The organism is Flavobacterium granuli (genome assembly GCF_900129705.1).
GTDB lineage: Bacteria > Bacteroidota > Bacteroidia > Flavobacteriales > Flavobacteriaceae > Flavobacterium > Flavobacterium granuli.
On sequence record NZ_FQWO01000001.1, the window covers coordinates 1 to 230,686 of the forward strand.

The 230,686-nt window shown below is 35.6% G+C and carries 201 protein-coding genes, 4 tRNA genes and 1 other RNA gene (1 of these 206 cut by a window edge); 117 read left to right on the plus strand and 89 right to left on the minus strand.

Going from position 1 to position 230,686, the window contains the following annotated elements; genetic code table 11:
• From BUB25_RS00005 to BUB25_RS00020, 4 genes are all read right to left on the minus strand, one after another.
• On the minus strand, nucleotides 1-1,925 hold a 1,925-nt coding region (locus BUB25_RS00005; RefSeq protein ID WP_170860228.1), incomplete at its 3' end, for an Ig-like domain-containing protein.
• 391 nt (nucleotides 1,926-2,316) lie between these two features.
• Nucleotides 2,317-4,362, minus strand: coding sequence for a protein-disulfide reductase DsbD family protein (locus tag BUB25_RS00010; RefSeq protein ID WP_072937896.1), 2,046 nt, complete (start codon nucleotides 4,360-4,362; stop codon nucleotides 2,317-2,319).
• Between the two features lie 31 nt (nucleotides 4,363-4,393).
• Nucleotides 4,394-5,722, minus strand: coding sequence for a tRNA lysidine(34) synthetase TilS (gene tilS, locus BUB25_RS00015; protein ID WP_072937898.1), 1,329 nt, complete (start codon nucleotides 5,720-5,722; stop codon nucleotides 4,394-4,396).
• Between the two features lie 49 nt (nucleotides 5,723-5,771).
• The gene (locus BUB25_RS00020; protein WP_072937901.1) at nucleotides 5,772-7,058 is read right to left on the minus strand and encodes an anthranilate synthase component I family protein; all 1,287 of its coding nucleotides are present in this window, start codon (nucleotides 7,056-7,058) and stop codon (nucleotides 5,772-5,774) included.
• Nucleotides 7,059-7,323: 265 nt separating this feature from the next.
• Between BUB25_RS00020 and BUB25_RS00025 the strand changes: the two genes are divergently transcribed.
• The gene (locus BUB25_RS00025) at nucleotides 7,324-7,704 is read left to right on the plus strand and encodes a DoxX family membrane protein (protein WP_072937903.1); all 381 of its coding nucleotides are present in this window, start codon (nucleotides 7,324-7,326) and stop codon (nucleotides 7,702-7,704) included.
• A gap of 85 nt (nucleotides 7,705-7,789) precedes the next feature.
• Here BUB25_RS00025 and lpdA read toward each other — a convergent pair whose 3' ends face one another.
• From lpdA to BUB25_RS00045, 4 genes are all read right to left on the minus strand, one after another.
• Nucleotides 7,790-9,193, minus strand: a complete 1,404-nt coding sequence (gene lpdA, locus BUB25_RS00030; protein WP_072937905.1) for a dihydrolipoyl dehydrogenase — start codon at nucleotides 9,191-9,193, stop codon at nucleotides 7,790-7,792.
• 155 nt (nucleotides 9,194-9,348) lie between these two features.
• Nucleotides 9,349-9,531, minus strand: a complete 183-nt coding sequence (locus tag BUB25_RS00035; protein ID WP_139256873.1) for a hypothetical protein — start codon at nucleotides 9,529-9,531, stop codon at nucleotides 9,349-9,351.
• A 16-nt stretch (nucleotides 9,532-9,547) separates the two neighbouring features.
• Nucleotides 9,548-9,793 carry a hypothetical protein gene (locus BUB25_RS00040; protein ID WP_072937907.1) on the minus strand — a complete coding sequence of 82 codons (246 nt, stop codon included), beginning with the start codon at nucleotides 9,791-9,793 and terminating at the stop codon, nucleotides 9,548-9,550.
• A gap of 130 nt (nucleotides 9,794-9,923) precedes the next feature.
• Nucleotides 9,924-10,382 carry an Lrp/AsnC family transcriptional regulator gene (locus BUB25_RS00045; protein ID WP_072937909.1) on the minus strand — a complete coding sequence of 153 codons (459 nt, stop codon included), beginning with the start codon at nucleotides 10,380-10,382 and terminating at the stop codon, nucleotides 9,924-9,926.
• Between the two features lie 162 nt (nucleotides 10,383-10,544).
• On the opposite strand from BUB25_RS00045, the gene BUB25_RS00050 reads away from it, so the two are divergent.
• The gene (locus tag BUB25_RS00050; protein ID WP_072937911.1) at nucleotides 10,545-11,744 is read left to right on the plus strand and encodes an aminotransferase class I/II-fold pyridoxal phosphate-dependent enzyme; all 1,200 of its coding nucleotides are present in this window, start codon (nucleotides 10,545-10,547) and stop codon (nucleotides 11,742-11,744) included.
• A gap of 54 nt (nucleotides 11,745-11,798) precedes the next feature.
• Here BUB25_RS00050 and BUB25_RS00055 read toward each other — a convergent pair whose 3' ends face one another.
• The 8 genes from BUB25_RS00055 to BUB25_RS00090 form a co-directional block, all read right to left on the minus strand.
• Nucleotides 11,799-12,227, minus strand: a complete 429-nt coding sequence (locus tag BUB25_RS00055) for a protease complex subunit PrcB family protein (RefSeq protein ID WP_072937914.1) — start codon at nucleotides 12,225-12,227, stop codon at nucleotides 11,799-11,801.
• A 31-nt stretch (nucleotides 12,228-12,258) separates the two neighbouring features.
• Nucleotides 12,259-13,422 (minus strand): N-acetyl-alpha-D-glucosaminyl L-malate synthase BshA, encoded by a 1,164-nt coding sequence (bshA, locus tag BUB25_RS00060; RefSeq protein ID WP_072937916.1) that lies wholly within the window; start codon nucleotides 13,420-13,422, stop codon nucleotides 12,259-12,261.
• A gap of 164 nt (nucleotides 13,423-13,586) precedes the next feature.
• Nucleotides 13,587-14,069: an ABC transporter ATPase gene (locus BUB25_RS00065; RefSeq protein ID WP_072937918.1), complete on the minus strand. Its 483-nt coding sequence runs from the start codon at nucleotides 14,067-14,069 to the stop codon at nucleotides 13,587-13,589.
• Nucleotides 14,070-14,124: 55 nt separating this feature from the next.
• Nucleotides 14,125-14,916, minus strand: coding sequence for a (Fe-S)-binding protein (locus tag BUB25_RS00070; protein WP_072937919.1), 792 nt, complete (start codon nucleotides 14,914-14,916; stop codon nucleotides 14,125-14,127).
• A gap of 80 nt (nucleotides 14,917-14,996) precedes the next feature.
• Nucleotides 14,997-16,331, minus strand: coding sequence for a 4Fe-4S dicluster domain-containing protein (locus BUB25_RS00075; RefSeq protein WP_072937920.1), 1,335 nt, complete (start codon nucleotides 16,329-16,331; stop codon nucleotides 14,997-14,999).
• Between the two features lie 5 nt (nucleotides 16,332-16,336).
• The gene (locus BUB25_RS00080; protein WP_072937922.1) at nucleotides 16,337-17,302 is read right to left on the minus strand and encodes an MlaD family protein; all 966 of its coding nucleotides are present in this window, start codon (nucleotides 17,300-17,302) and stop codon (nucleotides 16,337-16,339) included.
• A 45-nt stretch (nucleotides 17,303-17,347) separates the two neighbouring features.
• Nucleotides 17,348-18,508 carry an N-acetylmuramoyl-L-alanine amidase family protein gene (locus BUB25_RS00085; RefSeq protein WP_244533795.1) on the minus strand — a complete coding sequence of 387 codons (1,161 nt, stop codon included), beginning with the start codon at nucleotides 18,506-18,508 and terminating at the stop codon, nucleotides 17,348-17,350.
• Nucleotides 18,509-18,557: 49 nt separating this feature from the next.
• A complete protein-coding gene (locus BUB25_RS00090) occupies nucleotides 18,558-19,727 on the minus strand; it encodes an N-acetylmuramoyl-L-alanine amidase family protein (protein WP_072937923.1) in 1,170 nt (389 codons plus the stop codon).
• Between the two features lie 79 nt (nucleotides 19,728-19,806).
• Between BUB25_RS00090 and BUB25_RS00095 the strand changes: the two genes are divergently transcribed.
• Together BUB25_RS00095 and BUB25_RS00100 are read left to right on the plus strand one after the other, a co-directional pair.
• Entirely contained in the window at nucleotides 19,807-22,560 is a 2,754-nt protein-coding gene (locus tag BUB25_RS00095; RefSeq protein ID WP_072937925.1) for a putative LPS assembly protein LptD, read from the plus strand.
• A 70-nt stretch (nucleotides 22,561-22,630) separates the two neighbouring features.
• Nucleotides 22,631-23,011: a RidA family protein gene (locus tag BUB25_RS00100; protein WP_072937928.1), complete on the plus strand. Its 381-nt coding sequence runs from the start codon at nucleotides 22,631-22,633 to the stop codon at nucleotides 23,009-23,011.
• A 145-nt stretch (nucleotides 23,012-23,156) separates the two neighbouring features.
• Here BUB25_RS00100 and BUB25_RS00105 read toward each other — a convergent pair whose 3' ends face one another.
• The 5 genes from BUB25_RS00105 to BUB25_RS00125 all read right to left on the minus strand — a co-directional run bounded on the left by BUB25_RS00105 (nucleotide 23,157) and on the right by BUB25_RS00125 (nucleotide 31,448).
• Nucleotides 23,157-23,531, minus strand: a complete 375-nt coding sequence (locus tag BUB25_RS00105) for a methylglyoxal synthase (protein ID WP_072939660.1) — start codon at nucleotides 23,529-23,531, stop codon at nucleotides 23,157-23,159.
• A 10-nt stretch (nucleotides 23,532-23,541) separates the two neighbouring features.
• Nucleotides 23,542-24,396 (minus strand): N-acetylglucosamine kinase, encoded by an 855-nt coding sequence (locus tag BUB25_RS00110; RefSeq protein WP_072937930.1) that lies wholly within the window; start codon nucleotides 24,394-24,396, stop codon nucleotides 23,542-23,544.
• A gap of 113 nt (nucleotides 24,397-24,509) precedes the next feature.
• Entirely contained in the window at nucleotides 24,510-25,514 is a 1,005-nt protein-coding gene (gene gap / locus BUB25_RS00115; RefSeq protein ID WP_072937932.1) for a type I glyceraldehyde-3-phosphate dehydrogenase, read from the minus strand.
• 81 nt (nucleotides 25,515-25,595) lie between these two features.
• Nucleotides 25,596-26,582, minus strand: a complete 987-nt coding sequence (pfkA, locus tag BUB25_RS00120; RefSeq protein ID WP_072937934.1) for a 6-phosphofructokinase — start codon at nucleotides 26,580-26,582, stop codon at nucleotides 25,596-25,598.
• A 435-nt stretch (nucleotides 26,583-27,017) separates the two neighbouring features.
• Complete coding sequence (locus tag BUB25_RS00125; protein WP_072937936.1) at nucleotides 27,018-31,448, minus strand: translocation/assembly module TamB domain-containing protein; 4,431 nt, start codon at nucleotides 31,446-31,448, stop codon at nucleotides 27,018-27,020.
• Nucleotides 31,449-31,660: 212 nt separating this feature from the next.
• On the opposite strand from BUB25_RS00125, the gene tsaD reads away from it, so the two are divergent.
• The 7 genes from tsaD to BUB25_RS00160 all read left to right on the plus strand — a co-directional run bounded on the left by tsaD (nucleotide 31,661) and on the right by BUB25_RS00160 (nucleotide 38,469).
• A complete protein-coding gene (tsaD, locus tag BUB25_RS00130; protein ID WP_072937938.1) occupies nucleotides 31,661-32,683 on the plus strand; it encodes a tRNA (adenosine(37)-N6)-threonylcarbamoyltransferase complex transferase subunit TsaD in 1,023 nt (340 codons plus the stop codon).
• A gap of 3 nt (nucleotides 32,684-32,686) precedes the next feature.
• Nucleotides 32,687-33,394 (plus strand): 16S rRNA (uracil(1498)-N(3))-methyltransferase, encoded by a 708-nt coding sequence (locus BUB25_RS00135; protein WP_072937952.1) that lies wholly within the window; start codon nucleotides 32,687-32,689, stop codon nucleotides 33,392-33,394.
• Between the two features lie 100 nt (nucleotides 33,395-33,494).
• A complete protein-coding gene (locus BUB25_RS00140) occupies nucleotides 33,495-34,133 on the plus strand; it encodes a DUF4159 domain-containing protein (protein WP_072937954.1) in 639 nt (212 codons plus the stop codon).
• A 399-nt stretch (nucleotides 34,134-34,532) separates the two neighbouring features.
• Nucleotides 34,533-35,483 carry a zinc metalloprotease gene (locus BUB25_RS00145; RefSeq protein ID WP_072937956.1) on the plus strand — a complete coding sequence of 317 codons (951 nt, stop codon included), beginning with the start codon at nucleotides 34,533-34,535 and terminating at the stop codon, nucleotides 35,481-35,483.
• A gap of 82 nt (nucleotides 35,484-35,565) precedes the next feature.
• Nucleotides 35,566-36,657, plus strand: a complete 1,092-nt coding sequence (locus BUB25_RS00150; protein WP_072937958.1) for an AI-2E family transporter — start codon at nucleotides 35,566-35,568, stop codon at nucleotides 36,655-36,657.
• Between the two features lie 2 nt (nucleotides 36,658-36,659).
• Nucleotides 36,660-37,841: a THUMP-like domain-containing protein gene (locus BUB25_RS00155; protein ID WP_072937960.1), complete on the plus strand. Its 1,182-nt coding sequence runs from the start codon at nucleotides 36,660-36,662 to the stop codon at nucleotides 37,839-37,841.
• 61 nt (nucleotides 37,842-37,902) lie between these two features.
• On the plus strand, nucleotides 37,903-38,469 hold the full coding sequence (locus tag BUB25_RS00160) for a hypothetical protein (RefSeq protein WP_072937962.1): 567 nt from the start codon (nucleotides 37,903-37,905) through the stop codon (nucleotides 38,467-38,469).
• Between the two features lie 213 nt (nucleotides 38,470-38,682).
• Here the strand turns inward: BUB25_RS00160 and BUB25_RS00165 are convergent.
• The 3 genes from BUB25_RS00165 to BUB25_RS00175 all read right to left on the minus strand — a co-directional run bounded on the left by BUB25_RS00165 (nucleotide 38,683) and on the right by BUB25_RS00175 (nucleotide 38,970).
• Nucleotides 38,683-38,756 (minus strand) — tRNA-Arg (locus BUB25_RS00165).
• Nucleotides 38,757-38,795: 39 nt separating this feature from the next.
• Nucleotides 38,796-38,870 (minus strand) — tRNA-Pro (locus BUB25_RS00170).
• A gap of 16 nt (nucleotides 38,871-38,886) precedes the next feature.
• Nucleotides 38,887-38,970, minus strand: a tRNA-Ser gene (locus BUB25_RS00175).
• 255 nt (nucleotides 38,971-39,225) lie between these two features.
• On the opposite strand from BUB25_RS00175, the gene BUB25_RS00180 reads away from it, so the two are divergent.
• Together BUB25_RS00180 and BUB25_RS00185 are read left to right on the plus strand one after the other, a co-directional pair.
• Nucleotides 39,226-40,404, plus strand: coding sequence for an acetyl-CoA C-acyltransferase (locus BUB25_RS00180; protein WP_072937965.1), 1,179 nt, complete (start codon nucleotides 39,226-39,228; stop codon nucleotides 40,402-40,404).
• Between the two features lie 84 nt (nucleotides 40,405-40,488).
• On the plus strand, nucleotides 40,489-41,250 hold the full coding sequence (locus tag BUB25_RS00185) for a C40 family peptidase (RefSeq protein WP_072937967.1): 762 nt from the start codon (nucleotides 40,489-40,491) through the stop codon (nucleotides 41,248-41,250).
• 58 nt (nucleotides 41,251-41,308) lie between these two features.
• Here BUB25_RS00185 and BUB25_RS00190 read toward each other — a convergent pair whose 3' ends face one another.
• Both BUB25_RS00190 and gyrA read right to left on the minus strand, forming a co-directional pair.
• On the minus strand, nucleotides 41,309-42,577 hold the full coding sequence (locus tag BUB25_RS00190) for a tetratricopeptide repeat protein (RefSeq protein WP_072937970.1): 1,269 nt from the start codon (nucleotides 42,575-42,577) through the stop codon (nucleotides 41,309-41,311).
• Nucleotides 42,578-42,630: 53 nt separating this feature from the next.
• Nucleotides 42,631-45,279 carry a DNA gyrase subunit A gene (gyrA, locus tag BUB25_RS00195; RefSeq protein WP_072937972.1) on the minus strand — a complete coding sequence of 883 codons (2,649 nt, stop codon included), beginning with the start codon at nucleotides 45,277-45,279 and terminating at the stop codon, nucleotides 42,631-42,633.
• Between the two features lie 253 nt (nucleotides 45,280-45,532).
• Here gyrA and BUB25_RS00200 point away from each other — a divergent pair, with 253 nt between their 5' ends.
• From BUB25_RS00200 to BUB25_RS00220, 5 genes are all read left to right on the plus strand, one after another.
• On the plus strand, nucleotides 45,533-48,082 hold the full coding sequence (locus BUB25_RS00200; protein WP_072937975.1) for an ATP-dependent Clp protease ATP-binding subunit: 2,550 nt from the start codon (nucleotides 45,533-45,535) through the stop codon (nucleotides 48,080-48,082).
• A gap of 139 nt (nucleotides 48,083-48,221) precedes the next feature.
• Entirely contained in the window at nucleotides 48,222-49,592 is a 1,371-nt protein-coding gene (rimK, locus tag BUB25_RS00205; RefSeq protein WP_072937977.1) for a 30S ribosomal protein S6--L-glutamate ligase, read from the plus strand.
• Between the two features lie 75 nt (nucleotides 49,593-49,667).
• Nucleotides 49,668-50,183: a DUF421 domain-containing protein gene (locus tag BUB25_RS00210; protein ID WP_072937979.1), complete on the plus strand. Its 516-nt coding sequence runs from the start codon at nucleotides 49,668-49,670 to the stop codon at nucleotides 50,181-50,183.
• A 210-nt stretch (nucleotides 50,184-50,393) separates the two neighbouring features.
• Nucleotides 50,394-51,284: a pirin family protein gene (locus tag BUB25_RS00215; RefSeq protein WP_072937981.1), complete on the plus strand. Its 891-nt coding sequence runs from the start codon at nucleotides 50,394-50,396 to the stop codon at nucleotides 51,282-51,284.
• Nucleotides 51,281-51,679, plus strand: coding sequence for an OsmC family protein (locus BUB25_RS00220; protein ID WP_072937983.1), 399 nt, complete (start codon nucleotides 51,281-51,283; stop codon nucleotides 51,677-51,679). The genes BUB25_RS00215 and BUB25_RS00220 overlap by 4 nt, the downstream gene beginning before the upstream one ends.
• A 176-nt stretch (nucleotides 51,680-51,855) precedes the next feature.
• Here BUB25_RS00220 and BUB25_RS00225 read toward each other — a convergent pair whose 3' ends face one another.
• Genes BUB25_RS00225 through hutH form a run of 3 tightly spaced genes read right to left on the minus strand, consistent with a single transcriptional unit; the run spans nucleotide 51,856 to nucleotide 55,441 of the window.
• A complete protein-coding gene (locus BUB25_RS00225; protein ID WP_072937985.1) occupies nucleotides 51,856-53,202 on the minus strand; it encodes an inorganic phosphate transporter in 1,347 nt (448 codons plus the stop codon).
• Nucleotides 53,203-53,232: 30 nt separating this feature from the next.
• Nucleotides 53,233-53,877, minus strand: coding sequence for a DUF47 domain-containing protein (locus tag BUB25_RS00230; protein WP_072937988.1), 645 nt, complete (start codon nucleotides 53,875-53,877; stop codon nucleotides 53,233-53,235).
• A gap of 49 nt (nucleotides 53,878-53,926) precedes the next feature.
• Nucleotides 53,927-55,441: a histidine ammonia-lyase gene (hutH, locus tag BUB25_RS00235; protein WP_072937991.1), complete on the minus strand. Its 1,515-nt coding sequence runs from the start codon at nucleotides 55,439-55,441 to the stop codon at nucleotides 53,927-53,929.
• A 673-nt stretch (nucleotides 55,442-56,114) separates the two neighbouring features.
• Between hutH and thrA the strand changes: the two genes are divergently transcribed.
• From thrA to BUB25_RS00255, 4 genes are all read left to right on the plus strand, one after another.
• On the plus strand, nucleotides 56,115-58,562 hold the full coding sequence (thrA, locus tag BUB25_RS00240) for a bifunctional aspartate kinase/homoserine dehydrogenase I (protein ID WP_072937993.1): 2,448 nt from the start codon (nucleotides 56,115-56,117) through the stop codon (nucleotides 58,560-58,562).
• A 92-nt stretch (nucleotides 58,563-58,654) separates the two neighbouring features.
• Nucleotides 58,655-59,590: a homoserine kinase gene (locus BUB25_RS00245; protein WP_072937996.1), complete on the plus strand. Its 936-nt coding sequence runs from the start codon at nucleotides 58,655-58,657 to the stop codon at nucleotides 59,588-59,590.
• Nucleotides 59,591-59,677: 87 nt separating this feature from the next.
• Complete coding sequence (thrC, locus tag BUB25_RS00250) at nucleotides 59,678-60,967, plus strand: threonine synthase (protein ID WP_072939663.1); 1,290 nt, start codon at nucleotides 59,678-59,680, stop codon at nucleotides 60,965-60,967.
• Nucleotides 60,968-61,460: 493 nt separating this feature from the next.
• Nucleotides 61,461-62,870 (plus strand): hypothetical protein, encoded by a 1,410-nt coding sequence (locus BUB25_RS00255; protein WP_072937999.1) that lies wholly within the window; start codon nucleotides 61,461-61,463, stop codon nucleotides 62,868-62,870.
• An 86-nt stretch (nucleotides 62,871-62,956) separates the two neighbouring features.
• Here the strand turns inward: BUB25_RS00255 and BUB25_RS00260 are convergent, their stop codons facing one another.
• A complete protein-coding gene (locus BUB25_RS00260; RefSeq protein WP_072938002.1) occupies nucleotides 62,957-63,865 on the minus strand; it encodes an SH3 domain-containing protein in 909 nt (302 codons plus the stop codon).
• A 376-nt stretch (nucleotides 63,866-64,241) separates the two neighbouring features.
• Here BUB25_RS00260 and BUB25_RS00265 point away from each other — a divergent pair, with 376 nt between their 5' ends.
• The gene (locus BUB25_RS00265) at nucleotides 64,242-65,300 is read left to right on the plus strand and encodes a type I restriction endonuclease (RefSeq protein ID WP_072938004.1); all 1,059 of its coding nucleotides are present in this window, start codon (nucleotides 64,242-64,244) and stop codon (nucleotides 65,298-65,300) included.
• Between the two features lie 133 nt (nucleotides 65,301-65,433).
• A complete protein-coding gene (locus BUB25_RS00270; protein WP_072938006.1) occupies nucleotides 65,434-65,943 on the plus strand; it encodes a GNAT family N-acetyltransferase in 510 nt (169 codons plus the stop codon).
• Between the two features lie 82 nt (nucleotides 65,944-66,025).
• Here BUB25_RS00270 and BUB25_RS00275 read toward each other — a convergent pair whose 3' ends face one another.
• From BUB25_RS00275 to BUB25_RS00285, 3 genes are all read right to left on the minus strand, one after another.
• Nucleotides 66,026-66,409 carry a DUF3037 domain-containing protein gene (locus tag BUB25_RS00275; RefSeq protein ID WP_072938008.1) on the minus strand — a complete coding sequence of 128 codons (384 nt, stop codon included), beginning with the start codon at nucleotides 66,407-66,409 and terminating at the stop codon, nucleotides 66,026-66,028.
• Entirely contained in the window at nucleotides 66,387-67,181 is a 795-nt protein-coding gene (locus BUB25_RS00280) for a HipA family kinase (protein ID WP_072938010.1), read from the minus strand. Before BUB25_RS00280 ends, BUB25_RS00275 begins: the two co-directional genes overlap by 23 nt.
• Before the next feature lie 76 nt (nucleotides 67,182-67,257).
• Nucleotides 67,258-68,115, minus strand: coding sequence for an NAD(P)H-hydrate dehydratase (locus BUB25_RS00285; RefSeq protein ID WP_072938011.1), 858 nt, complete (start codon nucleotides 68,113-68,115; stop codon nucleotides 67,258-67,260).
• 219 nt (nucleotides 68,116-68,334) lie between these two features.
• Here BUB25_RS00285 and BUB25_RS00290 point away from each other — a divergent pair, with 219 nt between their 5' ends.
• From BUB25_RS00290 to BUB25_RS00310, 5 genes are all read left to right on the plus strand, one after another.
• Complete coding sequence (locus BUB25_RS00290) at nucleotides 68,335-69,870, plus strand: S10 family peptidase (RefSeq protein ID WP_072938012.1); 1,536 nt, start codon at nucleotides 68,335-68,337, stop codon at nucleotides 69,868-69,870.
• Between the two features lie 300 nt (nucleotides 69,871-70,170).
• Nucleotides 70,171-71,253, plus strand: coding sequence for a glycine cleavage system aminomethyltransferase GcvT (gene gcvT / locus BUB25_RS00295; RefSeq protein WP_072938014.1), 1,083 nt, complete (start codon nucleotides 70,171-70,173; stop codon nucleotides 71,251-71,253).
• A gap of 93 nt (nucleotides 71,254-71,346) precedes the next feature.
• Nucleotides 71,347-73,380, plus strand: a complete 2,034-nt coding sequence (locus tag BUB25_RS00300; protein WP_072938017.1) for a S41 family peptidase — start codon at nucleotides 71,347-71,349, stop codon at nucleotides 73,378-73,380.
• Between the two features lie 105 nt (nucleotides 73,381-73,485).
• Nucleotides 73,486-74,199 (plus strand): YebC/PmpR family DNA-binding transcriptional regulator, encoded by a 714-nt coding sequence (locus tag BUB25_RS00305; RefSeq protein ID WP_072939668.1) that lies wholly within the window; start codon nucleotides 73,486-73,488, stop codon nucleotides 74,197-74,199.
• A gap of 81 nt (nucleotides 74,200-74,280) precedes the next feature.
• Nucleotides 74,281-75,138: an EamA family transporter gene (locus tag BUB25_RS00310; RefSeq protein WP_072938020.1), complete on the plus strand. Its 858-nt coding sequence runs from the start codon at nucleotides 74,281-74,283 to the stop codon at nucleotides 75,136-75,138.
• Nucleotides 75,139-75,257: 119 nt separating this feature from the next.
• Here the strand turns inward: BUB25_RS00310 and BUB25_RS00315 are convergent, their stop codons facing one another.
• Complete coding sequence (locus BUB25_RS00315) at nucleotides 75,258-76,298, minus strand: cysteate synthase (RefSeq protein ID WP_072938023.1); 1,041 nt, start codon at nucleotides 76,296-76,298, stop codon at nucleotides 75,258-75,260.
• A gap of 69 nt (nucleotides 76,299-76,367) precedes the next feature.
• Nucleotides 76,368-78,428 carry a S9 family peptidase gene (locus tag BUB25_RS00320; protein ID WP_106357409.1) on the minus strand — a complete coding sequence of 687 codons (2,061 nt, stop codon included), beginning with the start codon at nucleotides 78,426-78,428 and terminating at the stop codon, nucleotides 76,368-76,370.
• A 140-nt stretch (nucleotides 78,429-78,568) separates the two neighbouring features.
• Here BUB25_RS00320 and BUB25_RS00325 point away from each other — a divergent pair, with 140 nt between their 5' ends.
• Nucleotides 78,569-78,889 (plus strand): YbaB/EbfC family nucleoid-associated protein, encoded by a 321-nt coding sequence (locus BUB25_RS00325; protein WP_072939671.1) that lies wholly within the window; start codon nucleotides 78,569-78,571, stop codon nucleotides 78,887-78,889.
• Nucleotides 78,890-78,953: 64 nt separating this feature from the next.
• On the opposite strand, the gene BUB25_RS00330 is transcribed toward BUB25_RS00325, so the two are convergent.
• Nucleotides 78,954-79,979, minus strand: coding sequence for a threonine aldolase family protein (locus tag BUB25_RS00330; protein ID WP_072938027.1), 1,026 nt, complete (start codon nucleotides 79,977-79,979; stop codon nucleotides 78,954-78,956).
• An 88-nt stretch (nucleotides 79,980-80,067) separates the two neighbouring features.
• Here BUB25_RS00330 and prfB point away from each other — a divergent pair.
• The 5 genes from prfB (at nucleotide 80,068) to BUB25_RS00355 (ending at nucleotide 85,892) form a co-directional block, all read left to right on the plus strand.
• A protein-coding gene (gene prfB, locus BUB25_RS00335; protein ID WP_139256874.1) for a peptide chain release factor 2 occupies nucleotides 80,068-81,166 on the plus strand; the annotation gives its coding sequence in 2 pieces (ribosomal slippage) (nucleotides 80,068-80,130 and nucleotides 80,132-81,166; 1,098 coding nt in all).
• Nucleotides 81,167-81,501: 335 nt separating this feature from the next.
• The gene (gene lpxD / locus BUB25_RS00340; protein ID WP_072938029.1) at nucleotides 81,502-82,500 is read left to right on the plus strand and encodes a UDP-3-O-(3-hydroxymyristoyl)glucosamine N-acyltransferase; all 999 of its coding nucleotides are present in this window, start codon (nucleotides 81,502-81,504) and stop codon (nucleotides 82,498-82,500) included.
• A gap of 180 nt (nucleotides 82,501-82,680) precedes the next feature.
• Entirely contained in the window at nucleotides 82,681-84,309 is a 1,629-nt protein-coding gene (locus tag BUB25_RS00345; protein WP_072938031.1) for an acyl-CoA carboxylase subunit beta, read from the plus strand.
• 384 nt (nucleotides 84,310-84,693) lie between these two features.
• A complete protein-coding gene (locus BUB25_RS00350; protein WP_139256875.1) occupies nucleotides 84,694-85,317 on the plus strand; it encodes a hypothetical protein in 624 nt (207 codons plus the stop codon).
• 152 nt (nucleotides 85,318-85,469) lie between these two features.
• The gene (locus tag BUB25_RS00355) at nucleotides 85,470-85,892 is read left to right on the plus strand and encodes a DoxX family protein (RefSeq protein ID WP_072938035.1); all 423 of its coding nucleotides are present in this window, start codon (nucleotides 85,470-85,472) and stop codon (nucleotides 85,890-85,892) included.
• A 50-nt stretch (nucleotides 85,893-85,942) separates the two neighbouring features.
• On the opposite strand, the gene BUB25_RS00360 is transcribed toward BUB25_RS00355, so the two are convergent.
• Both BUB25_RS00360 and BUB25_RS00365 read right to left on the minus strand, forming a co-directional pair.
• A complete protein-coding gene (locus tag BUB25_RS00360) occupies nucleotides 85,943-86,998 on the minus strand; it encodes an AMP-binding protein (protein ID WP_072938037.1) in 1,056 nt (351 codons plus the stop codon).
• A 15-nt stretch (nucleotides 86,999-87,013) separates the two neighbouring features.
• Nucleotides 87,014-87,952 (minus strand): CPBP family intramembrane glutamic endopeptidase, encoded by a 939-nt coding sequence (locus BUB25_RS00365; RefSeq protein ID WP_072938039.1) that lies wholly within the window; start codon nucleotides 87,950-87,952, stop codon nucleotides 87,014-87,016.
• Between the two features lie 111 nt (nucleotides 87,953-88,063).
• On the opposite strand from BUB25_RS00365, the gene arsC reads away from it, so the two are divergent.
• Together arsC and BUB25_RS00375 are read left to right on the plus strand one after the other, a co-directional pair.
• Entirely contained in the window at nucleotides 88,064-88,405 is a 342-nt protein-coding gene (gene arsC / locus BUB25_RS00370; RefSeq protein ID WP_072938041.1) for an arsenate reductase (glutaredoxin), read from the plus strand.
• A 97-nt stretch (nucleotides 88,406-88,502) separates the two neighbouring features.
• Entirely contained in the window at nucleotides 88,503-90,965 is a 2,463-nt protein-coding gene (locus BUB25_RS00375) for a TonB-dependent receptor (protein ID WP_072938043.1), read from the plus strand.
• A 147-nt stretch (nucleotides 90,966-91,112) separates the two neighbouring features.
• Here BUB25_RS00375 and BUB25_RS16375 read toward each other — a convergent pair whose 3' ends face one another.
• The gene (locus BUB25_RS16375; RefSeq protein WP_106357380.1) at nucleotides 91,113-91,277 is read right to left on the minus strand and encodes a hypothetical protein; all 165 of its coding nucleotides are present in this window, start codon (nucleotides 91,275-91,277) and stop codon (nucleotides 91,113-91,115) included.
• Nucleotides 91,278-91,467: 190 nt separating this feature from the next.
• On the opposite strand from BUB25_RS16375, the gene fumC reads away from it, so the two are divergent.
• Entirely contained in the window at nucleotides 91,468-92,853 is a 1,386-nt protein-coding gene (fumC, locus tag BUB25_RS00380) for a class II fumarate hydratase (RefSeq protein WP_072938045.1), read from the plus strand.
• Nucleotides 92,854-93,019: 166 nt separating this feature from the next.
• Here fumC and BUB25_RS00385 read toward each other — a convergent pair whose 3' ends face one another.
• Entirely contained in the window at nucleotides 93,020-94,222 is a 1,203-nt protein-coding gene (locus BUB25_RS00385) for an NAD(P)-dependent oxidoreductase (RefSeq protein WP_072938047.1), read from the minus strand.
• 243 nt (nucleotides 94,223-94,465) lie between these two features.
• Between BUB25_RS00385 and BUB25_RS00390 the strand changes: the two genes are divergently transcribed.
• Nucleotides 94,466-95,665: a serine hydrolase domain-containing protein gene (locus BUB25_RS00390; RefSeq protein ID WP_072938049.1), complete on the plus strand. Its 1,200-nt coding sequence runs from the start codon at nucleotides 94,466-94,468 to the stop codon at nucleotides 95,663-95,665.
• A 90-nt stretch (nucleotides 95,666-95,755) separates the two neighbouring features.
• Nucleotides 95,756-96,152, plus strand: a transfer-messenger RNA (tmRNA) gene (gene ssrA, locus BUB25_RS00395).
• A gap of 62 nt (nucleotides 96,153-96,214) precedes the next feature.
• Here ssrA and BUB25_RS00400 read toward each other — a convergent pair.
• The gene (locus tag BUB25_RS00400; RefSeq protein ID WP_072938052.1) at nucleotides 96,215-97,159 is read right to left on the minus strand and encodes a PorP/SprF family type IX secretion system membrane protein; all 945 of its coding nucleotides are present in this window, start codon (nucleotides 97,157-97,159) and stop codon (nucleotides 96,215-96,217) included.
• 760 nt (nucleotides 97,160-97,919) lie between these two features.
• On the opposite strand from BUB25_RS00400, the gene BUB25_RS00410 reads away from it, so the two are divergent.
• Complete coding sequence (locus BUB25_RS00410) at nucleotides 97,920-98,543, plus strand: murein L,D-transpeptidase catalytic domain-containing protein (protein WP_072938057.1); 624 nt, start codon at nucleotides 97,920-97,922, stop codon at nucleotides 98,541-98,543.
• 92 nt (nucleotides 98,544-98,635) lie between these two features.
• On the opposite strand, the gene BUB25_RS00415 is transcribed toward BUB25_RS00410, so the two are convergent.
• Complete coding sequence (locus BUB25_RS00415; protein WP_072938060.1) at nucleotides 98,636-100,168, minus strand: SulP family inorganic anion transporter; 1,533 nt, start codon at nucleotides 100,166-100,168, stop codon at nucleotides 98,636-98,638.
• 616 nt (nucleotides 100,169-100,784) lie between these two features.
• Here BUB25_RS00415 and ppsA point away from each other — a divergent pair.
• The 6 genes from ppsA (at nucleotide 100,785) to BUB25_RS00445 (ending at nucleotide 109,773) form a co-directional block, all read left to right on the plus strand.
• Nucleotides 100,785-103,190: a phosphoenolpyruvate synthase gene (ppsA, locus tag BUB25_RS00420; RefSeq protein ID WP_072938062.1), complete on the plus strand. Its 2,406-nt coding sequence runs from the start codon at nucleotides 100,785-100,787 to the stop codon at nucleotides 103,188-103,190.
• Nucleotides 103,191-103,225: 35 nt separating this feature from the next.
• Nucleotides 103,226-104,704: a Do family serine endopeptidase gene (locus BUB25_RS00425; RefSeq protein ID WP_072938064.1), complete on the plus strand. Its 1,479-nt coding sequence runs from the start codon at nucleotides 103,226-103,228 to the stop codon at nucleotides 104,702-104,704.
• Nucleotides 104,705-104,768: 64 nt separating this feature from the next.
• Nucleotides 104,769-105,758 (plus strand): 2-hydroxyacid dehydrogenase, encoded by a 990-nt coding sequence (locus BUB25_RS00430; RefSeq protein ID WP_072938066.1) that lies wholly within the window; start codon nucleotides 104,769-104,771, stop codon nucleotides 105,756-105,758.
• Between the two features lie 265 nt (nucleotides 105,759-106,023).
• A complete protein-coding gene (locus tag BUB25_RS00435) occupies nucleotides 106,024-107,127 on the plus strand; it encodes a site-2 protease family protein (RefSeq protein WP_072938068.1) in 1,104 nt (367 codons plus the stop codon).
• Complete coding sequence (locus BUB25_RS00440) at nucleotides 107,114-108,277, plus strand: phospholipase D-like domain-containing protein (RefSeq protein WP_072938070.1); 1,164 nt, start codon at nucleotides 107,114-107,116, stop codon at nucleotides 108,275-108,277. The genes BUB25_RS00435 and BUB25_RS00440 overlap by 14 nt, the downstream gene beginning before the upstream one ends.
• 383 nt (nucleotides 108,278-108,660) lie before the next feature.
• Nucleotides 108,661-109,773, plus strand: a complete 1,113-nt coding sequence (locus BUB25_RS00445) for a retron St85 family RNA-directed DNA polymerase (protein ID WP_244533796.1) — start codon at nucleotides 108,661-108,663, stop codon at nucleotides 109,771-109,773.
• 12 nt (nucleotides 109,774-109,785) lie between these two features.
• Here BUB25_RS00445 and BUB25_RS00450 read toward each other — a convergent pair whose 3' ends face one another.
• From BUB25_RS00450 to BUB25_RS00460, 3 genes are read right to left on the minus strand one after another with little or no spacing between them, the layout of a single operon-like run.
• On the minus strand, nucleotides 109,786-111,378 hold the full coding sequence (locus BUB25_RS00450) for an efflux MFS transporter permease (RefSeq protein ID WP_072938073.1): 1,593 nt from the start codon (nucleotides 111,376-111,378) through the stop codon (nucleotides 109,786-109,788).
• A 7-nt stretch (nucleotides 111,379-111,385) separates the two neighbouring features.
• Entirely contained in the window at nucleotides 111,386-112,447 is a 1,062-nt protein-coding gene (locus tag BUB25_RS00455) for an HlyD family secretion protein (RefSeq protein WP_072938075.1), read from the minus strand.
• 2 nt (nucleotides 112,448-112,449) lie between these two features.
• Nucleotides 112,450-113,784 carry a TolC family protein gene (locus BUB25_RS00460; protein ID WP_072938077.1) on the minus strand — a complete coding sequence of 445 codons (1,335 nt, stop codon included), beginning with the start codon at nucleotides 113,782-113,784 and terminating at the stop codon, nucleotides 112,450-112,452.
• Between the two features lie 104 nt (nucleotides 113,785-113,888).
• Between BUB25_RS00460 and BUB25_RS00465 the strand changes: the two genes are divergently transcribed.
• The 10 genes from BUB25_RS00465 (at nucleotide 113,889) to BUB25_RS00510 (ending at nucleotide 122,204) form a co-directional block, all read left to right on the plus strand.
• On the plus strand, nucleotides 113,889-114,701 hold the full coding sequence (locus tag BUB25_RS00465; protein ID WP_072938079.1) for a helix-turn-helix domain-containing protein: 813 nt from the start codon (nucleotides 113,889-113,891) through the stop codon (nucleotides 114,699-114,701).
• Nucleotides 114,702-114,944: 243 nt separating this feature from the next.
• On the plus strand, nucleotides 114,945-115,379 hold the full coding sequence (locus BUB25_RS00470) for a universal stress protein (protein WP_072938081.1): 435 nt from the start codon (nucleotides 114,945-114,947) through the stop codon (nucleotides 115,377-115,379).
• A complete protein-coding gene (locus tag BUB25_RS00475; RefSeq protein WP_072938082.1) occupies nucleotides 115,376-115,627 on the plus strand; it encodes a DUF2061 domain-containing protein in 252 nt (83 codons plus the stop codon). The genes BUB25_RS00470 and BUB25_RS00475 overlap by 4 nt, the downstream gene beginning before the upstream one ends.
• A 102-nt stretch (nucleotides 115,628-115,729) precedes the next feature.
• Nucleotides 115,730-116,632: a DnaJ C-terminal domain-containing protein gene (locus BUB25_RS00480; RefSeq protein ID WP_072938084.1), complete on the plus strand. Its 903-nt coding sequence runs from the start codon at nucleotides 115,730-115,732 to the stop codon at nucleotides 116,630-116,632.
• Nucleotides 116,629-116,922 carry a chaperone modulator CbpM gene (locus BUB25_RS00485; RefSeq protein WP_170860229.1) on the plus strand — a complete coding sequence of 98 codons (294 nt, stop codon included), beginning with the start codon at nucleotides 116,629-116,631 and terminating at the stop codon, nucleotides 116,920-116,922. The genes BUB25_RS00480 and BUB25_RS00485 overlap by 4 nt, the downstream gene beginning before the upstream one ends.
• Nucleotides 116,923-117,035: 113 nt before the next feature.
• Nucleotides 117,036-118,538 (plus strand): thymidine phosphorylase family protein, encoded by a 1,503-nt coding sequence (locus BUB25_RS00490; RefSeq protein ID WP_072938100.1) that lies wholly within the window; start codon nucleotides 117,036-117,038, stop codon nucleotides 118,536-118,538.
• A 6-nt stretch (nucleotides 118,539-118,544) separates the two neighbouring features.
• Complete coding sequence (locus BUB25_RS00495) at nucleotides 118,545-119,411, plus strand: ribose-phosphate pyrophosphokinase (RefSeq protein ID WP_072938102.1); 867 nt, start codon at nucleotides 118,545-118,547, stop codon at nucleotides 119,409-119,411.
• A gap of 275 nt (nucleotides 119,412-119,686) precedes the next feature.
• Nucleotides 119,687-120,469, plus strand: a complete 783-nt coding sequence (locus BUB25_RS00500) for an MlaE family ABC transporter permease (protein ID WP_072938104.1) — start codon at nucleotides 119,687-119,689, stop codon at nucleotides 120,467-120,469.
• Nucleotides 120,466-121,218: an ABC transporter ATP-binding protein gene (locus BUB25_RS00505; protein ID WP_072938106.1), complete on the plus strand. Its 753-nt coding sequence runs from the start codon at nucleotides 120,466-120,468 to the stop codon at nucleotides 121,216-121,218. The genes BUB25_RS00500 and BUB25_RS00505 overlap by 4 nt, the downstream gene beginning before the upstream one ends.
• An 8-nt stretch (nucleotides 121,219-121,226) precedes the next feature.
• Entirely contained in the window at nucleotides 121,227-122,204 is a 978-nt protein-coding gene (locus BUB25_RS00510; RefSeq protein ID WP_072938109.1) for an MlaD family protein, read from the plus strand.
• A gap of 60 nt (nucleotides 122,205-122,264) precedes the next feature.
• On the opposite strand, the gene BUB25_RS00515 is transcribed toward BUB25_RS00510, so the two are convergent.
• Together BUB25_RS00515 and BUB25_RS00520 are read right to left on the minus strand one after the other, a co-directional pair.
• Entirely contained in the window at nucleotides 122,265-123,389 is a 1,125-nt protein-coding gene (locus tag BUB25_RS00515; RefSeq protein ID WP_072938111.1) for a cysteine desulfurase family protein, read from the minus strand.
• Between the two features lie 20 nt (nucleotides 123,390-123,409).
• On the minus strand, nucleotides 123,410-124,327 hold the full coding sequence (locus tag BUB25_RS00520) for an EamA family transporter (RefSeq protein ID WP_072938125.1): 918 nt from the start codon (nucleotides 124,325-124,327) through the stop codon (nucleotides 123,410-123,412).
• Between the two features lie 203 nt (nucleotides 124,328-124,530).
• Here BUB25_RS00520 and BUB25_RS00525 point away from each other — a divergent pair, with 203 nt between their 5' ends.
• Nucleotides 124,531-125,490, plus strand: coding sequence for a hypothetical protein (locus BUB25_RS00525; RefSeq protein WP_139256876.1), 960 nt, complete (start codon nucleotides 124,531-124,533; stop codon nucleotides 125,488-125,490).
• A gap of 87 nt (nucleotides 125,491-125,577) precedes the next feature.
• On the opposite strand, the gene BUB25_RS00530 is transcribed toward BUB25_RS00525, so the two are convergent.
• Complete coding sequence (locus BUB25_RS00530; protein WP_072938130.1) at nucleotides 125,578-126,129, minus strand: Smr/MutS family protein; 552 nt, start codon at nucleotides 126,127-126,129, stop codon at nucleotides 125,578-125,580.
• Complete coding sequence (locus BUB25_RS00535) at nucleotides 126,122-126,304, minus strand: hypothetical protein (RefSeq protein ID WP_072938132.1); 183 nt, start codon at nucleotides 126,302-126,304, stop codon at nucleotides 126,122-126,124. The genes BUB25_RS00530 and BUB25_RS00535 overlap by 8 nt, the downstream gene beginning before the upstream one ends.
• Before the next feature lie 102 nt (nucleotides 126,305-126,406).
• On the opposite strand from BUB25_RS00535, the gene BUB25_RS00540 reads away from it, so the two are divergent.
• The 3 genes from BUB25_RS00540 to cysM all read left to right on the plus strand — a co-directional run bounded on the left by BUB25_RS00540 (nucleotide 126,407) and on the right by cysM (nucleotide 128,799).
• The gene (locus BUB25_RS00540) at nucleotides 126,407-126,685 is read left to right on the plus strand and encodes a DUF2752 domain-containing protein (RefSeq protein ID WP_072938135.1); all 279 of its coding nucleotides are present in this window, start codon (nucleotides 126,407-126,409) and stop codon (nucleotides 126,683-126,685) included.
• Between the two features lie 432 nt (nucleotides 126,686-127,117).
• The gene (locus BUB25_RS00545; protein WP_072938137.1) at nucleotides 127,118-127,909 is read left to right on the plus strand and encodes a serine O-acetyltransferase; all 792 of its coding nucleotides are present in this window, start codon (nucleotides 127,118-127,120) and stop codon (nucleotides 127,907-127,909) included.
• Between the two features lie 2 nt (nucleotides 127,910-127,911).
• Nucleotides 127,912-128,799, plus strand: coding sequence for a cysteine synthase CysM (gene cysM / locus BUB25_RS00550; protein WP_072938140.1), 888 nt, complete (start codon nucleotides 127,912-127,914; stop codon nucleotides 128,797-128,799).
• Nucleotides 128,800-128,876: 77 nt separating this feature from the next.
• Here the strand turns inward: cysM and BUB25_RS00555 are convergent, their stop codons facing one another.
• Nucleotides 128,877-129,287, minus strand: coding sequence for an OsmC family protein (locus BUB25_RS00555; protein ID WP_072938142.1), 411 nt, complete (start codon nucleotides 129,285-129,287; stop codon nucleotides 128,877-128,879).
• Nucleotides 129,288-129,617: 330 nt separating this feature from the next.
• Here BUB25_RS00555 and BUB25_RS00560 point away from each other — a divergent pair, with 330 nt between their 5' ends.
• On the plus strand, nucleotides 129,618-130,247 hold the full coding sequence (locus tag BUB25_RS00560; RefSeq protein ID WP_072938144.1) for an SGNH/GDSL hydrolase family protein: 630 nt from the start codon (nucleotides 129,618-129,620) through the stop codon (nucleotides 130,245-130,247).
• 66 nt (nucleotides 130,248-130,313) lie between these two features.
• On the opposite strand, the gene BUB25_RS00565 is transcribed toward BUB25_RS00560, so the two are convergent.
• Nucleotides 130,314-132,158 carry a CocE/NonD family hydrolase gene (locus BUB25_RS00565; RefSeq protein WP_072938146.1) on the minus strand — a complete coding sequence of 615 codons (1,845 nt, stop codon included), beginning with the start codon at nucleotides 132,156-132,158 and terminating at the stop codon, nucleotides 130,314-130,316.
• 237 nt (nucleotides 132,159-132,395) lie between these two features.
• Between BUB25_RS00565 and rlmD the strand changes: the two genes are divergently transcribed.
• The 3 genes from rlmD to BUB25_RS00580 all read left to right on the plus strand — a co-directional run bounded on the left by rlmD (nucleotide 132,396) and on the right by BUB25_RS00580 (nucleotide 135,217).
• Entirely contained in the window at nucleotides 132,396-133,811 is a 1,416-nt protein-coding gene (gene rlmD, locus BUB25_RS00570) for a 23S rRNA (uracil(1939)-C(5))-methyltransferase RlmD (protein WP_072938148.1), read from the plus strand.
• A gap of 79 nt (nucleotides 133,812-133,890) precedes the next feature.
• A complete protein-coding gene (locus tag BUB25_RS00575; RefSeq protein WP_072938150.1) occupies nucleotides 133,891-134,412 on the plus strand; it encodes a DUF6452 family protein in 522 nt (173 codons plus the stop codon).
• The gene (locus BUB25_RS00580) at nucleotides 134,384-135,217 is read left to right on the plus strand and encodes a DUF6048 family protein (protein ID WP_072938153.1); all 834 of its coding nucleotides are present in this window, start codon (nucleotides 134,384-134,386) and stop codon (nucleotides 135,215-135,217) included. Before BUB25_RS00575 ends, BUB25_RS00580 begins: the two co-directional genes overlap by 29 nt.
• 111 nt (nucleotides 135,218-135,328) lie before the next feature.
• Here BUB25_RS00580 and BUB25_RS00585 read toward each other — a convergent pair whose 3' ends face one another.
• Nucleotides 135,329-135,565 carry a hypothetical protein gene (locus BUB25_RS00585; protein ID WP_072938155.1) on the minus strand — a complete coding sequence of 79 codons (237 nt, stop codon included), beginning with the start codon at nucleotides 135,563-135,565 and terminating at the stop codon, nucleotides 135,329-135,331.
• A gap of 73 nt (nucleotides 135,566-135,638) precedes the next feature.
• Complete coding sequence (locus BUB25_RS00590) at nucleotides 135,639-136,838, minus strand: THUMP domain-containing class I SAM-dependent RNA methyltransferase (protein WP_072938158.1); 1,200 nt, start codon at nucleotides 136,836-136,838, stop codon at nucleotides 135,639-135,641.
• A 162-nt stretch (nucleotides 136,839-137,000) separates the two neighbouring features.
• Here BUB25_RS00590 and BUB25_RS00595 point away from each other — a divergent pair, with 162 nt between their 5' ends.
• From BUB25_RS00595 to BUB25_RS00630, 8 genes are all read left to right on the plus strand, one after another.
• On the plus strand, nucleotides 137,001-137,765 hold the full coding sequence (locus BUB25_RS00595) for a class I SAM-dependent methyltransferase (RefSeq protein WP_072938161.1): 765 nt from the start codon (nucleotides 137,001-137,003) through the stop codon (nucleotides 137,763-137,765).
• Between the two features lie 66 nt (nucleotides 137,766-137,831).
• Nucleotides 137,832-138,500: a ZIP family metal transporter gene (locus BUB25_RS00600; RefSeq protein WP_072938164.1), complete on the plus strand. Its 669-nt coding sequence runs from the start codon at nucleotides 137,832-137,834 to the stop codon at nucleotides 138,498-138,500.
• Nucleotides 138,501-138,569: 69 nt separating this feature from the next.
• The gene (gene murQ, locus BUB25_RS00605) at nucleotides 138,570-139,388 is read left to right on the plus strand and encodes an N-acetylmuramic acid 6-phosphate etherase (RefSeq protein WP_072938167.1); all 819 of its coding nucleotides are present in this window, start codon (nucleotides 138,570-138,572) and stop codon (nucleotides 139,386-139,388) included.
• A gap of 73 nt (nucleotides 139,389-139,461) precedes the next feature.
• A complete protein-coding gene (locus BUB25_RS00610) occupies nucleotides 139,462-139,683 on the plus strand; it encodes a DUF6095 family protein (protein ID WP_072939678.1) in 222 nt (73 codons plus the stop codon).
• Nucleotides 139,683-140,255, plus strand: a complete 573-nt coding sequence (locus BUB25_RS00615; RefSeq protein ID WP_072938170.1) for a pentapeptide repeat-containing protein — start codon at nucleotides 139,683-139,685, stop codon at nucleotides 140,253-140,255. Before BUB25_RS00610 ends, BUB25_RS00615 begins: the two co-directional genes overlap by 1 nt.
• Before the next feature lies 1 nt (nucleotide 140,256).
• Entirely contained in the window at nucleotides 140,257-140,838 is a 582-nt protein-coding gene (locus BUB25_RS00620) for a DUF1572 family protein (RefSeq protein WP_072939682.1), read from the plus strand.
• A gap of 11 nt (nucleotides 140,839-140,849) precedes the next feature.
• Nucleotides 140,850-141,224, plus strand: a complete 375-nt coding sequence (locus BUB25_RS00625) for a DNA topoisomerase IV (RefSeq protein ID WP_072938173.1) — start codon at nucleotides 140,850-140,852, stop codon at nucleotides 141,222-141,224.
• A 50-nt stretch (nucleotides 141,225-141,274) separates the two neighbouring features.
• Nucleotides 141,275-142,045 carry a TerC family protein gene (locus BUB25_RS00630; protein WP_072938176.1) on the plus strand — a complete coding sequence of 257 codons (771 nt, stop codon included), beginning with the start codon at nucleotides 141,275-141,277 and terminating at the stop codon, nucleotides 142,043-142,045.
• Nucleotides 142,046-142,090: 45 nt separating this feature from the next.
• Here the strand turns inward: BUB25_RS00630 and BUB25_RS00635 are convergent, their stop codons facing one another.
• The 4 genes from BUB25_RS00635 to ychF form a co-directional block, all read right to left on the minus strand.
• Nucleotides 142,091-144,730, minus strand: coding sequence for a DNA gyrase/topoisomerase IV subunit A (locus BUB25_RS00635; RefSeq protein ID WP_072938180.1), 2,640 nt, complete (start codon nucleotides 144,728-144,730; stop codon nucleotides 142,091-142,093).
• 47 nt (nucleotides 144,731-144,777) lie between these two features.
• Nucleotides 144,778-146,649 (minus strand): DNA topoisomerase IV subunit B, encoded by a 1,872-nt coding sequence (locus tag BUB25_RS00640; protein WP_072938184.1) that lies wholly within the window; start codon nucleotides 146,647-146,649, stop codon nucleotides 144,778-144,780.
• A 137-nt stretch (nucleotides 146,650-146,786) separates the two neighbouring features.
• Complete coding sequence (locus tag BUB25_RS00645) at nucleotides 146,787-147,314, minus strand: NADPH-dependent FMN reductase (protein ID WP_072938187.1); 528 nt, start codon at nucleotides 147,312-147,314, stop codon at nucleotides 146,787-146,789.
• Nucleotides 147,315-147,425: 111 nt separating this feature from the next.
• Nucleotides 147,426-148,520 (minus strand): redox-regulated ATPase YchF, encoded by a 1,095-nt coding sequence (ychF, locus tag BUB25_RS00650; protein ID WP_072938190.1) that lies wholly within the window; start codon nucleotides 148,518-148,520, stop codon nucleotides 147,426-147,428.
• 307 nt (nucleotides 148,521-148,827) lie between these two features.
• On the opposite strand from ychF, the gene BUB25_RS00655 reads away from it, so the two are divergent.
• The gene (locus BUB25_RS00655; protein WP_072938194.1) at nucleotides 148,828-151,494 is read left to right on the plus strand and encodes a TonB-dependent receptor; all 2,667 of its coding nucleotides are present in this window, start codon (nucleotides 148,828-148,830) and stop codon (nucleotides 151,492-151,494) included.
• Nucleotides 151,495-151,714: 220 nt separating this feature from the next.
• Entirely contained in the window at nucleotides 151,715-152,251 is a 537-nt protein-coding gene (locus BUB25_RS00660; protein WP_072938197.1) for a hypothetical protein, read from the plus strand.
• Nucleotides 152,252-152,332: 81 nt separating this feature from the next.
• On the opposite strand, the gene BUB25_RS00665 is transcribed toward BUB25_RS00660, so the two are convergent.
• The gene (locus BUB25_RS00665; RefSeq protein ID WP_072938200.1) at nucleotides 152,333-152,683 is read right to left on the minus strand and encodes a 4Fe-4S dicluster domain-containing protein; all 351 of its coding nucleotides are present in this window, start codon (nucleotides 152,681-152,683) and stop codon (nucleotides 152,333-152,335) included.
• A gap of 136 nt (nucleotides 152,684-152,819) precedes the next feature.
• On the opposite strand from BUB25_RS00665, the gene BUB25_RS00670 reads away from it, so the two are divergent.
• The 6 genes from BUB25_RS00670 (at nucleotide 152,820) to BUB25_RS00695 (ending at nucleotide 157,654) form a co-directional block, all read left to right on the plus strand.
• Nucleotides 152,820-153,878 carry an acyl-CoA reductase gene (locus BUB25_RS00670; protein ID WP_072938203.1) on the plus strand — a complete coding sequence of 353 codons (1,059 nt, stop codon included), beginning with the start codon at nucleotides 152,820-152,822 and terminating at the stop codon, nucleotides 153,876-153,878.
• A 91-nt stretch (nucleotides 153,879-153,969) separates the two neighbouring features.
• Nucleotides 153,970-155,040 (plus strand): 3-phosphoserine/phosphohydroxythreonine transaminase, encoded by a 1,071-nt coding sequence (gene serC, locus BUB25_RS00675; RefSeq protein ID WP_072938206.1) that lies wholly within the window; start codon nucleotides 153,970-153,972, stop codon nucleotides 155,038-155,040.
• Between the two features lie 99 nt (nucleotides 155,041-155,139).
• The gene (locus BUB25_RS00680; RefSeq protein ID WP_072938209.1) at nucleotides 155,140-156,090 is read left to right on the plus strand and encodes a D-2-hydroxyacid dehydrogenase; all 951 of its coding nucleotides are present in this window, start codon (nucleotides 155,140-155,142) and stop codon (nucleotides 156,088-156,090) included.
• A gap of 105 nt (nucleotides 156,091-156,195) precedes the next feature.
• Nucleotides 156,196-156,759, plus strand: a complete 564-nt coding sequence (locus BUB25_RS00685; protein WP_072938212.1) for a hypothetical protein — start codon at nucleotides 156,196-156,198, stop codon at nucleotides 156,757-156,759.
• Nucleotides 156,760-156,884: 125 nt separating this feature from the next.
• Complete coding sequence (locus tag BUB25_RS00690) at nucleotides 156,885-157,319, plus strand: DUF6146 family protein (RefSeq protein ID WP_072938216.1); 435 nt, start codon at nucleotides 156,885-156,887, stop codon at nucleotides 157,317-157,319.
• A 32-nt stretch (nucleotides 157,320-157,351) separates the two neighbouring features.
• Nucleotides 157,352-157,654 (plus strand): DUF6787 family protein, encoded by a 303-nt coding sequence (locus BUB25_RS00695; RefSeq protein WP_072938219.1) that lies wholly within the window; start codon nucleotides 157,352-157,354, stop codon nucleotides 157,652-157,654.
• A 14-nt stretch (nucleotides 157,655-157,668) separates the two neighbouring features.
• On the opposite strand, the gene BUB25_RS00700 is transcribed toward BUB25_RS00695, so the two are convergent.
• Both BUB25_RS00700 and msrA read right to left on the minus strand, forming a co-directional pair.
• Complete coding sequence (locus BUB25_RS00700) at nucleotides 157,669-157,980, minus strand: hypothetical protein (RefSeq protein ID WP_072938222.1); 312 nt, start codon at nucleotides 157,978-157,980, stop codon at nucleotides 157,669-157,671.
• A gap of 41 nt (nucleotides 157,981-158,021) precedes the next feature.
• A complete protein-coding gene (msrA, locus tag BUB25_RS00705; protein ID WP_072938225.1) occupies nucleotides 158,022-158,570 on the minus strand; it encodes a peptide-methionine (S)-S-oxide reductase MsrA in 549 nt (182 codons plus the stop codon).
• Nucleotides 158,571-158,773: 203 nt separating this feature from the next.
• Between msrA and BUB25_RS00710 the strand changes: the two genes are divergently transcribed.
• The 8 genes from BUB25_RS00710 to BUB25_RS00745 all read left to right on the plus strand — a co-directional run bounded on the left by BUB25_RS00710 (nucleotide 158,774) and on the right by BUB25_RS00745 (nucleotide 168,623).
• Nucleotides 158,774-159,445, plus strand: coding sequence for an ABC transporter ATP-binding protein (locus BUB25_RS00710; protein ID WP_072938228.1), 672 nt, complete (start codon nucleotides 158,774-158,776; stop codon nucleotides 159,443-159,445).
• A gap of 66 nt (nucleotides 159,446-159,511) precedes the next feature.
• A complete protein-coding gene (locus BUB25_RS00715; RefSeq protein ID WP_072938231.1) occupies nucleotides 159,512-160,276 on the plus strand; it encodes a TIGR02757 family protein in 765 nt (254 codons plus the stop codon).
• A gap of 263 nt (nucleotides 160,277-160,539) precedes the next feature.
• On the plus strand, nucleotides 160,540-160,908 hold the full coding sequence (locus BUB25_RS00720) for a response regulator transcription factor (RefSeq protein WP_072938234.1): 369 nt from the start codon (nucleotides 160,540-160,542) through the stop codon (nucleotides 160,906-160,908).
• 20 nt (nucleotides 160,909-160,928) lie between these two features.
• Nucleotides 160,929-162,035, plus strand: coding sequence for a HEAT repeat domain-containing protein (locus BUB25_RS00725; protein WP_072938237.1), 1,107 nt, complete (start codon nucleotides 160,929-160,931; stop codon nucleotides 162,033-162,035).
• Between the two features lie 22 nt (nucleotides 162,036-162,057).
• On the plus strand, nucleotides 162,058-163,488 hold the full coding sequence (locus tag BUB25_RS00730; protein WP_072938240.1) for a glycosyltransferase family 2 protein: 1,431 nt from the start codon (nucleotides 162,058-162,060) through the stop codon (nucleotides 163,486-163,488).
• Between the two features lie 10 nt (nucleotides 163,489-163,498).
• Nucleotides 163,499-165,928, plus strand: a complete 2,430-nt coding sequence (locus BUB25_RS00735; protein ID WP_072938244.1) for a sulfatase-like hydrolase/transferase — start codon at nucleotides 163,499-163,501, stop codon at nucleotides 165,926-165,928.
• Complete coding sequence (locus BUB25_RS00740) at nucleotides 165,925-167,190, plus strand: YaiO family outer membrane beta-barrel protein (protein ID WP_072938249.1); 1,266 nt, start codon at nucleotides 165,925-165,927, stop codon at nucleotides 167,188-167,190. Before BUB25_RS00735 ends, BUB25_RS00740 begins: the two co-directional genes overlap by 4 nt.
• Before the next feature lie 80 nt (nucleotides 167,191-167,270).
• Nucleotides 167,271-168,623 carry a DEAD/DEAH box helicase gene (locus tag BUB25_RS00745; RefSeq protein WP_072938253.1) on the plus strand — a complete coding sequence of 451 codons (1,353 nt, stop codon included), beginning with the start codon at nucleotides 167,271-167,273 and terminating at the stop codon, nucleotides 168,621-168,623.
• 67 nt (nucleotides 168,624-168,690) lie between these two features.
• Here BUB25_RS00745 and BUB25_RS00750 read toward each other — a convergent pair whose 3' ends face one another.
• On the minus strand, nucleotides 168,691-169,788 hold the full coding sequence (locus BUB25_RS00750) for a lactonase family protein (protein ID WP_072938256.1): 1,098 nt from the start codon (nucleotides 169,786-169,788) through the stop codon (nucleotides 168,691-168,693).
• A 160-nt stretch (nucleotides 169,789-169,948) separates the two neighbouring features.
• On the opposite strand from BUB25_RS00750, the gene BUB25_RS00755 reads away from it, so the two are divergent.
• From BUB25_RS00755 to BUB25_RS00770, 4 genes are all read left to right on the plus strand, one after another.
• Nucleotides 169,949-171,877: a BatA domain-containing protein gene (locus tag BUB25_RS00755; protein WP_072938259.1), complete on the plus strand. Its 1,929-nt coding sequence runs from the start codon at nucleotides 169,949-169,951 to the stop codon at nucleotides 171,875-171,877.
• Nucleotides 171,878-171,890: 13 nt separating this feature from the next.
• Nucleotides 171,891-173,144: a dihydroorotase gene (locus BUB25_RS00760; protein WP_072938262.1), complete on the plus strand. Its 1,254-nt coding sequence runs from the start codon at nucleotides 171,891-171,893 to the stop codon at nucleotides 173,142-173,144.
• 77 nt (nucleotides 173,145-173,221) lie between these two features.
• Nucleotides 173,222-173,548 (plus strand): hypothetical protein, encoded by a 327-nt coding sequence (locus BUB25_RS00765; RefSeq protein WP_072938265.1) that lies wholly within the window; start codon nucleotides 173,222-173,224, stop codon nucleotides 173,546-173,548.
• A gap of 46 nt (nucleotides 173,549-173,594) precedes the next feature.
• Nucleotides 173,595-174,242 (plus strand): alpha/beta hydrolase, encoded by a 648-nt coding sequence (locus tag BUB25_RS00770; RefSeq protein ID WP_072938268.1) that lies wholly within the window; start codon nucleotides 173,595-173,597, stop codon nucleotides 174,240-174,242.
• Nucleotides 174,243-174,275: 33 nt separating this feature from the next.
• On the opposite strand, the gene BUB25_RS00775 is transcribed toward BUB25_RS00770, so the two are convergent.
• Together BUB25_RS00775 and BUB25_RS00780 are read right to left on the minus strand one after the other, a co-directional pair.
• Nucleotides 174,276-174,776 carry a hypothetical protein gene (locus BUB25_RS00775; protein ID WP_072938271.1) on the minus strand — a complete coding sequence of 167 codons (501 nt, stop codon included), beginning with the start codon at nucleotides 174,774-174,776 and terminating at the stop codon, nucleotides 174,276-174,278.
• Nucleotides 174,777-174,787: 11 nt separating this feature from the next.
• On the minus strand, nucleotides 174,788-175,552 hold the full coding sequence (locus BUB25_RS00780) for an MBL fold metallo-hydrolase (protein ID WP_072938274.1): 765 nt from the start codon (nucleotides 175,550-175,552) through the stop codon (nucleotides 174,788-174,790).
• A gap of 94 nt (nucleotides 175,553-175,646) precedes the next feature.
• On the opposite strand from BUB25_RS00780, the gene BUB25_RS00785 reads away from it, so the two are divergent.
• Entirely contained in the window at nucleotides 175,647-177,107 is a 1,461-nt protein-coding gene (locus BUB25_RS00785; RefSeq protein ID WP_072938278.1) for a nicotinate-nucleotide adenylyltransferase, read from the plus strand.
• A gap of 55 nt (nucleotides 177,108-177,162) precedes the next feature.
• On the opposite strand, the gene bcp is transcribed toward BUB25_RS00785, so the two are convergent.
• Entirely contained in the window at nucleotides 177,163-177,615 is a 453-nt protein-coding gene (gene bcp / locus BUB25_RS00790) for a thioredoxin-dependent thiol peroxidase (protein WP_072938281.1), read from the minus strand.
• A 112-nt stretch (nucleotides 177,616-177,727) separates the two neighbouring features.
• On the opposite strand from bcp, the gene BUB25_RS00795 reads away from it, so the two are divergent.
• A complete protein-coding gene (locus BUB25_RS00795) occupies nucleotides 177,728-178,378 on the plus strand; it encodes an endonuclease III domain-containing protein (RefSeq protein WP_072938284.1) in 651 nt (216 codons plus the stop codon).
• Nucleotides 178,379-178,451: 73 nt separating this feature from the next.
• On the opposite strand, the gene BUB25_RS16535 is transcribed toward BUB25_RS00795, so the two are convergent.
• From BUB25_RS16535 to BUB25_RS16835, 3 genes are all read right to left on the minus strand, one after another.
• Nucleotides 178,452-178,595 (minus strand): hypothetical protein, encoded by a 144-nt coding sequence (locus BUB25_RS16535; protein WP_170066869.1) that lies wholly within the window; start codon nucleotides 178,593-178,595, stop codon nucleotides 178,452-178,454.
• A 50-nt stretch (nucleotides 178,596-178,645) separates the two neighbouring features.
• Nucleotides 178,646-179,233: an RNA polymerase sigma factor gene (locus BUB25_RS00800; protein ID WP_394336295.1), complete on the minus strand. Its 588-nt coding sequence runs from the start codon at nucleotides 179,231-179,233 to the stop codon at nucleotides 178,646-178,648.
• Nucleotides 179,234-179,456: 223 nt separating this feature from the next.
• Nucleotides 179,457-179,846, minus strand: a complete 390-nt coding sequence (locus BUB25_RS16835; RefSeq protein ID WP_317047048.1) for a hypothetical protein — start codon at nucleotides 179,844-179,846, stop codon at nucleotides 179,457-179,459.
• A 205-nt stretch (nucleotides 179,847-180,051) separates the two neighbouring features.
• Between BUB25_RS16835 and uvrA the strand changes: the two genes are divergently transcribed.
• Nucleotides 180,052-182,838 carry an excinuclease ABC subunit UvrA gene (gene uvrA, locus BUB25_RS00810; protein ID WP_072938287.1) on the plus strand — a complete coding sequence of 929 codons (2,787 nt, stop codon included), beginning with the start codon at nucleotides 180,052-180,054 and terminating at the stop codon, nucleotides 182,836-182,838.
• A 7-nt stretch (nucleotides 182,839-182,845) separates the two neighbouring features.
• Here uvrA and BUB25_RS00815 read toward each other — a convergent pair whose 3' ends face one another.
• From BUB25_RS00815 to BUB25_RS00835, 5 genes are all read right to left on the minus strand, one after another.
• Nucleotides 182,846-183,151 (minus strand): hypothetical protein, encoded by a 306-nt coding sequence (locus BUB25_RS00815; protein ID WP_244533797.1) that lies wholly within the window; start codon nucleotides 183,149-183,151, stop codon nucleotides 182,846-182,848.
• A 160-nt stretch (nucleotides 183,152-183,311) separates the two neighbouring features.
• Nucleotides 183,312-184,781: a lipopolysaccharide biosynthesis protein gene (locus BUB25_RS00820; protein ID WP_072938290.1), complete on the minus strand. Its 1,470-nt coding sequence runs from the start codon at nucleotides 184,779-184,781 to the stop codon at nucleotides 183,312-183,314.
• A 20-nt stretch (nucleotides 184,782-184,801) separates the two neighbouring features.
• On the minus strand, nucleotides 184,802-186,094 hold the full coding sequence (locus tag BUB25_RS00825; RefSeq protein ID WP_072938293.1) for a glycosyltransferase family 4 protein: 1,293 nt from the start codon (nucleotides 186,092-186,094) through the stop codon (nucleotides 184,802-184,804).
• 55 nt (nucleotides 186,095-186,149) lie between these two features.
• Entirely contained in the window at nucleotides 186,150-188,582 is a 2,433-nt protein-coding gene (locus BUB25_RS00830; RefSeq protein WP_072938296.1) for a YfhO family protein, read from the minus strand.
• A 46-nt stretch (nucleotides 188,583-188,628) separates the two neighbouring features.
• On the minus strand, nucleotides 188,629-188,910 hold the full coding sequence (locus tag BUB25_RS00835) for a DUF4834 family protein (protein WP_072938299.1): 282 nt from the start codon (nucleotides 188,908-188,910) through the stop codon (nucleotides 188,629-188,631).
• Between the two features lie 125 nt (nucleotides 188,911-189,035).
• Here BUB25_RS00835 and BUB25_RS00840 point away from each other — a divergent pair, with 125 nt between their 5' ends.
• Entirely contained in the window at nucleotides 189,036-189,971 is a 936-nt protein-coding gene (locus BUB25_RS00840) for a transporter (protein WP_072938302.1), read from the plus strand.
• A 25-nt stretch (nucleotides 189,972-189,996) separates the two neighbouring features.
• Nucleotides 189,997-191,115, plus strand: a complete 1,119-nt coding sequence (locus tag BUB25_RS00845; RefSeq protein WP_072938305.1) for a GTP cyclohydrolase — start codon at nucleotides 189,997-189,999, stop codon at nucleotides 191,113-191,115.
• A 75-nt stretch (nucleotides 191,116-191,190) separates the two neighbouring features.
• Here the strand turns inward: BUB25_RS00845 and BUB25_RS00850 are convergent, their stop codons facing one another.
• Nucleotides 191,191-192,456, minus strand: a complete 1,266-nt coding sequence (locus tag BUB25_RS00850; RefSeq protein ID WP_072938309.1) for a cysteate-C-fatty acyltransferase — start codon at nucleotides 192,454-192,456, stop codon at nucleotides 191,191-191,193.
• Between the two features lie 250 nt (nucleotides 192,457-192,706).
• Between BUB25_RS00850 and BUB25_RS00855 the strand changes: the two genes are divergently transcribed.
• The 5 genes from BUB25_RS00855 to BUB25_RS00875 all read left to right on the plus strand — a co-directional run bounded on the left by BUB25_RS00855 (nucleotide 192,707) and on the right by BUB25_RS00875 (nucleotide 198,940).
• On the plus strand, nucleotides 192,707-193,510 hold the full coding sequence (locus tag BUB25_RS00855; protein ID WP_072938312.1) for an NYN domain-containing protein: 804 nt from the start codon (nucleotides 192,707-192,709) through the stop codon (nucleotides 193,508-193,510).
• A 50-nt stretch (nucleotides 193,511-193,560) separates the two neighbouring features.
• Nucleotides 193,561-195,069 (plus strand): FMN-binding glutamate synthase family protein, encoded by a 1,509-nt coding sequence (locus tag BUB25_RS00860; RefSeq protein WP_072938315.1) that lies wholly within the window; start codon nucleotides 193,561-193,563, stop codon nucleotides 195,067-195,069.
• A gap of 345 nt (nucleotides 195,070-195,414) precedes the next feature.
• The gene (locus tag BUB25_RS00865; RefSeq protein ID WP_072938319.1) at nucleotides 195,415-195,993 is read left to right on the plus strand and encodes a non-canonical purine NTP diphosphatase; all 579 of its coding nucleotides are present in this window, start codon (nucleotides 195,415-195,417) and stop codon (nucleotides 195,991-195,993) included.
• A gap of 205 nt (nucleotides 195,994-196,198) precedes the next feature.
• Entirely contained in the window at nucleotides 196,199-198,085 is a 1,887-nt protein-coding gene (locus tag BUB25_RS00870) for a DEAD/DEAH box helicase (protein WP_072938322.1), read from the plus strand.
• An 87-nt stretch (nucleotides 198,086-198,172) separates the two neighbouring features.
• Entirely contained in the window at nucleotides 198,173-198,940 is a 768-nt protein-coding gene (locus tag BUB25_RS00875) for a carboxypeptidase-like regulatory domain-containing protein (RefSeq protein WP_072938325.1), read from the plus strand.
• A gap of 402 nt (nucleotides 198,941-199,342) precedes the next feature.
• Here the strand turns inward: BUB25_RS00875 and BUB25_RS00880 are convergent, their stop codons facing one another.
• Nucleotides 199,343-200,803, minus strand: a complete 1,461-nt coding sequence (locus BUB25_RS00880) for an aminoacyl-histidine dipeptidase (protein ID WP_072938328.1) — start codon at nucleotides 200,801-200,803, stop codon at nucleotides 199,343-199,345.
• A 109-nt stretch (nucleotides 200,804-200,912) separates the two neighbouring features.
• Here BUB25_RS00880 and BUB25_RS00885 point away from each other — a divergent pair, with 109 nt between their 5' ends.
• The 3 genes from BUB25_RS00885 (at nucleotide 200,913) to BUB25_RS00895 (ending at nucleotide 203,369) form a co-directional block, all read left to right on the plus strand.
• On the plus strand, nucleotides 200,913-202,004 hold the full coding sequence (locus BUB25_RS00885) for a DUF3810 domain-containing protein (RefSeq protein ID WP_072938332.1): 1,092 nt from the start codon (nucleotides 200,913-200,915) through the stop codon (nucleotides 202,002-202,004).
• Nucleotides 202,005-202,263: 259 nt separating this feature from the next.
• Nucleotides 202,264-202,758, plus strand: a complete 495-nt coding sequence (locus tag BUB25_RS00890) for an RNA polymerase sigma factor (RefSeq protein WP_072938336.1) — start codon at nucleotides 202,264-202,266, stop codon at nucleotides 202,756-202,758.
• A 5-nt stretch (nucleotides 202,759-202,763) separates the two neighbouring features.
• Nucleotides 202,764-203,369, plus strand: a complete 606-nt coding sequence (locus tag BUB25_RS00895; protein ID WP_072938339.1) for a hypothetical protein — start codon at nucleotides 202,764-202,766, stop codon at nucleotides 203,367-203,369.
• A 144-nt stretch (nucleotides 203,370-203,513) separates the two neighbouring features.
• Here BUB25_RS00895 and BUB25_RS00900 read toward each other — a convergent pair whose 3' ends face one another.
• Together BUB25_RS00900 and BUB25_RS00905 are read right to left on the minus strand one after the other, a co-directional pair.
• Nucleotides 203,514-204,323 (minus strand): lysophospholipid acyltransferase family protein, encoded by an 810-nt coding sequence (locus BUB25_RS00900; protein ID WP_072938342.1) that lies wholly within the window; start codon nucleotides 204,321-204,323, stop codon nucleotides 203,514-203,516.
• 114 nt (nucleotides 204,324-204,437) lie between these two features.
• Nucleotides 204,438-205,082 carry an NUDIX hydrolase gene (locus BUB25_RS00905; protein ID WP_072938345.1) on the minus strand — a complete coding sequence of 215 codons (645 nt, stop codon included), beginning with the start codon at nucleotides 205,080-205,082 and terminating at the stop codon, nucleotides 204,438-204,440.
• 96 nt (nucleotides 205,083-205,178) lie between these two features.
• Between BUB25_RS00905 and BUB25_RS00910 the strand changes: the two genes are divergently transcribed.
• Nucleotides 205,179-205,613, plus strand: a complete 435-nt coding sequence (locus BUB25_RS00910; RefSeq protein ID WP_072938348.1) for a DUF4268 domain-containing protein — start codon at nucleotides 205,179-205,181, stop codon at nucleotides 205,611-205,613.
• A gap of 84 nt (nucleotides 205,614-205,697) precedes the next feature.
• On the opposite strand, the gene BUB25_RS00915 is transcribed toward BUB25_RS00910, so the two are convergent.
• From BUB25_RS00915 to BUB25_RS00935, 5 genes are all read right to left on the minus strand, one after another.
• Nucleotides 205,698-206,108, minus strand: a complete 411-nt coding sequence (locus BUB25_RS00915) for a hypothetical protein (RefSeq protein WP_072938351.1) — start codon at nucleotides 206,106-206,108, stop codon at nucleotides 205,698-205,700.
• Nucleotides 206,109-206,120: 12 nt separating this feature from the next.
• Nucleotides 206,121-207,065: an NAD(P)H-dependent flavin oxidoreductase gene (locus tag BUB25_RS00920; RefSeq protein WP_072938354.1), complete on the minus strand. Its 945-nt coding sequence runs from the start codon at nucleotides 207,063-207,065 to the stop codon at nucleotides 206,121-206,123.
• A 15-nt stretch (nucleotides 207,066-207,080) separates the two neighbouring features.
• A complete protein-coding gene (locus BUB25_RS00925; protein WP_072938357.1) occupies nucleotides 207,081-208,694 on the minus strand; it encodes a S8 family serine peptidase in 1,614 nt (537 codons plus the stop codon).
• Between the two features lie 130 nt (nucleotides 208,695-208,824).
• Nucleotides 208,825-210,012 (minus strand): tRNA 2-thiouridine(34) synthase MnmA, encoded by a 1,188-nt coding sequence (mnmA, locus tag BUB25_RS00930; RefSeq protein ID WP_072938360.1) that lies wholly within the window; start codon nucleotides 210,010-210,012, stop codon nucleotides 208,825-208,827.
• 62 nt (nucleotides 210,013-210,074) lie between these two features.
• On the minus strand, nucleotides 210,075-210,761 hold the full coding sequence (locus BUB25_RS00935; RefSeq protein ID WP_244533798.1) for a toxin-antitoxin system YwqK family antitoxin: 687 nt from the start codon (nucleotides 210,759-210,761) through the stop codon (nucleotides 210,075-210,077).
• 410 nt (nucleotides 210,762-211,171) lie between these two features.
• Here BUB25_RS00935 and BUB25_RS00940 point away from each other — a divergent pair, with 410 nt between their 5' ends.
• Nucleotides 211,172-212,137 (plus strand): fasciclin domain-containing protein, encoded by a 966-nt coding sequence (locus tag BUB25_RS00940; protein ID WP_072938367.1) that lies wholly within the window; start codon nucleotides 211,172-211,174, stop codon nucleotides 212,135-212,137.
• Between the two features lie 58 nt (nucleotides 212,138-212,195).
• Here BUB25_RS00940 and yidC read toward each other — a convergent pair whose 3' ends face one another.
• From yidC to BUB25_RS00975, 7 genes are all read right to left on the minus strand, one after another.
• Complete coding sequence (gene yidC / locus BUB25_RS00945; protein ID WP_072938370.1) at nucleotides 212,196-214,100, minus strand: membrane protein insertase YidC; 1,905 nt, start codon at nucleotides 214,098-214,100, stop codon at nucleotides 212,196-212,198.
• Nucleotides 214,101-214,188: 88 nt separating this feature from the next.
• Nucleotides 214,189-215,802: a CTP synthase gene (locus BUB25_RS00950; protein WP_072938374.1), complete on the minus strand. Its 1,614-nt coding sequence runs from the start codon at nucleotides 215,800-215,802 to the stop codon at nucleotides 214,189-214,191.
• Between the two features lie 153 nt (nucleotides 215,803-215,955).
• Nucleotides 215,956-216,189 (minus strand): DUF3820 family protein, encoded by a 234-nt coding sequence (locus BUB25_RS00955; RefSeq protein WP_072938377.1) that lies wholly within the window; start codon nucleotides 216,187-216,189, stop codon nucleotides 215,956-215,958.
• A 93-nt stretch (nucleotides 216,190-216,282) separates the two neighbouring features.
• Nucleotides 216,283-216,684 carry an OsmC family protein gene (locus BUB25_RS00960; RefSeq protein ID WP_072938380.1) on the minus strand — a complete coding sequence of 134 codons (402 nt, stop codon included), beginning with the start codon at nucleotides 216,682-216,684 and terminating at the stop codon, nucleotides 216,283-216,285.
• A complete protein-coding gene (locus BUB25_RS00965) occupies nucleotides 216,684-218,627 on the minus strand; it encodes a LysM peptidoglycan-binding domain-containing protein (RefSeq protein ID WP_072938383.1) in 1,944 nt (647 codons plus the stop codon). The genes BUB25_RS00960 and BUB25_RS00965 overlap by 1 nt, the downstream gene beginning before the upstream one ends.
• Before the next feature lie 127 nt (nucleotides 218,628-218,754).
• Nucleotides 218,755-220,284: a glutamine-hydrolyzing GMP synthase gene (guaA, locus tag BUB25_RS00970; protein WP_072938386.1), complete on the minus strand. Its 1,530-nt coding sequence runs from the start codon at nucleotides 220,282-220,284 to the stop codon at nucleotides 218,755-218,757.
• Nucleotides 220,285-220,506: 222 nt separating this feature from the next.
• Nucleotides 220,507-221,154 carry a hypothetical protein gene (locus tag BUB25_RS00975; RefSeq protein WP_072938389.1) on the minus strand — a complete coding sequence of 216 codons (648 nt, stop codon included), beginning with the start codon at nucleotides 221,152-221,154 and terminating at the stop codon, nucleotides 220,507-220,509.
• Nucleotides 221,155-221,439: 285 nt separating this feature from the next.
• Here BUB25_RS00975 and BUB25_RS00980 point away from each other — a divergent pair, with 285 nt between their 5' ends.
• From BUB25_RS00980 to BUB25_RS01005, 6 genes are all read left to right on the plus strand, one after another.
• Nucleotides 221,440-221,850, plus strand: coding sequence for a RidA family protein (locus BUB25_RS00980; protein ID WP_072938392.1), 411 nt, complete (start codon nucleotides 221,440-221,442; stop codon nucleotides 221,848-221,850).
• A gap of 43 nt (nucleotides 221,851-221,893) precedes the next feature.
• Nucleotides 221,894-223,150: a voltage-gated chloride channel family protein gene (locus BUB25_RS00985; RefSeq protein ID WP_072938395.1), complete on the plus strand. Its 1,257-nt coding sequence runs from the start codon at nucleotides 221,894-221,896 to the stop codon at nucleotides 223,148-223,150.
• Nucleotides 223,151-223,308: 158 nt separating this feature from the next.
• A complete protein-coding gene (locus tag BUB25_RS00990; RefSeq protein ID WP_072938398.1) occupies nucleotides 223,309-224,316 on the plus strand; it encodes a DHH family phosphoesterase in 1,008 nt (335 codons plus the stop codon).
• Nucleotides 224,317-224,322: 6 nt separating this feature from the next.
• Nucleotides 224,323-224,955 (plus strand): gliding motility-associated peptidyl-prolyl isomerase GldI, encoded by a 633-nt coding sequence (gldI, locus tag BUB25_RS00995; RefSeq protein WP_072938402.1) that lies wholly within the window; start codon nucleotides 224,323-224,325, stop codon nucleotides 224,953-224,955.
• A gap of 71 nt (nucleotides 224,956-225,026) precedes the next feature.
• Nucleotides 225,027-226,151 (plus strand): peptidylprolyl isomerase, encoded by a 1,125-nt coding sequence (locus tag BUB25_RS01000; protein ID WP_072938404.1) that lies wholly within the window; start codon nucleotides 225,027-225,029, stop codon nucleotides 226,149-226,151.
• Between the two features lie 39 nt (nucleotides 226,152-226,190).
• A complete protein-coding gene (locus BUB25_RS01005; RefSeq protein WP_072938406.1) occupies nucleotides 226,191-227,360 on the plus strand; it encodes a peptidylprolyl isomerase in 1,170 nt (389 codons plus the stop codon).
• Nucleotides 227,361-227,505: 145 nt separating this feature from the next.
• On the opposite strand, the gene BUB25_RS01010 is transcribed toward BUB25_RS01005, so the two are convergent.
• Nucleotides 227,506-227,576: transfer RNA gene (locus BUB25_RS01010), tRNA-Trp, on the minus strand.
• A gap of 464 nt (nucleotides 227,577-228,040) precedes the next feature.
• On the opposite strand from BUB25_RS01010, the gene BUB25_RS01015 reads away from it, so the two are divergent.
• The 3 genes from BUB25_RS01015 to BUB25_RS01025 form a co-directional block, all read left to right on the plus strand.
• On the plus strand, nucleotides 228,041-228,346 hold the full coding sequence (locus BUB25_RS01015) for a hypothetical protein (RefSeq protein WP_139256877.1): 306 nt from the start codon (nucleotides 228,041-228,043) through the stop codon (nucleotides 228,344-228,346).
• A 101-nt stretch (nucleotides 228,347-228,447) separates the two neighbouring features.
• Complete coding sequence (locus tag BUB25_RS01020; RefSeq protein WP_072938414.1) at nucleotides 228,448-229,560, plus strand: efflux RND transporter periplasmic adaptor subunit; 1,113 nt, start codon at nucleotides 228,448-228,450, stop codon at nucleotides 229,558-229,560.
• Between the two features lie 32 nt (nucleotides 229,561-229,592).
• On the plus strand, nucleotides 229,593-230,686 hold the 5' end (the start) of the coding sequence (locus tag BUB25_RS01025) for an efflux RND transporter permease subunit (RefSeq protein ID WP_072938418.1). The gene runs 2,071 nt beyond the window's last position; the window shows 1,094 of its 3,165 coding nt (coding positions 1-1,094); its start codon is at nucleotides 229,593-229,595; its stop codon lies off the right edge, out of view.

A 230,686-nucleotide genomic window follows, 5' to 3' on the forward strand; every position in this document is an offset into this window, starting at 1 on the left:
GAATCTAAATGGTTAGCCCCTGAATAACTTGCTGATGCCGTATAGGTTCCTGCGGCCGTTGGTGCCGTAGCTGATAAAGCATAAACCGTTGGAGACACTCCTGCATACATCACTGTGCGTGCTTCATTCAATCCGCCTGCACCGGTTACATTCGCTGTTCCTCCATGGGAAACTCCATCGTAAGTAGCATCGCTCACTGTTACAACCGTGGCTGAAGCTGCCTTGCTGATTGTCACAGTGACAAGTGTTCTAGTAGCGCTTTTACAGCCCGTTGTAGTATTTTTAGCTTCCGCATAAGCAGAATATGTACCTGCATTGGTTCCTGCAGGGGCAGTTGTTGTTGTCGTACCTGTAGCGGTAGTATACCAGTCTATGGTTTCTCCAGCAGCCACAGTTGCAGAACCGGCATGAACAACCCCATCATAAGGACCAGTAAAATTCACTGCAATTGGAGCTGTTGGCAAAGCATAGACATTTACTGTTTTATTTGCAGATTTAAAACATCCAGAAGCTTCATCTGTAACAGTATAACTGATTGTAACGCTACCCGCTACAATACCACTCACAAGCCCTGTAGAATTTACTGTTGCGATTCCAGTATTTGAACTACTCCAAACGCCTCCTGGAGTTGCATTTGATAACTGCAAAGCAGAGCCAGCACAAACATTAGTACTACCGCCAGGCAATATGGAAGCCACTATTGGCAAAGGATTAACTTCGAAAGTTAAAATATTCGATTCGGCAGAACAACTAACACCATTAAGAGTTGAAGTAGCAATCCTTTTAAAAGAGGTGCTCATATTCAAAACAGGTAGATTGTACTGACTCGATGTTTCGGTAATTGTTGTCCAGCTTATTCCTCCATCTGTGCTTTGTTGCCATATATAACTAAGAGTACCCGAACCACTAGCAGCGGTTGTAACTGAAGTTATCCCCGGATCTAAACTATCACAACCTGGTCCGGGTTGAGTTGCTCCTTTGCCAATTACTCCAGCGGTAATTCCATTAATAACAACATCAATTTTTGCTCTTGGGCTTTCACAACCTACCGTTTGACTTACATAATAAGTTGTTGTTCCTGTGGAAACGGTAGACGGTGTAGGTGCCGTAGCACTCCCTGTTCCCCCGGTCGCATTTGTGTACCACAATAAATTAGCACCATTGGCTGTCAAAGCAATTGCCGATGCGCCTTGGCAGTAGGTTACCGTACTATTTACTACAGGAGCTGTAGGTGCTGTACAAGTTATGACGTAATTTCCAGTAAATGTTTTTGCACTTGCATTAGGCATTAAATAACGTAAGGTTGGACCAGTAACACTTGTACCATCAGCAGTTATTGTTGTGCTCTCATAAGTAGTACTTCCAATTACAACTGTTGGGAAAATAAAATCAATATATTCCCTATTATTTTGTACAAATGTCTGTGGTGAAGCAGGAGGAGTAAAAGTTGCCGTAGTTAAATAAGAACCTGAAGGAACACTACCGCCAGTACCTAATCGGTAAGACACCTGTAAAGAAGTTCCGGTAGGCAGTCCTGTAGCCGCTACAGTTATATTTGCATCCGTAAAATTGCGCGTTGCAATTAATCCAGATGTTTGTCCAGTAGCCGTTAATAAAAAAGAAACTCCCAGATGGTTATCTTTAATTAAAAACAGATTATTGAAAATAGCACCATTAGAATCAGCCACAGCAGTCATGTCGTGTGGAAGAAGGCAAGTTGCCGGCTTTGGGGTTTCATCAAAATGTAAAGTCACGGTTTCCCCAGGCAACCATCCTGTACCGCTAATAATTACATACTCACCGGGAGCATAATCCTCTTTATCAGTAGTAACCGTTGCCTGCCCAAAAGCTGCACCAGCAAAAAATAAATTGGCAATAAAAAAAACAATCGTTAAAAATGCGGACTTAGGTAGAAATGTTTTCATATTTATCGAATTAGAAATAATAAAATAACGAATATGGAATGCCTAACTATAATAATGTAAAATCAGTCGAATGAAGTTTCTCTCTTTTTTGATTTTACCGCAACAAACTCTTTATATTAACAACAAAAGCATAAGTATAAATCATTAAATGACAAATACTTAACACTAATTTATATAATTAAGAATACATTAGTCCACTTTTTAATACATTTTCGATTAAAGGAATGAAAAGCTCTTTCAATTGCATCTTTTAGTTTTTTGAAAGACTGAAAGAATAAAAAAATTAGAATAAATTCAATTTTCGAACTCATTTTCAACGCATAAAAAAACCTGTCCAAAATAATTGAACAGGTTTTTTATTTATAATTAAAAAAGAATCTTTTTCCAGATTTTACTTTTTAAAATTTGAAATTCCGGCTTTCAACCAAGTTTCATATTCGTTTACGCCTACATAACTTATCGTTGGTTTTTCAGCGTTCAAATTATTTCCTTCTAAATCTGTAATCACATATAAGGGTTGGGTATTGGTTTTGTATTTTGTGATCATAAAATCTGTCCATTTATCGCCCACTGTTTCAATTTCTGAGCCTGTTGTTTTAGAAACAAACTGTTCATTTTTAGGCAATTCTCTCTTATCATCCACATATAAAGAGATAAGAACCACTTCATTGTTTAGAATAGGCAACACCTTTGCGTCAGACCAAACGTTGTTTTCCATTTTTCTGCAATTCACACAAGCATAACCCGTAAAATCGAGCATAATAGGTTTATTTACCGTTTTAGCATAGGCCAATCCTTTTTCATAATCATCAAAGACCATAATTCCATGTGGACCACTTTTGGCTCCATCAGGCAAAACTGCATCAGCTGACACACTTCCTCTGGAACCACCTACTCCAAACGGACTTTCACTGTATTCCATTGGAGGAGGGAAAGCACTTATCATTTTTAAAGGCGCTCCCCAAAGTCCGGGTATCATATAAACTGTAAATGTTAATACCAATAATCCCATCATTAGTCTTCCTACCGAAATATGTGTGATTGGGCTGTCATGCGGTAAACTGATTTTTCCGAATAGATAAAAAGCCAATGAACCAAAAATGGCAATCCAAATGGCTAAGAACACTTCTCTTTCCAATAGATGCAATTGTAATACAAGATCAGCATTTGATAAGAATTTGAAAGCCAAGGCCAATTCCAAAAATCCTAAAACCACTTTCACTGTGTTCAACCAACCCCCTGATTTAGGCAAAGAGTTTAACCATCCCGGAAACATCGCAAAGAGCATAAAAGGTAAGGCTAAAGCCAATGAAAAACCAAGCATCCCAATTATTGGAGCAATACCACCTTTGGAAGCCGCTTCGACTAAAAGTGTTCCTACAATAGGTCCTGTACAAGAGAAGGAAACGATTGCCAAGGCCAAGGCCATAAACAAAATTCCCACAATACCGCCTCTATCCGCCTGACTGTCTACCTTATTTGCCCATGAATTAGGCAACATAATTTCGAATGCACCCAAAAATGAAGCAGCAAAAACAACCAATAAAAGAAAGAAAATAATATTAAACCACACATTAGTAGACAAGGCGTTCAACGCATCAGCGCCAAAAACAGCTGTAACTAGCGAACCCAATAAAACGTAAATTAAGATAATCGAAACTCCATAAATAATGGCATTTCTCACACCTTTAGCTTTAGTTTTGCTTTGTTTGGTAAAAAAACTCACCGTCATAGGGATCATCGGAAAAACACATGGTGTCAATAAGGCTGCAAAACCGGATAGGAATGCTATAAAAAATATAGACCAAAGTCCTCTTTTCGAATCGGATGTTGTTTCGTCAACGGTATCTTTTACCGGAGCAGTAGTCGCTTCCATATAATTACTGGCCCCTAAACTAGGTGCAGCAAGTGTATCTGTTTTTGTTGAATCTGTCGCAACAGGAACAACAGCTTCTTCCGTTTTTGAAGTCGCCGCTTCGGGACTAAAGGCCGGAAGAGCAAAACTAAATTTCTTTTCTACATTGATACAAACCTCTTTACAAACTTGGTAATTTAATTCCACGTCAATTTTAGCAAGTTTTGGATTGGTTACCTTAACTTCTTGTCGTATTTGGGCCTTAGTCTCAAAAAAGGTTTCATCAACTTCAAAAATATCATTATAAGCCGTTCTTGTTTTACTTTCTTTGGCTTTACCAATAAGAGTAAAGTTGTCTTTTTGATTTTTAAAAACAACTTCTAACGGCAGTGGACCGCCATCTTTGGTAAACTGGGAATACAGATGCCAGTCTTTTTCGATAACGGCATCAAAGATTAATATATAAGTGTTATCGGATTTTTTTTCAATTTTAGTAGTCCATTTTGCCGGATCCAGTATCTGCGAATTTACATTGGCAAAAGCTAAAAAAGCAAGCAGTAAAAAAACAACTTTTTTCTTCATAAGTATTTATTTAAACATTTAGTGGTATTTTTTAGAATCCTTGGCTTCCATCTTCTAACTCTATTTTTAATATATTTTTTGTTGAATTAATAATTCTAAATCGTTCGTCTTGTCGAAGCCCTACAATCCAAACAATTCTATTGCCGGACCATAAAATCCAGCTATTTTCCTTTTGTATTAAGGATAATTTTTCATCTTTAAAAAATTTACTCACTTTCTTAGACTTCCCTTCCATCCCGAAAGGTTGAAAAGAATCTCCTTGTTTCCATCTTTTTAAAACCAATGGAAATTCTAATTGATCTTCGTCGACAAATATAGCGGTATTTGTAGGAAGGCTAAGATCGGATACTTTGCAAAACGAAAGATTTAAGGGTAAATTAACTTCTGTACTATTTTTATTGACAAAATATTCTGATTTTTCCTTTTCAGCATGTATTGGGCTCAGAATTAAAGAATCTCTGTCTTTCAACAATCGAAAATCGGCCGAGAAAACTTGCTTGCCAGATTGGCTTTCAACTAAATCATACACATCATTCCAGCTCGAAAATCCAAACTCGTGCAACCATTGGTACAAATACGATTTGTAATTGGGTAATCTTTTCAATTGTTTTAAATCAAAATAAATTTCGTCCTCTTCCTTTTTAGCCAGCTGCTGGTACACTATAATAGAAGCATCTTCAAGCATGGTTTGGGCATCCTGTAAATAAGATTGTGTTTTTTGAAAAGAAGCAATAAACTGCGGATTCAACTCCTTAAACAGCGGAACCAAATCATGTCTGATTTTATTTCGCAAATACTTATCCGAAGCATTGCTGCTGTCTTCCCTCCATTGAATGGTATTCTCGGCCGCATAATTAGCGATCTCTTCGCGAGAAAACAACAAAAGCGGTCGGATTATCTTGTCATTTTGTTCTGGAATCCCAACCAAACCCTCCAAACCCGTTCCCCGACTTAGGTTTATCAAAAAAGTTTCCAAATTATCATCGGCATGATGGGCCGTGAGTACATAGTCATAATTTTCTGTCTCCAAAAGCTCATAAAACCAGTTGTAACGCAAATCTCTCGCGGCTAGCTGCGTAGAAAGCTTATAGTCTTTGGCAAAAGCCTCAGTATCAAATTGGGTCACAAAAAGTGGAATTTCATTCGTAGCGGCATATTCCTGAACAAAAGTCTGATCTCCGAAACTCTCCAGTCCTCGAAGCTGAAAATTGCAATGGGCAAGCGCTATATCAAAATTCAATTGCTGAAACAAATGACTCATCACCATGCTGTCTAAACCACCGCTGGTTGCCAAAAGGAGTTTTTTGTTTTCAAGAAACTGAAAATTTTCAACGATATGTTTTTTAAATCTGGCTAGCATCTTTCAAAAATTAAAAATTAAACTCTACTATCGAATAATAAAAGGGCAACTATTGTAAAACTTCCTGCATGGCTTTTGCTTTAAGCAAACACTCTTCATATTCCCTCTCGGCTATGGATTGCGAGGTGATCGCACTTCCTACAGAAAAAGAAACGTATTGCTTCTCTTGATTGTATAAAATACTGCGAATGACCACATTGAAATCAAAATCGCCATTTGGCGCAAAATAGCCCACTGTTCCACTATACAAACCTCGTTTTGTTTCTTCCAATTCTTCGATAATTTTCATTGCCGAAATTTTTGGCGCTCCCGTCATGCTTCCCATAGGAAAAGTAGCTTTAATAGCGTCAATGACATTGAATTGCGGATCTAGTTTTGCGGTGATGGTCGATATCATTTGGTGCACCTGCATAAAGGAATAAATCCCACATAATTCGTCCACGGCAACTGATCCTTTTTGGGCTATTCGGGATAAATCATTCCGAACCAAATCAGTAATCATAATATTTTCGGCGCGTTCTTTTGGGTCTAACGCTAACTGATTTTTAGCATTTTCATCTTCGATTGGATCGGAAAAACGTTTAGAAGTTCCCTTAATAGGCTGTGAAATCAACTTTTCTCCTTCTTTTTTAAGATACCTTTCCGGTGTAGCCGAAAGTAAAAAATGTTTGTTATTTTTAAAAAAAACGGCAAAAGGAGGTTTGGAAATTTCGTTTAATTTTTTGAATTTATCGAATGGATCAATACGAGCATTTTCGGCATAAAATTCCATGCAAAAATTAGCTTCATACATATCTCCCTGATGTATATGAGCGAGCATTTTGGAAACTTTTTGGAGATAGCTTTCTTTGGAAATCCGTTGTTGAATTAACAAACTTTCTGCTGTTTCCAGTTGCTGCATTTGACTGTTTTCTATTTCTTCAAAATCTTGTTCCAATTCTTCATCGCACATGGTGAGATAAGAGATTTCGAGCTGATTCCCTTTCAGCAAAAATATTTTTTTAGGTTGAAAGAAAAAGAGATCCGGAAAATCCAGCCCGTCAAAGTTATTGGATTCTAATGCTTCGATGTCATTTTTTAAATCGTAAGCCAGATAACCAAAAAGCCAGTCTTTAGTTGTTTGCTGGTACTGTTTTAAATCTTCAAAAGCATTATAATAATCTGTTTTTAAAGACGTAAAAGCATCCACTGCCAGAATACAATCGTAACTGGAATATTCTTGCGGATAATCATTACTATCCATAAAGATAACTTCCCGAAATTGTTGTGCCCAAAATAAAAGTTGTTGTTTAAACAATTTTGCATCGGGAATAGGCTTATAAACTGAAGTTCTCAAAAAATATGTTCTTTAAAATTCAAAATTACGATAAAAAATATCCATAAATAATCGATTATCAGAAAATTAGTCCCTTTTTTTCGTAAATTTACATTAATCTATTGAGTTTAAAACTCTTAATTCCATTCATCAGGATTTCTAAAAAATCGTGAGTTTGGCTTTTAAAAAGCTCTCGAAAGTCGGCAAACGAATTATACGGTTCCGCAAAATTATAGTTGGACATGTGGAACTCTTTTTAGTCTTTAAACCACTAAACCTAAATACTATGAAAATCGCAACTCTTATTATTCGAACTATGCTTGGGTTATTGTTTCTCTATACCTCCATCAGTTACTTTTTTCACCTAACACCTGAGCCTGCATCCACGGGAGAATTCAAAGCATTTCAAGTAGGCTTGGTAGCATCTACCTACTTAATCCCTTTGGCAAAAACACTCGAACTATTATGTGGATTATCCTTCGTTACTGGTAAATATATGACATTGGCCAACCTTGTTATTTTTCCGGTAACCATAAACATTTTACTGATCAATTACTTTTTGACTCCAGAGAACTTGCCTATTGCTCTTTTTGTTTTCGTCGGCAACATCTTTCTAATTTTTACCCATTGGAAAAACTATAAAGGTCTTTTCATTGCTGACAATTAAATAGCTAACCCATTATAATTTGACCCTATTTACAATAAAAAAACCGTTCAAATTGAACGGTTTTCTTGTTTGATCTTTTAAGAAACTATACGTGTAGAGCTCTATTGTCAGTAGCGGCCAAGGCTGCTTCTTTTATTGCTTCTGCAAATGTAGGATGCGCATGAGACATTCTTGAAATATCTTCAGCAGAAGCTTTGAATTCCATTGCAGTAACTGCTTCAGCGATCAAATCGACTGTTCTGGCTCCAATCATATGAACTCCCAGGACTTCATCCGTTTTTGCATCGGCAAGGATTTTCACAAAACCATCCAAATCTCCACTCGCTCTGGCACGACCTAGCGCTTTGAAAGGAAAACTTCCTACTTTGTATTCAACACCAGAAGCTTTCAATTGCTCTTCTGTTTGTCCTACTGCAGCCACCTCTGGCCAAGTGTACACAACACCTGGAATTAAGTTGTAATCGATATGTGGTTTTTGACCGGCAATTATTTCAGCAACCATAGTTCCTTCTTCTTCTGCTTTGTGTGCCAACATCGCTCCGCGAACCACGTCACCAATAGCATAAATATTAGAAGCTGAAGTTTGCAAATGATCGTTTACTTCTACTTGTCCTCTATCGGAAATTTTTACTCCCGCTTTGTCCGCATTCAATCCGTCAGTGTAAGGACGACGCCCTACAGAAACCAAAGCGTAATCCCCTTCAAGAGTGATTGTTTCTCCTTTTGCATTTTCGGCCTGAACTGTCACTGCATCTCCGTTTCTTTCTACTGATTGTACTTTGTGTGAAACGTAGAACTTCATTCCTTGTTTCTTCAAGACTTTAGTCAATTCTTTAGACAATGAGCTGTCCATTCCGGGAATGATTCGGTCCATAAATTCCACTACGGATACTTGTGCGCCTAATCTTAAATATACCTGACCTAATTCGATACCAATTACTCCACCACCAATGATTACAAGATGTTTTGGAACTTCTTTAAGTGCCAAAGCTTCGGTTGAAGTAATGATTCTTTCTTTGTCAATTTTGATAAATGGCAAAGAAGATGGCTTAGAACCTGTTGCAATGATGATATTTTTACCTTCAATTGTTTCGGTTGTTCCGTCTTCTTTAGCGATAGCCACATGAGTTGCATCTACAAAAGAGCCCAAACCATTAAAAACAGTTATTTTATTCTTATCCATTAAGTAATTAATCCCGCCAGAAGTTTGGTCTACCACTGCTTTTTTACGGGCAATCATTTTCTCCAAGTTTACTTTCACTTCACCAGAAACTTCAATTCCATGATCTGCAAAATGCTTAATTTCTGCATAATGATGAGAAGATGATAATAATGCCTTAGACGGAATACAGCCTACATTAAGACAAGTTCCTCCAAGATTGGAATATTTTTCAATAATTGCTGTTTTGAAACCTAGCTGTGCACAACGAATCGCTGATACATATCCTCCTGGGCCAGAACCTATAATGACTACGTCAAATGAACTCATAGTATATTTATTTTTAATGTGTTTTATAAATGGTTGCACAAAATTAAGGAATTAAGTTTTGTTTAAAGTTTAAAGTTTGAGTTTTTTCTCAGGATTTCTAGAAGTATGAAAAATGAAATGTATGATAACATCATTTTCTATAATTTCAAAAATTATTACAAAAGAAATTTTGACAAAATCAATTCGCGAAAACCGGGTGCTTTCTTAATTCCGAACAGCTTAGGATTTGTTTTTAAAATCTTAAAATAACCTTTTAAATAAATCAAAAAATGCTTACCTAAACCTTTACTTTTACTTTCATAAAATTTAATAGATTCATCAATTTCAATTTCTGCCAAATCTAAAATTATAATATTAAAAACCATATTTTATGTTCAACTGCTTTTCAACTTCTTCCCAAGAACTGCCTTTGTTTATGCCTGAAAGATATTTTTCTCGTTCTTCGGAAACACGATGATAATGTTCATCTGGCACTACTGAACTGATTTCTTCCTGATTTATTGCATCAAAAACGCCTTCTAAAACTTCCAATTTTGAATCATCCTTTATAAATTTTCCAAAATCAAGTATTAGTTTATGTCTTAATTCTTTCGTTTCCATATTTTCATTATTTACTTCAAATTTAAGGTTTTTATTTCATCCCAAGTACGCTGAATTTATTTTAACACAGTATTAAAACCTAGAAATCTTACTCTTTTTCGCTCTTTACTCCTTTGTAAATTAACACTTATTAAACATCAACCACCGAAGTACTTTTTACTTCGCTTATCATAAAAGTACTGTGCGTACTGCCTATATGCTGTAAGGTTGTGAGCTTTGTTACCAAAAACTCCCTGTAAGCTTCCATGTCCTTTACCACAATTTTTAAGATATAATCATAATCACCGCTCACATGATAACATTCCAGAACTTCTTTGAGTTTTACCACCTCACTTTCAAATTTGGTAAGAAACTCTTTGGTATGTTGGATGAGTTTCAGGTGGCAAAAAACCACAAATCCTTTGTCGACTTTAGAGCGATTGATTAAAACCACATATTTATCAATAATTCCTTCTCTTTCGAGTTTTTTAATTCGTTCATAAACCGCAGTCACTGAGAGATTAAGCTCCAAAGACAGTTCTTTGGTAGTCTTCTTACTGTTGGTTTGCAGTAGTTTGAGTAGTTTCTTATCTATTAAATCCAAAGTCATGCTGTACTTTTTTTGGTAAAAGGTTTATAATTCGAATAAATATAGAAAATAAATCTAACTAATTAAACATTTACAGATTAAAAATCTGAGTTTAGGTTATTGTATTGATAATAAAAACTAGATAATCGTACTTTACATTAAAACTAATTAAAACAAACCCCTATGAAATTCAATCCCGCAGACAACATTCAGGATTTACAGTATTTCGGAGAATTTGGCGGTGTTAATCCGTCGATTTCTGATTCCTCCACTTATACTTTCCTTTCGGCAAAAACCATGTTTGACACCTTTGAGGGCAATATGGAAGGCTGCTATCTCTACTCTCGCCATTCTTCACCCAGTAATCTATATTTAGACAAAGCCTTGGCTGCCATGGAAGGAACAGAAACGGCCAATGTATCTGCCTCAGGAATGGGAGCTATTACCCCTACTTTGTTACAACTGTGCGAAGCTGGTGATCATATTGTTTCGAGCCGAACAATTTACGGCGGAACCTATGCTTTTCTTAAGAATTTTGCCCCAAGATTAGGTATAAAAACAACTTTTGTAGACATTACAAAACTGGAAGTCGTTGAGGCTGCTATCACGCCAGAGACCAAAGTTTTATACTGCGAAACCGTAAGCAACCCCTTGCTTGAAGTGGCTGATATTGCCGGTTTATCAAAAATCGCCAAGAAACACAATTTAAAACTGGTTGTTGACAATACTTTTTCTCCTTTGTCAGTCACTCCAATTAAATTAGGTGCCGACATTGTCATTCACAGTTTGACCAAATACATCAACGGAAGCAGCGATACCGTTGGCGGTGTCACCTGCGCTTCGCAGGAATTCATCAATTCCCTAAAAAATGTAAACAGCGGTGCCAGCATGCTTCTTGGACCTACAATGGACAGCATGCGCTCTGCCAGCGTGATGAAAAATTTGCGCACCTTACATCTGAGGATAAAACAACACAGTCATAACGCCGCTTATCTTGCCGAACGCTTTGAAAAAGACGGCTTAAAAACGGTCTATCCAGGATTGAAAAGTCATCCCAGCCATCAGCTTTATAAATCAATGATCAACCCTGAATATGGTTTTGGCGGAATGATGACACTAGACGTAGGGACTTTGGCCAAAGCCAATGAGCTAATGGAATTGATGCAAGCTCGAAATTTGGGTTATCTTGCGGTAAGCCTAGGTTTTTATAAAACCCTCTTTAGTGCTCCCGGCACTTCAACTTCAAGCGAAATCCCACTGGATGAGCAAGCCGAAATGGGACTCACCGATGGATTAATTCGTTTTTCGATAGGCCTAGACAACGATATCGAAAGAACCTATAAAATGATGAAAAACTGCATGATTGAACTTGGAATACTATAGGAGATAAAACAACTAATCCAGCTCAAAAAAATACTGAGCCGGATTAGTTGTTTATTACTTAATGATAATTTCTTTTTTCGAATTAATTTTTACCACGCAAAAAGGATAAGTGATACTTTGGGAAACCATCGCATCAGGTTCTGGACTCGTTTCTTTTACGGTTATTATTATATTCTTGTCTGTTTCTACTACACTTTCTACTCCTACCGTATATCCTCCAGTCACTTTTTCGCCTAAATTCAAAATAACAAAATTTGATTGCTGAACATCTTCGGCACTGATTTTATTCTTTAAATGAGCATCGTTTTGCAACATTTTGATCTCATTCGGTTCTGTAAGAATTTCAAAAAAAAGAATGCCGGCACCTCCTTGCTGCTGCTGAGTCAAGACTTCATACAAAGGCTGTTTTCCAGAATTTTTTGTAGCTACAGCCCCGCAGGAAACTAAAATTAAAACGACTAAAATTGCTGTTATTTTTCTCATTTGTTATTCTTCATACATTCAAAAAATCTGTTTATTTTGGTTTGTTCAATGATTTTGCTTTTTTTGAATACTTTTTGATCGCTTTTTGATATAATTCTACATATTGAGGCAGAATATTTTTAATATCAAATTTCTTAGCGACAGATAAAGCGTTCTCTTTAAATTTACAAAGAACGGCGTCATCACTCAAAATTTTCAAAGCATTCTCGGCCATTTCATCAATATTCCCAACATCACTCAAAAATCCTGAAACCCCTTCAAAATTCACTTCTGGCAAACCACCCGAATTACTCGAAATTACCGGCACTCCCCAAGCCATTGCTTCCAGGGCTGCCAGTCCAAAACTCTCTGTCGCTGATGGCAACAAGAACAAATCAGTGTAACTTAATATCTTATCAATCTCGTTACTGTTTCCAAAAAAGATTACCTTATCCAGAATACCCAATTCCTGACATAAAATTTCGGCTTTTTCTTTTTCGGGTCCATCCCCTACCATCATTAATTTGGCAGGAATCTGTTGTTGGATTTTATAGAAAATTTTAATTACATCCGGAATTCGTTTTACCGCTCTAAAATTACTGATATGCGTTATAATTTTTTCATTTTCTTTGGCCATTACCGATCTGCGGCAGGGTATATTAGGATCCAAAATATTCTTATCCAATTCAATAAAATTTGGGATGACATGAATGTCTCTTTTTATGTTGAATAATTTATAAGTATCCTCTTTTAAACTTTGGGAAACCGAAGTCACCACATCCGATTTATTGATACTAAAACTCACCGCAGGCTTATAGAATGGGTGATTCCCTACCAAAGTAATATCGGTTCCGTGAAGTGTGGTCACCATGGGAATTTCAATTCCTTCATCTTTCAGCATTTGTTTGGCCATATAACCCGCATAGGCATGAGGAATGGCATAATGTACGTGAAGTATTTCTATTTTATATAATTTCACCATATCGACCAGCTTGCTGGACAAAGCCAGTTCGTAAGGTTGATAATGAAACAAAGGATATTCAGGAACATTTACTTCGTGATAATAAACATTAGGGCTTAAAAGTGCCAAGCGCACCGGTTGGCTATAGGTAATAAAATGAATTTCATGCCCGAGTCGGGCCAATTCAAGCCCTAATTCCGTAGCGACAACACCACTTCCACCAAATGTAGGATAACAAACTATTGCAATTTTCATGTACTTATTTTAGAGGTACGAATTTAAGGATTCTGTAATTATTTCTACTGCTTTTTAAAACTTATATTTTTAAATCAACTGAAACAGCCAAATTATTTTAGAATAAAAAAAAGCATAAGAATACGATTCCTATGCCTTTTTTTAATATTTAAAATGTTTGAATATTAGAAAAAACGACTGTGCCAGCTATCCATAGCCGGAACTTCCCAAGATTCGTTATATTCCTGAATGTTATTGATCAGATTATTAAAAACAATAGTGTTTTCAGTAACGGCCTTATCTTTTACCATTTTCTTAAAATCAATCAATGGCTTATGAGCAATATGCTCCCCTAACTTGAAGGTCACATTCATTTTGTCTAACAAATCCACTCCGTATTTTTGTTCCAGACTTTGGATAAACTCCACTGAAGAATCAATAGAACAACCTGTAGCAGCTTGAACTTCTTGATTTACGGCTATAATGATAAAACGATTGTACTTTAACTGGAAAGAGGACTCCAGACTTGTACCGTGGGCTGCCCAACCTTCAAGAAAGGTTTTCAAATCGGTTTCAATCTCAGAAAATTCGGCATCCGAAAATTTTCTATTCGATTGATAAATCCATATCCTGGATTCTTCGGGTAAATTTTCAAATGGAACGTACATATTGTAAAATTATGAATTGTTAAATATAAATTTTGAAAGAAAGAATTAAAATTCTTTACAAATCCTGTGCATTGGCAATCAATTCGGCAATATCCATTACCTTTACTTCTTGCTCTTTTTCTTTATTTTTAATTCCGTCAGTCATCATCGTATTACAAAAAGGACAGGCTGCGGCAATTATTTCCGGTTTGGTTTCTAAGGCATCTTCGGTTCTTAAAACATTGACTTCCTTGTTTCCTGGCTCAGCGTCTTTAAACATTTGGGCACCACCGGCACCACAGCAAAGACCATTGGCTTTGGAACGTTTCATCTCTAACAATTCGGCATCCAGTTTAAGAATTAAATCTCTTGGTGCTTCGTAAACATTATTGGCTCTTCCCAGATAACAAGGGTCGTGAAAAGTAATGCGTTTTCCTTTGAATTGTCCTCCTTCAATGGTCAATCTTCCATCGTCTAAAAGTGATTTCAAAAATTCAGTATGATGAATTACTTCATATTTACCGCCCAATTCAGGATATTCGTTTTTCAAGGTATTGAAACAGTGTGGGCAAGCAGTAACAATTTTTTTTGCTTCATAAGCATTCAGAACTTCAATGTTCATCATGGCTTGCATTTGAAACAAAAACTCGTTTCCGGCTCTTTTAGCAGGATCACCCGTACAGCTTTCCTCAGCCCCTAATACCGCAAAAGAAACATTGGAACGATTTAGAATTCGAACAAATGCCTTTGTTATTTTTTTGGCTCTATCATCAAAACTTCCAGCACAACCTACCCAAAATAATACTTCAGGTTGTTTTCCTTGAGCTAGCATTTCTGCCATTGTTGGCACTATTAAATTTTCTGACATATTATTTTGTTGATTCGGTTAATCGATTATTTGTTGATCCGGTTAAATGTTTAAACGAGTAACCACTAAACTGTAAAATATTAATTTTCGTTTTTCCAATTCAATCGGTCCTGTTGGCTGTATTGCCAAGGCGCACCATTATTCTCTATATTGGTCATCATGGCGTTTAAAGGCATTGGCGCAGCACTTTGTTCCATTACCAAGTATCGACGCATGTCCATAATAATAGATAGCGGACTGATATTTACCGGACATTCCTCAACGCAGGCGTTACAAGAAGTACAGGCCCATAATTCCTCGGGTGTAATATAATCATTCAACAAGGTCTTATTGTCCGGAATAAATACCCCTTTATTGGCATCAATATTCTTTCCTACTTCTTCCAGTCTGTCTCTGGTATCCATCATAATCTTACGCGGTGATAATTTCTTTCCGGTAAGATTAGCAGGACAGGAAGAAGTACATCTTCCACATTCTGTACACGTATAGGCGTTTAAAAGTTGTACCCAATTTAGGTCCTGAACGTCGCTGGCTCCAAATTTAGCCGGAACTTCTCCTTCAGATGCCGGAGCTGCCGCAAATGGATCAGCATTAGGATCCATCATGGTTTTAACTTCCTTGGTAACCGCTTCTAAGTTGTCAAATTGTCCCAAAGGATTCAAATTAGCAAAATAAGTATTTGGGAAAGCCAACAAGATGTGTAGGTGTTTTGAAAAGTACAAATAATTCATAAAAACAAAAATCCCCACAATATGCAACCACCAAAACAGTTCTGAAAACAACATCACCGATTCATTTGACATTCCATTGAACAAAGGCGCAATGAATTGACTTACCGGAAACGAACCCGCTTTGACAAAATGAGAGAAACCTCCAGGAACATTTTGCAAATGCAAATCGGAAGCATTCATCAATAAGAACAAAGTCATTAAGACCATTTCAAAATAAAGAATGTAATTTGCATCGCTTTTAGGAAAACCCTGTAAATCCGGATTGATGAAACGTTTTAATCGAATTAGATTTCGTCTGATCCAAAAAACAGAAACCGCAATTAAAACTAATAACGCTAATATTTCGAAAGAACCAATCAAGACATCATAGGCCGAACCTAAAAAAGAAAATACGCGATGTGTACCGAACAAACCATCAATGATGATTTCCAATAATTCGATATTTATAATAATAAAACCTAAATAGACTATTATGTGCAAAACACCGGCAACGGGTCTTTTGACCATTTTTGATTGTCCAAGCGCTATCATAGCCATATTTTTCCATCTCAAGCCGGGATTGTCTTTTCGGTCAACAGCGATCCCAAGGTTGATGTTTCGGTGTATTTTTTTTATGTTGTTAAAAAAATAACCAAATCCTATTACTAATAAAATGGCAAATAATATATTGTCTAAATAGCTCATGGAACTTAGTTTTTTTCGTTAGGAATCGTATCGTTTACAGGGGCTTTATACGGTTTGTTCTTTTTTCCAAAAAGAGACACATTTACATATCTAGTAGGATAAAGCCTTACATCTTGAAGTAGCAATTCTAATTCTTTTGAAGTTTTGGATAAATTAGCATATAATGCATCATCGTTCAACAATTTACCCATTGTTCCTTTTCCGGATTCCAAACCGTTCATAATGCCATTGACTTTGGCTAAGGTTTTATTCAAATCTTTAACTGTTTTACCTAAATCGGCTTTGTTTAAAGAATCTGAAATTTTAGAAAAATCGCCCGAAATTTTATTGAAGTTAGAAACAACACCTTTAATTTGACCCTTATTATCATCCAAAACAGTGTTCATACTTACTGAAGCTTTGTGAAACTGCTCCATAGTTTTGCTCAATTCGGCCAAGCTGATTTTTAAATCTTCCTGCGCTTTTTTATCCAAAACATTATTAATTCCGGTAATCAGATTATCCGCATTAACCATTATTTTTTCCAATTTCTCTTGAACAGGAGCCAGTTTATCCCCTACCGTTTGAGTAAGTCCTAACTTCACATTGCCTTTTAGCTGATCGCCATTCTCAGCAACCGATTTGTCTTCAAAATTAGGTTCAATCGCAATTTGCTTCCCCCCTATAAAACCAGGCTCATAAATAGAAGCTAAACTGGATTTTGAAATAGGAAAATCACTTTTAATTTGTAATTCAACTAATAATTTTCCGGTATTTTGATTTATAGTAATGCTATTCACTTTACCAATGACCAAGCCGTTTAGAGTAACGGGAGCTGATGTAGCCAATCCTTCAACGCTGGCGTATTCTACATATAATGTTCTATAACTACTAAAAAGGTCTTTTCCTTTTAAGAAACTGTATCCCCAAATAAATAATAGTATCGATGCAATCACTAAAATTGCTGTCTTAATCTCTCTTGTTAATTTCAAAATCTAAAGTATTTTGGACAAATTTAATATAATAATTTGAACTTGTTATAATTTAATCGCTTCTTGAACACTGATTTTTAATCCGTCTTTAAAGGCTAACAAATAGGCCGATGCATAGCCCTTGGATTTTGCTATCTCTAAATTGCGCTTGGCTTCCCCATAGTCTGAAGTAGCGCCATACATATATTTATAAAAATCACCACTTTCTGTCACGCATGAAACATCTGACAATCCTTTAAAATTTACAGGTTTCAATTCAATCTTTCTTTTTCCGGCAGCAAGTTGCACCTTGAAAACCACCTCAGAGCTTGATGCCTTGGCAACTTCTTTTCCAATTATTTTGTTTTTAGCAACAGCCTCTCCTTTCTTAAGAATAGCGGAATCCTTAGATTCATTTACACTTATTTTTTTAGATGTGGCATTATTCGATTGGGAGCCAAAATACTCGTTTTTGTAACTAATGATAGCCTCTGCGATAGCTTCGGCCATTTTTTCCTGACCAAATTCGGAATTCAAATAAAGTCCCTCGTTTTTATTAGATAAAAAACCCAATTCGATTAGCACGCTAGGCCTATAAGAAGCGTCTAAGACCCATAAAGGTATTTGCTTAATCCCTCTTGATTTTCGATGTAATTTGTTGGAGAAATTATGTTCTATTTTTGAAGCTAAACGAATACTTCTTTCCAAATATTCTTCTTGCATAATTTTGAGGCCTATCAAAGTTTCAGGCTTATTGGGATCAAAACCTTTATAGGTTTCTTTATAATCTTTTTCCAATAAAATTACAGAGTTTTCTCTTTTGGCAATTTCAAAATTAGTACTGCTGCGCGCTAAACCCATCACATAAGTTTCGGTACCATAAGGAACGGGGTTATTAACCGAATTGCAATGTATAGATACAAATAAATCAGCATTACTATCATTTCCTGTTTTAGGTCTCTCTGCTAAACTTACAAAAACATCTTTTTTCCTGGTATAAATCACTTTTATTTGGGTATCTTTTTCAAGATAACGTTCCACTTTCAAGGTTGTTTTTAGCGCTATTTCTTTTTCTACAAAACCGTGATAAGAATTCCCGGGATCTTTCCCTCCGTGGCCTGCATCTAAAATAACAATAAATTTATTATGGGATTGAGAAAAAACATTTAAAGAAAAAATCAACAACATAGCTGTCAATCCTGTTTTTACTCCTGTACGTATTTTCAAAATTTTAGTTTTTTTATTACAAATCTAATATAAAGATTTTACTTTCATATTAATTTTTAATGGCTTCTTGAATACTGATTTTATCCCCATTTTTAAACGCAACTAAAAAAGCTGAATTATATCCTTTGGCTTTTGCTTCTTCTAACAGTTTTTTTGACTCGTTATAATCCGGGGTTTCACCATACATGTATTTATACATTTTATCATCATACTGCATTGTTACGTTCCTCAAGCCATTAAAATTTCGAGGCAGTAAATCCATTTTTCTGGAGCTTACTGCAATCTGTACTTTAAAAAGAGTATTAGAATCAGCTGCCTTTCCTGATGTTTTTTTATCTACAATCACCGCTTGAGTGTTTTTGGTTTTAACAAAGGCAGCACTGTCTTTGACAGCGGTTCCACTCACTTTCTGAGATGGTTTGACTTCAATAAAATCAGTCATTTCGTTACCAAAGAACTCATTTTTATAACTCACAATCGCTTCGGCTATCGCTTCTGCAATTTCATTTTGTCCACTTTCAGAATCCAATAAGTTTCCTTCGGCATAATTAGATATAAAACCTGTTTCCACCAAAACTCTTGGCATATATGCCTTATGAAGCACCATAAAAGGCGCTTGTTTGACCCCGCCTTGTCTTAACTTTTTTCCCAATCGGCCAAAACCCTCTTCAATTTTACTTGCCAAAGAAATACTGTAATCTAAATATTCTTCTTGCATCAAAGTCATCCCAATCATCGTCTCAGGAGAATTTGGATCAAAACCTTCATATTTGGTTTTATAGTCTTTCTCCAATGTAATAACGGAGTTCTCTTTTTTGGCAGCCTCTAAATTTGAAGCAATCTTATTCATCCCCATTACATAAGTTTCAGTTCCATCGGCAGCAGTATTTTTATTGGCGTTGCAATGAATCGAAACAAAAATATTGGCATCGGCTCTATTGGCAATATTGGCTCTTTCGATCAAATCAATAAAAACGTCCGTTTTTCTAGTATAGATTACATGAAAATTAGGTTTTTCTTCCAATATTTTCCCCACTTTTAACACAATAGCCAAAGCAATATTTTTCTCGATATGGCCATTATAAACCGCACCAAAATCATGCGCTCCATGACCGGCATCTAAGGCAACTTTAAAAATATGGGATTGACTGTAGGAATTATAAGAGCCTATAATTATCAGAAAAATAAACAGTCCTTTAATTTTATGTAATAAACGCATCAAAAAATAAATTTAATTAAAACACTATGGCTATATATCTTCGTATTTGATTATTTTTGACAAAAAATAATCTGTAAGTTTGACACTTCAAAAAACAAGCCATAATTTTACAAAAATAGCATTTAAACCTTTGCAGACAAACTTATTTAATATCGTTTTGATATCCTTTTTCCTAACAATTGGATACGGTAAGACCTACGCACAAGATATCTCCAAAAAAAAGACAGCAATTTCTGCTAAAAAACAAGCAAACACTCCTAATTTAGAAGTGACAACAGCTAATAAAACTATATTAGAACAAAAAAAACAACTCGATACTGTCCCAAAAAAAGACAGCATCAAGCCCAAAAAAGCTTTTCTTGACGGCAAGGTAAAATATAAAGCGAATCAATTTGTAAAAATTGACCAAAAGAAAAAACTGATTACCTTATACGACAAAGCCGAACTTTATTACCAGGATGTTGAATTAAAGTCGGGAATAATTGTCATGGATTATGAAAAAAATGAAGTTTATGCCGGCCGAATTAAAGATTCTACAGGCAAGTTTACCCAATATCCCAATTTCAAACAAGGCGCTAACGAAGTAGAACCAGATTCTATTCGGTTTAATTTTAAAACCAAAAAAGCCATAATTTGGAATTCCAGATCAGATCAAGGCGAATTTAAAGTAAAAGCCGCAATTACTAAAAAAGAAAATGATTCCGTTTACTTTTTAAAAGGCGCTCGTTTTACGACTTCTAAAGATGTTGACAATCCTGAATATTATTTCCAAACCAGTAAGGTAAAATTCATCCCCGGAAAAAAAGTAATAACCGGCTTAACCAACATGGTTATTGCCAATGTACCTACCCCTATAGCCCTGCCGTTTGCCTATTTCCCAATGAGCAAAGAAACCAGTATTTCCGGACTTATTTTGCCTAGTTATAACGACTCAAACGATCGAGGTTTTTCGTTGCAAAATGGTGGTTATTATTTTGCCCTAAATGAACATTATGATTTGACCGTTTTAGGAGACTATTATACCAATGGCAGTTATGGTATGCGATTTGAGTCCTCTTATGCCAAACGATACAAATTTCGTGGAAATGTCAATATCAGGTTTGAAAATCTAATCAGTAGCGAAAGAGGCTATCCTGATTATTCAAAACAACGCATTTACAACATTCAATGGTCGCATTCCAGAGATGCAAAAGCAAACCCAAATTCGAGTTTCTCCGCTTCGGTGAATCTTGGAAGTAGTAAATATTTTAAACAATCGATAAATCTGGCAAATGTTGGTTCTAATCTAAACAATACCTTAAGTTCGTCTGTATCTTATTCTAAAACGTTCAATTCTGTTCCACAGGTCAGAATGTCCTTATCAGCAACACATTCCCAAAATACCCAATCTGAAGTAATCAACATGACCTTGCCTACACTACAACTTAGTGTGGATCGTATCTATCCTTTTGTTGGAAAAGATGCCGTTAAAAAAGGTTTTTTCAAAAACATCAATTTACAATACAATTTAAACGGAAGAAACAGTATCACGACAACTGACTCGCTTTTCTTCAAGCCTCAGATGTTTAGAGATGCAAAAGTAGGTTTACAACACAGTATCCCTTTGAGTACCAATTTTAAATTATTCAAATACTTCAGCGCTTCCACTTCAGTAAATTATGAAGAAATCTGGTACGCCAAAACCATAGAAAGAAGCTACGACACAGATCAAAGCAAAGTGGTCGATAAAGTAGTAAGCGGTTTTGACGCTTTTAGAACCTACTCTTTTTCATCAAGCATAGGAACTACCATTTATGGAACTTTCAACTTTGGTGAAGACAAAAAAATAAAATCCATCAGGCACGTCATGCGTCCGTCTGCCTCTTATGGCTATACGCCAAGCTTTGAAAAATACTATGATACCTATGATACGGATGCCTCTGGAACCATGACAAAGCAGTATTCCCGTTTTGAAGGTGGAATTTTTGGCGCTCCCGGTTTAAATCGCTCTAACAATGTAGGTTTTAGTTTGAGTAACACTTTTGAAGCTAAGGTAACCGATAAGGATAGTACTAAAGTGGAACCTAAAAAAATCATGTTACTGAACAACTTAAACTTATCCACCAGTTATAATCTGGACGCTGACGGTAAGACTTCGCTTGCCTGGTCACCAGTACGAGTTAGTGGAGGAACACAATTATTTCAGAACAAAATGAATGTCAATTTTGGAGCTACCTTAGATCCGTATGCGATTGACAATTCCGGCAACCGAATGAATCTCTACAACATCAATAACGGTGGTAGTTTATTTAGAATGACCAGTGCCAATATGACCTTAAATTATTCTCTTTCGAGCAAAGATAAAGACAACAAGAAAGACAAAAACAAGGACAGTCAGACCCAAAGAAACGGAGGCCGTGAAGATGATCTTTTTGGAAGCAATACCGTTCTAAATGACAGAAGGAGCCAATTTGACGGAGAAGAAGAAGAAGGTGAAGATCAAATTTCGGAATTTTTCAGATCTAAATTGCCTTGGGACATGACATTTGCCTATTCATTGACTTATGGAAACAACAATAGGGAGAAAAAAATCATAGGGAATTCTATCATGATTTCTGCAAATGCCGATTTAACACCTAAATGGAAAGCCGGAATTTCAACAGGTTACGACTTTGTTCAAAACGGAGTTACCTTTACACAGTTGCGTTTTGAGAGAGATTTATTGAGCTGGAGAATGGATTTCAATTGGACTCCATTTGGCGATAATGCAAACTGGGGTTTCTTTATAGGAATAAAATCAGGTGTGTTGAGCGATATCAAATGGGACAAAAGAAGCCGAAACGTTTCCCGCTAATTCTATAATTGTATAAGCTAATTTCGAATTATAACAAATTCATTTTCTAAACCAATTAATCTACTTTATCATGAAAAAAATAATTTTTACCGAGAAAGCCCCTGCTCCTATTGGCCCATACAACCAAGCCGTAATTAAAGGAAATACACTTTATACCTCTGGCCAGATTGCTATTAATCCGGAAACTGGCGAGCTGAATGTAGCCAATATAGAAGCCGAAACTGCGCAAGTAATGGAAAACATGAAAGCTGTACTAGAAGCAGCCGGAATGAGCTTTGAAAACGTTGTGAAAACGACTATATTCATTATGGACATGAATGATTTTGCAAGTATCAACACGGTTTATGGATCTTATTTTAACGAAACCACCGCTCCGGCCCGTGAAACTGTTCAAGTAGCCGGCCTGCCAAAGAATGTCAACGTAGAGATCTCTATGATTGCTATTCTATAATACTGCTGGCAAACTTCATAAATACAATCTAAAGAAAATGTCCCTGCTAAAAACGGGACATTTTTTTTTGCTAAGCACTTCTTTAAAACAAAAAAACCGTTTCATCTACAGAAACGGTTTTTAGTTTTATAAAAATATAAATAGGCTATAATTTCGATAGTATTGCGTTCAATACCAACTGAGCAGTAGCTTCATTAGTCGCTATTGGCACATTGTGAACATCACATACCCGAAGCAACATATTGATATCCACTTCGTGGGCATGACTTGCCAGTGGATCTTTGAAAAACAAAACCAATTTGGTTTTCCCTTCGGCGACTCTTGCTGCTATTTGAGCATCTCCACCCATGGGTCCAGAAAGCATTTTTTTTACTTTAAATCCAGCTTTCTCGGCTTTGCTTCCCGTTGTCCCGGTAGCTATGAGTTTAATCTTTACATTCTGTAATAGTTCATTGTTTTTATTTAAAAACTGAACCATATCCACTTTTTTGCCATCGTGCGCAATAATCGCGATCTCCATCATTGAATCTCTATTGTTTATTAGCAATATGGTAAGCAATCAGTCCATCTATAGGTCTTCTTAGTACATTACCTAGCTGCAACTCATATTTATCAAATGTTTGTTGCAATTCATCTTTCAAATAGAAAGCAATAGAACCTACAAAATGCACGGGAACTTCTTTGCAATTATCAAATTGTCGGATATAATTTTTTACGAAAGACTTCATTCCTTTGAGAATAATTTTCTTGCAGAATTCAGAATCTTTATGTTGAATTAAAAACTTGGCAAAGGTTGCCAAATAAGCATTTGGATTAGGCTCTTTGTACAATTTATTCTTAATAAAATCAGGATCTAAATCGTATTCTTTTTCAAACTGCTGTGCCAATTCTTTTGGCATTTTATTGAAATAGTATTTTCTTATCAATTCTTTTCCAAAAACATTACCGCTACAATCATCCATAACAATATAGCCTAAGGATTGTACTTTTTGATGCAATTCTTTTCCATCAAAATAACTACAGTTAGAACCCGTACCTAAAATACTGACAATCGCTTCTTGTCCTTTAGGAGTTGTTGCATATACCGCTGCATAGGTATCTTCTTCTACAGATATAATTGCATTAGGGAAATAAGCTTGAAAAATTTGCGATAGCGCAATTTTCATTCTATCAGTTCCGCAACCTGCGCCATAAAAAAATAAATGAGTCGCCTCATTTTTATTTTGTAAAATATCAAAACGATCATTCAATCGCTTAACAATTTCACTACTATCAAGAGTTTCCGGATTCAACCCCAATGTTTGGGTGGTAAACAATACTTTCCCCTCATCATCTATTGCGATCCAATCGGCTTTGGTTGAACCACTATCAACTATTAATCTCATTTTTTTGGTTTTTAGGTTTCGTTTTTTCTATTCCAAATAATTGATATTCAGGAAAGTAAAAAATAAAATCCCGTTAATCACCAAAGATAACGGGATTTTGTAAATATAGATAATTATTTTAAGCCTGCAATATGTACCGATAAATCTATTAATTTACTAGAATATCCGTACTCATTATCATACCAAGATACGATTTTGAAGAAAGTAGAATTTAATCCAATTCCTGCATTAGCATCAATGATAGAAGTTCTCTTATCAGAAACAAAATCTTGAGAAACTACTAGATCTTCCGTATATCCTAAGATTCCTTTCATTGTCGTTTCGGAAGCATTTTTCAATACAGCCATGATCTCTTCGTAAGAAGTTTCTTTTTCCACTTTTACAGTTAAGTCAACTGCAGAAACATCGGTAGTAGGAACACGGAAAGCCATTCCTGTTAATTTTCCATTCAAAGAAGGAATCACTTTTCCAACCGCTTTTGCAGCTCCTGTAGAAGACGGGATGATGTTGCATGAAGCAGCACGTCCGCCTCTCCAGTCTTTTCTAGAAGGACCGTCAGTAGTCATTTGAGTAGAAGTTGTAGCGTGAACTGTAGTCATCAAAGCTTCAACAATTCCAAAATTATCATTAATCACTTTAGCCAATGGAGCTAAACAGTTAGTCGTACAAGAAGCGTTAGAAACAATCAAATCAGAAGCTTTAGCTTCAGTATGATTCACTCCCATTACAAACATAGGTGCATCAGCAGAAGGAGCAGAAATGATTACTTTTTTAGCACCACCTTTGATGTGCTCATTAGCCGTTTCTACAGTAGTAAAGAAACCAGTACATTCAGCCACTACATCTACATCTACTTCATTCCATTTCAAATCAGCTGGATTTCTTTCAGCAGTGATACGAATATTTTTTCCGTTTACGTATAATTTTCCTTCTTTTACTTCAACAGTTCCATTAAAACGACCGTGAACAGAATCGTATTTTAACAAGTAAGCTAAGTGATCCACGTCTAATAAATCGTTGATAGCCACTACCTCTACATTATCTCTATTGAATGATTCTCTAAAAACGATTCTTCCAATTCTTCCGAAACCGTTTATTCCTAATTTTACTTTTGACATTTTACTTTAATTTTTGTTTATTTTCCTTTTCTATTAACTCCTTTAAAGTCTAATTTCCTCACAATAAACTTCAATATATTCTTATGTTGACATGATATCCGAAACTCGCAATAATTCTCTATCAATTTCAGATTTTCCTTTTATAGCTTGCTCCAATGGCGTAAGATTTACTTTGTCATTTTGTAAACCCACCATGTAATTTGATTTTCCTTCTAATAAAGATTCGACTGCTTTCACACCTAATCTACTGGCTAAAACTCTGTCGAAACAAGAAGGCGAACCTCCGCGCTGCATATGACCCAAAACTGAAACTCTTACATCATATTCAGGCAAATTGGCCTCTACGTAATCTTTTAATTCAAATACGTTTTTACCTATTTTATCGCCTTCGGCGATTACGACAATACTGGATGACTTTCCGGAAGCTTTACTTTTTTGTAAAGATTCCAACAGTCGATCTAATCCTAAATTCTCCTCTGGTATAAGAATTTCTTCGGCTCCTGCTCCAATACCGGCATTCAAAGCAATGTGACCTGCATCTCTTCCCATAACTTCTACAAAAAATAGTCGGTTATGTGAACTTGCCGTATCTCTAATTTTATCGATTACTTCAACAACTGTATTCAATGCGGTATCGTAACCCAAAGTATGACTCGTACCGAAGATGTCATTATCAATGGTACCCGGAATTCCCATTATTGGAAAATCAAATTCAGAATTAAAAAGCAATCCTCCGGTAAATGTTCCGTCTCCACCAATAACCACTAAGGCATCAATTCCGGCTTTCAAAAGATTCTCATGTGCTTTTGTTCTACCTTCCGGCGTTTTAAAATCAAGAGAACGAGCCGATTTTAAAACCGTCCCTCCTTTATTAACAATATTATTTACGCTTCGAGGTCCCATTTCCTTGAAGTCACCTTCAATCATACCTTGATATCCTCTATAAATCCCGATGCATTCTATATTATGATAAGCGCAAGTTCGAACAACTGATCGAATAGCAGCATTCATCCCAGGAGAATCTCCTCCGGATGTAAGAACACCTATTTTTTTTATTGTTTTTTGCATTATTTAAGTATTAAAGTGTAAAACTAGCAAACATAATACAGTTATAATGCTATGTTTTCAGTAAATTAAAAAGCTCTCTCAAATTCAAACGTTTTCGTTGATAAGTTTATTCCAAATTAAAAAAACGAACTAAGCTTCAGTTCGTTAATTCAATAAATTAGCTGATGCTAAAACTGTCCACATTTTAGATTATTCAACATTTGAAGACCACTTTTGCTTAACAGCTACACGCTATTGAAAAAAGAATTATTGGGAATCGAAGAAAGAAAAACTGCGTTTTTTTTAACGAACGATTTTCTTTTCAGTAAAAAAAACATTTAAAGTTACTGATAAAATCATTCCAAAAACACTTTTTCACAGCGAAAAGACTAACTATTTAGCTCAATTACTGCAGAATGCAGAAACTACATTACATTAACAATAAAATAGCTATTATCAATCCTCTTTCCTAATCACAGCCTCTTTATTCTCAGGTACTTTTTCTTTCTTAGGGCTTTTTGGTTTTGAAAAATTGATGTATTCAGGAGCCAGATTAGAATCTTGAAATTGATCCGTAATGATGTTTTCTTTGCCTAGCTGATGCTTTTTGAAAATTTTATTAATCAATTCTTTAAAAGTATCAAAATCGACCTCATAAGAGACTCCTAACCCTTGCGTATAGCCGATACCCTGGCCGACATAATTAATATCATTCTCCCTGTTAAACAAGCGCAGATTCATTGTTCCATCCTCATTAACTCTATACAGTACTTCTAAATCTCCAACAATAGCAGATTCATTGATTCCTCCAAATGGAACCCCCACTTTTCCGTTTATGGTAATTCTTTCATTCACTTTTGAAGAAATGGTAGCTACAAATCGGCCGTCAGTTTCTTTTCCAATTCTTCTATCAGCAGAAATATAATTCAATCCCACCTTGAATTTTTCATCCTCGGATTTTATGATCCCTCCCAACAAACTGGATGCTGTTTCGAACAAACTTCCTGAAATATCAGATTGACTTACCCCTTCAGGACTCAAGAAACCGCCTGACGACAAGAGATACAAAGCCTGAGTTTGTCTCACGTCCTTATCATTCAATTTATATTGAATTTCAGATTTCAATACATTACTCACCGTTGGGAATTCAATGTTAAAATCGGGTTCTGGACTCGCTAAATCCCCTCGAATACCAATCACTACATCAACTGGAACTTTTCTTTTAAAAGAAGAGTTTTCCAACAATACAGATGGATTTGCAATCGTTTTATATACCGCTTTAAGATTCAAAACCGCTTTCATAGGATCTCCAAACCATTCAATAGAGCCTCCTTTTTCTACCAAGAACTTCTTGTCAATTAATCCACCATATTTAAAATTATAAGAACCCTCATACGCTTGAAAATTTCCCCACATGTTAAATCTTCCCAAGGTGTTGATCTTGAACAATAAAGTACCATATCCTTTACCTTTCAACCCATGTCCTGAACTTCGGTCAAAAATCACTTCCACTTCGGCATCAGGAGTAATATCCAAATCAAATTCCAGCTCAAGACCTTTGTATTTTCGGGAATTTTCAACAATTCCTTTTTCAATATTATACTTTTCTTTTGCAGTCAAAAAATGAATAAAACTATTCTCACTCACACTTTCGGCGTCATTTATAGGAATTTTGAGTGTAGTCCCTTTTTCTGATTGCGCTTCAACTTTAATAAACAAACCATTGGTTGGCCCTTTTATAGATGCCTCTCCATTTATAAATGCGGTACCATAATAGGCCGCATCTTCATGATCTTGTGTATTCAAAGCAAGTAGTTTCTTTGAATTTATGGTTAAATCCAACTTCCAGTCCGAAAAAACATCATGTTCAATACTTCCTTCCAAAGAACCTTTGGTATTGAACTTAGTATCTGTCAGAACATTGTTTCTAAATAAAAACTTCTGCTCGGTCAAATCGACCACCGATCGATCATTTAATTCATAATCCACATTCAAATACGGAATGGTCATTCCTGTTTTTTCCAAATAAAGCCGTCCGTTAATTTTAGGTTTTTTTACATTTCCGCCTACGCTGGCATTTCCTGAAACATAGCCTCTAATATTAGAAAGCACATCTCCTCCTAAAGAACCCAAAACTCCCAAATTGAACTTATCAAACTTTAAATTCATGTCGAGAACCGCTTCCCTATTGACGATTTCAAAGTTCCCGTCGGCTTTGAAGGATTCCAGATTTCCATTTTCTAAGAAAGAGTTAATGGTGAATTTTTCAAGATTCTGATCCCCTTCAATACCGAATTTCAGCACGCCTAAATCGGTTTTATTAATGTTCAATTGATCAATTGTCAATGAAGCCGTTGGTTTATAAACCGCATTATTTTGTTTAAAATTGACTTCTCCATTTATGTTTCCCCTAAACACAAATTGATCGTCAGCCGGTGTGATTTTAAACAGATCCACATCTTTAAAACTCAATTTCAAATCCTTATTAGAAACATCTTTTATATCTCCTTTAAGGGTTATCGCCTGATTTTCATGCGATAATATTATATCATCAATTTTAAAATTTTTAAATGATTTATCAAAAACAATTTGGTTGTCAGGCGTATCTTTTTCATTCAAAAACCACAAATAATCTTTGAATTTCATCTCAGATTTACTAATTCCCACAACATTATTATTATCCTTATTAATGGTGTGGTATAAATTCAGATTGAAATAATCTTGCCCTTTAGAACCGCCTTTAAATTCAGATCTAAAAAACAAGGTATCCTTCATTGTCACGTTTATCAAACTAAAATCCCGAACCTTATAATATTTAGTTTTAATGCTGTCCAACTCTACATAAGCATTGTAAAGTGGGTTTTTATTGTCTATCGCAACCCTTATATTATCAAAAATATTTTTGGAAGCTACGATTTGTGGAGAGTTAAAATTAAGTTTAAACTCCTGGATATCCGATTTGATATTCCCCTTGACAACGGTATTAGAACCAATGGAAATTTCAGGATAAAAAAGCTCAATTATTTTACTGTAAATTGTAAAATTGAATTTCAAAAACTGCCCTTTATTTACCTTTTCCGGTTTAAAATTGGTGTATAAACTTCCTAAAGAGTTTTTCGCTAATTTGCCCAACTGATTGAACTGATATTTCCCCACTATTTCGCCTTCAATAATATCAGGAGAATTTATCGTAATGGTACGTACTTTCTCTTTATCAAAACTAGAATTGATATTGAAATCATCAAAACTATAGGTATCTTTCTCATTTTGATAGGAAGTTTTTTGAATGTAAATATTCCCTTGAAGATCTTCAATTGTTTTTCCGGCAACCTGCACGATAATATCTCCTTTAAAAAGGGAAACACTATCTTTAATAAAATTCAGCTTATGCAAATCGGCATTCTCAACATTGATATGAAAATCATACTTATTATCTTTCCTATTCAAATCTACCAAACCGTCAAAATTCATCTTAAGATTAGGATCGTTTACTGAAATTTGTCCTTTATAGTTTGGCGCTTTAAAATTACCGTCGACCGCTATATTGTTATAAGTATAATTGTTATAATCTATTTTAGAAACCGCTCCTTTCAGAGCAGTATTAAGATACTTTTCTGTAAACCCTTTTCCATCTACATCAACATTCAGACTTATTTTACCCAAATCCTTACGGTCCAATAAAGTTCCAAGGTCAAAATCCTCCAATACCACATTCCCCACATAAGAAGCTTTATCAATAAAATCAATATTTCTCATGCTCAAAATTGATTGCGCATTACCCAAATCAGTTAAGATAGAGAAATCAGCATCTAGCGAAGTGGCACTCACCTGAGAGTTCCCTACAATCGTAAACACGCCTAATTTTTTGAGCTCAGCGGGCAATTTTTTCCCTAAAACATTAGGAAGTATTGAAGCGAGATTATCATAACTGGACACTATTTTATTAAAATTTCCGTCCATGAAAAAATATTGATCTTTTTTCCCAAAAAGATTTTTGAATTTTATCGTACCATTAATTTGGGAATTATTAGAATCAACTAATTTTAAATCGGATAATTTTAAATCGTTTAGCGTCCCTTTTATATTTGATTTGATATCAAAATGCAAGTTCCTTCCTAAATCCTTATAAAAATATCTGATATCATTAGAAGCCAGTGAAGCCGATTGCAGTTTTACATCAAACTGGACTTTATTATTAAAATCTGAAAAATCCTCTATTTTATAATTTAGAAAAACATCCCCTTTTAATTTTGATTCTTTGGTTTCTAAATCAAGATTTTCCAGTTTTATACTCTTTTTTGTATAACTGAAATTAGAGCTCAACTTGGCAACATATACACCACGATGGTCTAAAAAAGACATCTTGTCAATTTTGGTAGACACATCGGGGCCGTAAAGCTTAAACTCACTCAAAGTTACGTTAAGCTTAGTAAAGTCGACATCCTTGGGGATTTCACGATTTTCATCGACCAAAATAAAATGGCCGTTTTTTATAAATGCTTTATTTGCAGTCAGTAAAAAACGTTTACCCGAGGAAGGCTTACCACTATCGAAAGCATTAATAAACACATCAATATTGGTCAATTTTTCATTCTTATACGTTTTGATACTAAACAGCAATCCATTTAGTTCTATATCGCTAAAAATCAAGTCTCCATCCAATACCTTTTTAGTATCTAAAACATTGGTATTTATTATATTCGAATAAATTAAGGTATCTTTATGATGGTCTAATATCAGTACTTTTTTTAATTTGACACCACCAAAAATAGAAACCCTGGCGCCTTCAACAGTAATATTCACTCCAAAATCCTTATTGAGGCTATTGGTAAAATACTGCGCTACTTTTGTTTGGACAAAAGGCAAAGATAAAATAATACCGAGCATCAATAAAAAGAGGATTATCCCGATTACTGAACGAAAAACTATTTTTTTGATATTTTTGATACCTATTCTTGTTTTATTTTTTCCTAAAATACTATTTTGCCCAAGGAAAGAGCGGCAGCTTTGCTAAAAATTCTTTAATTTTGGCTGCACCGCAAATTTAAACAAATTAAAATTTCGGTCTGTCAAATATAATTCAAAATTAGTGCCTTTTTATGCAAAATCCAGAGGTTTTTATTCTTGCAATCGAAAGTTCTTGCGATGATACGGCAGCAGCCGTTTTACATAATGACAAAGTGCTGTCAAATGTTGTTGCAAATCAGCTGATTCACACGCAATATGGAGGCGTTGTACCCGAACTGGCTTCGCGCGCCCATCAGCAAAACATAGTGCCGGTTATAGACGCCGCTCTTCGCAAAGCAAATATCAACAAAGAGCAGTTAACCGCAATCGCATTTACCCAGGGTCCCGGACTGATGGGATCGCTACTTGTAGGCAGTTCTTTTGCCAAGTCAATGGCATTGGCGCTGGGAATTCCATTAATTGCTGTCAACCACATGCATGCTCATATTTTGGCCCATTTTATAGATGAAGAAGGTTTTGAAAAGCCCGATTTCCCTTTTTTGGCCTTAACCATAAGTGGCGGACATACTCAAATTGTAAAAGTAAATGACTTTTTTGATATGACCATCATTGGAGAAACGACCGATGATGCCGTAGGCGAAGCCTTTGATAAAAGTGCTAAAATCCTTGGACTTCCCTATCCCGGCGGACCTTTAGTGGATAAAAATGCTCAACTAGGAAATCCTAAGGCTTTTGTTTTTACCAAACCAAAAGTACCCGGATTGGATTTTAGTTTTTCGGGTTTGAAAACGGCTATTTTATATTTTATCCAAAAGAAAAAAATAGAAAACCCTAATTTTATTGACGAAAACATCAATGATATTTGTGCTTCTATTCAATATACGATTATCGAAATCTTAATGGATAAGCTAAAGCTGGCGGTAAAAGAAACGGGCATAAAACAAATCGCCATTGGCGGAGGCGTTTCGGCCAATTCCGGAATCAGAAAAACCCTAAAAGAAGCCGAACAAAAATACGGTTGGAAAACTTTTGTCCCAAAATTTGAATACACAACCGATAATGCTGCAATGATAGGAATTGTAGGTTATCAAAAATATTTATCCCAAAATTTCGAAACCGCAGCTGTGGTTTCAAAAGCACGAATCCAATTTTAAACTATGCAATTATTTTACAACCCCGACATAAACGAAACCACGGAAAGCTTTTCTTTTGACAAAGAAGAAAGCAGACACATCATAAAAGTACTGCGCAAAAAAGATTCCGATATTTTGTTTGTCACCAATGGCCTTGGCTATTTATTCAAAACCGAAATCACCTTAGCTTCAGACAATAAGTGTACGGTTCAAATTATTTCTTTCGAAAAAAAGGATTCTTCTAATTATCATTTGCATCTTGCCGTCGCACCCACAAAAATGAACGACCGTTATGAATGGTTTTTAGAAAAAGCTACGGAAATTGGGATTCATGAAATAACGCCCATTATTTGTGACCATTCTGAACGAAAAGTCATCAACAAAGACCGTTTTGAAAAAATCATTTTATCAGCCATGAAGCAATCTAATGAGTTGTTTCTTCCTAAATTGAATGAAGCCATTACCTATAAAGAGTTTGTAAAACTGGAAACAGAGGGATTAAAATTAATTGCCCATTGTGAAGAGACCGACAAAAAAACACTGAAGTCCGTTTTAAAACCAAAGGAAAACATCACTCTATTAATCGGTCCAGAAGGGGATTTTTCTGAAAATGAAATCGCATTGGCAATTGAAAATCAATTTATTCCCGTTTCTTTGGGAAATACAAGATTACGAACTGAAACTGCTGCTGTGGTTGCTTGTCATAGTGTTGTTTTTGTCAATGAAGACTAATTAGAAATATAAAATCTTCACTTAAAATAGGGCTATCCGAACACAAAAAACTTATATCAAAAGCGATAAAAACACAGTGCCTCTAAAAAAAACTAGCTGTATGAAAAAAATCTATTTGGCTTTACTCCTATTTTCAGTTGGTTCATACGCACAAGAAATCGCCTTGGTTAAATACAGCGGAGGTGGTGATTGGTACGCTAATCCTACCGCTTTGCCCAATTTAATCAAATATTGTAATACCAATATCAATACCCGAATAAACACAAAAGCCGCCACGGTAGAACCTAGCAGTCCTGATTTGTTCTCCTACCCTTTTATACACATGACTGGACATGGTAATGTAGTCTTTAGTGATACTGATGTCAACAATCTGAAAAACTACCTCAATTCAGGAGGTTTTTTACATATTGATGACAATTATGGTATGGATCAGTACATCCGAAAAGAAATAAAAAAAATATTCCCCAATACTAATTTAATCGAAATTCCCGCCAATCATCCCCTTTTTCAAAAACCCTTTCTCTTCTCCAATGGATTACCCAAAATTCATGAACATGATGGAAAGCGACCACAGGCATTCGGAATTTTTGTAGAAAACCGACTTGTTTTACTATATACATTCGAATGTGATTTGGGTGATGGTTGGGAAGATCCAGAAGTACATAATGATCCAATTAGTGTTCGCGAAAAAGCGTTAAAAATGGGAGCTAATATTTTAAATTACGTGTTCAATAACTAATACATGTTCTCGTAATCTATAAATAGTAATCTTATTATTTTACCAGAACCACTTTTACTAGAACCACTTTTACTTTCAACAAAAGATATCCTACCTAAAAAACCTAGCAACTTGATTGAAAGAGAACGTATTTTTATATCTAACCAGCAAAATACTTTAACACATAGCTGAAAAGTGTGTGGCAATAAGCTACCCAAGATATAATCAAACGTAAGAATTAATTTTCAAATAAAATAATTATCTTTTTCGCAAACAGCTCGAAAAGCCAGTAAAATAGGCCTTCATAATTTTTTGTTAAAATTTTTTTCTGATTTTTTTTTTCATATCTTATAATTTTGTTATAAAATTGCGCCATTAACAACCAAATCGTATTTTTTTTAACAAAACCAATTATTAATTATGAAAAAATTAATTTTATCGGCAGTAGCTTGTATGCTACTTTTCTCTTGTCAAAATGACCCAAAAGAGACCACTGATGCACAAACAAATGCAATTGCACACAGAGGTTGCGCATCTCAAGAAGTACTGGAAGCCCAGTTAGCCGCCGATCCTACACTGGCCATTAGAATGAACCAAATTGAAGCCTTCACACAAAAAGCAATCTTAAGTGGCCGTTTAGTCAATGGGAAAATTGAAATTCCTGTCGTAGTCAATGTACTATACAAGACTGCTGCCGAAAACATCTCAGATTCACAAATCCAATCTCAAATTGATGTTTTGAACCAAGATTTCAATGCAACAAACTCTGATTTCAATGATGTCCCAACTTTATTTTCAGGAGTAAAAGCAAATGTAGGTATTACATTTGTGTTAGAAACCATCAACAGAAAAGCTACAACCAAAACCTCTTGGGGAACCAGAGATGCGATGAAAAAAACCAAACAAGGAGGATTAGACCCAACTTCACCAACAACAAAATTAAACATTTGGGCTTGTACTATTGGTGGCGGAATTTTAGGTTACGCCCAATTTCCTGGTGGAAGCAGCGCTACAGATGGAGTGGTAATTGATTCAAAATATTTTGGATTAGCCGGCTCCGGAAGCTATCCGTATAATTTAGGAAGAACCGCTACACATGAAGTAGGTCATTGGATGAACTTACGTCACATCTGGGGTGATGCCACTTGTGGAAGCGATCAAGTTGCTGACACTCCTACTCATAACACGGCTAACTATGGTGTTCCGGCTTATCCACACTATAGCACTTGTACAGGAACTCCTGTAGAGATGACCATGAATTATATGGATTATACAGACGATAGAGGAATGTACATGTTCTCTAACGGACAAAAATCAAGAATGGAAGCGATATTTGTTGCTGGTGGAGCAAGAGCTGCCTTCGGGATATAAAAATTTTAAGATTTAAGATTTTAAAAACTCGCTACTTGTTAGCGAGTTTTTTTTTATCTTTAGATCCTAAAAAGAAAAATAAATGATTACATCCAGAATTATAGCAAATGGGATTTTAAAGGCAATAGTGGCAATAGTTTTAGCAACTTTATTACTTTATTTTTTATATCAAATTCAATCTGTACTCATTTATCTAATTGTAGCCTTAATACTGACTCTTATAGGAAACCCTATTCTAGATTTTTTTAAGAAACGAATGAAATTCAATCATCTTTTTGCTACTATTGGAACATTATTTATCTTTATTCTTATCATTTCTGGATTCATAATGATGTTCATCCCTTTGGTTTCATCCCAAAGCCAAAATTTATCGCTTTTAAATACGGCTGAAATTGAAAAAAACACCATTCAATTATTTGATCAGTTTAATCTATTTCTAGAAGGCCATCACATCGATTCCTTAAAAATTTTAAAAGAAGCCAATATCACTTCAAAAATTAACTTCAACCTTATTCCCAATTTTTTAAACGCCGTACTTGGAACCATCAGTAGTTTCGGAATGGGATTAGCTTCAGTTTTGTTTATTGCTTTTTTCTTCCTTAAAGACAGATCCCTATTTATTAAAAGCGCTAAAAAATTGATTCCCGATAGTCACGAAGACCAAATTTTAAACTCTTTGGAGAAAATCAATTTTCTGTTATCACGTTACTTCATTGGCTTATTGATCCAATTGTTTATTGTCTTTCTTTTATATCTTATTGTTTTACTCCTATTTGGAGTTCCAAATCCCATTGTTATTGCTTTTTTATGTGCCGTATTGAATATCGTTCCCTACATTGGCCCGTTAATCGCCTCTGTTTTAGCAGCAATTCTAACGATGATTAGCCATTTAGGAAGTGACTTTCAAACAGAAACACTACCTACAACCATTTATGTTCTAATTGGTTTTTGGATTGTTCAAATTATCGATAATAACTTATCCCAACCCATCATTTTTTCAAAAAGTGTTAGTTCTCATCCATTAGAAATATTTCTAGTCATTTTAATTGCTGGTTTTCTTTTTGGAATCCTGGGAATGATTGTTGCCGTTCCAATGTATACCATCATAAAGGTAATTGGCAAGGAATTTTTTCCAGAGAACATCGTAGTCCAACTTTTAACTAAAAACCTATAATCTTGGATTTACAAATACTAAATCCCAAAATTCAGGGATTTATAAACACCAATATCGGCACATCAATTTCAAAACTGGCTTTACAAAAAAATCCTTTCCCAGAAGTGGCTTGGATTACTATTTTGAACCAAATTGAAGCCAAAACAAAGGCCAAGGACAAGCTGCCCACTTGGTATGCTACCAAAGACATCATCTATCCTGCTAAAATTTCGGTAGAACAAACTTCTTCGGAGAAGACCGCTCTTTACAAATCTACTATCGTTTCCGGCGACAGTTTGATCGATTTAACAGGCGGTTTTGGCGTAGACGATTATTATTTTGCAAAAAAAATCAGCACGGTTGTCCATTGTGAAATCAATTCTGAATTATCGAATCTTGTACAACATAATTTCGAACAATTAGCCGTAAAAAACATCAGTTGTTATTCAGGGGACAGTATAGCTACTTTGGCCTCATTAAATAAAAAATGGGATTGGATTTATATTGATCCATCAAGGCGAAATGATGCCAAAGGAAAAGTATTCCTGCTCCAAGATTGCTTGCCTAATGTGCCTGACAATCTTGATTTTTACTTTAAACATTCGAATAAAATTCTGACAAAAACGGCTCCTTTATTGGATTTATCCGCTGGTTTATCAGAACTCCAAAACGTAAAAGCGATTCATATTGTTGCTTTGGAAAATGAAGTCAAAGAATTATTATGGGAAATACATAAAGACTATGCGGGCGAGGTAGAAATCAAAACAGTCAACCTTTTAAAAGATGAAACAGAAAGTTTTGACTTTGTCTTGGATCAACAATCCGAAACTGCCCATTACAGCCTCCCTCAAAAATACTTATACGAGCCCAATAGTGCCATAATGAAATCGGGCGGTTTTGATCAAGTTGGATTATCGTTTAAACTCAACAAGCTACATAAACACTCTCATTTGTACACTTCAGTAGATTTAATACCATTTCCCGGAAGAGTTTTTGCAATTGAAAAATGCATTTCCTACCAGAAAAACGAAATAAAAACCTATCTAGAACAAAAGAAAGCAAATGTCACCACTCGAAATTTTCCTGAGTCAGTAGAAACTATTCGCAAAAAATGGAAAATAAAAGAGGGAGGAAATGTTTATTGTTTTTTTACAACTGACGAAGAAAACAATAAAATAGTTTTAATTTGCAACAAAATAAAATAAACATAAAATCGCCATTAACAACCAATTTGCTAAGCAAAAACCGACAAATCAATTCACTTATATGAAACAGATAATTACAATAGTAGCATTCTTTATAACAGCAAACCTATTAGCCCAAAAGCCTTGTGAGTACAGCGTAGATGTCAATGATTCCATTGGCAGTTACAAATCAACCAGAGAATACATTGTGCATGAGAAAATTTTTGGCGGAAATTCAAATTATATTTTTTATTCCTTAGCCTCTACAGACGGCATGCCTACTTTAAACGTGCAGCTTCTTCAAAAAAGTAAAGGTTTTTTGAAGGCAAACTGTTTTGACAAAAACTCTAAATTAATTTTACAATTAAATAACGGAACCATCATTACGATGCTGCATATCGATCAGGAAAATTGCGGGACAATGATTCGAGACGACAAAGGTTTTGACAATCGTGTCAATACCGGTAATTTTATGTTTATGAAAGGGAGTATCGAAGAATTAAAAAAATCTCCGGTATCAATGATGCGCATCCAATATTTAACCGGAACCGAAGATTATATCCTTAGAAGAGAATTAAAATCAGAATTAGACAATAAGACCTATCAGCCAGAAAATTATTTTATTGATCATTTACGTTGTATTGAATAGCTACACAATCTTTAACTAGGTAGTAAAATATAAAAGCCCTGAGTATTTCATAAAATCCTCAGGGCTTTTTGCTTTCTATTCCAGAATCTAATTTGCTTTTTTTTTTGCGTTTTCGTTGTAAAAAGTAGCATTTTGTTACTACAAATGTAGGAAAATAAAAAACGCAAAAAGTATAAAACGCAAAAAACCCACTGAAAACAGTGGGTTTTGAAGTGAAGGCAGAAGGATTCGAACCTTCGACCGCCTGCTTAGAAGGCAGGTGCTCTATCCAGCTGAGCTATGCCTCCATTTTTCTTTTAAAACTTAAATGGAAAAAGTTTATTTTGTCGGGGTGGCAGGATTCGAACCTGCGGCCTCCTGCTCCCAAAGCAGGCGCGATAACCGAGCTACGCTACACCCCGAGTAAAAATCATTATGCGGAGAGACAGGGACTCGAACCCTGGCACCGATCACTCGATGACAGTTTAGCAAACTGCTCCATTACCACTCTGGCACCTCTCCAAAATTCTCCAAAACTCTTTAGGAAACGTGTCCTGTTTTGCGGTTGCAAATCTAACACTTCATTAGGTTTCTCACAACTATTTTGACGACTTTTTTCAATATTTTTTCATTTTTTCACAAAATCAATTCACAATCAAACACATAGGCCACAATAAAAATTGCATTTATTTTTGACAAAAATATAATACCCAAATCAAAATCAGATTTTATCTAAAAATGATTAAATTTGCTTGATAAACTAACATAATATAAATCATGAACAAAAGAGTTGTTATCGTTTCTGCCGTTAGGACACCCATAGGAAGTTTTATGGGAGGATTATCCACTGTTTCTGCCCCAAAACTAGGTGCAGCAGCTATTAAAGGTGCTATAGACAAAATAAAATTAGATCCGAATTTAGTTGACGAAGTATATATGGGTAATGTTGTTCAGGCAGGCGTAGGACAAGCTCCCGCTCGTCAAGCAGCTTTGTTTGCCGGTTTGCCAAATTCTGTTAGTTGTACTACAATAAATAAAGTTTGCGCCTCAGGGATGAAATCTGTGATGATGGGCGCACAAGCCATCCAATGCGGAGATGCCGAAATTGTTATTGCCGGAGGGATGGAAAACATGAGTTTGATTCCGCATTACCTAAACTTGAGAAACGGAACCAAATTTGGCCCTGCCACCATGGTTGACGGCATGCAAAAAGACGGCCTTACGGATGCTTATGATAATAATGCAATGGGTGTATGCGCCGATTTGTGCGCCGCCGAATATAATTTCACCAGAAAAGATCAGGATAATTATGCCATCCAATCCTATGAGCGTTCTGCAAAAGCATGGGAAAACGGAAAATTTGACAACGAAATTGTCCCTGTAGCTGTACCTCAAAGGAAAGGAGATCCGATAATAGTATCTAAAGACGAAGAGTACACTAACGTAAAAATAGACCGAATTCCGACATTAAGTGCCGTTTTTACCAAGGACGGAACCGTAACTGCAGCCAATGCTTCAACAATCAATGATGGCGCTGCAGCAATAGTTTTAATGAGTGAAGACAAAGCACTATCCCTAGGACTAAAACCTTTAGCTTACATCAGCAGTTATGCCGATGCCGCACAGGAACCAAAATGGTTTACTACCAGTCCCGCAAAAGCACTTCCTAAAGCTTTAGACAAAGCCGGAATAAACATTGGTGATGTAGACTATTTTGAATTTAATGAAGCCTTTGCCGTGGTAGGATTAGCCAATTCTAAAATTTTAGGTTTAGACAATGATAAAGTTAACGTTAATGGAGGTGCCGTTTCATTAGGACATCCTCTTGGTTGTTCTGGAGCAAGAATAATCGTCACTCTGTTAAACGTTTTAGAACAAAATAATGGAAAAATCGGAGCTGCTGCTATATGCAATGGCGGCGGTGGAGCTTCGGCAATTGTTATCGAAAGAATTTAAAAACAAATACTATGGTCTTTGACTTTGTTCCTACCAACGGAAACAAAAACAAAGACCATTTTTTTTCAATATAAAAAAATCTAAATGTTCGGAATTTGTAATCTGGCTATAATCCCGCTTCGGTTTGAACCTAGCGACAGAAGTGAAATCGTTTCCCAAGTCCTGTTTGGCGAACATTTTGAAATTTTGGAAAAGTCAAAACAATGGTCTCGCATTAAAACACAATACGATAGTTATGAGGGCTGGGTAGATTCTAAACAATACCAATTAATTTCTGAAGAAAACTACAATCAGTTATCTGATGACGTGATTGTTTTGAATTCGGATTTAATAGAATACATCACTGCGCCGTCTAATTTATTGTTGCCCATTCCATTAGGTTCGTCCTTATCTTTTTTAAAAAACAAGGAAATAAATACCGCTCAATTTTATTTTGAAGGCACAACAACCCAAGGCATTAAAGACAAAAAAGAACTGATAAAAACCGCTTTTTTATACCTTAACGCTCCATATCTATGGGGAGGAAAAACTCCTTTTGGCATAGACTGTTCCGGTTTTACACAGATGGTTTACAAACTCAATGGATATAAATTATTCCGAGACGCATCGCAACAAGCCCTCCAAGGTGAAGCTCTAAGTTTTATAGAAGAAAGCGAGCCCGGAGATCTGGCTTTTTTTGATAACGAAGAAGGAAACATTACCCATGTGGGCATCATAATGGAAAACAATTACATCATTCATGCCAGCGGAAAAATAAGAATCGACAGATTAGATCACTTAGGGATTTACAATGCGGAAATCAATAAGCACACACACAAACTTAGGGTTATTAAAAAAATAATCTAAAAAAAAACCTGTTTGAAAATAATTTCAAACAGGTTTTTTTATCAATATCAATCCGATTTTACATTTTAGCTTTCAATGCTTTATATTCTGTAGTCATCTCCAAAGCACTGTAAACGTTCAAAAGAGTTTTAGCCACATCTTCGTTTTTAGGATCTAATTCGTATCCTTTTTTAAGGAATGGAATTACGCTCTTAAATACATTTTCTCTCTTTAACTTCAACTCATCATAGCGCTTCATGTCTTTTGTAGAAGTACCTAATTTATTCATTTCATCAATAATAGGTCTTTCAGCTTCCAGTTTCAAAGCCGCTAAGTTGATATAAGCATTGATATAATCCGGCTTAATCTCAATTGCACGCAAGTAATATTTCTCAGCCTCAGCCTTGTTATTTGCATTACCGCTGATTACTCCTAAATTAAAAACCAAATCAGCATCATTAGGGCTCTTCTCCAAAACCTCTCCAATTAACTTTTTGTAAGTTTCAAAGTCTTTAGTTTCCAGATACAAATTAGCTTCCGTTAATACTAATGAAGAATCTTCCGGGTTTAATTTTCTAGCTTCAGAAACTGCTTTTTTAGCTTCTTCAATCTTTCCATTTTGAACCAAAATCAAAGCTATATTCTTGTATATCTCTCCTCTTTTTGAAGGAACAACCTCAGTTTTTGGTTTTTCATGCGTTCCCAATTTCACCATTTTATCTCTTTCTTGCGCAGTAGCAAAAAGATCTTCCTGACCACTTACTTTATTAACTGCTAAATAATTTGTAGCCTTTCCTGAATAATTCAGTTTTTTCAAAACATCATACAATTCCAATGCTTTATCATACTCTTTAGAATTAACATAAGTAGATGCGGCATAATACAAATTGATGGTGTCTTTTTTGTCTAACAAATAAGCATCATATAATTTTTTGGCGCTTTCAGAATGTTTTTCAACCTTAGAATCAGCAATAGCACCATTGATCAGCTTATTTTTTATATCTGTTATAGAGGTTGCAGCCTGAGTAGAATACTTTACTTTACCAGACTCTTTTTCTACAGCAATCAACTCCTGATAAGCCGCAGCAGCGGTACTTAAATTTTTATCCGTATCAATATTTTTATTAGCCAATTCCAAAAACGTATTTCCTTTTATAAAGAAAAACAATGCTTTCTCTGCCTCAGCAGCATTGGTAACTAAATATTCTGCACCTTGCAAAATTGTTGCTGCTTCTTGAGCCTCCCCTTTTTTTAGCGCTTTTTCAGCTGCTTTAATTTGATCCTTTTGAGCAAAAGTAGCTACCGATATCAATAAAGCTGATGCTAGTATTACATATTTACTTTTCATAAAATTCAATTTTTGTATTTAATAATTATTCTTGTTTATTCAATATTTACAGCTTAAGCTTCATCATCAGAATCCTCTTCTTCAGCTTCCTCATCCAGTTCTTCCTCTTCATCATCTTCGTCTTCATCATCTTCTAAAACTCCGTCATCTTCTAAAACTTCCAATACCGGTTTTACTCTTTCGATTGCTTCAGTTTCTACAACATTACCATCTTCATCAACCACCACTTCAGCAACATCATCTTTCATTACTTTTGTAACAGCAGCGATAGAGTCCTTACCTTTAAGATTAATTAATTTAACCCCTTGAGTGGCACGTCCCATAACCCTTAAATCTTCAATAGCCATTCTGATAGTCAAGCCTGATTTGTTGATAATCATTAAATCATCGGCATCCGTAACGGCACTGATAGAGATTAATTTTCCTGTTTTTTCAGTAATATTCAAGGTTTTGACACCTTTCCCACCACGGTTTGTAATTCTATAAACATCCTCACCATCTTCGTCAACTAATTTGGTACGTTTACCGTATCCGTTTTCGGTTACCACTAAAATTTGTGAATCATTTATATCGTCTTTATCAACAGTAACCATACCAATTACTTCATCAGTATCATCTTTAAGAGTAATTCCGCGAACTCCCGATGCTGTTCTTCCCATCGGACGGGTTTTAGTTTCCTCAAAACGAACTAATTTACCCGATTTTACCGCTAAAATAATTTGACTTTCACCATTGGTCAATTTTGCCTCTAATAATTCATCGCCTTCTTTAATGGTAATTGCAGCGACACCATTTACTCTAGGTTTAGAATATTTCTCTAAAGATGTTTTCTTAACCTGACCTTTTTTAGTGACCATAACTAAGTTATGACTCTTAATATACTCCTGATCTTTCAAGTCTTGAGTACAAATAAATGCTTTTACTTTATCGTCACTTTCTATATTGATCAAATTCTGGATTGCTCTACCTTTGGCTGTTTTACTTCCTTCAGGGATTTCATACACACGCATCCAGAAACATTTTCCTTTTTGAGTAAAGAACATCATATATTGGTGGTTAGTAGCCACAAACATGTGCTCTAAGAAATCTTGATCTCTTGTTCCGGCACTTTTTTGACCAACCCCACCTCTATTTTGGGTTTTGTATTCAGACAAATTAGTACGCTTGATGTAACCTGCATGAGATATTGTGATCACCACATTCTCATCAGCAATTAAATCTTCAATACTTACATCGCCTCCTGAATATTCAATTATAGAACGACGCTCATCTCCATATTTTTCACGAATTTCAACTAGCTCTTCTTTAATCAAATTGGTTCTTAAATCAACATCGGCTAATAAAGCTTTCAAATGCTCGATTAACTTCATCAATTCCTCATACTCTGCTCTTAATTTATCTTGTTCCAGACCTGTTAACTGGCGCAAACGCATCTCAACAATAGCACGTGCCTGAATATCAGACAATTTAAATCTTTCGATTAATTTTTCACGAGCTTCTTCTGTATTCTTAGAGCCTCTGATCAGGGCAATTACTTCGTCAATATTATCTGAAGCAATAATTAAACCTTCAAGAATATGCGCTCTCTCTTCTGCTTTACGCAATTCGAATTGTGTTCTACGAACTACAACATCGTGACGGTGCTCAATAAAATAATGAATCATATCTTTTAGATTCAACATTTGTGGGCGCCCTTTTACTAATGCAATATTATTAACACTAAATGAAGATTGTAGCTGTGTGTACTTATAAAGCGTGTTTAAAACAACATTTGGAGTTGCATCTCGTTTCAAAATATAAACGATACGCATACCGTTTCTATCTGATTCGTCGCGAATGTTAGCAATTCCTTCAATTTTCTTTTCATTAACCAAGTCAGCTGTACGCTTAATCATATCGGCTTTATTCACCTGATATGGAATTTCAGTAACGATGATTGATTCTCTTCCGTCAACTTCTTCAAAACCAACCTTGGCACGCATTACAACACGACCTCTTCCTGTTTTGAAAGCTTCACGCACGCCTTCATAACCATATATAACACCTCCAGTTGGAAAATCTGGTGCTTTAATATGATTCATCAATTCGTCAATTTCAATATCATTATTATCTAAATACGCCAAGGTACCATTGATAACTTCCGTTAAATTGTGTGGAGGCATATTAGTTGCCATACCTACCGCAATTCCAGTCGCTCCATTTACTAACAAAGTTGGAACTCTAGTTGGCATTACTTTTGGCTCATACAAAGTATCATCAAAGTTTAGTTGAAAATCAACCGTTTCTTTTTCGATATCTGCCATGATTTCTTCCGAAATCTTTTTCATTCTGGCCTCAGTATAACGCATGGCTGCCGGGCTATCCCCATCAACAGAACCAAAGTTACCTTGACCATCCACTAATAAATAACGCATGCTCCATTCTTGAGCCATACGAACCATAGCGTCATAAACGGATGTATCTCCATGTGGGTGATACTTTCCTAAAACTTCTCCGACAATTCTAGCGGATTTTTTATGGGCTTTATTTGAAAAAACTCCTAAATCATACATTCCATAAAGAACTCTTCGATGCACTGGTTTCAAACCATCTCTAACATCTGGAAGCGCCCTTGATACAATTACTGACATTGAGTAATCAATGTAAGCTGATTTCATTTCATCTTCTATGTTAATAGGAATTAACTTTTCTCCTTCAGACATAAGTTGTTATATTAAAAAATTATATTAGTTTCAAAACGTGCCAATATACGTCTTTTAGAAATTCTTAAAGGTATATTTACTCATTAATTTCAATGATTTATTAACAAATAAACATTGTTTTTGTTTACTAAATTAAGGCTGATTTCATGTTATTCTATCGTTTTTTTTGTCTCTTAGCTGACATGATTTCATAAAGGAATGATTTTTGTTTTTAATTACTGAAATCACTAAATTTACATATACCAAATATATTATGGATGATAATTTTTCACCTAGAGTAAAAGACGTTATTACCTATAGCAAAGAAGAAGCTTTGCGATTGGGACATGACTTTATAGGAACCGAGCATTTAATGCTGGGCATCCTTAGAGATGGTAATGGTAAGGCAATTCAAATATTAAACAACCTTTCAGTTGATCTAGACCATTTACGCAAGAAAGTAGAAATCCTAAGCCCAGCAAGCCCTAGCATAGATACTAATATAGAAAAGAAAAACCTGCACCTGACACGCCAAGCTGAGCGTGCTTTAAAAACCACTTTCTTAGAAGCAAAAGTTTTCCAAAGCTCCTCTATCAGCACGGCACATTTATTATTGTGCATTTTAAGAAACGAAAACGATCCAACAACCAAGCTACTCAATAAATTAAAGATTGATTACGACGTAGCTAAAGAACAATATCTAAATATGACTCCAAACGAAGACGATTTTTTAGAGAACTTGCCCAAAGCGAGCGACTCTTATAATGACGATTTAGGACAAGATGACAGTCTGAAAGAAGGGAATTTCAATAATCCGGCTAACAAATCAAACAAGAAATCCAAAACACCTGTTTTAGATAATTTTGGAAGAGATTTGACCGAAATGGCCGAAGAAGGAAAACTAGACCCTGTTGTAGGACGCGAGAAAGAAATTGAACGCGTTTGTCAAATTTTGAGCCGTCGTAAAAAGAACAACCCACTTCTTATTGGAGAACCTGGAGTTGGAAAATCAGCCATTGCCGAAGGCCTAGCCTTACGCATCATTCAAAAGAAAGTTTCCCGCATCTTATTCAATAAACGCGTCGTAACCTTAGATTTAGCCAGCCTTGTCGCCGGAACTAAATACCGCGGACAATTTGAAGAGCGCATGAAAGCAGTGATGAATGAATTGGAAAAAAATGACGATATCATTCTTTTTATTGACGAAATTCATACCATTGTTGGTGCTGGTGGAGCTACAGGTTCATTGGATGCTTCAAACATGTTTAAACCGGCTTTAGCCAGAGGAGAAATCCAATGTATTGGCGCAACAACACTAGATGAATACAGACAATACATTGAAAAAGACGGCGCTTTAGAAAGACGTTTTCAAAAAATAATTGTTGAACCAACATCTGTAGAAGAAACGATTACCATTTTGAACAATGTAAAAAACAAATACGAAGACCACCACAATGTCACTTATTCGGCAGAAGCGATTGAAGCTTGCGTAAAGCTAACGGATCGCTATATGTCTGAACGATTCTTACCAGACAAGGCTATTGATGCTTTGGACGAGGCGGGTTCGCGTGTGCATATCACCAATATTGAAGTTCCTAAAAAGATTCTGGATCTAGAACGTCAATTAGAAGATATTAGAGAGTTGAAAAATGTAGTTGTTAAAAAGCAAAAATACGAAGAAGCAGCGAAACTTCGCGATGACGAGAAACGCATTGAAAAAGACCTCGCTATTGCCCAAGAACAATGGGAAGAAGATGCTAAGAACAATCGTATTGAAGTTACAGAAGACAATGTGGCCGATGTAGTTTCTATGATGACCGGAATACCGGTAAATCGTATTGCCCAAACCGAAAGCAACAAACTGGCCAAATTACCGGAGTTAATTGAAAGCAAAGTAATAGGTCAAAAAGAAGCCGTTTTAAAAATTGCTCGTGCCATACAAAGAAATCGCGCAGGTCTAAAAGATCCAAACCGACCAATTGGTTCATTTATTTTCCTGGGACAAACAGGAGTTGGAAAAACACAACTAGCCAAAGTACTCGCCAAAGAATTATTTGATTCTGAGGATGCACTGATACGAATTGACATGAGCGAATACATGGAAAAATTCGCCATCTCCCGTTTGGTTGGAGCACCTCCAGGCTATGTAGGCTATGAAGAAGGTGGGCAATTAACCGAAAAAGTTCGCAGAAAACCTTATTGTGTAGTCTTATTGGATGAGATTGAAAAAGCACATCCAGACGTCTTCAATATGTTGTTACAAGTATTAGACGACGGTTTTTTAACCGATAGCTTAGGTCGAAAAATTGATTTCAAGAACACTATAATTATCATGACTTCTAATGTAGGAGCCAGACAATTAAAAGATTTCGGTCAAGGAGTTGGTTTTGGAACTGCTGCAAGAACTGCAAATGCCGAGGATAACTCGAAAAGCATCATTGAAAATGCGTTAAAGAAAACCTTTGCTCCTGAATTTTTAAATCGAATTGATGACGTAATTGTATTCAACACGCTAGAAAAACATGACATTGATTTGATTATCGAAATTGAATTGAAAAAATTATATGCCAGAATAGCCGACTTAGGATACCACTTGAGTCTTTCCGATAAAGCCAAAGCGTTTATTGCCGAAAAAGGATTTGACAAGCAATTTGGAGCAAGACCGCTAAAAAGAGCTATTCAAAAATATGTAGAAGATACACTTGCCGAAGAGATTATCACTTCTAAAATTGCTTCTGGCGACGAAATCTTCATGGATATCGAAGAAGGCGCTCAAGAATTGACGGTAAAAATAAAAAAAGCAATTGAGCCAACTAATCTGTAGCTAATTCTATCTGCAGCAACCCAATAAGCCCGTTACGTTTTTATAACATAACGGGCTTATTCTTTATAGAAATTAAACCTTTTTTAAAAACAAATATTTACATTTGGTTTTTATAAAACAGTCTAAACAAAATTGATATATGTCTCAAAACAAAGTTATACTTGGCAGCGAAGAATGGTGTTCATTTCCTGAATTAGGAATTCCTACAATCAAAGCCCGTGTAGATTCAGGAGCTAAGACCTCTGCTTTACATGCCATAAACATAGCTCCGTTCATTAAAAACGACACTAATTGGGTTAAATTTGACATCAACCCTATCCAAAACAACTTAAAGACCGTAATCCATTGTGAAGCGCCGCTAATTGACAAAAGAATCGTAAAAAGCTCTAGTGGATTTAGAGAACAACGTTACGTTATTCAGACTTCCTTGAAGATTGGTGATTCAAATTGGCCTATAGAAATGACATTAACCAATAGAGATTCTATGGGTTTCAGAATGCTTTTGGGCAGGGAAGCCATGAGCGGAAGGGTTCTTGTTGATCCGGAACAAAAATATCTTTTAGGACAACCCACATCAGACAGCCTCAAAGAATTATATAAAAATTCCGAGAAAGCCAGTTCAGGTCTTCGCATTGGTGTTTTGGCCAGCAATCCTGAACTGTACAGTAACAAACGAATCATGGAAGCTGGCGAAATGCGCGGACACGAAATGCATTTTTTGAACATCAAGGAATGCTACATGAAACTAGATGCAAAAACACCTGAAATTCATTACAGAGGAGGAATAATTTTAAATCAATTTGATGCTATTATCCCAAGAATAAGGCCTAGTATCACTTTTTATGGTTGTGCTTTAACAAGACAGTTTGAAGCATTAAAAGTCTTCTGTTTGAATTCAGCATCAGCAATCACCCAATCGCGTGATAAATTATTCTCTTTACAACTACTGCTCAATAGCGGAATAGGAATACCAACAACCGGTTTTGCTAATTCTCCTTTAGATACCAACGATTTGATAAAAATGGTTGGAGGCCCACCTTTAATCGTAAAATTACTCGAAGGAACTCAGGGAAAAGGAGTTGTATTAGCCGAAACTAAAAAAGCGGCCGAAAGTGTAATTAATGCTTTCAAAAGTCTAAATGCCAACATATTAGTCCAAGAATTCATCAAAGAAGCTAACGGAAAAGACATTCGTTGTTTTGTAATAGACGGCAAAGTAGTAGCCTCCATTCAGCGTGAGGCCATGCCTGGAGAATTCAGAGCCAATATCCATCTTGGAGGAACCGCATCAGTAATAAAAGCAACCAGCGAAGAAAAGCGCATCGCCATAAAAGCAGCCAAAGCAATGGACTTAAAAGTGGCAGGTGTTGATATCATTCGCTCTTCCAAAGGTCCTTTATTATTGGAAGTGAATTCTTCCCCGGGGTTAGAAGGAATAGAAGGAGCTACAAACAAAGACATTGCAGGTGAAATGATTAGAGCCATAGAGAAAAATTTCAAACTAAAATAGTTTTAAATTGTTCATTCTCTGCTGCAGAGTACAATCTGCTATGGATTTGAACACCGAGACTGAACATTTAAAAATATGAACCCCTATCTTGACATCATTATCCGAAGTACAAGCGTATACCTATTTATGCTGATTGCGTTGCGCTTATTTGGCAAAAAAGAATTATCGCAGCTTAATACAGCCGATGTTATTCTGATTTTACTGATAAGCAATGCCGTTCAAAATGCCATGGTAGGAAACAACAGTAGTCTTTGGGGCGGTTTAGCAGCTGCAATAGTGCTTTTTACAATCAATTATATTTTTAAAAAATTGATGTATCGCTATCCAAAAATAAGTGATTTGATGCAAGACAAACCCGAAATCCTCATTCACAACGGAAATCTGGATTTTAAGACCTTAAGCAAATTAAATATCACATCCGAAGAATTAAAAGAAGCCATGAGGGAACATGGAGTCGAACATTTTACAGATGTAAAGCTGGCTATGCTTGAAATTGACGGAAATATCAGTATTATTTCCGGAGAAAAGCAACTTCGTCAAACCCACTTTAAAAGAAGACGCATTCATAAAAATTTAAGCGGAATCAATTAAAAAAGAGCTTTCCATCCAAAGCAAATCTAACGGATGAACGATAACTTTAATTTTAAGCTCTGAACCTAGAGAAAAAACATGATTAACGCCTGAACTTTTTATCAAGGCTACTTGGCCTAAAATCATCTTACTATTCGATAATCTACTTATGGAAAAATTAAATTTATTAGAAGATTAATTTATTAAATTTATAGATCAAAAAACGCCAAAATGTCAAATATAAAACTGATAATAGAAGAACGCCCAAGTAACATTGGCAATTTTATGGTAGGACGATTGCTTCCCTTTCGAGAAAAAAGAATGGTAGGGCCATTTGCATTCATCGACCATATGGGACCCACTTGTATGAGCAATTACGAAAATCTCGATGTTCCACCGCATCCTCATATTGGACTTTCCACTTTGACTTACTTGTTTGAAGGCAGTATTATGCACAAAGACAGCCTGGGAACCGAAATGGAAATCAAACCCGGACAAATCAACTGGATGACTGCAGGAAAAGGAATTGTCCATTCAGAGCGAACACCTGAATATTTACGTAATTCCGATAAAATGCTACACGGACTTCAAATTTGGGTAGCTTTGCCAAAGGAATTGGAAGAAATAGAAGCTTCCTTTTTTCATGTCCCTGAGAATGAAATTCCAGAATGGCAACTGGGAGATGTTGCATTTAAACTCATAGCCGGCGAGGTTCTAGGCAAAAAATCACCAGTTCCGGTTTACAGCCCGCTTTATCTTTTAGAATTAAAAAGCCGCAGTCGTCAAACGGTGACTATTGGAGACTATTTATTTGGCGAAAGCGGCTTATATATTTTAGAAGGCAGCATTGAAAGTGAGGGCAATATTTTTGAACCCAAACAGCTTTTGGTAGCCAAAGACAGCAAACTTTGCTCTTTCGAAATGGCAGAAAACACAACTATCTATATTTTTGGAGGAGAAGCTTTTCCCGAAGAAAGAATTATCTATTGGAATTTTGTAGCTTCAACCAAAGAACTGATTGAAAAAGCTAAAGACAAATGGCTGGCACAAACTTTTGATAAAGTTCCCGGCGAAAATGAATTTGTCCCGCTTCCTGAGCAAAATAAACACTATCGGCTATGACTAAAATAACAGCACACATTGGTACACAACTGTACAGAACAGAAATAAAATCGCCAAATCATATCCTAATCGCTGATGAACCCGAAAGCAACGGCGGAAGCGATTTAGGATTTGACTCTAAGGAGTTACTAGCCTCTTCTTTAGCGGCCTGTAGCTGCATTACCTTGCGCATGTATGCCAACAGAAAAGAATGGAATTTAACTGATGTAAAAGTCGAAGTCACAGTCGATAGAGATCCATCAGAAAATAAAACCAAAATTGAGCGTATAATTCAACTGTTTGGAGATCTGGACGCGGATCAAAGAGCAAGATTATTAGCCATTGCAAATAAGTGTCCAATACATCTTATTTTAAGTAATTCAATCGAAATTAACACCGAATTACATCAGGAATAATTAGAAATACAACAACTAAATCCCCGAGTTTCAGTATTGGATATAAATAAAATGGTTTCACTGTTACAAACTGCTTTCACGAAAACAATCTCTAAATCATACCCAATCCTATTTTGGACAAAAACAAAAAACCATTAACAATGTTAATGGTTTTTTATATGATTTTAGGATCTCTTCTAGAAGAACAAACTAAGGAAATAATAAATCAATGCTGCTAAAATTGCAGAAATTGGAATGGTTAGAACCCAAGCCCATAAAAGACTTACCGTAACTCCCCAACGTACAGCAGAAACTCTTTTCGTCAAACCTACACCGATAATAGAACCAGTAATAGTATGCGTAGTACTCACAGGCACTTTGAAATGCTCAGTAAAATATAAAGTTAATGCTCCGGCAGTTTCTGCAGCAACCCCTTCAAAAGAACTCACTTTTGTAATTTTTGAACCCATTGTTTTTACAATCTTCCATCCACCACTTAAAGTTCCTGCAGCAATAGCAGAATAACAAGCTAATGGAATCCATTCTGGCATTCTGAAATCACCAGCTTCATTTGGAAGCACAACATCCAACCAATGAGGAAGACTTTCTTGAGCAATTCCGCTAGTATGGATGTAAACCGTAACGGCTGCCGCTATAATCCCCATTACTTTTTGAGAATCATTTCCACCGTGACCTAAGCTAAAGGCCGCAGAAGACAACAGCTGCATCTTTTTTAACCAAGATGCCGATTGGTGTAAGTTCAAACTACTAAACAGCAAACAAAAACTACTGATCGACAAAATAATGAAAGCAACTAAAAACCATTTAATATTATGTGATTCGAAAACAACACTCCAAAAATGGGAATCAAAACGTGGTTTTTTAATTTGATCGTAATAAATCATCTGACTTTCAACAAACCAGATCGTTAACAACATCAAAGCTGCTGTAAATATCTTAGGATAAATACTTTTTTTAGAAGCACTAAGAAGCCAGATTGAAATAAAGTAAGACATTAAAGCACCTAATAAAGGAGCCAAAACGATAAAAGCAACGATGACCATAACCCCCGAAGGAAAACCACCGTCTTTTCCGGCAGTGTACCAGTTCACCGTATCGTACCAATAGGCTTTGTGTATTTCTGCACCTTCAACAATTGTATATTCAAAAAAACCGTGGACAGCAATGGCATGCGCAATGGCCGCACCAGCAAAACCACCAATTAAAGTATGAGAAGAACTCGAAGGGATCCCCTGCCACCAGGTAAATAAATTCCAAATAATGGCTGCTATAACACCGGCGAGAATCACCACCAGATTGATCTCAAGCGTATTGGCCGTTTTAGCAACCGTATCTGCCACCCCAAAACCAAAAACCCAATAGGCAAGGAAATTAAAGAAGGCTGCCCAAACTACCGCCTGAAAAGGAGACAGCACTTTTGTGGCAACAACGGTAGCTATCGCATTGGCTGCATCATGAAAACCATTGATGTAATCAAACACAAGAGCCAGAAAAATAATAACTATAAGTAAAGTAAATTCCATAAATGTAATTTCAGAAAGTAACTGATTAAATTAAGAATGCTTTACAGCAATTGATTCTAAAACACCTGCCACACTTTTACACTTATCTGTTGCCGTTTCTAAAACAGACAATACTTCCTTGTATTTAATTATATTTTTTGCGTCAGTTTCATTTTCAAAAATTTCAAACACTGCTTTATTATAAACATTATCTGACTTGTTCTCTAACTTACTAATTCTAGCACAAGCTTCAGTAATATTCTTGATGTTTTTGAAGTTTTTCAATTCTTTCACTGCAGCATCAATATTCTGACAAGCCTCAAGATTAATTTCGGTCAATTTTCTGATCGACTTCGTAATCTTATCCACTTGATACAATCTCATTCTGCTTGCAGCACCTTGAAGGTTATCAGCCACATTGTCAATTGATGTAATCAAAGAGTGTATGTCTTCTCTATCAAATGGAGTGATAAAGTTTCTACTTAACTCTAAATTAGTCTGACGCGTAATATCCTCACCTCTTTGTTCTAATTTGTCTATTTTTTGAAAAAGAACTTCTCTTTCTTTTAAAGGCAAATTAACCGCTTCGTGCAAGTTTGAAGCTAATTCAATCAAGTTAGTGGATGCTTCCTCGAAAAGCGGGAAAAACTTCTTGTCCTTTGGAACTAAAAATTGGAAAATACTATTTAATGACATTTTTATTTATTTTTTGGGGACAAATTTAATTCTTTATTTTAAGATAATGTTAAGCCATTGTTAACAAATCTTCTTCAATCTGAAAACTATTTAAAAAAGAAACCGTTTTTTCGATGTCATAATGTAAAATTCTATCCTCTGTAACCAACGGAACTTCCTCACGATAAGAGCTCAAAAACATCTCGATAAAATCACTCGATTGCAATGGTCTTCGGTATTGAATCGCTTGGGAAGCATTCATCAGCTCGATCGCTAATATACGCTCCAGATTATCCATGATACGCAATGCTTTTGTCGCGCCATTAGCGCCCATACTCACATGATCCTCCTGTCCGTTACTGGAAACAATACTATCTATACTTGAGGGCGTGGCCAATTGCTTATTCTGACTGGCAATACTCGCCGCGGTATATTGTGGAATCATAAAACCCGAATTCAGTCCCGGATTATCCACTAAAAATGCAGGTAGATTTCGCAATCCCGATATCAATTGATAGGTTCTGCGCTCAGAAATACTTCCTAATTCTGCCAAGGCGATTGCCATAAAATCTAATGCCAATGCTAAAGGTTGCCCATGAAAATTCCCCCCCGAAATGATCTCGTCACTCTCAATAAAAATATTTGGATTATCGGTAACCGAGTTAATTTCTGTTTTAAAAACTTTTCTTACATAATCAATAGCATCTTTAGAAGCGCCATGAACTTGCGGCACACAACGGAAAGAATAGGGATCCTGAACGTGCGTTTTTTCCTGTTCAATAATTTCACTTCCTTCTAAGAATCCTTTAATGCGATTCGCTGTTACGATTTGTCCTTTATGAGGACGAATAAAATGGATCAATTCGTGAAAAGGCTCAATACGACCATCAAAGCCTTCCAATGATATCGATGCGATCAAATCGGCGAGATATGAAAATTTATTGGCTTTCATCAAAATATGAACTCCATAAGCACTCATGAACTGCGTGCCGTTCAATAGGGCCAAACCTTCTTTGGACTGTAATACAATTGGTTCCCATTCAAAATGCTTCAATACTTCTGAAGAATGTACTTTTTTGCCTTCAAAATAAACTTCCCCTTCACCCAACAAAGGCAAAGATAAATGAGCCAGTGGGGCCAAATCGCCCGAAGCTCCCAGCGATCCCTGAGTATAAATTACCGGCAGAATATCATTATTGTAAAAAGCGATCAAACGCTCGACTGTTTGCAATTGAATCCCAGAATGCCCATAACTCAAAGATTGAATTTTGAGCAACAACATCAGTTTTACAATTTCAGCAGGAACCTCTTCACCTGTCCCGCAAGAATGCGATTTAACTAAGTTTTCCTGCAATTTTGATAAGTTCTCATTGGATATTTTGACATTACAAAGTGAGCCAAAACCGGTATTTATTCCATAAATAGGTTCAGAATGTGAAGCCATCTTTTTATCCAAAAAATCCCTGCATTTTTGAATATTTACCCTGGCTTCTTCAGACAATTCCAATAATTTATGTTGTGAAATAATCTCTTGAACTATTTCTAAGGAAAGTACAGCAGTACTTATATAATGTTTATTATCCATCGGGTATCGAATTTAAGAAGCCAAAATTCAATAAATCAATATTAAAAAGCAACATATATTAATAATAATTTAAAAATCTCATCAATATACATCCATTTAACAAATCTTAGCTAATTAATACGTTACTATCATATTCTTTATGATTATATAAATTATGTTTTTAACAGCCAATAATTTGGAATAGCTCTTTTTTAAAAACTTCTCTCGTTATTAAAACAATAGACAAACAATTGCTGATTGGCCTTAAAGTGGACTAATTTATCGAATTAAAATTCCAAAAAAGCCTTCAAGCAAATCTCTTATTTTGGCAAAAAAAAAAATGATTGTATCAACAAAAGGCGCCTAAATTAAGAAATAGTCAGCGAGAGCCAAATTCCCTATTCCTTTTTAAAATATTCGCAAAAAGACTGTTACAGCTTTTGAGTTTGTAAAAAAACCGTACATTTGAAAAACCATAATGTCAAGTAACAGAACAACATATCATTCTTCACTAACAACTCCAATTAGAGTTGCGGCTTCTGCTACTTCTACAATTACTACAACAACTACCACTACCCCTTAGGGGTATACATTTTACATATAAACCTATATTTATATTTTTCTTTTTTTTTAGAAAGAGAAGAATCACACACATAAATAGCTCAATCCTTTTTTCAAAATAAAAACAATTAGAATGAAAGCATTAAAATTTGGCGGAACTTCCGTTGCCAATGCCCAAAATATAAAATTAGTCCTCAACATAGTTCTCCATCAGGCAAAACAAGATAAACTAGTCGTAGTGGTATCGGCACTGAGTAAAGTAACTGATTTGCTTCAGTTGGCCGCCACAAAAGCCGCCGCTAAAGACGAAAGTTACAAAGAAATTGTAGCCGAAATCGAGAAAAAACATTTAGATACACTAAAAGAACTTATTCCTGTAAGTCAACAAAGCAGCTTGCTGAGTCATATCAAACGAATCATCAATCATCTGGAGACCTTATTGGATGGCTGTTTCCTTTTAGGGGAATTGTCCCGCAGAACATCAGATACGATTTTGAGCTTTGGCGAATTATTATCTTCGTATATTATTGCCGAAGCATTAAAACAGAATTTAAAAAACTCCAGTTATAAAGACAGCCGCGAGCTGATCAAAACTAACAGCAATTTTGGCAAAGCCGCTGTCAATTTTGAACTTACAAACCAAAACATCACTGAGTTTTTTGCTTCCGATGACAGCCAAGTTGTGGTGATGCCCGGATTTATTGCTTCTACTCTTGACGGAATTACGACTACTTTAGGCCGCGGTGGTTCCGATTATACTGCTGCCATAATCGCCGGAGCGCTGCATGCAAGCGATTTGGAAATCTGGACTGATGTAAACGGTATGTATACCGCCAATCCGAAAATAGTAAAACAAGCCCGACCTATCGCCTCAATTTCTTATCAGGAAGCGATGGAGTTGTCTCATTTTGGTGCCAAAGTGTTGTTTCCTCCAACAATCCAACCTGTTTTGAGGAAAAACATTCCCATCCATATTAAAAACACTTTTGAACCGGAAGCTATCGGCACTTGCATTTCAAATAACGTATTTCACCACACTAATCCTGTAAAAGGAATCAGCCATATCGACAATATTACATTGATAACCTTAGAAGGTTCCGGTATGATTGGAGTTTCGGGTTCATCCAAAAGGTTATTTGAGGTATTGTCACAAGAAAACATTAATGTCATTTTCATTACCCAAGCCTCTTCTGAGCATTCCATCTGCATCGGAATTCTGAATACTGATGCTGATCTTGCCGAAAATGCGATCAACAAAGCTTTTGAAATTGAGATTTTACAAAACAAAATAGATTCTTGTATCGTCGAAAAAAACCTTTGCATTGCGGCTCTGGTGGGAGAAAACATGAAAAATCATCAGGGTTTGAGCGGCAAAATGTTCAGTACTTTAGGAAAAAACAATGTCAACATTCGAGCCATTGCCCAAGGCGCATCCGAAAGAAACATATCAGTGGTAATCAACGAAAGAGACGTAAAAAAAGCGCTGAACAGCCTTCACGAACGTTTTTTTGAAGACAATACCAAACAGCTGAACCTGTTTGTGATGGGAGTTGGGAACGTGGGCGAAAAATTTATCGAACAAATCAATCAGCAAAAAAAATTCCTCAAAGACAACTTAAAAATAAACCTCAGAGTTATCGCTTTGTCCAATTCCAGAAAAATGCATTTTGACGAAGACGGAATTGATCTAAAATCGTGGCAGTCCGCTTTAGAAAATAGCGAGGAAGCCAACAAAGAGTTATTTATCGAAAAAGTAAAAAAATTGAATTTACGCAACAGTATTTTTGTGGACATCACCGCCAATGAAACTGTTTCCAGAACATACGAACACTATTTAAGGGAAAATGTGGCCGTGGTAACTTGCAACAAAATTGCCTGTTCCTCCGCTTATGACAATTATAAAAACCTCAAAAATTTATCCAGAAAGTTCAATGCCCCTTTTCTTTTTGAAACCAATGTTGGCGCGGGATTACCTATTATAGATACTGTAAAAAATCTAGTCGCTTCTGGTGATAAAGTCAATAAAATACAAGCTGTTTTGTCTGGAAGTCTGAATTTTATTTTTAATAATTTTGATGAAAGGAGCTCTTTTCACGACGTGGTAAAAGAAGCCGGTGTACAAGGATTTACAGAGCCCGATCCAAAGATTGATTTGAGCGGAATTGACGTTGCCCGAAAGATTTTAATTTTGATTCGCGAGAGCGGTTACCAAATGGAAATTGAAGAAATTGAAAATAAATCCTTCCTTCCCGCAGCATGCATGGACACATCAAATAACGAGGATTTTTTTAAATCCTTAATAGAACATAAAAGTCATTTCGAAGGAATTTTGGCGGAAGCCAAAGAAAAAGACAGCCGATTGAAATTTGTTGCTCAATTCGAAAATGGCAAAGCAAGCGTTGATTTGCAATTTATCCCAAAAGACCATCCTTTTTACAATTTGGAAGGAAAAGACAATATCGTATTGTTCTATACGGATCGTTACGTCGATCAGCCATTGTTGATAAAAGGCGCCGGTGCGGGAGCCGCCGTAACCGCTTCGGGGATTTTTGCCGATGTAATCAGAATAGGAAATGTATAACTCAGTCGTAAAGTCGAATGCTATAAAGTTCGAAAATCATTCACTTGATTTCGTGCCTATTTCTACGACTTTACCACTTTAAGACTCATAATATGAACGAAATAAAAATATTCTGCCCGGCCACAATCGCTAATTTATCCTGTGGTTTTGATGTCCTGGGTTTGTGTTTAGACAATGTGGGCGATGAAATGATTATCAAAAAATCGACCACCAAAGGAATTCGCATCACTAAAATTGTGGGTGCCGATTTGCCGCTGGAAACCGAACAAAATGTAGCCGGAGTAGCCGCTTTGGCACTGATTGAAGCTGTAGAAGCTAAATTGGGTCCAATAACCATCGGATTTGATATCGAAATTTACAAAAACATCAAAGCCGGAAGCGGTATTGGGAGCAGTGCTGCGAGTGCTGCGGGAGCCGTTTTTGGCATCAATGCTTTGCTGGAAAGTCCTTTTGAGATAAAAGATTTGGTACAATTTGCCATGCAAGGCGAAAAACTTGCCTGCGGAAACGCGCATGCCGATAATGTGGCTCCTGCTCTTTTGGGTGGCTTTACCTTGGTGAGAAGCTATACTCCATTGGACATCATAAAAATTGAAAGTCCTTCGGAATTATACGCTACGGTGGTACATCCGCAGATTGAATTGAAAACTTCGGATGCGCGTTCGGTATTAAAACAAAACGTTTCTCTAAAAAGTGCCATTATGCAATGGGGAAATGTGGGCGGATTGATTGCCGGTTTATACACTCAGGATTACGACTTGATAGGCCGTTCGTTACATGACGAAATTGTGGAGCCCATTCGCAGTGTCTTAATTCCGGGTTTTGATTTAATCAAACAGACCGCTTTAGAAAATGGCGCTTTGGGTTCAGGAATATCCGGTTCCGGGCCCTCTATTTTTGCTTTAAGCAAAGGGGCGGCAACCGCTCAAAAAATCGCAAAAGCCATGAGTGCCGTCTATGAAGAAATGAATCTCCCTTACGAAATTCATGTTTCTAAAGTGAATGACCAAGGAATGAAAATAATATAAGAATTTTGATTAACGCTTTTTGATTTCAGATGTAACTTAATGTTGCGAAAAAAATCACAAATCGTTAATCCTCAATCAAAAATCATAATGAAATATTACAGTTTAAACCATAATGCACCAAAAGTTTCTTTTAAAGAAGCCGTAATACAAGGATTAGCCAGCGATAAAGGATTGTATTTTCCCGAAACAATCACACCTTTGCCGCAAGCTTTTTTTGATAATATCGAAAATTTAAGTCACGAAGCAATTGCTTTTGAAGCCATCCAGCCATTTGTGGGAGATGAAATTCCAGCAGCTGCCTTAAAACAAATCATTGCCGAAACCTTATGTTTTGATTTTCCTGTCGTTGCAGTCGAAAAAGGAATTTATTCCCTTGAATTGTTTCACGGACCTACGATGGCCTTCAAGGACGTGGGAGCGCGTTTCATGTCGCGCTGTTTGGCGTATTTTAACAAAGATAAAAAAGACAGTAAAAATACCGTACTTGTCGCCACATCCGGAGATACTGGCGGTGCCGTTGCCAGCGGTTTCCTGGGCGTTGATGGCGTTGAAGTCGTGATTTTATATCCTTCGGGAAAGGTGAGTGACATTCAGGAAAAACAACTCACAACTCTGGGACAAAACATAAAAGCGCTGGAAGTGGACGGCGTTTTTGATGATTGTCAGGATATGGTCAAGAAAGCGTTTCTAGACGAAAGTCTACAACATAAAAACCTGACATCGGCAAACTCGATCAATATTGCGCGCTGGTTGCCCCAAATGTTCTATTTTTTCTTTGCTTACAAAGCCTTGAAGAAGCAAAACAAAGAACTGGTTTTTTCCTGCCCAAGCGGGAATTTTGGAAATATCTGTGCCGGGATTATGGCTAAAAAATTGGGGCTACCCCTACTTCATTTTGTCGCTTCGACGAATGTGAATGATACGGTAGTCCGCTTTTTAGAAAAAGGCATTTACGACCCAAAACCTTCCAAGGCAACTATTTCGAATGCGATGGATGTGGGAAATCCAAGTAATTTCATTCGCATTCAGGAAATGTACCAAAATGATTTGGAACAATTCAGCAAAGATTTTTCGTCTTATTCATTTACGGATGAAGAAACAAAAAAAGCCATGAAATCCATTTTTGAAACCGATGGTTATATAGCTGAACCGCATGGTGCCGTAGGCTATTTAGGGTTGAAAAAAGAATTAAAAAATTACCCCAATGCGATTGGTGTTTTCTTAGAAACGGCACATCCTATCAAATTCTTGGATGTGGTGGAACCTTTACTAAAAATAAAACTGCCTATTCCTACACAAATAGAAAGTGTGATGAATAAAGAAAAAGTAAGCACTAAAATTAAAAGCTACGAAGAATTGAAAGCTTTTTTAGGTTAAAATAAGTTTCAAAAAACAAATAAAAAACGACTAAAAATTTCTTTTAGTCGTTTTTTATTATGTCCTAAAATTTCGATTACAAAACCAATTCACAACTGTAAAAATCACATTTTAGAAGAAAAAAGACAATCCATTAGCCTTTTTGTTTTTATTTTTAATTCTATAAATATGAGTCATTTAGCCAATTACAGCAATAAAACAACGATAAATTTCACTGCCAAAAAAAATAAAACTTGGCGCCTAAAAATATAACTTGAATATCAGCTATTTTATACCTACTTTTGCAGGAAAATTGAGTTGTCTATATTCAGGTCTTCGAAGAATAAAAAAAAACAACCTGCCCCCACTAAAAAACACAACAATAAGTATCTAAGAAACTGTTCGAATCTTATTTAAAAAGAAACCCAACAGATTAAAAATACTTTAAAAAAACTACCTGATAAAGTAGCTTCCCATATCAACATAATTTTTAAAAAGAAGGAGAAAAAAATTTATGACGGATCATAGCATGAATGATGTCAGTTTTGAAATTGAATTATTGGATAAACACAAAGATTACAGGAATCAATATCGATCAAACGATTTGTATTGGGGCGTAGGAATCGAAAATGAATGTTATTTAGAGTTTGAAAATCATCGTGTGGTGGACAAACATTTCTTGTTAACTAAAGGACTTCATGAAAAATACAGTGTCAATCATTTCAAGAATTACAAAGAGAATATATACACGAATTCATTGCAAAAAATATTATCCGACAAAGAGTATTATTTGCCCGTATTGATGAACTCCCATTCGTTTACAAAAACAGACATCAATAATCAGCATAAAACTTTTGATCCTATCGATAATGAGCCTAATCCTGAATATACGGGGGAAAGCATATTCGAAATATTACAAAAACACAATCCTTATTTTACAGACGAGCTTCAAAAAGAATTTATTTTTGACGGTGATACAGTTGAATTTGTTACCCAAAAATTTTACAAAACGGATGTTGATTCGGTGATTAGTGAACTGGCAACGATCAAAAAAGGTTTCATCAATAATTTGCAAAACGCCTTTGAGAAAGAGAAAATCTTTAGCGATTATGGCGCCATAAAAATATGTTCAGAGAATCATCCTTTTGCCATATTTATTTCAAATAATGAAAACTATTCTGTTTTCAATAATATGACCTATCATTTTAATTTAACCATTCCTACAGAATTAAATAAAGATGGAGAAATTAAGGACAAAATAGATTTTATAAAAAAACACCAGAGCGCCATTCGATTATTTCAATGGTTGAGTCCGTTGTTTATGATCAAATTCGGTTCTTCGGATTATCTGTCGCACCATGACTGCAGCGTCAATTTGACTAAAGCTTCACAACGATGCGCTATGTCAAGATACATTGGAGTGGGAACTTATGACACTAATGTGATGAAAACCGGAAAAATTGTTCAGATGAATTTTGACGAACACCCTATGCACGAAAATCCGTTGTGGTGGGTAAACCGTTATTCTGAAATTTCGGATTATGAGAAAATTGACAAAATAGGACTTGACATCAATTTCCACAAGCACAAAAATCATGGAATTGAGTTTCGAATGTTTGATTATTTCGACGAAAAATACTTACAAGAAGTTTTGAATTTTCTTGTTTTTATCATGGATCATTCGCTTTTGACTCCAATCGAAAACCCTATTTGTGACTTGGAATGGAATAATTTTGTCTATGAATCGATTATACAAGGCAAAGAAACCGTTGTTCCGTCAAACTTTATTGCGCTTTTAGAAAACATGTTGGGGATTAGAATAGAATCCAACGATCCTATCCTCATTTACAATCAAATATACAGCAGTTTACATGCTACTTATTATGAAAAAGGTTTTTGCAGTTCTTTGCTAATTAAAAATTAACAGCCAGCATTAGACTAGCCTTTCATGTCCATCAATAATTACACTTTCACTAAAGTTAGAAAAAGTGTAATTATTGACTGGAATTTTTACTCATGGTAATAAAATATTGCCGAGGAATAGCCTTTTTCCGGATCTTTATTGTCCCACCAATCTTTTCTGATTTCTGAAAAATAATTGTAATTATCAGCTCCTGCCTGAGATTGCAATGGATAAATGACTTTACCGTCTTTTCTATATGCTTTTTCGGTATCTGTTTCGGGAACCACCACAACAATATGTCCGGATTTATTCAAGATAAATCTTTTGGCACAGATGATTCCTACTCCGCCATTGGCATTCACTTTGTTTTGAAGTTCGTCTACATTATCGATTCTTTGCCATCCAAATTCCTTTGCCGATTGTAAAAACCAATCGTAAATATAATTCGAATAAAATGGTCTTACCGTATCGCCAAAAACAACAGCGACTTCATTGCCTTTTTCAAGTTCTTCGATCGCTTTATCAGTCCATCGCAATCTGGGAATATAAACCTTGGCAAAAAAACAATAATCAAAGGTGTAAATATTGCAATACGTATCCGCTGCGTCTTTCTCATAACGAAAACTCCTTGACACATCCAGCGCATCGATTATACCGCGAATTGAGCTTAATTTAGACTCAAGGCTCGTTAGATCCCTAAAAGGAATTGAAGGATCACTAATCGGCTTGTAGGTTTCTTCTTTACTGTCTAGTCTTGATTTTGAGCTTGGTTCAAAATTAGGCACTTCAATATCAGTACTTTTTATATTGCTTTCGTCAAGCGCTTCAATATCTTTTGAAAGAACAAAACCCTCTTTGTCCCCGTTTAAAAGTTTTACTTTCCACCAATCGGTTGTTGTTTTATCAATTAATTTAACGGTATGCCTAAAAGGAATTTGTGTTAAAATTTTGGAATTATGATCTGTTGCCGGAAAATCTCTGAGATTCAATGACGCAGTAGCGACTCTATATTTCATACTAATCTGTTAGTTGTAATTGATTCTAGCGCCAAAATACTAAAAACAACCTACAAAGCACCAAGTTTATTCCTTTTTTTAGGACTTTTTTAGTATTCAATCGAAAAACAATCAGCCTGAAAAGTAATAATTAAAAGCTATTGCATTATGACAATACCACCGTTTAGAAACTACAAAAACAATATAAAACGATTACAACGTATCTTTTGTAGGAATAAATGGTTATATTTGATATAGTTGCAACAAGCAGACTAACTTTTTAATTAAAATGAAATTGTAAAAAATGAGTTTATCCTTTTTTATAAATATGATTATGTTCCTAATTTCTCAATTATAGAAAACAAACGAAATTCACTATTAATTAAAAAAACTAAAAATGGATTTAAAAGACCAAATTAAATTAATTGCTGATCGGGCAAACAAGCTAAAAGAACAAATTCAAACTGAAGAAGCGACAAAAAACGCCTTCGTTATGCCTTTTTTACAAAGTTTGGGTTATGATGTTTTTAATCCATTAGAAGTTGTACCTGAATTTATTGCAGATATAGGCATTAAAAAAGGGGAAAAAATAGATTATGCCATCTTCAAAGATGGAAATCCCACCATCCTTATCGAATGCAAACATTGGGCTCAAAATCTAAATATTCATGATGGACAATTGTTAAGGTATTTTCATGTATCCAAAGCTAAATTTGGGATTTTAACAAATGGAATTATCTATCGCTTTTATTCTGATTTAGTTGCATCAAATAAAATGGATGAAAAACCATTTTTAGAGTTCAATATCACTGAAATTAAAGACAACCAAATAGAAGAGTTGAAAAAATTTCATAAGGCAAATTTCAATGCCGAAAGCATTGTAAATACTGCAAGTGAATTAAAATTCATGAATGAATTAAAAAACTTACTTCAGCAAGAACTTAATAATCCATCCCCTGAGTTTGTCAAACATTTTGCAAAACAAGTTTATCCAAGTGTCGTAACGGCCAAGGTATTGGACCAATTTACAGAACTAACTAAAAAATCAATTCAACATCATATTAGCGACCTAATTACTGAAAGATTAAAAACTGCTCTATCGAAAGAAGATGAAAAGAATTTAGAAGTTAAATCTAATGAAGAAACAAACGAAGAAATTAGCAAAGTAAATACAACAGACGAGGAACTAGAAGGATTTATGATTGTAAAAACTATTTTACGCCAAAAAATTCCTGCCACAAGAATAACATACAGAGATGCACAATCCTATTTTGCGATTTTTTTAGACGACAACAATCGAAAAGCAATTTGCAGACTTTACCTAAACGGTGGTAAAAAATTTATAGGAACATTCGATGATCAAAAAAAAGAAACTAAAACCGAAGTTTTGACATTAGATGATATTTTCGACCATTCTGATATATTGTTAAAAACATTGGTAAACCACGAAAATTAAAACCAATAAATTAAACATTTCTCAGTAAGATACCACAAAATAATTTGCTATACAGAACTAGAACTAAATCTCATTTTGTTCTAGTTTTTTTTATCTTTGAAGATACAAAGTCAGAACTCAGGAAGATAGTAGCATGATCACAAAAGCAACAATAGAAGACGTTTCCCCATTAAATACATTAATCAATTCCGCTTATCGCGGAGCATCATCCAAAAAAGGATGGACTACCGAGGCCAATCTCTTAGAAGGCCTCAGAACCACTGAAGAGGAACTGATTGAAATTCTTCAAAATCCAAATAATACCATTCTAAAATTTACCCAAGACAATCGTATTATAGCCTGTGTTTTGTTAGTCGAAAAAGAAGATCAATTGTATTTAGGAATGCTGACCGTTTCTCCTGAATTGCAAAATAGCGGTCTGGGTAAAAAATTATTACAACAGGCTGAAATTCATGCTTTGGCAGTAGGTTTACCCAAAATTGTAATGACAGTTATCTCCGTTCGAGAAGAATTGATCGCCTGGTACAAACGTCATGGTTATATTGATACCGGAAAAAGAGAAGCCTTTCCGGCAAGCGATGTCCATATTCCCATTAGCCATCAGCCGTTGGAATTTATTGTACTACAGAAAAATATCGGATAACTTCTGTTATTTTAATACGCAGTTTCGATTGTATTTCCACTTTTCTATTGCTTCTCTTGGCTTTCGTTTAGAGTAAAAAAAATCACAAAACCAGTTCTTCAAACAGGCGTTGGGTGGTTTTTTCTAAATCATCGCAAAGACCCGGATGCGGTCTGGAGGTTTGAATAGCCGAACTCCTCAGTGCTGTTAACCATCGAAAACGGGAAGGCAAATCAAATTGTGCAATGGGTCCACCCTGCTTGGTTCCATGTGCTATTTGCTGGAAAGCCTCCAGATTTAACCCCAGTTGTTCCAAATCTAATTCTCCGGAAAACAATCGTAATTTCAATTTCTCAATTGTATATATAACCTTTATAAACTTTGCTTTTTTACAAAAGAGAATAATGCCCACATTGAGGAATTCTTCGCGTTCTACCCTTGGCACCACCCGAATTACGGCATATTCATATAAGTGCTTTTCTTGCATTTTGTGCTTCGTTTATAAAAATTTCGGAATGGTTTAATCGCATCAATAAAAACTGAAGATACACTTCTCTTACTTCTTCAGGGCTTTGGTCAGTGTCTTCCCAGTCCAGCCATTCCAAAGGAATAAGATTTACAATAGATTGCAATGTTTCTGTTGTTAAGATAGATTTGAATAAGGCATCAGCTTCCTCTAACATCGATGCTTGCGGTAATAAAACATGGTCTTTTATAAGTGCAAACGGACTTTGAGCATGTTTTTCCCAATTGGTCCAGGAATGATGAAAATAGAAAGAAGCTCCATGATCAATCAACCACAGTTCTTTATGCCAAACCAACATATTAGTATTCCTGAAGGTACGATCCACATTAGTAATATAGGCATCCAACCATACAATTTGTGAGGCCATTTTAGGATCAACAACAGTGACCACAGGATCATAATTGATGGCTCCAGACAAAAAATGCAAGGCTAAATTGAGTCCTTGGCTCCCCTTCAATAAATCTTGAATCTCTTCGTCGGCTTCCATGCGTCCAAAAGCCTCGTCCAGATTAGCATAGACCAATTCAGGAATTTGCAATTTCAATACGCGCGCAATTTCCCCGCCTATCAATTCGGCAATTAAGGCTTTTACGCCATGACCGGCACCTTTAAATTTTAAAACATATTTAAAATCATCATCGGCTTCGGCCAATGCAGGTAAAGAACCTCCTTCCCTCAAAGGGCTGATGTATCTTGTGACATTTACGGTTCGCAGCTGCGGTATATTTCCCATACTCTAACTATTAATTGCGCTTTTAAAAGCTGTACAAACTTACAAATAACTGTGATGAATCGTATCGCATTTATTCTTATTTCCTACTATTGTCCAAACTCAAAAAAGCTTTCCCAATATTCGAAATAATATCCGAAGCGATAAAAGACTGATAGCCTGTCTCTGGCAAAGCGATATCTGCCGTTAATCCATGGAGGTAGACGCCCAAAATTGCCGCCTGAATCGGTTCATAGGACTGCGCCAATAAACTGCTGATTATTCCCGTTAACACATCCCCGCTTCCGGCTGTGGCCAAAGCGGCATTGCCTGTAGTATTTTGATAAATCGTTTCTCCGTCAATAATATGCGTGGGCGCGCCTTTCATCACCACAATTAAATTGTATTCTTTGGAAAAAGCAATTGTTTTTTGAAACTTTTCTTCCTCCGAAGTCCATTTTCCTATTAATCGTTCCAGTTCTTTAGGATGCGGTGTCAGTATCGTTTTTGAAACCAATAAAGACAACCAAGACTTATTTTGAGACAAAATATTCAACGCATCGGCATCCATAATTAGTGGAATTTTGTTGTTTTCTAGAAATTCATGCACCGCCTTTTGAGTAGCCTCATCCTGCCCTATTCCGGGACCTATGCCAATGGCTTGCGGTTGTATTTCGAAAGCTATTTTTGAAATGTACTTTTCCTCCATATCTGTTAGCACCATCACTTCGGGGATAGCAATTTGTATAATTTCATAGCCACACTTGGGAACAAAAGCCGTTACCAGACCGCAACCGCTTTTGATAGCAGCCTTAGAGGCTAGCACCGCTGCCCCTATTTTCCCATAACTTCCCGCAATAAGCAACGCATGGCCTTGAATTCCTTTGTGCGTATGCTGCGCTATGGTTTTATAATGTTTTAAAATTTCTTTCAGATCAATAGGTATGGGAAGCATCATGGACTTTTATCTTGGATTGCTATAAAATTACGACATTAAATGAAAAAAAAACTTGCCTAGAGTCAAATCACCCCATTTGACAGAAATAACATTCCATTTGCCTTAATGAAAACCAACATTATTTCTTACAAAACGGGATAGTATTTTTGCTGTTCTTTTAAAAAAAGCTACTTTAGTGAGCTAAATTGAACTTCCCATACAAACCTATTAAACAATCGTATGAAAAAAACACTATTTTTATTAATCATGGTTGGCTATTTCAATACTTCTTTTGCCCAACAAAATAGTTCACAGCCAAAAGATTCAAAAGGAACAGCTAAAGAGAATAATTCGTCTTCCAATCTCGTTTTTAATCCGGACCAAAATGTGGTCACCGAGCACGCCACAACCATAAAAGGCCAAAAAGTTCCTTACAAAGCCACCACCGGAACAATGCCCGTTTGGGACGAAGAAGGAAAGGCCATTGCAGGATTGTTTTACACCTATTATGAGCGATCTGATGTTAAAGATCGTGCTGCTCGTCCTTTAGTTATTTCCTTCAATGGCGGTCCGGGTTCCGCTTCGGTTTGGATGCATATTGCTTATACCGGACCAACACTTTTAAATATCGACGACGAAGGCTATCCTTTACAACCTTATGGCATCAAAGAAAACCCTTATTCTATTCTGGATGTTGCTGATATTGTTTTTGTAAATCCAGTAAACACAGGATATTCGAGAGCAACGAGTAAAGACATTCCAAAGTCTACTTTTTTTGGTGTAAATGCTGACATTAAATATCTAGCCGATTGGATTAGCGGATTTGTAACACGCAATAATCGTTGGGCTTCGCCAAAATACCTTATTGGCGAAAGCTATGGTACCACCCGTGTTTCCGGTCTTGCTCTTGAATTGCAAAACAGCCAATGGATGTACCTTAACGGAGTCATATTGGTATCCCCTACAACCTTAGGAATAAATCGTGGAGTTGCTGCTGATGCTGCTCTTAAACTGCCTTATTTTGCCGCTACAGCCTGGTATCACAAAATGTTGGCTGCCGATTTGCAGAATAAAGAGTTGACAGCGATGTTACCTGAAGTGGAAGATTTTACCCTCAATGAACTGCTACCCGCTTTAAGCAAAGGAGGTTCTCTTGATGAAGCAAAAAGAAAAGAAATTGCGGCAAAAATAGCGCGTTATTCCGGACTTTCAGAAAAAGTGGTATTACAAAACAATCTTAATGTTCCTTATAATTATTTTTGGAAAGAGCTTTTGCGAGATCAGGGTTACACTGTAGGAAGACTAGATTCACGCTACAAGGGTATTGACCGCAAGGACGCAGGAGACCGTCCTGATTTTAATGCAGAACTCACTTCCTGGTTGCATTCCTTCACGCCAGCCATCAATATGTACCTTCGTAATAATTTAAATTATAAAACCGATTTCAAATACAATATGTTTGGTCCGGTCCATCCTTGGGACAATTCCAATGATTCAAGCGGTGAAAACCTACGCCAAGCCATGGCACAAAATCCATATTTGAATGTAATGGTTCAGGCAGGTTATTATGATGGAGCCTGTGATTATTTTAATTCGAAATACAATTTATGGCAAATGGATCCAAGTGGAAAACTAAAAGAAAGAATGAGCTGGAAAGGATACCAAAGCGGACATATGATGTATCTAAGAAAACAAGATTTGGAAACCGCCAATGAGGACATCCGGATTTTTATCAAACAATCCCTTCCTAAAAATAATCAACCGGCAAAATACTAAAATCATTACAAACTAATCTTAAAAGACAAATAATACCCTAGGGTTTTATTTGTCTTTTTTGCATTTAAAAACGATCCTAATTACAAAATTAAAGCACTCGCTTTCTTTTTAATTTTCAACAAAAAACAAAACCTCATAGAAGTCAAACAGTTAGCTAACACGCTTAATAAAAATCAAAAAGGCTACAAATCACGCATTCAACCACAGAATAACGAAATCGTTTGAATCTGTTTCTTTTTGCCTTTGCCACTCCATAAAAAATCAATAAATTAGCCACTTTAAATTTTATTATAAAAACACATGAAAAATACTGCGCTTACGCACATACACGAAAGTCTGGGAGCCAAAATGCTTCCGTTTGCCGGATACAATATGCCTATTTCATACGAAGGGGTGAATGCTGAACACGAAACAGTGCGTAATGCCGTAGGTGTTTTTGATGTTTCACACATGGGTGAATTCTTGATTTCGGGACCAAATGCATTGGCTTTGATTCAAAAAGTTTGTTCTAATGATGCTTCTACGTTGGCAATCGGCCGAGCGCAATATTCTTGTCTGCCTAACAATGATGGTGGTATTGTAGACGATTTAATCATCTATAAAATGAAAGACGAAGAGTATTTATTAGTAGTAAATGCTTCGAATATTGACAAAGACTGGGAATGGATTTCGGCTCATAATGATTTAGGAGTGGATATGAAAAATCTTTCTGACGACTATTCTTTATTAGCCATTCAAGGCCCAAAAGCAGTTGAATCGATGCAAGCTTTATCATCTATTGATTTGGCTTCAATCCCTTACTATCATTTTGAAGTAGCTGATTTTGCAGGAATTGACAATGTAATTATTTCGGCAACAGGCTATACCGGTTCAGGAGGTTTTGAAATTTATTGCAAAAATGACGAGGTAGAACAAATCTGGAATAAGGTTTTTGAAGCAGGAGCTGCCTATGGAATCAAACCAATCGGTTTGGCTGCGCGTGATACCTTGCGTCTGGAAATGGGCTTCTGTTTGTATGGAAACGACATCAGTGACACCACTTCGCCACTTGAAGCAGGATTGGGCTGGATTACTAAATTCACCAAAGAATTCACCAATTCTGAAAATTTGAAAAAACAAAAAGAAGCCGGTGTTAGCCGAAAACTTATTGCTTTTGAAATGCAGGAACGTGCTGTACCAAGACATGATTACGAAATTGTAGACGCTACTGGAGCCGTAATTGGGATTGTAACTTCGGGAACCATGTCACCCTCTATGGGCAAAGGAATTGGTTTGGGTTACGTAACTGTGGCAAACAGCGCTGTTGATAGCGATATCTTCATCCGAATCAGAAAAAATGATGTTGCTGCCAAAGTAGTAAAATTACCTTTTTACAAGAAATAATTATAGGGTTCACAGTCAAAAAATTATACTTTTTTTAAGCCGTTTTTTTCGAAAAAAGGCTTAATTTTAAGTGCAATTGATGATGGAGGACTCATGAGAAAGCATGCACTGATAGTAGTTTTTTCAACATTTTCGGTCTTTGCCCAAAATGATGCTGAAACGTGTGAAATTCTTTCTAAAATAAATACGCTTATTCAAAGCGAGCACATAAATCCAAAACCGATAGACGACAGCCTATCGGTTTTTGTGTTTGATCACTTGATTAATGAACTCGATCCTTCCAGAAACATTTTCCTGAAATCAGAGTACGAAACCCTTTCTCAAAAATACCGTTTCCATATTGACGATTTTATCAATGCTAAAAATTGCTCTTTCCTGTCAGAAATCATATCGGTATACAAAAAGGATCTTTCAAGAAATAAATCCATTTTAGAAAAAATAAACAACCTAGACATTGATTATGAACTCAAAGATACGGTTCGATTTTACCAGAAATACTTCCCTTTTTACCTGCAAGAGCATCAAGTAGAAAAAGTGTTGATTAAAAAAATAAGATACCAAGTCCTAAATGAAATTGTCTCAAAACACAAGGATTTAGACTCTATAAAAACAAATTTTAAAACCTTGGAATTCGCTTCCAAAAAAATAATTATTGAAAATGAACTCTGCAAAATAAATACCGCATTGCAAAATGAAACCAATTATGATGAAAACATATTCAATTATTTTTGCAATTATTTTGACCCACACACCAGCTATTTCAACATCAATGCTAAGTCTAGTTTTGTGGCTTCCTTATCAAAAGAACATCTTTCGCTGGGAATGAATGTGAGTTTGAACGAAAAAAACGAGATCATCATCAATGAACTGAATCCAAGGGGTCCTGCTTTTCAAACGGGTAAAATAAAAAAAGGAGACCAAATTGTTTCCATTTCGAATTTAAAAGAAAAGATAGATGTTTCTTGTGCTACGCTGGATTTAATTTCGAACATGATTACATCAGATACCAACACGAAAATAAAATTGACCCTCAAAAGAACTCCCAGTAAAATTTTTGATGTATTGGTAGAAAAACAATTGCTGAAAGATGAGGGAAATACGGTTTACAGCTTTGTCGTTGAACATGAAAACGAAAAGTTTGGTTATATAAAAATCCCTAGTTTTTACACCGATTATGACGGAAACAGTGGAAAAGGTTGCGCCGAAGATGCTGCCTTGGAAGCCTTAAAGTTACAGAAAGACAACATCAAAGGACTGATTATCGATCTGACTGATAACGGAGGTGGCTCTATTGACGAAGCCATTAAACTGGCAGGAATGCTGATTGATTCGGGGCCAATTTCAATCATAATTGACAATAAAAAAGTCCCGATGGCTATAAATGATCCTTATGAAGGGATGATTTATAAAGACCCCATTGTTATACTCATAAACAGTAATTCGGCTTCGGCAAGCGAATTCTTTGCTTCAATAATGCAAGACTATAATAGAGCTTTACTGATAGGAGCTTCCACCATAGGCAAAGCAAGCATGCAAACCATACTTCCATTAGAAAAAGATAAGGACACTATTTTTCTAAAACTAACTATCAACAAATTTTATAGAATAACCGGAAAAAGTAATCAGGCGGTAGGAATTATTCCTGATGTCCACCTTCCTGAACTATTTGAAACAATCTATACTAAGGAAACAGACAGTCACACTGCTCTTAAAAATGACAGTCTAGCAGTGAATTTGGAATTCAAACCGTATTCAGACGATACTTTCGTTCGAAAAATCGCAAAAGAAAGCACCGAAAGAGTAGCTGCCAATTCTTATTTTAACGAAATAAAAAGCCTCAACTTAAAATTAGAGAACATCCTTAAGAAATCAAAACCACTAATGCCACTAACAATTGATGCTTTTTTTAAAGAGAGAAAAGAACTGAATTGCCTGTGGGAAGATATTCATGCGCTGGATTCTAAAACAAATGGTCTGGACATTCACAATTCAAACTTGAATCAATTTCTGCTGACGCTTTATCCTTTGGAAAAAACAAGCAACCAATTCCAACTGGAAACTCTTAAAAAAAATCATTATCTCCATGAGGCAATTACCATATTAGAGGATTATAATAGTCTAAAATGAAGTCTCGAGCCAATTATCGGTCTCTTTTCGCAAAAAGAAGATAATTTGATTTTGGTAAAAAAAACTAATAACCGTATTTTTGCGATTCAAAATAACAAATTAGAAATGGGAAGAGCATTTGAATTCAGAAAAGGTAGAAAAATGAAACGTTGGTCAGCAATGGCTAAAGCATTTACCAGAATTGGAAAAGATATCGTAATGGCTGTTAAGGAAGGCGGACCTAATCCAGATGCCAACTCCAGATTGAGAGCCGTTATTCAAAATGCAAAGGCTGCCAACATGCCTAAAGATAATGTAGAACGTGCAATTAAAAAAGCAACCGATAAAGATACTGCCAACTACAAGGAAGTTCTTTTTGAAGGCTATGCACCGCACGGTATTGCGCTTTTAATTGAAACCGCTACAGACAACAATAACAGGACTGTTGCCAATGTTAGAAGTTATTTTAACAAATGTAATGGAACTATGGGAACACAGGGTTCAGTAGAATTCATGTTTGATCATACCTGTAATTTCAGAATTCCCGCCACCGGAATAGATCCTGAAGAGTTAGAATTAGAATTAATCGATTTTGGTGCTGAAGAGGTTTTTGAAGACGAAGATGGAATCCTGATTTACGCTCCTTTTAACAGTTTTGGAACCATCCAAAAAGAGCTAGAGAACAGAGGACTGGAAATTCTTTCTTCCGGATTTGAAAGAATTCCTCAAATCACTAAAAAACTAACAGAAGCTGAAATGGCCGATGTAGAAAAATTGATTGAGAAAATGGAAGAAGACGATGATGTAATGAATGTGTATCACACCATGGAAGAAGCTTAATATATTTCTTTTTATAAAAACAAAAAACTCCAGTTATGCTGGAGTTTTTTATTAGACATCCATTAACTAAAAAAGACAATTATGTTATTTCTCGTCCTTAGCATTTTATGCAGCGTAACGGTAGGAATTATTTTTAAATTTTCTCGAAATTATAAGACAAACGTTCCACAGATTATAAGCTGGAATTATGTTGTTGCTTTATTACTTTGTTATATCTCGTTTCAGCCCAATTTAAAAGAAATAGATGCTACTGCGCCTTGGCATATCTATATCGCACTTGGTGTCTTACTTCCTGCCGTATTTCTTTTTTTGGCTTTATCCATAAAACAAATGGGGATTGCAAAAACCGATGCCGCCCAACGCCTGTCATTATTTATACCCCTATTAGCGGCTTGGTTGTTATTTGGCGAAGCTTTCAGTCCACTTAAAATTATCGCTTTTTGTATCGCCTTAGTAGCCTTATTACTTATTTTATCTAAAAAGGAAGAAAATACAAATAATAAGTGGATTTATCCAGCGACGGTATTAGTTGGTTTTGGAATTATAGACATACTGTTCAAACAGATTTCCTTATTCACCAGCCTGCCTTATACCAGTTCTTTATTTGTTATCTTTTGTTTGGCATTGCTACTGATGACAATCGTACTAATCTATGAAGTGCTATTCAAAAAAGGACAATTCAACAAGGTAAATTTTATTTTTGGCGCCTTAGTAGGCGTTTTTAACTTTGGCAATATCCTTTTTTACTTAAAGGCTCATAAAGCGTTTTCCGAAAACCCTTCAACCGTTTTTGCAGCAATGAATATGGGAGTTATTATTCTGGGGAGTTTTGCAGGTATTTTTTTGTTTAAAGAAAAATTGAGTATAAAAAATTATTTGGGTTTAGTATTGGCTTTAATAGCAATCGTATTAATTGTGGTCACGCAAATTTATATCTGATGTATATATCTTCAAGAAAGTGAACATAAATCCTTATTTCACAGTAAGAACAAAATACAAATACAAAAAAAACTCCAGATTCCTCTGGAGTTTTTTATTATAGCTAAAAATAGAATCCTCTATTTTATAAGTTCGATTTTTTGAGCTTCTTCTTCATTAACGCTGTCAAAGAACCCTTGTTCATTCATCCAGTCATCACTAAATACTTTGCTCATATAACGCGAACCGTGATCAGGGAATATCGCAATAACATTGCTGTTTTCGTCAAATTCTCCTTCTTCGGCATATTGCTTTATAGCTTGTAAAACGGCACCCGAAGTATAACCTACAAACAATCCTTCTTTTCTTGTAATTTCTCTTGCAGAATGAGCACTTTCCTCATCTGTTACTTTCATGAACTTATCGATCATGTCAAAATCTGTAGCCGATGGAATTAAATTTTTACCTAAACCTTCTATTCTGTATGGGTAAATTTCGTCGTTATCAAATTCTCTTGTCTCATGGTATTTTTTCAATACAGAACCAAAAGCATCCACTCCAAGCACTCTAATATTAGGATTTTGCTCTTTCAGGAACTTTGCCGTTCCAGAAATCGTTCCTCCAGTTCCACTACAAGCGATAAGATGGGTAATTTTTCCGTTAGTCTGCTTCCAAATTTCCGGTCCGGTTGATTTATAATGCGCATCAATATTCAACTGATTAAAATATTGATTGATATACACAGAACCTTTAGTTTCTTCGTGCAATCTTTTGGCAACATTATAATAAGAACGTTCATCATCGGCAGAGACATGGGCAGGGCACACATAGACTTTGGCACCTAAACTGCGAAGCATGTCAATTTTATCTTTAGAAGATTTTGAGCTCACAGCCAGAATGCAGCTATATCCTTTGATAATACTTACCATTGCTAAACTAAAACCGGTATTTCCTGATGTAGTTTCTATAATGGTATCTCCTGGCGATAATATCCCTTTTTTTTCTGCCTCTTCAATAATATATAATGCGATTCTATCTTTTGAGGAATGTCCCGGATTAAAAGCTTCTACCTTGGCATAGAAATTACCTTCTAACTTTTCGGTGACTTTATTTAGTCTAATAAGCGGTGTATTACCTATTAATTCTAAAACGTTATTGTAAGCGTTTATTTCTTCTTTCATAAAAAAATAGTTAATCTAAGCCTATTTTATTTGACTTCGATACGTTGCAAATTTAACAAAAAAATCCAATTACTTATTAATTTTCTCTAAATCTAACAAAAAACTAAATTCTTTTGATAGTTCTTTAAGTGCTTCAAATCTCCCGGAAGCCCCGCCATGACCCGCATCCATATTCGTATCCAGATACAAAACATTAGTATCTTTTTTTATCTTTCTCAGTTTAGCCACCCATTTTGCCGGTTCCCAGTATTGCACCTGAGAATCATGAAGTCCTGTAGACACGTACATATTGGGATAATTTTGCTCTTTGACATTGTCATAAGGAGAATAAGATCTCATGTAATCGTAATATTTTTTCTGGTTTGGATTTCCCCATTCGTCATACTCCCCGGTAGTCAAGGGAATTGTATCGTCAAGCATTGTGGTCATAACATCAACAAAAGGAACTTGTGCAATAACTCCTTTATACAATTCCGGTGCCGTATTGACAATAACTCCCATCAATAAACCTCCGGCTGAACCTCCTTCGGCATATAAGTGTTCTGACGAAGTATATTTTTGATTAATTACATATTTAGAACAATCAATAAAGTCTGTAAATGTGTTTTTCTTTTTTAACAGTTTTCCGTCTTCGTACCATTTTCTTCCTAGATCTTCCCCTCCACGAATGTGTGCAATAGCATAAATAAATCCTCGATCTAAAAGAGAAAGCCTTGTTGACGAAAAGTAGGCATCCATTGAATGTCCGTAAGAGCCATAAGCATACAATAATAATGGGTTTTTACCGTCTTTTTTCAGTTCTTTTCTATAAACCATAGAAATAGGCACTTTGGTTCCATCAGCGGCTGTAGCCCAAACGCGTTCTTCGGTATAATTATCCTTATTGAATTTTCCTCCTAAAACCTGCTGTTCTTTTTTGATTTCTTTTTCTTTAGTTTTCATGTTAAAATCAATAACCGAGGCTGGTGTCGCCATCGATTGATAACCGTAACGCAAAATATCAGTATCAAAATCTACATTGGTTGTGGTATAGGCAGTATAGGTTTCACTTTCAAAAGGCAAGTAATATTCTACATCTCCATTCCAAGGTTTTATTCGAATTCTATTCAAACCATTACTACGCTCAGAAATCACTAAGAAGTCCCTAAAAATATCAATATCTTCCAAAAGAACATCTTCGCGATGCATAATTACTTCTTCCCAATTTTCAACTGAAGTAGCTGTTTCGAGCGTCTTCATTAATTTAAAGTTTGTCGCTTTGTCTTTATTGGTTACAATGTAAAAACTGTCTCCAAAAAAAGAAATACTATATTCCAGTCCACGTTTTCTTTTTTGAAAAACTTTGAATTTACCATCAGGATTATCGGCCAATAAAGTCCTAAACTCTGTTGTCAAGGTACTTGAAGAACTGATTAAAATGTATTTTTTTGATTTTTCTTTTCCAACGCCTACATCATAAGTTTCGTCTTTTTCAAAATAAACCAATTCATCTTTTGCTGTTTCTTCTCCTAATTTATGTTTGAAAACCTTATCCGAACGCAAGGTTTTTTCATCTTGTCGGGTATAAAAAATAGTTTTGTTATCATTAGCCCAGGTCGAACTTCCTGTAACATTTTCGATCTTATCTGCTAGAATTTCTCCAGTAAAAAGATTTTTAACATGTAAAGTATAAATTCTTCTGCCCACTAAATCCAAAGCATAGGTCGCATATTGATTGTCTACACTGATACTCAATCCGCTTAATTTAAAATACTTGTGTCCTTTAGCCAGTTCATTGCAATCAAACATGATTTCTTCTTTGGCCGAAAGACTCTCCTTTTTTCTGGAATAGATTGGATAATCCTTTCCTTTTTCAAAACGGGTAATGTAGTAATATCCGTTATAGAGGTAAGGAACTGATTCGTCATCTTCCTTAATCCTCGCTTTCATTTCCTCAAACAATTCTTTTTGAAAATCTTTAGTATGAGCAGTCATTTTTTGATAATACTCATTCTCTTTATTCAGATAATCAATAACCTCCGGATTTTCTCTGTCCTTCAACCAAAAATAATCATCTATTCTTACATCTCCGAACTTCTCTAACTTTGTAGGTATAATTTTAGCAACTGGCGGCTGTATTTTTTCTGTCATTTGTTGTGCTTTCATATTTGTAAATGAAGTTACAAAAATAACACAAAGACAGTGTAAAACGATTGGATTTTTCATCTAATAAATTGATTATTGCATCAAATATAGTAATTTCGTACTCCAATAATTTAAAAAACAGCAAAATGGATTTAATGGGAATGATGGGTAAATTAAAAGAAACCCAAAATAAAATCGAAGAAACAAAAAAACGTTTGGATACGGTATTGGTTGACGAACAAAGTACGGACGGTTTATTAAAAATAACCATAACTGCCAACAGAAAAATTAAGGCGATCACAATTGCCGATGAGTTGATGGAAGACAAAGAACAACTGGAAGATTATATGATTTTGGTCTTAAACAAAGCCATCGAAAAAGCCACAAAAGTAAACGAAGCTGAACTTGATGCCGTTGCCAAAATGGATATGCCAATGATTCCAGGCATGGATAATTTATTCAAATAAAAAAAAGGTTTAAAGTTTTAGACAATCCTAAAACTTTAAACCTCTTTTTAAAAAATTCTTTAAGTTACCACACTATTTTCTGCAATGTTTCCAGCACATAAGTATGCATTACTTCTCTGTAATCAAGATGTGTTACAATTCTAAGTTTGCCATGCCCCATAGAACTTATAGAGATATTCTTTTGTTTTAATTTTTCAATCAAAAGTTGGTCACTGTATTGGGAAGCCAATGAAAAAATTAAAATATTAGTTTCAACCGGCTCAACAGTCGCAACCCAACTTGATTTACGCAGTACTTCGGCCAATTCCTTTGCTCTTCTGTGATCTTCGGCCAGACGTTCTAAATTATGATTTAAAGCATAAATTCCTGCGGCAGCAAGATAACCTACTTGCCTCATCCCTCCTCCTAGTATTTTTCGCACTCTTAAAGCACGATGAATCGTTGCTTTATCTCCTAAAAGCATAGAACCTATTGGAGCGCCAAGTCCTTTGGAAAAACAAACAGAAATAGTATCGAAAATTGCTCCAAAAGATTTAGGATTTTGTTTTTTGGCAATCAAAGCATTCCAAATTCGGGCGCCATCCATGTGAAACTTCAGATTATTGGCCACACAGACTTCTTTTATCTTTTGCAAATCCTCTATTTCATAACAGGCTCCGCCTCCTTTATTGGTCGTGTTTTCGACACATACCAAACTTGTTAACGGGCTGTGATAAAATTCAGGGTCATTTATCGCTGCCGCCACTTGTTCTGCGGTAATCATTCCCCTGTTTCCATCCAGTAAACAACAGGAAACCCCACTATTAAAAGACACACCGCCACCTTCGTAATGATACACATGCGCATATTTATCGGCTATCAATTGTTCCCCAGGCTGGGTATGCAATTTAATGGCCGCTTGATTAGCCATAGTCCCTGATGGAAAAAATAATCCTGCCTCCATTCCAAACATTTCAGCAACTCTTGCTTCCAATTCTATAACGGTAGGATCTTGTTTGTATACATCATCACCCACTTGAGCATTAAACATGTACTGCAACATTTCATATGTTGGTTTGGTAATCGTATCACTAACTAAATTTATCTCCATCTATATTTTTTATTTTAAATCAAAACAAGTTCCGCTTGTTCTTAAGCAAAAAATTTTCTTACTTTTGCTTGACAAAATTACATAATTTATGACAACTACCGAACAAATTAAAGGTATTGTGGAGCGCCTTGGTGCGTTGAGGAGGTATCTTTGACGTTGATGCCAAACTAATTGAAATTTCTAACGAGGAAGAAAAAACTTTTGCTCCGGATTTTTGGAATAACACCAAAGAAGCTGAATTAATTGTAAAAAACCTTCGAAACAAGAAAAAATGGATCGAAGATTACAATAAAGCAGTCGAAATGACTGATGAATTGCAATTGGCCTATGAATTTTACCGAGAGGGAGAACTTACGGCAGAAGAACTGGACGAACAATATAAACGCACCGAAAATCATATTGAAGCCATTGAATTCAAGAATATGCTTTCGGATGAAGGAGATACCTTAAGTGCTGTATTACAAATAACAGCCGGTGCCGGCGGAACTGAAAGTTGTGACTGGGCATCGATGCTAATGCGTATGTACATGATGTGGGGCGAAAAATATGGCTTCAAAATAAAAGAATTAAACTTTCAAGCAGGAGATGTAGCAGGAATAAAAACTGTAACTCTTGAATTTGAAGGCGATTATTCCTTTGGTTATTTAAAAGGAGAAAACGGCGTACACCGATTGGTGCGTATTTCCCCTTTTGACAGCAATGCCAAACGCCATACTTCGTTTGCTTCCGTTTATGTGTATCCGCTTGTGGATGACAGCATCGAAATTGACATAAATCCTGCCGATATTGAAATTACAACTTCAAGGTCCAGTGGTGCCGGAGGGCAAAATGTAAATAAGGTGGAAACCAAAGTCCAATTATTTCATAAGCCTACCGGAATTCAAATTCAATGCTCGGAAACCCGTTCTCAACAGGACAACAGGCAACGCGCCATGCAAATGTTACGTTCTCAATTATACGAAATTGAGCTAAAAAAGAAACAAGCACAACGCGCTGATATCGAAGCCGGCAAAATGAAAATAGAATGGGGGTCCCAGATCAGAAATTATGTCATGCAGCCCTATAAACTGGTCAAAGATGTCCGTACGGGCTATGAAACCAGTAATGTTGATGGTGTGATGAATGGCGAAATTGACGAATTCCTTAAAGCCTATCTGATGATGATGGGACAGAAAGAAGAAGAATAGAATGATTCTTACTAAAAACTATAATCCTACAGCAAGCAAAAAGCTATACTGTAGGATTTTTTTGTTTACTATTTAAAGTTAATCGGAAAATTCAGGATAATGTTTTAGGATTATTTTTTTTGTGAATTTGCCGATAAAACACCTGTTTATAATCCCTCAGAAACCACCATAGCGGTCAAAAACATTCCCTTTTATCAATCCATATACAGTATATTTATTTCAAAAAAAATAACAATAACATTTTATTGTTGTTAAAGAATCTGCAAATGTTAGGAATTACAAGTCTAAATCATTTTATTTGAAAAATATTAAACTTCAAATTCAACAAATACTTAATGAAATCCTATTCAGTCCAACAAATCAACGAAGTCCTTAAAGGTACCATTTTAGGTCATACACAACAATCTATAACTGCACCCGAGCAATTAGAAGTTGCCATGGAAACTGAAATTTCATTTATTGGAAACAAGAAATACGAAAAACTTTGGTCAGCTTCCAAAGCTTGTGTGGCGGTTGTGAACGAGGATATTTCAATCGAACCAGGAGAGAACAGAGCTTTTATAAAAGTTAAAAATGCGGATTTGGCCATGTCTCAAGTACTGACTCTTTTTGCACATCCCATGCCAGAATTCTACATCGATATTCATCCAACGGCAGTTGTAGATAAAACGGCAATTATTGGAGTTGGATCAAAAATTGGTGCAGGATCGTATATTGGCCCAAGAGTTAAAATAGGCGAAAACTCTATTATTTATCCTAATGTGACTATTTTGGATGAATCTACCATAGGAAAAAACAGTGTAATTTGGTCCGGGACCGTAGTCAGAGAGCGTTGCCACATCGGTAATGATTGTATCATTCATCCCAATGCGACTATTGGCGCCGATGGATTTGGTTTTCGTCCTTGTCCCGAAAGAGGCTTGGTCAAAATACCACAAATAGGAAATGTAATTATTGGCAACGGAGTTGAGATTGGTGCTAATTCCTGCGTAGATAGAGGAAAATTCAGCTCTACAATAATTGGTGATGGTTGCAAAATAGACAATTTAGTCCAAATAGGTCATAACAGTAAACTAGGCCGTTTTTGTATTATGGCCGGAAGCAGCGGACTGGCTGGTTCAGTTACTTTAGGAAACGGAGTAATTATAGGTGGTAGTGCTTCTATTAAAGACCACGCTACATTAGGAGATGGCGCCGTTGTGGGTGCGGGTTCCGGAGTCACTTGCGATGTTCCTGCCGGTAAAACAGTATTGGGCTATCCAGCTGTAGAAGCGCGAGACGCCTTAAAACAATGGGCTATCTTAAAAAGATTAGTCAACGATTCAAAAAAGTAATCCTCATTATTTATAAATCAAACAAAAAAAGAAAACAGAAATAAACAACTGTTTTCTTTTTTTGTTTTTGAACTAATACGAAGAAATATATAATTCCATTTCTAAACTAAATAATACCATCAAATATTTCGAAGGATTTCGTATTTTAGCCATCTATTTTCTTACAAACATTACAGTATCATGGATTTAAACTTCAATAAAAACGAAGATCACAATAAACTTTTATTATCCCAATTAAAGAAAAACTTTTCCAAAGTAAAACTAGGAGGCGGTGAAAAAAGAATTGAAAAATTGCATGCCGAAGGCAAAATGACTGCACGCGAACGAATTGACTACTTATTGGATCCCCATGCTGAATGCATAGAGATTGGAGCATTTGTAGGAGAAGGAATGTATGCTGAGCACGGCGGTTGCCCTTCAGGAGGTGTGGTCGTAAAAATAGGCTATATCAAAGGAAAACAGTGTATTGTAGTTGCTAATGATGCAACGGTAAAAGCTGGAGCCTGGTTCCCAATTACTGCTAAGAAAAACCTGAGAGCTCAAGAAATTGCGATGGAAAACAGACTACCTATAATTTATTTGGTAGACAGTGCAGGCGTTTATTTGCCATTACAGGACGAAATATTTCCTGACAAAGAACATTTTGGACGCATTTTCAGAAATAATGCCCAAATGAGTAGTATGGGAATTACCCAAATTTCCGCTATTATGGGCAGTTGTGTTGCCGGTGGTGCTTATTTGCCCATCATGAGTGACGAAGCCATTATTGTCGATAAAACAGGAAGCATTTTCTTAGCAGGAAGTTATTTGGTCAAAGCAGCTATTGGTGAAACAATAGACAACGAAACCTTAGGCGGAGCGACAACTCATTGTGAAATTTCAGGAGTTACAGATTATAAGGCCAAAGATGACAAAGATGCTTTGGATAAAATAAAAAATATCGTTGATAAAATTGGTGATTTTGATACAGCCGGTTACAGCAGGCTAAAACCTGAAAAACCAGCTTTGGATGAAAAAGACATCTATGGTATCTTACCTAAAGCCCGTAATGAACAATACGACATGATGGAAATCATCAATCGTCTGGTGGACAATTCAGAGTTTGAAGCTTATAAAGACGGCTATGGCCAAACTATAATCACCGGTTATGCCAGGATTGACGGGTGGGCAGTAGGAATTGTTGCCAATCAACGAAAAGTAGTAAAAACCAAAAAAGGCGAAATGCAATTTGGCGGTGTAATCTATTCGGATAGCGCTGATAAAGCCACCCGTTTTATTGCTAATTGCAACCAAAAGAAAATCCCATTGGTATTCCTCCAAGACGTTACCGGTTTTATGGTAGGGTCGAAATCAGAACAAGGCGGAATCATAAAAGACGGTGCTAAAATGGTGAATGCTGTAAGTAATTCGGTGGTACCTAAGTTTACGGTTATCGTAGGAAATTCATACGGTGCCGGAAATTACGCCATGTGCGGTAAGGCTTATGACCCAAGATTAATCTTTGCATGGCCAAGTGCCGAGCTTGCGGTTATGGGAGGAACACAAGCCGCCAAAGTATTGGCACAAATTGAAGCTTCATCTCTTAAAGCCAAAGGAGAACAAGTGGATGAAGCTAAAGAAGCCGAATTATTTGCTAAAATAAAGGCCCGATACGACGAGCAAGTTTCTCCTTATTACGCAGCCTCTCGATTATGGACTGATGCCATTATTGATCCTCTAGATACCCGAACATGGATTTCGATGGGAATAGAAGCCGCAAACCATGCACCTATTGAAAAAAAATTCAACTTGGGTGTAATTCAGGTTTAACAAGCATTTTTTTACATACTATTTCTGCCTCCGTTTTTCACTAGTTTTATTTACTATCAGTGAAAAATGGAGCTGGAAATAGCTAGCTGATTAACATTAGAAAAACTTCCTGGTTCTATTTGTTTTCTGTAAATTCATTTTCACCCTATTTATTCTCTTTTTTGTTAAAAGTAACGGCAATCCCTTTCCTGTTAAAAAAAAACCTCCAAAAAAAAGACTGTTTAACACTCATTAACAACTACTTACGTTTATTTTTTTCTTATCTTTATTAGTAATTAACAGACCTATAAAAACTAAACCAATCCGCTCTTTAACAACCTCTTACACTCGATTTATACGGAAAATTAAAACTGCTCAGAATGAATAATTAATACCTAAAATCAAATGAAAACTACATCAATTATATCTGTGATTATGATGCTGCTAGTTTTTCAATTAAGCTACTCACAACAAACAGCTAACAAAGAAAACAGTTTCGAAAAGAATAAATCCATTTTGATGGAAGCTGGTATCAATGTATCGCTGCCGGTTCATATTCAAATGTTTCGAACACATAGATATGCTGTTGGACTCAATTTTAGAGCCTTTAAAAAAATATCTTCAAAAACAGAGATTGGTCTTAAACTAGATTATGATTATCGGTTTGCTCGAAAAATTCCCGACACTACAGATACCGTAAAAGAAAAGGCTTCTCATCGTAACTTTAGCCTAATTGCCCTTAAAGCAAATGTCCAATTTAATTTTAATCACGATTGGTTTTTTGGTGCTGAAACAGGAGTTGGATATGCCCTTTCTGATGCAAACGGTGCCATAGGGCTTGGTTTTGTTTCTGAATATGACGGTAATGCCAAATTTGGTTCCTGCTCCGGATTGTACATTGGTAAATATTTATCAATTGGTCAGAAACATAATAATTTAGAAGCGTCCATGAATCTGACTAATTTCCTTCTTAAAGGTCATGCCGAAAATTCTCTTGGTTTACGGCTTAATTATTGCTTCAACAAATAAAAACTTTGGTTTAATTCGACAACACAAAAAATAACTTTTGATTTAGCTATCCAAATCAAAAAATGAAATGAGTTTATCATTTTTAAAACAAGAACAATCTTATTTATTTAAAAATCACTAACTTAGTACAACCATTTTAAAATCGAAGCGATATGAATACTGTAAAAGAATTAAATAAGTGGGCAAACTCGCACACTTATTTTACTTTAGATTTAGTACGAATTGCACTTGGCGTATTTTTGTTTGTAAAAGGAATCACATTTATTACAAACATTCAATACTTAGCCGATTTGATATCTCCAATTGATAAAATTGGAGGAGGAATGTTTATGGTTCATTATATTGCTCCTGCTCATATGATCGGGGGAATAATGATTGTTTTTGGATTGCTGACCCGATGGGCTATTATTGCACAATTACCTATATTAATTGGAGCAATTATTGTCAATTTCATGGGAGAAATGCACTCGCAAAATTTATTATTGGCAATAGCTGTTCTAGCAGTTTGCGTGTTTTTTCTATTTTATGGAAGTGGGAAACATTCGGCTGATTATTATTTTAAGATGCAGAAATAATCTAATAAAAAAGAGGTTGCCATTTCACAAGCAACCTCTTTTTTATTTTACTAATCCGTATGAATACTCTCCAGAATCTCTTTCCGTTTTATTTTCCCATTTTGAGTCTCATTAAATACTGGAATATAAAACACCTCCTTGGGCTTTTCATATTTATCTAAACTCTTAAAAACAGCTTTACTTAAATCCTTTTGCTCTCCTTCTATTACCAAAACTAATTTCTCTCCTAAAACAGCATCTGTAATTCCTCCAACAAAAAAACGGGAATGAATTTCGGCAGCTAATTTTTCTTCAATTTGTTCCGGTATCAACTTGACCCCTCCGCTATTAACAACGTTATCGATACGTCCTAAAAAAACAAATTGATTTTCGCTAATGATTTCCACAAGATCATTGGTAACTATAGCTTCATTTGATATTTTCAAAGCTTCAATTACCAAGCAATTCTTATCATTCTGAGAAATTTTAACATTCGGTAAAACAGAAAAAGCTTTCTCCCCTACTTTCTTTGCAGCAATATGAGTGATTGTTTCTGTCATTCCATAAGTCTCGTAAACTGCTGTTTTTGTATTTAGCAATTTTTTTTCGAGAGATTTACTCATTTTGGCACCGCCAACAATTATCTTCTTCACGTTTTTTAATTCCTTTAAAGAATTTTCTACTTGTAAAGGAACCATTGCTACAAAATCATATTTAGTGACATTATGCAATATCGGAAAGGAACTTGGAGCGACATAATCGAGATCAAGACCTAAAACGATGCTCCGTACCAGCATCATTTTGCCGGCAATATATTTAGTAGGTAAACAACACAGGGCTTTATCGCCTGGAGTCAATTCGAAAAAACTCCCCGTAGCCAAAGCTGAATCGATCATTGCTTGTTTACTTATTCTGATATTTTTAGGAATACCTGTTGTCCCTGATGTTTGCAAATTTATATAGCTTTTCGCATCAAACCAGTCTAACAAAAACTCTCCAGTTGTTTGTTCTGATTCGTCTCCTTCCTTGATAAAGCAATAAGCGGCCTCACATAATTCCTCTTTATTCATTGGAAATCCATTCAGCTTAAAAAAACTGTTCACATTATTATAATTCAATTCATTCATGTTGTTAGGAATTCATTAGTGATTATTACTATCCTGTTGCATTTCAATTTTCCCGCTCAGTTTTTCTTTCCAGTTGGTCCATTGGTATTTTCTACTAAAGATATATAAAAGTATCGGGTAAATTATAACCACTGGCATAATTATATCAATACCTGCCTGTGGCTCAGAAATATCCTTAAAAACAGAATGCGTTTGAAACGCAGACCAATCTGAAGTAACTAATAAGGCGCCAATCAAATTATTAGCGGCATGAAAGCCCAAAGCCAGTTCCATTCCTTCATCCATTAAAGTGATAATTCCAAGAAAAAATCCCGTTCCTATATAATAAACAAAAATAATATTTCCCATTTTTGAGACTTCCGGATTAGACAAATGCATGGCTCCAAAAACAACTGAAGTAACCACCAATGGAACCCATTTATTCTTGGCCAAATTAGCAAAACCCTGCATCAAATACCCTCTAAAAACATATTCCTCGGTGCTGGTTTGAATAGGAATTAGCAACACACCAATCAGTACTAATATCGCAAAAGGCAGCGGCTTAAAATTAAATACTAAGCTATCAGGACTCATGAAATACATTACCAAAGTGGAAACAATCATAAAACCAGCCCAAATTGAAAAAGAAAAAAATACTCTTCCCCAATCCACTTCTTTTCTTGATGTGGTTACCGAAAGTAGCGTTTGCTTGTGCCAATAACGCACTACAAACACAATTCCCAACATAGCAAAAGCAAAAGATATTAAAATCAGGAATAAAGTCAAATTAGGCTCAAAAAACTGCATCATTTGTTCATTATCCAAAGGATAAGCTTTCCCTTTAGAAATTGTTTCATAAAAAATGGCTCCCAATAAAGGAACTTGACCTACAATTGAAGCCGTAAAAATCAATGCTAAACCCACTAAATACCTCCAAAACCTATTTTCTGGATTTACACCTTGTTCTATAAACATCTGTTAATATTTGAATTATAATTCTGAAACTTGATTCTCAAAGCCTATTTTTGTTTCTTCTAAATTAGTTTTTTAAATTCAATTTTCTACAATTCTTAAAAAATAAAACCCATGATACAAGTATACCATAATCCGCGTTGCGGAAAATCAAGAAACTGCCTCGCTTTTATGACGCAATCAGGGCTGGACTATGAAGTTATTAATTATTTAGACAATCCTCCAAGTTTTGACGAATTGGTTTCCATTCTAAATAAATTAGATAGCAAACCCTTGGATTTAGTTCGCCAAAAGGAAAAAATATGGATCGAAAATTTCAAAAACAAAGAACTTACTGATTCTGAAATTATTCAAGCGATGGTTTCTCATCCCATTTTGATAGAAAGACCTATTGTAATAAAAGACAATAAAGCAATCATTGGCAGAGACTTAGATCGACTAAATTCATTCCTTTAGAGACCCGATAAATCATTTAACAGAATATTATGATTTAGCCTTTAAACCAATCCCGTTTTTTGTAATCCTACACGCATAATTTTTAATTTAAACTAAAATGAAATACCAGTTAAAGTACTTCTTTTCAATTAGCCTTTTATTTACATTTCTAATGAGCTTTGCCCAGCAAAATGCGCCATCCAAAGAAAGAATAAAAATTACAGGTACCGTTATTGAAAAAATAAGCAAGCAACCTCTAGAATATGCTACGGTAACTTTTATAAATTCAAAAAATCCAAAAGCAATCGCTGGTGGCATCACAAATGCCAAAGGAGAATTTGCAATTGACGTCATATCAGGAGTTTATGACATAAAAATCGAGTTTATTTCTTTTAAACTAAATGAAATCAAGCAAAAAAATCTTCAGTCTAGTACTAATCTAGGTAAAATAGCTTTGGAAGAAGATGCTGCTCAACTTAACGAAGTCATTATCCGTGCCGAGAAATCGACTGTAGAGATTAAACTAGACAAAAAAGTATACAATGTAGGAAACGACCTTATGGTAAAAGGAGGAACTGTTAGTGATGTTTTAGACAATATTCCATCAGTTTCTGTAGATGTCGAAGGAAACGTAAGCCTTCGCGGAAATGAAAATGTTAGGGTACTTATAGACGGAAAACCATCCAATGCCATTAACATAGCCGAGGCTTTGCGATTAATTCCTGCCGATGCCATTGATAAAGTAGAAGTTATTACAAATCCATCTGCCCGATATGATGCCGAAGGTGGTGGAGGTTTATTAAATATTATTCTGAAAAAAGGGAAAAACCAAGGCTTAAACGGTACTTTTATTGCCTCAACCGGAATTCCTGACAATCATGGTCTAAGCGGAACATTGAGCTATAAATCTAAGAATTTCAATATTTTCACAACCCAAGGATACAATTACCGCAACAGTCCCGGAAGTGCAATCACTAATTCACGTTATTTAAATTCGGATAATACGACCAAAAATTACGTCAATGAAACAAGAGAAAATGACCGATACAATAAAGGTTATAATGGTAACTTTGGCTTAGAACTATATCTAAATGAAAGCACTTCATGGACTAACATCCTGAACTACCGAAAAAACAAAGGAGATAATGTGGATGATGTTTTTCAAAAAAATTATGATCAAAACTATGTTTATGATTACACCCGTAATCGTACAAATGAAGAAAATAGTGACAGTGAAAATGTTGAATTCTCTACAAATTTTACCAAAAAATTCAAAAAAGACGGTCATAAATTAACCATTGACGGTTCCTTTTCTACTAATAATGATTTAAATGATGCTATAATAACCGATAAAGCTACGAATAGTAACAAGGTTAAATTTGACAATACAATCAATAATCAGGATCAAAACAGGAATTTAATCCAAATGGATTATGTTTTACCTCTTGGAAAAGGAAGTCAGTTTGAAGCCGGTTATCGTGGTGATTTCAGCAAATTGGTTACCGATTATAGAGTGGAAAATGATGGTGTAATCAACACTAATTTTACAAATACATTAGAATACAAAGAGAAAGTAAATGCCATTTACACACAGTATGGTATGAAAATTAATAAATTTTCAGCTCTTTTCGGATTGCGTTTTGAAGACTCAAATATTGATATCAATCAGTTAGCCACAAATGATTTCAATACTAAAAAATACAGCAATTTCTTTCCAAGCGCCTTTTTCACTTATGAAATCTCTGATGAAAGCAGTACCTCTATCAGCTATAGCCGAAGAATCTCGAGACCAAGAGGAAGAATGTTAAATCCATTCAGCAACTTATCCAGTAACATCAATATCTTCACCGGAAATCCAGATTTAAATCCTGCTTTTACAGATGCTATTGATCTTGGTTATATCAAACGTTGGGACAAATTGACTCTTAACACTTCCTTATATGTAAATAAAACAACCGATGTTTTTCAATTTGCTAGAAGAGAATCGGGTGATTTTGTCAACGGAACACCTATTATCATTAGCTCACCAATAAACTTGGCTACTGAATACAGAGCAGGTTATGAATTTACTTTAAATTATTCTCCTTACAAATGGTGGAAACTAAACGGTAATTTCAATTTCTTCAGAAACGAAACCCAAGGTAACTTTGTATATACTGATTTTAACAATCAAGAAATTGTTCAAAATTTTGACAATACCACTACATCATGGTACACTAGAATAACATCAAAAGTAAGCTTGCCTTATAAAATTGACTGGCAAACAAATGCTACTTATAACGGACCGCAAAACTATGCTCAAGGTAGAAGTCTAGGTGTTTTTGCCGCAAACTTAGCCTTTAGCAAAGACATCTTAAAAGACAAAGGAACCTTATCTTTTAACATTAGTGATGTTTTCAATTCCAGAAAAAGAATGATGGACAGCTATCTTGCTGGTGTTGTAGATTCCTATTCTGAAATGCAATGGAGAAAAAGACAATTTAGCCTTTCTTTTACCTATCGTATAAACAAGCAGAAGAATGAAAGAGAAAGACAACCTAAAAATGACAATAACGACAATGGAGGTGACTTTCCAGGATAAACAAAAAAGGACTCGTGAAAACGGGTCCTTTTTTTATACAAACATCTTAATCATTTTCTTTTTAAAGCCAAAGACTTAGATTCAGAATTGTTTAGACCAAAAAAAAAGGACTCGTAAAAACGGATCCTTTTTTTATTAAACAATCAGTTAAACTGATTGTTCTTTCTTTGCTTTCTTTTCCTTGTATCTTTCCCATAAAGCTCCTCCAATCCAATACTGAACGAAACCTACTAAGAAAAACATTAACCAAAATCCTATTGTAAGAATGGTTAAGAAAAGTAAAAAGCCTAAATACTGTGAAAATTCAAACATGTTTTCCGGAATTTTTGAATGTAGCCACAAATGTAAGTTTAATATCTTTTCTTAGCAATAAAAAACCAAATCAATTTTCATAAAATAGTATTTATACGTAAATTTAGATATAATTATAGAGCCATTACCTATTTATCAAAAGTAACTATCAAAAAACAAATCTCATCACTTTGAACAAATAAGCATAAAAATGAAATTCAGAACAGAAAAAGACACCATGGGAGAAGTGCAGGTACCCGCAGAAAAATTCTGGGGCGCACAGACAGAACGTTCCAGAAACAATTTCAAAATAGGACCAGTCGCTTCGATGCCAAAAGAGATTATCGAAGGTTTTGCTTTTCTCAAGAAAGCGGCCGCTTATACAAATTGTGATTTGGGTGTTTTATCCATCGAAAAACGCGATGCTATTGCAGCCGTTTGCGAAGAAATTTTAGAAGGAAAACTAGACGATCAATTCCCATTAGTTATTTGGCAAACCGGTTCAGGAACCCAAAGTAACATGAACATAAACGAAGTCATTGCCAATAGAGCTCAGGTATTAAAAGGGTTTGCCATTGGTGAAGGCGAACAATTTATCAAAGCCAATGACGATGTAAACAAGTCCCAATCGTCTAACGATACTTTCCCTACCGCTATGCATATCGCCTCTTACAAAGCAGTGGTAGAAGTTACGATTCCCGGAGTCGAAAGATTGAGGGACACTTTGCAAAAAAAAGCTATCCAATTCAACACTGTTGTAAAAATAGGCCGCACACATTTAATGGATGCCACTCCCCTTACTTTGGGTCAAGAACTTTCCGGTTATGTCTCCCAATTAAATCATGGCCTAAAAGCGGTCAAAAACACCTTATCTCATTTATCTGAACTGGCTTTGGGAGGAACAGCCGTAGGCACGGGATTAAATACTCCCGAAGGATACGGCCTCAAAGTGGCCCAATATATTGCTGAATTTACAGGCCATCCCTTTGTCACTGCCGAGAATAAGTTTGAAGCTCTCGCGGCTCACGATGCCATAGTGGAAACTCATGGCGCTTTAAAGCAATTGGCCGTTTCATTAAATAAAATCGCCAATGATATCCGCATGTTAGCTTCTGGACCCCGATCAGGAATTGGTGAAATCATTATTCCCGAAAACGAACCCGGTTCCTCTATCATGCCAGGGAAAGTAAATCCTACCCAATGTGAAGCCTTGACTATGGTTTGTGCCCAAGTTATAGGCAATGACGTAGCAATTACCGTCGGCGGAATGCAAGGGCATTATGAATTGAATGTTTTCAAACCGCTAATGGCAGCCAACTTTCTCCAATCGGCACAATTATTAGGCGATGCCTGCGTATCATTTGACGAACATTGCGCCCAAGGCATCGAACCAAACTACAAAAGAATCAAAGAACTGGTTGATAACTCATTGATGCTGGTTACGGCTTTAAATACTAAAATTGGCTATTATAAATCGGCCGAAATTGCTCAAACGGCTCACAAAAACGGAACAACATTAAAAGAAGAAGCCGTGCGCTTAGGCTATGTCACGCCCGAGGATTTTGACGTTTGGGTAAAACCAGAAGATATGGTTTAAAATAGCTCTGGGTCATGAGTTATGGGTTATGAGTTATGGGTTATGAGTTATGGGTTATAAATTGAAAACCCTGTAATGTTTTTACATTTGCAGGGTTTTCAATTTATTTTTTTTTTCTTATTTTAAAGTTGCTTACTGTTTGACATTAACAATTCATAATTTACAACTATTTCCCGTCAACATAGTCTTGTAAATAAGCAAATCTAGGGGTAAGTTTTCCTTTTTCGGTCATTTTGGCTCTTTTCAGAATACCATCCTTATCCCCATTAAAAAAGGCTGGAATCACATGTTCCATAAACATTGCGCCAAAGCCTTCACTGGCATCTTTTGGAAGCTCGCAAGGAAGATTATCAACAGCCATCACGACTATAGCGGCTGGATGAAAAACATCCACTTCCCGATTCTCAGAAGGCAAATAACCGTATAATGGTTCAGCAATCGTTGATGACCTCAAAGTACTTGCAATAGGACCATTAACATCGCAGGAAACATCCCCAATAATTTTAATCTTACAATCATTGGCCTGAAGCATTTCTCTGCTAATAATAACCGGCGCCTCATTGGCATAAAAATGACCCGTAATCACTATATCAGAAACCTTTGTGAATCTTTCAAAATCAGAAATATACTCTTTTGGATTATCGTAAAAATCTTTAAAATCCAAAACTCTTCCATCGATACGCTTATTGTAATCCAAAACATCAATTTGGACATAAACGGCTTGTGTATAATTTTTAGTTAAGTAATTTTCAACACTGACCTGTTTGATCTTTATAGCGTCCAGAACTTCTTTTACTCCACTGCCAACTTTTCCTGTTCCGGTAACTACAAATTTAATTGGAGGAAGAACAATTCGTTTTAAATATGAAATTAATTCCTCTTTTCCAGAAAGTGTTTCTGCTTTGGGCAATTTGAACAATTCAAATTTTATCCCAAAAGCACGAATACTATTATAAGCGCCCACAATTCCAGCATAGCGTCCAAAACCTATTAATCTTCTATTTTCGGCATCAATAATCGTTTCGTGATCGTATAAATCGATGTTTTTTTCGAGAATCGCCTGCAGTAACTTCCTGTTGTAAGGTTGCTTTTTAATGGTGTGCGAAAAAAAGAAATAGGCCTTATCAGCCATTAAATATTCTATTGGAACTTCTTTTACTCCAAATAAAACATCACAATCGCTTAAATCTTCAGAAACTTCAATCCCTAAATTACGGTATTGTTCATCGGTAAAAATTCGAATATCAGAGGATTCTACCTTAATCCCAGCTTCCTGATACAGTCCTTTCAATCTTTCTAATTCCTCCGGCGAGAAAACGACTCTTCGGTCAGGCGGATTTTTTCTCTCTTTTATAACTCCGAATTTCATATTCTTCAATAGTATTTATTTATATAACTTTATTATTGATTTTTGTTACAAATATAACATTTTAAATCAAATTTATCTTTCTTTTACTATAAACCTTTATTTGTCAAAAATTATTAAAAGCTGAAGCCCAAAATAATACAAAATCAGCAACAAACTTTAACAAAATACAGCAATAAGCTTTTACTAAAAACACTCCTCAAAAGGGATTGATTCTATATATTTGCCTTTCAGTACCACACCACAATGATTTTTATAAAAAAAACAAATATACTACAAATACTTGTGCTCGCACTAGTATTGTCCTCTTGTGCAAAAGAGAAAAAGAAGGTAGAATTAAGCGATGATAAACTTCCAAAAAGTACATTGCCCAAGATGAAGCCTTTAAACAATGAACTCCCTAAATTAACAGCTCAATATGTTCAATCCAAAAAAAGATCCATTGATTCTTTTTATAGCAAAAACTGGCCAAACAATAGTTTAAATGGCAGTCTTCTCGTGGCAAAAAATGGTCAAATCATTTATGAAAAATACGAAGGCTATACCAATTTTAAAACCAAAAAACCGATTACAGCTACTACTCCCTTGCATTTAGCATCAGTCAGTAAGGTAATTACGGCTGCCGTGATATTAAAATTAATAAATGCAAAAAGAATTGATTTAGATCAAAAGGTAAATACTATTCTAAAGGAATTTCCTTATCCGGATGTTACGATAAAAACACTTCTAAATCATCGAAGCGGCATGAAAAATTATGCTTATTTTGCTGATAAAAAAGAAATTTGGGACCGTCATAACATCCTTACCAATCAAGATATTCTAACTTTAATGGCTACCAAAGACATTGGTTTAGAATCCAAAACAGATACCCGATTCAGTTATTGCAACACCAATTATGCCATGCTGGCATTAATAATTGAAAAAGTGACAAAATTGAGTTATAAAAAAGCAATGGAAGAAATGGTTTTCAAACCTCTAGGAATGAAGGACAGCTTTGTATTCGATTATGAAAACGATAAAGATAGCGTAGTTCCATCTTATAAAGGAAACAAGGTGGAAATTGGCAAAGATTTTTTGGATGCTGTGTATGGCGACAAAAACATCTATTCTACACCGCGAGATTTATTGAAATTTGACCGTGCCAGCAATGCTCCTGATTTCTTAAATCCAAAATTATTGAGCGAAGTATATATGGGATACAGTAACGAGCATAAAGGAATAAAAAATTATGGTTTGGGCATACGTATGATTAATTGGGATACAGGACAAAATTTCTATTTTCATAACGGTTGGTGGCATGGGAATACCTCTTCTTATATTACTTTAAGAAATGAAAAGGTAACTATTATTGCCTTGTCTAATAAATTTACTACAAAAACATATCAAGTTCGGAAATTATCTAGCCTATTTGGAGACTATCCCTTCCGTTTGGATAAAGAGGAATGATTTTTGCAATAGAGTTTAGAGTTCTGCCTAAATTATACCAGTTTTAATTGTATATTTGCAAACTCAAATTCATTTTTGAATTTAAAAAAAGGGGTCGACTGGTTTTGACAGCAAGTCGAATTGAGAAGTAAGCACGTCGAGCATTGAGACCTTGCTCGTAAATATAAGATCTTACCATTTTAAACGGCGAAAATAACTACGCTTTAGCTGCATAATCCGAATTATAGTAAGATTACGCCACGTTCCTATCAGATAGGAAAGCTGGATTCTCCTTGAAAGCCTTGGTTTGTGGCGGTCAATACAGGGGAACCGTAAAAATAAACCTAGATTTCCATAAGCTTCGGGTGGATTTCGAAATTAAGAAGATAAGTAGTGTGTGGCTGTTTCTGGCCTAGCGCACTATCGAAAATCCAATCAGGAAATAAACGTGTAGAAAGCCTTTTAGTTGCTTGTTTGGACCCGGGTTCGATTCCCGGCGACTCCACAAAAAAACCTTGTAAAATTGATTACAAGGTTTTTTTTTATTTCTTTCTAAACTTTAGACAAAGACTAAAATCCTATATTATCAGCCGAATTGATAAAGCTACAACTAGCACACTCTCTACGCATGTCTTTTGACTGTCTGAATGTATACTTGAGATAAAATTGATGCGATGATGGAGCAAATTTCCCTAAGTTAGTTGTAGAATAATCATAAGCGTAACCAGCCTGAAAATCTTTAAGCATGTTCATTCCTACAATCCCAGTAATCGCTGAATCCCAACGATAAGAAGCTCCAAAACGGAATTTTTCCTGAAATTCAAAATTTAAAGCCAAATCTATTGCCAAAGGTGCTCCTGCAACTGCCTTAGCCAGTATCGAAGGCTTAAACAGCAATTCATCATTCAATGGCATTTGATATCCTGTTGAAAAATAAATATGAGGCCTTGTAGTGACAGTCGCTACTTTAACGGTAGGATTGTAGTTTTCTTTAATAAAATTAGGAGTAGATAAACTTACAAACCAACTTGGGGTATTGAACAAAAAACCAACACCAACTCGGGGAGATACTTTATTCTCAATATTATTTTCAAAACTATAATCGCCCATATCTTTGATATCAAGAAGTGAGTAATCAACATTTAACAAATTAAAACCTCCCTTAAGACCAAAAGTAAACATGTTTAAATCGTCAATAAAAATGGTATAGGAATAGTCTGCCGTTACAACTAATTCCTCCGTTATTCCAAGCTTATCACTAATGACATTAAAACCGGTTCCCATGTTCAACGTCAGAGGAATATTGACATTGAGGTTCTTACTTTCCGGAGCACCATCCAGTCCTACAAACTGTGTTCGGTGTATCAACAATACACTTCCATCAAAAAAACCGGCAAATGCAGGGTTAAAACTTGACATGTTAAGTTTATAGTCTGAAAACTGTACATCTTGCTGAGCATTTGCAGAAAATAAAGTAAAAATAAATACTAAGACTACTATATAATTGAATTTCATAAGCTCTTTTTAGCTAATATATTATTGGTTTAAATATAAAAATCCTGCTTTTGTTGTACAGTTTCCTCCATGTTGTTATTCTCACAATAAAAAATCATCTTTTCAATCATCATTCACCGCTATAAGGTTATACGCCACCGTATCGAAACAGCAGACAACAACCTCAACCTCTAGCCATTTTTCGCTGTCACAATACTTTCCTGAATAAGCAGCATACTATTTTTGTTTATCCTCTAATACCGTGGATGCACTTAGAGCGATACCTCTTGTAACTGTTTCATACCGGATAAGCTCTGGTTCATTTGTAATAAATCTGTAATTATATACTCTTTTTTCTCTACAAAAATACTGTATTTTATTACAACTTATGATAAGTAGCTTTAATAATATTAGCCCCAATAACACAACTGCATTGGTATGTTTAAACGCCAAAAAAAGTTTTGAAAGAAAATTTAAGTTATTATTTTGAAATTCCAGTTGTATTTCGTTTTCCCAAAAAAAATCCAATCAAAATTTGATAGTCGCAATAATCTTTTACGATGTCTGTCCTTATTAATTTTTAAGCTTCCGTTAACACTTTCCTCCATTTATTGATAAAAAAAATACAAACATTTAACTTTCAGCTATTTGCACAGCATTAATTTATTTTATTACCTTTGCATTTTAAAAATAAACTGCCTCAAAAAATCAGGAATTAATAAAAAAATGTTTTTATCAATTCTCAAAATCAAATAGAAATCGTCCATACAAACAGATAATAATGAGAAGAATACCTTTTATATTAATCTCAATCGGGCTATTATTTTTAAGTGTCAAAATTTTCTCGAAAGATTTTGAAACTGGTACTTTGACCTATCTAGAGTCTGACAATTCAACAGTAGAAAAACTGCTGCAACAAGTAAATTCAATAAAGAAATTAGTCCGTAATAACCCCAATTACAATGAAGAAATTGCCTTTTTCATTGATATGAAAATCATGTCTGGAAAAAACAGATTTTTTATTTATGATTTAAAAAATGACAGCATAATTGACCAAGGATTAGTAGCACATGGTTTGGGCTCAAAAATAAAAGAGGATGGTTCTCAAAAATTCAGCAATGAAAATAGTTCTTTCTGCACTGCTCTGGGTAAATATTCCATTGGAAAAAGCTATCAAGGTAAGTTTGGCAAAGCCTACAAATTGTATGGATTAGAAAGCACAAACAATAATGCCTTTAATAGAAACATCGTACTCCATAAATTTGAAAGCGTACCTTATGAAGAGCAGCAAAACCAAATATGCCACAGTTTAGGATGTCCGATGGTTAATGAGAAATACTACAAAAGAATTGAAAAACTAATTGACAATTCTAAAAAGAATATTGTTTTGGATATCTATTATTAGGACAAACAAAATCATCTTTAATTCCCTCCATCACAAAAGAGCTCTGAACATTAAATAAAAGAAAGCTTTTTTACATCCAAGAGATTTCAAAATCAATCCACAGCCACTTTATAGGTAGGATCTTCCATGATGTTAATTTCAATAACTCCTTCGGCGTTTTGTAACAGCTGACGGCAATCGGCGCTTAAATGACGAAGATGGATTTTCTTACCCACTTTGGCATAGCGTTCCGTAATTTTATTTACGGCATCAATAGCGCTCATATCGGAAATTTTACTTTCCTTAAAATCAATGATCACTTCCTGCGGATCATTAGAAACATCAAATTTTTCTGCAAATGCTGCCGTAGATCCAAAGAATAGCGGACCAAATATTTCGTAATGTTTTACCCCTTTGTCATCAATATATTTCCTGGCACGAATGCGTTTGGCACTTTCCCAAGCAAAAACCAAGGCCGAAATAATGACTCCAATTAAAACAGCTAAAGCCAAATTATGAAGTACAACCGTGATTACCGTCACTAATAGCAATACAAAAATATCGTGTTTTGGCATTTTATTGATAATTCGAAAACTAAGCCATTCAAAGGTTCCTATGGCCACCATAATCATCACACCGACCAAAGCCGCAATTGGCAATTTTTCAATTACGGGCGCTGCAAACAAAATAATCACCAGAATCGTTAATGCAGCAACAATACCTGACAGACGAGCTCTGGAACCTGCAGAGAGATTTACCAATGTTTGAGCAATCATAGGACATCCTCCCATACCAAAGAAAAAACCATTCAAAATATTAGCACTTCCCTGAGCAATACATTCGCGATTACCCCTGCCTTTTGTCCCCGTAATCTCATCCACTAAGTTTAAAGTCAACAATCCTTCGGTCAATCCTACCGAGGCCATAATTAAAGCATAAGGAAAAATCAGTTGTAAAGTTTCAAAATTCAAAGGAATTTCAGGAATGTGAAATGGAGGGAATCCACCGCTAATCGATGCGATATCAGCCACTGTTTTAGTCTGAATTCCCAAACCTAAAACTACGATAAAAACGACAATAATAGCCACTAATGAAGCTGGAACAGCTTTGGTTATTTTTGGAAAAAAAATCACAATCGCTATCGTTAATGCCACCAGAGCTACCATAATAAACATTGGATTGCCAGAAAGCCAGACTGACTCTCCATTGATCATTGTTTTGAATTGTTCTAATTGAGACATAAAAATAATAATCGCCAAACCGTTTACAAAACCAAACATCACGGGCTGTGGTACCAAACGTATGAATTTCCCTAATTTAAACAAGCCTACCATTATTTGCAGTACACCTGCCACTGCCACCGCTGCAAAAACATATTCTAAACCATGAGATTTCATCAAAGCAATCAATACGATGACCGTTGCTCCTGCTCCACCGGAAATCAATCCAGGTCGACCTCCAAAAATTGCAGTAACCAAACCCATAATAAAGGCGGCATATAATCCTACCAACGGAGGAAATCCAGCTAAGATCGCAAACGACAATGATTCAGGAATCATAGTCATAGCCACTGTTAAGCCGGCTAAAATTTCTGTTTTGTAATTTACTTTTTGAGCAAAGTCGAATAAATTAAAGTATTGTTTCATTCTTTTTTATAAAATTCATAAAATAATAAGCCGCCGGAAAATTCATGATTCCGAATATGGATAATAAAACCAATAATTATAGAGATAAAAACATAACCAAAGCTTTATTCAAGACGTAGAAACCTGAAAAAATGGATGAATCCCTCTTTTACAAGAATGGCAAATGTAAATCTTTTTAACAGATGTGGAAATAGAAAATTGGAAATACCATAATCTAAGATATCCATTCCATAAAATTAGGAACCAAAGAAAAAACTCCTATCAACATGGAAAAATTTCTGCTTTCAAAACAGAATAACCCTTAACTTAAAATCTACAAAAACATTTAACAAAAAAAATCATAAATCACTACTAAACAATTAATTACAATTAAAATAACAAACTGTTTTATACAATAAAAAAAATAAAATGATTAAATTTACACTAGCGGCTTTAAGAAGTTGAAAACTTACTATTGATTTCTTTCCAAACGCCAAAAACAAGGTAGTCCCCAAATTGCCTAAATGATTTTTCGCCAAACTACAGCATAGCATAGCGAACCACACCAATGTTCGTGTTTTATATCATCTAGTATACGAAATAATAAAAGTACTCTAAAATCATTTCAAAAAAAGGCATGAGACATTTTAAACAAATTCTGTTTTTTAATCAAATTCGCATCACTGACATTGATAAAGTAGGTGGTAAGAATGCTTCTTTGGGAGAAATGTTTAGCCAACTCAGTCCTATGGGAATTAAAGTTCCGGATGGTTTTGCTTTGACAGCCAATGCTTATCGGTTATTCTGCAAAGAAAACAACATAGAAGATGAACTGAATGATTTATTTCTCTCCCTAGATTTAAAAACCAATTCTAACCTTTCAAAAATTGGTCAAAAAGCCCGAGAGATTATTCTGTCTAAAAGCTTACCAGTAACAATTAAAAATGAAATCCTAGAAGCATACCAATGTCTAAGCGAACAGAACGACTTCAAAAATCTTAGTGTCGCTGTACGAAGCAGTGCTACTGCCGAAGATTTACCCTCAGCCAGTTTTGCCGGAAGAATGGAATCCTTTCTAAATATTACCGGAGAAGAACAGCTACTCGATGCCATAATTCACTGTTATGCCTCGTTATTCACGGACCGTGCTATAAAATATCGTCATGACATGGGCTTTTCTAAAATGGATATTGCAATTTCAGTAGGGATTCAGCAAATGGTACGCAGTGACAAAGCGGCTTCCGGCGTAGCATTTACAATCGATCCGGATAGCGGATTCAAAAATACAATCATCATTAACAGCTGTTGGGGGCTTGGGGAAAACATTGTTCAAGGGACTGTAACTCCTGATGAATGGATGGTTTTCAAACCAACTTTGTACAATAAAGACTATAATCCTATTCTAAAAAAACAATGTGGTCGAAAAGAATTTACGATGATTTATACTAAAAATTCAATCGCCAGTTCAGCAGAAAATACAATTAGTAATAAACCAACCCTCAAAGAAAAACAAAATCAATTCTCGTTAAATGACTCTGAAGTAATTCAATTGTCACAATGCTGCGATAGCATCGAAAAGTATTATAATAAACCAATGGATATTGAGTGGGCCAAAGATGGATTAAACAACCAACTTTATATTGTTCAGGCACGTCCTGAAACTATTCATAGCAAATTAAAAAAACAAGTCCAAGAGATTTACAAACTCAAAGAAAAAGGAAAACTAATAACAAAAGGAATTGCATTAGGAGATAAGATAACCTCTGGAAAAGCCCGAATTTTGCATCATCCGAAAGAAGGAAATCAATTATTGGAAGGAGAAATCCTTGTCACAGATTTGACAAATCCAGATTGGGATCCGATTATGAAAAAATCGGCCGCAATCATCACCAATAAAGGTGGACGTACAAGCCATGCAGCCATTGTGGCTCGGGAGTTGGGCACCATAGCTGTTGTAGGGACAGGCAATGCCACCAAAAATATAAAAAACGGTCAGCAAATCACCGTTTGTTGTGCCGAAGGCAAAGAAGGTAAAGTTTATGATGGACAACTCGATTGGGTAATAACCGAACAGGATTTCAGCTTACTTTCCATGCCTAACACAGATCCAATGTTAATTATTTCAGACCCCGAAAGAGCTTTTGAATTGAGTGCTTATCCCAATCAAGGTGTAGGATTAATGCGAATGGAATTTGTCATTTCTAATACAATAAAAATACACCCCCTTGCTTTTTGCGAACCCGATACAATAACAAACAAAACAGTTGCTGCCAAAATAAAAAAAACGATTGGCAACTATACTGACGGTAAAAGTTATTTTATCGATAAACTAGCAGAAGCCGTATCTCATGTCGCAGCCGCTTTTTACCCTAAAGAGGTCATTGTCAGGATGAGCGATTTTAAAAGCAATGAATATGCTAATCTCATCGGTGGTAAATATTTCGAACCTCATGAAGAAAATCCTATGATCGGTTTTCGAGGAGCTTCCCGGTATTACAGTAAATATTATCAAAAAGGTTTCGCTTTGGAATGTGAAGCCATGAAAAAAGTGCGAAACGAGATGGGATTGCTCAATGTAAAACTGATGATTCCTTTTTGCAGGACGATAGAAGAGGCCAAAAAAGTCATTTCAGAAATGGCTAAAAATGGATTAATACAAGGTGAAAACGATTTGGAAGTCTATGTCATGATCGAGATCCCAAGTAATGTGCTGTTAGCGGATGAATTTGCAGACATTTTTGACGGATTTTCCATTGGTTCGAATGACTTAACGCAACTTACCCTTGGTCTAGATCGAGATTCTGAACTGGTAAGCTATTTATTTAATGAAGAAAATTCTGCAGTAAAAACTTTAATAAAAAAAACAATTCAAGCCGCAAAACGAAACAAAATAAAAGTAGGCTTGTGCGGGCAAGCACCTAGCGATATCCCTGAATTTACTCAATTTTTAGTGGAAGAAGGAATTGACAGTATCTCTTTTAATCCCGATGCCATCATTAAAGGAATCAAAAATATTTTGGTAGCAGAAAAACTAAAAGTTTAATAAAATAAATTTCAAATATGATACCATTTAGAAAAATGAATTTAATATGTTTATCAATCCTACTGTTTTTCCTTCAAGGATGTCAGTCACAGGAAAAAAAAACAGAAAAGGACATTGAAGAGTTTCAAAAAAACACTTCCCAACAAACGGATAATGTTTCTTATACCGGCTTAGTCAATTTTAGAAATGCCGCTAAAACAGCCATGCCCGGAGTTGTTAATATCAAAAGCACCTTTAAATCTAGAGTTCCTGACTACGATTATAAAGATCAGGATAATCTTCCAGATCCTTTTAAAGATTTTTTTAAGGACAATCCCTTTTTTAGAGAATTCAAGTTCCAAGACCCAAGATTTCCACAAGGCAACTCTGAACCAATAATTGGTAGTGCTTCGGGAGTGATTCTCACCAATGATGGGTATATTACCACCAATAATCATGTAATAAAAGGGGCTGATGAAATTAATGTCACCTTATTTGACGGGAGGTCCTATCCTGCAAAAATTATTGGTACTGATCCGCTAACAGATCTGGCTCTGCTTAAAATTGAAGAAAAAAATCTTTCTTTTATCCAATTTGGCGATAGCGACATAACAGAAGTTGGAGACTGGGTAGTTGCCGTGGGAAATCCTTTTAATCTGGCCTCGACTGTTACTGCCGGGATTGTAAGCGCCAAAGCCAGAAACATTAATATTCTAAAGGAACAGGGAGCCATTGAATCTTTCATTCAAACTGATGCAGCTGTAAATCCTGGAAACAGCGGTGGCGCTTTAGTAAACCTAGAAGGAAAACTAATCGGTATTAACACCGCTATTGCAACGCCCACAGGAGTCTATGCCGGTTATGCATTTGCCATTCCCGTAGATATTGTAAAAAAAGTTATCAACGATCTTTTAAATTTTGGTTCTGTACAAAGAGGTACTTTAGGCATGAGTATCCGAGACTTAAACAGTAGCTTGGCAAAAGAAATAAATATTAATCGAGCCAACGGAGTCTATGTAGACAGTGTAATGGTTAACGGAGCTGCCAAAGAAGCCGGAATTAGAGCCAAAGATGTCATCATAAGTATCGATAACATTGAAACAGCCACTGCTTCAAAATTACAGGAAATTGTTTCACGAAAACGCCCCGGTGATCCAGTTAAAATCAAACTAATCCGAAATAGTAAAGACGAAAAGGAGTTGACAGTAACACTCAAAAAATATACTTTACAAACACCAACAATAAATACCAACTTACTAAAAGAATTAGGAGTCGAACTCACAGAAATCAATAAAGAAGACCAAAAAAAGAAGTATAATGTGATGAATGGCTTAAAAATCACCAAACTCTATGACGGCAAATTAAAGCGATTGACTGACATACAACCAGGATTTGTGATTACATCGGTAAACAGAAAACCGATAAGCACAGTTAAATCTTTCTTGGAAGCTGTACAAGATCAAGAAGGAGGAATAATGATTGAAGGAAAATATGCCGGAGACCCCACTTTTTACTATTATGCTTTTGGAATGTAAAAGAAATACCAGTAAACAAAATGACTTAGGAAATCTTCCACATTGGAAATAAAAAACAGGAATCATGAAAATACTCGTGTATAGTACCTATGGTTTTGACAAGCCATTCTTAGAAAAAGCAACACATGGCAAACTTGAATTAGTCTATACTGACCAGCCATTAAATGAGAAGACTGTGAATCTTGCCAAAGGTTTTGACGCTATTTCCCTTTTCACTTCAGATTATGCAACTGCCCAAATGTTAGAAAAACTATATACCTATGGCATCAAATACATCGCTTTACGATCAGTAGGCTACGACAATATTGATCTGAAAAAAGCTCGATCACTAGGGATTAAAGTGGCTAATATCCCTAGCTACTCTCCTTATTCTGTTGCAGAGCATGCAACTGCTTTGTTGATGGCATTAAATCGTAAACTTATTCTGGGACAAAAATTAATGCTCATGGGAGATTATCGTTTGGATAATCTGATTGGTTTTGATTTACATGGAAAAACAGTTGGAATTATTGGAACCGGAAAAATAGGTTCTGCATTCGCAAAAATAATGCATGGCTTTGGCTGTAAATTATTGGCTTGTGACCCGAAGGAGAATAAAAAACTGATTCTGGAAACCAATATTACTTATACAACGATAGAACAACTATGTCAAAATTCAGATGTGATTTCGATTCATTGTCCGCTTAATCCTGAAACAAAATTTATGTTGAATAGAAGTCTTTTCAAACAGATGAAAGAAGGCGTTTTTTTTATCAATACCGCCCGTGGTATGATTGTAAATACCGAAGACTTAATAGAAGCATTAAATACCGGAACTATTGCCGCCGCTGGTTTGGACGTATATGAAAAAGAGAAAACAATCTTTTTTCGCAACCACATCAATAAAAAAATCGAGGATAATCTGTTTACAATCCTTCGTTCCCATCCTAATGTATTGATTACAGGACATCAGGGCTTTTTGACCAAAGAAGCTTTACAGGGAATTGCCGTTAGTACCATTGCTAATTTGAATGCTTGGGAATACAATGGCATTTCAGAAAATGAATTGAACTGAAAACAGAATTCCTTTTTTTTCTGCTATTCCAAAGTTTATCCTCTTCAATTGAGAAACAGCTTATTTAGCAGTTCATTTAGACAACCGAGCAATTCTATACCGTATTATTCTTAATTTCAAATTCTTTAGATTCTTAAAAAAATATCGTAAATTAGTACAGCCCTAGACTTTTTTTTCTAAAAACACAATACAAGCTGCTATTTTTTTAATAATTTAAGCTTATTTCATATAATTCTACTATCGAATAGTACTAAATTTAAAAAAAATGAAAGGAACATTCAAACTCGGGAAAATTTCAGGAATTGGTTTATTTATTCATTGGACATTTTCATTACTGATTGCCTTCATCATTTTTATTAATTATCAATCAGGTTATAATGCAATTCAGATTTTTTGGTCTGTGGGATTCATTATGAGTATTTTTATTACTGTTGTTTTACACGAATTAGGGCATGCTTTGGCCGCAAAAAACTTTGGCATCACAACCAAAGACATTACTTTACTTCCCATAGGCGGATTAGCTAGACTGGAAAGACTACCCGAAAAACCTTCAGAGGAATTGATTGTTGCCATTGCCGGACCAATGGTCAACCTTGGTTTAGCCCTAATAACGGGCTTTTTTATTACACTACCAGAAAACCCTGAATTAATGGCCACACAACTATCCGGGGGAATAAATGCACATAATTTTTTTCTTAACTTCTTTATCGTAAATATAGTGCTGGCTGTTTTTAATTTGATTCCAGCTTTCCCCATGGATGGCGGAAGAATTCTCAGAGCATTACTTGCCTTCAAATTCAAAAGACATGTGGCAACTAAAATTGCGGCACGTATTGGGCAACTTTTAGCCGTAGGTTTTATTATTTTAGGTTTTTTTTCGAATCCTTTTCTAATTTTCATAGGATTATTTGTCATAATGGGGGCACAAATGGAGACCGAATATACCGAATCCAAATACATTCTAAAAGGATACAAAGTACGTGATGTGTTAATGAAGCAATACCAATCTATCGATTCCAATGAACCTATAAAAACAGCCGTTGATTTGTTGCTTGATAGCCAATCCAAGATTTTTCTAATTACCGAAAACGGTGAACCCGTTGGAACATTAAACCGAGACCAAATGATATTAGCTCTTTCCCAAAAAGGAGAAAATATCCCTATACATACTGCTATGAATAAAAACCTGATTTTCCTTGACGTAGAAACACTTTTGGAAGACATTTTTGAAATGGTTTTCAGCAATAAATCCAATTTAATGCTTGTCATGGAAAACAATCAATTTATCGGTACTCTGGATACCGAGAATCTTTTAGAATTTCTGTTAATCAAAGAGGTTAAAACCCAAAAAACTTATGCTAACGAGTAATTACATCTCTGAAGCCGAAGAAAGCTTGGAGCTGGTATACAGCGGAACGAATTATTTTTCCCGATTAGAAGAAATCATTCAAAACTCAAAATATGAAATTCACCTGCAATTCTATATTTTCAAAAATGATTCTGCAGGAAAAAAAATTCTGGAAGAACTAAAAAAAGCGGCAGCACGTCATGTAAAAATATACCTTTTGCTGGATGGTTTTGGGTCGTTTACATTTCCAAAAGAGGAAATAAACCATTTAACGCAACTGGGAATACATTTTCGCTTTTTTTCTCCTTTCTTTTCTGCAAACTCATTCTATATGGGTCGAAGATTACACCACAAACTAGTCGTTTGCGATGCTCGTTTGACCTTGATTGGCGGGATTAATATTTCCGAAAATTACTTAGGAACAGCCACAAAAGCGCCTTGGCTAGATTATTCGATACAAATTAACGATTCTAATATTGCTAAAACACTTCAATTGCTTTGCAGGGATTTATTCTTTAAAAAAAGACATCTGTTCCGAAAAAAAATAAAATCTGTTTTTCTGACCCAAGAAGATACCGCCATCAGTATTATTCAAAACGATTGGTTAAAACGAAAAAATGAAATTTATAAAGCCTACATCAACGCTTTTAACAATGCCGAAAAGGAAATAATTATTGTAGGAAGTTATTTTCTTCCGGGCAGAAGGTTAGAAAATGCGCTAAAGAAAGCGGCTAAAAACAACGTGAAAATAAAATTAATATTATCCGGAATTTCAGATATTCCGCTTTCCAGAAGAGCGACCTATCATATTTACTCCTCCCTTCTTAAGAATAATATTGAATTATACGAATGGAATAAAACGATATTACATGGAAAAGCGGCAGTAGTAGATGGTTGTTGGACCACCATTGGTTCATTCAACCTGAACAATCTAAGTTCTTATGGAAGTCTCGAAATAAATGCTGAAATCAAATCGGTCGCTTTTTCAAATACTTATTTGTCACACCTCAACAAAATCATAGCCCAATGTGACAAAATAACACCCAAATCCCTAAAAAAAAGAAACAACATCTCTTCCTATTTAATGAATTGGCTGTCGTATTGGACAGCAAGATTAATCCTTAGTGTAGTTACTTATTTTCCTTATAAAAGATTCAAAAAAATTTATTAAAAATAACTTCTAAAAAAATTAAACCAATCCTAATTTATTGTTTTTTATTTTGTAAATTTATGTTTTAAATTTAAGGTTAAACAACTGAAATTGAATTTATTAAAAACAACACAATATAATTAAAAGTGGATAAAATCACCCATAAAAAGAGAAAAAAAGAAGAATGGATCCAAAAAGATTTGAGAAATAAGATCCCAAAATTGGGCAAGAAAACAGTATATGTTCCATTACAAAATGAATTGCCTTTCTGATTGTTTCTAAAGATTGTGTTAGCTCAGCTAGCGTCGGAGCCGTGAGTCACTGTTCTGTAATTGAATGTTCTTTCAAGCACTGGTTTAAAAGGCTCTACGCAGAGCTCCGAACCTTTTAAACCCGTATTCCTAATGGGAGTGAGTGACTCTAAAAGTCCTCACTCCATTAATGATTCAGACGCTATGGATTTTGTACACTACAAAGACTCTTTTACTAAAGAAGCCCTAAAAATAGGCTACTCACAACAAAATATTCTAAGCTGCCTGGATTATGCCCAGATTTTACTAACTAAAGATGTTCCCGTTATATATAACAGCTCACATCTGGCAGTTTTGGTGGGTTACAAAAAAGAATACCTAAAAAAAGCGGCACATCACACCAAATATTTTTACCGTGATTTCGAAATCACCAAAAAAAACGGCAAGAAAAGGCCCATATCTGAACCTCTGCCGAGTTTAATGGAAATACAACATTGGATTCTTAAAGAAATCCTTTACAAACTCCCCGTGAGTCCTTTTGCCAAAGCATACAGACCCAATATCAGTATTATTGAAAACCTCAAATTCCATAAAAACCAACCCAAGGTATTTACACTGGATTTGGAAAATTTTTTCCCATCCATCAAAATAGAAGCAGTTGAAAGAATATTTACTGAATTGGGCTATTCGAAAAACATCTCTAATTTGCTTGCCCAATTATGTACTCGTGACGGTCGATTGCCACAGGGAGCACCTACAAGCCCCTTTCTCTCCAATCTTATCTTTAAAGATGCCGATCTTATGATCTCTGATTATTGCAAAGAACACAAAATAAGATACACCCGTTATGCCGATGATTTGAGTTTTTCCGGAGATTTTGACGAAAAAAAATTACTCCATAAGGTGACCGAAACCATTGAAAAACTAGACTTTAAAATTAATGCCGCCAAAACCAAACTCATGACTCCTGATAGAAGACAAACTGTGACAGGAATAGTCGTCAATGAAAAACCACAGGTGGTATTCCATAAACGCAATACATTGAGACAAACGATGTATTACATTAAAAAATTTGGCATCGATGAACACCGTGAATTCAAAGAAATTGACCAAACCAATTTCCTTGAACATCTATTAGGCCAAATCAACTTCGTTTTACAAATCAACCCAAAAGACTCTGAATTTATACACTATAAAGCTTTCCTTATTGATCTAAAAAAGAAACAAGATGCGAAAAATATTAAAAGAGGCTTACTTCTGATGTGAAATAAATCCCGCTTAAATGGGAATCAATCGTGCCCCAATTTTTCTAAAATGAAAATGCAAATGAGGAATCAATGCAATGCCAATCATAATAAAAAATATAAAAACTCCCATATAATAATAGTAATCTCTTGCAAACAACATATTAGTGTGATTGGCAACTGCTTTTCCTAATAACTTCTTAGCTAAAACCTTAGCTTTAGTTGCCGAAGCACCTTTGGCAATTGCAGCGTTTTCATATAACTGCAACCTTTTAGCCGATTCTGAATTTAAGGCGGTAACCGTATTTCCCAATTCATGATAATGCACACTACCCTGCCTTAAATTCATAAACGAAACAAGTGCTAAACTTACTGTAAATGCAAAAAATCGGAAAGAAATACCGCTTAATGAAGCCGAAAAGCTTTTTGATTCCGGCACAGCTGTTATCATAAACAACACTATCGAGAGCATTAAGATGCCATTGCCCATTCCTTGAAAAAAAAGAGGCATCAAAATACTTTCTTCATTGGCTTGGGAACCGAAAATAAAGAACATTTGTATATGATACAGCAGCAAAAAAGCGAATCCGGCGAGCCAAATTAGACGCATATTGCGTTTTCCCAAAAGAAATCGAGCCGTTATTCCTATCCCCACTGCAATGCCCAAAGCATTAAAAACCATGATATAAGCATAATGGTATGAATCTAAACTCATTCCGTTAAAAAGAAAGCTATTGGCCACACTAATATCTCCTTTACAAATATAATACAAGATCAAAAGCAGGGCTCCCCTTCTAAAATTTCTGTATTTGTATATTCCTAAATCAATAAACGGCCGTTTACGGTTTTGTTGCATTAAAATAAATGTAGCGAGCAGTATCATAATTGCTCCCATGCAAGTCCAAATGCGAAGGCTCTCAAACCAATTGTAGTATTGTCCATATAAGATAACATAAGCAATCAAGGATAAAAGCGCGCTGTAAATCAAGAAGCTTTTCCAATCTAAATGAAGCAAAGGAAATCTTTTAGTATGCAAACGAAAATTTGTTTTGAGACAAAAAAGCATAAGCACTACTCCGGGAATTTGAAGATAAACAACAGCCAAATACAATACATTATAATCGTAATTCTGAAAAATATAGGCATCTAACAAATAGGCAAAAGCATTTGAACTAAGTAAAGTACCATAAAAAACGGCGTAACCCAATACTCTTGATCTTTCAGAATGAAACTGTGAAAACAGTAAACTAAGCGTAATCCCAATTATCGCAACAGTAACCGCTCCTCCCAAAAACCGCAAAACAAAAAAAAGTGAGGCATTTTGAGTGCCATATAACAGCAGATTAATTGCCGTAAACAGTAATATACTCATCAGAAAGTAGGTCTTAGAAGCAAAATAGCTGAAAAACCTTTTCTCTAATGGGAAAAAACTGGTGATACCTACATAATACAAAACGATCGAATACTGAATATCAGTAGGATCCAGACCATAATAACTGGCGGCACTATTAATGCCTCCTATATAACCTGCCAACATGGATACGGCCGGCAGAATTACCAAAAAGATCATGATTCTAATACCCCATTTTGGTACCCAACTTTTAAATATGGTCGCTGATTGATTCATGTAAATATTATAATTTAGAAATCGATACCTCAGCATTCATTCCCGCACGGAGCATTTTTATTTTTTCTGCTGCATCGGTCAAAAGTATTCGAACAGGAAATCTTTGTACTATTTTGACAAAATTTCCGGTGGCGTTGTCTGGAGGCAAAAGCGAGAATCTGGATCCTGTAGCCGGTGCCAGAGATTGTATTTTCCCGTGAAAAATTTCATTCGAATAGGCATCTACCTTGATTTCTACCTCTTGACCTTCCTGCATATTTGCAATTTGGGTTTCCTTAAAATTAGCCACAATCCATTTCCCCTGATCCTGATCTACGATAAAACCAAGGGTTTGTCCTTTTTGTATCAATTGCCCCACTTGTAAGGTTTTATCACCCATAATTCCATCAGAAGGAGCAGTAATAACGGCATAAGTCAGGTTGAGTTTTATATTATCAACTATCGCTTCTCTTTGCTGTACATTAGCTCTAGCTACCGCCAATTGAGAATCCACATCGTTTATTTTTCCTTTTGCCGTTTTATAAGTATTTTGCATCGCTTTATACTCTGATTTTGCAATTTCAAAACTGGTTTTAACTGCTTCAAAATGCTGTTGTGTAACCGCTTCTTCCGCAAGTAATTTTTTATACCGGTTAAATTCCTGCTCTTGTTGCCACAATTTTGCTCTAGAAGCGGCAATGCTTGCTTCACTAACCGAAGCACCGTTGGTCGTGGTTACAAAATTACTTTCCAGCACTAACAAGGATGCCTTGGCCGCATTCAAAGCCGCTTGGGCTTCCTGCAATTGCATCAGTGTTTCATTTCTATCGATTACCATCAAAGTATCTCCTTTTTGAACTTTTTGATGGTCTCTATATTTAATTTCTTGCACAAAACCTGTGGTACGACTCAGAATGGGATTGATGTATTCTTCGACCTGTGCATCATTAGTTTCTTCGTATCGATACATTCGTATAAGCGCATAAATTCCATATACGAATAAGATAAGTAATACTATAAAAGCGATACTATACGTTATTTTGACAGTAATTCTATCAATGCGTTCATGTTTTTCTATTACTGTAGCCATAATTATAGATCTCCTGTGTGTTTTAAAAGTTGGTAATAATGCAATTGTTCTGCGGTTTTGGCCGAAATAAGTTCAAACTGAGCCTGTAATAGTTGGGTATCTGCATCGAGTAAATCCGTTATCAAAGACAATTGATTAAAATAAGTCTGATTGAGTATACGGTAATTCTCAGTAGCCTGTTTAATATTCAGTTCAAGTTCCTCTATTTTTTCCTGATCCTCCACATAACGCTTATAGGCTGTATTTATAGCTTTTCGCAAATTGTCCTGAACATTTTCCTGGGCCATTTTTTGTTCCTCATATAAAATATTAGCTTCTTCTTCCTTGTGAACATCGTGATAAAGAGACGAAATGGAATAGGATAACTTTACTCCGACAACCCCTAATAAATAAGGTGCGTTTTCATACGGATATAGTTTTATCTGTGGATAGGAATAGCTGTAATCTCCAAACAAGCCAATTCTTGGGAGTTTATCCGCTTTTAAAGCAGCCAAATTTAATTTGCTCAACTCTACCTTTTGCTGGGCGATTTTCTGCAAGGGCGATTTATCGATGGCACTATCAACATAATCCGTGTAACTTAATATTTTATTTTCTTGTTGAAAACCAATAGGATCCGTTGGTTTTAATTTCTGATTATCAGGATCACCCATGAAAATATTTAATTCTTGCATGGCCAGCTGCGCATTATGTCTGATCTCTGTCAGAGAGGTTTTTTGTTTTGACAGCTGCAACTGCGCACGAAGTAAATCACTTTTCAGTACTACTCCTGCACTATGCAATTTCTGAATCAGCCTTAAACGGGCTTCATTCTGATAAACATTCTGCTTTACTAATTTTTCAAATTCTAAAAAAAGCTGCAGTTTCAGATAGGTTTCAGCCACTTGGTAATGAACGGATTCGGTGGTTTCTTCTTCGATGTATCTGGACAACTCTTGCTTTGCCGACTCTTTTTCAATATTTGTTTTAAGCTTGTGACCGTTATAAATATCAAAATAGGCATCAATTGTCGCTCCGTAAATCGAATGGTCTTTTAAGGGGATATAATCCGCATGATGCAAAATGCCATTATTAAAAATGGGAATATTTGCTAATTTTCCATAATTGGCATTAAAACCTATTTCAGGAAGTTGTTTGCTTTTGGCATTTTTGACAGCTTCGGTTCCTGATGCAGTATGTAACTGCTTCATTTTAATTTCCTTGCTGTTAATGGCGGTTTTTTTCCAAGCCTTTTCTAAAGAAATAGGAATACTATCCTGAATAACAACTTGAGCTTTGACCGATACGAGCGCAAATAAGAATAAAGGTAATACTATTTTGTAAGTATTAGAACACATATTGATTTATTAAATTAAGATGTAAAATTGCAGTATATTTTCAAGTCTTATTTTGTCAATTAAGCCATTTATTTGTTAATTTGAGCCAACCTAAAAATTGTCTTATGCTAGCTGCAAAAACGCTTAGTTTTTTAGAAAAAGTAAACCAATATCCAAAGACCACTTTTGTATTTCACAGCAAGATCGAAGAGCGGCTTTTAATGCACAGTCATAACAAGCATCAATTGACCTATGTAGAAGGTGGAGCAGTTTATTTAAAGACTAAGGATAATTCCTATTTCTTACCAGCGAGGCATTTTGTCTGGATTCCGGCGGGAATGGAACATTTCATTGAATTGAAAACATCCATAAGTATGATACGAAATATCTATATTCCTCCGCCTATTTTAAACAGCAACACTTTTTTTTCAAAAATGGGAATTTATCCTGCACCAAATTTGATTCTGGAAATGATTTTATTTACTGAAAATTGGAGCGGCAATATTTTTGAAAAAGAAAAAAACAAATACCAATACATCAGAACATTAGGCAATGTAATTGGCGATATGAGCAAAAATCCATTACCAGTTGTACTGCCCACAACCACAAACGAAAGATTAAGTCCAATTTTAGCGCACATTCATCAAAATCTAAACCAGCCTTTATTATTAAAAAATACAGCAATCCTCTTTGGCTTTAGCAGCCGCAGTCTCTCGCGCTTGTTCAGAACTGATTTAGACATTTCATTCCTGCAATATGTAAAACTCACCCGAATCATTCGCAGCATGGAAAAACTGCTGCAAACTGAAATGTCAATTAGTGAAATCGCTTATGCTTCTGGTTATAACAGTCCAGCTACTTTTAGCAACACTTTTTATAATTTGGTAAAAACAAGACCCGTAGATTTCAGAAAGGCAAATCGGGAAATATCCGGGTAAATCCCACTACTATTACGTATTTCAAAAATCATTTTATATTGCTAAAATGATAGGGAAAAATATTGCTGTAAACAATTAATAATCAACAGAAATAAACTAATTTATTGCCATTTATCAGCTAAAAATTGATTAAATTTGATAATGTAACTAAGTCAAATCAATTTAATATTTTAAATATTAGCTTGATAGCCGTATCAAAATAGGGATAGCATTATAGAAATTAAAAATTAATGCAAAAATGATATGAATGAGATCAAAAAGGTTTTAATCGCAATTGATAATGAACCCTCTTCAGAAAAAGTAGCTTTACATGGTTTTCAATTGGGATCCAGGCTGAACGCTGAAATTGCATTAATCAGCGTTATTGACACCACCATGATTATGACTGAAGGCTCCGTTACTCCAATGGAATTTGCGGAAACCATGAAAAACGAATGCAAAAAAAATCAGCAGCTTTTAGTTGATCATGTATTCAAAGATTATAAAGTCTGGACTTTTGTTGAAGAAGGAAAGCCTCATGAAGTGATATTAAATATGGCTCAAGAATGGGAGGCTGATATAATAGTTTTAGGCACGCATGGAAGGAAGGGAATCTCACATCTGCTTTTAGGCAGCGTAGCTGAAAAGGTATTAAGACATGCCGAAAAACCACTATTCATCATTCCTACTAAGTCATGATAGAAAAGCTGCTTCCCGTTGCACCTCAAAGAGAAGAAACGATCCGCAGATCAATTGTGAAAACGGTCAGTTACCGAGTAGTTATTTTAATTTTAGACTTTGCAAGCATTTATTTATTTACCAGACAAATAAAAATTGCCATCGGTTTTATGATCGTCAGCAATATTTACACCTCCATAGCTTATTTTTTTCATGAGAGAATTTGGGATAGAATAAAATGGGGAAAAATAAAAAACAGCAACCAATAAAAGCTACGAATTGGTAGCCGAAAAATGTTAAAATAAGAATCAAAACCGATAGCAAGCAATAGATACGTTTTCTGAAATTTCATATTCAAAAAATAAATAAAAATGGCATTTATAGACTACTACAAAATATTAGAAGTGGATAAAAAAGCAACGGAAGCCGATATAAAAAAAGCATACCGAAAACTGGCTCGTAAATACCATCCCGACCTAAATCCCAACAATAAGGAAGCCGAAAAAAAATTCAAGGAAATCAATGAGGCCAATGAAGTATTGAGCCATGCCGAAAATCGCAAAAAATACGATGAGTATGGCGAAAACTGGCAGCATGCCGAGGAATTTGAAAAATCAAAAAGACAGCAGCAGCAATATCAAAGCGGCGGTCAACAGGGTGGTTTTGGAGGTTTTGGAGGTGGTGAAGACTATTCCGATTTTTTTGAATCTATGTTTGGAGGACGTGCCTCAAGAGGCGGCGGAGGCCGAAGCCCCCAATACAAAGGCCAGGATTTCAATGCTGAATTGCATCTTAACCTCAAAGACGTATATACCACACACAAACGTACCTTAACCATAAACGGAAAAAACATCCGACTTACCATTCCTGCCGGAGTAGAAAATGGACAAATCATCAAAATAGCCGGTCACGGTGGCGAAGGAGCCGGAGGCGGTCCAAAAGGAGACTTGTACATTACATTTTCCATAGAAAACCACACCGATTTTAAACGAGATAAAGACAATTTATACGAAAATGTAGATTTAGATTTATACATCGCCATTTTAGGAGGCGAGATTACCGTGAATACTTTTGACGGAAAAGTAAAACTCAAAGTCGCTCCAGGCACTCAAAATGGCACCAAAGTAAAACTGAAAGACAAAGGCTTTCCGGTTTATAAAAAAGAAGGACAATTTGGTGATTTATACATCACTTATCAAATAAAAATCCCAAAAAATCTTACTGAAAAAGAAAAAGAATTATTTACTGAACTTTCTAAGTTAAGAACATCATGAATACAGAAAACTTCATTCCCCTAAGCACATTATCTATCCATTATAAAGTGGAACTCACTTTCTTTGATAACCTAAACGAAATAGGATTAATCGAGATTCAAACTATTAATCAAACACAATATGTCCATCAAGATTCTATCTATGAAATTGAAAAAATAATTAGATTACATCAGGAATTAGACGTCAATATTGAAGGTATTGATGTTGTGTTTAATTTACTCCAAAAAATAGATGCCTTGCAAACTGAGTTACTTTTGGTTCGAAACAGATTGCAGCTGTACGAAAATTAAAATCAGAAAATCCTTTTTCGATTTTTTTTCTACAAAGTAAATCACTGAAAATCTTATTTTAAAAACGATTAAAAGCAGCTTCTTTTCTACATAATCCTTTAAATGAAATAAGAATGACTAATGAATTTAATACTTTAAAACTGGTTCAGCTTGGCATTGACACCCAAAAAGAGTTTGTAGTTTTCATGCGAAGAGACTGCCACATCTGTAAATCAGAAGGTTTTGAAGCACACAACAGAGTATTGGTTACCGTAAAAGAAAAATCCATTATTGCTACTTTATACATTATCACTGACGGTATTTTAAAAGTAGGCAAAGCCGGACTTTCAAATAGCGCTTGGATCCAATTGAATGCTGTCGAAGGGGACAAAATCAGCTTTGCACATGTACAACCCGTTGCTTCCATGGGTTGTGTCCGATCTAAAATGTATGGACAGGAACTCAATAAAATAGCATTTCAAAACATTATCAATGACATCGTAAAAGGAGAATATTCTAATATTGAAATTGCCTCTTTTATTACTGCCTGTGCCGGTGATAATCTCAATATACAAGAAATCATCGCACTTACAGAAGCAATGGTAGATTCAGGACAAAAACTAAACTGGATTAATAAGATTGTAGTAGACAAACACTGCGTAGGCGGACTTCCGGGAAACCGCACTACTCCTATCATTGTAGCCATCGTAGCCGAAGCTGGACTCACCATCCCAAAAACATCTTCCCGTGCTATAACATCTCCCGCCGGAACTGCTGACACACTCGAAACCATGACTTCGGTCAATCTGGACATTCAAACAATTAAAAAAGTAGTCGAAAAAGAAAACGGCTGCTTTGTATGGGGAGGTTCCATAAAACTAAGTCCTGCCGACGATATTTTAATTCGAATCGAAAGAGCGCTCGATATCGATGGCGAAGGCCAAATGATCGCATCAGTATTGTCTAAGAAATCAGCAGCCGGCTCCACTCATGTCGTTATTGATATTCCCATTGGCAAAACTGCAAAAGTAAGAACCGAAGAAGATGCCGAGAAATTAAAATATTATTTCACAGTGGTAGGAAAAGCTCTTTCACTTGAAGTAAAAGTACTCCTCACTGATGGTTCACAACCTATAGGCAGAGGAATTGGTCCAGCATTAGAAGCTATGGACGTTTTAAGTGTATTGCGAAACGAAAAAGAGGCACCACAAGATCTAAGAAATAAATCCCTCCTCATTGCTGGCAGTATCATCGACTTGGCAAACAATCAAAAAAATGGAAACGGATACCTATCGGCCGAGAGGATTCTTTCTTCGGGCAGGGCTTATGAAAAATTCATGGCAATTTGTAAAGCACAGGGCGGCTTTAAAGAACCTGTTTTGGGTCCATTCAAAACAGATATTCATGCTGAAAAATCGGGAATTGTTGTCGAAATTGACAATCGCCGACTTGCTAAAATTGCTAAACTTGCCGGAGCTCCTCATGATCCAAAAGCCGGTGTACTACTTCATACGCCTTTGAAAACAAGAATAACCAAGGGAGATATTTTATTCTGTATTTATGCCGAAACAAAAGGTGAATTGAATTATGCCATAGAATATCTGAAAAAGGAACAGGACATCATTCTAATCCAATAAACCAGCATGAAAAAGACATTTTTTATTTTGCCCGGAAATGAAAAACTCGGGGATTTACTTGTCCAAAAAGAAGACGGGGAAAAAGGAAATACAGAAATCCACCAATTTCCAGATGGAGAAACCTATGTCCGAATACTTTCGGATGTTAAAGACAAAGAAGTGGTTTTGATCTGTACACTAAACCAACCCAATTCAAAATTACTGCCAATCTATTTTTTGGCCAAAACGGCGAAAGAATTAGGTGCTAAAAACATTACTCTTGTAGCGCCTTATCTGGCCTATATGCGTCAGGACAAAGTTTTCAATTCCGGAGAAGCAGTAACCTCAACCTATTTTGCCCAACTGATTTCTAGTTTCATAGATACTTTAATCACGATCGATCCGCATTTGCATCGAAGAACTAGCTTATCCGAAATTTATAGTATTCCTACCAGATTAGGACATGCCGCCGATCACATCTCAGTTTGGATCAAAAACAATATCGACAAACCCTTATTAATTGGTCCTGATATCGAAAGCGAACAGTGGGTTTCAGAAGTGGCTAAAAAAGCCAATGCCTCTTACATCATTTTAACAAAAATACGTCATGGCGACAGTGACGTAGCCGTTTCTGCTCCTGCAGTGGAGCAATACAAAGAATATACTCCAGTTCTCGTAGATGACATTATCTCAACAGGGCGCACCATGATTGAAACCATCAACCAATTAAAAATTGCTGGAATGAAACCAGCTGTTTGCATAGGTGTTCACGCCATTTTTAGCGGAAATTCTTATCAGGAAATAAAAAATTCCGGTGTCAAAGAAATCATCAGTTGCAATACTATTCCGCACGAAAGCAATCGTATTGATATAAGCGATTTATTAATCTTGTAAATAAATATATAGACCACTTATTTGAAAATCGCTCAAAACCTCTAAAAATCCTAGGTCCCAAAATTTTATTTCAAACTTAAAATCTCTTATTCGATCGTTTTAGAATCTGTTGACACCGCTTCTTTGCAATAAAAGCAATTGATGTTAATCAGGCTCTATATTTTTTAGTTAAATCAATCAAAAACCAAAGCTCCCCTACAAAACAACTGATAATAAGGAGAATAATCGTATATTTGAGTAGCCTTTTCTTGCTGAAAAAATTAATTCATTAATCTATGAATACTAATTTTAAAATAATAGAAATATTCAAATCTTTCTTACTGGAAATTGGCGAACTCTCATTTTTTGCGAGTCGTTTTTTTAGAGAGGCTTTCAGAAGTCCGATGGAGTTTAAAGAATTCCTTAGACAATGTTACAATATGGGGAATCGTTCCTTATTACTTGTGGCGGTAACAGGTTTCATTATTGGTCTGGTTTTTACTTTACAATCGCGTCCCACACTTTTGGAATTTGGAGCGGTATCTTGGATGCCTTCTATGGTTAGTATTTCTATCATTCGAGAAATAGGTCCCATTATCACAGCATTAATTTGTGCGGGCCGTATTGGTTCCGGAATAGGCGCTGAGCTAGGTTCCATGCGAGTAACAGAGCAAATTGATGCTATGGAAGTGTCCGGAACAAATCCTTTCAAATATTTAGTGGTCACCCGAATTTTAGCTACCACTTTTATGCTTCCCATATTAGTTTTCTTTGGTGATGCTATTGCCCTTTTTGGTTCTTATTTGGTCGAAAATGTCAAAGGAAATGTTTCTTTTTTACTGTATTTCAATAAGGTTTTCAATGCATTGGAATTTGGTGATTTAATCCCTGCAACAATTAAAACCTTCTTTTTTGGATTTGCCATAGGTTTAGTAGGTTGTTTTAAAGGCTATTATTGTAAAAAAGGGACTGCTGGCGTGGGTCTTGCTGCTAATTCAGCCGTTGTATTCACTTCGATGTTGCTCTTTATTATTGACTTTATTGCCGTTTTTGTAACCGATATTTTTTATGATTTATGACTCCTGAAACACCAAATACAAAAGCCATTATAACAATCAAAGATCTGAAAAAGAGCTACGGAGACCATCATGTTTTGAATGGTTTTAATATGGTGCTAAATGAAGGAGAAAACCTGGTCATTATGGGCAAATCCGGCTCGGGTAAATCGGTTATGATCAAATGTCTGGTAGGACTCGAACAGCCGGATAGTGGCTCGATAGAAGTAATGGGCGAGAATATCAACGAACTCAACCGATCCGCATTGGACGAACTTCGAACTGAAATTGGGTTTCTTTTTCAAGGAAGCGCCCTTTATGATTCGATGACCGTCCGAGAGAATCTGGAATTTCCATTGCGCCGTCACACTAAAAAATTTGGAGTGCTAAAAGATACCACTCCGCTAGTGATGGAAGCACTGGAAAACGTAGGCCTAGCCGATACCATAAACCTGATGCCCGAAGAACTATCCGGAGGAATGAAACGCAGGATTGCCCTTGCCAGAACGCTGATTCTCCAACCAAAAATTATTCTCTATGACGAACCTACTACCGGACTAGATCCTATAACCGCCAAAGAAATATTAATCTTAATGAAATCAATCCAGCAAAAATACAATACCTCATCCCTTATCATTACCCATGATGTCGATTGTGCCAGAGTGATATCGAACAGAATGATTTTACTCGTCGATGGAATTAATTATGCCGAAGGCACTTTTAAAGAGCTATCCTCTTCCACAGATCCTAAAATACAGGCTTTCTTTAAATAAACACAGACATGGAAAAAACAACATCGCAAAAAATAAAATTGGGTCTCTTTGTCATTATTGGTCTTATGGTTTTCATTCTCGCCATTTATTTTATTGGTGATAAACAAAAAATGTTTGGAAAAACAACCCATTTGGAAACCGTTTTCAACAATGTAAATGGATTACAAATAGGTAACAATGTACGTTACTCAGGCGTAAACGTTGGAACTGTTCGTGGCATTGAAATGATCAATGACACCAACATCAAAGTAGACATGATCATTGATAAAAATATCTTCAAACACATCAAAAAAGACGCTGTAGCCACCATAGGTTCTGATGGATTAGTAGGAAGTATGATAATAAACATTATACCCGGAAAAGGACTAAAACCGAACGTTGAACCGGGCGATGTTATTCATTCGCAAGACCGCATTAGAACTGATGATATTCTAAATACACTAAGTAAGACCAATCAAAATGCGGCTATTCTTACCGAAAATTTACTTAAAATAACAAACGATATCAATCAAGGAAAAGGCACTGTAGGCCTATTGATCAGTGATATCGAAATGGCTAGAGATTTAAAACAGACCTTACATTATTTAAAAATATCAGGGAAAGAAACCTCTTTATCAGTATCAAATTTAAACAAACTCATCACTTCTTTGGATAATAAGAAAAACGTAATTGGTGTTTTAAAAGATACCGCAGTAGCTGCTAAAATCAAAAATATCATTTTCAATCTAAATCAATCAAGTACCGAAATTGACAAAGTGATTGGGAATCTGAATAAAACTGTTTTGAATATTAAAGACGGGAAAGGTGCCATCAATTATCTTTCGAATGACCCAAATTTAGTTCAGAATATAGACTCTACAATGATTAATATAAATGAAGCCAGCAAACGCCTAAATGAAAATCTGGAGGCATTAAAGCACAACTTCCTGTTCAGAGGCTATTTCAAAAAACAAGAAAAAGCAAAATTAAAAGAACAGAAAAAATAACCATCGTGAAAACCTCAAAATGTTCCTAGTATCCATCCTCAATAGCGATTGAGTCGTGTTTTAAATGCTTTTTAAAGCTTCAATCAATAAATCAACATCTTCTTTTGAGTTGTAATGGCTCATAGAAATTCGCAGACTCGGTTTTTTCAAATCTTCAACAGAAAGCATCTCAGCCAAAACATGAGAAGGCTTGATGCTTCCGCTTTGACAGGCGCTCCCTCTGGAAACAGCAATTCCTTTCATATCCAAATGAAATAAAATCATAGCTGTTTTTTCGGCTGAAAAAGGCAACAGAACATTCACTATGTTGTAAAATCCATCTGGATTTCCATTGATAGAAAAACCTGGGAATTCAACTTCAAGTCTTTCAATCAAATAACTTCTCAAATCAGAAATATGCTTTCTTTCGATCTCTAAATTAGCATAAGCAAGCTCCAGCGCTTTTGCCATTCCAGCAATCTGATGCACGGCTTCGGTACCCGCACGAAGTCCTTTTTCCTGTTCTCCACCATAAAACAAAGGCTGTAAACCTGAGTTTTTTCGAACAAAAGCAAAACCAACACCCTTGGGTCCATGAAATTTATGTGCACTGGAAACCAGAAAATCAACCGCTAGAACCTGTAAATCCAATACTGTTTTTCCAATAGACTGCACGGTATCCGAATGAAATAAAGCCTTGTATTGCTGGCATATTTGCCCTACTCGAGCTAAATCTAGAACGGTTCCAATTTCATTATTCACCTGCATCAGGCTCACTAATGTTTTATGTTCTTGAGAAAGCAACTCCACTAGATTGGTGAGATCAATTTCACCATTTGGCTTAAGGTTCACATAATCCACTTGTATATCAAATTCCTTTTGCAGAGCTTGAATAGTAAACAAAACGGCATGATGTTCTATTTTACTGGTAATAATGCGTTTTACCTTCAAATCCGACACCGCCGAACGAAGAATCCAATTATTGGCTTCCGTTCCGCAGGAGGTAAAAATAATCTCTTGGGCAGAAGCATTAATCGCCTTGGCAATTGATTTTCTGGAAAGCTCCAAAATACTTTTGGCATTACGTCCAAAACTATGTGTTGATGAGGGATTTCCGTAATCATCGGCCATTACTTTTGTCATTTCCCTGATAACTTCGGGACGGATAGCGGTTGTAGAAGCATTATCGAGATATACTTTTTTCATTTTTTGATGATTCAAATTATTTAAAACCCTTCTATTTCTGATGGTGCAATTTTCATTTTTTTAGCAAAAAGTACTCTTTCATTAAAAATCAATACCGAAATAAAAATTAGAAAATAAGAAAACCCTTGTAGAAAACTCACCTCTTCATTGTAAAAAAATATTGCCAATAAAAACCCAATAATAGGGTTGATATAGATCATAATACCCACTGCCGATGAATTAATTCCTTTGAGTGCATACAGATTTAAAAACAAAGGGATAATTGTAAAAAAGAGCACTATAGCAAACAGACAGACATAAAACAGCGGTTCAGTAGGAACTGGTCCGCTAAGTACCGGATAAAACGGCAAAAGAACCAATGCGATAAAAATCAATTGCACTGTCAATACCAAAAATTTATCCATTTGACTGTTTTTTCGCTGACTCACTAAATACATGGCATAAGTAGCTGCGACAATCAAACTATAAAAAATAGACTCAAAATAGTTTATTGACAGCAACACACAACTCAGAGCACTTATCGAAACGGCTAGCCATTGCCATTTACTGAGCCTTTCATTTAATATAAAAAAAGCTAAAACAGTAGTCAAAATTGGACAAATTAAATAGGCTAATGAAGCGGCTTTTACACTAACATTATTCATAACGTAGATAAATACAAACCAGTTTAAAGAGAGAAATACCCCTCCGCCCAAAGTCAACAAAACAACATTTCGCTTCTGTTTAGCATTCATATTTGTAAAATAATTCCAATCTTTCTGGATCACTTTCTTACGAAAAACCAGATTAATCAGTACCATTACAACCACACTAAAGAAAACACGGTAAAACAAAATATCCAAAGAAGAATAATTGTATAAGGGCTTTAAAGCTAAACTAAAAAATCCCCAGATAAAAAAAGCCAAAAATGCGGCTGAATAATATTTATTAAGTCTCATCACCTGTATTAAATTGCCGCAAAGATAATGATTTCTATTCGCTTAAAATGATTAACAGTATTGCTTTACAACAAAGCCCAATCAATACCATTAGTAACTTATTTTGAATTTAATACCTAATGGCGCAGTTAAATTCTATGTTTTTGAATGGAATGCATTTGAAACAAATTAAAAATTCTATTTTTGTTTCAAATATGATAAAAATGAAAAGAGTAGTAAGCCTAATGTTTTTTGCCCTGTTATTAAACAGCTGTGATGATGGAAATTTAATTCAAGAAGATATTAATTTTGAAGATGTTGATACGCAGAACTGCACCACAAATAACATCATCTACAAACTAAAAGAGAAAGAAGCATTGCTTCTCGAAATCCCAAAAAACTACTTCCCTAGTGAACCTTCTCTGGCCAATACACCACTATCTATAGACATCAATAACACAAACCGTGTTGTTTACCGTTTTTACAACGGAATAGTTGCTACTGACAATATATGCGAAACCATCCCTCCCGCTAACCCTATTGTGACGGACCAATGGAATGCTACTGCCGGGAAAATAGAGATTTTTACCACCGCAATCAAAACTGTCAACAACACTGAGAATAGCACTAAAATTTCAGGCTATAATCATAGTATTGTCTTTAAAAATATCACATTTGCCAAAAGCAACGGAACCCAGGTATACGAAACTTTCCCTTTTGGAAACTATGTTACACCAGCGACTCCATTACCTTTCCTTTTTGACAAAACGGTTGAAAAATGCAGCTCGTCTAACCTGATTTATAATTATACTACCAGCGAAGCTTTGACTCTGGATATAGATCCAAATCTAATTGTTAACGAAGTGACCGCAGTAAATACACCTCGTACAGGAGTGATTGGCACTAGCAAAAACATCCTGAAATATCGCTTATTTTCAGGTCTTCTTACCTCAGATTATTTTTGTGCAACCACGACACCTACTACTCCAACAATAAGCCAACAATGGGATGCCGTAGCCGGAATAAGCGGTGTAAACGGAATCATAGAAGTCACCACAACCACTGATGGACCTAACACTTTTAAGCATACCATTATGCTTAAAAAAGTGACTTTAAAGAAAGGCAACAATGATTTTTTATTGGGTGATAATTATCTTTATGGTGATCTGTTAACAACAAATTAAACCGTTATTTTCTTAATAAAAGAAGCCAAAAAAAGTCCCGTTTTACAATTGTAAATCGGGACTTTTTTCAGCTCAATAACCAAGCTTTTATTTGCTGTTTTGTTTGATAAAAACCTCGGTTGCACCTAAGCCATATTTTTGATAATTGGCATCCTGGAAAGCAATATTATCATAACGCCCTAATAAGAAATCCAGCTCTGCTTTTAAGACTCCTTCACCAACTCCGTGTATAAAAACAATCTTAGGGATACGGTTGCGAATAGCAAATTCGATATGTCTTTTTGCCGTTTCCGATTGCAAAGTCAGAATATCATAATTAGACATTCCACGTTTATTGGGAACCAATTTTTCGATGTGTAAATCAAACTCCGGAGCTGATATTTCATTTTTATCTTTGCGTTCTTTGACAAAACTCCTCGGTTTTGGAATCTCTTTTTCCTTCGAAACTTCATCTACATTAATCCTTTTAATAGAATCCATTAAGTTACTGGAAACATTTACTTTAATCAATTCGTTGACAAAAAAAGTCATCACAAATCCTTCCTCCGTTTCTATTGTTACCTCTTTATCTTTTGCTGACAACACCACTCCGTTGATCGCTTCGTCAAGCACTGAAACCCTATCTCCTTTACTAAACATCTTTCTCTTCTTTTTCTTGATTTTTACTTGGTGTTTTAGCACTCAGTCGCATCATACCAAACATAAAAACGACTATGGCCACCACCGTTACATACACATTTTTCTCGGCACTCACCTGCTCAAAAAAAGCAACTAGTATAGCCAGAATCATAATTAGAATTACAATTTTTTTCATTTTATTTTATATCAGATTCCAAAAGTAACAAATTAAAAACAGCCCTCCTTTTTTATTAAAAAGGTTTCTCCTTTTTTTGTAAATTGTCAAAAAATAAATCCATTGAATTTAGAAAAATACATGCTTCCGTGTTTGAGTAAAACCCTCTTCGGAATAGAGTGTTTAGGCTGCGGTTTTCAGAGATCATTATTGTTACTTTTGAAAGGAGAATTTGTTGCTTCTTTTCAAATGTATCCAGCCATTTTCACTTCGTTATTATTCTTGGCTTTTATAGGTTTTCATTTTATTTACAAAGCTGTTTTTTCTCAAAAAACAATTTTCTTCATGGGCATGTTAAATGTGATTTTTATGATTGCGGGTTACATTTACAAACACTACTGATTCCTGTTTTTTGATCAACTAAGTATTCTTTTTTTATACCAAAATAGAAGTACAAATTACTAAGATCGAAACTGGATCCCCAATAAAAATTATTTTTGAATAATATTCCAGTTCTAAGCCGAAATTATTTTCAATTCATTTTATTTTACCATACTAATTTACGGATTTATTAATTATTTAAACCAAAATCAGCATACACCCAAAATCGCTTGATTCCCAGCGAGACAATTGCAATTGTTTCCTCCTAATTCAAAATTGTTCAATATATTTGTTTCGTTTTTCATCAGAAAACAAATCATCATGCTTAAAAACCCTTACAACAATCTGTTTTTTTCAAAACTGCCTGCTTTTACTAAAAGCGACAGCTGTTGTAGATGTCAATAAGCATTCCTTACATCTCGCATTTTCTACTAACAATTCAACCCTATAATCATGACAAAAGATCTGATTATCCAAAATATCGAGTCTTTAAAGAGTCACACGACTATCAATTACGGAATCAAGACAAAAACAGAAGCTTTTACCGAAAAACTATTCTATACCCTATTTGATTCTAATGCCCCCTTAAACGAAAGCATAGAGGAGCTAAAACAGCTATTCAAAGAGATTTCTGTTGTTGCCTGCAAAAAACCCAAAGGAACTTGCGATTCCATTTGGGAGCAATACCTGGAAAAATTACCCGCTGTACTCGAAAATCTCAATCGGGATGCCTTGTATATTTTAGAAAATGATCCCGCTTCTAACAGCATTGAAGAAGTATACCTCGCTTATCCCGGATTTTATGCCATAGCCATCTACAGATTGAGCCATGAATTATACCTTTTAGATTTATTGCTGTTTTCCCGTTTAATGAGCGAATACGCCCATAGAATCACCGGAACAGACATTCACGCTGGTGCAACCATAGCTTCACCTTTCTTTATCGACCATGCAACGGGAATTGTAATAGGAGAAACTGCGGTCATTGAAAAAAACGTCAAAATTTACCAAGGAGTTACTTTAGGAGCTTTAAGCGTCAGCAAAGACATGAAAAATACCAAAAGACATCCTACTGTTGAGAAAAACACCTGTATTTATGCTAATGCCACTATTCTAGGAGGAGAAACCATTATAGGAAAAAACAGCATCATTGGAGGAAACACATGGGTTACCAAATCAATTCCAGCCAAATCAATGGTAACCAATACTACAACTACTGAAGTAAAAATAAAAGAGCTAAAATAAGTATGGAGCCACAAAAATTATTAAACCTGATTGGAAATACTCCGTTGATGGAAACGGTCAATTTGATTAAAAATAAAAAAGTAAAACTTTTATTAAAGCTAGAAGGAAATAATCCTGGAGGTAGCGTAAAAGACCGCGCGGCCTACAATATGATTGCAGCAGCATTAGAAAGAGGAGACATCAAAAAAGGAGACAAACTCATTGAAGCCACCAGTGGCAACACCGGAATTGCCTTGGCCATGATTGCTCAATTATTCAATATCGAAATAGAATTAGTCCTTCCGGAAGATTCGACCAAAGAACGCACCCAAACCATGCGCGCCTATGGAGCCAAAGTGACTTTGACCCCTGCCAAAGAAGGAATTCTTGGTTCCAGAGATTATGCCGATAAAAAAGTAGCCGAAGGCGGTTACATCATGCTAAATCAGTTTGCCAATGAAGACAACTGGAAAGCACATTATAAAACCACAGGACCTGAAATTTGGAACGACACCCACGGAACCGTAACCCATTTTGTTTCGGCGATGGGAACTACAGGAACCATTATGGGAACCTCAACTTATTTGAAAGAGAAAAACGCCAATATCCAAATCATTGGTGCGCAACCTAGCGACGGATCTCAAATTCCGGGAATCAGAAAATGGCCTCAGGAATATTTGCCTAAAATTTTTGATGCCTCAAAAGTAGATCGAATAATGGAAGTGAGCGAAGAAGAAGCTAGAGCCATGACCAAGCGATTAGCGCTCGAAGAAGGTGTATTTGCAGGTATGAGTTCCGGTGGTTCAGTAGCTGCCGCTCTTAAAATTGCCGAAGAAATGGAATCCGGTGTGATTGTAGCTATCATTTGCGATCGCGGTGATCGTTACTTGTCTTCGGATTTATTTGACTAGATTGATTTATAACTTAAAAAGGAAGGCTCATTTTAAAAAATGAGCCTTCCTTTTTATAAATGATAACATGGCAACTATTATTCTAAGCTTGCCACCGAAGTAATATCAGCATTTAGTACTTTAGAAACAGGACAATTTTTTTCGGCCTTGGTCACTAATTCCTGAAAAACACGATCCGAAATTCCTTTTATTGTAGCCTTTACCGTTAGATGAGAACCTATAATGGTTCCTTCGACCAAATTAATAACAGCCTGGGTTTCGATACTCTCAATCTCAAAACCTGCTTCGGTTACATAAGCCGAAAGTTGCATTGTAAAACAGCCGGAATGAGCTGCAGCTATTAACTCCTCAGGATTTGTACCAATCCCCTCTTCAAAACGGGAATGAAATGAATACTGAGTAGCGTTAAGAACCTTGCTTTGTGTAGTAAGCGTTCCTCCTCCTTCTTTAAGAGAACCTTTCCAAATTGCAGTGGCTTTTCTTTTCATAATTTTATCATTTTTTTAGTTTCCTCTAATTTAGTCCTTTTTCAATTAGCTTGACCTTTCCTTCTAAAAAAATAATGATCAATCTGATTTTAGGCTTCCTTAATTTTCATCAACTACAACATAAACATAGCAACTAAACTTGTTCCCAGAAAAAAATTAAGCAAAAACAACAGAAAAAGCGGTTCCTTTATTATTTCCTTCACTCAAGGAGCTCCAATTTCTTAGCGAAAGTGGTTTTAGTTAAAATTTGGGAAATATTTTGTTAGTTTTGTTTCTAAAGCAGCAACAATATAGAAGCTTTAAAAATTTCAATTATAAAGAGCATCTGCTATGAATGAAGACTGGCCTTACTTAAAAAAATACCAACAAGAAAACGCCGAACTCCCGCTTCCTAAACCTGATGAAAACAGAATTGTATTCATGGGAGATTCCATTACCGAATTTTGGAGCAGTATTCAACCCAGTTTTTTTCTAAAACAAAACTGCATCAATCGAGGAATTAGCGGACAGACTACCCCACAAATGCTACTGCGATTTAGAGCCGATGTCATCAATTTAAAACCAAAACTAGTTGTACTTCTCGCCGGCGGCAATGATATTGCCGGAAACACCGGACCTTCAACGCTGAAAATGATTCAAAACAATCTCTTTTCGATGATTGAACTGGCCCAAGTACACCACATCAAGCCTATTCTTTGTTCGGTTTTACCGGCCAATCATTTCTATTGGAAACCAAAGGAAAAACCAGCCGACACGATTATTGCTTTAAACAAAAGCCTACGCCTTTATGCTGAGACAAATAGTATATTATTTGTCGACTATTACTCGCAAATGGTGGATCAAGACAAAGGACTAAAAGTAGACTACACGGATGATGGCGTACATCCAAACATAAAAGGATACGAAATCATGGCTCCTTTAATTGAAAAAACAATTGAACTCAGCCTTAATAAAACATAATTCCACAAAACAAAAAACCCAATCTCTATTTCTAGGATTGGGTTTATGTATAAAAATTAGCTTTTACTATTTTAAAACAGAAAACACTATTTTAGAATCAGCATACACACGATGCGTTTGTTTTTTAAAATCTTCTGGTTTTGCATAAAAAATATTGTCTACAAATGTTTGCGGATTCAAATCGATCAAAGGAAACCACGTGCTCTGAATTTGGATTTGGATTTTGTGTCCTTTTTTGAAAGTATGCATCACATCTTGCAACTTGATATTCACCGCTGTTTTTTGGTTAGCTATAAAAGCTTCCGGTTTTGAAAAACTATTTCTGAAACGACCACGCATCACTTCGCTTCGCACCATCATGTGGTAATTGCTCATCTTTAAATAAGGTGCAATTTCAGCTGTTTCTGGTTCGTCATTTGGAAATACATCAACCACTTTTACAATCCAGTCCGCATCCGTTCCGGAAGTAGAAACCTGTAATTGTGCCAAAATATCTCCGGCCAGAGTCACATCATCCGATAATCGTTCCGTTTCAAAAACCAAAACATCAGGACGCCTAGCGGCAAAACGCTGGTCATCGGTCATGTATTTTCTTGGTGTAATCCCTTTTTGATTGATATCTTCGGTAAAAGGAACCGGTTTTTTAGGATCACTGACGAATTCCTGAAATTCAGCTTCCTTTTGTACCGCCGTCGTTAATTTATCCTGAGCCAAATAAAAAGTTTCTTTTGTAACATTTTTTGGTGGCCAGACATCATAAGTTTTCCAGTCCTTAGCACCGGTATCAAAAACATAGGCTTCCGGCAATTTATTCACCCTTTTTCCATTGTCTTTTAAGAAATGACGGAAAAAATTAGCTTCAATATTTTTTTGATAAAAAGCAGAAATACTATCGCCAAATTTTATGTTCCCAATGGTAGCTGTTGCACTATTTCTAGCCCAATCGCCGTGACTCCAAGGTCCCATAACAAGGGTATTGTAATTTTTGCTGCTTTTTTCAATCGTTCGGTAAGTATTCAAAGGACCGTATAAATCCTCGGCATCAAACCATCCTCCTACTGTCATTACTGCTGGTTTAATATCTTTTAAATGTTGGAGAATTCCGCGTTTTTGCCAGAAATCATCATAGCTGCTGTGGTCTTTTAGCTGTTGCCAAAATTCATTGTCCTTACCATAATATTTATCCAAATTAGACAAAGGTCCCGCATCCAGAAAAAACTGGTAATCATCCTTAGTTCCTAAATCCGGAAATTGATACCAAGCCTTGGCTGTTCTTTCCGATTTTTGAATACCAAATAAAGGGGTTGCTTTCCAATAACTCAGTAAATAAGCCCCATTGTGGTGAAAATCATCAAAAAAGAAATCACTGATACAAGCCTGTGGCGAAACCGCTTTCAAAGCAGGATGATTACTCAATAAAGAATAGGTCGAATAAAATCCGGGATATGAAATTCCCCAAACGCCTACATTCCCGTTGTTGTTGGCTACGTTTTTAACCAGCCAATCAATCGTGTCATAAGTATCGGACGCTTCATCTACTTGGGTTTTTCCTTTTTTATTGGGAATAAAAGCACGCATATTGTCATAAAAACCATCGCTCATCCAGCGTCCGCGCACGTCTTGGTAAACTACAATATAACCTTCTTTCATCATGGTTTCGCTGGGACCAATACTCTTCTTAAACTCGGTTTCACCATAAGGCGCACAGCTATAAGGCGTGCGCTGCATGATAATGGGATATTTTTTAGATTGGTCTTTGGGCGCATAAATAGCTGTAAACAAAGTGGCACCGTCGCGCATTTTTATTTGCACCTCTTTCTTGGTATAAGTATCGCCAACAATACTTGGACTGTTTTGTGCCAATACGCCAGTGGTGATTACCAAAAACGCAATAAATAATAGTTTTTTCATATAGATAATTGCTAATTATATTATGGTAAATGTATTCAGAATAATGACTATTTAAAAATTTAGTTTTGAAAGAAATAAAATTAAATCATTTCATTACAACCCCAAACTTCATATAAAACTGTTATTATTTCAAAAAATCAACGCTTTTTTGAGTTTAAGTCCGAATAAAACACGCTCTTTTCAAAAATATTTGCTAATTTGAATTTATAAAAGTTTACAAACGCTTATTTTTGCGCCATGGCAAAGAAAAATACAGACAAAGTTGTCTTTCATCAAATAAAAGTCCTTGATGCAGGTGCAAAAGGCGTTTCGGTAGCAAAGGCTCCCGATGGTAAAGTAGTGTTTATTCCGAATGTCGTTCCGGGTGATGTGGTTGACGTGCAAACTTTCAAAAAGCGCAAGGCCTATTACGAAGGGAAAGCAGTTCATTTTCATGAATTCTCTGAACATCGTGTAGAACCTGTTTGCGAGCACTTTGGTGTTTGTGGCGGTTGTAAATGGCAAAATATGAAGTACAGCCAACAGTTGTATTACAAGCAAAATGAAGTCTTGAATCATTTGCAGCGCATTGGAAAAATCGAACTTCCGGAATTTGAACCTATCTTGGGATCAGAGAAAAAGTTCTTTTATAGAAACAAAATGGAATTTTCGTTTTCTAACAGCCGTTGGTTAACTGAAGCTGAAATAGGAAGCAGCGAAGATTTAGGCAATAGAAACGCCCTAGGTTTCCATATTCCGAAAATGTGGGATAAAATCCTGGACATCAACAAATGTCACTTGCAAGAAGATCCATCAAATGCAATTAGAAATGAAGTGAGAGCCTTTGCCAATGCAAACGGCCTGACTTTCTTTAACCCGAGAGCGCACGAAGGTTTATTGAGAACTTTAATGTTAAGAACGGCTTCTACGGGAGAAATCATGGTTTTGATTCAATTTTTTGAAAACGACAAAGCCAATAGAGAATTGATCTTGGATCATCTTTACGAAAAATTCCCGCAGATTACTTCGCTGCAATACGTGGTGAATAACAAGGCAAACGATACGCTTTACGATACCGATATTAAACTATACAAAGGTCGTGATTACATATTGGAAGAAATGGAAGGGTTGAAATTTAGCATTAATGCCAAATCATTCTACCAAACCAATTCAGATCAAGCTTACGAATTATACAAAATAACGCGGGATTTTGCGGGATTGACAGGAAATGAAATTGTGTATGATTTATACACTGGAACAGGAACTATTGCTCAATTTGTTTCTAAAAAAGCAAAGAAAGTAATAGGAGTAGAAAGTGTTCCTGATGCGATTAAAGATGCTAAAGCAAATGCCGTACGCAACGAAATCACCAATTGTGAATTCTTTGTAGGAGACATGAAAGTGGTTTTTAATGATGACTTCATCGCTCAACACGGCCATCCTGATGTGATCATCACTGATCCGCCAAGAGACGGAATGCACAAAGACGTAATTGAACAAATCATGAAAATCGCTCCTGAGAAAGTGGTTTACGTAAGCTGTAATTCGGCTACACAAGCCCGTGACTTAGCCCTGATGGACGAGAAATACAAAGTAACGCGTGTGCGTCCTGTGGATATGTTTCCGCAAACACATCACGTAGAAAACGTAGTTCTTCTCGAAAGAAGAAAATAGTAATCAGTGGCCAGTAGCAGTATTCAGTCCTAATCGCACTAAATACTGCTACTGAACACTGAACACTGAATATTAGTATATGAAAAAAACATTTTTGTTTCTATTTGCCCTTGCTTTCGCTTTCTCCAGCTGTGAGAAAGATGATATTTGCGATGCCAATACGCCAACTACGCCACGATTAGTGATTTCATTTTATGATATCAATAATTCCTCTATTCCAAAAACGGTTACAAATCTAAAAATAATTGGAGAAGGAATGACTGATGGAATTATCTTCAAAGGGAGCGATTTAATCAGTGGCACTACCGTTTCTATTCCGCTAAAAACAGATGCGAACACAAGTACATTTCGTTTTATATCCAATTTTGGAAACCCAAATCCTGCCGCGGTCAATGAAGACATTATAAAATTTGACTATACCAGAGAAGATTTTTTTGTATCAAGAGCGTGCGGATTTAAAACACTTTTTACTTTAGATCCCCTTACTCCTTTTACTCATACTGATGCTGCAGTTGCAGATGGAAAATGGATGCAATATGTAGCCGTTAAAAAAAGTAACATAGAAACCGAAAATGAAACACACCTTGAAATCTATTTTTAGCATTTGTCTAATTCTATCGTTGTTTTTTGCCAATGCACAAGAGACTGCCCAAAAAAAGGAAGCTGATGTCTCCAAAACGGCAGGCGTAATTCCTGACAACGGGAATTCAAAAATGGTGAAATTAACCGCCGCAAAAATGACCGACACTATTGTTGTTCCGGTAAAAACAAATCGGTACGGATTGCGTGTGGGTGTGGATTTATTCAAATTGACCCGAGCCTTATACGATAAAGATTATAAAGGGATTGAATTTACGGGAGATTATCGTTTGACCAAAAAATATTATTTGGCCGCTGAACTGGGAAATGAAAACAAAACCACCGATGATGAACGATTGAATTTCACTACCAAAGGTTCTTATCTAAAAGCAGGTTTTGATTATAATGCGTATGAAAACTGGTTAGACATGGAGAATATCATCTCTATAGGATTTCGATATGGCTTCAGTACTTTTAGTCAAGAATTAAACAATTACAAAATTTACAATTCCAATCCTTATTTTGGTGAAACTGCTGCGATTGTTTCCGGAGAAAAATTCAATGGATTATCGGCACATTGGCTAGAAGTAGTCGCTGGAGTAAAAGCAAAAGTATTCAATAATGTATTCATGGGATTCAGCCTTCGCTTGAACACCTTGATTTCCAATAAAAAACCGGATAATTTTGACAACTTATACATTCCGGGTTTCAACCGTACTTATAATGGTAGTTTTGGAGTAGGATTCAACTACACTGTGAGCTATTTCATTCCTATCTACAAGAAGAAACTAAAACCAGAAGAAGCAACAACTGGAAACAAAAAATAAACTTCTTAAATTATTCTTTTTAGATTTTTTTTCGAAAACATAAAAAACCGCAAATTCATCGATTGTATAATCAGTGAATTTGCGGTTTTTAATTAGCGTTTTAAACTAAACTTAGTTTATTTCTCTAAATCCTTTTAATAAAATCCATCTCATAAATAATTTCTCGCCGTCTTTTGTTTTCACCGCTTGAAACTTTGGAGATAAAAGTGTTCCTACAACAAATGCTGTTGCCGGAATCCATATTCCCGTTAAATTAGTATATTTCTCCGCCAAAAAACGAACTGAAATGAATAATATCGCAAAACAACCCAATTGGTATAAAAATGCGCGTACTTGTAATCTTGTCATCGAATAATAATTATGAGTTATAAATTATGAGTTATGAGTTCTCTGAAAACAGAAACCTATTACAGGAATCTAATTATTCCACACTTTTATCAGAACTTTCAACATTGTTGTCTGCTGATACTTGAAATTTTGTTCTCTTGCTTCCCTCATACATTTCGTATTTTACCAAGCGGGCTTCAATACTGGCGTTGAAAAGTTTGATTTTTCGAGAAGGTTTTAATCCCACAAATTTCAATGCATCAAGATTTCCTGTGATAAACCAGGCATTGGTACCTGGATAATTCTTCTTCAAAGTATCACCTATATTCTTGTAAAATTCTTCCATATGAATATCCAATCGCTCATCATAAGGCGGATTAAATACCATGTGTAATTTCCCTTGGGTAGTTTTTTCGGTATCAAAGAAATTTCTTTCTTCAATTGTAATGTATTCGTCCAGATTAGCATTTCGGATGTTATCCTTGGCTTTGCTTACTGCCGAAGGCGCTTTATCATAACCTTTTATTGTATAATGAAATTCTCTCACTCTTTTCAATAAACTATCCACAATTTGGTCAAACAAGTTGTTATCCCAATCGTGCCATTTTTCGAAAGCAAATTCTTTACGGTTGATGTTGGCCGGAATATTACAGGCAATCATGGCCGCTTCTGCCAAGAAAGTTCCGGATCCACACATTGGGTCCAAGAAATCTCCTTGTCCGTCCCAACCCGAAAGCAATAAAACTCCCGCCGCCAGAACTTCATTGATAGGCGCAATATTAGTGGCTGTTCTATACCCACGCTGATGCAAAGAATTCCCCGAAGTGTCTAATGCTACCGAAACCTGATCCTTATCGATATGAATGTTGATTCTCAAATCTGGATGCACTTTATCGATGCTTGGTCGCTGTCCTGTTCTTTCCCTAAACTGATCCACAATGGCATCTTTACATTTTTGAGAAACAAATTCAGAATGATTAAAATTATCCGAATGCACGGTAGCGTCGATCACAAAAGTCTGATTGGCATTGATATATCTGGACCAGTTTACACCTGAAATCCCTTTGTATAAAGCTTGTTCGTTATTAGCCTTAAAAAAATAAATGGGTTTCAAAATTTTCAAAGCCGTACGCAGTGATAAATTGGCTTTGTACATAAATCCTTTGTCTCCCTTAAAACTCACCATTCTTACACCTTGTTCCACGTCTTGCGCGCCCAACATTTGTAATTCCTTTGCTAATATTTCTTCAAAACCAAAAAAGGTTTTGGCAACCATCTTAAAATTATTTTCCATTTGTGTGTATCAATTAAAACAGACCATTTTCTGTTTAATATTCATTCGGCGAAAGAAATGATAGGATTCTCGATGAGAATCACGGTCTATCTCCCCCAATTCGTTATTTTTCAGCAAAAATACACTAAATTTGCGGGACTTGAATTAATTGAAAAAGAATAAATGTCTGAAGAACAAAAACCAACGCATATAAATCCAGAACAACCAACTGAAACTTGGTTTAGTTCTTGGTTCGATACTCCTTATTATCATATCCTTTACAAAGACCGAAATTACAGGGAAGCACAGGTTTTCATGGATAATTTAACGCATTATCTCAATTTGCCTGAGAAAGCCAAAGTGCTTGATTTAGCTTGTGGCAAAGGCCGCCATGCGATCTATTTGAACCAATTGGGCTTTGATGTCATTGGTGCTGATTTGTCAGAAAACAGTATTGCCGAAGCCACTAAAAATGCCAACGAAACCTTGCATTTTAAGGTACACGACATGCGGGAAGCTTTTGAAGAAAAATACGATGCCATTTTCAATTTGTTTACCAGTTTTGGCTATTTCGAAAATGACGATGACAATCTTAAAACCCTAAAAGCCATCAAAGAAAGTCTTTCGGAATATGGTTTTGCCGTGATTGACTTTATGAATGTCAACCAAGTGCTTGATACTCTTGTTCCAGAGGAAATAAAAACTGTGGATGGAATCGATTTTCACCTGAAACGCTATTTAAAAGACGGCCACATCCATAAAGAAATTGACTTTGAAGACAAAGGACAAAAGTTTCATTTTACCGAAAAAGTGAAAGCCTTGACACTAGAAGATTTTGAAAACCTGATGGAAGAAGCCGGAATCTATCTTCTGGATATTTTTGGAGATTATAAACTGAAAAAGTTTCATAAAACCGAAAGCGAAAGACTCATCCTTATTTTCAAATAGCAAAATGAGCTAATAATAAAATACATCACGATACAACATACGAACAAATAAACGGTTAAATAAATAATGAATTATCTTTTACCCTTATTCTCTGTACTCATAGGCTATGCCATTGCTTTGGTTTTAAAACCAAAAAACAAAACCAATCTGAAGTTATTATTGGCTTTTAGTGGTTCTTTTTTACTTTCTCTGACCGTTATGCATTTATTACCGGAAGTTTACGAAAGTCACAACCATGACATTGGTATCTTTATCATGCTGGGAATTTTGTTCCAAATCTTACTCGAATTTTTCTCCAAAGGCGCCGAACATGGGCACGTACACGGTCATCCAAACATGACCCACATTCCCTGGTTATTATTTATCAGCCTTTGTATCCATGCTTTTCTGGAAGGATTCCCGGTGGGAAACCACAATCATTTAGCTGTAGGAATTGCCATTCATCACTTACCTATTGCCATCATATTAACTACTTTTTTTATCAATTCCCATCTGAACAAAAAAGCGATTTTTGCCTTTATGCTTACCTTTGCATTGATGACTCCGCTGGGAACATTAGCGTCTGATTATTTACCCGTTTTAAATGATTATCATACCCAAATTACAGCCGTAGTGATAGGAATATTATTTCATATTTCCTCGACTATTATTTTTGAAAGCAGCGAAGGACATAAATTCAATATTGCCAAAGTTTCGATGATTGTTTTCGGAATTATATTGGCCTATTTTGTTTAATCCTCTTTGATGCACAACATACGAATTCTATGTATAGTTATCGATACAAAATTTGAATATTAAAAAAAAATGACCTTCACAAAAACAACCGAACAATCCTCAAAATACGAACATTTAGATAAAATGTCTGTACAGGAATTGCTTGCCAGTATCAATCAGGAAGACAAAACGGTTCCCTATGCCGTAGAAAAATCCCTTCCACAAATTGAAGCTTTGATAGCGCAAATTGTCCCTAAAATGAAATTAGGCGGGAGACTTTTTTACATCGGTGCCGGAACCTCAGGACGCTTAGGGATTTTGGACGCTTCAGAATGTCCACCAACCTTTGGCGTTCCTTTTGATTTAGTAGTTGGAATCATTGCCGGCGGTGATACCGCTATACGAAGAGCTGTAGAAAATGCAGAAGACAATACCACTCAAGCCTGGAAAGATTTACAGCAATTTGATATAAATACAAATGATGTGGTGATTGGAATTGCCGCTTCGGGAACAACTCCTTATGTCATTGGAGGTTTAGAAAAATGCAATGAAAATAACATTATAACCGGAAGTATTTCTTGCAATGCCGAAAGTCCGCTTTCGCAAACGGCCCAATTCCCTATTGAAGTGGTTGTAGGCCCTGAATTTGTTACCGGAAGCTCCAGAATGAAAGCAGGAACTGCACAAAAATTAGTACTGAACATGATTACAACCGCAACCATGATTCAGCTGGGAAAGGTAAAAGGCAACAAAATGGTAGACATGCAACTCAGCAACAACAAACTGGTCGATCGTGGTATCAAAATGATCATGGGAGAAATTCCCGTGAGCTATGAAGCAGCAGCTGCGTTACTAGAAAAATACGGAAGCGTAAGAAAAGCAGTTGACTCTTATAATAATCAGCAGTAAACAGTATTCAGATAGCAGTTTTTACAAAATCGAAAATCGAATTGAACCTGAAAATTTAAATCTTAAACAAAAAATGGCTACAAATAGAGAATTATTATCCAAAGGAATTAAATATTTAGCCTGGGCATTGCCTTTACTATTTGTTGGTCCGTCTGTGATTCACAATGCGTTTATCAACAAACAGAATGGCTGGCACTATCTTGTTTTAGGAATTGGAATTATCGCCTGTCTTGGAGCCGTATATTTACTGTTTATGGGTTTAAAAACAATCACAAAAGCTATATTCAACGACTAATGGAAGAACTGATTCACATTCAAAAAACATTTGAGAAAGTTATTTTTATCAATAAAAAAGTCAGTAATCGAGAATTTGAGGATTGTGTTTTTAAAAATTGCGATTTCTCGAATAGTAATTTTTCGAACAATACTTTCATGGACTGTGAATTTATAGATTGCAACCTTTCTATGACTGAACTAATTGGATCCAGTCTAAAAACGGTGAGTTTTAGAAATTGCAAGCTTTTGGGAATCCAGTTTGGTACTTGCGCTGATTTTATGTTTTCGGTTCATTTTCAGGACTGTATTTTGGATTATTCTTCTTTTGCTAATAAGAAAATGCCCAAGACAAAATTCAATTCGTGCTCGCTAAAAGATGCCAATTTCACAAATACTGACCTTTCTGTTTCGGTTTTCGATAACTGTAATTTGGATAACGCCATTTTTAATGACACCCAATTGAAGAAAGTCAATTTCTTGACGGCTTACAACTATAAGATTGATCCTGAATTCAATCCAATGAAAAAAGCCAAGTTCTCTGTTCAGGGAATTCCTGGACTTTTGGACAAATATGATATCAAAATTCAATAAAATGGATATCAATGAGCACTATCTTGCCAGCATAAAAAAACAAATGCGCTATTACAAGACAATTGGCGAAAAAGCGATCGAACAATTAGAACCCAACCAACTTTTTATTGAGACAAATGAAGACTCTAACAGTATTGCCACAATTATAAAACATATTTCAGGCAATATGTTATCTCGCTGGACTGATTTTTTGACTACTGATGGAGAAAAAGAATGGCGAAATAGGGACCTAGAATTTGAAAACCAATTGCAAACTAAAGAAGAATTGTTAGCGACATGGAATACAGGCTGGGATTGTTTTTTTCAAGCTATTGATTCTTTACTTCCCGAGCAGCTTTTGCAAATTATATACATCCGAAATGAAGGACAAACTGCTCTGGATGCCATAAACCGACAATTAGCACATTATCCTTACCATATTGGACAAATCGTACTTTATTCCAAACAACTAAAAAACGGGAGCTGGGAAAGCCTTTCGATTCCCAAAAATAAATCAGAGCGTTATAATGCTGATAAATTTGCTCAGGAAAAACAAATAAAACACTTTACTGATGCCGAATTCAAAAAACTAAATAAAAAATAAAAAACTTAGAAATGAAAAAACTACTCCTGATTCCCCTGCTCTTTTCGATGTTCTCCTGCTATAATGTAGAACGCAATTGTAAAGATTTTAAAACTGGTAAATTTCGTTTTGATTACGAAGTAGATGGTGTAAAGAAAACAACTCTTTTTGAGCGTAATGACAGCATAGAAATAGAGACTTTCGAAGGAAAGACAGATACAGCTTCAATTCGATGGATTAACGATTGTGAATATGTTTTGACAAAATTGCACCCAAAAAATAAAAATGAAGCGCAATCAATTGCGATGAAAATTTTGACAACAACAGGAAATACTTATACCTTTGAATTCGGAATGGTTGGTACTGGCCAAAAGCAAAAAGGAACAGTAACAAAACTTGAAAACTAAACACCAATCATCCAAAAAAAATAAAATTAAAAACTTATAACTAAAAAAAGATGGAAGTATTTTTAAATCCTGATGCTTGGATTGCCTTGTTAACGTTGACCTTTCTGGAGATCATTCTGGGAATAGACAACATTATTTTTATTTCAATCGTAACGGGAAAACTGCCCGAAGAAAAACGAAAAAAAGCGACTCAAATTGGTTTATTTCTAGCGATGTTTATGCGTATCGCTTTACTTTTTGGAATCACGCTATTAATTGCGATGAAAGAACCTTTCTTTAGTGTCAACTGGCGCTGGTTTAGTGCTGATTTTACCGGTCAGGCCATCATTTTACTATTGGGAGGGATCTTTTTGATTTATAAGAGTACGAAAGAGATTCACGAAAAAGTAGATCATAAAGGAGAAGAAGAGCATGATTTAAAAACTGCCGCAACAAAATCTTTCGGAAATGTTATTTTCCAAATTTTACTGATCGACCTTATTTTCTCTGTTGACAGTATTCTAACCGCTGTTGGAATGACCAATGGTGTAGAAGGTGCTTTATACATTATGGTAACTGCTGTTGTGATTTCTGTTGGAGTAATGATGCTTTTTGCTGTTCCTGTTGGGAATTTTGTAAATGCCAATCCATCGATTCAAATTTTAGGTTTGGCCTTCTTAATCCTTATCGGATTTATGTTAATCACTGAAAGTATGCATTTATCCAATGCCGCTTTGGTAGGAGAACATGTTGGTGCGGTACCTAAAGCCTACTTGTATTTTGCTATTGCATTTTCACTAGCAGTAGAATTTCTGAACATGAAAATGAGAAAAAAGAAATAGTTTTTCTATAAAAAAAAGCTCCTAAATTTAGGAGCTTTTTTATTTTTAAAACAAGATTACTTGTCCATCCTCATCGAGATGTACATCCCCTTCATCAGTGGTTCCTCCTTTTACTTCTTCCGGAATAACTTCTTCCGGAATTTCATAAGGCAAAGGTTCTAACATATTTATTTGCTTCAATTTTTCCGTTGTCAACTGATTACCAAGCGCTTTAAACCCTTTTACGGCGATAAAATCCTCCACATCAACGGTTATACTTTCTTTCTGAACACCTTTTACTTTTGGAAAAACCAATTCAACCACTGGACGATAATCTGTAGATACAATTTCCAATTGCGAATTTGGATGCTCCGTTATAAAGCTCTCCTCTTTGTTTTCGGTTTCGACCAAGAATCGCTTCACATAATAGCGCTCTTTTTCTCCGTCGTAATAAATAGCTGAAATTGGTTTTTTAGGAATCCATTTTTCCAAAACTACCATGTCAGGATCAAAATGCGTCGATAATTCCGGTGTAATCACTTTTAATTTTCCGGATTGATGAATAATCAAAATTTTATCACTTGGCCTGAATTCGCCCAATAATTCTCCTCTTGCATCTACATTTAATCTTTGAACCGTCTCGTCATACCAAACTTTCCTTGGTAATAAAGTTGAAATTCCTTTTTCTTTGATTTCAATTTTCTTGATTGGGTATTTGGAGACCAAATTCCCTTTAGAAGCTCGACCTTTAATCGCTAAGCTGGCAAAATCAATGTCAAATTTAAGTTTTTTAATACTTCCTATTTGGCGTAAAATTATTGTCACCACTTCGGCTTCTCCGTTTGGATTACAAGTAAAATAGAGAATCTGTGAGCCTTTGGCACCATTAGTCAAATCATACAATTTATCTCGAGTGACTCCCGAAACATTGAACCTCTTAATATAAGATGGCCCCGATTTTCCATCGCGATAAATCACATTATAAATGGTGCGCTTATCGCTTTTGTCAAAAATAGCAACATGAATAATGTCTTTACCCACAAAAGTTTTGGCATCTACCTTAGTCACCATCATGCTTCCGTCACGAAGGAAAACAATTACATCATCAATATCCGAACAATCTGTCACGTACTCGTCTTTTTTCAAGCTCGTTCCTACAAATCCTTCTTCACGATTGACATATAATTTGGTGTTTCTTAAAACAACCTTCGTAGCCTCGATATCGTCAAAAATACGCAGTTCGGTTTGGCGTTCTCTTCCTTTTCCGTATTTCTCTTTTAGTTTAGCAAAATAGGCAATGGCAAAATCAATGATATGTGCCAAATGGTGCTCTACTTCTTTCATTTCATCTTCTAACTTCGCGATAAAATCATCTGCTTTATCAGAGTCAAAACGAGTAATACGAATCATTGGGATTTGCGTTAATCGCTGCAAATCGTCATCATTAATTTCTCTTACGAATGCTTTCTTGAAAGGTTCAAATTGGTCGTACATGTATTTGTACAATGCCTCTTTATCAGAATATAATTTGAAATCAATATACATTTCTTCTCGAATGAAAATTTTCTCTAAAGTAGAAAAATGCCATTTGTTTTTTAATTCCTCTAATTGAATTTCCAGCTCTTGTCGAAGCAAATCAACCGTTCTGTGGGTAGAAATTTTCAACATATCAGAAACGCCTATAAACAAAGGCTTGTTATCCTCAATCACACAACCCAGCGGTGCTACAGATGTTTCGCAAGCCGTAAAAGCAAACAAGGCATCGATGGTTTTATCCGGAGAAACACCCGGAAATAAGTGGATTAAAATCTCCACTTCGGCAGCCGTATTGTCTTCAATTTTCTTGATTTTGATTTTCCCTTTGTCATTGGCTTTCAAAATACTATCGATAAGAGTCGTAGTATTAGTCGAAAACGGAATTTGGGTAATCACCAAGGTATTTTTGTCCAGTTGGGCAATTTTGGCACGTACACGTACGCGGCCTCCACGCAGACCGTCATTATAATTCGTCACATCCGCAATTCCCTGAGTCATAAAATCAGGATATAGCGTAAAAGGCTTCCCTTTCAGGATCTTTATCGATGCATCAATCAATTCATTAAAATTATGAGGCAATACTTTAGTCGAAAGTCCCACTGCAATACCTTCGGCTCCTTGCGCTAAAAGCAATGGAAATTTAACCGGAAGATTGTTGGGCTCAGCCCTTCTGCCATCATAAGAAACGCCCCAATCGGTAATTTTTGGCGAATACAAAACTTCTAAAGCAAATTTAGACAAACGTGCCTCGATGTAACGCGAAGCTGCCGCACCATCTCCGGTGAGGATATTTCCCCAGTTCCCTTGACAGTCAATCAATAATTCTTTTTGTCCAATTTGTACCATCGCATCACCAATACTTGCGTCACCGTGTGGGTGGTATTGCATGGTGTGCCCTACAACATTGGCTACTTTATTGTAACGTCCGTCATCCAACTCTTTCAGGGAGTGCATGATTCTACGTTGTACTGGTTTGAAACCGTCCTCAATAGCAGGAACCGCTCGCTCTAGAATTACATAAGAAGCATAATCCAAAAACCAGTCCTTGTACATTCCTGTAACCTTGGTAATGGTATCATTTCCGTCTTCTTGATGATCGTAAAAATGCTCTCCTTCTGTCTTTTGTACTTCTTGTTGCTCTTCGGGATTTATATTTTCTTCTTCGTCCATTTATTTTCTTTGAATTCTATAAGAACTATGATTATCAACTTATGTTATTATACTTCTTCTTCGACTACATCTAACTCTACCTTCAGATTCTTGATGATAAATTCCTGTCGATCGGGTGTATTTTTCCCCATATAGAAAGAAAGTAATTGCTCAATCGAAGTGTTTTTGTCCATCATAATAGGATCAAGACGAATGGTGTCCCCAATAAAATTCTTGAACTCATCAGGGGAAATCTCCCCTAAACCTTTAAATCGGGTGATTTCCGGTTTTGGTTTTAATTTTTCAATCGCGTCTTTTCTCTCTTCGTCTGAATAGCAATAAATTGTTTCTTTCTTGTTTCTCACCCTGAAAAGTGGCGTTTGCAAAATATACAAATGTCCTTCTTTGATTAGCTCAGGGAAAAATTGCAGAAAAAAAGTAATCAATAACAATCGGATGTGCATTCCATCGACATCGGCATCAGTTGCGATCACAATGTTGTTGTAACGCAATTTCTCTAAACCATCTTCGATATCCAAAGCCGCTTGAAGCAAATTGAACTCCTCGTTTTCATACACAATTTTCTTGCTCATTCCGTATGAATTTAAAGGCTTACCACGCAAACTAAAAACCGCCTGCGTATTCACATCGCGTGATTTGGTAATCGACCCGGAAGCCGAATCTCCCTCGGTGATAAAAAGCGTACTTTCTAAGTTTCTAGGGTTTTTTGTATCCGGAAGGTGTGCACGACAGTCTCTCAATTTTTTATTGTGCAGATTGGCTTTCTTAGCACGATCTGTCGCTAATTTTCGAATTCCGGACAATTCTTTACGCTCTCTTTCAGCCTGCAAAATTTTACGCAATAAGGCTTCTGCAGTTGGAGGATTCTTATGTAAATAATTGTCTAATTTGGTTTTAATGAAGTCGTTTACAAAAGTACGAACCGAAACTGGCGGCGTTCCATCATCAGAGCCCATATCTGTTGATCCCAATTTAGTTTTGGTTTGCGACTCAAATACGGGTTCCATCACTTTGATGCTAATGGCACTCACAATCGATTTACGCACATCAGACGCTTCAAAACTTTTATTATAAAACTCACGAATCGTTTTTACGATCGCTTCTCTATAAGCCGCTAAGTGCGTCCCTCCTTGGGTCGTATTCTGACCATTGACAAAAGAGTGATACTCCTCGCTGTATTGCGTTTTACTGTGTGTTAAAGCAATCTCGATATCCTTTTCCTTCAAATGAATAATTGGATATTCTAAATCTTCAGCACTAATTGTTTCTTCCAATAAATCCCTAAGACCGTTCTCAGAAATGTATTTTTCGCCATTGAAAATAATCGTCAAACCATTGTTTAGATAACAATAATTTTTAACCATTTTTATGACATATTCGTAGCGGAACTTATAATTTTTAAAAATAGCTTCGTCCGGAATAAAAGTGACCTTAGTTCCTTTTCTCTTTGTGGTATCTGTAATATCTTCTTCCAGAACTAAATTTCCTGCAGAAAACTCAGCTGCTTTTTGTTTTTCGTCACGAACCGATTCTACACGAAAATAATTCGAAAGTGCATTCACCGCTTTGGTTCCTACACCGTTCAAACCTACCGATTTCTGGAAAGCTTTAGAATCATACTTTCCACCAGTATTCATTTTCGAAACGACATCAACCACTTTTCCTAACGGAATTCCACGGCCGTAATCCCTTACAGCCACCGTTTTGTCCTTAATGGTTACCTCAATCGTTTTACCGGCACCCATAACGAATTCATCGATACAGTTGTCTAATACCTCTTTTAGAAGAATATAAATACCATCATCAGGTGAAGAACCATCACCCAGTTTCCCAATGTACATACCGGGACGCATACGGATGTGTTCTTTCCAATCGAGCGACCGAATATTATCCTCGGTATATTTATTTTGATCTGACATTTTAAATTTTGTGGATTTTGTGCTAATATAGGATATCTCGATTTATTTTAAAAGGAGAAGCCTTCAAAGTTATCAAAAATGATATTGACAACTCGATTTGAGATTAAAACCACCAATTTAGGATAACATCCCCGTATTTACAAGAGACTATTTTTCACCATATCTCTTAACTGGAGATCTAATTCTGCATTAGCAATTCTTCCATTTTCAATATCAAAATTATCATAAAAACTCGGAAGAGAGAAAGTAGCTTTTACGTCTGCACCATAGCGCGGAAAGGCATTTTTGGCAATTTCAAGAACATTGGCTCCTCCTCTTTTCCCATCAGAAGTTGCCATCAGAAGCATTGGTTTTTGTTGAAAAACTTTTCCATTAATTCTGGAACACCAGTCAAAAACATTCTTAAAAGCCGCCGAATAATTACCATTGTTTTCAGCAAGAGAAACTACAAGAAAATCAGCTGAATCAATTTTATCCAAAAAAGCCTGCGCTAGAGGATGCTGACCGATTTCCTTTTCGATATCTACGCTAAACAAAGGCATTTGAAAATCATTTAAATCCAAAACTTCTACTTCGGAATTTTCAAATAAACCTGCAGCATAAGTCGCTAATTTTTTATTGATGGAATTTTTACTTGGGCTAGCTCCAAAGGCAATGATTTTCATAATAATTAGTTTTCACTAAAAGTAACAAAAAAAACGTGACCAAAAAAAAACCGCAAAATTGCTTTTGCGGTTTCATCTATTCTCTTTGCTCTTTATTCTATTCTCTAAAAATTACACATTGAAACGGAAATGCATCACATCACCATCTTTCACGATATATTCTTTTCCTTCTACTTTGAATTTTCCGGCTTCTTTACATTTAGCCTCCGATCCGTAATGAACGAAATCTTCATACGAAATAACCTCAGCACGGATAAATCCTTTTTCAAAATCAGTATGAATTACTCCTGCAGCCTGTGGCGCAGTTGCTCCAATATTAATCGTCCAAGCGCGAACTTCTTTGACACCTGCTGTAAAATACGTTTGTTGTTTCAACAATTTGTAAGCAGCACGAATCAAGACAGAAGCTCCCGGTTCTTTCAAGCCCATGTCTTCTAAGAAAACCTGACGTTCTTCATAACTTTCTAATTCGGTAATATCAGCCTCAGCACCTACCGAAAGGATAATTACTTCGGCATCTTCGTCTTTTACTAATTCACGAACTTGATCCACGTATTTGTTTCCGTTTACCGCTGAGTTTTCATCCACATTACAAACATACAATACCGGTTTAGCGGTAATTAACTGAAAACTTTCCATCAATACTTCCTCTTCATTAGATTGAGGAACAATCGTTCTGGCTGATTTTGCTTGTAAAAGCGACTCTCTGATTCGATCCAAAAGTGCCTTTTCAGTTTGTGCTTCTTTATTTCCGGTTTTAGCGGCGCGGTTTACTTTTTCTAAACGTTTTTCAACCGTATCTAAATCTTTCAATTGCAACTCAATATCAATCGTTTCTTTGTCACGAATTGGGTTTACATTTCCATCAACATGGACAATATTATCGTTATCAAAACAACGCAATACATGAATAATAGCATTACACTCTCTAATGTTTCCTAAAAACTGATTCCCAAGACCTTCCCCTTTACTGGCGCCTTTTACTAAGCCGGCAATATCAACTATATCAACAGTTGCCATTTGAACACGTTCTGGCTTAACCAATTCTTCTAATTTTTCAATTCTTGGATCCGGAACGTTTACAACGCCTATATTTGGCTCAATTGTACAAAAAGGGAAATTAGCACTTTGTGCTTTTGCATTTGATAAACAATTAAATAATGTTGATTTTCCAACATTTGGCAATCCTACAATTCCTGCTTTCATATGTAGTTACTATTTATTTTTTAATGGAATAGATTCTGGCCATTCTTCCTTGTTTTTACGATAGAAGCATGGCAATTTTACAATATACCTTCACAAATAGCAGCTACCGCTATTCTATTTATGATATCTATATATATTTTTTTGCAAATATAACATTTAATACATCCTAGATTTCAGAAATCTTTATATTAATATTTCTTTAATGATTTATGTTAAAAAAACATAGTTATCTTAATGTTTTGTTAAAAAAATTATATATTGCAACTGATTAGCTATCCAAAAAACCAAACTTAAAATTCCATTACTTATGAAAAAAATTGCTTTATTGTTCCTATTCCTTAATGCAAGTTTTCTTTTTGCCCAAAAAGAAATCTCCGGACTAGTAAAAGACAACACTGGCACAGTATTACCGGGAGTTAATATTGTAGAAAAAGGAACTTCAAATGGTGTTTCCTCAGATTCAAATGGAACCTATAGAATAAATGTCAAAGAAGGTGCGACATTGGTTTTTAGCTACGTAGGCTTTACAACTGTAGAAAAACCAGCACTAAATTCTAAAATAGACATGGTATTATCCCCTGAAGGCGGACAGGAACTGAAAGAAATTCAAATTGTAGGTTCTAGAAATACGAAAAGAACGGTTGTAAACTCGGCAGTTCCTATTGATGTGATCAATGTAAGAGATGTAACTACACAAAGTGGGAAATTAGAAATCAATGAATTGTTACAATATGTTGCCCCCTCTTTTAATGCCAATAAACAATCGGGATCTGATGGTGCTGACCACGTAGATCCAGCCTCATTAAGAGGTTTAGGCCCTGACCAAACACTTGTTTTGATTAACGGAAAAAGAAGACATCAATCCTCACTCATCAACATATTTGGAACTCGTGGTCGTGGAAACACTGGAACAGATTTAAATGCCATTCCAGCCTCATCAATTAAAAGAATAGAAATCCTGAGAGATGGCGCCGCTGCTCAATATGGCTCTGATGCCATTGCTGGGGTAATTAATATTGTCCTCAACGACAATGTTGACGAACTAACTGGTTCAGTAACTTATGGCGCATTCAACACCAATGCAAAAGGAGATTTTCTTTCTGGCACCGCAAACACAGACGGATATCGTTTGGACAAAAACGGTAACGGAAATAGCTTTGGAAAAGACCAAAATTTTGATGGTGGATCTGTAAAAATAGCCGCAAATTATGGTGTGGCTCTTGGAGAAAAAGGAGGTTTTGCTAATTTCACAGCAGAATATTTAAACAAAAACAAAACCTTGCGTCCAGGATATGATTTCCGAAAAGGATTTGGAGAGGCCGAAATACAAGGTTTCAACTTTTTTGGAAACATGGCGATTCCTGTTTCTGACAAAACCCAGTTCTACGCCTTTGGAGGAAGAAATTACAGAGACACTGATGCTTATGCTTTTACTAGAAATGGCGGAGAAAGAGTCGTTGAATCTATTTACCCAGGCGGATATACTCCTAGAATTACTTCAAACATCCTTGACAATTCTCTTGCTGCAGGTTTCAGAACTGAAACAGCAAGTGGCTGGAAAATTGACATTAGCAACACTTATGGAAAAAACCTTTTCCATTATTTCATTAAAGGAACCATCAACGCCTCATTAGAAGAAGCTTCTCCTTTAGAGTTTGATGCCGGAGGACACAGTTTAAGTCAAAATACGATGAATTTTGATTTTTCAAAAAATTATAGCTCGGTGTTAAACGGAATGAATCTTGCTTTTGGAGCTGAATTCCGTACGGAAAAATTCGAGATTTTTGCAGGCGAAGAAGGTTCTTATACCACTTATGACACTAACGGACGTCCAATTACAGATCCAGCCAATCAATCTGCTCCTACAATTCCTAATCCTGATTATGATCCTAGCGATCCGGATTCTCCAGCCGTTCTATCAAGACCTGGAGGCTCTCAAGGTTTTCCCGGTTATAGCCCAGCTAATGAAGTAGATAAAAGCCGCACTAACTTGTCGCTTTATACTGATGCCGAATTTGACGTAACCGACAGCTTTCTTGTAAGCACAGCCGTTCGATTTGAAAATTACAGCGATTTTGGAAGTACTCTTAACGGAAAACTAGCCGCCCGATTGAAAGCTACCAAAAACATCAATTTCAGAGGTTCTATAAGTACTGGATTTAGAGCTCCTTCATTGGCTCAAATTTACTATAATTTGCGTTTTACTAATTTTAATGCTGGCGGAGCTGTAGAAGTTATTCTTTCCCCAAATAACAGCCCGGTAACAAAAGCCTTTGGCATTCAAAAATTGAACGAAGAAAAAGCAGTTAATGCTTCTTTAGGATTCACTTCTTCTTTTGGAGAATTTACCGCCACGGTTGACGGTTATTACATTAAAGTTAAGGACAGAATTGTATTGACCGGATATTTTGATGCCACTGCATTAAATATTGGTGTTTCGGAAGCACAATTTTTCACCAATGGTGTTGATACCAGAACTGCAGGTTTAGACATGGTTTTTGCCTGGAAAAAATCATTTGGTGATTCAAAATTCGGAGCTACATTAGTTGGAAACATCAATGACATGAAAATTGACAATGTAAAAAACAAAAATCTGGACGAAGGCACTTTTTTTGGAAAACGCGAAAAAGCCTTTTTATTGGCTTCAGCCCCAAAAAGCAAATTTGGCCTGAATCTTAATTATTCCAAAAATAAATTTGATGCCGGTTTAGCTTTTACGCATTTCAGCAAAGTTGTATTAGTAGATTATGCTGACGAAGATGATGTTTATAACGCTAAAACAGTTACTGATTTAACTTTGGGTTATAAATTATCCAAAAACTTAAAATTGAGTATTGGTAGTAATAACCTTTTCAACATTTATCCTGATAAACAAGACGAACAAGGCAACACCGAGGCTGGCGGTTACTGGGATGCCGTTCAAATGGGATTCAGCGGAGCTTACTATTATGCAAGACTTGGATTTAATTTCTAATCGAATTATTCATATATAAACCTCATCTATTTTCAAGCAAGAGCCGTCGAGAGACGGCTCTTGCTTATTTACTGCTCTTCTATAAAACTTTAATTCTACTCTACCTAGAACAATGAACACGCTTTACTGTGAATAATATAATTTTTTACAAAAATCATATAACAAATTCGACGCAATTAACCACTATCTTTATGATATACAAATCATTAAAACAAATATTATGAAAACTATAATTCTAGGTATGACTGCTTTTTTATTTTCTTTAAACATTCATGCGCAAAATAAAAATGTAAAATCAGAAATAAAAACCACTACAACTACTGTAAATAATTCCAAAGGAGAAAAAAAATCTATAAAAACACAGGAAGTTAAAGAAGTTCAAAAAATTGAGTTGAAAGATGCTGATTCTAATGTACTAAATAAAGACATCAAAGAAACCCCTGTTCAAGTAACCTCCATCACAGCGATAACTGCTGACGGAATTACCAATATAGTCGATGTTGACAGATCAGCCTATTATGAACTAAATGGTCAGAAATACCAAGTGGCAATTGATCAAAATGGTTATACCGTGCTTTTACCCGATGGAAGAGAAAGAGCCATTTTAAGAAAAACGTCTAATAACAACTATATTTATAAAGCACAAAACATCACTTCGTTTGGCTATTTTGACAGCAATGGAAATCTTGTCTTAGAAAACTACGATGAAAAAACCGATAAAGTAACCCAGACGACTTATATTATTATTAAACCGTAAAAAACAATCAAAAACAAAAAAAATCCTGAGTTAGTCACTCAGGATTTTTTTATTTCAAAACTCAAATTTTTAATTTTTGTCTTATTCGTTATGTAAAAACGATTGTCTGTTCAACAAGGTTTCTTCACTTTCTACATGATTATCATCCGGGATACAACAGTCAACAGGACAAACAGCCGCACATTGTGGCTCATCATGAAAACCTTTACACTCTGTACATTTTCCAGGAACAATATAATAAATATCATCCGAAATAGGAGTTTGGGCCGCTTCAGCATCCACTTCGCTACCATCAGGTAAAATTACTTTTCCGCTTAGTTTTGTACCGTCTTTATATCTCCAGTCGTCAGCACCTTCATATATTGCAGTATTTGGGCACTCTGGCTCACAAGCGCCACAATTGATACATTCATCTGTTATTATGATTGCCATTTTTTCTATTAATTAGGTGTTAAAATTATGGGCGAAGAATAAAAACCGTCTAACAATCTTTTCTCCTTTGACTTATAACTTAATATAGCTTATTTTTGTGCAAAATTACAATCAAAACTTTTTATAAGCAAACATTATGACATTAGAAACAAAAAAAAGTGTTTTTGTTGAATTAGGAAAATTCTTAAGTCAATTTTCTGAGAATAATAGCATAAAAAGACCCGATATTTTACAAAACGATTTATTTTTCGAAGATTTCATCCAATTAATAAATTTATCCCAGTCCCATAACGGCTGGTACACGCCAGAACAGGTTTGTTTCTCGATTCAATCTTGGGCTACGGCCTTAACAGAAGAAAATCTGAATCAATGGCTTGCCGCTTACGATTTAGAAAACATACAACCAAAAAACATCGCTCTGATACTAGCGGGAAATATTCCTTTGGTGGGTTTTCATGATTTCCTCTCTGTCTTGATTACAGGGCATAATGTGATGGTAAAAACATCGTCAAACGACCAACATTTACTGCCTTTTTTAGCCAAATACATCATCGCCATAGCACCCGAATTGGCTAGTAAAATAACTTTTGTTGAAGGAAAATTAGAAAATTTTGATGCCGTAATCGCCACAGGAAGTAATAATACGGCCCGCTATTTTGAATATTATTTCAAAGAGAAACCTTCGATAATTAGAAAAAGTAGAAACTCTGTTGCTGTTTTAAACGGAAAAGAAACCAAGGAGCAGCTTGTAGCATTGGGCGAAGATATTTTCAGGTATTTTGGTTTGGGATGTCGCAATGTATCTAAATTGTTTGTTCCAAAAGGATATTCTTTCGATGCTTTTTTTGAAGCGATTTTTGAATACCAAGACGTCATTCATTATGAAAAATACGCCAATAATTACGACTACAATAAAGCCGTTTTCTTGATGAGCAATTTCAAGCTATTAGACAATGGTTTTTTGACCATCAAAGAAGATGAAAGTCACGCCTCGCCTATTTCGAGTGTTTTTTATGAGTTTTATGAAAATATAGAAGACATACAAAACCGACTACAAACGGAAAAAGAACAAATTCAATGTGTTGTCAGTGCTGGTTTAATAGACGATAGTGTTGATTTTGGACAAACACAAAATCCTAAATTATGGGATTACGCAGACAATATCGATACGATATCGTTTTTGTTAACAATATAAACAAAAGGCCTTTAATTATTTTCTTTTATTTCCCCCTTTTAAAGTCGTAATTCCCGAAATTTGCATATTAACTTTTGGACCTTAACTACACATGAAAAAACACAATTACAGCGCAGGACCTTGTATTTTACCACAAGAAGTTTTTGAAAAATCAGCCCAAGCCATTTTAAATTTTAATAATTCTGGTTTATCTCTTTTGGAGATTTCACACCGAAGCGATGATTTTGTTGCCGTTATAGAAGAAGCAAGAGCATTGGTAATCGAATTATTGGGATTGGAAGGCAAAGGATACAAAGCCCTCTTTCTTTCAGGAGGAGCCAGTTTAGAGTTCTTGATGATTCCTTACAATTTAATGAAAGAAAACGGAAAAGCCGCTTATCTTGACACAGGAACTTGGGCGAGTGGCGCTATCAAAGAAGCTAAAATCTTTGGAGAAACCGTGGTTGTCGCTTCATCAAAAGACAAAAATTACAATTATATCCCAAAAGGATACAGCATACCTGCAGATGCCGATTATTTCCATTGCACTTCTAACAATACGATCTTTGGTACCCAAATGAAGGAATTTCCTTCAGTGGATATTCCATTGGTTTGCGATATGAGTTCTGATATTTTCTCCAGAACTTTAGATTTTTCTAAATTTGACATTATTTATGCCGGTGCTCAAAAAAACATGGGCCCAGCTGGTACCACTCTAGTTGTTATCAAAGAAGAAGTTCTGGGAAAAACAGGCAGAACAATTCCAAGTATGCTGGATTATGAAAAACATATTAAAGCCGAGAGCATGTACAATACTCCTCCGGTTTTCCCTATTTATGCCTCACTATTGACCTTACAATGGTTAAAAAAACTAGGTGGAATTGCAGCAATTGAAAAACTAAACAATGCCAAGGCCGCCTTGCTTTATGCCGAAATTGACCGAAATCCATTATTCAGAGGGTCAGCCGTAGCCGAAGATCGTTCTACTATGAATGTGACCTTTTTATTGAATAATGAAGCGCATACCCCTATTTTTGATGCCATGTGGGCCGAAGCCGGTATTTCGGGCTTATCAGGACACCGCTCAGTAGGTGGCTATAGAGCTTCGATGTACAACGCCCTTCCTCTGGAAAGCGTTCAGGTACTAGTTGATGTAATGAAGGCATTGGAATCAAAAGTTTAAAAGTTTCACAAAAGAAACAGCCCTAAAATAGTAATAAAATCAAAATACAAAGCTGCTAGTCTCCGTTGGGGACTAGCGGTCTTTTTAAGCCAAAAATAAATGAAAGTATTAGCTAATGACGGTATTTCTAAAAGCGGAATTCTTGCTTTAGAAAAAGGAGGATTTGAAGTTATCACCACAAAAGTAGCCCAAGAACAAGTGGTAAATTTTGTGAATCAGAATAACATCAGCGTACTTTTGGTACGAAGTGCAACCAAAGTCCGACAAGATATTATTGATGCCTGTCCAAGTTTAAAAATAATTGGTCGTGGTGGCACCGGCATGGACAATATTGATGTAGACTATGCTAAAAGTAAAGGAATTCAAGTAATTAATACTCCTGCGGCTTCATCGGAATCTGTAGCTGAATTAGTATTTGCTCATCTGTTTTCAGGTATTCGCTTCTTGCATGATTCAAACAGAAATATGCCTTTAGAAGGAGATACAAATTTTAATGGTTTGAAAAAAGCGTATTCCAACGGAATTGAATTGAGAGGAAAAACACTTGGTATCATAGGAATAGGACGCATTGGTCAGGCTACTGCAAAAATAGCTTTGGGTTTAGGGATGAAAGTAATTGCTTCTGATATTTCGATCGAAAAGACAACTATAACGGTCTCTTTTTTCGATGGTCAGTCGATTACAACTACCATCGTTTCCCAACCTCTGGCATCTTTACTACAAGAAGCTGATTTTATCAGCTTGCATGTTCCTGATCAAAAAAACTACATCATAGGCGAAAAAGAATTTGCGATAATGAAAGAAGGCGTAGGAATTGTCAACTGTGCTCGCGGCAGTGTGCTTGACGAAGTAGCATTGGTAGCAGCCTTAGACAGCGGAAAAGTATTATTTGCCGGATTGGATGTTTATGAAAATGAACCCACACCAGAAATAACCATTTTGATGAATCCAAAAATTTCATTGACTCCTCATATTGGAGCCGCAACCCTTGAAGCTCAAGACAGGATTGGCATTGAGTTAGCCGAACAAATTATCAATTTACTACGTTAATATCAAAACATTAAATGATTGCTAAAAACTAATCAATTACAACCCAGCAAGCTTTTTTTTAATTAATTTAATTAAATTTGATTTCTAATCTAAATAAAAAATCAAATGTTTGAACAATTGACGCAATTAGCACAGCAGTTTGGAAATGAAGCCGTAGTAAAAAACGATGCGATTCCAAATGATCAGAACGAAGCGGTAATAAACGAAGCAAGTAGTTCGATTATTTCTGGTTTACAAAAAATAGCTTCAGATGGAGGCATCGATCAACTTGCCGGATTATTTCAAGGCAACACTAATCTAGACAGCTCAAATCCTGTTGTTCAAAAACTCTCAGAACAACTAACAGGAACTTTGGGCGAGAAATTCAACTTGAGTAGCGATGCTGCTTCTGGCGTAGCGGGTGGTATGATTCCACAAATTTTAGGTTCTTTGGTTGGTAAAGCTAAAGACGCTAATGACTCTAGTTTTCAGATTTCGGATTTGATAAATGCTATTTCTGGAGAAGGTGCCCAAAATTCATCTATCATGGACGCTATTTCAAAATATGGAGGACAATTTGGTCTAGATCAGAATTCGGATGGAAAAGTAGATATTAGCGATGCAATGAGTGCCGTAACAAAGAACAGTGGAGGTATCGGTGGCCTGTTTTCAAAACTTTTCGGAAAATAAAACGATTACTTACAATACTATCAAAGTCATTTATCTCAAATAGATGGCTTTTTTTTATACTAAAAAATCAACAATCAGCCGGTTAATTTTGTAATTTTAATAATCAAATTATTTTCCTGAATATCATGAAAAACAGCCTTTACATTATAGCAATTATTTTTTGTGTTCTCATTGGCTGTACCAGCACCAAATCGGCTGTGGTGACGAAAGAAAAACCAACAGGTACAAAAAATGATACTGTTAGGATTGTCAATGAGGAGCTCGAATATGAAGTCATTATCATTGATCCGGGGTTTAGCTCTTGGCTTGTCTCTACAGCGCTCCCCAGAAATTACTACTCCCAATCTTATTTAGAAAACAAAAATCGCCTGTGGATTAGTGAATGGAACAGTCGCGTCGCACAACCTTTCAGATACAATCCTAATCTTTATGAAATGACCATTAATTATGATCCAACCATCAATTATGGCTATGAGGTAAATTATTTAATCTACAATTACTTGGTCTATTTTCAAAATACCTACAGACAAAAATTATTTGGTCATGTTCCCCTAAGATAATCTTACTATCTTTGCGACCATTGCAAATAAAAATGAAGAAATTAAAAAAACGTTGGGGAATTGAATCCAACTTTCAGCTTACAATCATATTGATCGTTTTTGCCATTACTGGCTCTACTTCAGCTTGGCTATCCAAACCTTTTTGTCTTTGGTTGGGAATCACCAGCGAAGACTTAGGCTTTTGGTTTACTCCTGTCAGATTACTTCTAATTTTCCCAATATACCAAGTATTTTTAGTTCTATTTGGTTTTGTTTTTGGACAATTTACTTTCTTTTGGTCATTCGAGAAAAAGATGTTGAAACGAATGGGATTGGGATTTCTCTTCAAAGAATAAAAAAAACGCCTCGATTATTGGGCGTTTTTGTTTTTAATCCAATAGGTGTACATCCATGTCAAGGTAAAAGAAGGAATCACGTCCGTAAATGGAATTATTTCTTCAACAAAAGTTAAAACTCCAGCTATTTTACCTACGCTACCCCGATACATTCTGGTCATCAAAAATCCCGCTATTGGTGCCCAAACCACGTCTGAAAATTCACCGATAAGAGGAATCGTAAAAGACAGCATCCCGATTGCGTCAAAAAGCAGTCCTAAAAGTAGCTTTTTGGTTTTATCCGATTTTTGTTCCGAAACAGTTTCTATTCCCAGTTCTTCTTTCATTTGTTTTACTCTATATTGATTTGACAAATCCTAATGATCAATTATTTCTTAAGCATATCCTTGTACACTTTTTTCAATTTTTCAATTTTTGGCGTAATGATATAACTACAATAGCCCTGTTCTTGATGCTGATTGTAATAATTTTGATGGTAATCTTCGGCAGGATAAAATAACGTTGCCGGCGAAATTCTAGTTACTATAGGCTTGCCAAATGTATTTTCTTGGGTCAATAATTCAATGTAACTCTCGGAAATTTCTTTTTGATCCTCATCGTGGTAAAAAATTTCACTTCGATATTGCGTGCCCACATCGTTCCCTTGTCTATTTAACGTTGTAGGATCGTGGGTTGCAAAAAATATTTCAAGCAATTCCCCAAAAGAAATTTCATTTGGATTAAAACTAATCTGAATCGCCTCCGCATGATCCGTATCCCCATTGCATATTTCTTTGTAAGTAGGATTTGCCGTTTTTCCGCCTATATAGCCCGAAACAACACTCTCTACTCCTTTTAGTTCTAAAAAAACGGCTTCAGTACACCAAAAACAGCCTCCGGCAAATGTGGCTATTTCCATTTTTTCCTGTGTATTCATTATATTGGTTTTTAATTTTTAATCGTTATCAAAAGAAAAACATTTTCCAATGCAATTCTAAATCTCTTAACAAACAATCTATCAAATTTAGTCTATTAAATAAACCTTAGCCTTTTTTGTTAACTAAAATTTATAATTTGTCTTTTGAAAATTATTCCAAATAATCATCAAAATCTTTGTTTCTTTGTGCAAACAATTTCAAAATGATACAAGCCAAAAATTTACATAAATTCTACGATCAACTTCATGTATTGAAAGGCGTGGATTTACATATCAAAAAAGGAGAAATTGTCTCAATTGTAGGAGCTTCGGGAGCAGGTAAAACCACTCTTTTACAAATTTTAGGAACTTTAGACAAACCCACTGTCGAAAATGGAATCGAATTGCGTATCAATGACGAAGACATTTTGAACATGAACGACAAGACTTTATCCAAATTCAGAAATTTGAATCTAGGTTTTATCTTCCAATTTCATCAATTATTACCTGAATTTACTGCGCTAGAGAATGTTTGTATTCCCGCTTTCATCGCCAATAAATCAAAAAAAGAAACCGAAACAGAAGCCAAAAAATTATTGACTTATCTGGGGCTTTCCCATCGAATGGACCACAAACCCCATGCACTTTCGGGAGGAGAACAACAACGCGTAGCCGTTGCAAGAGCCTTGATCAACAAACCGGCAATCATTTTTGCCGACGAGCCATCCGGAAACCTGGATACTGCCTCAGCCGAAAACTTACATCAATTGTTCTTTAAACTAAGAGACGAATTAGGCCAAACCTTTGTAATTGTTACCCACAATGATGAATTGGCCAATATGGCTGACCGTAAATTAGTCATGGTTGACGGACAAATTAGTCGTCAGGCCCTCTAACTATCGAGCCGAAATAAAAAAATCCGTATCAATCAGTTTACTCTGAGTTATCCGCTTTCCTATACAATGACAAAACTAGAACTCAAAGACTTTCTTGACGAAAAATTCATTCAATACAATACGCTGGATTTTATCGATAGTGATCCTGTGCAAATTCCACATCTCTTTTCTCAAAAAGAAGACATAGAAATTGCTGGTTTTTTGAGTGCTACCATTGCTTGGGGCAATCGCAAAATGATCATAAAAAATTCACATCGAATGATGGATCTGATGGGCAACACGCCTTATGATTTTGTGATGTCGCATTCTCCATCTGATTTAGAGCGATTGGATAGCTTTGTTCATCGCACTTTTAACGGAGAAGATTTCACTTTTTTCATTCAAAGCTTAAAGAATATTTACCAAAATCACCATGGTTTAGAAAGCATTTATTCTAAAAATCAAGAACCGGAATCATTGCAAAAAAGCATCTCGGAATTCAAAAAAGTTTTTTTTGAAATTCCACATCAATACCGCACGCAAAAACATGTTTCGGATCCAATGAACAATTCGGCCGCAAAAAGAATCAATATGTTTTTAAGGTGGATGGTGCGCCAAGACAATAAAGGCGTTGATTTAGGAATATGGAAAACCATTTCTCCTGCTGCGTTATCCTGTCCGCTTGATGTACATTCAGGAAATGTAGCCCGAAAACTGGGCTTATTATCCCGAAAACAAAATGATGCAAAAGCACTTGCCGAACTAGATGCACAACTTCGAAAATTAGATCCAAAAGATCCGGCTAAATATGATTTTGCTTTATTTGGGTTGGGTGTTTTTGAAGGGTTTTAATTGTATCAAAAAAACTCCTAAACTTAGAACTACCAGATTTTGTATAAATAACAAAAAACAATAATAACAGCATTAAAATCAAGGATGTAGCATAAATATTATATTACAAATCCAATAACAACTGTTTTTTATCGTCTTTTTTTGCTTTTTATCGATATTGCAATGAAAATTTGATTAAATTTGATTGTAATTATTGGAATTAAATATACAACAACACTATTCCAACTATTCAAAATTAATACCACAATTTAAAAAGAACAGAAATGAGTGAATCTAGAAAAATACTTTTAGCAGAAGACAATTCAATACTCTCATTATTGCTAAAATTCAAATTAGAAAAGGCAGGATACGATCTTATTATTGCAGAAAACGGTAAAGAAGCCATAGAAATAATAGAAAAACAAAAACCCGAAATTATTCTCACTGATGTAATGATGCCTTTTGTCAGCGGCTTGGAAATAATCAGTCATGTAAGAAACAAACTGGATCTTATAACTCCCGTTATCGTTTTCTCATCTGCAGGTCAGGAGGAAATGGTTCTCAATGCTTTTAATCTGGGCGCTACTGATTTCATGGCCAAACCATTTAGCCCAAACGAATTAGTTATCCGAATCAAAAGGTTATTACAATAGAAAACTAAGTTTAGCAAATTATGGTAAACCTATATCAAAATATTGTTGATTATCTCAAAAACGCACCCGAAGTCATTCAATTCCTATGGGCTTTGATTACTACTTTGATACTTATAATATGCAGCTTGATCCTTTATTTAAAACACTCAAGATCAAGACTCAGGATCAAAGAAAGAATCCAGAAAGTCTACCAAAAAAAATATGAATCTGATTTGATAGAGTATTTGTATGCTGGCAATGAGGATAACGAAATCAGTGTTGAACAACAACAAATTGTCAATTATTTCAAAAAATGTTCTACCAATAGACTGAAAAGGAAACTTATCATTACCACTTTGCTGAAACTACGAAATGAAATTTCAGGTGAAACGGCAGATGCCATTCAAAAGCTTTATTATCAAACCGAAATGATGAATTCAGCCGCTGCCAAGTTGAAACATAAAAAATGGAATGTGGTGGCAAGAGCGATAAATGAGTTGACACAATTTGAGATTAAAGAAGTCCATGACCAGATTATTCAGTTGATAAATCATCCTAAAAGGGAAGTTCGTAAGGAAATACAAATGTATTTAGTCAAATTATTCCATTTTGAAGGCCTTGATTTTTTAAATATTTTGACCACTCCTTTGTCTGAATGGGATCAAATTCAATTATTAGAAATTCTTCAAAAATTTGATGACCAAGAGATTCCAGATATCACAAACTGGTTAAATTCTTCAAATGATTCAGTTGCCTTTTTTGCTTTAAAACTGGCTAAAATATACAATCAATTTGAAGCAAAGGATGCCATTATAAGCCTTCTGTATCACCCTGAAAAGGAAATGAGAATTGAAGCAATTGGTGTTTTGTCTCATATGGGCGCCATTGAAGCTGTTGCTATTTTGAAGAATAATTTTGATCAATTGAGCCTTGACGAACAAATTGCTTTTTTTAAAATGATGGAAAACATGCATGAAGCCCATGACGAAGAATTCATCATACCCTTTATGAATCATGTAAATTTTGATATCAGAGTTTCAGCGATGAAAATCGTAAAAGCAATTGAAATCAAAAAGCCAAATGCTTTCAAAATAATCCCATCTGAAAAAAAATATCCCGAAAACACTGCCTTAATCAAAGCCAGTTAACTTCAACTACACTGCAATTCTAATGATAATAGATCTGATTCAATACTTCTTTTTTGGATTTGCATTTACGGCAATAGTATCCTATATCTTATTAGCAATAATCTCTGCATTTGAAACAGTAGATTATATGAAGAAAAACAGCTTTGTAAATTACAAAGAAATACTGTCATCGTCCATTTCACCCTCTGTTTCAATTATTGCCCCAGCCTATAATGAAACCTTAAACATTGTTGAGAATGTGCGTTCCTTATTGTCTAATCATTATGTCAACTACGATGTAATCATAGTAAATGACGGAAGTAAAGATGACAGCCTTGAAAAACTCATAAAAGCTTATGATCTGGTTAAGGTTGAATACCTTATTAACGACCAAATTCAAACAAAACCACTGAGAGCAGGTGTTTTTAAATCAACCAATCCTGCTTTTGAAAAATTAGTTGTGGTAGACAAAGAGAATGGCGGAAAAGCAGACGCTTTAAACATGGGACTAAACATCAGCTCTAATAAGTATGTTGCCTGTATTGACGTCGATTGTTTATTACTGGAGGATGCATTGCAAAAGATGGTTAAACCTTTTTTGGAAAACACCGATTCCAAAGTAATTGCCGCCGGAGGTGTTATTCGTATTGCTAATTCCTGTGTCATCAAAGACGGAAAATTACTGGATATTAATCTGCCGAGAAACTTAATTGTACGAGGACAAATTTTAGAATACCTAAGAGCTTTTCTGCTAGGAAGAATGGCTTGGAGTAAACTTAATGGTTTATTGGTTATTTCGGGCGCCTTTGGTTTATTCGATAAAAAAACAGCGATTGAAGTTGGCGGCTATGATACCAAAACCGTTGGAGAAGATATGGAAATCATCGTAAGAATGAGAAGACATATGGAAGAGCAAAAAATAAAATACAAAGTGGCTTATATTCCGGATCCGCTTTGCTGGACAGAAGCTCCGGACAATTATAAAATATTCATTTCGCAAAGAAACCGATGGACCAGAGGAACTATTGAGACCTTAAAAAAGCATCGAAAAATAGGATTCAACAGGAAATACAATACTTTGGGAATGATCAGTTACCCTTACTGGTTGATATACGAAAGACTCGCTCCCATAATCGAAGTTCTGGGGATATTCTATTTCTTATTTCTTTTGATCAATAACAACATCAAATGGGATTATGCCATTGCATTCATTGTTTTGTGTTATTTATTTACGGTAATGTTCTCCATTATTACTATTATTACTGAAGAACTTACTTATCATCAATACAAGAAAAAAGGGATTGGTATTCGATTGATAATGACGGCCTTCCTAGAGCCTTTTACAAATCATCCTTTTATTGTATATGCTGCCATTAAAGGTAACTTTGATTACTATTTTAACAAGAAAATAAAATGGGGAGAAATGACTCGAAAAGGGATGTCAAATGATTCAATTTCCAAAATAAAAATATAATAATTAAAATATGAAGATTAGGCTTCTATTAAAAAACTCTTTCCCCCATCTTTACTTAACCTTTGCCTTACTATTTACATTTTGGTCTCTGAGCATTTTTGAAATATACAGCAAAAGCACAAACGGAATTCACTCTACAGATTTAATCACAAATCTATTCTATAAATTACTTAATGATTTTGGAACAGCATTAGTAATTGGGCTGCTGTTTTTTCCGATATACATTGCCTTTTATTTTCTAAGAAAACCATGGAGCGTAACTGCAATTAAAATCCTATTTTCTATAATAGTTATTGGTCAATTTGCCTTGGTCAAATACAATCTTACCACTCTGGTAAATCTGGGCGCAGATATTCTGGGCTATTCTATCGATGATATGTACACTACTGTTACAGCATCTGAATCGCTTTCCTACCTTTATTTCTTTCCATTTGTTGTTTTTCCGCTTCTATTTCTGGGCATTAATAATCTTTTGGTTAAATATGCTAATCCAAATGTAATCTATGCGTTTTCAACTGTTTTCATCCTGCTCTTTGTCGGTTTAAAATATTCGATCCCCGAAATTTCTGATTCCAGTTATCAAAACAAACTGTCTTTTTTCACTACAGATATCATCCGATTTCAATCCGATAAAAATGTATTTACTGCGGCTGATTTGTTCTATAAAAAAGAATATCCTTTGGTTCAACCCTTTAATTCTTCGCCTGATGTATTAGCTCCATTTTTTGAAATTAAAGAAGAAAAACCAAATATCGTGATGATTATCGTAGAAGGATTAGGCGCTGAGTTCATTGGGAAAAATCAATATCGGGGCTTTACTCCTTATCTGGATTCTTTAATTCCAAAATCATTGTATTGGGAAAACTTTGTCAGTAATGCAGGTCGAACTTTTGGCGCATTGCCTTCTATATTGGGTTCATTGCCTTATGGCGAGAAAGGTTTTCTGGAAATGAATCCTCTTCCTTCGCATATTTCTCTTGTCAGTATTTTAAAAGCTAATGAATATACTACCTCTTTTTATTGCGGAGACGAATCCAGTTTTGACCGAAAAATAAATTTCCTCGAATACAACGGTATCGAGAATGTCATAGACGTAAATAAATTTGGTCCTGGTTATGTTAAAACCAAAGAAAACTCGGGTGGTTTTTCTTGGGGCTATCCAGATGATGAAATCTTCAAAAAAACACTCAGCGAATTAGATTCAAAAAAACTTCCGCGCCTCGATGTTATCATGACACTGACTAACCACGAACCTTTTGATTTTCCTTCAAAACAGGAATATCTAAAAAAAGTGGATAAGATCATTAATTCGAATAGAACACTTGAGGTGTCAAAATCAGAAGTTAATACCTATAAAGATATATTTGCTTGTCTGCTATACACCGATAATTCTATCAAAAATTTCATGGAGTCCTATTCGAAAAGGCCTGAATTCCAAAATACTATTTTTGTAATTACCGGGGATCACCGTTTGATTCCTGTTGCCCAAAAAGATAAATTATGCCGCTTTCACGTTCCGTTGTACATTTATAGCCCTTTGTTGAAAAAACCGCAATCCTTCAAATCCGTTTCTTCCCATTGGGACATAACCCCAAGTTTGCTGTCGTTTTTAATGAATAATTACAAGATGAACAAAATGGAAAAAACCACTTGGATGAGTTCCGGTTTAGATACTGTCCAGAAATTCAGGAACATTCACAAAATCCCTATTATGCAAAATAAAGGAAGCATTAATGAACTGATTTACAAAGACTATTTGTATTCTAATGGTGATTTATTCAAAATAAACGAAAATTTTGACCTGGCAAAAGTCAATGACAAAGTGATGTTGAAAACCATGGCTGATACGCTAAATGAGGCTAAAAGACTAAATGCCTATCTGACACAGAAAAACAAAATCATCCCGAATGCTATTAATACTTACACTAAACCCGCTTTTGAATTCTCTAAAGAAGATTTGGAAAAAATCAAAAAACTAACCAAGGGATTAACCTACGATGAGATATTTTTTCTTGCTCGTGACTTTGCTTTCAACAAAGAACGGGACAAAGCGAGATTACTATGCAACTATATTTTGAATGAATTTCCTAATTATGCCGATGTAAGAACCTTAAAAGGACGAACCTTAGCTTGGGATAAAAACTACTCCAAAGCTGAAACTGAATTACTGGAAGTAGTCAAAAGAACGCCTTATTACAACGATAGCTATCTTGCTTTAATGGATTTATATTGGTGGACAGATCAAGATCCAAAAGGAATTTTGATAGCCAAAAAAGGACTCAAAAACAAAGTTGCCAATCCTGAATTAGGTATAAAACTAGCGCAAGCCTACAAGCGAACCAATAAGCTCACATTAGCCAATAAAGTAATTGACAGTGTCATAAAAAAACATCCTACAGAAAAAGAATTTGTTAAAATAAAAAAAACCTTCGTAAAATGATATCCAAAAAAATAGTTCAATTACCATTTTTGCTTTGCTTCGCAATGGTTTTCCAAATCTATGGCCAAGAAAACAAATACAATGGCAATCCGGACGCTTCATTTGAAACCGCCCGCAATCTGGCTTTCAACCAGCAACGCAAGCAAGCACAAGATACCTTATCTCATATTTTAACCAAGTATCCCGATTATCACGATATTCGAGAATTTTTGGCTACAACCTATTCTTGGGACGCGGATTATAGAAAAGCCCAGAAAGAATTCAAATCTATTTTAGACAAAGATTCCCAAAGAAAAAGCACTTGGATAGCTGCCATTAAAAATGAAATATGGGCTGACAAACCTTATGTTGCAATCGAAATGACATCTCAGGCATTGAAAATTTTCCCTGAAGATCCGGAACTATTATACGTCAAAGCGACTGCACAAGAAAACACCAACAATCCTTTGGACGCCTTCAGTACCATCCAATCCATTTTAGACAAAAATCCGGAAGATCAAAAAGCCAATGAATATAAAATTAGCTTAAATCAGGAACTTAGAAAAAATGCCTTCGGAATAAAATCGAGTGTTGATGTCTATTCAAAGGTTTTTGATCCTATGCAATACCATACGCTTAAACTAAGCCGACTTACAAAATATGGAAGCATAATAGGAAAACTTAACTTAAGCAGAAGATTCAATGAAAATGGCGCCCAGTTTGAAGTCGATTTATATCCTAAAATCACCAAAGGTTTATATGCCTATCTGAATTTAGGCTTAGCAAACACTTTTCTTTTCCCCGATGTTAGATACGGCGCGGAGCTATACAAATCTTTACCGCACAGTTTAGAGGTTTCCCTTGGTTTCCGAACTTTAAAATACAGCAGTACCACAAATATCTACACAGGAGCATTGGGTTGGTACACCGGAAATAGCTACTGGTCGTTTCGCCCTTACTTTACTCCAGGAGATGGAGGAACAAGCACATCAGCGGCATTAAATTATCGGAAATACCGTTCTAATGCGGAGAATTATATCAGTTTTTCCTACAGCATGGGAGTTTCTCCGGAAATAAACCAATTTAAGTTTGACACCGCAGATGCCGAAATCATAAACCTAAAAACTCAGCGTTTCAATATCGGTTATTATTTCACTACCGCTAAGAACAAAAATGCTTGGGGCGCACAATTTGATGTTGCCCATCAAGAAATCAGCTTTGATCCGGGAAACTATTTTTGGATTTATTCCCTAAATTTATCCTGGGATTTGAAATTCAAATAGCATCAATGAAAAGCATCCATTAAAAATGAAAATCAATCATTACTTTCAAAAAGACTATCTTTGCAAAAAATATACGTTTTATGACCACTTTCGAGCAATTAAATCTTCCAAAATCAGTCCAAAAAGCAATTGACGATTTAGGATTTACTTCCCCAACCCCTATTCAGGAAAAAACTTTTTCTGTGATAATGTCAGGTCGTGATATGATGGGAATTGCACAAACCGGAACCGGAAAAACATTTGCCTATTTATTACCTTTATTAAAGTTATATAAATTTACTCCGGGGCAACATACCCCAAAAATAGTAATCCTTGTCCCTACTCGTGAACTTGTGGTTCAAGTGGTGGAAGAGGTAGAAAAACTGACTAAATACATGTCTGTTAGAACCATCGGAATTTTTGGTGGTGTAAATATCAATACCCAAAAAACAACCGTTTATCAAGGTTGTGATATACTGGTAGGAACTCCGGGAAGAATCATGGATTTGACTTTGGACAATGTGATTCGTTTTGAAGAAATGCAAAAACTGGTAATTGATGAATTTGACGAAATGTTGAATTTAGGTTTCCGCACCCAGTTGACAGCTATTTTGGCTATGATGCCAAAAAAACGTCAGAACATCTTATTTTCGGCAACCATGACTGATGAAGTAGATGGCATTTTGAATGATTATTTTGATTATCCGGAAGAAGTTACCCTTTCTGCGTCAGGTACACCTTTGGAAAACATCAAACAAATTACGTATAATGTTCCCAATTTCAATACCAAAATAAACCTGCTTAAACATTTATTACAAAACAATGACGACATGAGTCGTGTTTTGGTATTTGTCAATAATAAGAAAATTTCCGATATGGTTCACGAACGTATCGAGGAAGATTTTGAAGGACAATTTGGAGTAATCCACTCCAATAAATCGCAAAATTACCGTTTGAGCACGATGGCTTCGTTTCAAGAAGGTGATCTACGTGGTCTGATTACAACTGATATTATGGCCAGAGGATTGGATATTTCGAATATCACACACGTAATCAACTTCGAGATGCCAGAAATGCCGGAATTATACATGCACCGTATTGGTAGAACAGGTCGTGCAGATGCAACCGGTACTGCCATCAGTTTTATAGCGCCTCGCGAAGAAGAGTTCAAAGTGGAAGTCGAAGTATTGATGAACATGGAATTATCTATCGAAGCATTCCCTGAAGAAGTAGAAATTTCATTGAAATTGATTGAACCGGAAAAAGACAGACAGCCGATTAAGTTTTTAATGAAAAAACAAAAACTGGAAGGTGACGGCGCATTTCAAGAGAAAAGTAAGAAGAATAAAAAAGTCAACTTGGGAGGTCCTGGTGTAACCAAGAAAAAAACACATGGTTCTGTCAACAGAAATATGCTGAAAAACCAAGCTGCCAAAAAGAAGAAAAAGAAATAAGTTTACCAAAGCCTAAAAAATGAGATTTCTTTTTTAGGCTTTTTTATTTAAACGTGTCCCTTAAAATCTAATTCTTAGCAAAAATCAGACAAACCGGTGCGCACAAAGCAATTCTTTTACCTGTATCAGTAATCGCTCCTGTAGTTTTATTGCGCTTAAAGATAACGACATCATTTGTATATTGATGGGCTACCAAAAGGAAGTTTCCGCTAGGATCAATCGCAAAATTACGAGGTCCTTTGCCCAAAGTACTGGTTTGCCCTTTAAATTCCAATTTTCCGTTTTTAGCAATTTTAAAAATCGAAATATCATTTGCCGTTCCACGATTAGTTGCATACAAAAATTTCCCGTCAGGCGAAATGTGTATGTCGGCTGTGCCAATAACGCCTTTAAAATCTTTAGCGATAACAGTCGTTTCATCTACTTTTGTCAATTTCCCTTTGGCATAACTAAAAACAGTTAGACTACCATCCAGTTCTTGCAACAAATAAACATATTTACCATCCTTGCCAAAAGTAAGATGTCTTGGACCACTACCCGCTTTTACTGAAATACTATCTGTAATTTTCAAAACTTCTTTATCCGCATTTGGATTGTATTGGTACGTATATACTTTATCATTACCTAAATTATTGGACAAAACATACTTTTTATCCGGAGAAAAATATACCATATGCGTATGGGACTTTCCTTGGTTTTGGGCATGCTGTTCTACCAGTTGTTTGGCTTCGGCAATACTTCCGTCATTATTTTTTCCAAAAACGCTGATGTTTCCGCCCGAATAATTGGCAACAATGACATTTTTATCATCATTAATGATATAGCAGGGATCAGCTCCTATTGAATTTTGCTTATTGATAAAATCAAATTTCCCGCTTGACGGATTGAATCCAAAAGAACTAACAGCGCTTTCGTTTCCGTCTTCATTTACAGCATAGACAAACTTATTGTCCTTTGAAACCGTCAGATAACTTGGATTCACCACATTCTTACTGCTATTCTTAAAATGGAAATCTCCGGATTCAGCATCAAAATCATACACATAGATTCCCTTGCTTTCGCATCCTTTAGTATAGGTTCCAATAATCAAATTTTGTTTGCTTTTTTGTGCCTGGAGGTTCGAAAACACTAAAATTAAAAGGAGAACAGATAAGGTTTTTTTCATGTTAAAATTTTTATTAAAAAAGCTAAATTACAGAATGATTTTCATTTATTTGTTTCTTTTAAAATTTATAACAACTTCCTTAAAAACTGTCCGCAAATTTGTATTTTTGACAATAAACTTCACCAAGAATATAATCCGGTGAAGAAAACCCAACCAAAAAATGCAGTTTAAACATCCCGAAATTCTGTACTTTCTCTTCTTATTGATTGTTCCAATTTTGGTTCATTTATTTCAATTTCGCCGATTCAAAAAAGAATATTTCACTAATGTTCGATTCCTTTCGGCACTTTCTGTTCAAACCAGAAAAAGTTCCAAAATCAAAAAATGGTTGCTTTTGGGCTCTCGATTATTATTCATGCTGTTCCTTATTCTGGCATTTGCCCAGCCTTTTTTCGAGGCAAAAGACAATAGCAATGCAACCAATGAAATGTACATTATTCTGGACAATTCCTTCAGCATGCAAGCCAAAGGGAAAAAAGGAGAATTGCTTAGACGTTCCGTTCAGGAATTACTCGAAAACACGCCCGAAAACGCAACTTTCTCTTTGATTACTAATTCTGAAACTTATTGGAACACCGATATAAAATCGATCCAGAATTCGTTACAAAACCTTAAATACAGTGCTTTACCGTTCCAGTTAGATCAGCTGATGGCAAAAGTAAAGTCGCATAAATCTGCTTTCAAAAAAGACATTGTGATTATCACTGACGCAGTAGGTCTTGACAAAAAACAGCTAAAAAACAACGACAAAAACGAGCTAACTTATTTCATAATCCCAAAAGCGGAACAAAAAAACAATGTTGCTATTGATAGCGTTTCCATCCATGAAACATTGGAAAATTTCTATGAAATAAACGTTGAATTATCTAATTATGGTGATGATTTTAAACCTATTCCAATTGCAATTTACAACGGCAATAAACTCATTGCAAAAACATTGGTACAATTTGACACTAAAAAGAAAAGTCAGTTTTTTACCATTCCAAAACAGGATTTTCATGGTTCTGTTTCCATAACCGACAATAGTTTAGAATACGACAATACGCTATATTTCAGTATTTCAAAAACAAAAAAAGTCAACATTATCAGTATTGGAGAGGCCGAAAAGAGTAATTTCTTAAGCCGAATTTATACCGCTGATGAATTCAATTTCAGTAATTCAACTCTAGCTTCACTGGATTACAACAGCCTGGAAAAACAGGATGTCATTCTATTGAATGAAATTGACGAAATTCCGCAAGCCTTACAAATCACTTTGAAATCTTTTGTGGAAAAAGGCGGAAATCTTGTTTTTATTCCTTCTTCGAAAAATACGGTGGCCAACATAAACTCCTTTTTGTCTCATTTTGGAACCGCTCAATTCAAGCCTTTGAAAAATGTAGAAAAACTGATTAGTAAAATCAATTTCAACCATCCGCTGTTTGCTTCGGTATTTGAAAATAAGATCAGTAATTTTCAATACCCAAAAACAAACGCTTCATTTGAAATAGCAGCTTCAGGTCCAGCCGCTTTATACAATGACGATCAAAGTCCGTTTTTGACCGCTTTGTCTAAGCCGGCTTCAACTGTATATATTTTTTCGGCACCAATAAATAGTATTAATTCTAATTTTCAACAGTCTCCTTTGATTGTTCCTGTTTTTTATAAAATAGCAATGAGCAATCAAAAAAATGCAGTAACAGCTTTAACAATAGGGAATCAGCAAGCTTTTTTTACAGATGTTCTGTTATCAAAAGATGCGGTTCTCTCAGTCAGAAACGCGACAGAACAATTTATTCCTGTTCAACAAATTCTAAACAACAAGGTAAAACTGATTTTTAATGATTATCCGCTCCAAGCCGGAAATTTTGAAATTTACAATCAAAAAACGCCTGTGGAGAATATCAGTTTTAATTACAGCAGAACCGAAAGCAATTGGGCCGATGCCAATGAAAATATACTTTCTGATTACAAAATAATTGATTCCATAGCCACCGTCTTTAATACGATAGAAACCGAACGAACAGACAATCAAATTTGGAAATGGTTTGTTATCTTTGCACTGCTCTTTCTGATAATCGAAATGGCAATTTTAAAATTCCTGAAATAAAAAATATCTATATATGAAATTAATCATCCGAGAAGCAAAAATTATCGATCCAACAAGTCCTTTTCACGACAAGACAGTAGATATTTTAATTGTAGATGGTTTTATTGAAAAAATTGGTACTTCATTAGCCAACGAAGAAAATGCAGATGAGATAAAACTCGACAATTTACATGTTTCTCAAGGCTGGTTTGACAGCAGTGTTTCTCTTGGAGAACCTGGTTTTGAAGAAAGAGAAACGATCGAAAACGGTTTGACTGTAGCAGCAAAAAGCGGATTTACCGCAATTGCCTTGCAGCCCAACTCCTTCCCCATCATTGACAATCAATCGCAAATAAATTTTGTAAAAAATAAAGCAAATGGCAGCGCTACCCAACTTTTCCCAATAGGCGCTTTGACAAAAGGAAGTGAAGGAAATGACATGGCTGAATTATTTGACATGAAAAAGGTTGGAGCCGTGGCTTTTGGAGATTACAATAAAAGTCAAAACAACGCCAATTTATTAAAAATTGCCTTGCAATATGTTCAGGATTTTGACGGATTGCTAATCGCTTTTCCTCAAGACGAAAAAATAAAAGGAAATGGCGTGGCCAATGAAGGAATTGTCTCAACCCGATTGGGATTGAAAGGAATTCCAAACCTAGCCGAAGAATTACAAATTGCCCGAAATTTATTCTTACTCGAATATACTGGAGGAAAATTACACATTCCTACCATTTCAACCGCAAAATCAGTACAATTAATCAAAGAAGCCAAAGCAAAAGGACTGCAAGTGAGTTGCAGTGTAGCGGTACATCACTTGGTAATGACAGATGAAAAACTGGAAGGTTTTGATACCCGCTTCAAAGTTTCACCTCCTTTGCGAACAGAGCAAGACCGACAAGCTTTACTGCAAGGAATATTAGACAATACCATTGACATGATTACATCTGACCATAACCCGATGGATATTGAGCACAAAAAGATGGAATTTGACATGGCCAAAAACGGCACAATTGGTCTGGAAAGTGCTTACGGAGCATTGATGAGCGTTTTACCATTAGAAAAAGTGATCGAAAAACTGACAGCCGGAAAAACAATTTTTGGAATCAAAAACGCGGCTATTGAAGAAGGTGCTAAAGCAAGCATCAGTTTATTTAATCCTGAAGGCCAAAGTATTTTTACCAAAGAAAGCATTTTATCGAAATCAAAAAACTCCGCTTTTCTGGGAATGGAAATGAAAGGTAAGGTTTATGGAATTTTAAATCAGGAAAAATTAATTTTAGCATAAAAAACTGTAATTAGCACACGGTCATTTTAATATCATGAAGCGTATTACAACCAACATAAAATAACAGAAAACTTACTATGAATAACAATATTGAACAGGGAAAAACAGCCGCAATTACAAGCTATATATTAGGTATAGGCGTTTTTATTGCGATGTCAATGAACTCTGAAGATAAAAATAGCTTTGCCTCTTTTCACATTCGTCAAGGTCTGGGACTAACATTAACTTTCATTTCATTAGGATTAATTATTAGCAATTTTGACAGTTTAATGATCTCAGCCCCCATGTGGATTTGTATTTCCATTTTATGGTCGTATGGCATTTTTAGTGCCATAAAAGGCGAAACAAAACCTGTCCCTTTATTGGGCAATCTTTTTCAAAAATGGTTTGCAACGATCTCTTAAATCAATAACAAAACTGCAGAACACAACCTCAATTTAAACTTAATAAATGAGCACTTTATCTCTTGACTATCTCATTAGAGAACCCAAAATAAAATTAGCCAAAAATCCACTAATTCTTTTATTGCACGGATACGGCAGCAACGAACAGGATTTATTTTCGTTTGCAGATGAACTGCCAGATGAATATTATGTAATATCCGCCCGTGCGCCTTATGATTTGCAATATGGCAGTTATGCTTGGTACGCCATCAATTTTGATGCAAATCAAAATAAATTCTCAGACAACGAACAAGCCAAATCTTCCAGGGATTTAATTGCCCGTTTTTTAGAAGAATTGATTGCAAATTTCCCTATTGACGCTAACGATGTTACTTTAATCGGTTTTAGTCAAGGTGCCATTTTGAGTTATGCCGTTGCCTTATCTTATCCCGAAAAAATTAAAAATGTGATTGCTTTAAGCGGTCATATCAGCGAGCCGGCATTAGACGAAAATTACCTGAAAAACGATTTATCTAAACTTAAAATTTTTGCTTCTCATGGAACTGTGGACCAAGTCATACCAGTTGATTGGGCCAGAAAAACAAAACCGTTTTTGGACAAATTAGGAATTGATTCTATTTATAAAGAATATCCTATTGGTCATGGCATATCGCCTCAACTGTTTCATGACTTCAAGAAATGGTTAACAGAATAAAAAAAAGCTCCAGAATTTGGAGCTTTTTCTATTTTATTTCTGATACAACAGCGATTGATTGACTTCAAATGAAATAGTTTCATCTGGATTGACAAAGTATTTCAGCAAGACTTCGCCCCATATTTCACCGTCACTATAATCAGCGATAATCCATCTGTGGTTCAAAATTTTTACTTTATTGATGATGAATTTATTAGCTCCTAATTGATCTTGGCCTACATAAGGATTGCCTTTCGGATTTGCATTTAAATCCAATAATTTCTCTGTAACATAAGGAATTAACTTTTCATAGGGAATCATTTTATCTGAACTTGCTGAATCAAAATAATTCTGGGCATTTTCGTTGTTTTCCAAAGAAAAATAATTGGCATCCTTCAATTTAAGAGTAACGGAATTCAGACTGTCTTTCAGTTTTTTGGTCACTTTTTCATATCTTTCTTTTTCAAAAGCAACTTCCTTACTATAAAACATATAGGTAAAGATGTTTAAAAGTGCGATTAAAATAAAAGCATAAAGCAATAATGATTTTCTCATTTTAAATTTAATTAAATTGTAATTTCTAAATTATCGAAAGCAAGGTAAACGTTTTCAGGCAGTTTCTTTTGTATTTCTTCATGAAAGCCAAAAAGATGACTGATATGGGTCAGATAGGCTTTTTCAGGTTGTACCAAAGCTATAAAATCCAAGGCTTCCTCTAAATTGAAATGAGTAAAATGAGTTTCCTCACGCAAAGCATTAATCACTAACACTTTTAGGTTTTTCAACTTCAAAACTTCACTTTCTTCAATGGTTTTCACATCAGTCAAATAAGCAAAATCATCCATTCGATAACCAAAAACCTGCAAATCCCCATGCATAACATTTATAGGAATTACCATTTTATCACCCAGGACAAAAGCTTCGTTATTGACTACTTCGTGCGTTTTTACCGAAGGAGCACCTGGATATCTGTTCTCGGTTTCGAAAACATAATCGAAACGTTTTTTCAAATTCTCTATGACACGTTGATGCGCATAAATAGGCATTTCCCCTTGTTTGAAATTAAACGGACGAATATCATCCAATCCAGCGGTATGATCTGCATGCTCGTGGGTAAAAAGAATCCCATCCACTTTATGACAATTTGAGACTAACATTTGCTGCCTGAAATCCGGACCACAATCAATCACATAGGAATGATTACCCCAAGAAACCCAAACTGAAACCCTTAGTCTTTTATCCTTAGAATCAGTGCTTTTACAAACGGGATGATGACTCCCTATAACTGGGATTCCTTGCGATGTACCTGTACCCAAAAAATATACCTTCACACTATTCTATTTTTTTACAAAAATAGGATTAATTCTCTTTCATTAGAAACCAATTTAACTAACTTTGTAACATATTAGCCATATTTAAAATAAAATGGACACCCAAATAAAACTAAAAGGTGACAGAGTCATCGAACAAATCCCTTCGATAAAAGACAAAGCACTTCGTATCAATTTAAATGAAAACATTTACGGGACTTTTGCCGAAATTGGTGCTGGGCAGGAAACGGTAAGGCATTTTTTTAGATCTGGAGGATCTTCTGGAACTATTGCAAAAGCAATGTCTGCTTATGATAAAGATTTCAGCGATTCCATCTATGGTATTGAGGAAGACGGTCGTTATGTAACGGAAAGCCGCCTCAAAAAAATGCTGACGATGGAAAATCAGTTAATCGAAGAGCGTTTGAGCAGAGAAAAACATCCTAATAAAATGTTTTTTAGTTATGCCAATACCGTGGCTACGATCGATTTTGCCAAACAATTTAAAGGTCATGGCTGGGTTGGTATTCGTTACCAAATTGAACCCGATGAAGACTACAACGAAATCATACTTCACATCCGTTTTAAGGAAACAGATGCCAGATTACAACAAGAAACTCTTGGAATCCTAGGTGTTAACCTAATTTATGGTGCTTACTATAAATACAACGATCCTAAACGATTGTTGCGCTATTTATACGATCACTTGGATAAAGACCAATTGGAAATTGACACTATTAATTTTTCTGGTCCTCGATTTGCTGATGTAGACAATCGCTTGATGAGTTTACAACTCGTAAAAAATGGAATGACTGATGCAGTAATGTTTGATCCTGAAGGTAAAAACATTCTTCCTGCCGCCATATTGTACAAAAAGAACATTCTTGCCTTGAGAGGAAGTTTTCGACCGGTTACAAAGGTAAACATGGACATGTATGAGAAATCATTAAAAATGTTCCTTGAAGAAAACAAAGTGGAAAAAGAGAATACCCTAGTCGTATTTGAAATCACCTTATCCAACCTGCGTTCTGATGGAGAAATTGACGAACGCGATTTCATGGATCGAGCGGAATTGCTTTGTTCTCTTGGACAAACCGTAATGATTTCTAACTTCCAAGAATACTATAAAGTAGTTGAATATTTTTCAAATTACACCAAAGCCAGAATGGGACTGGCCATGGGAGTCAACAATTTAGTTGATATTTTTGATGAGAAATACTACCGTCATCTTAGTGGTGGAATTCTGGAAGCCTTCGGAAAATTATTTTTCCGTGACATGAAAGTGTTTCTTTATCCAATGTTGGACGAAAATGGAGACATTATCACTTCAGAGAATTTAAAAGTACATCCCCGAATGAAAGAACTATACAAATTCTTCAAGTCTAACGGAAAAGTAATCGATATTGACGATTACGATCCGGCTATTTTAGAAATATTTTCCCGTGAAGTACTCAAAATGATCAACGAAGGAAAACCGGGATGGGAACCGATGCTTCCTTCCGGTATTGCTGAAATCATCAAGGAACACAGACTTTTTGGTTATGATCCAAATAAAATACTGAACGAAAGTAATTAATTTGCACATAGAAAGAGCCAAAATACACTTTATATTTTGGCTCTTTTTTATATAATTACTTCAAAATCTGAGCGGCATGCTCCTTGGTTTTTACTTTTTCGATTACTTCATCAATAATTCCGTTCTCGTCAATTACAAAAGTGGTTCTATGAATCCCGTCGTATTCGCGTCCCATAAACTTTTTTGGTCCCCAAACCCCAAAAGCCTGAATTACTGATTTATCTTCATCAGCTAATAATGGAAATGGGAATTCATACTTCTCTTTAAATTTTGCCTGCGCTTTAGCCGAATCGGCACTTACACCCAATAATTCATAATTATTTGCTTGAAAACGTTCAAAATTATCTCTCAAGTCACAAGCTTCGGCCGTACATCCTGGTGTACTCGCTTTTGGATAAAAGAAAAGAACCAGTTTTTTTCCTTTATAATCAGCTAACTGATGTTGTTTTCCGTCTTGATCCACTCCCGAAAATTGAGGTGCTTTATCTCCTTTTTTTAATGTTGTCATAATTATTTTTGTTTAAACGCAAAGTCCGCAAGGCTTTCGCAAAGTTCGCTAATACTTGTTTTTCTTAATTGATATTTTTTATATTATTTTTACAAGATATAAATTTACAATAATGACTAAACAAGAACGGGTAACATTTGTTATAAATACGTTAAAAGAGCTTTATCCTAGCATTCCTATTCCATTAGATCATAAGGATCCTTATACTTTATTAATTGCTGTATTACTCTCGGCGCAATGTACTGATGTTCGTGTGAACCAAATTACGCCTTTACTTTTTGCCAAAGCTGACAATCCGTATGACATGATAAAAATGTCTGTCGAGGAAATCAAGGAAATCATAAAACCTTGTGGCTTATCGCCAATGAAATCAAAAGGAATTCATGGTTTATCCCATATTTTGATCGACAAACATGATGGAAAAGTGCCCCAAAGCTTTGAATATCTGGAAGAATTACCAGCCGTAGGCCACAAAACTGCCAGCGTGGTGATGTCGCAAGCCTTTGGTGTTCCCGCTTTCCCTGTGGACACGCACATTCACCGATTGATGTACCGATGGAATCTAACCAATGGAAAAAATGTAGTTCAAACCGAAAAAGATGCCAAACGCATTTTCCCGGAAGAATTATGGAACGATTTACACCTGCAAATGATTTGGTACGGAAGGGAATATTCTCCGGCCCGAGGCTGGAATTTAGATCAGGACATTATTACCAAAACAATTGGAAGAAAATCAGTTTTGGATGATTATTATAAAAAATAAAATTCACCAGCTTAAAAAATAAACTGGTGAATTTTAAATTTGTTCTTTTTAGCGTTTAAAAATTGAGACGGTATTAATTCGATATGATTTCATAATTTCGATTATCTACTTTTACCACGCTCAAGGCTTTTGAATAGTTTAATAAAAAAGAAACGACTTCTTTTTTGGGTTTCATTGCTTTAATGACTAATGAATTTTTAACGTAATTTTTTGCCATGCTATATCAGTTTGTTATTCTATGATAACGTGACATTAACTGATATATTATTAGTTAGTCAAAACAATTTGATGCTTATCAATAACTTTTCTTAAGTTCAATAAAGCATAACGCATTCTACCTAATGAGGTATTAATACTGACTCCGGTAATTTCTGAAATTTCTTTAAAACTCATGTCTTGATACATTCTCATTACCAAAACTTCTTTTTGATCGATAGGAAGTTCTTCAATCAGTTTTTTCAAATCTAATTCTATCTGATCTGAAATCAACTTATTTTCGATAGAAATAGAATCGTCGGTCATTACTGAAAAAATAGAGAAATCCTCTGTTTCTCTAAACAATGGCATTTTTTTAGTCTTTCTGTAATGATCAATAATAAGATTATGTGAAATTCGCATGACCCAAGGCAGAAATTTTCCTTCTTCATTATAGGAATTCGATTTTAAAGTTTTGATAACTTTAATAAAAGTGTCTTGGAAAATATCGTTTGAAATGTCTCGATCTGAAATTTTGGAATATATAAAACCGTAAATTCTTGATTCGTGTCTCTTGATCAATGTAGACAAGGCTTCTTCATTGCCTGCTACATAATTCTGTACCAATAAGGCGTCCGAAATTTCAATATTAGCTATCATAGTAATACTTTTTAGTGTTGGTTAAAATTGGGGTAATTTTTCTAAAAAGTAGTTTTATACTATAGGCTGTGGCTGTTTTTATGTTAATATATTAATCAAATTTAACAAATATTTACAACAAACAACAAATAAAAGCAATAAAAAATTAAAAATAATTCGCTAACATGTTAAAAATCAATACTTAAAAATCAAATTTCTATTTCATAAATGATTAATAACAAATTTAAACCCTTTGAAGACGACTACTCACATCATCAAGGAATTGATTTTTAATAGTTTGACTTAAGGAAGTGTAGCTGAATTTTCCATTAGATTTTCTTTTCCAAAAGCCAAATTCCATATAACTGCCTGTGTAGACTTTATCATCAATTACCTTTACAGAACGAATAATTGTTTCATTAGGAGACGGGTACAACTCCCAATTGGAGCCATTATATTCTAGAAGTTCTTCATTGTTAGCAAAGAACAAATAATGATTTTTATCCTGAGAAATCATCCAATTTTGATTTCCTGCACCATAGAGATTTGGAGTATATTTTAATATTGGAGGTAACTCCTGAGAGAAAGCCAAAAAAGAAATAAAAAGAAAAAGGATATATAATTTTGTTTTCAATGGAAGAGGGTTTTATTGCATTTCAAAAATAAAACTAAAAAAGTATTTATCGTCAGAAAAGAAATATTAAAACTATACAATATGACTATTAAGACACGAAAACCAAATTTAATTTAAAATACTTTAATTAGCTAAAATTTGTGAATTGTTCATTCCAGTTTCTCAATCCAAAATTGATTACTTTTGTAGAAATTCATTCTTTTTTATGCAAGTTGATATTTCTAAAATAGACCCAAAGAAAAATATTATTATTAAAGGCGCTCAAGTACACAATTTAAAAAATGTGGACGTGGTGATTCCTCGAAACAAGCTCGTTGTGATTACCGGTCTTTCCGGTTCAGGAAAATCCAGTTTGGCCTTTGATACGCTATATGCCGAAGGTCAGCGTCGCTATGTAGAAAGTCTATCCTCTTACGCAAGACAATTTTTAGGAAGATTAGACAAACCAAAAGTAGAATACATCAAAGGAATTGCTCCTGCTATTGCCATTGAACAAAAGGTAAATACCACAAATGCTAGATCCACAGTGGGAACTTCTACTGAGATCTATGACTATATGAAATTACTGTTTGCTAGAATTGGGCGAACTTTTTCTCCTGTTTCCGGACAAGAAGTCAAAAAAAATACGGTAACCGATGTGGTGACCGATGTCAAAAATTTTGATCTGGACAGCAAATGGTTACTACTGGCTCCTATTCACTTAGAAGAAGGAAGAAAATTAGAAGACAAGTTAAAAGTATTATTACAACAGGGATTCTCCAGAATTTTAGTTGAAAATCAAATGATTCGTTTAGACGAGATCGACCAACATTCATTAGATAATAAAGACATCACGCTCATTATTGACCGAATCGTAGTCAAAGAGGAGGAGGAATTTTACAACAGACTCGCTGATGCGGTGCAAACTGCTTTTTATGAAGGAAAAGGCATCTGCTACTTACAAGAACTAAATTCCGAGAAAAGATTTTCTTATTCCAATAATTTTGAGATGGATGGAATTACTTTTATGGAACCAAACGTCCATTTATTTAGTTTCAACAATCCTTATGGAGCCTGCCCTGTATGCGAAGGATACGGAAATATCATAGGAATCGATGCCGAATTAGTGATTCCAAATACGACTTTGTCGATATACGAAAATGCCATTTTTCCTTGGCGTGGCGAAAGTATGAGCTGGTTTCGAGACGAATTAGTAAATAACGCCTATAAATTTGATTTTCCCATTCACAAACCTTATTATCAATTAACCGAAGAACAAAAGGAATTGATATGGACCGGAAATAAATACTTTCAGGGGCTCAATGATTTTTTTAAAGAACTGGAAGAGAAGAATTATAAAATTCAAAACCGTGTCATGCTCTCTCGCTATCGAGGCAAAACCAAATGTTATTCCTGCAAAGGGAAGCGACTTCGTATTGAAGCTTCTTATGTTAAAATCAATTCGAAAACGGTGTCTGACTTAGTCGATTTACCGATTAAGCATTTGGTTACTTTCTTTGCCAATCTTGAATTGGATCTTTACGAAAAACAAATTGCCAAACGTTTATTATTGGAAATCAACAACAGATTGTCCTTTTTGACCGAAGTTGGCTTGGATTATCTGACCTTAAACAGAAATTCCTCGACACTTTCCGGAGGAGAATCCCAACGCATCAACTTAGCCACATCGCTGGGTAGTAGCTTGGTGGGATCGATGTATATTCTCGATGAACCCAGTATTGGTTTACACCCAAAAGATACTGAACGCCTTATAAAAGTATTGCTATCGTTACGCGATTTAGGCAACACTGTTATTGTGGTCGAACATGATGAAGACATCATGAAAGCTGCCGATATGATTATTGACATAGGTCCTGAAGCAGGAACCTTTGGAGGCGAATTAGTCGCTCAAGGAACTTATGATGAAATTCTGAAATCGACTTCCTTGACCGCTAAGTACTTGAATGGAGATTTAGAGATTTCAGTTCCAAAAAAACGCAGACCTTTCAAGAATTTTATCGAAATAAAAGGAGCAAGAGAGAACAATCTGCAAAATATTGATGTCACGTTCCCACTGGATGTACTAACCGTTATCACAGGTGTTTCAGGAAGTGGAAAGAGCACACTTGTAAAGAAAATTTTGTTCCCGGCCATGCAAAAAAAGCTGGAAAATGTAGGTGAAAAAGCAGGACAGTTCACTGAAATTAGCGGTTCTTTTTCACAAATAAAACATATTGAATATGTAGACCAAAATCCTATAGGGCGTAGTTCCCGTTCTAATCCGGTAACCTATATCAAAGCCTATGATGATATCAGAGAATTGTATGCCAAAGAAAAATTATCCAAAATAAGAGGTTATCAGACCAAACATTTTTCTTTTAATGTAGATGGAGGCCGATGCGAGACCTGCAAAGGGGAAGGAACTATAAATGTTGAAATGGTTTTCATGGCTGATGTTCAGTTGCCTTGTGAAACCTGTAACGGAAAACGTTTTAAGAAAGAAGTACTCGAAGTAGCCTTTGCCGGTAAAAACATCCATGATGTACTGACAATGACTATTGATGATGCTGTCGCTTTTTTTGAAACCAATCAGCAACATAAAATAACTCAGAAACTAAAACCTCTGCAAGATGTAGGATTAGGCTATGTACAATTAGGACAATCATCGTCTACACTCTCTGGTGGTGAAGCCCAAAGAATAAAACTAGCTTCTTTCTTGGTAAAAGGAGCCACTAAGGAAAAAGCATTGTTCGTATTTGACGAACCTACAACCGGACTGCATTTTCACGATATAAAGAAACTTTTAGCTTCCTTTGAAGCTTTAATAGATAAAGGACATTCAATTCTGGTAATCGAACACAATCTGGATCTGATAAAATGTGCCGATTGGATTATTGATTTAGGCCCGGAAGGTGGCGAAAACGGAGGTCAACTATTAGCCGAAGGCACACCAGAAGAAGTGGCAAAAAACAAAAAATCGATTACCGGAAAATACTTAAAAGAAAAATTATAGTTCAAATCTATTCCATATAACATTTCTCTTCAAAAGGTTCGCCATCTTCATCAATGCCCACTAATATCTTTTTGGGCTTTGAGGCTACCTGACTGATATAAATCCAGGGCACTGTCCACAAACCGAAAGTGGCACAAAAAAGCAGAAAATTTAAATTATTATTCACCTCTTTGCCTTCTCTAAACAAAACAGAATAAGGTAAACTGTCATTAGTTTCTACTATCTTAAAACCATTATGGATTTTATGAGCAACAATATTCGAATATTTTTGTAGGTTTTTTTCTTTTGAAATCTGTGGGCTATTCATAATCATTAGGGCTAACTATTATTGTTATTCAAACATTCACTTTCTAAGTAAATAGTATTAATTACATAATCAACATTAGCAAAAATAAAAGAACACAATTCACTACACAATACCCACTTTTAGTGATTAACATTTGTTTTATCAAAAAATAATAATCACTGAAAACTTATCTCATCAGCATTAACTTCCTAAGTACATTATCAATAACTTGATTAATCTCCATAGAAATTCTAAATTTATAATTGACATAAACGTATAAAACCGTGACTAAAACTGATTTTAGTCCAATGGCAATTATAGGATTGAAAGGAAACTGCCAAAAATAGAATAGTAAAAATACTACAGCAGTAATAATAATAGAATACAATGTTTGCTTTGTAAAAGGATATAAATGCAACCTTTTAACCACAAACATTAACTTGGCCAGACTGTATAAGGTTATTGACAATAAAGTGGCGAAAGCTGATCCCATAATACCATACATTGGAATAAAAATCATATTCAACCCTATCGTCAAAAAAACTAAAATCACTCCCAAAAATAGAACAGCACGGTAGTATTTAGTATTGAAAATAATAGCGTTGTTATTCCCCAATATCAAATCAAAATATTTAGACAATCCTATCATAAAAACAACCGGAATTCCACCGCTGTATTCCTGAGGAACCATTTCATACAACTGACTGATATTGACAAAAATACACAGCATCACAAAACCACCCACCATTTGCAGATTGACAGATGTTTTTTTATACAAATCATTCAACTCATTGTGTTTGTTCTCATGCATCAATTTCGCTGTTATGGGATACACAATTTGATGCATAGCTCTACTGGGAACCGATATAACCAAAGCAATATAAGTTGCCACCGAATAATATGCTATGTTCTCTATCTTGATGTATTGATTAAGCATTAACTTATCAATATCCAACAATAAAGTGGCCACACCACCAGATAAGATAATAAAAAAAGTATAGACAATAATATCTTTTGCATTATGAGGAACGGTAAATTGAAACTGTGGCCTTTTCAAATAAAAAGCATAAAACATAGTGACAATAAATGCAATAAAGTAAATTCCAGCCGTTACATAAACAAACTCGATAACCGTAATCCAATTGTAATACACCCCTACCAATGCCAATAAAGAAAAGAAACGCAATCCCACTTCCTTAATGAAATTTCCAAAAACGGAATGCATATGTACCCTAGCCCAAGCATAAAATATTTCGAAATAAGCCATACACAAACCTGTGAACGGAATTAACCACAAAAAATCCCTAACAATTGGATTCTCCTTAGATATAAAATCAGCAATATCATCATAAAAAAAAAGTCCTATTAGCAATAATGGAATAGATAGTACCAAAGGAAAAAGTACTGTAAAAGACAAGAATCTAGATTCTTCATGTTCTGTTTTACACTGGGAATAAAATTTAACTAGAGTATTTTGCATCCCAAAAGCCAACAAAGGCATGATAATAGCCGCAGCCGAAAGCACATAATTCGTTAAAGCGTAATATGTTGCACCCAGAAAAAAAGGATACAAATAAATAGTGTTTACCGCTCCAATCCCAAATCCGATATAGGTAATTATAGTATTCTTTAAGGATTGATTTAAGACTATTCCCATGAAAGCTTGGAAGTTTGAGGTTAAAAATTAGAATTAATCAATTGAGCTAATTCCTTCGTTAAGTTTTTTCTGGAATATTTTTGCAAACCTACAGCATTTGACTCTAATTTCCCTTCCAAAAATTGATTGTAATAGTCTGAAATTACAGTTTTTAGCTTTCTCTTCTCCGAATAATCGAAGAATACTCCCGTATTAGTATTGCTAATAATTTCTTCAAAATCAGAATCCTTAGGACCAATGGCGATAATAGGCCTATTGGAAACCATATATTCAAATAATTTCCCGGGAATAATACTTTTAGTATCTTCTGAATCGATTTCGATCAGCAATAAAATTTGTGATTTTCTTTGATGTGCCACCGCTTCTGCGTGTGAAACATAGCCCAAATTATTCAAATACGGATTTAAACCAAACTTAGCAATTGTATCCAAAACTTCTTGACTTATCGCACCAATTAATTTAAGTTCCAAATGAAGTTTAAAATCAGGAATCTCATCGATTAACTCCACTAAACTTTCCCATAAAATCAATGGATTTCTTTCAGAAAGAAAAGAGCCGATATGCGCCAGACTGAATTTGGTATCCAAAGTTTGAGTTGCTACTTTTTCTACATCAAAGCCATTCGTAATAACGGCAATGGGTTTTGTTGTAATGGCTTCAAATTCGGTTTTTGTGGTCTTACTGGTAACAATAATGGTATCAGCTGAATTCAAAACCTGATGCTCTAAAGCCTTGTGTTTTTTGGCTGCATAATTAGATAATAACAGCGATTTATGATAGCCAATTGTGGTCCATGGATCCCTAAAATCAGCAAACCATTTTAAATCCATCTTTTGTTTTAACTCCAATCCGATAAGGTGCAAACTATGAGGCGGTCCAGAGGTGATTATTGTGTCAATATTATTTTCAATAATATACTTTTCTAAATAAGCAACCGAAGGCGTTACCCAGAAAACTCGGGCATCCGGAATAAATAAATTTCCGCGTATCCACAGAAAGGTTTTATCCAATAACGATTGTTTTTTTTTATTTGGAAAAATCCCAGAACTTATTTTTTTAGTCTTCGCCTTCGAAAAAAAGGAAGCCAATTGATAGGGTTCAAAGATTTTATGTTTCACGACAATTGCTTTATCGGAAACTTCTTCAACCAAATTTTGATCAATGATGGGATAAGTTGGGTTTTCCGGTATATAAACCACGGGCTGAATTCCAAAATCCGGCAAGTATTTAACAAATTTTAACCAACGCTGTACTCCTGGCCCTCCCGCAGGCGGCCAATAATAAGTTATGATAAGGATTTTCTTTGATTCCAAAGTTTAAGATTTAAGGTGTATATGGTTTCGAAAACCAAAAAAATGACATTTAAAATTAAACTTCAGACTTTAAACTTTTCTTTCTCTCGTAATAAATTCCGCCAAGCAATAACAGCAACATTCCTATCGAACTAATCAATGTTATGGTACTTCCTGTTTTAATTACTTCAGGTTCAAATTTGAATTCAATAGTATGCTCTCCGCCTGGAACAATTAAAGCTCTCAAAACATAATCTACAGGAAAATGATCCGTTTTTTCTCCATCTATGTAAGCATTCCAGCCATTTTCATAATAAATTTCAGAGAAAACAGCCAAGCCTTCATTCTTGCTATTAGAGCTGTATTTTAAATAATTAGGCTTATATTCATTCAATTGAATCGTACCTGTAGTATCCAAGTTTTTTTTCAATTGAGCATTTTTAAATTTGGATCTGTATCGATTAATATTGAAAACAGCGATTTTTTTGCTGTCAATTTTATCCAACATTCGCATTTCATCATCAGCCTTATTTACTAATTTAACGTCGTTTACAAACCAAGCGTTTCCATTAGCATCCGGGTTTATCGTTGGAAATTCTTTTCCTTCTTTATCGGTTTGGATTACATATTTTACGTTCAACATATTTAGCATTTCCAAATTATTTTTGGAAATCTGATAATCAAATAATTGCTGTACCCGTCTTGGTTTTGCGGCATGATATCCTCCAATGGACTTATGAAAATAAGATGCTCTCGCACTGGATAAATTTCCATTGACCTCAAAAACACGATAATATCCTGTGTCTTTTAGAATTTCTGCATCAACAGCTGTTTCCTGAAAAGGAGCTTCAACATCTCTCGCGCTCACAAAGTCCTTAGCCGAAACATATTTTTTATCCACTAAAAACAAATCAGAAACCATAAAAAGCCCTACTAAAATAATTGCCGTATTCTGGGCTATCCTATTTTTTATAAACAGCCATAAAACTCCAGCCACCAATACTATAAAAAACCCAGACCGCAATAAATCAGCGCTATACAAAGTCATTCGATCCGCCTTTAAAGCATCTACAAATCCGGGGCCATAACTTTCTAAATAATAGGCATCATTGGCACCTGAAAAATGAAACATACTTTTGCTAAAAAACAGCACCAAAATAAGTCCAAAAACAACTGCAGCGGATTGCCAAAGCGCTTTCCATTGTGTTTCTTTTTCTAGCTTAAAAAAGGTTTGTAATCCCATAATGGCCAGAACAGGGAAACACAGTTCTAAAATCACTTGGATCGAAGAAACTGCTCTAAATTTATTGTACATAGGTACATAATCAATAAAGAAATCCGTCAAGAGAGGGAAATTTTTACCCCAAGAAAGCAACAAAGCGACAATGGCACCGGAAAGAAAAACATATTTAATTTTTCGCTTATCAGCGAATAATGCCAAAATCCCTAGGAAGAAAACGATAATTCCAATATAAGCTGGAGCTGCAACAATAGGCTGATCTCCCCAATAAGTTGGCATTCCGGTAACAAAATCAGCGGCTTGTCCTTCCGGCACACCCTGACCCACCATAAATTCATACATGCTACTATCAGTCCCTAAAGCCTCATGATTTGAACCTCCAAAAAGCCTTGGAACAAGCAGATTAAAACTCTCTGCTACACCATAGCTGTATTCCGTGATATAATCGTAAGTCATTGCACTAGAACTGGTGCTTTTAGACCCATCAGGATTAAAACTCAATTCACTTTTTCCTCGAGTACTAAAATCAGCATACTCAGCAGTAGCCATCAAATTAGTAGCATTGGCACCAATAGCTAAAATTCCGGCAACAGCCAAAATTCCAAAAGATTTAAAAAGAGTATTATATTCTTTGGCCTTTAAATCCAAGTAAATAAAATAAGCCGAAAGTATTAGTAGGAAAATCAACAGATAATACGTCATCTGAAAGTGGTTTGCATTAATCTCTAAAGCCGTGGCAAACAGCGTCAGCAAGCCTCCTAAAACATATTTTTTTCTAAAGACGAGTATAAAACCGGCTATAACCAGTGGCATGTACGCAATGGCGTGTGCCTTGGCATTATGCCCTACTCCCAAAATAATAATCAGATAAGTAGAAAAACCAAAAGCAAGTGCTCCTATAAAAGCTTTCAATGGATCGATTCTAAGAACCAATAACAAACCATAAAACCCTAAGAAATATAAAAACAAATAATCTGCTGGACGAGGTAAAAAACGCAAAGCATCATCAATAGCGCCAATATAATCATGCGGATATTTAGCTCCTAATTGATAGGTTGGCATTCCGCCAAAAGCCGAATTGGTCCAATAAGGTTCTATATGCTCCGAAGCTCTAAAGTCATTTTGCTCTTTTGCCATACCGGTATATTGAACAATATCCGATTGGAAAATTTGTTTTCCTTGTAAAACAGGATAAAAATAAATCAGAGAAATGAGTACAAAACCAATAATGGCAAGCGCGTGCGGATAAAACTTATTTATTATTTTCAATTGTAGGGAGTTTTTATTTAATACGAAAAAAGGAACAGCAGCAAATTTAATCTATTTCTTCGTAATCCACATAATCTCCTACTTTTTTAGTCTCCCTTGGATTTTTAGAATGGGCAGTGTTGTAAATTATTTCATCATTACTATTGGATGTTCTCCATGAGGCATCCTGCGAACGCTGCTGTTGCTCTTGAAAATTGGCTCCGGCTTTCTCTACCACTTTTTTAACCAATAAAGGCAAAAATAATTTTGCCAAAAACTTAAAAATATAGTAGAAAGCTACAATATAAAATAAGGTTTTTATAAAACCCGCAAAAGAAGCTGTTTGCATAATCAAAATATTTTTTTAGCAAAATTAGCAAATCAAAAGTTCAAAATTAAACTATCATTCTTAAATAAATAATAAAATATAGTACATTTGAAAAGCGTTATTACTTTTAATTTTAAAAAAATAATATGTCAAAACTTAAATTACTAATCTTCAGCGCCCTAATACTGATCCCTAATTTTCATTATGGACAGCATACCGATCAGATTAATTCCAACAGACCCGGAGAAACCATGTCGGCATTTTCAGTTGGGAAATCGGTATTTCAAGTAGAAACCGGAATTTACGGCATTACAGAAAAACACGATCTACTGAATTATGATGCCAACGGTTTTGGGGTAGACATGACGCTAAGATGGGGATTATTTTTGGAAAAACTAGAACTAATAGCCGATTTACAATACCAAAACGAAACTTTTACGACCAAATTCAGCAATACCAACAAGGCTGCTTTAAAACAAACCGTTTTGGGAGCTAAGTACCTAATTTACGATCCCTTTAAAGATTACGAAAAGAAAATCAACATCTACAGCTGGAAGGCCAATCATGCTTTTAACTGGGATCAATTCATTCCGGCAGTTGCTGTATTTGCCGGGGCAAATATTACTTCCTCTAACAATCCTTATTATTTTTCACCTGAAGGAGATATTTCACCTAAAATTATGCTGATTACCCAAAATCATTTTGGTGACGGAACCTGGGTTTTTGTAACCAATACCATCGCTGATTACATTGGTACTGATTACCCAAGTTATGGATATGTACTTACGCTGACCAAAGGCTTTAACGACAAATGGTCTGGCTTTATAGAAAACCAAGGTTTCAAAAGTGATTTTTACAGCGATGCCATCGTTAGAGGCGGCGCAGCATATCTAATAAATAAAGACATGCAAATCGATGCTTCGATCAGCAGCAGTTTAAAAAACACTCCTTCGATACTTTACGGAGGAATAGGAATTTCTTGGCGCTATGATGCCAATTATAAAGAAGTCCGAATTAATTTAGACAATAACGATTCTGATAAAAAAGCCAAGAGAAAGGCGAAGAAAACTAAAAAAGGATAAAAAAAATACAATCTAAAAAAGCATAATGATTACAATAAAAGAAGCCAAAACTAAAAGCGAATTAACTGAATATATTAAATTTCCCTTTTCTTTATACAAAGACAATGAATTCTGGGTTCCACCTATTATTGCAGACGAACTGGAAACTTTTGATAAAACTAAAAATCCTGCTTTCGAAAATGCCGAAGCTTACTTTTTTCTTGCCTATAGAAATGATGAAATTGTGGGTAGAATTGCGGCAATCATCAATTGGAGCGAGGTAAATGATCAACAAAAAAAGAAAGTGCGTTTTGGTTGGTTTGACGTAATTAACGATATAAAAGTCACCAAAGCCTTACTTGAGAAAGTATATGAATTAGGTCGAAAAAACGGCTTGGAATATGTTGAAGGTCCAATGGGATTCTCAAATTTGGACAAAGTGGGCGTACTAACAGAAGGTTTTGACCAACTAGGAACCATGATTACCTGGTACAACCACCCTTATTACGCAACTCATTTCGAACAATTGGGCTATGTGACCGAAAAAGAATATATTGAGAGTAAGTTTCCTTTTTCAAATGTAAAACCAGAATTTTTTGAGAAAGCAAATGAATTGGTAAAAAGAAGGTACCAGTTAAGTCCGCTTAACTTTAAAACCACCAAGGAAGTAATGCCGCATGTGGACAAGATGTTCGATTTATTCAACGAATCTTATGCCAGTTTATCGTCCTTTGTTGCCATTTCTGATATACAAAAAGAATATTTCAAGAAAAAATACATCAGTTTAATCAATCCGGAATACATTAAATTTGTAGAAGACAAAGACCACAATATCGTGGCCTTTAGTATTGTTATGCCATCATTTTCCAGAGCTTTACAAAAAGCCAAAGGAAAGTTATTCCCTTTTGGATTTATTCATTTATTGAAAGCCAAAAAACAAAGCAAGGACATGATTTTTTACCTGATTGGCGTTCATCCTGATTTTCAAAATAAAGCGGTTACAGCAATCATCTTTAATGAATATTACCATACTTTCAAAGAAAAGGGAATTGTAAACTGTTTCAGAACCCCGGAACTGGCTGACAATACCGCCATTCACAATCTATGGAAACATTTTAACCCAGTGGTTCACTGCCGAAGAAAAACCTTTAAAATAGAATTATAAACTCCATTTTACAAAACAAAAAAACCCATTTTGCAAAACAAAATGGGTTTTTCTTCATTATATAAATTACACTACTTACAATGCATCTAGATCTACAGTTGTTCTCGATGCAATTTCTTTATAAGTTCCGTTTACTAATTTCTCACGGATTGCTTCAAATGCTGATAATGTCTCATTAATATCTTCCAAAGTATGAGAGGCAGTAGGAATCATTCTCAATAAGATAATCCCTTTTGGAATTACAGGATAAACTACAATTGACAAGAAAATACCATAATTTTCTCTCAAGTCATTCACCATAATCATCGCTTCAGGAATACTTCCTTCAAGATAAACCGGAGTGATACAAGTATTAGTATCTCCAATATTAAATCCTTTCTCTTTTAATCCGTTTTGTAATGCATTAACATTTACCCAAAGTTTATCTTTGATCTCAGAAGACTTACGCAATAATTCCAAACGTTTCAAAGAACCGATTGTTTGAATCATTGGCAATGCTTTGGCAAACATTTGCGAACGCAAATTGTATTTTAAATAATCAATAACATCTTTATCTGCAGCTACAAAAGCACCAATATTAGCCATCGATTTAGCAAAAGTAGAAAAATAAACATCTATTTCATCCTGAACTCCTTGCTCCTCACCTGCTCCGGCTCCTGTTTTTCCAAGTGTACCAAAACCATGTGCATCATCAACCAACAAACGGAAATTGTATTTTTGCTTCATAGCAACAATTTCTTTCAATTTTCCTTGTTGACCGCGCATTCCAAAAACTCCTTCGGTAATAAAAAGAATTCCTCCACCGGTTTCTGTTGCCATTTTTGTGGCGCGTTGCAGGTTTTTCTCCATACTTTCCAAGTCATTGTGCTTGTAAGTAAAACGTTTCCCCATGTGCAAACGAACTCCATCAATGATACAAGCATGAGAATCTACATCATACACAATAATATCATTTTTAGTAACCAAAGCATCAATGATAGAAACCATTCCTTGGTAACCAAAATTCAATAAATAAGCCGATTCTTTCATTACAAAAGCAGCCAATTCTTCTTCTAATTGTTCGTGATATTTGGTATGACCACTCATCATACGAGCACCCATAGGATATGCTGCACCAAATTGAATCGCCGCATCAGTATCTGCTTGACGCACTTCGGGATGATTCGCAAGACCCAAATAGTCATTCAAACTCCAGTTCAAAATATCTTTTCCACCAAACTGCATTCTTGGACCTAATTCTCCTTCCAATTTAGGAAAAACAAAATAACCCTCAGCTTGTGAAGCCCATCTTCCTAATGGTCCTTTATTGTTTTGAATTCTTTCGAATAAATCCTTTACCATAATATATTTAAGTACTATTTTTAATTTTAAGAGGTTGCAAAAATAATTATTTAAATTTTATAATAGTATCGAAAGTAGTTTTATTTTTTTAGAAGCAACTCCCGCTCTTCACTTTAATCTTTTCTCTTTAAACTAAAACCGAATCCGCTTCCAAGAAAAAAAACAAAAAAATACTGTTTCAATTGGCCCTAAGAATTATATTATTAATAAACTTCGTACCTTTGGATAAGCATTTCAACATTAAAAATTTATGTCACAAGATACCAAAGAATTAAAACTAGCCGTCCTTATTGATGCCGACAACGTTCCTTACAGTAATGTAAAAGGAATGATGGAGGAAATCGCTAAATTTGGAACTCCTACCACCAAACGGATTTATGCCGATTGGACAAAACCCAATGCCGGAGGTTGGAAAAGTGTTCTATTAGAACACGCCATTACTCCTATTCAACAATACAGCTACACGGTTGGCAAAAATTCTTCCGATTCAGCGATGATAATTGATGCAATGGACTTATTGTATTCTTACAAAGTGGATGGTTTTTGTATCGTTTCCAGCGACTCTGACTTTACCCGTTTAGCCATTCGATTGAGAGAATCCGGAATGAAAGTCATTGGAATTGGCGAACAAAAAACCCCAAATTCATTTATTGTTGCCTGCGACAGATTCATTTATATTGAAGTTTTGGATGGCGCTATCAAGAAGAAAACACCTAAAAGAACTTCTGACACCGAAACCAAAAAGGCAATTGAGAAAAACACCCCAAAAACAACCGAAAAAACAGCACAAAAACCTCTTAATAAAATTGACGAACCAACAATTGACCTGATCGAAGATTCCATAGACGATATTGCCGATGATAGCGGTTGGGCTTTCCTTGGTGATGTAGGAAACCTAATCGTAAAGAAAAAACCGGAGTTCGACCCAAGAAATTATGGCTTTACAAAACTGACTCCCATGCTAAAATCACTGACTGAGATTCTGGAAATTGACGAAAGAGATTCAGACAAAAAAGGAATTAAACATGTTTATGTGCGGTTGCGTTACAGCTAGTTTAAAAAAATTTATAATTTAAGAATAATTCAATTTTAAAAACAAGAAATATGAGAAAGCTTTTTTTTACAGTAGGAATTACCGCATTTATCATCTCTTTAATGAGCTTTTTCTATTTTAAAATCGGATTGTTTCTTGTCATTATTCTCCTTGTTTTACTACTCATCGGACTCGCCAACAGCCTGCAGCACAAACACGCTATTTTAAGAAATTTTCCCGTGTTAGGTTATTTCAGATACTTTTTCGAATCTGTAGCCCCTGAAATCCAACAATATTTCATTGAACGAAATACAGATGGAAAACCCTTTTCCAGAAGCGAGCGCTCCATTGTTTACCAAAGAGCAAAAAACATTAGTGCCAATACTCCTTTTGGAACCCAATTAGACATTAACCAATCTAATTATGAAGGAATAAGACATTCCATATTTCCTGCCAAAGTAAACGAAGAACTGCCCCGAATACTGATAGGCGGACCTGATTGCAGCCAACCCTATTCAGCTTCTTTATTGAATATTTCAGCAATGAGTTTTGGTTCTTTGAGCGAAAATGCCATTATTGCGCTTAACAAAGGTGCACAAAAAGGAAATTTTTACCACAATACAGGTGAAGGCGGACTGACTGAGTTTCACTTACAAGGCGGAGACGTAACTTGGCAAATAGGCACTGGATATTTTGGCTGTCGCAACGAAGAAGGTAATTTTGATCCGGAAAAATTCGCTCAAAACGCCAAACATACATCGGTGAAAATGATTGAATTAAAGCTATCTCAAGGTGCTAAACCAGGACATGGTGGCGTGTTGCCTGCAATCAAAAATACAATACAAATAGCCAAAATAAGAGGAATAAAACCACACACAACGGTACTTTCGCCACCAAATCACACCGCATTCAACGATACCAAAGGACTGGTTCAATTCATCGCAAGATTAAGACAATTATCAAACGGAAAGCCTGTTGGTTTTAAACTATGCATCGGCCAGACTACTGAATTTGAATCCATCTGTCAAGAAATGATTAATCAAAATTGCTATCCCGATTTTATAACAGTAGATGGTGCCGAAGGAGGAACCGGAGCAGCTCCGCTGGAATTTGCTGACGGTGTAGGAATGCCATTTGAACCCGCTCTCATTTTCGTCAATAAAACATTAATACGTCTAAATATCCGGGATAAAATAACCGTAATCTGTAGCGGAAAAATAATATCCGCCCATTCCATCCTAAGAGCTATCGCTATGGGAGCTGATATTTGTAATAGCGCCAGAGGCTTCATGTTTTCGTTAGGTTGCATTCAGGCATTGCGCTGCCACAACAACACCTGTCCCACCGGAGTGGCTACCCAAGATAAAATGCTAATGAAAGGTTTAGTTGTAACCGATAAATCAGAAAGGGTTTATTTTTTTCACAAAAACACGCTTCACGCCGCCAACGAACTACTGGCTGCTGCAGGAAAAACAAGCTATAAAGAAGTAGATGCCTCCATTTTTATGCGGGGCGATGAATTCATACATCTTTCGGATTTATATTTTCCGGATAATTTGACCAATGTTACTAAGTATTAAAACAAAAAAAGGAGGGCTATTAAAGCCCTCCAGTTGTAAGTTCTGATTTACCATTATCAACTCATACCTTTAACAGTATTGTTGAATATTGCACTTATCGATCTTATGTGAAGATTGACAAACACAAGTAATTAATCAAAACCACATTTCAAAGATACGCTTATCAAAAACCTAAAACTATCAAAAACAATCATTTAACCTATTTTTAACCTGATTAAAGCAAAGACTAATAATTCTGCATTTATTTAACTCAAATAAGGCAAAAGTATCAAACCAGCATTTTAAACATTTCTTTCTAAAATTTCAAAACTGTATATTTGACCATTAAAATTTTAAACCGAAACCATGCAACTCGTCTTCGCCTCTAATAACGAAAATAAAATCAAGGAAATACAGCAATTACTTCCTGTAACAATCAAAATTTTAAGCCTGACCGATATTGGTTGTCATGAAGAGATTCCTGAAACTGCTGCAACCATTGAAGGAAATGCAATCCTAAAAGCAGATTATGTAACCGCCAATTATGGTTATGATTGTTTTGCCGATGATACCGGTCTGGAAGTCGAAGCTTTAAATGGGGAACCTGGCGTATATTCAGCCCGTTATGCAGGAGAACAAAAAAATTCTGATGACAACATGACAAAGTTATTGGACGCTTTGGCAAATGAAAACAATAGGAATGCGCAATTCAAAACTGTAATCACCTTAAACCTTAAAGGAAAGCAATACCTTTTCACGGGAATTGCTCAAGGCCAAATCACTTTAGCAAAATCCGGAAACCAAGGCTTTGGCTACGACCCTATATTTCAACCTCTTGGATTCAAAGAAACTTTTGCCGAATTAGCATTGGAAACCAAAAATGAAATAAGCCACAGAGGAAAAGCAACTCAAAAATTAATAGACTTTCTGGAAACAGAACAATAATTGTTTAAAATACAACATTTTTTGTTCAATTTTTTAAATATGCTACCCAAAATCTCCCTATATTTTAGAAGTCTCAAACACGCCAAGAACCAACAAAAACCATAACTTTCTGATAATCAAATTATAATAAATCATTAAATCTTAAAATAGCATTAGTTTATATGGATTATTAACAGTAATTTTGCACCCTATTTTAAAAATACATATGAATAAATTTGAACAATTAGGATTGAGTGAATCGTTACTGAAGGCGGTTTTAGATCTAGGATTTGAAAATCCGTCAGAAGTACAGGAGAAAGCGATTCCCCTATTATTGGAAAAAGACACAGATATGGTTGCGTTGGCTCAGACAGGGACAGGGAAAACGGCAGCTTTTGGTTTTCCAGTTATTCAGAAAATTGATGCCAACAACAGAAATACACAAGCATTAATTTTATCTCCAACACGCGAATTGTGTTTGCAGATTACCAACGAACTTAAAAACTACTCTAAATACGAAAAAGGTATTAATGTGGTAGCAGTTTACGGTGGAGCTAGCATTACAGAACAAGCAAGAGACATTAAGAGAGGCGCACAAATTATTGTAGCCACTCCAGGAAGAATGCAAGACATGATCAACAGAGGTTTGGTAAACATTTCTCAAATCAACTATTGTATTCTAGATGAGGCCGACGAAATGTTGAACATGGGTTTCTACGAAGACATCGTAAACATCCTTTCAACTACGCCTGACGAAAAAAACACATGGTTATTCTCAGCTACAATGCCTGCCGAAGTAGCAAGAATTGGAAAACAATTCATGAAAGATCCAATTGAAATTACAGTTGGAACTAAGAATTCAGGTTCAGCTACCGTTTCTCACGAATTTTACCTTGTAAATGCACGTGACCGTTACGAAGCTCTGAAACGTATTGCTGATGCTAATCCAGATATTTTCTCAGTAGTATTCTGTAGAACAAAACGTGATACACAAGCTGTTGCTGAAAAATTAATTGAAGATGGATACAGTGCTGCCGCATTGCATGGGGATTTATCCCAAGCGCAACGTGATGGCGTAATGAAATCTTTCCGTGGAAGACAAATCCAAATGCTTGTTGCCACTGATGTAGCTGCACGTGGAATTGACGTTGATAACATTACTCACGTAGTGAATTACCAACTTCCTGACGAAATAGAGACTTACAATCACCGTTCTGGCCGTACAGGTCGTGCTGGTAGATTAGGAACTTCTATCGTTATTGTTACTAAAAGTGAATTGCGTAAGATTTCTTCTATCGAAAGAATTATCAAACAAAAATTCGAAGAAAAAACAATTCCATCAGGAATCGAAATCTGCGAAATCCAATTATTACACTTAGCTACTAAAATTAAAGACACTGAAGTTGATCATGAAATTGACAACTACTTGCCTGCCATCAACAATGTTCTTGAAGATTTATCGAAAGAAGAATTAATCAAGAAAATGGTATCTGTTGAATTCAACCGCTTTATCGCTTATTACAAGAAAAACAGAGATCTTTCTACTCAATCAGGTGAAAGACGTGAACGTGATGACAGAGATGGTGCTCCAAGAGAAAACAACAATGGCGGTGCAACAAGATATTTTGTAAACATTGGTTCTAGAGACAACTTTGACTGGATGTCATTGAAAGATTACTTGAAAGAAACCCTAGACTTAGGTCGTGATGATGTTTTCAAAGTAGACGTAAAAGAAGGATTCTCTTTCTTTAACACAGATCCTGAACATACTGAAAAAGTAATGGAAGTATTAAACAACGTACAATTAGAAGGACGTCGTATTAATGTTGAAATTTCTAAAAATGACGGTGGCGGAAGACGTGACCACAACGGAAGAAGTTCTGGAGGTTTTGGCGGCGGAAGAAGTTCCGGACCAAGACGTGAAGGAAGCTTTGCTCCAAGAAGAGAAGGTTCTGGAGGTTTTAGAAGCGACAGAAATTCAGCTCCAAGAGAAGGTGGTTTCAGAAGCGAAAGAGGTTCAGCTCCAAGAAGAGAAGGTTCATCAGACAGAGCACCTAGACGTTCTGAAAGTTTTGGTGACTCACCTAGACCAAGAAGACCAAGAAGAGACTAACATATATTGTTAATTTTCTTATAATAATACAAGAGACTACAAAATATTTAATCCTGTTTTACTACTTTTAAAGTTTTAAATCAGTTTATGAAATATTTTGTAGTTTTCTTTTTTTTAGTTATATCTGTAAGCACTTCAGCTCAGGAAATAACATCTTCACAAAAAGTATCGGCCTATATTTATAATGACAATACTAAGTCAGCATTGACCAATGTAAACGTCATTAACGTTAACAAGGTAAGAGGAGCCAGAACAGATTCAAATGGTTATTTTGAAATTGATGTGCATCCAAACGACACACTCCATATTTCACTTTTAGGCTTTCAATCGCTAAGAGTTAAAGTTACCAATGACTGGTTGAAAAATAAAATGGCCAAAATCTTTCTTACGGAAAGCGCCATAGCACTAGAAGAAGTAGTCATTAAACCCTTTAATTTAACAGGCTACCTTGAAGTTGACTCTAAAACAATCCCTATAAAAGAAAACTATCGTTACAGTATTTCAGGATTAACAGATGGATATGAAGCCGGAAACTACTCTCCAAATGCTTTTGGCAGGGTTCTGGGATCTATTTTTAATCCAGCCGATATGCTTTATAATTTCTTTGGAAAAAAAACAGTAGAGCTTAAGAAACTTAAAGAAATGAAGAAGGACGATACCGTTAGAAACCTTTTAGAATCTAAATTTGATCGCGAAACACTTGCCATTTTATTAGGTATAGACAAGAAAGAAATTCCGGAAATATTACAACGCTGCAATTATTCGGAATCCTTTATTCAAACAGCAAACGATCTTCAAATCATGGACGCCATTAGCGGTTGCTATGAAGAATACAAAATATTGAAAAAGAAGTAATAAAAACTTACATAACAAAATCCTCAATTACAGAAATAGTTGAGGATTTTTTTTGGTTAAAAACCAAATCCTACAAAGTCTAAACAGAGATAATTCATAAATAATTAAGTCCTAATTTATTTACATAACTACATCCCAAAAATAGTCACTATCTTTACTTACAATAAAATACAAATCTTAATTACAGATCATTATGGCAAAAAGTCAGGACGCGAAGAAGACTCAAAAAAAAGAGCCTCTTAAAACAGCAAAAGAAAAGAAAGAAGAAAAAAGAGAAAAGAAAAATAGCCCTAAAAGAGACTAAAAAAAATAGTGTTCAGTGTTCAGTTATAAATAAGTATTCAGTTACAAATACTGAACACTAAACAACTGAATACTGAACACTTTTCCAATAACTGAATGCTATTTCACCGGAATTTCAGCTAGAATTTCAAGTAAAAATTTCCAGAATTTTTGAGAAGAAGCGATACTGGCTCTTTCGTCTGGGGAATGGGCTCCGTGGATTGTTGGTCCAAAAGAAATCATATCCATATCCGGATAATTAGTACCCAGAATTCCACATTCTAATCCCGCATGGCAAGCTACCACTTTCGGTTTCTCACTATTTTGTTTTTCATAAATAGAAACCAAAACGTCTAAAATCTCCGATTTCACATTGGGAGTCCAACCCGGATACGATCCTGAAAGTTCCACTTCGCAACCCACTAATTCAAAAGCGGAACGCAACGCATTCGCCAAATCAAATTTAGAAGTTTCTACTGAGGAACGCGTCAAGCAACCAATAGAAATTTCGCCATCTTTAATGGTTACTTTGGCTATATTATTAGAAGTTTCCACCAAGTCTTCCATATCGGCACTCATTCTATAAACACCGTTATGAGCAGCATAAATGGCTCTGATAATTCCTTCTTGAACTCCTAAATCCATCACTTTTTTCGGCGTCTCGCATTTCACGATCTCGATAGTCAGATTAGGTTCAGTCGTTTTATATTCGGTTTTAATGTCATTGATGATTTCCTGCATATCAAAAATATAGGCTTCATCAAACATTTCAGAAATAATCACTTTGGCAACACTTTCTCTTGGAATGGCATTGCGCAGACTTCCGCCGTTGATTTCTGCCACCTGCAAACCAAAGTTCTCAAAAGCGTCAAACAACAAACGGTTCATAATCTTATTGGCATTACCCAGACCTTTGTGAATATCCATTCCTGAATGTCCGCCTTTTAAGCCTTTTACACTAATAATATGTCCTACAGAACCTTCCGGTACTTCTTCCTCATGATAACTTCTTGTAGCCGTCACATCGATACCTCCGGCACAACCAATGTCAATTTCATCATCTTCTTCGGTATCCAAGTTCAATAAAATCTGTCCTTGTAAAATCCCTCCTTTTAAGTTTAAAGCTCCAGTCATACCTGTTTCTTCGTCAATCGTAAACAAAGCTTCAATAGCTGGATGTGGAATATCTGTACTTTCCAAAATCGCCATAATTGCGGCAACTCCAAGACCGTTATCAGCACCTAACGTAGTTCCTCTGGCGCGAACCCAATCCCCATCAACATACATATCAATTCCCTGAGCATCAAAATCAAAAACCGTATCGGCATTTTTTTGATGCACCATATCCAAATGTCCTTGCATCACAATCGCTTTACGATTTTCCATCCCCGGAGTAGCCGGTTTACGGATAATCACATTGCGGATCTCGTCCTCAAAAGTTTCTAATCCAAGGCTGTTTCCAAAATTCTTCATGAATTCAATTACACGCTCTTCTTTTTTAGAAGGACGAGGCACGGCATTCAAATCGGCAAACTTATTCCAAAGTGCTTTGGGTTCTAAATTTCTTATTTCTTGACTCATTTATTTTTGTTTGAAGTTTAACATTTTAAAAGCTCAAAGTTACAAAGTTTAAATTCTTTTTAGGCACTAATTGATATTGTAATTATATTTACGTTTCAAAATTGATATCGTGAAAAGAATACACATTCTACCCCTATTTCTTCTTATACAAATAATTGTACTGCAATTTATCCCTTATTTCCCCAAAGCGGTAGAATCCTTATACAGCAATGGTTTATATCCCTATATAGCATTGTTTTCAAGATCAATTCTGGGAAAAATTCCTTTTTCTGTGGGAGACTGTATTTATTTTATTTTGATTATTCTAGGTATCAAATGGTTCTGGAAGAAACGAAAATCTTGGACAAGAGGCAAAACTGAACAGAGTGTTAGCAAATCGCTTTGGCAAAATAACCTACTCCATATATTGAGTTTTCTTTCTGTTTTTTATTTCCTGTTTCATACGCTTTGGGCATTAAATTATTACCGCCAACCGCTTTTTGAAAAAATGCAGATTCAAAGAGAATATACCGATACTGATTTGTTAGTTTTTACCAAAAAATTGATTGCTAAGACCAACGCCATTCAAAAACAAATCACTAAAAATGACAGTCTGAAAGTAACATTTCCATATTCTCAGCAACAAACCTTCACAATGAACCTGAATGGCTATAAAAATTTATCAGAAAGCTATCCTTTTTTTAAATATTCCCAGCTGAGCGTCAAAAAATCACTCTTTAGCCTGCCTTTGACTTATATGGGATTTGGAGGCTATCTAAACCCGTTTACCAATGAAGCCCAAGTAAATTATTTGGGTCCCATGTACCGTTTCCCAATGACCGCTAATCATGAAATGGCACATCAGATGGGATTTGCCAACGAAAGCGAATGTAATTTTATAGGTTTTCTGGCATCCATAAAAAATGATAACCCCTACATTAAATATTCGGGTTATAGTATTGCACTGCAATATTGCTTGGGAAACTGGCAGGCGCGTGACGAAAAAATTCTAAATGAATTGCTAAAAACCGTCCATCCCGGAATTTTAAAAAACTATCAGGAAAGTGAGGATTTCTGGAAGCAATATGAAAGTCCTATTGAAACTGCTTTTCATGTTTTTTATGATAATTTCTTAAAAGCAAACCAACAAAAAGACGGTATGGAAAGCTATAGCAAATTTGTAAACTTAATGGTGAATTATTATAAAGAAAGAGAATTGTAAGTTACTGTTCGAAGACTTATTTACTGAAATCCCCGCGATTCTCTACGTCTCAAATGTGATTAGATGAACAAAACTTTCTAAATAGCCCCGATGGAAATGAAAATCCTCCCGATTTTTCTTCGGGAGATTGAAATGAACAGCGGGACCAATGTCCATTATAAATCGAGAACTTTGTGCTCCAAAGCCGCAATACGCAAATGATTTTAAATAAAAATGTATTCCTTTGTAACAAAATTGAATTCAAGTGTACTAATGAATTATGATTGAGAATCCAGAACATTCTTTTGTGAAGCAATTGCAAGCAAATCAGAATATAATCCACAAAATTTGTAGATTATATACTGATTGTGAGGATTCACACAAAGATTTGTTTCAGGAAATTACGATTCAGCTATGGAAAGCTTTTCCAAAATTTAGGGGCGACAGCAAATTTTCTACTTGGGCCTATCGCGTTGCGCTGAATACCGCCATTACTTTATACCGAAAAAACAAACGCTCTATTGCGACAGTGGAATATGAAGCGCGGCAGCATTTTACTAAGGACGTTGATTATAATTATGAAGAAGAAGAGCAAATTAAGCTCATGTACAAAGCGGTTTATCAGCTAAATGACATCGAAAAAGCCTTGGTTTTCATGTATCTGGAAGACAAAGATTACCATGAAATTGCCGAAACACTGGGGATCAGCGAAGTAAATGCCAGAGTAAAAATGAACAGAATAAAAGGAAAACTAAAAAAAATACTAAATCCTTAAGGAATATGAAAGAGCTGGATTTATTGAAAAAAGACTGGAAAAAGAATGAGAATTCTTTTGAGCAGGTATCAGAAAAAGAAATTTACAAAATGATTCATAAAAAATCATCTTCGATTGTGAAGTGGATTTTGATTATCAGTATTTTGGAATTTACCATCCTAAACTTAATTGGTTTTCTAATCCCTGATGAGAAGAGAGAAGAATTGATTGTTATTGAAAACTACCTAAATGCATTTACCATACTGGGTTATGGAATTACGCTCTATTTTATTTATTTATTTTATAAAAACTACAAATCTATTTCTGTTGTGGCTACAACAAAAAAGTTAATGCAAAGCATTTTAAAAACCAGAAAAACGGTGCAATATTATATCTGGTATAATATCATCTACATTTTCCTGATAGTTTCCTTAGTAATTGTTTATGAATTACAAAACTCCCCTACTTTTAATACCCATAATAGTTCTAAGAACATGCTTATTTGCGTGATCTCTTTTGTTTTACTTGGAGTCGTATTAGGGCTCATTTGGTTGTTTTACCGCTTAATATACGGAATCCTGCTTAGAAGATTGTATGCCAATTATAAAGAATTGAAAAAAATAGATTTGTAGTTTTACTTGAATCTGAAATAACTGAAATAGTTTATAGATCAATTCATCACTTTTTAAATTCTTCTATTGTCGTTAAATAAGAAACCCGATCGTTTTAAAAAACGATTGGGTTTCTTATTCCATTTTAGCTAAGTAAAATTTTAGCTAATAATCCCACTTGCGGTATTTGTTCAATTTTTCCTGTTCTTCAATTTCTTCGACTGGTATTACTTTTAGAAAAGAAGGATGCTGCTCGATGGCATATTCTACTTTTTCGACAATCTCATCAATACTATCATTATCATAATCAATATCCAATGGTTCCTTGATGATAAAAGACTGTAAAATCCCCTTCTTTTTCATACGCAATCCTTTTTTGTCAAAAGAACGTCGAAAACCGTCAATAACGATTGGCACTACAATTGGGCGGTGCTGTTTGATGATATGTGCAGTTCCTTTACGAACTGGCTTGAAGGATTTTGTGGTTCCTTGTGGAAAAGTAATAACCCAACCGTCTTTAAGCGCCATTTTTATATTCTCGGTGTCATTTGGATTTACGTCTCTTTTTTCAGTAACGTCAACCCCTTTGGCACGCCAGGTACGCTCAACGGTAATTGCTCCAACATAAGACATGATTCTAGGCAATAATCCTGCCCGCATGGTTTCTTTGGCTGCAACATAATAAATATTCATTTTGGGTTGCCAAAGATAACCTACGTTTTTAATGGAATCTTCCCTCCCGCTCAAACTGGCATTAAAAACATGGAACATAGCCACCACATCAGCAAAATAAGTTTGATGGTTAGAGATAAAAAGTACGTTGGTCTCCGGTAAATTACGGATTATTTCTGAGCCTTCTATTTTCAATTCATTGAATCCTCTATAGCGTCTATGGGTAATTACTCCAAAAATTCGGATTAACCATTTTTTTATCAATAGTATGTGACCAAAAGGATTTCTCTTAAATAATCCCATAAAATATTTGTTTATTTTCTAAATTAGGATTGCAAACGTACGAAAATTATTTTTAGAAGTACATCCGATAGCTAAACTCCCAAAAGCGCATTTTTTAAATTCCAAAAATCGGTTTTAAACTTCCAAAACAGTTTTTAAAACATCTTTTAACTCACTAAGAATCATAGCCGTCGCGCCCCAAACCACATGACCTTCAATCTCAAAAGCAGGTACATTGATGTTCTGGGCATAGGATGTGGATAAATTTGCCTCAATAACAATTGCATCACTTAAAAAAACGGACAAAGGCAGCTCGATGATTTGAGCCACTTCGCTAGGATCAGGCACAAAACAAATTTCATCGTTGCAAATCCCCAAAAAAGGATGTACCATAAAATTACTTGGAGGAATATACATGGGAGTAAAAGCTTTAATAATTTCCATTACTTCCGGGCTGATTCCTACTTCCTCCTGTGTTTCCCGCAGTGCCGTTTCCTTGAAATCCTTATCTTCTTTTTCATATTTTCCCCCAGGAAATGCAATTTGTCCCGAATGAACACCTTCATAGGAATTCCGGACAATAAGTACCAAATGGGTGACTCCATTTTTAGGATAAAACAACATCATCACCGCAGCCGTTCTTGGGTTTTTATTTTCAATATCTATATTTTTCAAACTTTCGATTCTTTCAAAAGGCGCCATTTTAACATGGGCTTTCATCGCTGGAAGATCTGCTTGAACTAAATTGGGAACAAATTCTAAAAAATATTGAAAATCCATAATCAAAGACTATTTTTGCATCTGAAAAATACAATATAAATATAGGCCAGAAAATAATAGCCAGCAAATTTTCAGCATCCTATTTAAATCAATAAAATGTACAGCAAAGAAGAAACTCAAAAACTAAAACGAGAATTCTGGGTCACATTCGCCGAGAAATATCCCCGAAAATGGTTGCTATACGATACCAAAATAAAAGATTTCTCTTTTAAGTTCTATGTAGACAATAAAAAAGCACAGGTTCTTATTGATATCGAACAACGCAGCGATGACAAACGCAATGCTTATTTTGATAAAATAGAGGCCTTAAAAAATATTCTCGAAGAAGAATTTATCAAAGATTTAGTGTTTGAGAGAAACTACATCCTTGAAAACGGAAAAACCATCAGCCGCATTTGGATTGAAAGATTGGGCGTAAGCGTGAGCAATCGTTCCTATTGGGATGAAATTTTTGATTTCTACAACGAAAAAATGAACGCCTTGGAGCTTTTCTATTCTGAATATGATGAATTCATAAAAGATATTGACTAAGGTTTAAAATTAAAAACCGCTGATTTACAGATTTTATGTTATCTCTGCAAATCAGCGGTCTTCGTTTTCGAGAACAAACTCCAACTACATATTAAATATATTATACACAATAATGCGATTGTCGTAACTGATATACAATTGCTTCCTATTGCCTTGTTTTTTTCTGGTAATTATAGAAAGTGTGCAATCCTCTCCATTATTATCCTTACAAGTAAAGGAATAAACAATATCTGTGTCATTTTCTTCTATAGGTTGGTAAACTACAATTTCAAATAATTGAATAATTTGAGAATAAACAACAATTCTGCTTTTATTAGTATCCAAAGAAACCAGAATATTGACTAATTCCAGATCAGACCATTTTCCCCATTTCCCTTTTTCGTTTTTTTCTAAAACACTAAAACCGGAAGTTTTGAATTTGTAGTTTTGACTAAAGGAATTTTGGGAACCAAGCCCTAAAAAAAGCAACACAATAAATAATTTAATTTGGGTCATTGTCTATAACAGTTAAAATTTAAATTCCATTAGCTCTTTTCTGGCCGTCTCAAAATCAGCCATCATTTCCTGAACGATTTCCTCAACCGATTTTATTTCATGAATCAATCCCGCAATTTGGCCTATTTCCAGCTCGCCTTCAACCAAATCTCCTTCAAACATTCCTTTTTTGGCTCTTGCCCTACCCAAAAGAGTCGTTAATTCTTCTTTGGTCGGACATTTTTCGTATAAATGTTGAACATCCTGATAGAATTTATTCTTTATTAATCGAACAGGAGCCAACTCTTTTAAAGTCAACTGCGTGTCCCCTTCCTTTACTTCTAGAATCTTTTTCTTAAAATTCTGATGAGCCGAAGATTCCACAGAAGCGGCAAATCTACTTCCCACTTGAACGCCATCGGCACCTAGCGTCATGGCGGCCAACATTCCTCTTCCGCTGGCTATGCCTCCAGCAGCTATAATCGGAATTGTGATTTGTTCTTTCACCATTGGAATCAACGTAAAAGTAGTCGTTTCATCTCTCCCGTTATGACCTCCTGCCTCAAAACCTTCGGCAACAATGGCATCCACTCCTGCTTGTTGGGCTTTTAATGCAAATACCGAACTGCTCACAACATGCACAACAATAATACCGTTTTCTTTTAAATAAGAGGTCCATGTTTTTGGATTTCCAGCCGAGGTAAAAACAATTTTTACGCCCTCCTCAACAATGATTTTCATAATTTCCTCAATGTTGGGATACAGCATCGGGACATTTACTCCAAAAGGTTTTGAAGTGGCTTTTTTGCATTTTTGAATGTGTTCCCGCAATACTTCAGGATACATGGAGCCCGCTCCTATTATTCCTAATCCTCCGGCATTACTTACCGCACTTGCCAGTTTGTAGCCACTTACCCAAATCATTCCTGCCTGAATAAGAGGGTATTTAATATTAAAAAGACTTGTGATTTTATTCATTGATGATATTGAATATTAGTTTTTTATGATTTTCCCGCTTTTAGAAAAAGCATCCGTTTCAATTTTATAGATATAGATTCCGCTACCTAATGCCTCCAAAGAAATACTTCCTAAAGGACTAGTGAAACTTTTCTCCAAGACTTTCTTTCCCAAAAGACTATAAATAATGACTTTTCCCTCATTAAAAATTTCAGGAAAATAAACCGAAATCAGATTGTCAGTAGGATTTGGATAAGCCGTAAAATATTTTTTTGTTAAACTATTCCCAGAGACTCCATTAGCTAATGCCAAACTGAAATCAGGAATTCCATAACCATAGCTCGTATTGGGCTCATTGTATTTATCTGCCGACTGCACAATTAAATCCCTCAATTCCCGATTGGTTTTATCCGGAAATGCCTGCCATAAACAAGCTATCATTCCCGCCATAATAGGGCTTGAAAACGAACTGCCATTTGCAGTGACAATATTCCCAAACTGATCCGAAACCACTGTTGCAACTCCTTGTGCCATAACATCTGGTTTTATCCTTCCGTCAAAAGAAGGCCCAATGGAACTAAAAGAGGCTTTTATTTTCGTTGGGGAAACAGCTCCAACCGTAATCACTGACCTTGCATCAGCGGGCACAGCGATATGAGGGTTAGCAGTAGCGCCTTCATTACCCGCTGAAACGACTACAATCATTCCTCTGCTAAAGGCTATTTCGGCTCCTCTGGACATAAAAGCGGTAGTTCCGTTCATTTGGTTATAAGTATAACTATAGGCCGTATTGTCATAATCAAAATAACCTAAAGAGGTATTAATTACATCTACTCCCAAACTATCGGCTTTTTCAGCAGCCTCTACCCAAAGAGATTCTTCAACCGGATTTTCGGAAGAGTTATCCTCTGTAATAAATAAATAATAAGATGATTCAGGAGCAGTTCCTATCAACGCATTTTCTTTGTATCCGCCCATACTGGACAATACCATAGTACCATGTTGGTCACCCGCATAGAAATCAGCATTTCGGCGTACAAAGTCATAACCGCCCAAAATTTGATTATTATCTCTTAATTTTTTGAAAGGTTCGGTGGTATTCACTCCCGGAAAACCAGCGTCCAAAACGGCTATAATTTTTCCGGAACCAGTATAATTTTGCTGATGCAAATAGCGGCCGTTAAGCATTTGAAGTTGATTTTCCGAGCTTCCGTAAGTATAACTGATTTCAATATCCTGAATTTTGTCTTCCTTTTTAATTTTGAAGGTTTTCGCTATTTTCCCAGCTTGATTCAAAGAGGCATCAGCAAATTCCACTTTATCCACAAAAGGAAAGCTTTTTAGCGAATTTATCAAGACCGGATTTCCTCTCACGTGGATGGCGTTCAACCATTTCGACTGGGCCATAACAGTAATTCCGTCCACAGATTTTACGTGACGGATATACGATAAATCGATAGGAATATCTTTGGTATCTAAGCCAATGTTTTGATTCAATCTCCTGTCCAAAGCGCGTTGAGAAAGCATTTCTAAAGGGGAATCAAAATAAAATTGCGAGTTCGGTTTAGCATTGAAATAAATCCAAGCGTCTTGCTGTGAAAAAACAATCGTGGTCAGCAATAAGAAAAAAGATAAACAGAGCTTTTTCATAGTTAACACTTAGTCATTAGTCAAAACAAACTTATTGCGTTTTAATTCCTAAATATAAAAAACAAATTAACATCAAAGCGCTATAGCATCCAATATTCTTTTGTTCTAAATTTCACAAATAAGTAGTAAGCTAAGAAATAACGCCCGAACCAACTAATTCATCTCCTAAATGCCAAGCTACAAATTGTCCTTCGGTAATGGCTGATTGCGGCTCTTCAAAAGAAACATACATTCCGGTTTCATACTGATGCAAGATCGCTTTCTGCAAAGGCTGTCTGTAGCGTATTCTTGCCATCACTTCCATTTGTTCACCATTGGCTAAAGCCAAATCAGTACGAACCCAATGCACTTCAGATTGCTCTATAAATAATGCCGAACGAAACAAACCTGGGTGATGACTGCCCATTCCTGTGTAAATTGTATTGGTATTTACATCTGTTGCTATTACAAATAAACCTTCAGCTGTACCGCCTACATTCAAACCTTTTCGTTGTCCTACTGTAAAATAATGGGCTCCTTGATGCTTTCCTACCACTTTTCCCATCTCAGGAGTGTAAGCAATTTTTTGGGAGGCCAAGGCTAATTCTTCCTCTAAAGACAAAGATTCTTTCTTTTCTAAATTATAAACAGGGTTATTTTTATCAATTTGAATAATCAAACCTTCTTTAGGCTGCAATTTTTGTTGTAAAAATTCAGGCAAACGTACTTTTCCAATAAAACACAATCCTTGAGAATCTTTCTTTTCGGCAGTTACCAATTCCATCTCGGCGGCGATTTCCCGCACTTCCGGTTTGGTCAATTCCCCAATAGGAAATAAAGCTTTAGACAATTGCTCTTGCGATAATTGACACAAGAAATACGATTGATCTTTATTATTATCAGCACCGGCGCGCAATTGATAAATTGTTTTTCCGTCAACTTCAATTTCACTTTTTTGACAATAATGTCCTGTAGCTACATAATCAGCTCCCAGACTTAGGGCAATTTTCATGAAAACATCAAATTTTATTTCGCGATTACAAAGTACGTCAGGATTTGGAGTACGTCCTTTTTCGTATTCGTTGAACATATAATCAACGATTTTCTCTTTGTATTCTTCGCTTAAATCAACAGTTTGGAATGGGATTCCTAATTTTTCGGCAACCAATAAAGCATCGTTGCTGTCTTCAAGCCAAGGACAGTCATTCGAAATAGTCACTGAATCATCATGCCAGTTTTTCATAAACAGACCGATTACCTCATATCCCTGTTGTTGCAACAAATAAGCAGCAACACTTGAATCTACACCTCCCGAAAGTCCTACAACTACACGCTTCATTTTATTTTTTTTAAGACTGCAAAGTTACAAAGTTTTATTACAGTATCTCTGCATAGGCAAACTTAATTCTGTTTGGTTTTTGAAGCACTTCCAAGATCACTCATATTGACTTCCTTGACTTGTTTCCCTTTTTCAAAAAACTGCCAGATCCCTGATTTCTTTCCTTTTGAAAATTGTCCCTTTGAAACGATGTTTCCTTCAGGATCTCTAAAAACAGCCGGTCCATTGTACTCATTGTTCTTGTAAATGGCCTCTTCAAGCACAATACCATTATCCGAATATTTCTTATACAAACCGTCTTTCAGATTGTTTTTATAATTAGTTTCTTCTGCGATTTTTCCATTGGGGTAAAATACCGAGCGTAGCCCTTCTAACTTCCCATTCTTATAATTCTCCACTGTCATTATCGTAGACGAAGCCTGATGGTAATATTTCCATTGTCCTTCAAATAATTTATTCACTAACTTTCCTTCACTGACCTTGTTTTTCGCCTGATCATAAAAGATGGTATAGGCGGAATTGTCATGTACATTAAATTCTCTGGTGGCTATTATGGATTTCGCTTTGGTATCATCATAAAAATTGAAAAGACCTATTTCTTTTCCATGTTCAAAAGTACCTTCATACCTAGGTCTTTTAGATTCTTCATAAAAACCTTTCCATAGACCATGTTTTTTACCATTAGAATCAAGCTTATTGAAATCCGTTTGAGATACTACTGTTTGGCTAAAAAGAACCAAACAGAACATTTTAAAAAAACAAAACTTAAATTGTATCATTAGTGTCAAATGTTTACTTATAACTATTTACTTACTAAGGCAAATTTACGCTTTATTAAAGAATACCTAAATATTTTATAGTTCTATAATTAAAAAACATCATAAGGGACAGCCCAATCTATTTTGAACAAAAACGCCATCCTATTATTGACATAAAACATCCTTATAAATTGTTTAACCTAAATTAGAATTAGTATTACACAAAAACCCATTACACAACTAATAAAAATTATAAACACCTATAAAACAATATTTTAACATCAGTTAAACAAAATTTAAAAAAAACATAATTTTTTATTTTGTTTATCTTTTTATTTAAAATATTAAACAATATGTGAAAATAATATTTTAACTTCGAACAAAATATTAAATCCTTTATTATGAAAAATCTATTTAAAATCAAGAATTTAACTCTATTTTTGAGTTTTTTAGTTTTAGTATCATCATGCAATAATGATGACAACACTACTACTCCAGCTGACAACTCCATAACAGGACTGGCATCAAAAACTTCAGATTTAAGTATTTTAGTCCAAGCCTTAAAAAGAGCTGAATTATCAGCTACCCTACAGGCCAGTGGTACTTATACGGTCTTTGCTCCAACAAATGCGGCATTTACCGCATTTCTTGCATCAACGCCTTATGCGACCATCAATGATGTACCAAAAGAAACATTGACTCAAATTTTACTAAATCACGTTATTGCAACTAAACTATCAGCTTCTGACCTAACTACGGGCTACATTAAAACATTAGCCAAGGGACCTGCATCTTCAACTAACACCTTAAGCATGTTCGTAAATACAACTGCTGGAGTGAAATTAAATGGTGTTGCTACAGTTAGTACTCCTAATATTATGGCGACAAATGGTGTTATCCATATCGTAGACAAAGTCATAGGGCTACCCACTATTGTTACCCACGCAACTGCAAATCCAAACTTCACCTCATTAGTGGGCGCATTAACAAGCTCAGGACAGCCTGACTTCGTGTCTGTTTTATCAGGAACTGGACCATTCACGGTATTCGCACCTACAAATAGCGCATTTACAGCATTAAATACAGAATTGGCACCAGGAGGAATCGCAGGAGTTTCAGCTGCTAATTTGACCAAAGTTCTACAATATCATGTAGTAAGCCCAGCTAATGTTTTAGCAGCTAGTTTAACCGAAGGACAAATAGTAACTCCAATCCTTACTCCAGCTCAAACCTTCAGCATTCAGCTCAGCGGTGGCGCTAAAATAAAAGACGCGAACAATCGAATTTCTACTATTGTCGCTACAGATGTACAGTGCTCAAATGGAGTTATTCATGCAATAGATAAAGTTCTATTACCTTTATTATAAAAAATAATTTATAAAAAAAAAAGCTCCCGTAATTTGGGAGCTTTTTTTTATAAAAAATTTATTTCTTTTTCTGTTGTGCTTTCAGCGCTTCTTGCTGCTCCATCACTTCTTGAAGTTTTCGTTGAAATTTACCTTGTTTTTTAGGCTCTTTCAATTTATTCTCTTGGATTTGAGCATGAATCTTATCACTATCAATGAAATATCTTTTGATAACAATCATGATTCCAATAGTGATCAAATTTGAAATAAAGTTATACAAACTCAATCCCGCACCATAACTATTGAAGAAAAACAACATCATCAATGGGGACACATAAATCATAATTTTCATCATTTTAGCCATATCCGGCATGCCTTCTTGTTGAGGAGCAGCCATTTGTTGGTCACCAGATGTCATTTTCATATAAAAGAAAATAGCAATCGCTGCCAATATTGGAAACAAACTGATATGATCCCCGTACAAAGGAATATGAAATGGTAATTTGACAACGGAATCAAATGAAGATAAATCGTCTGCCCAAAGGAAACTTTTTTGTCTTAATTCAAAAGCAGATGGGAAGAACTGAAACGATGCCATCAAAAAAGGCATTTGGATCAATGCCGGAATACAACCTGCCATTGGGTTCACCCCTGCTTTGTTATACAACTTCATGGTTTCCTGTTGCTTCTTCATCGGGTCTTTTTTGAATTTCTCCCCTAACTCAGCAATTTCAGGACGCAATACTTTCATCTTTGCTTGCGACAAGAACGATTTAAAGGTAATTGGCGACATAGCCAATTTTATCAAAATCGTAAAAATAATAATGGCCACTCCGTAAGCAATATACGAACCTAGGAATCCAAATAAAGGAATAAAGATAAATCTGTTAATCCAACCGATAATTCCCCATCCCAGAGTGATGATTTTTTCAATATTTTTATCATACGAACTTAGAATCTTATAATCAGAAGGTCCAAAATACCAACTCATCTTATAATCAACTTCTCCGTTTGAAAAAGCCAAAGGAACATTGGCCTTAAATTGCTTCGTGAAAATACTGTCTACTTTCTCGTCATGCACTAAATTATCAGACTGCACTTTAGCGGTTTCAAAAGGCTTATCTGTCAAAAGAATACTAGCAAAAAAGTGCTGTTTGAAAGCCACAAAAGTAGCTTTTTCAAGAGTTTCTTCTTCTTTTTGCCCTAGACCGGCATAATCAGTTTTGCCGTCTTTATGCTCAAAATAAATTTCAGTATACTTATTCTCATAAGAAATACTTTTTTCATTTCTGTACGATTTCAAACTCCATTCTAAATCTAATGGTTTTGAAGTATTCAATACTTTATTCAATCCTTGGGAACGAATATCAAAACCAATCATATAATCGTTTGGCTTTAATATGTATTTGTATTCCAAAAATTCATTTGCACCAGCTTTCAATCGCATGGATAAGATTTGATCTTCTCCGTTTTTAGTCAAACTAGGCTCAAAATAAAGGTTTTTAGTATTTAAAGTACGATTGTCATTGGTAAACAATTGTATATTTAAATTGGAATTATTATTTTTTATCAACTCCACTAATTCACCGGAACCTTTTTTGAATCTTTCGAAATTCTTTAAAGTAGCTTCAACAATATATCCCCCTTTATTGGCGATTTTTAGTTTAACCACCTCGTTTTCGATTGTAGTATAAGTCTCTTTGGCAGAAGGAAGTGTTGCTGAATAAGCAAAGTTACCCAATGTTTTTTCCAATTGAGCCACCTGAGTTGAATCACCGCTTGTAGCTACTGCTACAGTAGCTTCGGCAACTGCTTTCTCGGTTAATTCTTTGGCTTTGGCTGCTTTAAGAACCAATTCTTTTTGCGCTTTTTCAGCTGCAATTACTTTTGGATCTGGCTGATTATTGTAGATTATCCAAATTAATATCCCAAAAATCAATGCAAAACCTATTATCGAATTCGGGTCAAACTTTTTTTGTTCCATTATAATACAATTATTTATTTTTATCGTTTATCGTTTTCCAACAAACAAAATTAGATTCCAGTACCATTTTGGTATACTGAACTGAATATTATTTCTTTTTAGCTTTAACGGCAGCAGCTACAAAATTCACAAATATTGGATGTGGAGTAGCAACGGTACTTTTGTATTCAGGATGGTATTGCACTCCAATGAAAAATGGGTGGTTTTCAATTTCTATGATTTCAACCAATCCAGTATCAGGATTCACCCCTGAGGCAATCAATCCTGCATTTTGCAATTGTGCTACATAATTACTGTTGTACTCATAACGATGACGGTGACGTTCAGAAATAGTTTCTTTTCCGTAAATTTGATAAGCCAATGAGTCTTTTTTCAAATCACATTTCCAAGCTCCAAGACGCATAGTCCCTCCTTTGTCAGTAATCGTTTTCTGCTCTTCCATCAGGTTAACAACCGGATGAGCCGTTTTATCGTTCATCTCAGTAGAATTGGCATCAGCCAAACCTAAAATATTTCTTGAATATTCGATCACAGCCATTTGCATTCCCAAACAAATTCCAAAAAACGGAACCTTGTTTTCACGAGCATAACGCACCGCTTCAATTTTTCCTTCTATTCCTCTTTCTCCAAAACCGGGAGCCACAAGAATACCGTCTAATCCTGCTAATTTCTCAGCAATATTTGTTTCATCAATATGCTCTGAATGGACTGAAACTACATTTACTTTGGTCTCATTAGCAGCTCCTGCATGAATGAAAGCTTCCAAAATTGATTTGTAACAATCTTGCATCTCCACATATTTTCCAATCAAACCAATATTTATAGTGTGTTTTGGATTTTTTAATCTGCGTAAAAAAGTATTCCAGTTTTTCAAGTCTGGAGCCGCTTTCTTAGGCAAATCTAATTTTTTCAACGCCACAACATCTAAACCTTCTTCTAACATTAAATTAGGCACTTCGTAAATTGTGGATGCATCGATAGATTGAATAACAGCTTCTCTTTTTACATTACAAAACAAAGCCAATTTATTGCGTATTTCATCTGAAATTTCATGCTCTGTTCTACAAACCAAAATATCAGCTTTGATACCGCTTTCCATTAAAGTTTTTACGGAATGCTGAGTTGGTTTTGTTTTCAACTCACCAGCTGCTGCCAAATAAGGTACTAAAGTCAAATGAATTACAATAGCATTGTTCTCCCCCATATCCCAAACCAGTTGACGTACCGATTCAATATAAGGCAAAGACTCAATATCACCTACTGTCCCACCAATTTCAGTGATAACAATATCAAAATCGCCTGAATTACCAAGCAATTGCATTCTGTCTTTAATTTCATTGGTAATATGAGGCACTACTTGTACCGTTTTTCCAAGAAATTCTCCTCTTCTTTCTTTTTCAATAACCGAAAGATAGATTCTTCCTGTAGTAACATTATTAGCCTGAGAAGTAGGGACGTTTAAGAAACGCTCGTAATGACCTAAATCCAAATCGGTTTCAGCACCATCATCCGTTACGTAACATTCTCCGTGCTCGTATGGGTTTAAAGTCCCCGGATCAACATTTAAATAAGGATCGAATTTTTGAATAGTGGTTCGATATCCTCTTGCTTGTAACAATTTTGCCAAAGATGCTGCGATAATCCCTTTTCCTAATGAAGAAGTCACACCACCAGTAACAAAAATATATTTCGTTTGATTCATTCTATGTGTTGTTTGTATTGTAGTTGCGTAAAAAACTTGGCAAAAATACGATTATAAATTGAGATTATGCTAATTTAGAAAAGAGATAATTCGGAAATTTGACAATGCCTTAATACAATATTCTTAAAATCAAAACCTCATTAATTTAAGAAATCAATGAGGTTTTGGATAACGTTTTTTAATATTCCGTATCAATTCTTCGAGTCCATTTAGCTTTAACTCATAAATCAATTTCAACTGCTCTCCTAATTCTCCTTTTGGAAATCCTTTATTATGATACCAAACCACATAATATTCAGGTAAATCAATGAGATATTTTCCTTCGTATTTACCAAAAGGCATTTTGGCATGAGCAAGTTTGATAAGTTGTTGTTGATTTTTATCCATTTTATTTAAAAGAAAGGGAAACAAAAAAAGAAATAAGAGAAAAGATTAACTGACGGAATCTTTTCTCTTATTTCTTTCTTCTTAGTTCTAAAATTATTTCCAGTTAAAAGTGATTCTTTTTTCGATATCCGAATTCAAACTCAAAAAAACGGGACAAGTCATAGCGGCTCTTTCTAAAATCGTTTGATTTTTAGCATCCGAAGTACCGCACATTTCAAATTCAATTTCTATTGCACCAATTCTTCTTGGCTCCGCATTCATAATTTTAGTTACAGAAGCTGTACTTCCTGTCAAATCAAGATCCATTTCACGGGCTTTTATCCCCATAATAGTCATCATACAACTGGCCAAAGCATTCGCAACAGTATCCGTTGGCGAGAAAGCTTCTCCTTTTCCGTTATTATCTACTGGCGCATCAGAGATGATTTCATTTCCTGATTGCAAATGTATTGAGGACGTTCTTAACTCCCCTAAGTAGGTTACTTTTGATGTCATTATTTAGCTTCTTTTATGATTAAATCAGTATCGTAATAAAGCACGAATACGCCTTTATTAGTATATCCTCCATCCTCTTTTTTATAGTATTCAAACTTATTATCCACCTGTACAGTTCCAATCGCGTTTGCTGTTTCTTCAAAACTTTTATCCTGCGACAATCGCAACAAGGTATCGAAAGTAACATCAAAACCTCGGGTTGCAAAATCACTGGAAGAAATATTATTTAACTTTCGATATTTATTTTTAAAAACCAATGCTTCCGGAGACTGATTATCACGTGTCACCGAAGGATACATCAACTTTAACTTGGTTAAATTTGAAAAATTAATTTCATCAGTATCCAAAGTCTCATTAGGCTCCAGAATAACCAGTTGTACCTGATACATCGCCATAGAACTTACCATAGCCGCTATAGTTGCCTTTACCATTCCGGTATTTCCGGTTTCCATAACAACATAGTTCATTCTATCTTTGACCAACATGCTTTTCAAACTTTCAGCTGACACACTTCCATTCTCTTTGAAAGCCACAAAACGAACGTCTTTTTGATATTGCTGTATGTACTTAATCACCGATTCTTTTTTCCTATCAACCACTGCTATAATATTCCCTTTATTAGCTCGCATATAGTCAAATACAGTGTTTCTAACAACTTCAACAGTAGGTATCGTCTGGAAAAGATTAGCATAAGGATTCCCGATATCTTTTGATAGCGGAGAAATAACAGGAACATTAGTAGCGCTTAACAGCTGAGCCGTTGTTTCTGCATTACTTTGATAAAAAGGTCCCACAACTGCATCAGCCAATTCTAATTTATTATCGCGCACAATAGCCGCCACATTAGAACTGTTTTTAGTTTCCTGAGAGTCATATATCTCAACATCAACCGGAAGACCAAGTACTTTAGCCGAATCGATAGCCATAAGAGCTCCCGAATAAAAATCCAAAGTCATATTTAAAAACTTATCTTTTTTCAAACGCTCTGTAGTCGAATTAACAGTATCTTCTTCTATTTTTGACACATTAAAAGGCAACAACAAAACCATTCGTTTTCGGTTGCCTTCACTTATTTTTTTTGATAAAGAAGCATATTCTTTTTTAACATTGGTTGTAACCAAAGCCTTGGAAGGAACTTTCAAAACCATCCCTATCTCAACCCCGTCTTTCAATTGTGGATTAAGAGCAACCAATTCTTCTTGACTCAGCCCAAACATTTTTGACAAACTATAAAGCGTCTCTTTGGGCTTTACTTCATAATCAGCATAATCAATTGCCGCAGATGTTTTTAAAGTATTTGTTTTCAGAATCTCTTTTTTTGACTCTACTTGTTCAATAGCCTTAACCGCCTTTGGGGCATTTCCTTTAATTAGCAGTTTATAACCAATAGGTAAATTAGCCACAATTTCAGGATTGCGTTTTTCCAATTCCTCTATTGTGATTCCGTATTGTTTAGCAATCGAATATTTTGTCTCTTTTGCCAACACATCGTGATAGACCACTTTTTCCTGAATAGCAGTAGTTGTTTTAGAACTGTTTTTTGAAGGAATTACCAGAATTTGACCAATTTGCAAACCGTCTTTTTCAATACTTGGATTGGCTTTTTTCAATTCCTGATCCGACACTCCGTATTTTTTTTCAATTCCGTACAAAGTTTCTTTAGCAACAACCTCGTGCGTTTGCGGCTGAGCACTTTCCTTAGGCTGCTGAGTCAGAATTTTAGCGGTCGATTTATTAGGAATAAGCAAGGTTCCATTAGGAACTAATCCTCTTTGTGCATCTGGATTTAATTGATAAATATCAAATGGGGTCACTTTATATTTTTGAGCTATTTGGTTGATTGTTTCTCCTTTTTCTATTTTATGTGTGATCATTTTTCCTTGTGAAAAAACAGTAGTCGTAAACAAGAAAGCAGTCATATAAATCGCGAAAAAATACTTCATTATTTTATTTATAAAATTAATAATTCAAAGATAGCAAAACGGTATCAAATTTTATTCCAAAATCTGATACCGTTTCTATAAAGCGCACTAATAAAAATGCATTTCTTAAAAGGAATATACTATAAATTTATTCCCATTCTATTGTTGCTGGCGGTTTAGAGCTAATATCATAGACCACTCTGTTTACCCCTTTTACTTTATTGATAATATCATTAGACACCTTCATCAGGAAATCATAAGGCAAATGTACCCAGTCAGCTGTCATACCATCAGTAGATTCAACAGCACGAAGCGCTACTACTTTTTCATAAGTACGCTCATCACCCATAACACCTACACTGTTAACCGGTAACAAAATAGCTCCCGCTTGCCAAACTTTATTATACAATCCCCAAGATTTCAATCCGTCAATAAAGACTTTATCTACATCTTGTAAAATTTGAACCTTCTCTGGTGTAATATCTCCTAAAATACGAATAGACAATCCTGGTCCCGGGAAAGGATGTCTTCCTAATAATTCCGGATCAATTCCTAAAGTAGCTCCTACTCTTCGCACTTCATCTTTGAAAAGCATACGAAGCGGTTCTACAATTTTTAATTTCATATAATCGGGCAATCCACCTACATTATGGTGCGATTTAATCGTTGCCGAAGGTCCTTTAACCGAAACAGATTCAATAACATCAGGATAAATTGTTCCTTGAGCCAGCCATTTCACATCTTCAATAAGGTGTGATTCATCATCAAAAACTTCGATAAATACACGCCCGATAATTTTACGTTTGGTTTCCGGATCACTTACTCCTGCCAATTCTGACAAGAAACGATCTCCTGAATCTACTCCTTTTACGTTTAAACCCATCCCTTTGTATTGATCCAATACATTTTGGAACTCGTTTTTACGAAGCAAACCGTTATTTACAAAAATACAATACAGGTTTTTTCCGATAGCCTGGTGTAATAAAACCGCTGCTACAGTAGAATCTACTCCTCCTGAAAGTCCAAGAACTACTTTATCATCTCCTACTTTTTCTTTTAGCTCAGCTACCATCTCTTCAACGAAAGCATTTGGAGTAAAGTTTTGAGGAACCTCAGCAATTTTTACCAAAAAGTTTTCAAGCATTTTTGACCCATCGGTAGAGTGAAAAACCTCAGGATGGTATTGGATAGCATAAGTAGTTTCGCCTTCAATTTTATAAGCGGCAAATTCCACATCATGGGTACTGGCCAGTTTCACACCATTTGTAGGCAAAGCTTTTATACTGTCGCTATGGCTCATCCAAACTTGACTGTTCTCTGAAACCCCTTCAAAGAAAATTTCATTCTCTTTTATATAAGATAAATTAGCTCTACCGTATTCTCTTGTATTAGAAGCTGCTACTTCTCCACCGCTAAAATGGGCTAAATACTGCGCTCCGTAACATACGGCAAGCACAGGTAATTTACCTCTTATTTGAGATAAATCAGGATGTGGTGCATCTTCTCCTCTAACAGAAAATGGACTTCCTCCAAGAATTACGGCTTTATAACTTGATAAATCACTCGGAAAATGATTGTAAGGGAAAATTTCGCAGAATATATTTAATTCGCGAACTCTACGCGCAATAAGCTGAGTGTATTGCGATCCGAAATCTAAAATAAGTACGTTGTGTTGCATGCGCAAAAATACTTTTTATATTTGGAATTGAAAAATTGAAATTTGAAAAAATTGAAATTTATTTATATCCCAATAAACATCAAGTATTTTCAGAATTAGTAACTCCAAAAATAGGATAGAAATAAAAGAAAATTCTCATCAAAAACAGCGAGACAGCTACTAAATGAACACCGCTTTTTTCGCTATTCTTAAAAAGTAAAACAAAAAAAACGGCATTACAACTTACTCTTTGGTAAGAACAAGCGTTGCTTTAAATCCGGTTGCTAAATTCCATTGACTAGCCGATATCAATGCTCCCTTGTCATCATACACCTTAAATTCAGCCGTATTGGGCCCAGAACTCCCTTGATTCAAAGCTTCAAAATCAATTTTATTAAACCCTTTTACCAGTTGTATTTCAAAACCTTGAAAATTACTGTCTAAATTCACCTGATATTGAATAACACTGTCATTTAAATACACCCTTATCTGATCGCCATCTACATAAGCCGCATCACGATACAATACTTTGGCAGTAACGGATGTTGTTTTAAAATCCCCAAGATTCTGGTTCCTTCTATACACTATCCCTTCGGGTTGTTCATCTTTTTTATTCAATTTATCTCTTATGGCGTCTCCGGGATTAATAAATTCATTTTTAGGAATCATCGAAATGGTGCTGGGCTTTTCTATCGGCGGAGAAGGATTCGGTTTTTTTGCCACTTCCGGAGCAACAACCTTTGGCGGCTCAACAACGGGAGGCTTCACCTTCTTAGATTTAAATTTGGTATCTACAGGTGGTATCGCTTTAAACTTAGAATTAAATTCGCTTTGAGAATAACCCTTTACAGATAATCCCAGTAGTAAAATAAAAAAGAGTATTCGCTTCATAATATGTATAATCTAATATGATTATTGATGTAAAATTTTTAAAAATAAAAAACCAATGGTACAAAAGCCTAAAAAAAGTAGAATTTAACTTTCTATTATAACATTCAATTTTCAAATTTATTTTCTATCAAAGCATAAAAACACTTTAAATCCTTTTTTTTTAAAAATTGCCTTCGTATATAAAACCAGTGTTCTTTATTTTACTATTTTTACAAGTGGCAAAAAATATACCAAACTATTAATGACGCTAGTTTTTAAAATCTAAAACCAAAAAAAAACATCCAAATGAAAAGAGAAAACATACTGACAGGCTCTCCTTGGGAAGACAAAATGGGTTATTGCAGAGCGGTTCGCATCGGGAACATCATCGAAGTATCAGGTACAGTGGCAATCGTTGACGGCGAAATTGTAAAAGCCAATGATGCACATGCACAAACATTGAATATACTTAAAAGAGTCGAAAAAGTACTGGAAGATCTTAATGTAGGCATGAAAGATGTCATTCGTACTCGAATATTCACTACTGACATTAATACTTTTGAAGCCGTAGCAACCGCACATGCTAAATTTTTCAAAGAGGTAAAACCAACTACCGGTTTTTATGAAATCAGCAAATTAGTCGCTCCTGAATATCTGGTAGAAATAGAATTTACCGCTATCGCCGCCGAAAAACCATTAATTCAAGAAGGATTGTAATACTTTAGCCCAAAAACACTTATCAATCCCCGTATTGAAACAAATGAATTTAGAAAAAATAAAAAGAACAATAGCTCTTCTTTTCAAATGGATCCTTATTTGTTTTCTAATAGGCATTTTATCCGGATCTGCATCGGCCTTTTTCCTAGTCGCACTAGAATGGGTCACCCAATCCAGAAACAACCATCATTGGATCATTTGGCTTTTACCAATAGGCGGATTGTTTGTAGGCTTAGGCTACCATTATTACGGAAAAGAAGTGGTAAAAGGCAATAACTTACTGCTGGAAGAATACGAAAATCCGCAAAAAATAATTCCATTAAAAATGGCTCCTCTGGTACTTATCAGTACTTTAATTACTCATCTTTTTGGAGGTTCAGCCGGTCGTGAAGGGACAGCGGTACAAATGGGAGGCGCCATAGCCGACCAATTCTCAACCATCTTCAATCTAGACAATTCCGGCAGAAAAACGCTTATTATTTTAGGGATTAGTGCCGGATTTGCTTCGGTTTTCGGAACTCCATTAGCCGGCGCCTTGTTTGCGCTAGAGGTTGTATATTTTAGTAAAATCAGTATAAAAAGCAGTGTTTTATCGTTCGTAGTGGCCTTCATTGCCTATTTTACGGTGGAATTCTGGGAAGTAAAACACACGCATTATTCCATTCCCCTAGTTCCGGATTTCAGCCTAAAAATAGCGCTTTGGATCATTCCGGTGAGCATTCTATTTGGACTGGCCGCCATGTTATTCTCCAGAAGCACACATTATTGGGGTTTCTTATTTACAAAAACAATAAAATACCCACCTTTACGCCCTTTCATTGGCGGATTGCTGTTTGCCATTGCCATGTATTGCATCGGAACCAATACATACCTTGGCCTGGGAGTTCCTGTTATCGTAGAATCTTTTTCGAAACCAAGCGAAAATTATGTCTTTTTACTCAAAATACTGTTTACTGGCTTTACTTTAGGGGCAGGATTTAAAGGTGGTGAGGTTACGCCTCTTTTCTTCGTTGGAGCTACACTGGGAAGCGCAATGTCACTTTTCATTCCACTTCCTATTGCCTTATTGGCCGGAATGGGATTTGTAGCCGTTTTTTCGGGAGCCACACATACCCCCATCGCCTGTACCGTTATGGGAATGGAACTTTTTGGGATAGAAAGCGGGTTCTTTATCGCGATTGCCTGCTTTATTGCTTATCTGTCGTCTGGTTCTGTGGGAATTTATCATCCGCAGCGCTTAAAAGGACCAAAATACCATTTGTACGAAAAATTTAAAAGAAGAAAACTGGACAATTTCTAATGTGAAATGAGCATGATCGAAAATTGCTCACGAACACCAATGATGATATGCGAATTACATATGACCATTGAAAAACAATAAATATCAACATATGAAAAAGCATGTTAAATTTTAAATGATTCAAAACTTTACATTAAAAAAATGTAATTTCGCAGACTATGAAAATACAAGACATTCAAGCGATAAAGTTGTTATTAGCAACACCAAAAAAAATTGCAATCATTCCGCACAGAGGCCCAGATGGCGATGCGATGGGATCAACTCTAGGATTATATCACTTTCTATTGAAGAACAATCACGAACCAATTGTGATTGCTCCCAATGAATTTCCAGATTTCCTGGCTTGGCTTCCGGGCTCAGAAACCGTTAAAATATTCGAAAAAGACAAGGAAAACTGTACTAAAATACTGGAAAACTCCGATTTGATTTTTACCTTAGACTTTAATGCCTTACACCGCGTAGGAAATGAAATGGAAGAGGTACTGGCTCAGCAAAAAGCGACTTTTATCATGATTGACCACCATCAAAAACCGGACAATTATGCCACTTATACCTATTCAGATACTGCTTTTGGATCTACATGTGAGATGATCTACAACTTCATTTCTTTTCTGGACCAAAAAGAGGACATCGATAAAACCATAGGAACTTGTATTTATACGGGAATCCTAACCGATTCTGGTTCTTTCCGTTTCCCGGGAACTACCGGAGACACCCATAGAATTGTAGCCGAATTAATCGATTTAGGAGTAGAAAATACTAAAATCCCAAGTTTGCTTTTTGAAAACAGCTCCTACAGTCGTTTGCAATTATTAGGAAGAGCATTGCAAAACATGAAAGTCCTTGCTGATCACAAGACGACCTATACTACTTTGACTCAAGAGGAATTAAACACTTTTGAACACATCAAAGGAGATACAGAGGGAATCGTAAATTACGGATTAACGATAAAAGGAATTGTTTTTACAGCTATATTTATCGAAAATAAAGAAGAAAAAATTATCAAAATATCATTTCGTTCCCAAGGTGACTTTGATGTCAATCAATTTGCCCGAGACCATTTTAATGGAGGAGGCCACCAGAATGCCGCCGGAGGAAAATCAGAGGTATCTATGGAAGAAACAATTGCCAAATTTGAAGATTTAGTAACTAAACTTACGATATAAAACATCATGAAACTAAAGCTTTTCATTCCCATTTCATTGGTACTAGCATCACTTTTTTTGAGTTGCAAGCAAGATCAGGAAGCCCGCAGACCTATCTCACATAGCTCTGGTTCTTTCATGAAAAAATCGGTGGACCGAAATAAAAAATTAGTAGCGAGCGAGGAAGACCAAATCAAGGCGATCATCAAAAGCAAGCCTACGGTAGAATTTTTTGCCTCAACAAAAGGCTATTGGTATTCTTATGAAACCAAAAATGAACTTGATACGCTGACGCCAAAAAAAGGAGACATTGCTTTTTTTGATTATGAAATAAAAGACCTCAAAGGCAATATCATCTATTCGCAATTAGAATTAAGACCTCAAATTTATCGCGTGGACAAACAAGATATCATGATGGGCTTAAGAGACGGTATCAAATTGATGCGTAAAAATGAAACAGTAAACTTTCTTTTCCCTTCTCACATGGGCTATGGTTATCATGGTGATGATAAAAAAATAGGAGTCAACCAACCTTTATTTTGCACCGTTACCCTGCATGATTTTAAGCCTGAAGCTGTTTACAAAGCTGAAATAGAAGGCAATACCCTTATTGATGCTAAGGCTTCCAAAAAGACAACTACAGATACTCTAGAGCCTTAAAAGCGCTTTATAAAAACCATTACTGATCCAATAAACCTAAAAACACCATTAAAATAATTAAGTAAATCGTTATGAAAAAAAGAATCTTACTCGTATTATTCGCAATTACCACTTTATACTCTTGTAAAGAGGAATACAACAATCTTCCTGATGGTTTGTATGCCAAAATTGAAACTAGCAAAGGCGACATCATTGTATCCTTAGATTATAAAAAAGCACCTATTACAGTAGCTAATTTTGTTACCTTGGCCGAAGGAAAAAATGATTTTGTTACCAATAAAAACCTAAAAGACCGACCTTTTTTTGATGGATTAAAATTCCACAGAGTCATCAATGACTTCATGATACAAACGGGAGATCCACTAGGTACTGGTTCTGGAGATGCCGGTTATAAATTTAAAGATGAATTTTCTGATTTGCAATTTATTGATGGAGGCGTTTTGGCTATGGCCAACAATGGTCCTGCGACAAACAGCAGCCAATTCTTCATTACCCATCTTTCAACACCTTGGCTAGACGGAAAACACACTATTTTTGGCCATGTGGTAGAAAATGGAATGGAAGCCGTAAACAAAATTGTACAAGACGATTTTATCAAGAAAGTGACCATTATCCGAAAAGGGGAAGCTGCGAAAAAGTTTAATGCCGTTAAAACATTTTCTGATTACTTCACTGTTGAGTCTGAAAATCAAAAGAACAGACAAGCAATTGAAGAACAAAACAGAAAAATTTACGACGAAAAATACAAAGACGTTCGTGAAGACAAAGTAAAATACTTCAATGCTTTGAAAAGTAAGGCCATCAAAACCTCAAGCGGTCTTAAATATGTGATCACTAAAAAAGCTGGCGGTAAAAAACCTGCTAAAGGAGCCCCATTATACATCCACTATGCCGGTTTTCTTGAAGACGGTCATTTGTTTGACACTAGCATAGAAAATGTGGCACAAATTTTCGGAAAACTTGACGAAAACAGAGCTGCCCAAATGGGATACCAACCTATCCCTTTTCAAGCTGGTAAAAAAGACGGCATGATTCCGGGATTCATTGAAGGTTTAGAAAAATTATCTTTTGGCGATAAGGCAATACTATTCATCCCTTCACATTTAGCTTATGGCGCTGGTGGTGCTGGCGATGTTATACCACCAAATGCTAATATTATTTTTGAAATTGAATTATTGGAAACAACATCTCAATAATCCAATCCAACAGAAAAAGAGAACTTTAAATTTAGAAAAATGAAAATCAAATTTTTATTATTTGCGTTTATCGGAATGCTGAGCGTTCAGGCACAAACCGTAAAAAAAACGGCTACTGCCAAGAAAGAAACAGTAACAAAATCCAACACAAAAAAAGCTGCTGCTCCGGAAGGAATCTTTGCTGTAATTGCGACAAACAAAGGAGAAATTACCGTTGCGCTGGAATATCAAAAAACACCAATTACCGTGGCTAATTTTATTTCCCTCGCCGAAGGAAAAAATACTTTTGTCACTGACGAAAAACTCAAAGGAAAACCTTTTTTTGATGGTCTGAAATTTCACCGAGTAATCAAAGATTTCATGATACAAGGAGGCGATCCGTCAGGAAATGGTTCCGGTGGTCCTGGATATGCTTTTAAAGACGAATTTACCGATTTAAAACACAATAAAGCAGGAATTCTTTCTATGGCCAATTCTGGTCCGGCTACCAATGGAAGTCAGTTTTTTATCACTCATAAAGAAACCTCTTGGCTAGACGGAAAACATACCGTTTTTGGTCATGTTACCCAAGGGATCGAAGTGGTAAACAGCATTGCTCAAGATGATGCAATCACCAAAATTACCATTATAAGAAAAGGAAAATTGGCAAAAAACTTCGACGCACAAAAAGTGTTTGCCGACTATTTTAACAATAAAGAAGAAGACACCAAAAAACAAGCTGCCATTGAAGCCGAAAAGAAAAAAGTCTTAGCTCAAAAATTGGTTTCAGTTGTTGCCGAAAAAGCGGCTTTTTTATCTACCGCAAAAGCAAATGCTACAAAGACAAGCAGCGGACTTGCCTATAAAGTGATCCAAAAAGGAACAGGTGTAAAACCAGCAGATGGATCGACTTTCTACTTTAAATACTCCGGTTACTTTGAAGACGGAAACTTATTTGACAGCAGCTATGAGGATGTAGCCAAAATTTATGGAAAACACGATCCAAACAGAGCAGCTCAAAAAGGATATCAAGCCTTCCCTTTTCAGGCGGGCAAAAAAGACGGTATGATTCCTGGATTTATCGAAGGATTGAGTCTTATGGGATTTGGTGACAAAGTAGTACTGTTCATCCCTTCAAGCTTGGCTTACGGAGAAAGAGGCGCTGGTGGCGTCATACCTCCAAACACAAATCTGGTTTTTGAATTGGAAATGTTTGAAAAACAACCTTAATACAGAACCCGTTTTCTTTAAATAAACAAACCCGACAAGTTTCAATAAACTGTCGGGTTTTTTATGTACTGTCATTTTAAATTTTACCAAAGTATCTAAACGGATACCTTTAAATCTTTAAGTCCAGACTGTGGCCTATTTCATGCACGGGCGGAGGGATTCGAACCCCCATCAACGGTTTTGGAGACCGCTATTCTACCCTTGAACTACGCCCGTATATTAAAACCAGTAATAGCAAAGCCTTACTGCGTCTCATTATCTTTTGCAAAAATAACAATTCAGAAATAATATCAGCCTATTTAAGTTTTTATTTACAAAAAAAAACAACAAGCCTAAATCAAGCTTATCTCTTTTCTAGAAGCGCTATCTCAAATTCCGTTTTTGGATCAAATGACACTACGAATTTCGAATTTAACCTCCTCATCCTGCCTCATTTTATAAACCCTTCTATCTGTTTTAATTTATTAATTCTGATATACAGCCACTTGGCTATCGTTGAAAACAATCCAATCTGTTGAACCTTTATTGTAGGATAAAAAATACTTAAATTTTCCTTAAATCAGAGGGCAAAGTCCAGTATTACTATATATTTGCACTCCAAAATGGAAAAGATAAAAATACATAGTGGCTCCCCTTTTATTTGGCTTATTCTGTCATTTTTTTTATTTAGCAATGCTATAATGGCTCACACATCTGGAACAATTTGTGTCTCCTTGTCATTTTCCAAAACAGAAGAATCAATTGTATCTGGCATTACAAAAACAGCTATACCCATAAAAAAAGCATTCCCGGAAAATTCATCTACTGAAAACCATATTATATCCAATACTGATACTGGTGAAAGCATTGATTTTTTTGCAATAAAAAACAACCTGTTCTTTACTGTTACTCCTTTTTATACTTCAAAAAAAGGAAAAATCAATTACAAGGAAATATACAATATGCAATTTCATCCTAATATTGTACCGCCTCCTCCTGAAGTTTAATCTTTATTTATAAGTCCATTTACTCATTTGCTATTCTACAAAACAGAATAGGCAAACACCTCCGCTTATACCTATTTTAAATTTCATTAAACAATACTAAAATGAACAAAATTGCTTTGCTTTTTAGCCTATCTGTACTTTTAGGCTCCACAATCTCTTGTAACTCAAAAAAAGAAGAAAAGATTGCTTTAGAAAAATATTCTATTACAAAACCTATTGTAGTAGACACGACCTACACCAATGAATATGTTGCTGATATTCAATCATTACAAAATGTAGAAATTCGTACAAAAATCAATGGCTATATCGAAAAAATCCACATCGACGAAGGTAAACCGGTAAAGGCAGGACAACTATTGTTCAGTATCAATAGCCAAAGTCTACAAAAAGAAGTTTTAAAAGCAAAGGCAATGGTAAAAAGTGCCTTGGCTGATGCCAAAAATGCCGAATTGGATTTACAAAACGTAAAAATCTTGGCCAATAACAATGTCGTATCTAAAACCGAATTGGAAAAAGCCCAGGCGACCTATGCTGCTGCCTTGGCCCGTATTGAGGAACACCGCGCGCACGAAGCCAGTGCTGCTATTCAATTATCAATGACACAAATCAGAGCGCCTTTTGACGGAATCATCAACCGCATTCCATTCAAAACAGGAAGTCTAATTAACGAAGGAACCTTGCTGACGACTATTTCTAACAACCGTTCAGTCTATGCCTATTTCAACGTTTCTGAAAAAGAGTACTTGCAATTTAAAGCAAAAAACAGCACTAAAAAACAAGATGACATCACCTTACTACTGGCCGACAACAAACCTCATCAACACAAAGGAACCATTGAAACCATCGAAGGAGAATTTGATCAAAATACCGGAAACATTGCCTTTCGTGCCAAATTCCCAAATCCGGAATTGCTGTTAAAACATGGATCAAGCGGAAAAATCCAATTGACCAATACCCTGAACAATGCCTTGATTATTCCACAAAAAGCAACTTTTGAGATTCAAGACAAACAATACGTCTTTGTAGTAGACAAGAACAATACTGTACGTGCCCGAAACATTGAAATCAGCCAAAGAATTCCACACTTATATGTCATCGCTTCGGGACTTTCTGCTTCCGATAATATCATCTACGAGGGAATTCAAAGCTTAAAAGACGGTGACAAAATAACACCGCAACTTGTAGCGATGCAACAATTGATTTCTAAATTATAATAAGGCTAAAGTCATATAAAACAAGACAATTCATGTTTACAAAATTCATACACAGACCCGTACTGTCGATAGTGATATCGCTGATGATAGTACTTTTGGGAGCATTGTCATTGACCCAATTGCCAATGACCCAATTCCCCGATATTGCACCGCCCGAGGTTACCGTTACCACCAAATATACCGGTGCTAATGCCGAAGCCTCTGTGAAAGCCGTGGTAACCACTTTGGAACGCGCCGTAAATGGAGTACCCGGAATGGCTTATATGTCATCGGTTTCCGGAAACGACGGAACCAGTGTAATCAATATCATTTTCAACGCTGGTTCCGATCCAGAAATTGCCGCCGTAAACGTACAAAACAGGGTTTCCTCGGTTTTGGATGAACTACCTGAAGAAGTAATCAAATCAGGCGTTATTGTTGAAAAAGTACAAAACAGTATGCTGTTGTACCTTAATATTTTGAGTTCGGATCCCAAATTAGATGAAAAATTCTTATACAACTTTGCCGATATCAACATTCTTCCCGAACTAAAACGTATTGAAGGCGTAGGATTTGCGGACATTATGGGACAACGTGAATACGCTATGCGTGTGTGGTTGAACCCTGTTAAAATGGCATCGTACAATATTTCTACCGAAGAAGTGGTACAAAGTTTAAAACAGCAAAGCATTGAGGCTGCTCCCGGAAAAGTAGGAGAAAGTTCAGGTAAAGTGGAACAATCACTACAATACGTGGTGAAATACACGGGTAAATACAATACCGTAGAACAGTACGAGAACGTAATTATCAAACGTGATTTTCAGGGAGAATTATTGCGCTTAAAGGATATTGCTGAAATAGAATTTGGCTCACTGGACTACGACGTTCTTTCTAAAGAAAACGGAAAACCATCGGCAGCAATTGTTTTAAAACAACGCCCGGGAAGTAATGCCAGCGACGTAATTGAGAATATAAAAAATAAGATGGAGGAACTCAAAGTTTCCTTCCCTTCGGGAATTTCATATACCTACAGCTACGATGTTTCTAGTTTCTTGAACGCCTCTGTAGAAGGCGTATTATTTACTTTAATCGAAGCCTTCTTATTGGTAGCCTTAGTGGTATTTATCTTTTTGGGTGATTTCCGTTC

What these genes read in the sequence shown, in the direction of transcription:
- BUB25_RS00860 (WP_072938315.1), top strand. Translation starts at nt 193,561, where the DNA reads ATGAGAAAGCTTTTTTTTACAGTAGGAATTACCGCATTTATCATCTCT.
- BUB25_RS00770 (WP_072938268.1), top strand. Translation starts at nt 173,595, where the DNA reads ATGAGCACTTTATCTCTTGACTATCTCATTAGAGAACCCAAAATAAAA.
- BUB25_RS00935 (WP_244533798.1), bottom strand. Translation starts at nt 210,761, where the DNA reads ATGTTCTGTTTGGTTCTTTTTAGCCAAACAGTAGTATCTCAAACGGAT.
- BUB25_RS00950 (WP_072938374.1), bottom strand. Translation starts at nt 215,802, where the DNA reads ATGAATCAAACGAAATATATTTTTGTTACTGGTGGTGTGACTTCTTCA.
- BUB25_RS00645 (WP_072938187.1), bottom strand. Translation starts at nt 147,314, where the DNA reads ATGAAAATCATTGCCTTTGGAGCTAGCCCAAGTAAAAATTCCATCAAT.
- BUB25_RS00040 (WP_072937907.1), bottom strand. Translation starts at nt 9,793, where the DNA reads ATGGAAACGAAAGAATTAAGACATAAACTAATACTTGATTTTGGAAAA.
- BUB25_RS00530 (WP_072938130.1), bottom strand. Translation starts at nt 126,129, where the DNA reads ATGTTTAGTAAAGGAGATAGGGTTTCAGTGCTTGACGAAGCGATCAAC.
- BUB25_RS00500 (WP_072938104.1), top strand. Translation starts at nt 119,687, where the DNA reads ATGAATACTAATTTTAAAATAATAGAAATATTCAAATCTTTCTTACTG.
- BUB25_RS00180 (WP_072937965.1), top strand. Translation starts at nt 39,226, where the DNA reads ATGAACAAAAGAGTTGTTATCGTTTCTGCCGTTAGGACACCCATAGGA.
- BUB25_RS00785 (WP_072938278.1), top strand. Translation starts at nt 175,647, where the DNA reads ATGGACACCCAAATAAAACTAAAAGGTGACAGAGTCATCGAACAAATC.
- BUB25_RS00920 (WP_072938354.1), bottom strand. Translation starts at nt 207,065, where the DNA reads ATGAATAAAATCACAAGTCTTTTTAATATTAAATACCCTCTTATTCAG.
- BUB25_RS00445 (WP_244533796.1), top strand. Translation starts at nt 108,661, where the DNA reads ATGGGAGTGAGTGACTCTAAAAGTCCTCACTCCATTAATGATTCAGAC.
- BUB25_RS00535 (WP_072938132.1), bottom strand. Translation starts at nt 126,304, where the DNA reads ATGAAAAAAATTGTAATTCTAATTATGATTCTGGCTATACTAGTTGCT.
- BUB25_RS00360 (WP_072938037.1), bottom strand. Translation starts at nt 86,998, where the DNA reads ATGAATGAATTGAATTATAATAATGTGAACAGTTTTTTTAAGCTGAAT.
- BUB25_RS00840 (WP_072938302.1), top strand. Translation starts at nt 189,036, where the DNA reads ATGTCAAAACTTAAATTACTAATCTTCAGCGCCCTAATACTGATCCCT.
- BUB25_RS16375 (WP_106357380.1), bottom strand. Translation starts at nt 91,277, where the DNA reads ATGTTTGAATTTTCACAGTATTTAGGCTTTTTACTTTTCTTAACCATT.
- BUB25_RS00200 (WP_072937975.1), top strand. Translation starts at nt 45,533, where the DNA reads ATGGATGATAATTTTTCACCTAGAGTAAAAGACGTTATTACCTATAGC.
- BUB25_RS00815 (WP_244533797.1), bottom strand. Translation starts at nt 183,151, where the DNA reads ATGATTATGAATAGCCCACAGATTTCAAAAGAAAAAAACCTACAAAAA.
- BUB25_RS00875 (WP_072938325.1), top strand. Translation starts at nt 198,173, where the DNA reads ATGAAATATTTTGTAGTTTTCTTTTTTTTAGTTATATCTGTAAGCACT.
- BUB25_RS00955 (WP_072938377.1), bottom strand. Translation starts at nt 216,189, where the DNA reads ATGGATAAAAATCAACAACAACTTATCAAACTTGCTCATGCCAAAATG.
- BUB25_RS00210 (WP_072937979.1), top strand. Translation starts at nt 49,668, where the DNA reads ATGAACCCCTATCTTGACATCATTATCCGAAGTACAAGCGTATACCTA.
- BUB25_RS00525 (WP_139256876.1), top strand. Translation starts at nt 124,531, where the DNA reads ATGAAAAGAGTAGTAAGCCTAATGTTTTTTGCCCTGTTATTAAACAGC.
- BUB25_RS00345 (WP_072938031.1), top strand. Translation starts at nt 82,681, where the DNA reads ATGGATTTAAACTTCAATAAAAACGAAGATCACAATAAACTTTTATTA.
- BUB25_RS00150 (WP_072937958.1), top strand. Translation starts at nt 35,566, where the DNA reads ATGATTACATCCAGAATTATAGCAAATGGGATTTTAAAGGCAATAGTG.
- BUB25_RS00255 (WP_072937999.1), top strand. Translation starts at nt 61,461, where the DNA reads ATGACGGATCATAGCATGAATGATGTCAGTTTTGAAATTGAATTATTG.
- thrA (WP_072937993.1), top strand. Translation starts at nt 56,115, where the DNA reads ATGAAAGCATTAAAATTTGGCGGAACTTCCGTTGCCAATGCCCAAAAT.
- BUB25_RS00905 (WP_072938345.1), bottom strand. Translation starts at nt 205,082, where the DNA reads ATGGATTTTCAATATTTTTTAGAATTTGTTCCCAATTTAGTTCAAGCA.
- BUB25_RS00720 (WP_072938234.1), top strand. Translation starts at nt 160,540, where the DNA reads ATGAGTGAATCTAGAAAAATACTTTTAGCAGAAGACAATTCAATACTC.
- BUB25_RS00485 (WP_170860229.1), top strand. Translation starts at nt 116,629, where the DNA reads ATGAATACAGAAAACTTCATTCCCCTAAGCACATTATCTATCCATTAT.
- BUB25_RS00490 (WP_072938100.1), top strand. Translation starts at nt 117,036, where the DNA reads ATGACTAATGAATTTAATACTTTAAAACTGGTTCAGCTTGGCATTGAC.
- serC (WP_072938206.1), top strand. Translation starts at nt 153,970, where the DNA reads ATGAAAAAACACAATTACAGCGCAGGACCTTGTATTTTACCACAAGAA.
- BUB25_RS00990 (WP_072938398.1), top strand. Translation starts at nt 223,309, where the DNA reads ATGAAAATACAAGACATTCAAGCGATAAAGTTGTTATTAGCAACACCA.
- BUB25_RS00160 (WP_072937962.1), top strand. Translation starts at nt 37,903, where the DNA reads ATGAAACAGATAATTACAATAGTAGCATTCTTTATAACAGCAAACCTA.
- BUB25_RS00940 (WP_072938367.1), top strand. Translation starts at nt 211,172, where the DNA reads ATGAAAAATCTATTTAAAATCAAGAATTTAACTCTATTTTTGAGTTTT.
- BUB25_RS00320 (WP_106357409.1), bottom strand. Translation starts at nt 78,428, where the DNA reads ATGACAGAAAAAATACAGCCGCCAGTTGCTAAAATTATACCTACAAAG.
- BUB25_RS00755 (WP_072938259.1), top strand. Translation starts at nt 169,949, where the DNA reads ATGCAGTTTAAACATCCCGAAATTCTGTACTTTCTCTTCTTATTGATT.
- murQ (WP_072938167.1), top strand. Translation starts at nt 138,570, where the DNA reads ATGACCTTCACAAAAACAACCGAACAATCCTCAAAATACGAACATTTA.
- rimK (WP_072937977.1), top strand. Translation starts at nt 48,222, where the DNA reads ATGTCTCAAAACAAAGTTATACTTGGCAGCGAAGAATGGTGTTCATTT.
- BUB25_RS00390 (WP_072938049.1), top strand. Translation starts at nt 94,466, where the DNA reads ATGATTTTTATAAAAAAAACAAATATACTACAAATACTTGTGCTCGCA.
- BUB25_RS00900 (WP_072938342.1), bottom strand. Translation starts at nt 204,323, where the DNA reads ATGGGATTATTTAAGAGAAATCCTTTTGGTCACATACTATTGATAAAA.
- BUB25_RS00305 (WP_072939668.1), top strand. Translation starts at nt 73,486, where the DNA reads ATGGGAAGAGCATTTGAATTCAGAAAAGGTAGAAAAATGAAACGTTGG.
- BUB25_RS00685 (WP_072938212.1), top strand. Translation starts at nt 156,196, where the DNA reads ATGTTTGAACAATTGACGCAATTAGCACAGCAGTTTGGAAATGAAGCC.
- BUB25_RS00960 (WP_072938380.1), bottom strand. Translation starts at nt 216,684, where the DNA reads ATGACATCAAAAGTAACCTACTTAGGGGAGTTAAGAACGTCCTCAATA.
- BUB25_RS00890 (WP_072938336.1), top strand. Translation starts at nt 202,264, where the DNA reads ATGATTGAGAATCCAGAACATTCTTTTGTGAAGCAATTGCAAGCAAAT.
- BUB25_RS00895 (WP_072938339.1), top strand. Translation starts at nt 202,764, where the DNA reads ATGAAAGAGCTGGATTTATTGAAAAAAGACTGGAAAAAGAATGAGAAT.
- BUB25_RS00640 (WP_072938184.1), bottom strand. Translation starts at nt 146,649, where the DNA reads ATGTCAGATCAAAATAAATATACCGAGGATAATATTCGGTCGCTCGAT.
- BUB25_RS01015 (WP_139256877.1), top strand. Translation starts at nt 228,041, where the DNA reads ATGGCTCACACATCTGGAACAATTTGTGTCTCCTTGTCATTTTCCAAA.
- BUB25_RS00110 (WP_072937930.1), bottom strand. Translation starts at nt 24,396, where the DNA reads ATGAGATTAATAGTTGATAGTGGTTCAACCAAAGCCGATTGGATCGCA.
- BUB25_RS00745 (WP_072938253.1), top strand. Translation starts at nt 167,271, where the DNA reads ATGACCACTTTCGAGCAATTAAATCTTCCAAAATCAGTCCAAAAAGCA.
- BUB25_RS00400 (WP_072938052.1), bottom strand. Translation starts at nt 97,159, where the DNA reads ATGAAATTCAATTATATAGTAGTCTTAGTATTTATTTTTACTTTATTT.
- BUB25_RS00220 (WP_072937983.1), top strand. Translation starts at nt 51,281, where the DNA reads ATGACTAAAATAACAGCACACATTGGTACACAACTGTACAGAACAGAA.
- BUB25_RS01000 (WP_072938404.1), top strand. Translation starts at nt 225,027, where the DNA reads ATGAAAAAAAGAATCTTACTCGTATTATTCGCAATTACCACTTTATAC.
- BUB25_RS00700 (WP_072938222.1), bottom strand. Translation starts at nt 157,980, where the DNA reads ATGAAAGAAGAACTGGGAATAGAAACTGTTTCGGAACAAAAATCGGAT.
- BUB25_RS00660 (WP_072938197.1), top strand. Translation starts at nt 151,715, where the DNA reads ATGAAAACTATAATTCTAGGTATGACTGCTTTTTTATTTTCTTTAAAC.
- BUB25_RS00440 (WP_072938070.1), top strand. Translation starts at nt 107,114, where the DNA reads ATGCTAACGAGTAATTACATCTCTGAAGCCGAAGAAAGCTTGGAGCTG.
- BUB25_RS00975 (WP_072938389.1), bottom strand. Translation starts at nt 221,154, where the DNA reads ATGAAGCGAATACTCTTTTTTATTTTACTACTGGGATTATCTGTAAAG.
- BUB25_RS00330 (WP_072938027.1), bottom strand. Translation starts at nt 79,979, where the DNA reads ATGGAGATAAATTTAGTTAGTGATACGATTACCAAACCAACATATGAA.
- hutH (WP_072937991.1), bottom strand. Translation starts at nt 55,441, where the DNA reads ATGGATAATAAACATTATATAAGTACTGCTGTACTTTCCTTAGAAATA.
- BUB25_RS00300 (WP_072938017.1), top strand. Translation starts at nt 71,347, where the DNA reads ATGAGAAAGCATGCACTGATAGTAGTTTTTTCAACATTTTCGGTCTTT.
- BUB25_RS00430 (WP_072938066.1), top strand. Translation starts at nt 104,769, where the DNA reads ATGAAAATACTCGTGTATAGTACCTATGGTTTTGACAAGCCATTCTTA.
- BUB25_RS00460 (WP_072938077.1), bottom strand. Translation starts at nt 113,784, where the DNA reads ATGTGTTCTAATACTTACAAAATAGTATTACCTTTATTCTTATTTGCG.
- BUB25_RS00710 (WP_072938228.1), top strand. Translation starts at nt 158,774, where the DNA reads ATGATACAAGCCAAAAATTTACATAAATTCTACGATCAACTTCATGTA.
- BUB25_RS00555 (WP_072938142.1), bottom strand. Translation starts at nt 129,287, where the DNA reads ATGAAAAGAAAAGCCACTGCAATTTGGAAAGGTTCTCTTAAAGAAGGA.
- BUB25_RS00410 (WP_072938057.1), top strand. Translation starts at nt 97,920, where the DNA reads ATGAGAAGAATACCTTTTATATTAATCTCAATCGGGCTATTATTTTTA.
- BUB25_RS00565 (WP_072938146.1), bottom strand. Translation starts at nt 132,158, where the DNA reads ATGAAAAAACTATTATTTATTGCGTTTTTGGTAATCACCACTGGCGTA.
- msrA (WP_072938225.1), bottom strand. Translation starts at nt 158,570, where the DNA reads ATGAATACACAGGAAAAAATGGAAATAGCCACATTTGCCGGAGGCTGT.
- BUB25_RS00800 (WP_394336295.1), bottom strand. Translation starts at nt 179,233, where the DNA reads ATGATAGCTAATATTGAAATTTCGGACGCCTTATTGGTACAGAATTAT.
- rlmD (WP_072938148.1), top strand. Translation starts at nt 132,396, where the DNA reads ATGGCAAAGAAAAATACAGACAAAGTTGTCTTTCATCAAATAAAAGTC.
- BUB25_RS00050 (WP_072937911.1), top strand. Translation starts at nt 10,545, where the DNA reads ATGAAATTCAATCCCGCAGACAACATTCAGGATTTACAGTATTTCGGA.
- BUB25_RS01005 (WP_072938406.1), top strand. Translation starts at nt 226,191, where the DNA reads ATGAAAATCAAATTTTTATTATTTGCGTTTATCGGAATGCTGAGCGTT.
- BUB25_RS00575 (WP_072938150.1), top strand. Translation starts at nt 133,891, where the DNA reads ATGAAAAAAACATTTTTGTTTCTATTTGCCCTTGCTTTCGCTTTCTCC.
- BUB25_RS00075 (WP_072937920.1), bottom strand. Translation starts at nt 16,331, where the DNA reads ATGAGCTATTTAGACAATATATTATTTGCCATTTTATTAGTAATAGGA.
- BUB25_RS00910 (WP_072938348.1), top strand. Translation starts at nt 205,179, where the DNA reads ATGTACAGCAAAGAAGAAACTCAAAAACTAAAACGAGAATTCTGGGTC.
- BUB25_RS00750 (WP_072938256.1), bottom strand. Translation starts at nt 169,788, where the DNA reads ATGAAAAAAACCTTATCTGTTCTCCTTTTAATTTTAGTGTTTTCGAAC.
- BUB25_RS00140 (WP_072937954.1), top strand. Translation starts at nt 33,495, where the DNA reads ATGAAAAAAATCTATTTGGCTTTACTCCTATTTTCAGTTGGTTCATAC.
- BUB25_RS00795 (WP_072938284.1), top strand. Translation starts at nt 177,728, where the DNA reads ATGACTAAACAAGAACGGGTAACATTTGTTATAAATACGTTAAAAGAG.
- BUB25_RS00740 (WP_072938249.1), top strand. Translation starts at nt 165,925, where the DNA reads ATGATATCCAAAAAAATAGTTCAATTACCATTTTTGCTTTGCTTCGCA.
- BUB25_RS00215 (WP_072937981.1), top strand. Translation starts at nt 50,394, where the DNA reads ATGTCAAATATAAAACTGATAATAGAAGAACGCCCAAGTAACATTGGC.
- gyrA (WP_072937972.1), bottom strand. Translation starts at nt 45,279, where the DNA reads ATGTCTGAAGGAGAAAAGTTAATTCCTATTAACATAGAAGATGAAATG.
- BUB25_RS00100 (WP_072937928.1), top strand. Translation starts at nt 22,631, where the DNA reads ATGAAAAAAATAATTTTTACCGAGAAAGCCCCTGCTCCTATTGGCCCA.
- BUB25_RS00580 (WP_072938153.1), top strand. Translation starts at nt 134,384, where the DNA reads ATGAAACACACCTTGAAATCTATTTTTAGCATTTGTCTAATTCTATCG.
- bshA (WP_072937916.1), bottom strand. Translation starts at nt 13,422, where the DNA reads ATGAAAATTGCAATAGTTTGTTATCCTACATTTGGTGGAAGTGGTGTT.
- BUB25_RS00475 (WP_072938082.1), top strand. Translation starts at nt 115,376, where the DNA reads ATGATAGAAAAGCTGCTTCCCGTTGCACCTCAAAGAGAAGAAACGATC.
- BUB25_RS00065 (WP_072937918.1), bottom strand. Translation starts at nt 14,069, where the DNA reads ATGTACGTTCCATTTGAAAATTTACCCGAAGAATCCAGGATATGGATT.
- BUB25_RS00045 (WP_072937909.1), bottom strand. Translation starts at nt 10,382, where the DNA reads ATGACTTTGGATTTAATAGATAAGAAACTACTCAAACTACTGCAAACC.
- BUB25_RS00385 (WP_072938047.1), bottom strand. Translation starts at nt 94,222, where the DNA reads ATGAAATTCGGAGTTATAAAAGAGAGAAAAAATCCGCCTGACCGAAGA.
- BUB25_RS01020 (WP_072938414.1), top strand. Translation starts at nt 228,448, where the DNA reads ATGAACAAAATTGCTTTGCTTTTTAGCCTATCTGTACTTTTAGGCTCC.
- BUB25_RS00510 (WP_072938109.1), top strand. Translation starts at nt 121,227, where the DNA reads ATGGAAAAAACAACATCGCAAAAAATAAAATTGGGTCTCTTTGTCATT.
- BUB25_RS00620 (WP_072939682.1), top strand. Translation starts at nt 140,257, where the DNA reads ATGGATATCAATGAGCACTATCTTGCCAGCATAAAAAAACAAATGCGC.
- pfkA (WP_072937934.1), bottom strand. Translation starts at nt 26,582, where the DNA reads ATGCAAAAAACAATAAAAAAAATAGGTGTTCTTACATCCGGAGGAGAT.
- BUB25_RS00845 (WP_072938305.1), top strand. Translation starts at nt 189,997, where the DNA reads ATGATTACAATAAAAGAAGCCAAAACTAAAAGCGAATTAACTGAATAT.
- BUB25_RS00260 (WP_072938002.1), bottom strand. Translation starts at nt 63,865, where the DNA reads ATGAAATATAGAGTCGCTACTGCGTCATTGAATCTCAGAGATTTTCCG.
- BUB25_RS00725 (WP_072938237.1), top strand. Translation starts at nt 160,929, where the DNA reads ATGGTAAACCTATATCAAAATATTGTTGATTATCTCAAAAACGCACCC.
- BUB25_RS00230 (WP_072937988.1), bottom strand. Translation starts at nt 53,877, where the DNA reads ATGTCATTAAATAGTATTTTCCAATTTTTAGTTCCAAAGGACAAGAAG.
- BUB25_RS00985 (WP_072938395.1), top strand. Translation starts at nt 221,894, where the DNA reads ATGAATTTAGAAAAAATAAAAAGAACAATAGCTCTTCTTTTCAAATGG.
- BUB25_RS00070 (WP_072937919.1), bottom strand. Translation starts at nt 14,916, where the DNA reads ATGTCAGAAAATTTAATAGTGCCAACAATGGCAGAAATGCTAGCTCAA.
- BUB25_RS00325 (WP_072939671.1), top strand. Translation starts at nt 78,569, where the DNA reads ATGGATTTAATGGGAATGATGGGTAAATTAAAAGAAACCCAAAATAAA.
- BUB25_RS00435 (WP_072938068.1), top strand. Translation starts at nt 106,024, where the DNA reads ATGAAAGGAACATTCAAACTCGGGAAAATTTCAGGAATTGGTTTATTT.
- ychF (WP_072938190.1), bottom strand. Translation starts at nt 148,520, where the DNA reads ATGAAAGCAGGAATTGTAGGATTGCCAAATGTTGGAAAATCAACATTA.
- BUB25_RS00520 (WP_072938125.1), bottom strand. Translation starts at nt 124,327, where the DNA reads ATGAGACTTAATAAATATTATTCAGCCGCATTTTTGGCTTTTTTTATC.
- BUB25_RS00880 (WP_072938328.1), bottom strand. Translation starts at nt 200,803, where the DNA reads ATGAGTCAAGAAATAAGAAATTTAGAACCCAAAGCACTTTGGAATAAG.
- BUB25_RS00615 (WP_072938170.1), top strand. Translation starts at nt 139,683, where the DNA reads ATGGAAGAACTGATTCACATTCAAAAAACATTTGAGAAAGTTATTTTT.
- BUB25_RS00820 (WP_072938290.1), bottom strand. Translation starts at nt 184,781, where the DNA reads ATGGGAATAGTCTTAAATCAATCCTTAAAGAATACTATAATTACCTAT.
- BUB25_RS00280 (WP_072938010.1), bottom strand. Translation starts at nt 67,181, where the DNA reads ATGGGAAATATACCGCAGCTGCGAACCGTAAATGTCACAAGATACATC.
- BUB25_RS00245 (WP_072937996.1), top strand. Translation starts at nt 58,655, where the DNA reads ATGAACGAAATAAAAATATTCTGCCCGGCCACAATCGCTAATTTATCC.
- BUB25_RS00680 (WP_072938209.1), top strand. Translation starts at nt 155,140, where the DNA reads ATGAAAGTATTAGCTAATGACGGTATTTCTAAAAGCGGAATTCTTGCT.
- gap (WP_072937932.1), bottom strand. Translation starts at nt 25,514, where the DNA reads ATGTCAAAAGTAAAATTAGGAATAAACGGTTTCGGAAGAATTGGAAGA.
- mnmA (WP_072938360.1), bottom strand. Translation starts at nt 210,012, where the DNA reads ATGAAGCGTGTAGTTGTAGGACTTTCGGGAGGTGTAGATTCAAGTGTT.
- lpxD (WP_072938029.1), top strand. Translation starts at nt 81,502, where the DNA reads ATGAAATCCTATTCAGTCCAACAAATCAACGAAGTCCTTAAAGGTACC.
- BUB25_RS00505 (WP_072938106.1), top strand. Translation starts at nt 120,466, where the DNA reads ATGACTCCTGAAACACCAAATACAAAAGCCATTATAACAATCAAAGAT.
- BUB25_RS00270 (WP_072938006.1), top strand. Translation starts at nt 65,434, where the DNA reads ATGATCACAAAAGCAACAATAGAAGACGTTTCCCCATTAAATACATTA.
- BUB25_RS00355 (WP_072938035.1), top strand. Translation starts at nt 85,470, where the DNA reads ATGAATACTGTAAAAGAATTAAATAAGTGGGCAAACTCGCACACTTAT.
- BUB25_RS00665 (WP_072938200.1), bottom strand. Translation starts at nt 152,683, where the DNA reads ATGGCAATCATAATAACAGATGAATGTATCAATTGTGGCGCTTGTGAG.
- BUB25_RS00965 (WP_072938383.1), bottom strand. Translation starts at nt 218,627, where the DNA reads ATGAAGTATTTTTTCGCGATTTATATGACTGCTTTCTTGTTTACGACT.
- BUB25_RS00915 (WP_072938351.1), bottom strand. Translation starts at nt 206,108, where the DNA reads ATGACCCAAATTAAATTATTTATTGTGTTGCTTTTTTTAGGGCTTGGT.
- BUB25_RS00545 (WP_072938137.1), top strand. Translation starts at nt 127,118, where the DNA reads ATGACAAAAGATCTGATTATCCAAAATATCGAGTCTTTAAAGAGTCAC.
- BUB25_RS00980 (WP_072938392.1), top strand. Translation starts at nt 221,440, where the DNA reads ATGAAAAGAGAAAACATACTGACAGGCTCTCCTTGGGAAGACAAAATG.
- arsC (WP_072938041.1), top strand. Translation starts at nt 88,064, where the DNA reads ATGATACAAGTATACCATAATCCGCGTTGCGGAAAATCAAGAAACTGC.
- BUB25_RS00010 (WP_072937896.1), bottom strand. Translation starts at nt 4,362, where the DNA reads ATGAAGAAAAAAGTTGTTTTTTTACTGCTTGCTTTTTTAGCTTTTGCC.
- BUB25_RS00765 (WP_072938265.1), top strand. Translation starts at nt 173,222, where the DNA reads ATGAATAACAATATTGAACAGGGAAAAACAGCCGCAATTACAAGCTAT.
- BUB25_RS00715 (WP_072938231.1), top strand. Translation starts at nt 159,512, where the DNA reads ATGACAAAACTAGAACTCAAAGACTTTCTTGACGAAAAATTCATTCAA.
- BUB25_RS00595 (WP_072938161.1), top strand. Translation starts at nt 137,001, where the DNA reads ATGTCTGAAGAACAAAAACCAACGCATATAAATCCAGAACAACCAACT.
- BUB25_RS00760 (WP_072938262.1), top strand. Translation starts at nt 171,891, where the DNA reads ATGAAATTAATCATCCGAGAAGCAAAAATTATCGATCCAACAAGTCCT.
- BUB25_RS00125 (WP_072937936.1), bottom strand. Translation starts at nt 31,448, where the DNA reads ATGCTCGGTATTATTTTATCTTTGCCTTTTGTCCAAACAAAAGTAGCG.
- BUB25_RS00870 (WP_072938322.1), top strand. Translation starts at nt 196,199, where the DNA reads ATGAATAAATTTGAACAATTAGGATTGAGTGAATCGTTACTGAAGGCG.
- thrC (WP_072939663.1), top strand. Translation starts at nt 59,678, where the DNA reads ATGAAATATTACAGTTTAAACCATAATGCACCAAAAGTTTCTTTTAAA.
- BUB25_RS00480 (WP_072938084.1), top strand. Translation starts at nt 115,730, where the DNA reads ATGGCATTTATAGACTACTACAAAATATTAGAAGTGGATAAAAAAGCA.
- BUB25_RS00285 (WP_072938011.1), bottom strand. Translation starts at nt 68,115, where the DNA reads ATGATGCTTCCCATACCTATTGATCTGAAAGAAATTTTAAAACATTAT.
- BUB25_RS00185 (WP_072937967.1), top strand. Translation starts at nt 40,489, where the DNA reads ATGTTCGGAATTTGTAATCTGGCTATAATCCCGCTTCGGTTTGAACCT.
- BUB25_RS00835 (WP_072938299.1), bottom strand. Translation starts at nt 188,910, where the DNA reads ATGCAAACAGCTTCTTTTGCGGGTTTTATAAAAACCTTATTTTATATT.
- BUB25_RS00585 (WP_072938155.1), bottom strand. Translation starts at nt 135,565, where the DNA reads ATGACAAGATTACAAGTACGCGCATTTTTATACCAATTGGGTTGTTTT.
- BUB25_RS00275 (WP_072938008.1), bottom strand. Translation starts at nt 66,409, where the DNA reads ATGCAAGAAAAGCACTTATATGAATATGCCGTAATTCGGGTGGTGCCA.
- BUB25_RS00600 (WP_072938164.1), top strand. Translation starts at nt 137,832, where the DNA reads ATGAATTATCTTTTACCCTTATTCTCTGTACTCATAGGCTATGCCATT.
- uvrA (WP_072938287.1), top strand. Translation starts at nt 180,052, where the DNA reads ATGCAAGTTGATATTTCTAAAATAGACCCAAAGAAAAATATTATTATT.
- BUB25_RS00415 (WP_072938060.1), bottom strand. Translation starts at nt 100,168, where the DNA reads ATGAAACAATACTTTAATTTATTCGACTTTGCTCAAAAAGTAAATTAC.
- BUB25_RS00855 (WP_072938312.1), top strand. Translation starts at nt 192,707, where the DNA reads ATGTCACAAGATACCAAAGAATTAAAACTAGCCGTCCTTATTGATGCC.
- BUB25_RS00190 (WP_072937970.1), bottom strand. Translation starts at nt 42,577, where the DNA reads ATGAAAAGTAAATATGTAATACTAGCATCAGCTTTATTGATATCGGTA.
- tilS (WP_072937898.1), bottom strand. Translation starts at nt 5,722, where the DNA reads ATGCTAGCCAGATTTAAAAAACATATCGTTGAAAATTTTCAGTTTCTT.
- BUB25_RS00865 (WP_072938319.1), top strand. Translation starts at nt 195,415, where the DNA reads ATGCAACTCGTCTTCGCCTCTAATAACGAAAATAAAATCAAGGAAATA.
- BUB25_RS00425 (WP_072938064.1), top strand. Translation starts at nt 103,226, where the DNA reads ATGAATTTAATATGTTTATCAATCCTACTGTTTTTCCTTCAAGGATGT.
- BUB25_RS00455 (WP_072938075.1), bottom strand. Translation starts at nt 112,447, where the DNA reads ATGGCTACAGTAATAGAAAAACATGAACGCATTGATAGAATTACTGTC.
- BUB25_RS00625 (WP_072938173.1), top strand. Translation starts at nt 140,850, where the DNA reads ATGAAAAAACTACTCCTGATTCCCCTGCTCTTTTCGATGTTCTCCTGC.
- yidC (WP_072938370.1), bottom strand. Translation starts at nt 214,100, where the DNA reads ATGGAACAAAAAAAGTTTGACCCGAATTCGATAATAGGTTTTGCATTG.
- BUB25_RS00350 (WP_139256875.1), top strand. Translation starts at nt 84,694, where the DNA reads ATGAAAACTACATCAATTATATCTGTGATTATGATGCTGCTAGTTTTT.
- BUB25_RS00025 (WP_072937903.1), top strand. Translation starts at nt 7,324, where the DNA reads ATGAAAATCGCAACTCTTATTATTCGAACTATGCTTGGGTTATTGTTT.
- BUB25_RS00090 (WP_072937923.1), bottom strand. Translation starts at nt 19,727, where the DNA reads ATGCGTTTATTACATAAAATTAAAGGACTGTTTATTTTTCTGATAATT.
- BUB25_RS00310 (WP_072938020.1), top strand. Translation starts at nt 74,281, where the DNA reads ATGTTATTTCTCGTCCTTAGCATTTTATGCAGCGTAACGGTAGGAATT.
- BUB25_RS00730 (WP_072938240.1), top strand. Translation starts at nt 162,058, where the DNA reads ATGATAATAGATCTGATTCAATACTTCTTTTTTGGATTTGCATTTACG.
- BUB25_RS00290 (WP_072938012.1), top strand. Translation starts at nt 68,335, where the DNA reads ATGAAAAAAACACTATTTTTATTAATCATGGTTGGCTATTTCAATACT.
- BUB25_RS00655 (WP_072938194.1), top strand. Translation starts at nt 148,828, where the DNA reads ATGAAAAAAATTGCTTTATTGTTCCTATTCCTTAATGCAAGTTTTCTT.
- BUB25_RS00775 (WP_072938271.1), bottom strand. Translation starts at nt 174,776, where the DNA reads ATGAGAAAATCATTATTGCTTTATGCTTTTATTTTAATCGCACTTTTA.
- BUB25_RS00735 (WP_072938244.1), top strand. Translation starts at nt 163,499, where the DNA reads ATGAAGATTAGGCTTCTATTAAAAAACTCTTTCCCCCATCTTTACTTA.
- BUB25_RS00135 (WP_072937952.1), top strand. Translation starts at nt 32,687, where the DNA reads ATGCAATTATTTTACAACCCCGACATAAACGAAACCACGGAAAGCTTT.
- BUB25_RS00315 (WP_072938023.1), bottom strand. Translation starts at nt 76,298, where the DNA reads ATGAAAGAAGAAATAAACGCTTACAATAACGTTTTAGAATTAATAGGT.
- cysM (WP_072938140.1), top strand. Translation starts at nt 127,912, where the DNA reads ATGGAGCCACAAAAATTATTAAACCTGATTGGAAATACTCCGTTGATG.
- lpdA (WP_072937905.1), bottom strand. Translation starts at nt 9,193, where the DNA reads ATGAGTTCATTTGACGTAGTCATTATAGGTTCTGGCCCAGGAGGATAT.
- BUB25_RS00670 (WP_072938203.1), top strand. Translation starts at nt 152,820, where the DNA reads ATGACATTAGAAACAAAAAAAAGTGTTTTTGTTGAATTAGGAAAATTC.
- BUB25_RS00850 (WP_072938309.1), bottom strand. Translation starts at nt 192,456, where the DNA reads ATGGTAAAGGATTTATTCGAAAGAATTCAAAACAATAAAGGACCATTA.
- BUB25_RS00470 (WP_072938081.1), top strand. Translation starts at nt 114,945, where the DNA reads ATGAATGAGATCAAAAAGGTTTTAATCGCAATTGATAATGAACCCTCT.
- BUB25_RS16535 (WP_170066869.1), bottom strand. Translation starts at nt 178,595, where the DNA reads ATGGCAAAAAATTACGTTAAAAATTCATTAGTCATTAAAGCAATGAAA.
- BUB25_RS00145 (WP_072937956.1), top strand. Translation starts at nt 34,533, where the DNA reads ATGAAAAAATTAATTTTATCGGCAGTAGCTTGTATGCTACTTTTCTCT.
- BUB25_RS00630 (WP_072938176.1), top strand. Translation starts at nt 141,275, where the DNA reads ATGGAAGTATTTTTAAATCCTGATGCTTGGATTGCCTTGTTAACGTTG.
- tsaD (WP_072937938.1), top strand. Translation starts at nt 31,661, where the DNA reads ATGCAAAATCCAGAGGTTTTTATTCTTGCAATCGAAAGTTCTTGCGAT.
- BUB25_RS00635 (WP_072938180.1), bottom strand. Translation starts at nt 144,730, where the DNA reads ATGGACGAAGAAGAAAATATAAATCCCGAAGAGCAACAAGAAGTACAA.
- BUB25_RS00365 (WP_072938039.1), bottom strand. Translation starts at nt 87,952, where the DNA reads ATGTTTATAGAACAAGGTGTAAATCCAGAAAATAGGTTTTGGAGGTAT.
- ppsA (WP_072938062.1), top strand. Translation starts at nt 100,785, where the DNA reads ATGAGACATTTTAAACAAATTCTGTTTTTTAATCAAATTCGCATCACT.
- BUB25_RS00590 (WP_072938158.1), bottom strand. Translation starts at nt 136,838, where the DNA reads ATGGAAAATAATTTTAAGATGGTTGCCAAAACCTTTTTTGGTTTTGAA.
- guaA (WP_072938386.1), bottom strand. Translation starts at nt 220,284, where the DNA reads ATGCAACACAACGTACTTATTTTAGATTTCGGATCGCAATACACTCAG.
- BUB25_RS00925 (WP_072938357.1), bottom strand. Translation starts at nt 208,694, where the DNA reads ATGAAAAAGCTCTGTTTATCTTTTTTCTTATTGCTGACCACGATTGTT.
- BUB25_RS00515 (WP_072938111.1), bottom strand. Translation starts at nt 123,389, where the DNA reads ATGAAAAAAGTATATCTCGATAATGCTTCTACAACCGCTATCCGTCCC.
- BUB25_RS00105 (WP_072939660.1), bottom strand. Translation starts at nt 23,531, where the DNA reads ATGGAGATCGCGATTATTGCGCACGATGGCAAAAAAGTGGATATGGTT.
- gldI (WP_072938402.1), top strand. Translation starts at nt 224,323, where the DNA reads ATGAAACTAAAGCTTTTCATTCCCATTTCATTGGTACTAGCATCACTT.
- BUB25_RS00560 (WP_072938144.1), top strand. Translation starts at nt 129,618, where the DNA reads ATGAATGAAGACTGGCCTTACTTAAAAAAATACCAACAAGAAAACGCC.
- BUB25_RS00055 (WP_072937914.1), bottom strand. Translation starts at nt 12,227, where the DNA reads ATGAGAAAAATAACAGCAATTTTAGTCGTTTTAATTTTAGTTTCCTGC.
- BUB25_RS00225 (WP_072937985.1), bottom strand. Translation starts at nt 53,202, where the DNA reads ATGGAATTTACTTTACTTATAGTTATTATTTTTCTGGCTCTTGTGTTT.
- BUB25_RS00695 (WP_072938219.1), top strand. Translation starts at nt 157,352, where the DNA reads ATGAAGAAATTAAAAAAACGTTGGGGAATTGAATCCAACTTTCAGCTT.
- BUB25_RS00450 (WP_072938073.1), bottom strand. Translation starts at nt 111,378, where the DNA reads ATGAATCAATCAGCGACCATATTTAAAAGTTGGGTACCAAAATGGGGT.
- gcvT (WP_072938014.1), top strand. Translation starts at nt 70,171, where the DNA reads ATGAAAAATACTGCGCTTACGCACATACACGAAAGTCTGGGAGCCAAA.
- BUB25_RS00690 (WP_072938216.1), top strand. Translation starts at nt 156,885, where the DNA reads ATGAAAAACAGCCTTTACATTATAGCAATTATTTTTTGTGTTCTCATT.
- BUB25_RS00265 (WP_072938004.1), top strand. Translation starts at nt 64,242, where the DNA reads ATGGATTTAAAAGACCAAATTAAATTAATTGCTGATCGGGCAAACAAG.
- BUB25_RS00495 (WP_072938102.1), top strand. Translation starts at nt 118,545, where the DNA reads ATGAAAAAGACATTTTTTATTTTGCCCGGAAATGAAAAACTCGGGGAT.
- fumC (WP_072938045.1), top strand. Translation starts at nt 91,468, where the DNA reads ATGAAATTCAGAACAGAAAAAGACACCATGGGAGAAGTGCAGGTACCC.
- BUB25_RS00375 (WP_072938043.1), top strand. Translation starts at nt 88,503, where the DNA reads ATGAAATACCAGTTAAAGTACTTCTTTTCAATTAGCCTTTTATTTACA.
- bcp (WP_072938281.1), bottom strand. Translation starts at nt 177,615, where the DNA reads ATGACAACATTAAAAAAAGGAGATAAAGCACCTCAATTTTCGGGAGTG.
- BUB25_RS00610 (WP_072939678.1), top strand. Translation starts at nt 139,462, where the DNA reads ATGGCTACAAATAGAGAATTATTATCCAAAGGAATTAAATATTTAGCC.
- BUB25_RS00465 (WP_072938079.1), top strand. Translation starts at nt 113,889, where the DNA reads ATGCTAGCTGCAAAAACGCTTAGTTTTTTAGAAAAAGTAAACCAATAT.